This window comes from Leucobacter rhizosphaerae (assembly GCF_022919175.1).
Classification (GTDB): Bacteria; Actinomycetota; Actinomycetes; order Actinomycetales; family Microbacteriaceae; genus Leucobacter; species Leucobacter rhizosphaerae.
Genome location: NZ_CP095043.1, coordinates 2739512 through 2969369, shown reverse-complemented (window position 1 = coordinate 2969369; position 229858 = coordinate 2739512). Strand labels below are relative to the sequence as shown.

Below are 229858 nucleotides of genomic sequence, written 5' to 3'. Positions count from 1 at the left end.
GCGAGGCCACGAGCTCGGAGACGCCACGCGCTGCGGCGATCTCCCGCTGTGCCGCGCGGATCGTCTCGCCGCGGTCGCCGAGGTTCGCTCCGAAGGCCAGGAGCACGGGGACGCGCTGGGCGATCACGCGGCACCCGCCGGAGAGCCGCCGACCACCGGGCCGCGCGTGACCGCGGCCGATCCGCTGCCGTACCGCACCACCGTGACCGAGACGTCCGCGAACACGGCGTCGATCGGCGCGTCGGGTTTGTGCACGGTGATGCGCGCGGCGTGCACCCCGGCGAAGGCCAGCGCCACGGCCGCGACGCGCTCCGCCACCGTCTCGATGAGGTCGACCGGATCAGTCGAGACCGCGGCCCGAATGAGGTCGGCGAGCTCACCGTAGTGGACCGTGCGCCCGAGTTCGTCACCGGCACCGCTCAGGTCGACTGCGAGCTCGGCGTCGATACGGAAGAGCTGCCCCCGCTCGCGCTCGAACTCGAAGACGCCGTGGTGCGCGAACACCTCGAGTCCGGTGAGGGTGATGCGGTCCTCGGGCAGCCGGGTGAGGTCGAGGTGGCCCGGCGGTGCGCTCGCCCCCGCCCCCGCCGCCATGCCGAGGTCATCTCCGAATCCGATCACAGCTGCCCCTCGCGTCGTTCGATCTGCGCGCCGCGCTCCCAGGCGCGGGCGATGGCAAGGGCCTGCACGGTTGCGCCCACGTCGTGCACCCGCACGCCCCAGGCGCCCGCGGCCGCAGCGAACGCACTCACCACCGCGGTGGCGAGGTCGCGTTCTGCCGGGGCCGCCGTGAGGCCCGGGTTCGCCTCGGACCGCAGCGCCTCGGCGATCATTCGTTTGCGTGAGGCTCCGACCAGTACCGGGTAGCCCGTCGCCGTGAGCGCTTCGAGGTGCGCGAGCAGTGCCCACCCCTGCGCACCGGTCTTATCGAAGCCGAGCCCCGGGTCGATGACGAGGTGCGCGGCGTCGACTCCGGCCGCGAGTGCCGCGTCGGCCCGCTCGGTGAGCGCGTCTCGCACCTCGGTCACGACATCGGCGTAGTCGGAGCGGAGGTGCGCGGGGTCGGGGATCCCCCGCCAGTGGCCGAGGATGAATCGTGCGCCGTGATCGCGGCTCGCCGCGGCGGCGACCCCCAGCATCTCGGGATCGTGCGCGCCCCCCGAGACGTCGTTGATGAGCCGGGCCCCCGCGGCGACCGCGGCTGCGGCCGTCTCGGCGTGCAGTGTGTCGATCGAGATGCGGTGCCCGCGCGCCGCGAGTGCGCGCACGACCGGGAGGGTGCGGTCGAGCTCCTCCGCCCGGGGCACCGGAGTGGCGCCGGGGCGCGTCGATTCGCCGCCCACGTCGATGATGTCCGCGCCCTGCGCCACGAGTCCGCTGCCGCGCCGCACCGCGGCGTCGAGCGAGGCGAACTCCCCGCCGTCGCTGAACGAGTCGGGGGTGACGTTGAGCACGCCGAGCACCACGGTCGCGGGGCTCACGGCGTGCCGTCCCGCCCGCTCCCGAGCAGCGCGAACACCGCCGCCTGCTCCGTCGGATCGGTGAACGCGCCGCGGGACGCGACCGTCACGGTCACGGCGTCGGTCTGCCGAACGCCCCGGTCGGCCACGCACCCGTGGCTGGCCTCGAGCACAACGATGACCCCCTCCGGAGCGAGGCCGTCGTGCAGGGTCTGGGCGATCTGCTCCCCCAGCCGCTCCTGCACCTGCGGACGGGCCGCGAGCGTCTCGACCACGCGCGGCAGCGCGCTCAGCCCGACGACGCGGGCACCTGGCCGGTAAGCGACGTGCGCCCGGCCACGGAAGGGCAGCAGATGATGCTCGCAGATGGAGCGCAGGGCGATGTCGCGCAGCAGCACGAGCTCACCCGTGTGCTCGCCGACCGGAACGGCGTCGGTGAGGAACACGGCGGGATCCTGCCCCACGCCAGCGAAGAACTCGGTGTAGGCGTCGGCGACGCGGAACGGCGTGCTCGCGAGCTCGGGGCTATCGGGATCCGCCCCGATCGCCCCGAGCAGCTCGCGCACCGCCGCCGCGATGCGCTCCCGGTCCACGCTGCTGGTCACGCCGACCTACCGCTGGTCGTCAGGGGCGCCGGGAACGCCGGGAGTCGGATCGCTGGGTGCGGAATCACCGGAAGCGGGTGCCGCGTCCGAGCTCCGCGCGGGACCCTCGGGGTGATCACCCGGAGCGGCTTCGGCCTCGGCGGACTGCTCCAGCGTCGCATCGGTGCGCACGTCGGCGGGCACCTCGATGGGTGGCCGGTTCGAGACCGGTCGCTCGTCGTGCGACAGCCACACGGGGCGCGGCGCGAGCTTCTTGACGCCGGCGAAGATCTCCGCGATCTGCAGGTGGTCGAGGGTCTCCTGCTCGAGCAGCTCACGGGCGAGCGTGTCGAGAATGTCGCGGTTCTCCACGAGCACCTCGTAGGCCTCGTTGTGCGCCTGCTCGAGCAACGCCCGCACCTCGGTGTCGACGGCCACGGCGACGCCTTCGGAGTAGTCGCGGTTCTGGCCGAACTCCCCCATGAACGCACCCGGCTGCGCCTGTCCCAGCTTCACCGGGCCGACGGTCGCCGACATGCCGTACTCGGTCACCATCTTGCGCGCGGTGCTCGTCGCCTTCTCGATGTCGTTGCCGGCCCCGGTGGTGGGATCGTGGAAGACGAGCTCCTCCGCGACGCGCCCGCCGAGGGCGTAGGCGAGCTGATCCTGCAGCTCGTTGCGCGTGATCGAGTACTTGTCTTCGAGCGGGATCACCATCGTGTAGCCGAGTGCGCGCCCGCGCGGGAGGATCGTGATCTTGGTCACCGGGTCGGTGTGGTTCATCGCGGCCGCGACCAGGGCGTGCCCGCCCTCGTGGTACGCGGTGATGAGCTTCTCCTGGTCCTTCATCAGACGCGTGCGGCGCTGCGGCCCCGCGATGCCGCGGTCGATGGCCTCGTCGAGCGCGCGGTTGTCGATGAGCTGCGCATTGGAGCGCGCCGTCAGGAGCGCCGCCTCGTTCAGCACGTTCGCGAGATCCGCACCCGAGAACCCGGGGGTCTTGCGCGCCACGATCTCGAGGTCGACGCTCTTCGCGAGCGGCTTGCCCTTCGCGTGCACCTGCAGGATCTTGAGTCGACCGGCCATGTCCGGGGCGTCGACGCCGACCTGGCGATCGAAGCGGCCCGGGCGGAGGAGCGCGGGATCGAGCATGTCGGGGCGGTTCGTCGCCGCGATCATGATCACGTTGGTCTTCGGGTCGAAGCCGTCCATCTCGACCAGCAGCTGGTTGAGGGTCTGCTCGCGCTCGTCGTGCCCGCCGCCCATGCCCTGCCCGCGGCGCTGGCCGACCGCGTCGATCTCGTCGACGAAGATGATGGCCGGGGCGTTCGCCTTGGCCTCCTTGAAGAGATCGCGCACGCGACTCGCGCCGACGCCGACGAACATCTCCACGAAGTCCGAGCCCGAGATGGAGTAGAACGGCACGCCCGCCTCACCGGCGACGGCGCGCGCGAGCAGCGTCTTGCCCGTCCCGGGCGGGCCGTACAGCAGCACCCCCTTCGGGATTCGGGCTCCGACGGCCTGGAAGCGCGTCGCGTCCTGCAGGAAGTCCTTGATCTCGTGCAGCTCCTCGACGGCCTCGTCGGCGCCCGCCACGTCGGCGAAGGTGACCTGCGGGGTCTCCTTCGAGACGAGCTTGGCCTTGGACTTGCCGAACTGCATGACCCCGCGGCCGCCGCCCTGCATGGAGGACAGCATCCACCAGATCAGCAGGCCGATGAGGAGGAGCGGGAGGAGGAATCCGAGAAGCGACCAGAACGGGTTCGGCTGCGGTACCTTGTCAGTGAAGCCGTCCTTCAGCGAGGCTTCGTTGACGGCGTTGACCACGTCCTCGCCGCGCTGGGAGACGTAGTAGAAGTAGACCTCATCGGTGCCGGCTTCTTTGTCGGCCTTGGTCAGGGTGAGGTTCACCCGCTGATCGCCATCGACGATCTCGGCCTGCTTGGCCTTGCCCTCGGCGAGCATCTCGAGACCCTGCTCGGTGGGCACCTCGCGTGTGCTGCCCCCGGAGAGCAGCGACCAGCCCAGGAGCACGATCAGCGGTGCGAGGATCAGATAGAGCAGCGGACCGCGCAGGAGCTTCCTGCTCTTCGACGTGCTCTTCGTTGAATTCTCAGCCAAGTCTGGGCCTTTCGGAATCGGCGCACCGGTGATTCGGGCATCTGCAAGCGTAACCAATACCTCTGACATCGCCCTGTACCGCGAGGGCTTGTCCGCTCACGGCGCACTGCGGGCAGGCCGCGCGCCGCGCTCGGCGATGCACCGATCGCGACGCCGGAGCTGCCGCGATCCCGAACCCGGCTGGCTCTGAGGGATGCGGGTCAGCTGTAGACGTGGGGCGCGAGGATCGCGACGTCGCGCAGGTTGCGATAGTTCTCGGCGTAGTCGAGCCCGTAGCCCACGACGAACTCGACCGGGATATCGAAACCGACGTAGGCCACGTCGACCTCGACCTTGAGCGCTTCGGGCTTGCGCAGCATCGTGCAGATGCGCACGGACTTGGCACCGCGGATCTCGAGGTTCTCCTTGAGCCACGCGAGAGTCAGGCCCGAGTCGATGATGTCCTCCACGATGAGCACGTCGCGGCCGGCGATGTCCGCGTCGAGATCCTTCAGGATCTTCACGACACCGCTCGACTTGGTGCCGGCGCCGTAGGAAGAGACCGCCATCCAGTCCATCTGCGCGTGGAAGTTGAGCTCCCGGGCGAGATCGGCCATCACCATCACCGCACCCTTCAGCACCCCCACCAGGAGCGGCGGCTCGTCGGGATAGTCCGCCTCGATCTCGCGGGCCAGCTCGGCGAGCCGATTGCGCAGCTCCTCCTCGGTGTGCAGCACAGCGGAAAGGTCGTCACCCAGATGTTTCGCGTCCATGTGCCCATTTTAGGGGCCTCCGCGCGCTCCGCTTCACGGCCGCGGATCGGATGCTCGCGGAGATCCCAGTTGGCGCGTCATCACCACGCGTCCGCCGACGCGGGTCACGCGGATCCCGGGCACGAAGATCGGCCCCTGACCGCGCCAGTCCGTCACGAGCGCGGCGATCCCCAGCGTGTGCTCGCGGCTCAGCTCGCTGCCGAACTCCGCCTCCGCCACGCGGCGGATCAGACGATGCCGAAGCGCAGCGGGGTTCGCCTGCAGCGCCGCCACCGAGACTGCGATGCCCGCCTCGGCCGGCTCCACGATCTCTTCGATCTGCTCCGCGACCATGGTCTCGAACGCGTCCGCGTCTTCGCGGAGCTGCGCGGCCGTGCGCGCCAGGGCGGCGGCGACCCCGGGCCCGAGCTCCGCCTCAAGCAGCGGCAGGATCCGGCTCCGCACCCGCACGCGGGTGTACCGCGGGTCGGCGTTGTGCGGATCCTGCCACGGCGTCAGCTCCTGTGCCGCGCACGCGTCCTCGGTCTGCTGCCGCGACACGTCGAGAAAGGGGCGCGAGATGATGCCGCGGGTCGGCGGGATCCCGGCCAGGCTGCGCGCGCCCGAGCCCCGGGCGATCCCGAGCAGCACCTGTTCGGCCTGATCGTCGCGGGTGTGCGCGGTCAGGGTCAGCGCGGCGCCGAGCTCCTCCGCCACCGCGGCGAGCGCGGCGTACCGCGCATCCCGCGCCGCCGCTTCGGGGCCATCGTCCTCCGCCACGACCGACACCCGTCGCACCACCGCGGGAGCGAGTCCGAGCGCCGTTGCCTGCGCAGCCGCCTGCGCAGCGATCCTTTCCGATTCCGGCTGGAGCCCGTGGTCCACGATCACGGCGCCCGCGACCCACCCCGCGCGGGGAGCCTCGAACGCGAGTGCCGCCGCGAGCGCCAGAGAGTCCGCGCCGCCCGAGAGCGCGACGAGGACCCGCGGCTCCACACCGGATCCCGCTGCGCCGTCTGAGACGAGCGGTGATCCGGCGCCAGACAGTGCACGACGCACCGCGACTCGGGTCGCGGCGACGGCGGGGTGCAGAGGGGCTCGGGGTTCCACGGGACTCAGGCTACCGTTCGGGCCTCCGCGTGCGCGTCCGCGGGCCCCCGGCCTGGCGGTCGCCCTCCTCGCGTCCGGTACCCTGGTGCCAGCACTGCAAACCCGAGGCCGGGAACCGTCCCGCGCCCGAAGCGAGAAGGAGCGTGCATGACCGCCGCATTCGACGCCGTCATTGAGATCCCCAAGGGCAGCCGGAACAAGTACGAGGTGGACCACGAGACCGGCCGGGTGTACCTCGACCGCGTGCTCTACACCGGGTTCGTCTACCCCACCGACTACGGCTTCTTCGAGGAGACGCTGGGCGAGGACGGCGATCCGCTCGACGTGCTCGTGCTGCTCGACTACCCGGTGTTCCCGGGCGTCGGCGTGAAGGTGCGGCCCGTCGGTGTGCTCAAGATGAGCGACGAGGCGGGTGGCGATGACAAGGTGATCGCCGTGCAGCACAAGGATCCGCGCTGGGCGCACATCCAGGACGTCGCGGACATCCCTGAGTACACCCGCAAGGAGATCGAGCACTTCTTCGAGCACTACAAGGATCTCGAGCCGAACAAGTGGGTGAAGGTCGACGCCTGGGGTTCGGCCGCCGACGCCGAGCAGCTGATCATCGAGGCGCAGCAGCGCCTCGCAGACCAGCACTGAGGCGGACGCGGATGCGAGGAACGAGCTGCCGCAGGCAGCAGCGCCTCGCAGACCAGCACTGAGGCGGGCAACCACTCGCCGCTCTCACACGAAACGGGGGTTCGGGATCATCGCGATCCCGAACCCCCGTTTTGTGTTTACAGCGCGATGCGCTAGCCCGATACTCCGTAGTACGGAATCGGGTTCTGGAAGACGCCGTTGTACAGCACCTCGTAGTGGAGATGGCAGCCGGTGCTCATGCCGGTGGTGCCGACGTAACCGATGACCTGGCCCTGACCGACCCAGGTGCCCCAGCCGGGACCGAAGGCGCTGAGGTGCGCGTATCGCGACTGGAATCCGCCGGCGTGGTCGACGTGCACCATGTTGCCGCCGAAGCTGTCCTTCCAGCCGACGAAGCTCACCGTTCCGGGCTGCGGCGCGATGATCGGGGTGCCGCATCCCGTGGCGAGGTCGATGCCCGTGTGGTACGGCACCTGGTAGAAATAGGTCGAGACGTAGCCGCTCGTGGGGCGCCACCAGGTTCCGTCGTTGCCGCCGCCGACCGGGGGCGTGACGACTCCGCCGCCGCCACCGCCGCCTCCGCCACCGCCGCCTCCGCCACCGTTATTGATGGCTTCCTGCTCCAGGCGGGCGCGCTCCTCGGCTTCCTTCCGGAGGCGCTCGGCCTCGGCCGCGGCCGCGGCGCGACGCTGCTCCTCCTCGACGCGGAGGCGCTCCTCGTAGCCGGCGACCGTGTCGGTCGTGGTGTCCTTCAGCGCGGCGAGCTGGGTCTCGAGCGTCTTCTCCTGCTCCTGCTGCGCCTCGATCTTGACGCGCTGCGAGTCGGCGGCCTGTGCCGCGACGACGGCCTTCTCCTCCGCCTCGGCGCTCAGGCGATCGCGCTCCTGCTGCGCCGCCTCCGCCTGCTTGCCGAGGGTCGATGCGGTGTTCATCGCCTGCTCGGCATCCTCGGAGATCACGGTGTTGCGCTCGGTCGCCTTCGACATCGAGGCGAGTCGCTCGAGCAGCGCGTCAGCGGTGTCGCCCTCGGTCTGCAGGAAGAGCTCCATGTTGCGGTCGACGCCGCCGGAACGATACATCTGGGCGACGATCACCGCGGCCTGATCCGCAGCCTCATCGGCCCGCACGCGGGCCTCCTCTGCCTGGGTCTCGAGTGTCAGGGCCTTCTCGGCAGCCTGCTGCGCGGCGGTCTCCGCATCCTGCCAGCTCGCGTTCGCATCGGCGGATTCGGTGCGGAGTCGCTCGAGTTCGGTCTGGCTCTGCGCGATGAGCCCCTCGATCTCCTTGACCTTCGCAGCGGCGGTGGACTCGTTCTTCTTCGCGGCCTGCACATCGTCCCAGGTCGGCAGATCCAGCGCCTGCGCCGGCGCGGGCGATGCGGTGAGCTGGCCGCCGAGCAGGAGTCCACCGGCGATGAGACTCACTCCGAGCACGCCAATCACCCGATTCGCAGTGCGCGTCGTCCGCTTTCCCATGCAGCCCCCAGAGTCACATCGACAGAGTATTCCCCCCGTCACGCTAGCACTGACTGGGCGAAATCGCCCGTGGGCGCCTGGGAGGTGCGCGAACTGCGTGCCCTCGACGAGCCGATCGGCTACGCCCCGAGCGTGCCGCGATTCAGCAAAATCGCGTCGGCGATGAGCGCTGCGAGCGCGGGCTCATCGACGGTGTCGGACTCCGCGATGTCGATGGCGCGTCGGGTGCCGGCGGTCAGGCTCGCGTTGAACAGACCGCCGGGATCCGGGATCGACGCCCCCTGCGCGAACGTGATCTTCACCTTGTCGCGGTACGTCTCGACGGTGCAGAGCAGCCCGTCCAGGGAGAAGGTCGGCACCCCGTCGGGGTTCGAGGGCTTGCGCCACTTCACGGCCTCCTCGATCGCGGGATCGACCCCCGCGATCACCGATCGGATCGTCGCAACGCGCTCGTCGCGCCAGTCGGATCCCATGATGTCGCCTACGCTCCGCCGTTCATCTTGCCGATCTCACGATCGATGTCCTGATCCGAGATGACGCGATCCTGACGCCCCGAGCCGAACGTATTGATCGCCGAGAACACGGTGGCGATGGCGAAGCCGATCATGGGCCACGCGGGCCAGTAGTAGGACTGGTACCCGCTGATGAACCAGATGATGTTGAAGACGATGGCGAGCACAGCGAAGCCGATGAGCATCCTCCAGAAGTCCCGCTTCGACGCGATGCGCTTGCGAGCCGTTTCCCGAATGTCCTCGTTCATGCACTCAACCTAACCCAGACCGTCGAGTGAATCGAGAAGTTTTTTGCGGTGGTGGCGGCTGATCCACCCGCCGCCACACCTCACTCGGGCAGCTCCTCCGCGCGCCACAGCGCCCCATCACGACGCAGCGCGAGCACGAGGGTCCGGCGAGAGTCGGCACTCCGCACCCTGCAGCGCCATCCCGCGGTGCGCTCGGTCGGATGCGTGATGAGCGGGTGGTACAGGGACTCGGGCACCTCCCGCAGAGGTTCGGGATCCCCCTCGACCCGCCACCGCGCGAGCCGATAGACCAGCCGAACCGGGCGCTCCGCCTCGGTCCAGACGATGACGGGGTCGTCATCCACTCGTGGCAGCGCCATCGTCGGTCGTTCGAACATATGTTCGAGTGTAGCCTTCCGGCGCCCGCTCCCCAACCCCGCCACGCGGACACTCCAATGCGCGACCATCGACACCGCGATCCCGATCCGGCGCCGCATCCTGATGACCCGGCGGGGTGTGCGCGTCGCAGCACGAGGCCGCACGGAGGCGTAAGCCCGCTCAGCGCCCTTGGACGACGCGGGCGATCGCCTCGACCGCCCCATCCGTCACACGACCGTGGAGCGGAAGCGCGATGCGTTCCGCGGCGAGGGCGTCGAGATGCGCCCGGTCCGCTCCGACGAGCGGCACTTCGGCGTATGCCTGCCCGGCCGCGGTGAGCGCGGGAAACCGGCGTCCGATGACCCCGGCCGACGCGAGCTCTGCGAGGATCCGCGACTGGTCCCGCGCGTCGCAGCGGATCACCTCCGTCACGAGTGCGCGGGCGTGGCCCGGCGCGTGCGGTTCGACTCGATCGGATCGTTGGATCAGGCGCGCGTAGGTCTCACGCAGATGGCGGCGTAGGTCGATCTCTCGCGGAACCCCGACGCGCACCGCGAGACCGAGCGCAGCGCTCACCTCGGGAAGCTTCGCGTTCGTGCCTCGGGCCACGACCACGTCCCCCGCGAGCCCGAAGTTCCGCGCCTCCCGCACCCGCCGAGCGACCTCGGCGTCCGGGGTGGTCACCACACCGCCTTCTCCTGAATGCAGCAGTTTGGTGGCGTGGAGCGAGTACACAGCAGCGGTGCCGCGCTCGGCGACACCCGGCAGGCCGAACGCGTGCGCAGCGTCATAGACCACCGGCAGGCCGTGTTCCACAGCGATGCGATCGAGCGCGGGATCAGCGGCCACACCGAAGAGATGCACCGGCAGGATCGCCGCGGTCCGCGGTCCGATCGCCTGCAGCACCGCGTCGGGATCCAGATTCAGCGTCACCGGATCCACCCCGGCGAACACCGGCTCCAGTCCCGCAGCCTCGATCGCCTGCACGGTCGCTGGGAAGGTCAACGGGCTCGTGATCACCTCGCCGCCGGCAGGCAGTCGGCACGCCAGCAGCGCGACGGTGAGGCCCGTGGTGCCGGAGGCGGTGGCGAGCGCCCACGCGCTCGAGAGATCCGCCGCGAGCGCGCGCTCGAACTCGGCGACGACGGGACCGCCGTTGGTCCACCGTCCCGAGGCCGATATCGACGCGACGAGCGCGTCGAACGTCTCGCGATCCGGAGCCAGCGGCTGCCCCAGGGTGATCATGCGTTCCCCGACGGTCGCGCGAACAGGCTCCGCCAACGAGAGATCGGCATGGCCTGCGGCCCGATGACCGTTTCTCCGGGTGGGACATTCCCGTGGACGACGGCGCCGGGCCCGACCCGAGCACCGTCTCCGATGAGCACCGGGCGATCCAGCGAGCCGTTGCCGATCACCGCTCGGGCCCCGATGAACGCGCCGGCCCCGATTCGGACGTGCCCCAGCACGACCGAACCGATCGCGAGCGTCGCGAAGTCGCCGACCTCGACATCGTGCGCCACGAGGTCCCCGAGTGCGAGCACCCCCAGACCGAGCCGCGTCGACAGCCCCAACCGGGTCGTGCTCCCTACGACGGACCCCTCGCCGACCTCGGCGTTCGGATGCGCGAGATGCGGAACCCCTCGGGCGCCGAGCAGCGGGATGCCGTGCGCTTTGAGACGCTCGCACACCCGCGCACGTCCCGCAGGATCGTGCACTGAGACGAACACCCCGACATCATCGAGCTCACGAAGTTCCTCGAACGAGTAGATCGGGAACTCCGGCTCGATCGTCCGCCTCGGGTCCTGCACATCGTCGACGTAGCCCAAGAACGCGATCTCAGACCCGCCCTGGTACCGGAGATCGAGTGCGATCTGCGAGCCGGTCCCGCTCGCCCCGTAGCAGAGCATGCGCCGTGGGGGGCGACCGGAGGAACTGAAGATCATTTCCCTAGTATCGCTCCGCGCCCGCAGCGGCGGCTACCCTGGAGAGGTGAACGATGACGCGCGGGGTGCGGACGGCGGCGGGCTCTCTGGCGCGGAGGAGTACTTCGACGCGGACTGGTACCGCTCCACGTATCCCGACACCGCGGACATCGACCCCTGGACGCACTTCGTCAGCTTCGGCGACTCGGAACGACGCTCTCCCGGCCCCGCGTTCGACGCGGAGTTCTACGCGCGCACGTATCTCCGCCTCGAAGAGGGCGATGCGATGCGGCACTTCCTCCGCGAAGGTCGCGCGGCAGGCTTTCTGCCCCTCCCCCGGACGCGCACGGCGGACGAGAGCCAGGAGACGATGGAGGCGCTGCTCGCCGGGGTGGAGAACCCCGCGGTCCTCATCGGCAACGACGCGCAGGAGGCCGGGGCCCCGCTCCTCCTCCTGGAGTTCTCCCGGCACCTGCAGAGCCGCGGGTACTCCCCGGTGTTCCTGCTGCTGCGCGGCGGTCCGCTGCGGCCGGCGTACGCGGCCATCGGTCCCGTGATCGTCCTCGCCGAAGGCGATGAGGCCTCCGGCATCGGGCGAGCACTGCCTCCGGGGACACCGGTGCTCGGAAACACCGGTCTCAGCGCTCCGGTGCTCACCGCGCTCGGGCATGACGGTCCGCAGGTGCTGCTCGTGCACGAGATGCCGGAGTTCCTCTCCCAGCACGGACTACTCGAGGCGGTGGCGCGCTGCCCCCGCGTCGTCGTGTCATTCCCCGGCATGGTGCACGCGCTCGCGGCGATGCTCCCCGCGGAGACGGAGGTGGAGTGCATTCCGCCCGGTCTCCTCCACGTCTCCGTCGGCCCGCAGAGCACCGCTCGGGTCCGCGGCCGAATCGGCACCGAGCTCGGCGCCCGACGCCCGCTCTTCATCGGTGCGGGCTACGCGGATCAGCGCAAGGGATTCGACCGGTTCCTCCGCATCGCCGCGTCGATCCACAGCCGTGTCCCGGAGAGCGGATTCATCTGGCTCGGTGAGCTGAGCAGCTGGGCCCGCGACCTGGCCGATCAGGCGATCAGCCAGGGCTTGCCGCTGATGCTCCCGGGATTCCGACGCGACGCCGCGGCCTGGTACGACTGCGCCGACGTCTATCTCCTGACCTCACGGCAGGATCCCGGACCGACGACGGCCGTCGATGCCGCCCGACGCGGCACGCCGTTCGTCGCGGCGCCCGGCGACATCGGTCTGCGCGCGCTGTCCGGTGAGCTCCTGGGCGTCGGTCTTTTCTGCGACTCGGAGGATGAGGTGGGCGATCGGGCCCAGGAGCTGGCGGAGCGCGACACCGATGCCACGCGGCAAGCGCGACGGGCAGTGATCGAAGAGCGCGCGAGCTTCGTCCGCTACGTCGATGCGGTGGTCGAGCCGTGGGCCTCCGCTCCGCCGGCGGTATCGGAGACGTCGAACGCGGGGTCGCCGAGGTAGGTCTTCGCGAACTCGAACCCCTCGTGCTCCACGATGAGCGAGATCAATCGTTCCAGCGCGTGCAGGGAGGTCCCGTCTGTGGGCAGCGGTTCAGCAGGAAAGTCCTCACCGGTCAGTTCGGCATCGAGCAGCGGGGCGAGCGCCGCGGATCGCGCCCAGAACATCGCTCCCACGGCGAAATCGAAGTGCACGGGCAGCGGCATCGGTGCCCGTCGATTCAGCTGCAACCGGTCGATCCACGCGGGCGCGAACTCGCGGTTGCCATCCCAATCGTGGAGCCTGAGCTCCTCAGGGGCGACCATGCCGAGCATTGGATCGGCCGCGAACTCGGCGATGATTCGGTCGGCGAACGGAATGCCGTCACCGACCAGGTTCGTCCACAGCCGCCTGCGCCAGCGATCCCCGAAGTCATTGGGGGCGTGCGGGCTGCGTTTGCCGTGCACGTGGAGGACGACGTTGTGCTCCCGGATCAGATCGGCGACGGTCCCGGTCAGGAGCGCGGAGAAGTTGCGGCCGCGATTCGGCACGACTCGCACGATCGCGGTCCTCCCAGCCGCGTGCGCCCGGGCCCGCCCCTCGACCTCTCGAGCCGCCGCTTCCGAGTGGGTGGTCAGAGCCACGGTGACTGGGTGGGTGTTCGGAGCGAGCAGATCGAGGAACTCCGTCACCAGCTCCGGGTAGTAGAAGTGTCCGTGAATGAGCACACTGAGGTCTGCGTCAACCGTCGGCACGACTCCCGACGGGGTGATCAGTCGACGGCTCCATCGACCCGAAGGCTCCCCCTGAGCGAGGAAGTGGGCCAGAGGATCCCGACCGTCGTCGAGGAATTCCTCCACGGACTCGGCGTAGGACAGCGGGTGGAACCCGGGGCGGGGTCGGACGAGCAGGGGAACGGAGTTCGGTCGCCGAAGGGGTGAGACGAGTCGCACCTGCCGCAGATAGTTCTCTGCGAACAGGCGCCGATTGACCGGTGCTCCCCCATTCGCGTACACCTCGTCGACGCCGCGAGGCACAAGGATTGTCTCCAGATCAGAGGTGTGCTGTGCTCGGGCACGACGCACGCGCGCCTCGAGTTCCTCGAGATCTATCGCGTACCGGAAGCGGTGGGGCACCTCGTGCCGGGCGTCGCGCCGGGGTGGTTCGGGTTCGGGTTCGACCTCCGACACCTGATCCAGGGTGAGCACCGGCACGTCCACCTGCTGCAATGCATGCACCACCCGAGACACGCCTGCCGCGGCGTTCACCGCGAACCGAGGACTCGCGAACGCCACAAGCTCCGCGGCGAGCGCGGTGATGTCGTCACCAACCATCGTCGCCGGGTCGGTGAGCACGACCCGGGTCCCGGGGAGTGACGCGATACGGAGATCCTCCATTCCTGAGCCGAACACGGACACCACTCGGCACTTCCGCGCCAGCTCGCGGATGAGAGCGACGCCGTCGTCGGCCAGATCCGCTGGCGCGTCCGGAGCCATCACCACGAGCACCGAGTACTCGTGGTCTTCGGAGCCGTCGCCCGCCTCGGGGGCGGTCTCGGTCAGGATCCGGGAACGTCGCAGCGGAGAGAGCGCCGAGCGCCCCTCGGCGCGTCCGAAGCGGTGATAGTGCTCGAGGAGTTCGTGATCGCTCAGTGTCGCGAGCCCGGGGTAGCAGCGGCGATAGTGCTCGACGTCGAGCGCGTGCACGCTCTCCAGCCCCTCGGGCAGCGGCGGAATCCGCACGGGGGGAGGATCGGGCACCAGCAGGTGCGGGCGGACCCCCCACCGCCCCCGGGAGACTCGAGCGATGGCTGTGTTCCAGCCAGAGCGCACCGCACGCAAGGGCTGCGTGATCCGCCACGATACCGTCGCGACCGTCGCCGCCAGCAGCGCCTCGAGGCGCCCTGCGCGCCCCACGGCGACGAGCCGAGCGCCTTCGACATCGTGCGCGACCCGATGGATGACTTCGGAGCGGTCGCGCTGGATCGACGCCACGAGTTCGTGTGTGTGCGCCGCGACCCCGGTGCGGTACGACGCCGCATCGGCGTCGGCACTCCGAACGTGCGCGAGATGCGCAGCATCAACGAGTTGCGCGGTGAGGGCGCCGACCTGGTCCGCGTGCGCGCGCCGCTCCGCGGCGAACACCGCCTCCCGCTCGGCCCGGTCGGCGGCGGCCCGCCTCTGCGCAACTCGGATCTCCCGGAGATCGGTTTCCAACGCGGCAACCCGGGTCCTCGCCTCGCGGAGCGCCTGCACGTCGGCCCGTGCCTCATCGAGCTCAGCGAAGAGTCGATCGATGTCCCCGCGAAGCGCGTCATTGTCAACCCGAAGACCGGAGAGCTCGCGCTGCAGTGACGCCGCGTCGTCGCGCCGGGGATCGACCGCTGCGGCGCCAGAGGGATCGCTCACTGCGGCTCCGCGGCTCCCCTGCCCTGCGATCGTCATCACAACATTTTATAGACTCCTAACACTTCCTATGCTTCTTTTCAGAAGTCGCTTCGCAACGAGGTGGCGCACCGACAGGATGGAGAAATCGCATGACCTGGTCCGAAGAAGCACTCATCGCGCAGGCCGTGAGCCGGATCACCGACGAGGGGCCCGTGCTCGCTGCGGGAATCTTCGGACTGGCGAACCTCATCGCGGGCAGCACCGCGGGCACCGTAGCCGGAAGCGTCGCCGGGGACACCGCTGCAGGAGCGGCTGATGCGTTGGGCGTGGGCGGCATGTTCGGCGCCCTCCTCAAGATCGGTGGCGCGCTCGCGGGCATGCGGGCCGGCACCCACGCGACCGCATCCGCGCAGGGAGCCTCCGTCCGGCTCCTCGTGGCGATCACGGCCGAGCGGATCCACGTGCTCAACACCGGCGACGCGGATCAGCAGACCGAGTTCGACGCGTTCGATCGTTCGTCCGTGCACATTGACACGACCACCGTGGGGGTGAGCCGCTTTCTCACCCTCACCGATCCCGAAACCGGCCACACGCTCCGCCTGCACGGCACCCTGATGCCGCTCTCACCCCTGGCGGAGGGTGACACCACCGTCTTCGCGCTCCTCGAGGACGCGGAGAACGGGAAAGACCGCGCACCCTCGAACTGATGGAGTGTTCTGCACGCTTCCATAGTGCCTAATCTGGGAAGCAAAATACACAATCGACGCAGACGGGCCCCCGTCGAATTCCTGGCAGCTAGAACAGCTTGGTGAACAGCTCGGTTCGGGTGGTCGCGAACGACTGCATCGGGCCCGAGTGCCCGCGGCCGGCCACGTCGATGTAGAGCGCCGTGACGTTCGAGATCTCGAGACGGAAGTCCGATTCCGGATCGCCGAGTTCGGCGATCACCCAGAGGCCCTCTCGCTCGCGACTGAGTCGATACTCGCGGCCGTCCCGACGGAAGGTCACGGCACCCGCCTCGCCGATATCGACCGGAAACTCCGGCTGAATGAAGTCGCTGAGATCTCTCTTCTCCACCATACGGCCCACCCTATCCGGTTGGCTAGCGAATGCCGACTCGAACCCGTGCACGAGGAGCCGGCCTCGCTTCGAGGCCGCCGCGGTGCCAACCGGGAACAACAAAAGAACCCCCGCAAGTAGAAGCCTTGCGAGGGTTCGGAGTGGGCGTAATATTCCCACAGTGGCTCCGACGGGCGTCGATCCCGTGACCTCTCGATTTTCAGTCGAACGCTCTACCAACTGAGCTACAGAGCCATGGACATGTCGCCCATGAGACGAAGAAACCCCTCCGCAGAAGGGTTTGTTCGGCTGGCGACCCTGACGGGACTTGAACCCGCGACCTCCGCCGTGACAGGGCGGCGCGCTAACCAACTGCGCTACAGGGCCATACTGTTATTCAATTATCGCTGGCATTCAGTGACCCCAACGGGATTCGAACCCGTGCTGCCGCCGTGAAAGGGCGGTGTCCTAGGCCGCTAAACGATGGGGCCGAAGCAATTTCTTGCTTGCTACCGAGATGAAATCCTATGCTGAGTCACCCCCGCTGCGCAAATCGGCATTCCGAACGGGATCTCCCTGGCGTGTCGCGTGTCCCCCGCGCAGGGATCCCGACCCCCAGAATTCACGATTTCAGCGCAGAATTCTGGTCTCCGATGCACAGAAACCACCGCCTGCGTGGCACAGTGGAGACACGGTCGCGGGTAAGGATGCTCGCGACGACCGAGGAGGCGTCATGGGATCCCATCCACTCGATTCACTGACCGCGGACGAGCTCTCGAGCACGTCCGCAACACTCGCCCGCGAGAAGGGCATCGACGGTGGCTGGCGCTATGCGTCGATCATCCTCCGCGAACCACCCAAGGCCGAGGTCAAGTGCTGGACCGACGGCGACCCGATCGTGCGCCGCGCACTCGCCGTGCTCTGGGAGAAGCAGTCGAACGACGTCTACGAGGCCGTGGTGAATCTCACCGACGACACTCTCGAATCCTGGACCCATGTGCCTGGCGTCACCCCCAACTTCACCGTCGACGAGTACCACGATTGCGACGTCGCGCTCCGGGCCAACCCGCTCGTGCGTGAGGCGCTCGAGCAGCGCGGCGTCGATCCCGGGCTCGTACTGTTCGACCTGTGGACCTACGGCGGAGCCGTGATCCCGGAGGAGTGGCGGGATCGACGCCTCGGCTGGGTCGACATCTGGAAGCGCGCGACCCCCGACGGCAACCCCTATGCCCACCCGGTGAGCGGCATGAAGATCATCGTCGACGTCAACTCCATGGAGGTGCTCAAGATCGATGAGGCCCACGACCGCGGGTTCCCCGAGGTCGATGCCGAGTACACCCCCGAGCTGCGCGGGATCGAACCCCGCACCGACCTGAAGCCCCTCGACATCATCCAGCCGGAGGGCGTCTCCTTCAGCCTCGATGGCTCCCTGCTGACCTGGCAGGACTGGGAGTTCCGACTGGGCTTCAACTACCGCGAGGGCCCCGTGCTCTACCAGGTGAAGTTCAACGACAACGGCGAGAAGCGCGACATCGCGTACCGCATGTCGCTCGCCGAGATGATCGTGCCGTACCGCGACTCGAGCTTCGACCACTACCGCCGCACGGCGTTCGACATCGGCGAGTGGGGCCTCGGCTACATGTGCACGTCGCTCGAGCTCGGCTGCGACTGCCTCGGCGAGATCACCTACGTCGACGGGATCCTCCCGAACACCGCGGGCCAGCCCCAGACCATCAAAAACGCGATCTGCCTCCACGAGGAGGACGACGCGGTGCTCTGGAAGCACGTCGACCCCGACGCCGGCACCGAGGTGCGCCGCATGCGGCGCTTCGTCGTCTCCGTGCACGCGACGGTCGCGAACTACGAGTACCTCGTTTACTGGCGGTTCTATCCCGACGGCAACATCGAGTGCGAGATCCGGGCGACTGGCATCATGGTGACGACGCCGATGGAGGATCACACCCCCGGTTTCCCCACCGGCACGGTTGTCGATCGGCGCACGTACGCCCCGTACCATCAGCACTTCCTGGTGGCCCGACTCGATCTCGACATCGACGGCGACGACAACACGGTCGTCGAGTCCGACTCGATGGCGGCGCCGATCAGCGACACCAACCCATTGGGGCTCGATCTCAACACCCACGGCACGGTGATCCGCTCCGAGGCCGAATCCGGGCGCACGTTCAACTGGGAGCGGCAACGATCTTGGAAGGTGCAGAACCCGAACCGGCTGAACGCGTGGGACGCCCCGACCGCCTACAAGCTCGTGCCGTCGGCGTCGTTCCCTGCGATGTTCGACGAGTCGTCGCCGATCCTGCGGCGGAATCCGGTGATCGGCAACACCCTCTGGGTGACGCAGCACCACGAGACCGAGATGTGGCCGGCGGGCGACTACCCGACGCAATCGCGCAATGACCTCGGCAACGGGATGAGCGCGTGGATCGCCGACGACGAGAACCTCGTGAACACCGACGTGGTGCTCTGGTACGTCTTCGGCATCCACCACATCACCCGCACCGAGGACTGGCCGATCATGCCGGTCGACAAGGTTGCGTTCACGCTGAAGCCGTTCGGCTTCTTCGACCGCAATCCAGCGCTGGACGCCCCTCGGTCACCCGCGAAGGGATCTTCCTGCTGCGCCGGCGGCACCTGCTCCTGCGAGCACTAGCTGGTCGCGAGTCGCCTTCCGCGATCCGACATGCACCAACGAGTGAACGCATCTGCACCGCGTGGGAAACCAGACGGTGCAGATGCGTTCACTCGGCTGTGGCGGCGTGAGAGCGCCGTGCAGAAAACGGACGGGTGCGGACGGGCGAACCCTCAGAGGCCGCCGAGGGCGCGCTGCACGCGGCTCAGCGAGATGTTCTCCTGCAGCATGACACCCGAGCTGGTGCTCTGCTCGAGGTTGTAGCCCATGCGGCCCTGGCTGAGCAGACCGATCAGGTGCGGCTCGGATGCGCTCCACATGATCCACGTGGGCAGGCCCGCCGCGTTCTTGCCGAGGAACGTGATCTCGATGTCGCGGTTTCCGATGCGCTGCACACTCGGCATGAGGCGATCTGTCGAGAGGGCGACGCTGCCGTGTCCCGCTTGCTGCATCTCACTCATAGCTCGATCCTAGCGAACACGCGCGCGAGAGTGTATAGGGCGCGCGGCACTCCCCCGCGACGGCCCGCCGAGAACGGATCAGTCCTTGTACTCGAGCTCGATGTCCGCGACGTCCTGATCCTCGAGGTTGACGACGATGTTGTCGGGGTTGCGGGTGGTGAGCCAGATGAGCTCCTTCGAGCGGCTCACATTGCCTTCGATGTGCGGCACGAACGGCGGCACGTACACGAAGTCGCCCTCCTCGAAGTAGATGACCTCGGTGTAGCGCTCGCCGAACCGGATGTATCCGCTGCCCTGCAGCACGTACCCGCCGGTCTCCGCCTCGCCGTGGTGATGCGGATCGGAGTGCTCACCGACTCCCGTGTGCACGCGCCCGAACCACAGGTCAACGACGTCGGTGTTCTCGACGGAGACGCCCGAGTAGCGCTTCGCTTTCGACGTCTGGCCCGGAGCGAGCGGCAACTCGTCCTTGCGCTGGATGCTGATGCTCTTGAACGGGCGGCCGAGGGGGTCGAGTGCGTCGGTCATGGTGGTGTCCTTTCGATGGCCGCTCCGCGATGGATCGCGCGCCGTCGCTGCGTCGCGGAGGGATGATCCCGAATCTACGCAGCACCCGAGGACCCCGGAAATAATTCCGCGGAGCGGGATCAATACGCGAGCAGCACCTCGATGCGTGCGGCCGCCGCCCGCACCTGCTGCAGCAATCCCTCCTCGCGCGAGTTGAGCGTCACTCCCCGCTCAGGCCCGCCCATCCGCGACAGCGGCGCCGCGACCGTCAGACTGCTGATGACCTCGCCGCTCGGGCGTCGTACTGGCACCGCCAACGCATACATGTCCGCCTCGGACTCCCCGAGATTCCGCGCGAACCCGAGATCCCGCGCCGCATCGAGCTCGCGCTCGAGCTCCGTGACCTCGGTGATCGAGTCGGCGGTGATGGCGGGCAGCGGCGCAGACAGGTACACCTCGGTGAGTCGCTCGGGATCCAGAGCCGCGAGCAGGATCTTGCCCCCGGCCGCCGTGTGCGCCGGGGGCCCCTGGCCCACGCGGCTCGTGACGCTGACGGGCCGCCCGGACTCGACGGACGCCGCGAACAGGCAGCGTCCGCCGCGCAGCACCGTGAGGTGGATCGTCTCCCCCGTCGTCTCCTGCAGTTCGCGCATCACGTCCTCGCTCACGGCCACGCAGTGCTCGAGCGCCGAGACCGTCGACGAGAAGAGCATCGCGGATCCGAGTTCGTACCGTTTGCCGTTGCGCTCCTGGCGCACGAATCGCTGCTGCCGGAGCGTGGTGACGAGACGGTGCGCCGTCGAGGATCCGACCCCCACCTCGCGGGCGATGTCGGAGAGGCGCTGCGGTCCGTGGGCGCGCAGCAGGTGCAGGATCTCGAGCGCCTTCGCCACCGAGTGCAGCGTGCCGTCGCGGGCAGCTCCGTCGCGGAGTGCGCCGCTCATCGGCGCAGCGTCTCGGCCGGGGACTCGCCGAACCGCCGCCGGTACTCCGTCGAGAAGCGGCCCAGGTGCGCGAATCCGGCCTGCGTCGCGATGCTCGTGACCGTCTCGCGGTGAGGATCAGCCGCGGCGAGCAGTGCCCGCGCGCGGCGCAGCTGGGCGTCGCGCAGCATGGCGGTCGGCGTGGTGCCCCGCGTCGCCCGCACGTGGCTCTGCAGCGTGCGCAGCGGCACCCCGAGTTCGGTCGCGATGTCGAGCACACTCGAGCCCTCGGTCGCGGCGGCGTCGATGGCCTCTTCGAACCGCCGGACGAGAGCGTCGCCGCGCGGGATCGAGGTCGCCTCCGCATTCGACCACGCCCCGAGCGAGCGGCTCACCGAGTTGTCAGCCGCGTTCAGCAGCCGCGCGAGCAGGAGATCGGCGCTGAGCTTGCGCGCGAAGGCGCCGTCCGTCGTCGCGCGCTCCAGCACGTCGTGATGCTCCACGAGGGCGCGCAGGAAGTCCGCGCCCGCGGGAGCCCCGAGCTGCAGGTGCAGGCCGAGCTGCAGTCGATCCGCATCCACCTGGTACACCGCCCGCGCCATCTCGCGGAGCCGATCCTTCGCCACGTACACGATCAGGGTCGGCACGCCGGCCCCCAGCGCATGACGAACTCGCGATCGATGGGCGGCACGGTCGCGACCTGCGGCGACGAGTCCACCACCGCGTTGCCGACGTGCATCGTCGCGCGGCCGCTGAGCGGAATCTGCACCAGGTGGAAGTCCTCGAGCCCGCGGTCGACCGCGATCCTCACAGCGCGACCATAATCGAGCAGTTCGATCCCGACGCCGCCGTCGTGCACGGAGCGCAGCTGCATCCGCACCTCGCTGCGCTCGATCGGGGCGAGCGCGTGCTCGCAGAACAGCGCGGAGATGGTCTCGTGGGCCTCATCGACCGTCTCGGCGCGGAGGGTCGGTCGCGAGCTCAGCAACTCGTCGGCACGGGGAAGCTCGGCCCAGGCTCTCGGCGCCATCGCTCCCCCTTCCGCGACCTCCATCGGTGCATTGCGCAAAACGGATAAGGTCGGCGCGAGGTGGATAGTCGCGCGATCCCGAGTCGGTTTTGCTTGAGGGTAAGCATAGCGACCCGCCCGGAGCACCGGCAGTGGGCGCCAGTTCGATGAAGAACAGGAGAAGCTGCATGCCCGCACTCACCGACCGGGTCGCCATCGTGACCGGAGGCGCGACGAAGATCGGCCGCGGGGTGGTCGACGTCCTCCGGGGCGAAGGCGCCGTCGTGGTCGTCGCCGACATCGACGCCGACGGACTCGCCGCACTCGATCCCGGGATCGACGCCCAGCGCTGCGACATCGCCGACGACGCACAGCTCGCGTCGCTCGTCTCGGGCGCGGTCGCACGCCACGGCCGACTCGACATCGTCGTGAATCTCGCGGCGACCTATCTCGACGAGGGCGCCGACACCTCGCGCGCCGACTGGCTGACCGCCCTCGACATCAATCTCGTGAGCGGGGCCCGGCTCGTCGCCGAGGCGCGGCCGCACCTGGCGGCGAGCGGGCACGGTGCGGTCGTCAACTTCACGTCCATCTCCTCCTCGGTCGCCCAGACCGGGCGCTGGGTCTACCCCGTCAGCAAGGCCGCGATCGCCCAGCTCACGAAGCTCCAGGCGCTCGACTACGCGCCGGACGGCATCCGTGTGAACTCGGTCAGCCCCGGCTGGACCTGGTCGAACGTCATCGAGTCGGTCTCCGGCGGCGACCTCGCGCACGCGGACCGTGTCGCCGCCGACTTCCACATGCTCGGCCGCCTGGGACGCCCGGAGGAGGTCGGCCGGGTGGTCGCGTTCCTCGCCTCCGACGCCGCCAGCTTCGTCACCGGCGCGGACTACGCCGTGGACGGCGGATACTCGGCGCTCGGTCCGGAGCAGCGCGATCCCGCGATCCCGCTCCTCGCACCGCCCGAGTAACCCGCCGCGATCCGCATCCCGCTGCGGCCCGCGCCCAACCCCGACCCCGGACCGCACGCCGCCGCAGCGCGGCGATCCCGTACCCCTACGTCCCGCACCACTTCGAAAGGCTCACCCCATGTCCCAGCGTCACATCACCATCGTCGGAGCCGGCCAGTCCGGCATCCAGCTCGGCCTCGGCCTCCTCATGCACGGCTACCACGTGCGGCTGATCTCGGATCGCACCCCCGAGGAGATTCGCGCCGGCCGCGTGGCCTCGAGCCAGTGCATGTTCTCCAAGGCCCTCGAGTACGAGCGCGCCGTGGGGGTCGATCTCTGGCCCGACGCACCGCCGGTCGAGGGGATCGGCTTCACCGTGCCGCACCCGGAGCAGCCGGGCGAGAAGCTCTTCAGCTGGGCGGGCCGCCTCGATCAGCCCGCGTACGCGATCGACCAGCGCATCAAGTTCCCGGCGCTCATCGAGACGTTCCAGCAGAACGGCGGCGAGGTCGTCTTCGAGGAGGCCGACATCGCGGCCCTCGAGCGCTACTCGCTCGAATCGGAGCTCGTGATCGTCGCCGCGGGCAAGGGCGAGATCGCGCGGGCCTTCGAGCGCGACGCGGATCGCAGCACCTACGCCGAGCCGCAGCGTGCGCTCGCCCTCACCTACGTGCACGGCTTCGAACCCAGCCCCGATTTCTCCCGGGTGGCCTTCAATCTGATCCCCGGCGTCGGCGAGTTCTTCGTCTTCCCGGCCGCGACCATCAGCGGCGACTGCCACATCTTCGTCTTCGAGGGTGTGCCCGGCGGTCCGCTCGATCGCTGGCAGGGCCTCACGCCCGAGCAGCATCTCGACGCCTCGCTCGACTTCCTGCGCACGTACCTGCCGTGGGAGGCCGAGCGCGCGACCGATGTGAGCCTCACCGACGACCTGGGGGTGCTGCAGGGCCGCTTCGCCCCGACCGTGCGCCACCCGATCATGGAGCTTCCCTCCGGCCGTACAGTGCTCGGCATGGCCGATGTGGTCGTGCTCAACGACCCGATCACCGGGCAGGGGTCGAACAACGCATCCAAGTGCGCGCAGAGCTACCTCGACACGATCCTCGACCACGAGAACCTCCCCTACGACCGTGCCTTCCAGCAGAACGCCTTCGAGCGGTACTGGGCGCGCATCAAGCCGGTCGCCGACTGGACGAACGCGCTGCTGCAGCCGCCGCCGCCGCACGTGCTGCAGGTGCTCGGCGCGGCGTCCCAGTACCCCGAGATCGCGCACCGCTTCGCGAACGGCTTCAACGACCCGGTCGATTTCGGCGACTACTTCCTCGATCCCGCCGGCAGCGAGCGCTACCTGGCGGAGGTCGCCGGTCGCGCGGCGGCCTGAGCGGCACACCAGAACAGGAGAGCGAACATGTCCATCATCACTCAGACGTCAACGTCCTCGGCCGTGGAGGGATCCGCCATGAGTACCAGTGTCGATGCCGCAGATTTCGACCCGCGGGATCTGCGCTCCGCGTTCAGCCAGTTCGCCACGGGGGTGACCGTCGTCACGACCGTCACCCCGGAGGGCGAGCGTATCGGGGTGACGGCGAACTCCTTCACCTCCCTCTCGATGGACCCGCCCCTCGTGCTGTGGTGCCCCGGCCGGCACCTGCGCAGCCTGCCGGCGTTCGAGACGGCCACGCACTTCGCCATCAACGTGCTCGCGAGCGACCAGCACCAGCTGTCGCGGCAATTCGCGGCGGGGGCGACGGACAAGTTCGAGGGGGTGCCGCTGCGCGAGGGTGTGGCCGGGATCCCGGTGCTCGAGGGCACCCTCGCCACGTTCGAGTGCGAGACGACGGCACGCCACGAGGCCGGCGACCACGTCATCTACATCGGGCAGATCGTGCGGTACGCGCACGCGGCTGCGGCACCGCTCGTCTTCCACGGCGGCAGCTATCATGGCACCACAACGCACAGCTCGGAGGGCTCATGACAACGGTTGTCATCGGGAGTGGTATCAACGGGATGGTCGCGGCGGCTGAGCTCGCCCGCGCCGGGATCGACACGGTACTCATCGAGCGCGCGGAGCGGATCGGCGGCTTCATCGCCGCGGATCCCGAGCGCACGCTCCCCGGGTTCCGGCACGACACCTACTCCTCGTGGCATCCGCTCTTCGTCTCCAGTGCGGCGTTCGCCGAGCTCGGCGATGAGCTCGCGGCGCGCGGCCTGAGCTACTCGAACAGCGACGACGCCGTCACGGCGAGCACGGCCGACGTGCAGGGCGAGCGGCGCACGACGATCGCGTACCGCGACCCGGCGCGCACGGCCGAGGGTTTCGGGCTCGCGAGCGACCGCGACGCGTACCTCGGCATGCTCGACGAGTTCGGGCCGCGCGCACCGTTCATCTTCGGGGCGCTCGGCGCGGAGCTCGGCTCGAACCGCGTCGCCGGCACGCTCGGGTGGAAGGCACTGCGCGCGCTCAAGGCGGCCGGTCTTGAGTCGTTGGCCCGCGATTCGCTGACGAGCGCGCGCAGCTACCTCCGACGGAAGTTCACCGGGTGGGAGGTCGACGCACTCTGGACCCCGTGGGGCCTGCACTCGGGCCTCGGCCCGGATCACGCCACCGGCGGCATGATGATCCCGGTGTTCGCGGCCGCCATGCACCAGTTCGGCCTGCCCGTCGTCACGGGCGGCGCCGGGGAATTCCTCGTCGCGTTCGAGCGGCTGCTGCGTGACTCGGGTGTCGAGATCCGCACGGGCGAGGAGGCCGAGGAGATCCTCGTCTCCGGCGGCAAGGCCACCGGGGTGCGCACGTCGTCGGGCACGATCGCCGCCGACACCGTGCTCGCCAGCGTGTCCCCCGGCGCGCTGTACGGGTCGCTGCTCCGCTCGTCGCCCGAGGTCGCGAGCCAGCGACGGAGCGCCGAGCACTACCGTCCGGGCCGCGCAGCGATGCAGCTCCACTTCGCGCTGGATCGCCCACTGCAGTGGGAGGATCCCGCGCTCGCCTCGGTACCGCTGATCCACCTGAGCGACGGATCCGGGAGCACCGGAATCGCGTGCGCCCAGGCGGAGGCGGGGCTCCTGCCGTCGCGGCCCACCGTGGTGGTCGGACAGCAGAGTCTGCTCGATCCGAGTCGGGCGCCCCAGGGCCAGGCGACGCTCTGGCTCCAGCTGCAGGAGGTGCCGTTCGCGCCCGTCGGCGACGCGTCCGAAACGATCGACACGCGCGGCGGCTGGGAGAGCGGCGACCTGCGGCAGCGCTACGTGGACCGCGTGATCGACCGCCTCGAGGCGTTCGCGCCGGGCACTCGCGAGTCGATCCTCGCGACCGACATCATCGCGCCGACGGACCTGCTCGCAGAGAACCCGAACGCGATCTCCGGGGACCCGTACGCGGGCTCCGCGGAACTCGATCAGAACCTCCGCTGGCGCCCGTTCCCGGGCGCGGCGGGGCACCGGACCGCGGTGGGGGGTGTCTGGCACATCGGCGCCGCGACGCACCCGGGGCCGGGGCTCGGTGCGGGATCCGGGCACCTGGTCGCGCAGCGCATCATCACCGGCAAGACCCGGTAACAGCGAAACGGGTGTGGTGCTGATCCAGCGGCCAGCACCACACCCATCACGGCGTCCAGCTAGCTCGCCGGGATCACCGCCGTCACCTCGATCTCGATGAGCAGCCCCGCGATCGCAAGACCGGAAATGCCGACGATCGTCTGAGATGGATGCTCGCTGCTCCCCTGCACCTCCTCGATCGCGGCCGTGATCACCTCGTACTCCGTGGGGTGCACCGTGTAGATCGTGCGGCGCACGACGTCGCCCCACTCCGCACCCGCCGCGCGGAGGGCGATTCCGACATTCCGCATCGCCGCCCGGGTCTGCTCCGCCAGGTCCCCCGGACCGATCACCTGGAAATCACGCGAGAGGGCGATCTGCCCGGAAACATAGACGGTGGTACCCGGAGGCGCGATCGTGAGGTGGCTGAACCCGGGCGCAGGATGGATCTCCGGCGGGTTGATGACCGTGCGCGACATGGCGGCCCCTATGCGTCGATCAGCGCGTAGATGCGCGACGGGCTGCCACCGCCGCCGACGATCGGCAGCGGCGCGACGATGATCACGGCGCCGGTCGCCGGCAACTCGCCGAGGTTCTGCAGCGAGGTGATGCCGTACTTGTCGTTGCCGAGCAGGTGGTAGTGGGCGGCGAACGGCGGATCGAGCTCCGCCCCGCGCCCCGCGTCGATCCCCACGGTCTCCACGCCGACACCCGAGATCTTCGTCTCCTCCGCCAGCCACTTCGCGGTCTCCGCGGTCATACCGGGCGTGTGCGATCCGGTCTCGTCGGTGTTCAGGAACGCCTCGCGGTCGCTCGCGAAACGATCCCACCCGGTGCGGAAGAGCACCCACCCGTTCTCGGGCAGCGCGCCGTGGTCGGCCTCCCAGGCCCGGATGTCCTCGACCGTCACCAGGTAGTCGGGGTTCTCCGCCACCTGCGCGGTGAAGTCGAGCACCACGGCGGGACCGACGAGGCGGGCGGGCGGGATACTGGCGACATCGAGACCGTCCTTGCCGCTGATCCAGTGCACGGGGGCGTCGAGGTGCGTGCCGATGTGCTCGCCGGTGTGGATGTTGTGGTGCATCCAGAGCGGCCCAGGGTCGTTGAAGCGGCTGACCTCCTCCAGGCTGAAGTCGATGAGGTTCGCGAAGGGGTCGGGCAGCCGCAGCGTCGGCGTCTCGGACGACAGCGGATTGGTCAGGTCGACGATGCGGACCGTGCCCGATGCGAGGGCGGTTGCGATGTCCAGAGTGGTACTCATGTTGGGTTCTCCTCGTTGAGATGGATGCGCCCGGGGTGCCGCGTGGTGCGCACCCCGGTCTGGTGCTGGGTCATGCGATTACGCCACCGGGATCGTACTCCCCTCGATCCATCGGGTGTGAGTGGGATCCGCAGTCTCGTTTCCGACGAGGAGCTCGAGACGGGGCCGGATCGCGTCCGTGCGGGCGGTGGGAGGCTTCCGCCGCCCGGCGCGGTACTGATCGATCCAGCCGACCGCATCCCCACGATAGTCCTGGTCCGCGGCCGCGTGCAGCATCCAGTGCGGGTCGTAGAGGTGGCTCCGGCCGATCGCCACGAGGTCGCAGCGGCCGGCGAGCAGGAGCGAGTTCACGTCATCGTAGGAGGAGATCGCCCCGACCGCGATCACCGCGACGTCGGCTTTCGCCGCGACCCGGTTCCGGATCTTGTCGGCGAACGGCGTTTGGTAGCTCCGGCCGTACTGCGGGCGCTCCTCCTTCGCAACCTGTCCGGAGGAGACGTCGATGCCGTCGGCCCCGTGCGCGATGAACGCCGCGGCGATCTCGACCGCGTCGTCGTCAGTGATGCCGCCCGGGATCCAGTCGGTGGCCGAGAGACGCACGAGGAGCGGCTTGCCCTCGGGCCACGCCGCACGCACCGCATCGAACACCTCGAGCGGGTAGCGCAGACGATTCTCGAGCGAGCCCCCGTACGCGTCGTCGCGCCGGTTCGAGATGGGCGAGATGAAGGAGGAGAGCAGGTAGCCGTGCGCGGCGTGGAGCTCGAGCAGATCGAAGCCGGCCTCGGCCGCCCGACGCGTCGCGTCGACATAGTCGGCGGTGATGCGGTCGAGGTCGGCGCGGGTCGCCTCTCGCGGCGTCAAGCTGCCGGGCCCATACGGGATCGCGGAGGGCCCGATGACCTCCCAGCCCCCCGTCTCGACCGGCTCGTCGATCCCCTCCCACATCACCTTCGTCGATCCCTTGCGACCAGAGTGCCCAAGCTGGGCGCCGATCTTCGCGGTGGTCGTCGTGTGCACGAAGTCCACGATCCGCGCCCACGCCTCCCGCTGCTCATCCGTGTAGAGCCCCGCGTCCGCGGGCGAGATCCGGCCGTCCGCGGAGGGCGCGATCATCTCGGTCATCACGAGCCCGGCCCCGCCGATGGCCCGGCTGCCGAGGTGCACCAGGTGGTAGTCGCCGACGATCCCGTTCTCCGCAGAGTACTGATCCATCGGCGAGACGATGACGCGGTTCTTCAGCTCGAGCGTCCCGATCCGGTACGGCTGGAACATCGCGGGCACGTCCGGTCCGCCGACGCGGTCGGCGAAGTCCTTCTGCACGATCTCGGCGAAGCCCGGATCCCGGAGCCCGAGGTTCTCGAAGGTGATGCGGCGCGAGCGCGTGAGCAGGTTGAAGGCGAACTGCAGCGGCTCCTGTTCCGCGTATTGGCCGATGTTCTCGAACCACTCGAGCGAGGCCTGCGCGGCGCGCTGCAGCGACAGCACGACCGGACGGCGCTCGGCCTCGTAGGCCTCCAGCACCGCCGAGAGATCGTCGGGCTGCTCGTGCAGGTTGGCGGCGAGCGCCAGCGCGTCTTCGAGCGCCAGCTTCGTGCCCGAGCCGATCGAGAAGTGCGCCGTGTGGGCCGCGTCGCCGAGCAGCACGACGTTCTCGTGGCTCCACTTCTCGTTGCGCACCGTGTTGAACGTGATCCACTTCGAGTTGTTCGTGAGCAGCGTCGCGTCGCCGAGCTCCTCGGCGAAGATCTCGGCGAGCTTCGCGACCGAGGCGTCATCGCTGACCCCGGGCGGGAAGCTCGTGCTCTCGCTCGCGTCGAAACCCGCGCCGCGCCACACGTCCTCGTGCATCTCGACGAGGAACGTGCTCTCGGTGGCCGAGTAGGGGTAGGCGTGCACCTGGATGATGCCCCAGGGTGTGTGCTTGACGTGGAAGGTGAAGGCCTCGATCGCGCGGTCCAGCCCGAGCCAGATGAACTTCGACTTCCGCGGGTCGAGCGACGGCTGGAACGACTCGGCGTAGTGCGGACGGATCTTGGAGTTGATGCCGTCACACGCGATCACCAGATCGTAGTCGCGCGCGAGTTCCTCCACGTCGGGAGCCTCGGTGCGGAAGTGGATCGTGACGCCGAGCTCCTGCGCGCGATGCTGCAGGAGCAGGAGGAGCTCCTTGCGGCTCCCCGCGGCGAAGCCCTGGCCGCCGATCGTGATGCGCTCGCCCTTGAAGTGCACGTCGATGTCGGTCCACTTCGCGAAGCGCGCTTCCATCGCGGCGGCGAACTCGGGGTCGGCGTTCTCGATGCCGCCGACGGTCTCATCGCTGAACACCACCCCGAACCCGAAGGTGTCGTCGTGGGCGTTGCGCTCCCACACGGTGATGTCGTGCGTCGGATCGAGCTTCTTGGCGAGCACCGAGAAGTAGAGGCCCGAAGGCCCTCCCCCGATGACGGCGATCTTCTTTCCCATGCGCGATTCCTTTCTGCTGGGAAGGGGTGTGGTCGACGCTCCGTCGTTGGAGGCCGGTGATGCTGAGGTGGTTCGGGATCCGGGCGCGGTGCCACCGCGCCCGATCAGGTCTGGCGGATCATGCCCTCCTGCATGACGGTGGCGACAAGTCGGCCGTCGGCGGTGAAGAATCGGCCGGAGTTCAGCGCGCGCCCGCTCTGCACACCCGCGCTCTCCTGCGCGTAAAGCAGCCACTCGTCGGCTCGCGCCGGCCGATGGAACCACATGCTGTGGTCGAGGCTGGCCGTGACGAGCCCGGGTGAGGACCAGTTCAGCCCGAGGGCGCGGAGCGAGGGCTCGAGGATCGTGTAGTCGCAGAGATAGGCGAGCGCGATCTGCTGCGTGCGTGCGTCGTCGGGGAGCGCCTCGAAGGCGCGCACCCAGACGTGCTGTTCGGCTGCGGACCCCGCATCGCCGGCCGTGGAGCCGCCGTAGAGCGGCGCGGGATCGTGCCGCATGTCGAAGCTGCGACCCCGCGCCCAGTAATCGCCCGCGGCGGTCGAGTCGGCACCCGCGCGCGCCAGCACCTCGGCGGCGCTCGGCAGCGCGTCCGGCGACGCCCCCTCGGGCATGCTCGGCGAGAATTCGCGACCCGCCTCGGGCACCTGGAAGGAGGCGGTGGTCAGAAAGACGACTTTGCCGCTCTGATACCCGCGCACGTGCCGGGTGGAGTAGCCGCGACCGTCGCGGAGCAGCTCCACCTCGTAGCGCACCGGCTGCCCGCACTCGACGGGCCGCAGGAACGAGCTGTGGAGCGAGTGCAGCTCGCGGTCGTCGCCGATGGTCGCGATCGCGGCCGCAGCCGCCTGCGCCACGGAGTCGCCGCCGTACGCCTTCGGCCACGGCACGTACTGCGGGGTGACCGTGAACGCCCGGTCGAAGACCTGCGCCTCCGCCTCTTCGAGGCGGATCGCGGCGAGGAAACGCTGCGCGTCGGCCTGGTTGGTCGTGCGGATCGTGTCGTCCATGTCCTACTCCTGCGAGTCCGGGGCGTCGTGCCCGCTCGGCGCCGAGAGGCGCATCCGATTGCGGAGCGTCCCGATGCCCTCGATCGTGGTGGTCAGCACCTCGCCGTCCCGCAGCCAGCGCTGGGGGCTCATGCCGAGCCCGACGCCGCCGGGGGTGCCCGTGAGTACGAGGTCGCCCGGGGCGAGCGACGCGAACTGCGAGACGTAGGCGAGCAGGTCCGCGGCGTCGAAGACGAGCTCGCGCGTGTTGCTCGTCTGCACCGTCACGCCGTCGATCTCGGCGTGGATCGCGAGACCCTCCGTCGGCGAGACCTCATCGGCCGTCACGACGACCGGGCCCAGCGGGGTCGTGCGGTCCCAGGCCTTGCCCTGGAACCACTGCAGGGTCCGCTGCTGCCAGTCCCGGCACGAGACGTCGTTCGCCACGGTGTACCCCAGGATTGCGTCCTCGGCCTCGGATCGTGTGGCACGGTGCAGCGGGGCGCCCACGACCACCGCGAGCTCGGCCTCCCAGTCCACCTTCTCGGCCCCTCGATCGCGATCTCCGCCTCGGGGCCTGTGAGGGTGTCGGCGAACTTCGCGAACAGCGTGGGGAACTCCGGGATGTCGCGGCCGGTCTCCACAATGTGATCGTGGTAGTTCAGTCCGCAGCAGACGATCTTCGCCGGCCGGAGGATCGGCGCCGCGAGCTCGGCGCCATCGACCGGCGTGCGCTCGCCGCCGTCGCGCGCCGCCGCGATCCGATCCCGCCAGTCAGGCTCGGCGATCAGCGCACCGACGTCGGTGGCCTCCAGCAGGATCCAGGTGTCGCCGTCGCGCACGGCGGCCCGGGTGCCGGAGCCGGTCGTGGCGAGTGTCCCCAAGTGCATCGTTGCTCCCGTAGGTCGGTGGCGGAGCAGGGGTTCGGAGCGGTGACCGAAACTGCCTCGCGCGAAATCACCATTAGTATGTCAGAATATTCACGAACGTCACAAGTACGTGATGAAAGTTCCGGTTCTTGAAGCCTTCGCGATCCCGACCCCTGACGCACCCCACCCCCACTCAGCCCCAAGGAGACCCCGTTGTCCGCACAGATCATCAACCCCCCGCAGCTCTGCAAGCCCATCGGCTTCGCGCACGGCGTCAAGGCGGGGCCGTTCGTCTACCTCGGGGGCCAGACCGCCCTGAACGCCGACTACCAGATTGTCCCCGGCGGCATCGTCGAGCAGTTCGTGCAGGCGTTCGGCAACGTTCTCGCCACTCTCGAGCACGCGGGCGGCAGCCCCAGCGACCTGATCGACGTCACGATCTACCTCACGGACGTCGACGACTACCAGCGCCACGGCCGCGAGATCGGCAAGAAGTGGCGGGAGATGGCCGGGAGTGAGTACCCGGCGATGGCGGGCATCGGCGTCACGAAGCTGTGGCAGCCCGAGGCCCTGATCGAAATCCAAGGCGTCGCCTACCTCGGCGACTGACAGAAGGAGCGCCCACCATGCACACCAACACCGATGCAGTGAAGACCGTCCTCGGGGAGCTCGACGAGCGACTCGGGATCGAGTTCGTGCGGGTCAACGCCGACCACGCGATCGCGACGATGCCCGTTGCGGGGAACCGGCAGATCACCGGTTCGATGCACGGCGGGGCCTACTGCACACTCGCAGAAACACTGGCGTCTCTGGCGGCCTGCGAGCACGCGGGCAACGGCCGCACGGCCGTGGGGCTCGACATCAGCGCGACGCACACCGGCCGCGCCGCCGAGGGCCGCGTCACGGCGACCTGCCGCGCGATCCACCTCGGCCGCACCGTCGCGGTCTACGCCGTTGAGATCGACGACGCCCTGGGCCACCGGGTGTCGACCGCGCGGGTCACGACCGTCCTCCGCGACAGCTAGGCCCGACCCACCGCGCCCTCTCGCCCCCGCGCCCCGCGCCCCGGTCCCGAACGCCTCCTTCCACGCCGAACGCCTCCCAAGTGAGCGCGCAGATCGAAGGCTCTCGGTAAGAAGGGAGGGGTTCGAGCAAGATGACCGCGGGAGCGGGGTGCGAGCAGGTGCCGGGGGGGGGGCGAGCGGGTACGGGGGGGGGTACGGCGGCGGCCGTGCGGCCGTGCGCCGCCGCACCCCCGCACTACACGTTCCACATATCGGCGTACGGGTGGGAGCAGATCTCGAAGACGTTGCCCCACGGATCCTCGCAGTACACGATCTGGAAGCCGCGCGACTCGTCGAGCGTGACCACCTCCGAGCGCTGCGTGCCGCCCGAGGCGCTCACCTCCGCCGCGAACTCGGCGACGTTCGGCGCGGTGACGGCGAAGTGGTTGACCCCGCTGCGCCAGAATTGGAAGACCTCGTCCGGCCGCTCGTACGCGGGCGCATCGAACTGGAAGACCTCGAAGCCGTTGCCGTCGGGCGACGCCATGTGCGCGAACCGGAAGCGACGGAAGCCGCGGCCGTAGATCCCCGTGGCGGCGATGCCGAGGGGTGAATCATCCTCGAGCACCTCGAGCGGCCCCGCCAGCAGGGTGTAGCCGAAGACGTCGCGGTACCAGTCCACGGCGTCTTCGAGCTTGGGCACCGTGATGCCGACGTGGGAGAATGTGGGCCTGCTATTCATCGTCTCTCCTGTTTCTGAGCACACACCGTTGGGCTCTGCACAAAACTGTCACGATTCTGTGATGATCGCAACAGAGACGTTGCATTCCTCCCGCGAGAACCGAGTAGAACAGGTCGACCATGAGCTCGAACACCTCCCGCACCCTCCTCGTGACGCTGCTCGGCGCCTTCGCCCGCCGCACCGGGGACTGGATGCCCATCAAGGGAATCGTCGCACTGCTCGAGGAGCTCGGGATCGACGAGTCGAGCACCCGCACGGGCGTCTCCCGCTTGAAGAAGCGGCACTGGCTCGTACCGGAGAAGCAGGACGGCAAGAGCGGCTACCGCCTCACCGACCTCGCGAAGGCGTCGCTCGCCTCGGGTGATGAGGTGATCTGGCACGCCCGCCAGCCCGCCAAGCTCGAGGACGGCTGGTGCATCGCCACCTTCTCCGTCCCCGAGCAGCAGCGCGCGAAGCGGCACCTCCTCCGCTCCCGGCTCGCGCTGCTCGGCTTCGGCAATGTCGGGCAAGGGGTCTGGATCGCGCCGGCGCGCATGGCGGCCGACGCCCTGGAGCTCATCGACAGCCTCGAGCTCACGAACAACACGAACATCCTCGTCGGGCGGCACGCGGGTGGCCAGGATCTCACCCGCATGGCCCGGGAGAGCTGGGATCTCGACGCCATCGAGAGCGGATACCGCGAGTTCATCGCGCGCCACCAGTCGGGCTTCCAGTCCCTCATCCGGAGCCATCGCGACGGCATCGCCCCCCGCGAGGCGTTTGTGCACTATCTCCGCGCGCTCGACGATTGGCGCGTGCTCCCGATGCGGGATCCGGGACTCCCCCGTGAACTGCTCCGGAGCGATTGGCCCGGGGATCCCGCCACCCGCCTCATCGAAGAGGTCGTGACACAGCTCGAGCAGCCCGCCTTCGCGTACGTCCAGGAAGTGGTCGCGCTCGAGAAACGATGACGATCGGGTGACGCGCAGATCACAAGAGCAAACATTCTATTGACGCGCGTAACCGATTTGGGATAGAACTTGTGATGTCACTGTCGACGTCCGAGCATTCATGCCACCCCAAGACCCCTCTGTTCCGGCACGAACCTCTCTGCGATCGTCACTGACGCGTCAGAGCATGTTCACCCCGGCGGACCCTTCGCAGCAGCGGAGCCGCTCCGTCACCACAGAGAGGCATCAGCCCATGCGGAAGTCCATCCTCGTCCCACTCGTGGCACTCGCCGCGGGATCTCTCGCACTCACCGGCTGCGTGTCATCGGCCGCCCCCTCCGACGCCGGCGGCAGCGGCGACGACAGCGGGACCGTGCTGATCGGGGCCGTCATGGCCGAGACCGGTTTCATGTCCCCCTTCGACATCCCGGCGCTCAACGCCATGAAGATCAAGATCGATGAGCTGAACGAGAATGGCGGCATCGACGGCAAGCAGGTCGAGCTCTCCGTCATCGACACCGGCTCGGACTTCGAGAAGTACGCTCCGGCGGCGCAGAGCCTGATCGACGACGGCGCGAAGGTGCTCATGGTCACCTGCGACTACGACACCGCTGTGCCCGCCTCCCAGGTGGCCGAGCAGAACAACGTGCTGAATATCGCCCCCTGCGTGGGCGACACCATCTACGGCCCGGAGGGCGGCCTGAACATCGGGTTCTCCCTCGGCAACGCCGTGCCCGGTGAGGCCAGCGTGATGGCCGAGTTCGCCGCTGACCAGGGCTGGACCAAGGCCGTCTTCCTGAAGGACGACTCGATCAAGTACACCCAGAACCAATGCGAGACCGCCGCGAAGCGGTTCACCGAGCTCGGCGGCACGGAGATCGCCACCTACTCCTTCGTGCAGGGCGACAGCGTCAAGGAAACCGTTTCGAAGATCACGAGCGGCGAAGCCCCCGACGTCATCTTCAACTGCAGCTACGGCGAGGGCGGGGGCAAGGCGGCGAAGGAGCTCCGCGATGGCGGGCTCGCAACGCCGGTCGTCTCCGGCTTCGGCATGGACGGCACATTCTGGCTGGGCGCGATCCCGGGTCTCACCGACTACTACATCGTCACGTACCCCTCGGTGTGGGGCGATGACAGCGACGAGAAGGTCAACGAGGCGTCCGCGAAGTACGAGGAGGTCTACGGGCAGCGTCCCGAGAACGGCAGCATGACGACGGGCAACGCGGCGATCGAGGCCGTCAAGCTGGCGGTCGAGGAGTCGGGTTCGTGGGACGGCGACACGCTCGCCGAGGCATTCACCGGGTTCTCCGATGTGCCGCTGCTCGTCGGCCCGACCTCGTTCTCATCGGACCTGCACGTGAACGTCGAGCGGCCCCAGCGAGTGCTCGAGGTCAAGGACGGCGCGCTCGCGTGGCTCGAGACGCGGGCACCCGAGCAGGTCCTCCGCTAACCGGAGCATCCGCGCATGCAGCAGACCACCACTCCCCCCGCAGGCCACGACGGCCTGCGGGGGGACACCCTCTCCCGCTCCTACAGCGGGGTCCAGGCACTGACGGACGTGTCGATCGAGATCCCGAAGGGCCGGGTCACCGGCCTCATCGGGGCGAACGGCGCCGGCAAGTCGACACTCGTCAACATCCTCACGGGGTACGACCTGCCCGACAGCGGGCGCGTGTCGGCCGACGGCGACGACATCACCCGGGTGCGCCCGGAGCGCCGGGCCCGCCGCGGCATCGCCCGCACGTTCCAGCACGGGCACCTCTTCCGTCGCAGCACCGTGCTCGAGAACGTCGAGATCACCGCGCTCGCCTGCGGCGGGAGCCGGCGGGCCGCGCGGCGGCTCGCCCTGGAGCTCCTCGACGAGCTGCAGCTCTCCGAGTGGATGCTGCACGACGCCGACGGGCTGCCGCACGGCGTCGAGCGGCGCCTCGGCGTCGCCCGCGCGCTGGCGACCCGGCCGAGCTACGTCCTCATGGACGAGCCCGCGGCGGGTCTCAACGACGGTGAGGCCGAGCATCTGCGCACCACCATGCGCACAGTCGCCGACCAGGGCGTGGGGGTGCTCCTCATCGACCACAACATGCCGCTCATCTTCTCGAGCTGCGACACGATCTTCGTGCTCGGCGCCGGCAAGAACGTGCTCGACGGCACTCCGGACGAGGTCCGGCGCGACGAGCGCCTCGCCAGCAGCTACCTGGGCAGCGCGGCGCAGCAGATCGCAGAGGGAGGGCTCGCATGAGCGACGCACGCACCACGGCCCCGCTCTTGGCGGTCGAGGATCTCACCGTCGCGTACCGCGGTGTCCCCGCGGTCAGCGGCGTGAGCTTCACCGTCGCCGAGGGTGAGCTCGTCGGGATCATCGGCCCGAACGGCGCCGGGAAGTCCTCCATGATGCACGCGCTCGTCGGCGCGGTCCGCGCGAACGCGCAGTCGCTCACCTTCGCCGGTGCGAACCTGCTGGGGGTCTCGACGGAGCGCATCGCCCGCTCCGGGGTCGCACTCGTGCAGGAGGGCCACAACGTGTTCGGCCGGCTCACCGTGCGGGAGAATCTCCGGCTCGGCTCGACCGCCCGCGCATCGTCGGCCGGACTCGCGGAGGACCTGGAGTGGGTGTACACCCTGTTCCCGATCCTGCAGGAGTTCGCCGAGCGCCAGGCCGGCCTCCTCTCTGGCGGGCAGCAGCAGCAGCTCGCGATCGGCCGCGCGCTGCTCGCCGCGCCGCGCCTCCTCGCGCTCGACGAACCGTCGCTCGGGCTCTCCCCCACGGCGGTCGACACCGTGTTCGCGTCGATCGAGAGCATCCGGGCCCGCGGCACGGCCGTGCTGCTCGTCGAGCAGCGCGCGCAGCAGACCGTCGCCGCCGCGGACCGCACCCACGTGCTCAGCGAGGGCCGCATCACCATGACGCTGAGCCCCGCCGACGCCCAGGATTCCGCCCTTCTCATGAAAGCGTACTTAGGCTCGTGACCTTCCTCCAAGCACTCATCGACGCGACCTCCGCCGGTGCCGTCTACGCGCTCGCCGCGCTCGGCATCGGCCTGGTCTTCGGCGTCATGCGCCTCGCGAACTTCGCGAACGGCGAGCTCATCACCGGGGCGGGGTACGCTCTGATCCTGCTCTGGCCCGTCTCGTGGCCGCTCGCCATCGTCGCCTCGATCGTCGTCGCCGTGGCACTCGCACTGTTCATGGACGCGGCGGTCTTCCGCTGGATCCGCTCCCAGCCCCCGGCGACGCTGCTGATCGCGAGCTTCGGAGTGAGCATCCTGTTGCAGCGCGTCTACGATGGCGTCTTCGGCACGAACGTGCTGTCGGCGGCGGTCGCCCCGGCCCTCGCCTCCTCCGTCACGATCGGCGGATTGCGCGTCAACCTGATCTCGGTCGTGTCCATCGTGCTCGGCGCAGTCCTCCTGGTCGGCATGCACGTCTTCCTCACCCGCACCCGCATGGGGCTGCAGGTGCGGGCGGCGTCCGAGGACTTCCGGGCCGCGCGGGTGCTCGGGATCCGGGCCGGCAGTGTCATCGCGCTCACCTTCGCGCTGAGCGGCATCCTCGCCGCCGCGATCGCCTTTGTGCTCACCGCCCAGTCGGGGTCCGTCGGGCCGACGTTCGGCGTGCAGGTCACCCTGTTCGCGCTCATCGGATCCGCGATCGGCGGACTCGGGCGCCTCGGCGGCAGCGTCTTCGGCGGGTTCATCGTCGGCTTCGCCGTCTCCATGTTCACGACCTGGCTCCCCGACTGGATCAACGACTTCCGCATCGCGTTCGTCTACCTCCTCGTCGCCGTCGTCCTCGTCATCGCCCCGAACGGCCTCTTCGCCGGGCGGCACTCCAAGGAGCGCACATGACCACCTCCCCCGCACCCCGGCGTCGGTTCACCGGGATCACGATCCCGGAACCGCTGGCCCGCCTGTGGACCCTCGCCGTTCCGCTCCTCGTCGTGTGGGTCGTCTCCCTGGCGACCAGCTTCGTGTCGCAGACCGCAGCGATCGACCTGGGCTACGCCCTCGCGAACCTCATCATCGTGGTCGCCATGTGGACCTTCATCGGCAACAGCGGCGTGCTGTCCTTCGGCCACATCGCGTTCGTCGCGGTCGGCGCCTGGACGCTGTCGCTGCTGACGATTCCCCCGAACATCAAGTCCGCGATCATGCCCGACCTGTTCCCGTTCCTCGCCCAGGCGAGCGCGAGCCCGTTCGTGGCCCTGCTCATCGCGGCGCTGGTTGCGGGCCTCGTCGCCCTGCTCAGCGGGCTCGCCCTGATGCGCCTGAACGGCCTGGAGGCGGGGATCGCGACGTTCGCGCTGCTGATGCTCGTCGTGCAGATCCTCACCTACTGGAAGCAGATCGGCCCGAAGGCCGGTCAGTCGATGACCGGGCTGCCGCGCAGCTTCGATCTGCAGTCGATCCTGTTCATCGCACTCGCCGTGATCGCCCTCGCCTGGCTGTACGGCCAGAGCCGAAGCGCGCGTATGCTCCGGGCCTCGCGCGACAACGTGCAGGCGGCCCCGGCCTCCGGGATCCGCGTCACCCTGCACCGCCTGATCGCCTTCACCGTTTCGGGTGCGCTCGCCGGGATCGGCGGTGCCGTCTGGGTGCAGCTCAACGGGGTCGCGCAGGCCTCGCAGTTCTCGCTCGACTTCACCTTCACCACGATCGCAATGCTCGTCGTCGGCGGCATGCTGTCGATGTGGGGAGCGGTCGTGGGCGCCCTCGCGATCTCGGCGCTGAGCCACGTGCTCGGGCTGTTCGAGAAGGGGCTGCAGCTCGGCGACGTCGTCGTGTCGCTGCCCTCGGGGAGCCGGCTCATCACCCTCGGCGCGATCATGGTGATCATCCTGATCTTCAGGCCGTCCGGGATCACGGGGGTCGAGAGGCGACCTGGCCGTTCAAGCCCCGCATCACTCCGGTGAGCGGTAGCTGACGACCGCCGAACTGCGTACCCTCGTACGCAGACGCACCCGAGTGTTTCACTCAGGTTTCTAACATTTGCGTGACGCTCGTGGGTTCTTTGATATATTTGAGGGACGACCCTCGGGTCCGAGTCAACGGTGACATGGAAAGGCTGGATCATGGCAGAGCGTTCATTCGTCAATGAGGTGAAACTCCTGCGTTCGGGAGCCGGCACGCCGCTGCACGTCGAGGGGATCCTCGCGGTCACGAAAGCCCTGCTCGAATCGGGTGTCGCCTACGTCGGCGGGTACCAGGGAGCGCCGATCTCCCACCTCATGGATGTGCTCGGCGACGCGCACGACATCCTCGACGAGCTCGACGTCTACTTCGAGAATTCGGCCTCCGAAGCCACGGCCGCGGCCATGCTCGCGGCATCGGTGCACTATCCGCTCCGCGGCGCGGTGACGTTCAAGTCCACCGTCGGGCTGAACGTGGCGTCGGACGCGCTCGCGAACCTCGCGAGCGGCGGGGTCATGGGCGGGGCGCTCGTGATCCTGGGCGAGGACTACGGCGAGGGATCCAGCATCATGCAGGAGCGCTCGCATGCGTTCGCCATGAAGTCGCAGATGTGGCTGCTGGATCCGCGCCCGAACATCTCCGCCATCGTCGACTCCGTGAAGCACGGCTTCGCCCTCTCCGAGGCGAGCAACACCCCCGTCATGCTCGATCTCCGGCTCCGCTCCTGCCACCTCCAGGGATCCTTCATCGCCGAGGACAACGTGCGACCCCCGATGACCGTCACCGACGCCGTCGAGCACCCCCAGCGCGACCTCAGCCGCATCGTGCTGCCGCCTGCCAGCTTCTTGCACGAGCAGGAGAAGATCAACGCGCGCTGGCCCGCGGCGGTCGAGTACATCCGCACCCACGGCATGAACGAGTTCTTCGACGGCGCCGAGGGGGTCGACGACATCGGCATCATCGTGCAGGGCGGGCTCTACAACACCCTGAATCGCTCTCTCGAACTGCTCGGCTGCTCCGACGCCTTCGGTAACACCCAGGTGCCGATGTACGTGATGAACGTCACCTACCCGGTCGTCGACGAGGAGGTCCTCGAGTTCTGCGCGGGCAAGAAGGCCGTGCTGCTGCTCGAAGAGGGACAGCCCGACTACATCGAGCAGAACCTGCACTCGATCCTGCGCAAGGCCGGTGTGACCACCGCGCTGCACGGCAAGGACCTGCTGCCCATGGGCGGCGAGTACACGACTCAGGTGGTGACCAAGGGCCTCACCGAGTTCCTCGAGGCGCACCGCCCGGAGCTCATGGCGTCGCGCCCCGCGCTCCTCCTTCCGCCGGAGAACCCGGCGAGCCCGTTCGCACCGCGCGTGGACGCCGCGCAGGTGCAGGCACGCCCACCGGGGCTCTGCACCGGCTGCCCGGAGCGCCCGATCTTCAGCGCGATGAAACTCGCCGAGAAGGAGGTCGGGCAGGAGCACCACGTCAGCATGGACATCGGCTGCCACCTGTTCGGGATCAACGAGCCGTTCAACCTCGGCGGCACCACGATGGGCTACGGCCTCGGATCCGCCGGCGCCGCCGCGCTGAACGCCCGCGACGCCGACCGCTCGACGGTCGCGGTCATGGGTGACGGCGGCTTCTGGCACAACGGGCTCACCAGTGGCGTCGGCAACGCGGTCTTCAACAAGAACGACCAGGTGCTCGTCGTCGTCGACAACGCCTACGCCGCCGCCACCGGCGGGCAGGACGTGCTCTCCTCGTACGGCGGATCCGCGCCGGCCTCCCGCTCGACCCAGCACCCGATCGAACGCGCGGTGCGCGGCGTCGGGGTGAAGTGGGCCAAGACGATGTCGCACACCTACGACGTGGGCAAGCTCAAGAAGATCTTCGTCGAGGCGTTCACCACGAAGGAGGACGGCCCGAAGGTCATCATCGCCCAGAGCGAGTGCCAGCTCAACGCGCAACGGCGCGAGAAGCCGAAGACCCAGCAGGCCATCAAGGCCGGCAAGCGGGTCGTGCGCCAGCGCTTCGGCGTGGACGCGGAGACCTGCACGGGCGACCACGCCTGTATCCGCATCTCGGGCTGCCCCTCGCTCACGCTCAAGGACAACCCCGATCCGATGCGCACCGATCCGGTCGCGACCGTCATCGACAGCTGCGTCGGCTGCGGCGTCTGCGGTGCGAACGCGCACGCCGCCTCCCTCTGCCCGTCGTTCTATCGCACCGACGTCGTGATCAACCCGAGCTGGATCGACAAGACGCTCGGCGCCGTCCGCTCGGGCTGGATGTCGATGCTCTCCGGCCCGATCGAGCGTCGCGCGAGCAAGTACGAGGTGGCCGCGTGAACACCTGGATGACCGGCCGCCGGCCCATCACCATCGCCATCCTCGCGATGGGCGGCGAGGGCGGCGGTGTGCTCGCCGACTGGATCGTCTCGCTCGGCGAGGACGCGGGATACGTGACGCAGAGCACCTCGGTGGCCGGTGTCGCGCAGCGCACCGGAGCGACCGTCTACTACGTCGAGCTCTTCCCGCGCGCCGATACCGCGGCACCCGGCAGCCCGCGCGCCGAACCGATCCTGAGCCTCTTCCCCACCCCGGGCGAGGTCGACGTCGTGATCGCCTCCGAACTCATGGAGGCGGGTCGCGCGCTCCAGCGCGGCTTCTGCACGCCGGATCGCACCACCCTCATCGCGTCGACGAACCGCGTCTACGCGGTGACGGAGAAGATCGCGCTCGGCGACGGGCGCGTCGACGTCGAGAGCCTCGTGAACTCGGCGCGCGCCGGGTCGAAGCGCCTCGTTGCCACCGACTTCAACGCGCTCGCCCTGCAGGCGGGGAGCGTGATTTCGTCCTCGCTCTTCGGTGCTCTCGCGGGCTCCGGGGTGCTCCCGATCCCGCGCGAGCAGTTCGAGGAATCGCTGAAGCGTTCAGGCAAGGCCGTCGAGCGCTCGCTCAAGGCGTTCGGGCTCGGCTTCGAGGCCGCCCAGCGCGCCGCGGAGGAGGAGGCTGAGATCGCCGCGGCCCCGAAGCGGCCCTCGGGACTCGGCCCCGTGCGGGTCACGATCGGGCGCCGTCCGCCGCGGGATCCCGAGGCCGAGGCCGCCGAGATCGAGGCGAAGCGGCACCACGACCTCGCGATCTCCGATCCGCGTCAGCTCGTCGGCCCGAAGATCGCGGACCGCATGGATCGTGTCGCCGACTTCCCGGAGGCGGCTCGCTCGATGGTGGTGCACGGCTGCGTGCGCACCGCGCTCTACCAGGATCCCCGCTACACCGACCTGTTCCTGGACCGGGCCTCGCGAGTGATCCCGTTCGACGCGGGTCGCCCGGACGGCGACGCCACGCTCTCCATCGAGGTCGCCCGCCACACGGCGCTCTGGATGGCGTACCAGGACACGATCCACGTCGCCCTGCAGAAGCTGCGCAAGCGCCGCATGGAGGGCGTGCGGACCGAGGCCAAGGCCTCCGCCGGACAGCTGACGCAGGTCCGGGAGTTCCTGCACCCCCAGCTCGACGAGATCACGGATACCCTCCCCACGGCGCTCGGGCGTGCGCTATCGCGCTCGAAGCTGTTCGCGAAGCTCGTGAGCGCCGTCACCCGCGACGGCATGGTCGTGAACACCACCTCGGTGTTCGGCTTCAGCTCGCTCTGGTTCATGGCCTCCATGCGCCCGATCCGGCCCCGCTCGCTGCGCTACGGCCGCGAGCAGGCCGCGATCGACGCGTGGCTCGACCTCATCGTCGACGTCGCCGCCACCGACTACGACCTGGCGTGCGAGATCACCACGTGCGCCCGAGTATTGAAGGGCTACGGCCAGACGCACGCGCACGGGTCCGAGAGCTTCGGGATCCTGCTCGGCACCGTGCCGAGCCTGCTCGGCCGGCCCGATGCAGCGGCGACGCTCGCGCGCCTCACGAAGGCCGCGATGGCGGACGAGGACGGGGTCGCGCTCGCGCGGGCCGTCGCCGCACTGCCGGTGGCGGCGTAGCAGGGTCGGCGGTGCGGGCGCCGCTACGCGCGCAGCTCGGACGGCAGCACCCCGAATCGCTCCACGAAGTACTGGGCGAACCGGCCGGTGTGCGGGATCCCCACCTCCGCGGCGACCTCGCTCACGGAGCGCGGGGATCCCGCACCGCCGCCGGCGTCGCGGAGCAGGACCCAGGCCCGATCGAGCCGGGCGTCGCGCAGGTACTCCTGCGCCGTGCGGCCGAGATGCGCCTGGAACGCGAGCTGCAGTTGGCGGCTGCCGATGCCGACGACCTCGCCGAGACTCGCGAGCGACACCGGCTCCGAGAGGGTGCGGCGGAGGTGGCGCACCGCCTCCGCCAGGTACGCCGGCGGGGCCGACCACGGGGTGAGCTCCGAGTCCCGGTACGTCGTCCACATCGACAGCCCGACGACCAGGCTGTCGACGAGGGGCGAGGGGTCGCCATCCGGATCCGCCGCGAAGGTGCTCCACACGCGGCGAAGCGCCGGGCCCGCCGTCACCGGGATCGGCCGCGCCTGCGCCAGGTCCACGGCGAACTCTCGGTCGGCGCCGAAGCTCTCCTGCAGCAGCGCCGTGAGGGCCGATGCGTCGACGGCGCCGACGAGCGCACCCGCCGCGGGGTCCGGCACCATCACGGTGTCGGCACTCGCCGACAGCACGAACGGCGTGGTCATGCGCGTGTGACGCCCATCGACCGTGACGTCCATCGGCCCGAGCGGCACCACGAGCACCACCTGACCCCGCGTCGCGGGGGCGACCACCCGCACCGGGGTCGCGTACGCCACGTAGACGAGGGAGAGCACGTCGAAGCGGGCGCCGTTCACGGTGCCTCGCGGCGACCCCGGCGGCGCCCCCGGCGGCGTCGCGCCCTGCAAGCCCGAGCCCGCCAGCACCGCGTGGTCGTAGCCGGTCACCCCGTCGACGGCGTCCCGGAGCCTCCCCGCGCTCGCGGCGCGCGCGACGGGGAAGCCGGACAGCAGCGGGGCGGCCATGCTACTCGCGCGGCGTGCGCACGCCCATCCGCTCGAGGATCGGCATCACGTCGCGACCGAAGCTCGTCACCTCGGCGGTGTAGTCGACGAACGCCAGGGTCATGCCGTCGAACCCGGCGTCGCTGACCTCGCGGATCTGCTCGGCGACCTCCTCGGGAGTGCCGACGATCGGCAACGAGCCGTGCCCGGAGGCGAAGCGGGAGCGCATGGTCTGCAGCATCTCCGGAGTGAACGACTGGGCGTGCAGGCCCTGCAGCGACATCAGGTAGTCGACCGCGCCCCAGTCGGCGTGCTCGTCGGCGTAGTAGGCGAGGTAGTCCTCCGCCTCCGCCCGGGTGTCGCGGCACACGACATGACCGAGCGTGAGCACTCCCACGCCGCGGTTGTAGGTGCCGCGGGCCGCATCCTTCATCGATGTCACGATACCCGCTCCGGTCGCCGCATCGGGGATGATCGTGAAGGCGAAATCGGAGTAGTGGGCCGCGAAGTCGCGCCCCTGGGGCGAGGATCCCGCGTTGAGGATCGGCACCCGGCCACCGCGCGGCTTCGGCTCGGATTCCGAGTCCTTGAGCTGATAGAACCTGCCGTCGTACTGGAACTTGCCCTCGGAGCTCCAGGCCCGGTCGATGATGTCGAGCCACTCCGCCGCGAAGCCGTAGCGGTCGTCGTGGGCCTCGGGCATCGGGGCACCGAGCGCCTCGTACTCGGGGAGGTTCCAGCCGGCCACGACGTTGAGCCCGGCGCGGCCTCCCCCGCCGAGCTGGTCGAGCGTCGCGAGCTGTTTGGCGACCACCATCGGGTTGTTGAAGGCCGTGTGGATCGTGGAGAACACGTTGATCCTCCGCGTGCTGGCGAGGATGCCGGCGGCCCAGACGATGGGGTCGAGCACCGAGCCGTGGAAGTTCGTGTCGCCCTGGTAGCCGATGAAGCGTGCGATCGGGAGGAGGAAGTCGATCCCGGCGGCTTCGGCGGCGTGCGCGAGGGCGAGGTTGTCCTCCCAGCTGGCGCTCCAGCGGTCCGGGATCTTCGTGACCGCGAGGCCACCGGAGCAGTTCGGGGAGAATAGGCCGAGCTTGAAATCTTCGCCGTTGAGGATGTCGCGGATCATGGTGCTCATTTCTATGGGGAGGAGTGGTTCTGCGGGGAGGGGTGGTTCTGCGGGGAGGGGTGCAGCTCCGGGTGGATGATGGTGGTGGGGCGTCCGATCATGAGGTCGTGGTCGCCGACGATCAGACGCTGGTGCAGGCGGCAGTCGAAGCGGGTGCCGATCCCGGGGAACACGGGATCGCCGTGCTCGTTCCGCTCGAACGCGAGGCCCGCGAACTTGTCGCCCCCGCGCTGCGCGAAGACCGCGACGAGCGGGTGGTCGAGGGGTCGCTCGATGCGCGGCAGCACGTGCAGTGCGTAGGAGTCGACCGCGCGCCAGCCGTCGATCGCGGTCGAGCCGTGGTCGACCGCCCAGCTGATGAGCGGAGGGTCGAGTGACAGCGAGGCGAAGGAGTTGCAGACGAGCCCGATGGGCGCCCCCGATGGAGCGACGCCGGTAACGAGGCAGATGCCCGTCTGCCACTGACGCATCGCGGCTCTGAAGTCCTCGCGCACGGTGCTTGTCCCCTTTTCTCGACGCTGATGATCAGGTTGAGACAAGAGTGCACCGGGGCGGGCGAAACCGCCATCCGAAATACGAAGTGCGTGGGTGGGTGGTGGTGCGGGTGGGTGTGAGGGTGCCGCCGGTGAGCCGGCCTCAGTCACTCACTCCGGAGAACTCACACATGCTGGAGAGGATCCACCGGATCTCTCCTGCATGCGTGAAATCTCCGTCAGGTGTGGCGCCAGGCCAGGCGTGGCGCCACATCAGGAGGCGCCACGGCAAGTGTGGCGCCACCGAGGGGCGCGCCGCGCCCAGCGCGCCCGCTACGCCCCCGCGAAGAACGCGGTGGCCGCGCGCGCGAGTCCGTGCAGGTCGTCGAGGTGCGCCAGCTCGCGAGCGGAATGCATCGAGAGCAGCGGCACCCCCACATCGACGGTGCGGATCCCGATCCGCGTCGCCGTGAGCGGGCCGATGGTCGAGCCGCACGGCACGATGTTGTTCGACACGAACTCCTGCGTCTCCACGCCCGCCGCGTCGCACACCCGCCGCCACAGCGCGGCCCCGTGCGCGTCGCTCGCGTAGCGCTGGTTGGCGTTGACCTTCAGCATCGGGCCGCGACCGGCGAGCGGCCGCACCCGCGGGTCGTGCTTCTCGGGGTAGTTCGGGTGCACCGAGTGCCCGGCGTCGGCCGAGATGCACCACGAGTCCGACAGGCCGCGCGCGGCCTCATCGGCGGTCGCGCCGAGGCCGGACTGCAGGCGCCGCAGCACCTCCTCCAAAAATGGACCGCTCGCCCCGGAGCGCGAGTTCGAGCCGAGCTCCTCGTGATCGAAGGCCGCGAGCATCGCGATCGTGCCGGGGGCGGGCTCCGAGCCGAGCAGCGCCGCGAGCCCCGCGAAGGTCGAGCTCAGGTTGTCGAGGCGCGGCGACGCGAGGAATTCCTGACGCGCACCGATGCGTCCCGGCGGCTGCGTGTCGAAGAGCCGCACGTCGGCCCCGACGATGTCCTCGGCGGAAAGACCGCCAGCGGCGACCCCCTCGGCGCGTTCCGCACCCTCGGCGAGCAGCGTCAGCACCGACACCCCCTCGGCCGCGATGCCGAGCACGGGCTGCACGTGGCGCTGCCGGTCGAGCGTGAGGCCGGAGTTCGCCTCGCGATCCAGGTGGATGGCGAGCTGCGGGATCCGCGCGACGGCGCCGGTGCGCACGAGGTGCTCCCGGCCGTCCGCGGTGACGATCCGCCCCGCGAACCCGAGGTCGCGGTCGAGCCAGGAGTTGATGAGCGGGCCGCCGTAGATCTCGACCCCCGCCTGCGCCCAGCCGTCGGCCGTGAAATCGGGACGGGGCTTCAGCACGAAGCCCGGTGAGTCGGTGTGCGTGCCGAGGATCCGCACGGCACTCGTCGGCCCGACGTCGGCACCGGCGTGCCAGGCGATGATCGCCCCGTCGCGCACCACGAACCCGCGCGACCCCGCCGCAACGGGATCCCACGCGTCGGTCTCCCGGTGGGCCGTGTAGCCCGCGGCCTCGAGCGTTGCGGCGAGCGCAGCGGCCGCGTGGTACGAGCTCGGCGAGGCCGACACGAAGTCGGCGAACTCGCGCGTGTAGGTGTCCCGGTCCCCCAGCAGCCGCTGCACGTCGCTCATGCTCCGGCCGGTGCCTCGAACGCCACCGCGAACTCCGCGAGCAGGCGGGCGCCGAACCCGGTCGACCCGACCGAGCGCCACAGGTCGTCGCTCTCGGCCTGCATCGTCCCGGCGATGTCGAGGTGCCCCCAGGGCAGCCCGTCGACGAACTCGTTCAGGAAGAGACCCGCGAGGATCACGCCGGCGTACTGGCCGCCGATGTTCGAGAGGTCCGCGGTGTTCGACTTCAGCTGATCGCGGTAGCGGTGGTCGAGCGGGAATCGCCAGATGTTCTCGTCGGTCGTGTCCGCGGCGGCCTGCAGCTGTGCGGCGACCGAGTCGTTGTTCGCGAGCATCGCCGCCGTGCGGGTGCCGAGCGCCATCATCGCCGCTCCGGTGAGTGTGGCGATGTCGACGATCGCGTCGGGCCGCTGAGCTTCCTCGGTGGCGAGCACGAGTCCGTCGGCCATCACGAGACGGCCCTCGGCGTCGGTGTTCTTCACCTCGACGGTCTTGCCGCCGCGGATCGTGAGCACGTCGCCGAGCTTCGTCGCGCTGCCGGACGGCATGTTGTCGGTGCACATGAGCCAGCCGGTCACCGCGGTGGTCGAGCCGAGCTCGCGGAGGGCCGTCATCGACGAGAACACCGCCGCGGCGCCCATCATGTCGAACTTCATGGCCGCGTGCATCGCGTTCGAGGGCTTCAGGCTGATCCCGCCCGAGTCGTACATGATGCCCTTGCCGATGAGCGCGAGGTGGCCCTCAGCGTCGGCGGGGCGGTAGGAGACCTTGATCATGCGCGGCTCCTCGATGCTGCCCGCATTGACGCCGAGCAGACCGCCGCAGCCGAGCTCGATGAGCGCCGCGCGATCGAACACCTCGACCTCGAGCCCGAAGTCGGGGGCGACCCGCTCGATGACCTCGGCGAACTTCTCCGCGCTGAGGTGCCGCGGCGGGGTGTTCGCCAGGTCGCGGGCGATGCCGGCGGTGCGGGCGAGGATCACGGCGCGCTGCACGCCCTCGCGCGCGTCCGCGGCGTCCGCGTCGGACACGCCGAGCACGAGCGTCTCGAGGGCGACGGTCTTCGGTTCGCTCTTGAGCGCGTCGTAGCGGTACCGGGCGAGGAGCGCACCCTCGGTCGCGGCGAGCGACGCGTCTGCAGCCGAGAGCTCCGAGCCGATCACTCCGCTGAGATCGATCGCGAGCGCACTCGACTCGTGCGCGGCCCGCGTGAACGCGGCCACGGCGTCGCGCAGTGCGGCCGCCGATTCGAGGCCTCCGCCGATCCCGACCAGCACTCGCAGCGGCGCACCGGGCAGCAGCAGCGTCTGGTTCTTCGCGGCCGTGAAGCCGGCGGCGGCGAGCGCCTCGCGGCTCAGCTCAAGCTCCGGCAGGTCCCCCTCGCCGGAAACGAGGATCGCGCGCACGGGTGCGGCCTCGACCTCGGCGGCGGAGGCGACGCGCACGTCGGTCTCGCGGCCGAGAGAGGGGACGGGATCGAAGGCAGAATCAATCACAACAGTCATGCCTCCAGCCTAGCCACCCTCGCACCGGCGCGAGCCCGGAGACCGATGTGGCCACCCAGTTCCTTCGCGGGGTCACTTGTGCGGGGTTCCCGCACCGCAACACCCCGCACAAGTGACCCCGCAATGTCTGCTGCGTTACTCCACCGCCAGCGCGGCGACCGGCGACACCCGGATCGCGCGACGCGCGGGTGCCGCGGCCGCGCCGATCGCGAGCACCGCACCGAACGCCACGACCCCGACCAGGATCGGCCACGGGATCGTCGGGGCGACGATCCCGGCCTGCGACCCGAGCATCGACTGCGCCGCCGCCCAGCCGTAGAAGATCCCGAGCAGCAGCCCGAACCCCAGTGCCGCACCCGTCATCTGCGCGCTCTCGGCGATGACCATCGACCGCACCTGCGAGCCGGTGAACCCCAGCGCGCGGAGCAGGCCGAGCTCGCGCGTGCGCTGCAGCACGCCGAGCGAGAGGGTGTTGATCATGCCGACGGCGGCGATGACCGCGGAGAAGCCGATCAGCCCGGTGAAGATCGCGGTGGTGATGCTGAGCGTCTCATCGAGCGCCGCGGCCATCGCTGGGTCCGCATCGAACGCGATCAGGGTCATCGTGCGGTAGCTGTCGAGCGCCACCGCGAACATCGTGACGAGGGTCACCCCGATCACGAGGCCGATGGTGGCGCGCGAGCTCCGCTCGGGGAACCGCACGGCGTTCGCCGCGGCCAACCGTGCGGTGGGGCTCCCGCCGAGCATCCGCCCCGTGAGCCGCAGCAGCGGCGGCATGATGAGGTGCGCGCCGAGGGCGATGCCGGTGAACGAGAGCAGACCGCCGACGAACGCCACCAACAGCGCGAGCGGCGTGACGAGGCCGAGCACGATCCCGAGCGCCAACACGGCCGAACCGGAGATGAGCAGCAGCAGAGCCCACACGGTGCGCGCGGTGCGGCCGCGCGCCGCTTCGGGCCGCAGCTCGACCGCGGCGCCGGTCGCCGCGATCGGCGAGACCCCGGCGACACGGCGCGATCCCGCCCACGCGGCGAGCCAGGTCGTGAGCACCACGATCGCGAGCGCCACAAGGGCGAGCGGATCGAACAGCGGGTAGGCGCGGCCGGCCGGCAGCCACCCCTGCGCCGGTCCGAGCGTCACCGCGAGCGCGCAGAGCCCGACGGCGAGCGCGCCCCCGAGCAGCGCGCCGAGCGCGCCCACGACGAGCCCCTCCGCCGCGACCCGCGCACGCACGCGGGCCGACGTCGCGCCCACGAGCCGCAGCAGCGCGATGGTGCGCGTGCGCCCGGCGATGATCGTGGCGAAGGTGTTGGCCGTGACGATCGCCCCGACGTAGAGCGCGATCAGGATGAACACGAGCGACACCATGAGCAGCATGACGCGGAACGTGCCGGATGCTTCGATCAGCTCGGGATCCATCGCGGTCGACAGGATCCCGGTGAACAGGATGAGCGCCGCCGCGAAGAGGGACGCGATCGTCGAAACGACCAGCGTGGCGCCGTGCTCCCGCAGGGTGCCGCTCACGCCTGCACCCGCTCGAGCTGCAGCATCACGGACGAGATCTCCTCGGGACGCATCGCGCCGTGGTCGGCGACGATGCGGCCGTCGGCGAGGAAGAGGATGCGATCCGCGTGGCTCGCCGCGATCGGGTCGTGGGTCACCATCGCGATGCTCTGCCCCGAGGTCTCCACCGCGGACCGGAGCAGCCCGAGCACCTCGCGTCCGGTGCGCGAGTCAAGTGCTCCGGTCGGCTCGTCGGCGAAGATCACATCGGGCCGGGTGGCGAGCGCCCGCGCGATGGCGACACGCTGCTGCTGCCCGCCCGAGAGTTCGTGAGGGCGGTGGCGCACCCGATCCTGCAGGCCGAGCCGGGCGAGCAGCGCGTCGATCCGGCGCTGCTCCTCGGCGGTCGGCGCGGAGCCGTCGAGCTGGAACGGCAGCAGGATATTGCCGCGCACGTCGAGGGTCGGGATCAGGTTGAACGCCTGGAACACGAACCCGATGCGGCGGCGGCGCAGCTTCGTGAGCGCCGCGTCGCCGAGCCCGGTGATCTCGTCGTCGCCGAGCCACACCCGCCCCTCGCTCGGGGTGTCGAGCCCCGCCATCACGTGCATCAGGGTCGACTTGCCCGAGCCCGACGGCCCCATGATCGCGGTGAACTGGCCGCGCCGGATCCCGATCGAGACGTCGTCGAGCGCGGTGACCCGCCGCTCCCCGTCGCCGTAGTACTTGCCGAGTTGCGCCACGCGCGCAACGAGCCCCATATCGCTGGTCTGAATCTCCATGCTTCGACAGTAGGTTTCGGGTCGGGGGTTCGGGATCGCCCCCGGGTACCGAGGGTATGGCCCCGGGGTACCACGGTTCCCGTGTGCCTCTCGAGCCGCCTCCGGGGTCACTTGTGTGGGGTGTGAGAGCCCGCGTACCCCACACAAGTGACCCCGAAACGTCGGTCTGGGACACGCAGAGCTGAGCAGCGCAGAGCAGAGCACCGATCCCAAACTGTATCCGCGGGAATACAGTTTGCGCCCGGCCCGTTGCACCCGGCATGAGAGCATTCGGATTCCTGTCCTTCGGGCACTACGGCCCCGTCCCGGGTTCGCGCGTGCGCACCGCCGGCGACATGCTGCGCCAGACCATCGAGCTTGCGGAGGGCGCCGACGAGATCGGCGTGAACGGCGCCTACGTGCGCGTGCACCACTTCGCCCGCCAGGCGGCGTCGCCGATCCCGCTGCTGACCGCGATGGCGGCCCGCACGAAGCGGATCGAGGTCGGCACCGGCGTCATCGACATGCGGTACGAGAACCCGCTGTACCTCGCCGAGGAGGCGGCCGCGCTCGACCTCATCTCCGACGGCCGACTCGCGCTCGGCGTGAGCCGGGGATCACCCGAGACCGCGCTCCGCGGCTACGAGGCCTTCGGGTACACGGGCTCGAACGACCCGCGTGGCGCCGACATCGCCCGCGATAAGTTCGAGCTGTTCATGCAGGCCATCGACGGCGAGGCGCTCGTCGAGAGCGATCCGCAGATGGCACCCCCGGGCCGCCTCGCGATCGAGCCGCGCTCCGCGACCCTGCGCGACCACATCTGGTGGGGCGCCGGATCCCGCCCCTCTGCCGAGCAGGTGGGCCGGATGGGCCTCAACCTCATGAGCTCGACCCTGCTGACCGAGGCGACGGGCGAGCCGCTCGATGTGCTGCAACGGGACCAGATCGACCGCTTCCGTGCGGCGTACCGCGCCGCCGGACACACCGGATCGCCGCGCGTCTCGGTGAGTCGCAGCGTGTTCCCGATCGTGACGGCCGAGGACGAGGCGTACTTCGGGATCCGGTCGCGCGAGAGCCAGGACCAGATCGGGATCATCGACGGTCACCGCTCCACGTTCGGCAAGACCTACGCGGACACCCCCGACAAGCTCGTCGAGCAGTTGCTCGCGGATGAAGCGGTGATGGCCGCCGACACGCTCATGCTCACGATCCCGAACCAGCTCGGCCCCGAGTACAACCTGCACGTGCTGCAGGCGTTCGCGGAGCACGTGGCGCCGGCGCTCGGCTGGAAGCCGAACACGGAGGGCCCGGTGCAGGGGGACGCGATCGCGTAACGGCGAGGCCGGGCTCGCGGGTCACTCGGCGGCGCCGATCCCGCGCGCCCGAAGCTGCGCGACGAGCACCGCATCGTCCGCCGAACTGAAGACGAAGGTCGTGAGCGTCGGACCGATCGTCCGCACAACGGTGGCGCTTCGTCCGCGGCGCGCGCACCACCAACTGCGCTCACCGCTGCGCTGAAAGTACCCCGCGAGAATCGACACGATGTCGAGGCCCGCGATCCGGAGTCCCGCAGGGACCTCCGTGAGCGGTCGATCCGACACCCGCACGTCCGTGATCTCCGCGAGCGGAATGCGCCGTCGTCGGCAGAAACTCCAGACCTTCCAGATGCCGCGCGGGGAGACGGTGAGGGCCTCGTCGCTGATGCTCGCGGCCACGAGAGCCCGGACGCGCGCGCCGGATCCGGTCCGGCCTCGATCTACGGCGCCCACCTACGAGCCCCCGCAATCCGGGAAGTACAGGTGGCAGGTCTCGATGGGCACCTGATTCACGGCGAACCCGACGGCGATCCCCGCTGCCACGAGCACGAGCGGGACGGGGATCGTCCAGGGGTGGAGGCGTCGCGCCGCCACTACGGTCGCCCCGATGCCGACGAGCACGGCGAACCCGAACAGGCCCCACGCGACGGCTCGGGCGATCGCCGCCTCGCCCGGATCCGGCCCGATCTCGAGTACCAGCGTGCCGCGCACGAGGTGCTCGCCGCCCATCCGCACGGCCGGCACCGCGAGCAGTGCCGCGATGAACGCGGCGAGGCAGAGCACGACGAACCCGGTGATCGCCCCGGCGGATGCGGCAGCCCCGGTGAATCCTGGGGACCCCGCAGGCACAGCACTTCCCGCTCCCCCGCGGTCGCGCGGTTGCACTCCTGCCTGCACCGATCCGCCCTCTCGTCGATCCCGTCACACCCAACCTACTCGTGACGCGGGCCCGCGCCACCCGGCGGCACCCAGCACCCAGCACCCAGCACCCAGCACCAGCCACCCACCATCAGCCACCCCCCACCCGCCGCCCGCGGCTCTCCCCGATGCACCACAAACCTGAGCAACAGCTGTTGCTGAAAGGCACAACCGACTGGCACCGCGCCGGGCAGGAGAGGAGACTGGAGGTGACCCTCGTGCTGAGGTCGCGAGGGCGATCGACGAAACGAAGGGATCGACATGAAAGCCGTGCAGTACCGCGAAATTGGCAAGGGACCCGAGGTCGTTGAGATCGAGACTCCGGAGCCCGGCCCCGGCCAGATCCGGCTGCGGGTGACCGCCGCAGGGCTCTGCCACTCCGACTGGTTCGTGATGGATCTGCCCGCGGAGGCGTACACCTACGGCCTGCCGCTCACGCTCGGCCACGAGGGCGCCGGGATCGTCGACAAGCTCGGCGACGGCGTCGAGGGCATCGAGCTCGGCGGCTCGTACGCGATCTACGGCCCGTGGGGCTGCGGGCTCTGCCACGCGTGCGCCCAGGGCCAGGAGAACTACTGCACCCGCGCCGCGGAGCTCGGAATCCAGCCTCCCGGTCTCGGCGCCCCCGGCGCGATGGCCGAGTACGTGATCGTCGACGACAAGCGTCACCTCGTGCCGCTCGGCGACCTCGACCCGGTCGAGGTCGTCTCGCTCACCGACGCCGGACTCACGCCGTACCACGCGATCGTCGCGGCAAAGGATCACCTGCGCGCGGGATCGACCGCCGTGGTGCTCGGCGTCGGCGGCCTCGGCCACGTGGGCGTGCAGATCATCCGCGCGATCTCGGGCGCGACCGTGATCGCGGTCGACACGAGCGACGAGAAGCTGGCCCTCGCGAAGGAGGTCGGCGCGCACCACACCGTGGTCTCCGGGCCCGACGCCGCCGCGCAGATCCGCGAGCTCACCGGCGGCCAGGGCGCGGAGGCCGTCTTCGACTTCGCCGGCGTGCAGCCCACCATCGACATCGCACGCGAGGTCGTCGCCGTGAACGGCAATATCCACATCGTCGGGATCGGCGGCGGACTGCTGCCGACCGGCTTCTTCTCGACCCCCTTCGGCGCCTCCGTGCGCGCACCGTATTGGGGCAGCCGTTCCGAGCTGATGGAGGTGCTCGACCTCGCCCGCGTCGGCGCGGTCGACGTGCACGTCGAGCGGTACGGGATCGACGACGCCCCCGACGCCTACGCGCGTCTGCACCACGGTGAGGTGCGCGGTCGCGCAGTCGTGATTCCGTAGGTCACGGGATCGTTCGCGGGGGTCCGGAGCCGGGGGACGGCGCCGGGCCCCCGCGCCGCATCACGGGCGCTGCGCCTCATAGGCCTCGCTGAGCGCCGGGTAGTACTGGTCGAAGTTCGGCTGCTCCGTGCCCTCCGTCGCCGCCACGAGCAGGTCGAGGTAGTACTCCCAACCCGGCCCGATGTCGCCGACGTTCTCGGCGGAGTCGAGGTGGTGCACGAAGCGCAGCAGGGAGTCGTCCTCGCCGTCCGCCTCGAGGTGCAGTTCGAGCTCCCACCCGTCGTCGTTGGTGGTGGTGACGAGTTCGAGCCGGTGCGGTGCCTCGCAGGCGATGATCTGCGCGCGCACCGGCGGACCGTCGGCCTCGAACGCCATGCGGATCCTCACGCTCCCACCGGCGCGGCCGTCACCGTCCCAGGCACCGAACCACTCCGCCGTGCGCTCGGAGACGGTCAGGTACTCCCAGGCCTCGTCGATCGGCAGCGCGAGGGATCGCACCAGCACCAGGTCGACGCCCTTCGGGGTCGGGATCACACGCCCGGTCGCTTCGGTGGTCATGACTGCTCCCTCACTTCGGGGCGGACACCGCCCGCCGCTGGATCCAGCGTACTGGCGTCGCAGCGTAGGATCTCCCCATGCCTCAGCTTCTCGAGATCGCCGCGGGCCCGGTGCGACTCGATGACGCTCGGCGCGGCACCACACGATCGGTCGACCTGCAGTCGTATCGCATCGGCGCATTCCCCGTCACCACCGCGGAGTACACGGTCCGGGCGCACGGCCATTTCGACGGCGACAGCAACAGCAACAGCAACAGCAACAGCGCATTGCCGGATGCGGACGAGCTTCCGGTGGCGGGAGTGCGCTGGATCGACGCGATCACCTGGTGCAACGCCGCCTCGATCGCCGCCGGCTTCGAGCCGGCCTACGCACTCGACGAGGGAACGGTCACCTGGAGGCTCCATGCCGCGGGGTTCCGGCTCCCGACGGAGGCCGAGTGGGTGCGAGCGTGCCGGGCCGGCACCGACGGTGCGCGCTACGGCGAGCTCGATCAGATCGCCTGGAGCGCGGCCGACGAGATCACCGGCCCGCAACCGGTCGGCCGCAAGAACCCGAACGCATTCGGGCTGCACGACACCCTCGGCAACGTGTGGGAGTGGTGCTGGGATCGACTCGACCCCGCGCGGTACGGCGACTACCGGGTGCTCAAGGGCGGCGGATGGGCGGACCCCGAGTGGAGCTGCCGAGCGGGTGTGCGGCGCGGCGATGCCCCCGACGCACGCCTCGAAGATACCGGGTTCCGGATCGCCCAGGGAGCGCCCGGCCCGGAGGGGCAGGGGTGGTCCGAGGCCGAGGATCGTCGCCGAGCGGCCACTCCGGGGCCCCGCCCGGTGGGGTGGACACCGCTGGCTTCGGCGTAGCGCCAAACCCCAGGATCGCCGCGTCTGCCCGCAGGCGGGCACCGAGGCCGGGCGCCGCGGGCCTTGCACGCTGCGCCCGAACCTGCGTACACTCGACCCCGTGAAGATCTGACGCAGTTGATGCTCCGCGCCCGAGGCGCCGATCCTGCGTGTTCACATCTGTGCGAGGCACTGCCGTCTTCCGGCTGGCCGCACCTGCACCACGTCGGCACGGCACGCCCCGCGGAGTCCTCCTTCAGTTCTCCGAAAGGCGGCTCCCATGCCCGCACCAGCGACCCATCCCACCACCCACCACGCCGCCCACCACTCCGTCGCCCCCGACCTCACCGCGGCCGCGCGGGTCGCGCGCTCCGGCGAGCAGCGCTCCATGGGCCTCGGTCACCTGATCGTCGACGGGGTCTCCCAGAGTTTCGGCGATCGTCGGGTGCTCAGCGACATCTCGTTCACGGCGGCGCCCGGCGACCGCATCGGGCTCATCGGCGAGAACGGGACCGGCAAGTCGACCCTGCTGCGCATCCTCGCGGGTGACGCGGGTCCGGATCCGCTCGTCCCCGACGCCGGCCGGGTGCGGCACCCGGGCTCCGTCGCGATCCTCGCCCAGGAACTGCCGTATCCCGACGGCACGCCCATCGCGCGGGTGCTCGACGACGCGCAGCGGGGATCCCGCACGGCACTCGAGCGCATCGAGCACCTCGGTGCCGCATTCGCTGAACACCCGGATGACCCCGAGCTGGCCGATGCCTACGCCGCGGCACTCGAGGCGGCCGACCGGGACGAGGCCTGGTCCGCCGAGGCCCGGCGCGGGGACATGCTCATCGGGCTCGGGCTGCGCGGGATCCCGGAGGGCACACTCATCGGCGAGCTGTCGGGCGGCCAGCGGCTGCGTCTCGCGCTCGCGGCCGTACTCCTCGAGCACCCGTTCACCCTGCTGCTCGACGAGCCGTCGAACCACCTCGACGACGCCTCGGCGGCATACCTCGAACGTGTGCTGGCCGGCTGGCCCGGGGTGGTCATCGTCGCGAGCCACGATCGTGCGCTCCTCGACGCGGTGACGACCCGGATCCTGGATCTCGACCCGCTGCCGATCGCGGCGCGCACGCTGGCGGACGCGGCGGCGCCGGTCGCCGAGAATACTGATCTGACGGAGCGCACCGGGCCCACGGAGCGCACCAGACTGACGGAGCGCACCGCGCAGACGGAGAACGCCGCGCAAACCGACGATCCCGGCTCCGGGCTCGGGGTGCGGGTCTGGGGCGTCGGCTACTCCGCCGCCCGTGACGCCCGTCGAGCCGAGCTGCAGCGCTGGCGGGAGCGCTACGCGACGGAGTCCGAGGAGCGCGAGGCGCTGGTGCACGAGATCGAGGTCGGATCGCGCGAGGTGAACAGAAAGCACGAGTCGAAGTCCGAGTCGCGGATCACCCGCAAGTTCTACGCCGACAAGGACGCCCGGGTGACCTCGCGACGCGCCCGCAACGCCCGGGTCCGACTGGAGGTGCTCGAGCGCGATCGCGTGCGGCGCCCACCCGAGCCGCTCCGTTTCCGCGGATTCCCGGGCGAACCGGGAGGCGCGCCTCTGACCGACGCGCACCTGCGCGACGTGCCCGTGCTCACTGCGGAACGTGTTGCTCTGACGGATCGGCTCACCACGACGAGCCTCGAGCTCGACCGTCGCGGCAGGATCATGCTGACGGGCCCGAACGGGGCCGGGAAGTCGACGCTGCTCGCGATCCTCGCCGGTGAGCTCACCCCGTCGAGCGGAGCGGTGACCCGCGACGGGCGGATCGGATACCTCCCGCAGGAGGTGACGTTCGATGCTCCGGCCCGCTCGGCCGCGGAGACCTACCGCAGGCTCGTCGGCCCCGAGGCAGCCGATGCCAGGCCCCTCGCCTCGACGGGTCTGCTCGCCCCGCGGGATCTCGAGCGCGCGGTGGGCGCGCTGAGCGTCGGACAGCGGCGGAGGCTCGCACTCGCGGCGCTGGTCGCCGATCCGCCACCGATCCTGCTGCTCGACGAGCCCACGAATCACTTATCGCTCACACTGGTCGAGGAGCTCGAGACCGCACTGCGAGCGTTCGATGGCGCCGTGATCATCGCGACGCACGACCGCTGGCTCCGGTCGCAGTGGACGGGCGAGATCCTGCCGCTGTGATCGATCGGAGTTCGCCGACACGAACTCCGACGAGCGCCCCGGCGAGGTGCAACTCGGGCTTCTCCCTCTCCGCCGAACCTTGCTAGCGTTGCGGTTTGCCGACGGGTGTCGGCGCACCACCGCACGATCCGCGAGAACCGCCAGACCCGCAGGAGCCGCCATGAGCGACGTCAACATCGCCAACCCCCACGAGTACGATCACCGCCACGCCGACGTCTCCTCGGGCTGGCTCCGGGCGAGTGTGTTCGGGGCGATGGACGGGCTCGTCTCGAACCTCGGACTCATCGCGGGGATCGCCGCGGCGGGCGCGGCGCCGGGGATCGTGGCCATCACCGGCATCTCGGGTCTCATCGCCGGCGCGATCTCGATGGCGCTCGGCGAGTTCACCTCCGTGCGCACGGCGAACGAGCAGCTCGACGCCGAGGTCCGGGTGGAGCGGGAGGCGCACGACCGCAACCCCGAGGGAGAGCGCGCCGAGCTCACGCAGCTCTTCGAGCGCCTCGGCATGGACACGGAGATCGCGCGCACGGCCGCCGGCCAGGTGCACGCCGACAGCGAGCAGGCCGTCAAGGTGCACCTCTCCCACGAGCTCGGGCTCAGCCCGGAGGAGAAGCCGTCTCCGTGGGTCGCCGCGTTCTCCTCGCTGCTGTCGTTCGGGATCGGCGCGGTGATCCCGATCCTGCCGTTCATCTTCGGCTTCGGCACGCTCGCGTGGGGTCTCGCGCTCGGCGGCGTCGGGCTGCTGATCGCCGGCGGGCTCGCCGCACGCGTCACGCGCCGCAACTGGCTCGCCGGAGCCACCCGGCAGTTGCTCTTCGGCGGGGTGGCCGTCGCCGTCACCTACACGATCGGCATGCTGCTCGGGGTCTCCGCGATCGGCTAGCCGGCAGCCCGTAGACTCGATGGGTGCCCAGTCCCGAATTCGTCGATGCCGTGCTCGCGACCGTCGCGCGCATCCCGCCCGGGCGCGTCATGACCTACGGCGACGTCGGGATCGCGATCGGCTCCGAGGCCCCTCGGGCCGTCGGCCGGGTGATGGCACTCTACGGGCACGGCACGCACTGGTGGCGGGTCGTTCCGGCGAGCGGTCAGCCGCCGCAGGGGCACGAGGTGCTCGCGCTGCCGCACTACCTCGAGGAGGGCACGCCGCTCCGCGGAGAGCCCCGACCCGGCGAGTACCGCATCGCGCTGTCGAGTGCGCGGCTGCCCTACACCCACGAGATCTACGCGGAGGTCGCGCTGTGACTGAGACGACACCCGACCCCACCCACGCGGAGACCCCGGCCCTGCGCCTCGGGTTCGCGCGCGGCATCGCCCCGAGCAAGTGGGCCGAGCGCTGGCGAGTGGTGCAGCCCGGGATCCCGCTCGAGCTCGTGCCGCTCAACCTGACCTTCGCGGGGCCGAAGCGTCCCGAGGACTACGACGTGGTCATCGAGCGCGTCGCCCCCGGCCAGCGCCCCGCCGGCACGGTGGAGGTGGCCGGCGCGGCCGCGCCGGACCGGCACGCGATCCGCCTCTACACCGAGGCCATCGCCCTGGTCGTGCCGCGCGACCACGAGCTCGCCGAGCAGGAGCAGGTCGCCCCGTCGGACCTCTCGCTCGTGACGCTGCTCGATCACCCCGATCACTCCCCCGAGTGGCCCACGGCCGAGCCCTGGCAGGATCCCGACTGGATGCCGCGCAACGCGCTGGCGGCGCTCGAGCTCGTCGCTGCGGGATCCGGCGCGATCCTGCTGCCCCAGCTGCTCGCGCGGCACATCGGCGACAAGCGACGGCACGCGGTGCTGCGCGTGGTGGGCGAGCCCCCGCTCGCGGGCAGCACGGTCTGGGCGAGTTGGGCGGTCGAGCGCGATGCCGCCGACGTGCAGCAGCTCATCGGGGTGATGCGGGGCCGCACCGCGCGCAGCTCCCGGCCGGCGGCGGACGGGGATCCCGCACAGACGCCTGATGCGCGGCAGGCCTCGCAGAAGGCCGCGCAGCAGAAGTCGGCTCAGCAGAAGTCGGCGAAGTCGGCGAAGCTCAAGGCGAACTCCCGCGGCGCGCAGCTCGCGGCAGCCCGGGAGAAGATCGAGCGGGCGAAGGCCGAGAAGCGCAAGGCCGCGCGCCGCAAGCGCCGCTAGCCGGGCTCTACAGCGCCGACGCCGCCACGTCGAACGTGCCGCACGAGGTCGGCCCGTTCTCGTACCCGGTCATGAACCAGCGCTGGCGCTGCTCCGACGTGCCGTGCGTGAACCGCTCGGGATCGACGCCGACGCCCGCGGACTCCATGATGTGGTCGTCGCCGACCGTGCCGGCGGCATCCATCGCGTCGGCGATCTCGGCCTGGGTCACCGGCTTCAGGAACGGCACCCCGCTGTCATCGGTCACGGTCTGCGCGCTCTGCACCCATGCGCCCGCGAAGCAGTCGGCCTGCAGTTCGAGACGCACCGATCCCGAAGCCGGGCCGGTCTCGCGGCCGACACTCTGCAGCGATCCGATGAGGTTCGAGACGTGGTGCCCCCACTCGTGGGCGAGCACGTACATCTGGGCGAGGGATCCGCCGCTGGCGCCGTAGTCGCTCCGGAGCGTCTCGAAGAACGCGACGTCGATGTAGATCGACTCGTCGGACGGGCAGTAGAAGGGGCCGGTAGCGGAGGAGGCCGCACCGCAGCCCGACTGGGTCTGGCCGGAGAAGAGCACAACGTCGGCGGGCCCGCGGTAGTTGCCCACCTGCGTCGACCAGTACCGCTCAAGCGAATCGCTCGCGGCGGCCATGCGGCATTCCGTGTCCTCGTTCGCGTCCGCGCCCGTCTCGCACCCCGTCAGTGCGACCTCCTGGCCCGCGTCGCCCGAGCTTCCGCCGCCCACGAGCTGCTCCACCACGGGCTGGAACGGGGCGAGGTTCACGCCGAGGATCTGCGACCCGATCAGCAGGAGAAGCGCGATCCCGATGCCGCCGCCCGCGATCGCTCCGCCGCGCCGGCCACCGCTGCGCTTGGACACCTTGCCGGTGTCCACCCGCACGTTGTCGTTGAAGGTCATGGTGCACTCCTCGGGGTGACGGCGACACACACGATCGCTGCTTCCATAGTAGGGGTGCGTGCTAGCCGAGCGCGGCTCGAGCAGCGACGAACGCCGCGACGCAAGCCCGGATCTGCGCCTCGGTGTGCGCCGCCGAGAGCTGCACCCGGATGCGCGCGGTGCCGTGCGGGACCACCGGATAGCTGAAGGCCGCGACGAAGATCCCCCGCTCCTGCAGCTCCGCCGCCATGCGCGCGGTCAGGCCCGCGTCGCCGAACATCACCGGCACGATCGGGTGCTGCCCGGGCAGCAGCGTGAACCCCTCCGCCGCCATCAGCTCGCGGAACCGCTCCGCGTTGTGCCGCAGGCGATCCCGCGCATCCTCGGCCTGCGCGACGAGGTCGAGCGCGGCCAGCGTGCCCGCGACGAGCGCCGGGGTGAGCGAGTTCGAGAAGAGGTAGGGCCGCGAGCGCTGGCGGAGCAGCGCCACCACCTCACTGCGCCCTGAGACGTACCCGCCCGCCGCGCCGCCGAGCGCCTTGCCGAACGTGCCGGTCAGGATGTCCACGCGATCCGCCACGCCGCAGAGCTCCGGGGTCCCGCGGCCGTGCTCCCCGAGGAACCCGACGGCGTGGGAGTCGTCGACGAACACGAGGGCGCCGTGTCGATCCGCGAGGTCGCAGATCTCGGCCAGCGGCGCGATCGAGCCGTCCATCGAGAACACGCCGTCCGTCACGATCACACGGAATCGCGCATCGGACGCCTCGACAAGCCGCGCCTCGAGATCCGCGAGGTCCCGGTTCGCGTACCGAACCCTCCGCGCCTTCGACAGCCGGATCCCATCAATGATCGAGGCATGGTTGAGCGCGTCGGAGATGATCGCGTCCTCAGCACCGAACAGCGTCTCGAACACCCCGCCGTTCGCGTCGAAGCACGAGGAGTAGAGGATCGAATCCTCGGTGCCCAGGAACGCCGACAGCCGGGTTTCGAGGTCGCGGTGCAGCTGCTGGGTGCCGCAGATGAAGCGCACGCTCGCCATGCCGTACCCCCACTCGTCCAGTGCGCGATGCGCCGCGGCGACGATCGTGGACTCGTCCGCGAACCCCAGGTAGTTGTTCGCGCAGAAGTTGAGCATGCGCGCGCCGTCGACCTCGACCTCGACGCCCTGCGCCCCGACGATCTCGCGCTCGGACTTCAGGAGACCGGACGCCTGAATCTCCGTGAGTTCAGATTCGAGATGTGCCCGGAAGGCCGCGCGGCTCACAGTGCGGTCCAATCCAGGATGATCTTGCCGGTGGCGCCGGATCGCGCGGCGGCGAACCCTGCCTCCCACTCGCGCGCCGGCAAGGTCTGGGCGATCACCGACGAGATGCGCTCCCGCAGCGTCTCGCTCGTCTGGAGCATGCTGGCCATCGCGTTCCACGTCTCGAACATCTCGCGTCCGTAGATGCCCGAGAGCGTGAGCATGTGCGTCACCACCTTGCTCCAGTCGATCGGGTACGGCTCCGCGGACAGCCCGAGCATCGCGATCCTCCCGCCGTGATTCATGTTCTCGATCATCTCCGGCAGCGCGCCGGGCGCCCCGCTCATCTCGAAACCGATGTCGAACCCCTCCCGCAGGCAGAGCGTCTCCTGCGATCGACTGATCCGCTCCCTGGAGACATCGACAGCATCATTCGCGCCCATGTCCGCGGCGAGCGCGAGCCGTGCCGGGCTGACGTCGGTGGCGACGATGTACCGCGCTCCGACGTGGCGAGCGACCGCGATCGACATCAGCCCGATCGGACCGCAGCCGCTCACGAGCACGTCCTCCCCGACCAGCGGGAAGGCGAGCGCCGTGTGCACGGCATTGCCGAGCGGATCGAAGATCGCGCCGAGCTCGGGGGCGATCTCATGCGAGTGCACCCACACGTTGCTCGCGGGGATCGCCAGCAGTTCGGCGAACGCACCGTCCCGCTGCAGTCCCAGCCCGATCGTCCGGATGCACATCTGGCGACGTCCCGCTCGGCAGTTCCGGCAGGTGCCGCACACGATGTGTCCCTCTCCCGAGACCCGATCGCCGACTCGGACGTCGCGCACGCCGTCCCCCACCTCGACCACCTCGCCGAAGAACTCGTGACCGGGAACGAGCGGGGCGCGAACGGCGCCCGCGGCCCAGTCGTCCCACGCGTAGATGTGCAGATCGGTGCCGCAGATGCCGGTGCGGAGCACACGTACCACGACCTCGTCGGCACGGCACTCGGGGTCGGGCACCTCGGACAACGTGAACCCTGGTTCGGATCGTGACTTCAGCAGCGCTTGCATGTGACCATTCCGCCATCTTTCTGGATTGAGAACAACCGGCAAGAACTTCAACATTGGTTAAGCTAAGGCTTAATTAGGGAGCACCATGGAACTTCGGCAGCTCGAGATCTTGCGCGAACTCGGGGCACTCGGCAGTGTGACCGCGGTGGCCGCCGCGCTCCACGTCACTCCGAGCGCGGTGTCCCAGCAGTTGTCGGCGCTGCAGCGGGAGTTCCAGGCGCCCCTCACCCAGCGGCGTGGCCGCAACCTGAGCCTCACGAACGCCGGGCTCGCCCTGTCTCGCGCGGGGGTCGACGTGATCGATGCCATCGCGGCTGCGCGGCACGCCGTGGAGGTGTTCGAGGCCGTGCCGAGCGGCACCGTCCGCCTCTGCGGGTTCCACAGCGCCGCACAGGCGCTCTTCGGGCCGGTGATCACGGAACTCCGCACGCTCGAGGACGCTCCGAAGCTCCACCTCGCCGACGAGGACGTCGCGCAGGAGGGCTTCCCGCAGCTCGCCGCCCGCTACGACCTGGTGCTCGCGCACCGTCTGGCGCACAGCGCCCCGTGGCCGTCGGACGACCTGCAGGTGATCCCGCTCGTGCAAGAGCCGCTCGACGTCGCCCTGCCCATCGGCCATCCCCTCGCCCGTCGCGCCGAGCTGGCTCCCGCCGACGTCGCCGGAGAGCGCTGGGTCACGAGTCGCGAGGGGTTCTCCCCCGACGATCTGGTCGGTGCGATCGCGGCGGTCACCGACCGTTCGATCGAGGTCGTGCACCGCGTCAACGACTATGGCTCAGTGGCGTCGGTGATCGCGTCAGGCGACGCGATCGGCATGGTGCCGCGCTACACCGTCGGATCGGCGCACGCCGGCCTCGTGCTGCGACCCCTGACCGGCATCACGGCGAGCCGCCGCATCGACCTGCTGACCCGACCGGAGAACCTGCACCGGCAGTCGGTGCAGACCGTCATCGCGGCCCTCCGCTTCGTGATGGCGCGACTTGTCGAGGCGACCGAACTCCCCCCGCCCCGCCCCGAGTGAACGCAATGCACCCCTGTGTCGTGTGGGGAGGTTGCATTGCGTTCACTCGCCCGGGGGAGGCGCAGCTCAAGAGGCGGGGCTCAAGAGACCTGGCGAGTCTGCGCGAAACGACCTTCGGCGAAGCGATCCGTCGCGCGGATCAGCGCGTCGACGATCCCCGGCTCGCTCGCCGCGTGACCCGCGTCCGGGATCATCTCGAGGTGCGCCTCGGGCCAGGCCCGGTGCAGGTCCCACGCCGTCCGCGCGGGTGTGCAGGCGTCGTAGCGACCCTGCACGATCACCCCGGGGATTCCGCTGAGCGTCGCGGCAGCGTCCCGAATCAACTGACCCTCCTCGAGCCAGCCGCCGTGGGTGAAGTAGTGGTTTTCGATACGGGCGAACGCCACCGCGGCTGCCTCATCCGCGCGCGCCTCGGCGATGCCGTCCTGATCCGGGATCAGTCGGATCGTCGAGTTCTCCCACACCGTCCAGGCTACTCCGGCCGGCACGTGCACCGCCGGGTCCGGGTCGAAGAGTCGGCGGTGGTAGGCGGCGACGAGATCCCCGCGCTCGGCCTCGGCGATCACGCCCAGGTACTCCTCCCACACATCCGGGAAGAGGTGCGACGCGCCCTCCTGATAGAACCAGTCGATCTCGCTCTGCCGCAGGGTGAAGATCCCGCGCAGCACGAGCTCCGCCGCCCGGCTCGGGTGCGTCTGCGCGTACGCGAGGGCGAGCGTCGATCCCCACGAGCCGCCGAACACCTGCCAGCGCTCGATCCCGAGGTGCGCGCGGAGTCGCTCGATGTCGGCGACGAGGTGCCACGTCGTGTTCGCCGAGAGATCGGCGTCGGGGTCGCTCGCGTGCGGCAGGCTGCGCCCGCACCCCCGCTGATCGAAGAGGACGATGCGGTAGCGCTCGGGGTCGAAGTAGCGGCGATGGTCGACGCTGCAGCCGCCGCCGGGGCCGCCGTGCAGGAAGACGACCGGCTTGCCCGTCGGGGTGCCGCAGACCTCCCAGTACACGCGCTGCCCGTCCCCGACATCGAGCATGCCGGAATCGTGCGGTTCGATCGGGGATACAGCGTTCGCAGCTCAGTCATGCGTCCACTGTATCCCCGCGTCGCACGAGGATCGGGGCCGGGGCCGGGACCAGGGCCGGGGTCAGGATCGGGCGCGCGCCCGCAGCTCCTTCTCGTGGATCGGCCACGTGCCGGCGGCACGCTGGGCCTCGACGTACGCCTGCGCCTCCGCCTGCCGCTCGGCCTCGATCCCGGTGGCGATCTCGGCGCGGAGCAGCTCCGGGGTGAACCCGAACGCAACGACGAGATCGAGGGCGTGCTCGCGGAGCCGGCCGATCAACCGGTCGATGTACGCCGTCACGGCTTCGGCGCGCTGGCCCGAGATCCGGCCCTGCACGAGGTACCAGGCGGCGTTGGTCTCGATGAGACCGAGGCCGAACAGGTCGCGCAGCCAGGTGAGCACCTGCCGCGTCGGCTCGTCGGTGATCCGCTCGATCGCGTCGGTGAAGGACTCCCACTGCAGGAGCTCGCCGTGGGCGCGAGCGGCCGCGATGAGCTTGTGCTGCTGGGCGTTGAAGGCCGCCTCGTTCGCGATGGCCCGTGCCCGCGCATCGCTCTTCGGCACGTCCTTCGTCGCGTCGCGCAGCGCGAGTGCGATTTCCGAGATCATCGTCTCGACCCGATCGGTGAGGAGCGCACGCTGCGACTCCGGGTTTCGCACGCTCTCCACCGAGCGCGCCACCTGACCGAGATCGGCGATGCTCTGGCCGACCTGCCGGAGACCGAAGCGGCTCACGCGGTCGCCGAGCTGGCTCGCCGCCGCCTTCGCGAGGGTGGCGCGATCCGCGTTCTTGAACTGCGCCGCGTAGTCCGTGAGCAGTCGCTTGCCGACGAGCTGGAGCAGGACGTTGTTGTCACCCTCGAAGGTGACGTAGATGTCGAGATCCGCGCGCAGGCCGGTCAGGCGGTTCTTCGCCATGAACCCTGCGCCGCCGCAGGCTTCGCGCGCTTCCTGCAGCGTGTCGAGCGCTGCCCAGGTCGACAGCGGCTTCAGCGCGGCGGCGAGCGTCTCCAAGTCTTCCCGGTTCTCTGGAGTGTCGCCGACACCGGAGAACACTTCGTCGAACAGAGTGAGCAGCCGCTCGTCGGCGAACGCCATCGCGTAGCTCTGCGCGAGCCGTGGGATCAGCCGGCGCTGGTGCTGGCCGTAGTCGAGCAGCACCGTCTCGCGACCCGATGCGCCGGGGAACTGCCGCCGCTCGCTGCCGTAGCGGATCGCGATGGCGAGCGCCGCCTGCATGGCGCGCACGGAGGCTCCGTCGAGCGATACTCGCCCCTGGACGAGCGTGCCGATCATCGTGAAGAAGCGGCGGCCGGGGCTCTCGATGTCCGAGGTGTAGGTCCCGTCGGCGGCGACGTCGCCGTAGCGGTTCAGCAGGTTCGTGCGCGGGATCCGGACGTGGCTGAAGTGCAGCCGGCCGTTGTCGATCCCGTTCAGACCGCCCTTGACCCCGTCGTCCTCGCTCCCGACGCCGGGCATCATGTCGCCGGCCGGGGTGCGGATCGGCACGAAGAAGGCGTGCACGCCGTGGTTCACACCCGCCGTGATGAGCTGCGCGAACACGACGGCCGCCTGCCCGTGTAGGGCCGCGTTGCCGAGGTAGTCCTTCCAGGCGCCGGTGAAGGGCGTGTGGATCTCGAACTCCTCGGTGTCGGGATCGTAGGTCGCGGTGGTCCCGATCGAGGCGACGTCGGAGCCGTGGCCGATCTCGGTCATCGCGAAGGCCCCGGGAAGCGTGAGGTTCATGACGTCCGGTAGCCAGCGCTCGTGGTGCTCGCGCGTGCCGAGGTGCAGGATCGCGGCTCCGAAGAGCCCCCACTGCACACCGCTCTTGATCTGCAGCGACGGATCGGCGAGCACCAGCTCCTGGAACGCGGCGATGTTGCCGCCGTGGTTGTCGGAGCCGCCGAGATCAGTCGGGTAGGCGCGCTGGATCGCACCCGCCTCGACCAGCAGACCGAGCTGCTCGAAGACCCGGTTGCGATGCTCCGCCATGGTCTGGCCCGGGATCGTGTGCAGTCGGGGGTCCTCGGCGGTCGCGCGCGCCTCCAGGCGCTCCTGCTTCCACCGACCGAGGAGCGCGTCGCCGACGGCCTCGACATCAATGCGTGCGTCGCGTGCGGCGGCGGAGGTCTGCGCAACGGTGGTGTCGGTCATCAAGACTCCTTTGTGACGGGACATCTCGGCGCAGCGTCGCTGTCCGAGTGATGCTGCCAGCGTAAGTGGCACCGCGGACACCGGCAATCACTCGACCGACTCCCCACAACGCACCCCGGGACGCTCCCGGGAGCACGTTGTCGAACCCCTCCAATAGCGACCCTGGTTTTCTGGAGGTCGCCCCAAACAGCGGGAGCCTTACCGCTCGAGCCGCTGGCCCGGCACGAAGTCGCCGAAGCTCACCGGCGTGACACCGGCGTGCTCCAGGAGTTCTCGCGTCCGCTGCTGACGCGTGCGCGGGATCACGGTGATCACCTGGCCGCTCTTGCCCGCCCGCCCGGTGCGGCCCGCACGGTGCAGGTAGGTCTTGTAGTCGTCCGGCGGATCCGCCTGCACGACCAGGTCGACATCGTCGACGTGCAGCCCCCGCGCCGCGACATCGGTGGCCACGAGCACGGCCGCCTTGCCTTCGGCGAATCGCGCGAGGTTGCGCTCGCGCTTCGACTGCGTGAGGTCGCCGTGGAGGGCGATCGCCCGGACACCCGCATCGGCGAGCAGCTCTGAGAGCCGCTCCGCGGATGCGCGGGTGCGGCAGAACACCATGATACGCCCGCGACGCGAGACGAGCTGAGTCAGCACGGCGTCTTTGTCCTCGCGCATGACCACCAGGACCCGGTGCGATGATTCACCCCGGCGAGCCTCCTCCGCCTCGTGCGCGGCGGGCGAGCGGAGGAACTCCGCGATGAGCGCGGAGACCCCGCTGTCGAGCGTGGCCGAGAACAGCAGGCGCTGCCCGCGGCGGTCGGTCTCGCGCAGGATCCGCTGCACCGGTTCCAGGAATCCGAGATCGCACATGTGGTCCGCCTCGTCGAGCACGGTCACCACCACCTCGCGCAGATCCAGCTTCCGGCGGGTGATGAGATCCTGCACCCGACCCGGAGTCCCGATGACGATGTCGACGCCGCGCTCCAGCGCGTGCAGCTGCGGGTCGATGGGCACTCCCCCGACGAACTGCCCGGTGTAGAACCCGACGGATCGGGCGATCGGCTGCACCGTGCGGTCGATCTGGAGGGCCAACTCCCGCGTCGGGGCGAGGATCAGCGCCTTCGGTTTGCGCGCCACCCGTCGCGGGGCACGCTCACCGCGACGGGGTTTCGCGGCCTTCGCGGCCGGATCCGACGCGAACGCGCCGTCGGCCTTCAGCTTCAGGAGCCGCTCGACGAGGGCCGCTCCGAACGCGATCGTCTTGCCCGAGCCGGTGCGCGCACGACCCAGCACGTCACGCCCACGGAGCGTGTCGGGAATGGTCGCCGCCTGAATCGGGAACGGCGTCGTCGCTCCGAGTTCGGTGAGCGTGCGCACGATGTTGCCGCCCAGTCCGAGATCCGCGAAGTCGAGCCCGGCGACATCCGCCGCGGTGGTGAGCTGGGTGTCGAGCCGCTCAAGCACCACGTCTGCCGCGGGGGCCGGGCGCGGAGACCGCGGGGCGCGCTGCTGCGTCGAGTCGTTCGACTTCGGGGTACCGGACCGGGATGTCCGAGATGTCCCGTCACCCGACTGGGGCGCCCGGGATTTCGGGGATCCCGCGTCCGAGCGATCCGGCTTCGGGGCATCGCGCGGCCCGAAGCGCTTGGGCTTGCGCCCGCGCGACGGCTCGTAGTTTCCGGGGGCCTTGAACCCGCCTCGGCGCTTCTGTGCCACGGTCTAGTCCTGTGTCCGCTGGTCGCCGTGCTCCGGCGATGATGGGTGTTCGGGATCGGCGCGAGGAGCCAACGGGGTCCGCGGAGCGTCGGCGGCGTCGGCCTGACCCGACTCCTCCTCGATGGCCTCGTCGACCTCCTGCGTCGCCTGCCAGAGCAGCTGCTCCCAGTCCAGCTCCCCCGTCACCGGCGGCGCGGCCGCCTCCTCGGGGAGCACTCCGTGCGCGCCCGGTGCCGCGCTGTCGTCGCCGTCCGGCTCGATGGGTGCGACGGATTCGGCGGGCGCGGCGGGCACGACGGGCTCGGCACGCTCAATGGGCTCGATGGGCTCCGCGCGCTCCACGATCTCATCGATCTCGTCGGGACGGAGCGGATCCTGCTCACCCACAAATCCGAGATCGTTCAGCGCGAGCGACATCTGCGCCGTCGCCGGCCCGGCATCCGCTCCGCGGTCGTCCGCAGGAACGTCAGGGGCAGGAGGGTCGTCCGGTCCGGACGCATCCTCGGCCTTCGCGTGCTCGACCGGCTGGACCGGGGTCACCGGTACCGCGGGCATCGGCGGCGTCCTGGGCTCCGGCGACACGGGCGGCGTCACAGACGCAGTCGGCGCGGGCGGCGTCACAATCGGCTCCGGCGGAATTGGCGGCATCGGCGGCATCGGCGAAGCCTCCTCGACGACCGGCAGCCCGAGCGTCGAGCGGCCGCGCCGCGGCCCGATGCGCTCGACCGGAAGCGTGTCCCCGGGCGACGGCTCCGACGGCTCACGCGGATCCGGAACCATACCTCCACCCGCACCGAGACCAGCACCCGCACCAACGAGCCCAGCCGCGGCGATCCCGCCCGGCCCCGAGTCCGCGCCCCTGCGGCGACGCGGACGGGACCCGCCCTCGCGCCGACGCTCGACGATGTAGTAGAGCGTCGGGAGCACCACCAGCGTGAGCACCGTCGACGACAGCAGGCCGCCGATCACGACCACCGCGAGAGGTTGCGAGATGAACCCGCCCTTGCCCGTGATCCCGAGCGCCATCGGCGTGAGCGCCAGGATCGTCGCGAGCGCGGTCATCACGATCGGTCGGAGACGCTGCAGGGTGCCGTGCAGCACCGCGTCCCGCAGCGCGTCTCCGCGCGCCCGATACTGATTCACGAGGTCGACGAGCACGATCGCGTTCGTCACCACGATGCCGATGAGCATCAGCACCCCGATGAGCGAGGCGACGCCGAGCGGGATCCCGGTCACGATGAGCAGCAGGATCGCACCGGTCGCCGAGAACGGCACCGAGATCAGCAGCAGGAGCGGCTGGAGCAGGCTGCGGAATGTCGCGACCATCACGACGTACACGATGAGGATCGCCGCCAGGAGCGCGAGGCCCAACTGCTGGAAGGCTTCGGACTGCTGCGTCATGACGCCGCCGATACTCGCGCTCGCGCCCTCCGGGAGTTCGACCGACTCGAGCGCTGCATTCACCGCGACGCTCGCCGCGGTGAGATCGTCGCCCTCCGGCAACGCGGAGACGGTGACCATGCGCACGCCGTCCTCGGTGCGGACCGTCACCGGGCCGTCAGCGACCGCGACCACGGCGAGCGTGCTGAGCGCCTGCGGCCCTGCGGCCGTCTGGATCGGGAGCGCGGCGACACCCGCCTCGTCCGTCGGAGCGACCCCGTTCTGGAGGTACACGGCGATGGTGTTCGCCTCCATCGTGATCTGGCCGATCTGGCTCGGCTGCATCTGGCTCGCGACCTGCCCTGCGACCCCGGCTTCCGTCAGCCCGACCTGCGCCGCCGCGGCGCGATCCACCACGATGCTCAGGTACGGTCGGGACTGCGCGAGATCACTCTCGATCTGGCGCAGCCCGCCCTGCTCGGCGAGCTCGGCGGTGAGCGCCTCGCTCGCCTCTGCGAGCAGCTGCTGGTCGGGCGCGGTGACGTTCACCTCGATGGCGCTCGACGAGGTCACGCCACCGCCGGACTGGCCGATCGAGAACTCGCCCGCGTCGTCGAGGGCATCAACGGCATCTCGGATCTGCGTCTGCGTCTGCTCCTGGTTCGCGCCGGGATCGGTGGTGATCGAGTAGCTCACGGCACCGTCGCTTCCGCCACCGAAGAGTGCGGTCATGCCGCCACCGGCGCTGCCGATCGTGACCTGCACGGTCTCGACCGCGGCGACCTCGCCGAGGGCGGTCTCGACGCGCTCGGCCTGCGCGAGCTGGGCATCGAGGCTGGTGCCGGGAGCGAGCGTCTGCGTCAGGCCGACCGAGTTCTGCTCGTCAGCGCCCAGGAAGTTGGTCTTCATGAACGGGCTGGCTGCGATCGTGAGCCCGAACACCACAACGGCGACGACGAGGGTGATCGCGGGGCGCCGCAGCGTCCACTCGATGATGGGGCGGTAGCCGCGCTGCAGGGCCGTCACCGGTTCAGCCTCGGCGCCCGTCGGATCGGTTGCTGCAGAGCCGGCCTCCGCGGAAGCTGCATCCTCGGGGCTCGCCGCGACGGCGGTGCGCCGACGCCCGAAGCGACGTGCGCTCCCGGACTCGGGCCGCAGGAACCAGTACGCGAGCACCGGCACGATCGTCAGCGACACGAGGAGCGAGGCGATCAGGGCGATGGTGACCGTGAAGGCGAAGGGCCGGAAGAGCTCGCCGACCATGCCGTCCACAAACGCCATGGGGAGGAAGACCGCCACGGTGGTGATGGTGGACGCGGTGATCGCCCCCGCGACCTCCCGCACCGCCTCGATGATCGTCGCCGTGCGGTCGGCACCCACCGTCAAGTGGCGCTTGATGTTCTCGATGACCACGATCGAGTCGTCGACGACGCGGCCGATCGAGATGGTCAAGGCGCCCAGCGTCAGCAGGTTGAGCGTGTACTCCGCGAAGTTCAGGCCGACGAACGTGAGCAGCACGGAGGTCGGGATCGAGATGGCCGTGACGAGGGTCGCACGCACCGACATCAGGAACACGAGGATCACGAGCACGGCGAAGATCAGTCCGAGGAGACCCTCGGTGGTCAGGGTCTCGATCGACTTCTCGATGTAGGGGGCCTGATCGAAGATGACGGTCAGCTGCGCGCCGCCGAGCTGGTCCTGCAGTTCGTCGAGCTTCTCCTGCACGGCGTGCGACACGTCCACGGTGTTCGCCGCCGACATCTTGGTGACGCCGATGGTGAGCGCCGGGGCGCCGTCGACCCTCGAGATGCTCTGCTGCGGATTGGGTTCGAGCGTCACCGTCGCGAGTTCGCCGATCGTTGGGGTCGGCGCCGCCTCAACGGCCGGGAGCTCCTCGGCGATGCCGGGTCGGAGCGAGGCCTGCGCCTGCTGCTCGAGGATCGCCTGCTGTTGCGCGGCGAGCTGCTCGGGGCTCACGGCAAGCGGCAGCGCGGCGATCTCCTCCGCCGACGAGATCGCCGACCCCGCCTGCACAGCGAGCGTCCGGTCGCCGTCCGTCACGGTTCCCGCGGCGATCAGCACCCCGCTCTGCTGGAGCGTGTCGGTGATCGTCTGCGGCGAGAGGCCCTGGGCTGCGAGCGCCTCGACATTCGGCACGATCGTGACCCGGTCCCCGCGGGCACCGGCCAGCTGCGCGTCCCGCACTCCCTCGAGATCACTGAGCTCCGGGGTCGCGATCCGCTCGACGAGCTGCGCGGTCGCCTCGGGGGTCTCCCCCTCCGCCGGAGTGACCGCGATCTGAATGACCGGAAAGTCGTCGATGCTGCCCGACGCGACCTGCGTGTCCGCGGACGCCGGGAGCAGCTGCGAGATCCGGCTGATGGCCCGCTCGACCTTCTGCTCCGTGACCGAGAGATCGACCCCGTAGGTGAACTGCGCGACCACCATCGAGGCACCGGTGCTGGAGGTCGCCGTGGTGCTCTCGAGCTGCGGCACACCCCGAAGCGCCGTCTCGATGGGACCCGAGACGTCGTTGTTCACGACGTCCGGGGAGGCCCCCGGGTAGCTCGTCACGACGGCGATCGCGGGGAACTGCACCGAGGGCATGAGCTCCTGCTTGAGCGATCCCACCCCGATCAGCCCGAACACGGCGGCGACGATCGTCACGAGCGCGATGAGCGCGCGGTTCTTCAAGCTCAACGCCGTGAGAATATGCATAGCGCCGATTATCCCACGCGGCGTCGCGGAATCGGCCCGGCGATGCGCCCCCGGAGGCCCGTCGGCCCGACGGCGGGGCTCCAGGGTGGATAATACAAGGATGCCGCAGTCTCGAAGCCGACGCACGCTCGGCGCCGTCACCCCCGCCGACTTCGAACGACTCGCCGGCCTGCGCAAGATGCAGGCCATCGCACTCGGTCTGCTGGCATTCATGGCCGTCGTGTTCGTCGTGTCCTTCGCACTGCAGGATCGGGTCCCGTGGCTCGGCTACGTGCGGGCGGCGAGCGAGGGCGGCATGGTCGGTGCACTCGCTGACTGGTTCGCCGTGACCGCGCTCTTCCGGTACCCCCTCGGCATCCGGATCCCGCACACGAATCTGATCTCCAGCAAGAAGGACGACATCGGCGAGGGACTCGGATCCTTCATCGAGGAGAATTTCCTCGCCGACGACGTCGTGCACAACAAGCTCAGCCAGATCAGCGGGGCCCGGATGGCGGGCGAGTGGATCACGCAGCGCGCCAATGCGGAGAAGGTGAACGGCATGATCGCGTCCGCCGGACTCGGCGCGCTCACCGTGCTCGACGACGACGACGTGCGTGAGCTCATCGAGTCGCTCGTGCGTCGTCACGTCGTGGAACCCGAGTGGGGGCCTCTGCTCGGGCGCGCCACGGGATCCTTCCTGGAGGGCGATCACCACGAGGCGCTCATCGACATCGCGGCGTCCCGGCTCGAGGAGTGGCTCGTCGCGCACCCCGCCGCGTTCGACCGCGTCGTGTCGTCCCGGCTCCCCTCCTGGGTGCCGAGTGTGGTCGACCGCTTCGTGGACGGGCGGATGCACGCCGAGGCGGTCCGCTTCGCGCAGTCGGTGACGCAGGATCGTGAGCACCCATTCCGGATCGCCATCGGACGCTTCCTCACCGACCTCGCGAGGGATCTGCAGGAGCAAGAGGCGCTGCAGGCGCAGCTGGAGTCCTTCAAGCACGAGGTGTTCGACAGCCCCCGGATCCGCGCACTCGCGGCGAGCACCTGGGAGCTTGCCCGCAGCGCCCTCGTGGAGATGCTGGAGGATCCGGAGAGCGACCTCCGCACGCGGCTCACGACCGCGCTGCAGGACTTCGGGCATCGACTCCTCGACGACTCGACCCTGCAGTTCAAGATCGACGTCTGGGTGATGGGTGTGGTCCAGCACCTCGTCACCACGTATCGGCACGACCTCGCCGGGGTCGTCACCGAGACGGTGCAGCGCTGGGACGCGCAGGAGGCGGCGGAGAAGATCGAGTTGCAGATCGGTAAGGATCTCCAGTTCATCCGCATCAACGGCACGATCGTCGGCTCGCTCGCCGGGCTCGCGATCTACGCGTTCGCGACGCTCGTCATCACGCCGCTCACCCAGTAGCCCGTCGGCGGCGGGCCGAAGTCGGCTCCGGCGAACGCCGAGGTCGGCTCAGCCGAATGCGACCGGGAGCAGTATGTCCTGGATCCGGTCGGAGGACGCCGTGTGGTCCGCGCGCGTCGCGATCGCGCACCGGGTCACCGTGCAGTCCAGCCCGTCCATCACGGGATCCGGTACGGTGATGCGAGCGGAGAACGAGCCCTTCTCCGGATCGTCGTACCCCTGCGTCGCGAACGCCCGCCACGCCCAGTCGTCGGTGATCCAGACGCTGGAGAGCGCCTCCGCACCGGCCGCGCCACCACCCTCAGCGCCATCGGGGATGCCCCCGAGACACGGTGACGGCTTCTCCGTCGGCGACTCCGGGATCGCGCAGATCGCGACGTATATGCCGATACCGGCATCAAAGCCCGTGCCGCGCACCTCGAGCTCCTCCCCCGGCACGAGGGCGCTGACATCGGCGGGTGCACCGTCGCTCGTGTCGACGCTGAGCACGCGGGTCCGGCCGTCAGCGCCGTCGGCACGCACCTCGGGCACCAGCTCGTCCGAGATCTCCTGACCCGATCCTCCCGCGCTCTGGTGGGTCAGAATCGGCACGAGGACGGCGATCACGACGCCCAAGACCAGCACGCCGACGGCGAGCAGGGCGATCAGGATCACACGCACGGAGCGGGATCGACCGCGGGGTTCACTCATGCGTTCATCGTAACGCCATCGGGCTCAGCGGCATGGTCCGTCATGCTAGAATCTGCTCCATACGTCTATTTGAATTGGTACCTGTCCCGAGGCGCAGTCCGCGGGGCCCGAATGTGTAAGGGGGTCACGCATGGGGCGCGGCCGTCAAAAGGCAAAGCACACCAAGGTCGCCAGGGAGCTGAAGTATTTCAGTCCCGACACGAACTACTCTGCGCTTGAACGTGAACTGTCGAACGGGTCGAGCACCCAGGTCGAGCAGGATCCCTGGGCGGAATACGCCGAGCAGCACGGCGCAGAGGACGACGACGAAGGCTCGGCCACGCGCTAACCGGAGATCCCGAGCACGACGTGCCGCGGGCTCTGCGACCGGGTAACCGAGGACTCACGCCCCCGACCACCCGGCTCCGCGGACCGCGTCAACGTCCCTGTTGCGCGACGGCTGCGGCACCCGCGGCCGCGGCTTCGGGGTCGAGGTACTGGCCTGCGCCCAGCGGGGACCCGTCTTCGCTGATCTGGTAGACGAGCGGCATGCCGGTCGGGATGTTGAGACCCGCGATGTCGGCGTCGGAGATGCCTTCGAGGTGCTTGACCAGCGCACGGAGCGAGTTCCCGTGCGCGGTGACGAGCACCGTCTTGCCCGCGCGCAGATCCGGCAGGATCTCCGTCTCCCAGTACGGGACCATGCGGGTGATGACGTCCTTCAGGCACTCGGTGCGCGGTCGCTCGCCGTCGATGTCCGCGTAGCGCGGATCGTTCGCCTGCGACCACTCGCTCGTGTCGTCGAGCACCGGCGGAGGGGTGTCGAAAGAGCGCCGCCACTCCATGAACTGCTGCTCGCCGTACTTCTCGAGGGTCTCGGCCTTGTCGAGACCCTGCAGCGCGCCGTAGTGGCGCTCGTTCAGACGCCACGACCGCTTGACCGGGATCCACAGGCGGTCCGCCGTCTCCAGCGCGAGGTTCGCGGTCTGGATCGCGCGGCTGAGCACGGAGGTGTGCAGCACGTCGGGGTGCAGCCCCGCGTCCGCGAGCAGCTCGCCGGCGCGAGCCGCCTCGCCGCGGCCCTTCTCCGTGAGCCGAACGTCCACCCAGCCGGTGAAGAGGTTCTTCTCGTTCCATTCGCTCTGGCCGTGGCGCAGCAGAATAAGTGTCTGGGTCATGGTCGTGAACCTATCCGTTCGGTCGATTGCGGCGTGCGGGGAAACGCGTGGTCGGCAGCACCCCGCGGGTGGCGCCGGCGTCCGCGGGGACGATGATCTCCTGAGTGGCAGCCACGATCTGTCCCTCGACGCTCGACGCGTCGGCTCCGGTGCCACCGGCGCGGAGTTCGAGTGCGGCGTCTTCTGCCACCGCGCGCTTCACGAGCGCCAGCGCGATGCCGCCCCACTCGTGGTGCAGCGCGGAGCGGGTGACCCGACCGACGGGGCGCGACTCGGGATCGGCGGCCTCGCCGGCGCGATAGACGAGCGCGCCGGGGACCGGGAGTTCTCCCCCCGACCCGTCGAGGTGCAGGAGCACGAGGCGGCGCGGCGGGTGCCCGAGGTTGTGCACCTTGGCGATCGTCTCCTGCCCGCGATAGCAGCCCTTCGTGAGGTGCACGGCGGTGCGCATCCAGTCGAACTCGTGCGGGATCGAACGCTCGTCGACGTCGCCGTGCTGCGCGGGCCGCCAGGCCCGCACCTCGAGCGCATCGAGCGCGAGGAGCCCCGCGGCGCGGACGCGGCCGACACGGACGAGATCGACCACCGCGTCCAGCCGCTCGCGTTCGAAGACGAACTGCACCGCCGACCACTCGGCGCCGGGGTGCTCGCCGTGCGAGTACTGCACCCCGCCCGGGAGCACCCGGGACCAGGGATCGCGCCACTCGGTCGCTGGCGCGATCGTGCGCAGCGCGTCTGCGGCCGGGCCTTCGAACGCGAGGACGGCGGCATAGGCATCGGAGGCGTCCTGCACCTCGACGCGGAGCGCGAAGCGCATGCGGGTGAGGAACTCCGTGAGCGGCGCGGCGGATCCTTCGTCGACGAGCAGCCAACTCCGCTCGCCGTCATCGACCAGGCGGATGACCCGCTCAATACGCCCGTTCGGATCCAGGAGCATCGTCTCGACGCACTCGCCCGGCTGCAGGCCGGTGAGCTGCTGACTCGTCATCGAGTGCAGCCACCTGAGACGGTCGGGGCCGGAGACGATCACTACCCCGCGATGGGAGAGATCGACGATCGCCTCCCCCGCGTCGAGGCTGCGCTGCTCGAGCAGCGGCTCGCCGTAGTGCGCCGCGACGCCGATCTCGTCAGCGGCGACGGCTCCGGGGAGCGCCAGGAACGGCGTCATCTCGCGTGTGCCAGAGAGCAGGGGTTAGCGCTGACCCTTGAAGAGACGGTAGATGACCGTGCCCGAAACCCACATGATCGCCAGCGATGCCAGGCCGAGCAGACCCAGGAAGAAGAGTTCGAGAGCGAGAAGCATGGCGCCAGTCTAGCAAATCCACCGGAACTTCCGAATCGCCCCGGCGAGCGTCGTCGCCCGTTCCGGTGCGGCCGCTCAGGCGGCGTCGACGAGCAGACCGATCACATCGATGACCGCGATGATCAACACGGATCCGGCGACACTGAACGCGACGCGCGTGATGAACCCCACGCGCTGCGCGGTACCGAGCTGCAGGGCGAACGTCACGAGCGTGCTGACCCCGATCGCCAGGACGAGCCAGGGGAACCGCTGCTCGGTCGGCACCAGCAGGGTCACCAGCACGCCGATCACGGCGGTGAGCAACCACGCGATCACGAGGCGCGGGACATGCCAAGCGTGCGCATCCCGCATCTCGGGGGCGTCTGAGGGCGCAGGCTCGGTCACGCTCCTATCCTCGCACACACGCCCAGGACACGACCCGGCAATGCACCGGTCGGCTCCGCGACACATCCTCGTCATCCGAATGCTGGTGACGCCGCCCCGAGGCGAGGCGGCCGCGTGACCGAAACACCGCTGGAACAGAACGTAACGAACCTGAAACACGCCTCAGTACTATGGAGTTCACGTCGTCGGTGCGAGAAGGGAGCGAACACATGCAGCTGCTCTGCCTCACGGATCGCGATCCCGCGGACTCCCTGCCCGGGCTCGACCTGCTGCCCCACGAGGTGCGCACCTCCCCCCTCTCCCTCCGCGTACCGGAGACGATGGCGTCGCGCTTCGACGCGATCCTCATCGACGGCAGCCTGGATCCGCGCCGTGCGCGCACCGCGAGCCTCGCGCTCGTCGAGGCGACCGACACCCCCCGCGTCGTGATCCTGCCCGAGGTCGCGCTGCCCGCGCTGACGCTGGACTGGGGAGTGCGCGACCTGCTGCTGCCGACGGCCAGCCCCGCGGAGATCGAGCTCCGCCTCCGCTTGCTCGAGCGCCCCGTCTCCGACACCGATACCACTCCGCCCGCGGTCCAGTCCGCGGGCGTTGTCATTGATGAGTCCAATTTCATCGCGCGGGTCTTCGGCCGCACCCTCGATCTGACCTACAAGGAGTTCGAGCTCCTCCACTTCCTCGCGGGGCACCCGGGCCGGGTCTTCACCCGCGATCAGCTGCTCAGCGAGGTGTGGGGCACGGACTACTTCGGCGGCACCCGCACGGTCGACGTGCATGTGCGGCGATTGCGTGCGAAGCTGGGCGAACACGAGGGTCTGATCAGCACCGTCCGCGGAGTGGGGTACGGGTTCGCTCGGGCCCGCTACGACGAGGACGGCGAGTGACCACCTCCGAGCCAGAAGACCGAACCACCCAGCACCCCGTGCTCATCGCGACGCGCGTCGAGGCAACCGATGCATCGGCCATGCGTGCCGCTCGCGCGCTCATGGCACGGGCGGAGGAGCACGATGGCCTCTCCCCCGTCTCCGATCAGGCGATGCTCGCCGTCGCCCAAGGGCAGCGCACGCTGCTGATCTTCGCGGAGCCGGGAACCGACGGCATCGCCGGCGACGGCATCACCGACGACGGCATCGACGCGGACGGCATCGTCGCCGCCGGGATCGTCGGCGACGGGGAGGTCGACCTCGTCGTGCGTCCGGACGCTCGGGGGCGCGGCATCGGCGGCGCCGCACTCGAGTTGCTGCTCGCAGAGGCACCGGGCGAACTCCTCGCCTGGGCCCACGGCGAGAACCCGGCGGCCGAGGCGCTGCTCGCGCACGCGGGGTTCGCCCCCGTCCGCTTGCTCTTCCGCATGGCGCTCGATCCCGCGCGTCTGCCGGCGGACGGCCTCGATCCGCTCGGTCTGCGGCCCCCCGAAGGCTTCACTCTCCGGGCGTTCCGCGCCGGCAACGCCGCCGACGTGGACGCCTGGGTCGCGGTCAATGCCGCGGCCTTCGCCACGCACCCCGAGCAGGGGCGTATGACGGCGGATGACGTCCGGCTCGTCACCGAGGAGCCGTGGTTCGATCCCGACGATCTCTTCCTGCTCGCCGGGCCGAGCGGAGCGCTCGCGGGCTCCACCTGGGTCAAAACGATCGCGGGCGAGCCGGGCGAGGCCCCGGAGTGCGAGCTCTACGCCGTCGGGGTCCACCCGGAGTACGCGGGCCACGGGCTCGGACGATTCCTCCTCGACGTCACGCTCGCCCGCATGGCCGAGCATCGCCCGAATCGGGTCACCCTGTACGTCGACGGCGACAACGAGCGCGCGGTCGAGCTCTACCGCCGGGCCGGGTTCACCGTTGATTCACGCAGCCGGCAATGGCGGCGGAGCGGGACGCTCGCGCAGGGTGTCAGAATGGACGCATGACCGACGACACCCGCGACGAGATCCTCGATCGCGACAGCCTGCCCGCGGACCGCTACATCGACCGCGAGCTCAGCTGGCTCGCTTTCAACCAGCGCGTCCTGGAGCTCGCCGAGGATCCGACGATCCCGCTGCTCGAGCGCGCCAACTTCCTGGCGATCTTCGCCTCGAACCTCGACGAGTTTTTCATGGTGCGCGTCGCTGGCCTCAAGCGCCGCATCGTCACCGGACTCGCGGTCCCGACCAACGTGGGGCGCGCCCCGATCGAAGTGCTCGCCGACATCAACCGCACCGCGTACGAGCTGCAGCTGCGCCACGCCCGCTGCTTCGTGGAGCAGGTGCAGCCGGCCCTGGCCGAGGCCGGAGTGCGGATCGTCGACTGGGACCAGCTCGACGACGCCGATCGCGAGATCCTGAACGACTACTACGAGCAGCACATCTACCCCGTGCTCATGCCGCTCGCCGTCGACCCGGCGCACCCGTTCCCCTACATCTCGGGCCGCGCCCTCAACCTCTCGATCCGCGTGCGGAACCCCGCGACCGACAAGATCGAATTCGCGCGCCTGAAGGTGCCGCAGATGATCCCGCGCTACGTGCGGGTGGATCGCCGCGAGTCCGTCGACGACGTCCGGTTCATTCCGCTCGAGAACCTCATCGCGAATCAACTCGACGGACTGTTCCCCGGCATGGAGGTGATGGACGACCACGTCTTCCGCGTCACCCGCAACGAGGACGTCGAGATCGAGGAGGATGAGACGGAGAACCTCATCCAGGCCCTCGAGAAGGAGCTGCTGCGCCGTCGGTTCGGCCCGCCGATCCGGCTCGAGATCTCCGACGATATGGACGAGGCGACCCTCGACCTGCTCGTCCGTGAGTTCGACATCGATGAACAGCAGGTGTACACCCTGCCGGCGCCGCTCGACCTCAGCGGGCTCTTCGCGCTCACCCGGATCCAGCGGCCCGACCTGAAGTTCAAGCCGCACATCCCGGTCACCCACCCCCAGTTCCGCACGAACTCACCGAGCGAGAAGCCCGACACGTTCTCGGCCATCGCGCGCCGCGAGGTGCTGGTGCACCACCCCTACGAGTCGTTCGCGACGAGTGTGCAGGCGTTCGTCGAGCAGGCGGCGACCGACCCCGACGTGCTCGCGATCAAGCAGACACTCTACCGCACGTCGGGCGACAGCCCTATCGTGGCGTCGCTCATCAAGGCCGCGGAAGCGGGCAAGCAGGTGCTCGCGCTCGTCGAGGTCAAGGCTCGCTTCGACGAGGAGGCGAACATCACCTGGGCCCGCAAGCTCGAGCAGGCCGGTGTGCACGTGGTATACGGCCTCGTCGGGCTCAAGACCCACTGCAAGCTCGTGCAGGTGATCCGCGACGAGGGCGGCAAGCTGCGCCATTACTGCCACATCGGCACGGGCAACTACAACCCGAAGACGAGCCGCATCTACGAGGACTTCGGCCTGTTCACCTCCTCGCCCGAGGTCGGCCGCGACGTCACGAAGCTCTTCAACGTGCTCTCGGGGTACGCGATCGAGACCGACTACGACCGCCTGCTCGTCGCGCCGCTGCAGCTGCGCGCGGGGCTCCTCGAGCGCATCGAACGCGAAGCCGCGCACGCCCGCGCCGGGCGCCCCAGCGGCATCAAGCTCAAGGCCAACTCGATGGTCGACGAGGCGATCATCGACGCGCTTTACCTCGCCAGCCAAGCAGGTGTGCCCATCGAGATCTGGGTGCGCGGGATCTGCTCGATCCGCGCCGGTGTGCCCGGCCTGTCCGAGAGCATCAGCGTGCGCTCCGTGCTCGGCCGCTACCTCGAGCACTCCCGCATCTACGCCTTCGAGAACGACGGTGCCCAGGAGGTCTTCATCGGGTCCGCCGACCTGATGCACCGCAACCTCGACCGGCGGATCGAGGTCATCGTGCAGCTCGCGGAGCGCGAGCACCTCGCCCGGATCAACCGCTTCTTCGAGTTCGCGTTCAGCGACGCCGTCTCCTCCTGGCGCATGCTGCCGAACGGCTCGTGGCAGCGCCGGGTGATCAGCGAGGAGGGCGAGCCGCTCCCCGATCTGCAGGACCTCGTGATGGCGGATCGCACCGAGGCGCGGTCACGGCGAGCGCGGTGAGCCGCGACATTCTCGCGGCGGGCACGGTCTGCTGGCGCCGCGTGCCGAAGCCCGGCGGGGGCAGCCGCGTCATGGTGCTGCTGATCCACCGCACGAAGCAGAAGGACGTCTCCTTCCCGAAGGGCAAGCTCGATCCCGGCGAGAGCATGCCCGAGGCGGCCGTCCGGGAGACGCGGGAGGAGACGGGGCTCTCCGTCGCCCTCGGCTCGCACCTCGGGACCATCCACTACGACCTCGCGGGCGGCAACACGAAGACCGTGCAGTACTGGGCGGCCGAGGTCTCCGCCGAGGCGGCGCTCGCCTCGACCTTCACCCCGAACGGCGAGGTGCAGGCGCTCGAGTGGGTGCCGGTGGAAGCGGCCCGGCGCCGCCTGAGCTACCGCGCCGACCGGGAGCTCTACGACGTCTTCCTCCGGCTCGCCGAGCACGATCTCTTGGAGACGTTCTCGGTGACGCTGCTGCGCCACGCGAAGGCGGAGCCTCGCGGCGAAGCGTATCCGACGGATCACCTGCGGCCGCTCGCAGCGACCGGGCTCGCCCAGGCCGCGACGCTCGCCCCGATCCTGGCCGCCTTCGGACCGCGCCGGATCCTGTCGTCGACGGCCACGCGCTGCCTCGAGACCGTCGCGCCGCTCGCGAGCTCGCTCGGCAAGCGGGTGCGCCCCAAGGAGGCGCTCAGCCAGGACCACTGGGACGAGGGGGACTTGACGGATCTGCGCGCGCTCGTCGGCAAGGCCGTGTCCCGCGGCCGCAACGCGGTGCTGTGCAGCCACCGACCGGTGCTGCCCGATCTCGTGCGCGAGCTGATCCTCGCCACCGGCAGCCTGCCGGGCGGATACGTCGACAAGGCTGCGGCGCTCCCGCCTGGCGGCTTCTCCGTCTTCCACCTCTCGCGCACACGACCCGGCGCCGGGATCCTCGGCGTCGAGACCTATCCCCTGAAGCACTGACATGTCAGCGGCTCCGGCGCCACAGCTGCCGATCGGCCTGGTGGTCAATCCCGCCTCGGCGCTCGGCAGGGGTCGACGCGTGGCGCAGCGGGTCCGACGCGCGCTCGACGCGCTCGGCGTCCCGTCGGTGGTGATCGCGGCGGCGAGCGCGGCGGAGTGCCAGGAGGCGGTGCGGTCGGCCGTCGCGGCTGGGCTGCGCGCGCTGATCCTGGTCGGCGGCGACGGGCTGGTCGGCACGGTACTGCAGGTGGATGCGGCGCGGGAGCTGCCGATCGGGATCGTTCCGGCCGGGAGCGGCAACGACTTCGCCCGGCAGTTCCGGTTGTCGCGGGATCCGGATCGCGCGGTCGCGCGGATCCTCGCCGCCGAGGTGCGGCCGCGCGAGGTGGATCTCGGGGTCGTCGAGACCCCGGGCGGTGAGCGCTGGTTCGCGGGTGGGCTGTCCGTGGGCTTCGACGCGGCGATCAATCGGCGGGCGAACGCGATCCGCCTCCCCCTCGGGCCGCTGCGCTACCAGATCGCGCTCGTCACCGAACTGCTGCGGCTGCAGCCGCGACACTTCACCGTGTCGTGGCCGGGCGCGCATCGACCGTTCCGCGGGTTGCTCGCGACCACCATGAACATCCGCACGCTCGGGGGCGGCATCCCGATCGCGCCGCGCGCTGAGGTCGACGACGGCCGGTTCGACCTCGTGCTCGTCGACGAGTGCTCGCGGCTGCGGGTCTTCAGCGTGCTGGGGCACCTCGTGCGGGGGCGGCACGAGCGGCTTCCCGAGGTCGCGATCGTCCGCACAGCCGTCGTCCGGATCGAGGCCGGTGACGAGGTCGCCTACGCCGATGGTGAGCGGGTCGGGACCGGGCCGTTCGAGGTGCGGCTCGAGGCCGGCGCGCTGCGGCTCCTCGCGTAGCGCTTGCGCTCGGGCGGCGCCAGTCGCGATCCCTGACCACCGCCGAGATGCCACCGTCTCGCCGAGCTGCTACCGTGTCAGCGCCGACACCATGGCGGGTCGGCGAGACGATGGCAAGTCACGTGGTCACGTGGTCACGTCGTCACGTGGTCACGTGGTCACGGGGGTACAGGCTTACGGCTCCTCGGAAAGGAGCCACTCACGAGCGCCCGCCTCGGCTGCCCCCATCGCATTCACGGTTGCGCGGGTGCGATCGAGCACCCCGGCGTCGAACTCGGGCGACTGGCAGACGCCCTGGGGCTGATCCGGCATCACCGAGCACCACTTGTAGGCGCCGTTCTGCGTGTTCGTCGCGGCGTTCCACGACACGTCGTTGGTCGTCCAGGTGCCGTCCGGCTGCTTCGCGAACTGCACCCGCGTCATGAGGAACTCGTTGTTCACCTGCTGCGCGGGAGGCGCCGACTCGCTGATCGTGTTGCCGGTGCCGTAGAGCACCCACTTCCCGTTCACGTTCTCGAGCGGCTGCACGGCATGCGCGTGGTGCTGGTACACGAAGTCGAAGGCGCCACTGTTGTGGAGCTGCAGCGCGAGATCCCGCTGCCCGGGCGTCGGCTCGGACCAGTACTCCTCGCCGATGTGCTGGACGCCGATCACGAGGTCCGCCCCCATCTCGCGCGCCTTCTGGGCTTTGGCGATCATGCGCTCGGGATCGACTCGCGGCTCCTCATCGCGGTAGTCGACCTGCCAGGGGTACTCGGCGTACAGACCGTTGAGCGAGAACGTCGCCGTCATGATCGCCACCTTCGCGCCGTTCGCTTCGACGATGAGCGGGATGTCCTGCTCGCCCTCGGCACGGTACGAGCCGGTGTGCGCGATCCCCGCCGCATCGAGACCGTCGAGCGTGCGCAGCAGTCCCTCGGTCCCCTGATCCACCGTGTGGTTCGAGGCCGTGGTGCAGACGTCGTAGCCGACCGCCTTCACGGCGGCCGCGAGCTCCGGCGGGGTGCTGAACGCGGGGTAACCGGCGTATGGCCCGCCCACCGGGGCGAGCGGGGTCTCCATCTGGCAGATCGCGAGGTCCGACCGATCGAGGTACGGCTTCTGCCCTTCGAGCAGCGGCACGAAGTCGAAGTTCTGCCCGAGCTCATTGGTCGGGATCGCGGACTGGCTCCACAGCCCCTCGTGGAACAGCAGGTCGCCGGTCATGACCACACTGACGCAGTGGTCGGTGGGGCAGGCGGGGCCGGCACCCGGCTGCGGCTGCGGTTCGGGCTCGGGGGTCTCGGTGACCACCTCGGGCGCGGTCGTCTCGGCGGGAGCCTCCTCGACGGGTTCGGGCGCACACGCCACGAGCCCGCAGAGCACCAGCGCGGTCACGGTTCCAGCCACGTACTTCGTCATGTTCGCCACCCGGCCATGGTACAGGGAGCGCATTCGGCGACGCTCGTTCACTCGTTGTTCACCCGCTGGCAGACCGCGGGTCATGAAGCGTGCCTAGCGTAGGTGATGTGGCGTTCCGCATGCCACGGACCATCATCCGTTTTCAGATTGGATCGAATTTCACGTGAAGCTCTCAGCACTGACCAAGGTCGCAGCTATCGGCGGAATCGCCGCGCTCACGCTCACCTCCTGCGCCGCGAACGAGTCAGCTTCGGGATCCACCGAGGGTGGAGCCGCGGCCTCGAGCCTCTCCGGCAACCTCATCGGCGCCGGCGCTTCGTCGCAGGGCTCCGCTCAGGAAGCCTGGGTCGCCGGCTTCCAGACCGCCAACCCGGACGTCACGGTGAACTACGACCCCACCGGTTCCGGTGCGGGTCGCGAGACCTTCCAGCAGGGCGCGAGCGCCTTCGCCGGATCCGACCGCGCGTTCAAGCTCGAGGAGATCGAGGCCGGCCCGTTCGACGCGTGTGCCGCTGACAGCGGGATCGTCGAGTTCCCCGCCTACATCTCCCCGATCGCCCTGATCTTCAACGTCGAGGGTGTCGACTCGCTCAAGCTCGATGCGCCGACTGTCGCGAAGATCTTCTCCGGCGAGATCACGAGCTGGGACGATGCGGCCATCGCCGCTCAGAACGAGGGCGTCACCCTGCCCGCGCAGAACATCGTCGCCGTGCACCGCTCCGACAAGTCGGGCACCACCGAGAACTTCACCGATTACCTCACCGCCGCCGCTCCCGCCGAGTGGACCCCGGGCGCCATCGAGGAGTGGCCGACCGAGTTCGGCGGCGAGGCCGCCCAGGGCACCTCGGGTGTCGTCGAGGCCGTCGCCAACGGCGTGGGCACCATCGGCTACGCCGACGCCTCGCGCGCCGGCGACCTCTCGACCGTCGAGATCAAGGTGGGCGAGGAGTACGTCGCGTACTCTCCCGAGGCCGCAGCCGCGATCGTCGACGCGTCGCCGCTCGAGGAAGGCCGTGGCGAGCACGACCTCGCCGTCACGATCGACCGCAGCACCACCGAGGCGGGTGTCTACCCGATCGTGCTCGTGAGCTACCTCATCGGCTGCGAGGCCTACGAGGATGCCGCGAACGCCGAGCTCGCGAAGGCCTACTTTAATTACATCGTGAGCGCCGAGGGCCAGGACCTCGCGGCTGAGTCCGCGGGCAGCGCCCCGATCTCGGACTCGCTCCGCAGCAAGATCCAGCCCGCGATCGACGCGATCAGCTAGCCCCTCGTCACCGGTTGTGCGACTCTGGAACCCGCCCCCGGTTCCCGAGCCGCACAACCGGTGACGTGCGCCCTCACCCACCTCACACCCCCGAAGGACACACATCCAGTGACCTCCCCCGCAGCTCAGCCGGTGCTCAGCCTCGGAGATCGTGTCTTCTCCCGCTCAGCGGTGTTTGCCGGAAGCATGATCCTCGTCACCCTCGCGGCCGTCGCGATCTTCCTCATCGCGCAGAGCCTGCCGGCGTTCCTCGCCACGGGCGAGTCCGCGAGCCTCCTGACCACGAACTTCTGGTCCTACGTCGGTCCGCTGGTCTTCGGAACGGTCTGGGCCGCGATCCTGGCGCTCGTGATCTCTCTCCCCATCGCCATCGGGATCGCCCTCTTCATCTCGCACTACGCGCCCCGCAAGCTCGCGCAGGTGCTCGGCTACATCGTCGACCTGCTCGCCGCGGTGCCGAGCGTCGTTTTCGGCCTCTGGGGTATCGGGGTCCTGTCCCCGGCCGCGCAGCCCATCTACGAGTGGCTGAACCAGAATCTCGGCTGGATCCCGTTCTTCAGCGGCACCGTGACCGGCACCGGCCGCACGATCCTCACCGCCGCACTCGTGCTCGCCGTCATGATCCTTCCGATCATGACGGCGATCTGCCGCGAGGTCTTCCTGCAGGCCCCCGCGCTCCACGAGGAGGCCGCCCTCGCACTCGGCGCCACCCGCTGGGAGATGATCCGGATGGCCGTGCTGCCCTTCGGTCGCTCCGGGATCGTCTCCGCCGCGATGCTCGGCCTCGGGCGAGCGCTCGGCGAGACGATGGCGGTGGCGATGGTCCTCTCGGCCACCGGCATCGTGAGCATCCGACTGCTCACCTCCGAGAACCCCTCGACGATCGCCGCGAACATCGCCCTGTCCTTCCCCGAGGCCTACGGGGAGAACGTCAACGTCCTGATCGCGACCGGCCTCATCCTCTTCATCGTCACCTTCCTGGTCAACGCGCTTGCCCGTTGGATCGTGAGCCGTCGCGCCGAATTCAGTGGAGCTAACTAATGGCCATCACCGTTCGCACCGCCGCCGCGGGCTCCACGCTCGCGGGCAACCGCCTCTCCCGCAGCACTCCCTGGATCACCCTGGCCGCCAGCCTCGTCGCCGCGTACGCGCTCTTCGCGCTGCTCGCCGCCGCCTCGGGCACCGAGTACTCCGTCGTCGGGGCCACGATCGTCGGCCTCCTCGTCTACCTCGCGGTGATCACCGTGCTCTCCGCCACCGTCGAGGGCCGTCGCCAGGCGATGGACCGCTTCATCACCGGACTCGTGACCGGCGCCTTCCTGCTCGCAATGGTGCCGCTCGTCTCGGTGGGCATCACCGTCGTCGGCAACGGACTCGCGCGCTTCGACGCGGAGTTCTTCAACTCCTCGATGCGCAACATCACCGGCGAGGGCGGCGGCGCGCTGCACGCGATGATCGGTACGCTGCTCATCACGCTCGCCGCGACGATCATCTCGGTGCCGCTCGGGCTCATGACCTCGATCTACCTCGTGGAGTACGGCCGCGGCCGTCTCGCCCGCATCATCACGTTCCTCGTCGACGTGATGACCGGCATCCCGTCGATCGTCGCGGGTCTCTTCGCCTACGCGCTCTTCGCGCTCTTCCTCGGGCCCGGGGTCCGCATGGGCATCATCGGCGCCGTCGCGCTCTCCGTGCTCATGATCCCCGTAGTCGTGCGGTCGAGCGAGGAGATGCTGCGGCTCGTTCCGAACGAGCTCCGCGAGGCGGCGTACGCCCTCGGCGTGCCGAAGTGGCGCACGATCCTCAAGGTGGTGCTCCCGACCTCGATCGCGGGTATCACGACCGGCATCATGCTCGCCATCGCCCGCGTCATCGGCGAGACCGCACCGCTGCTCATCACGGCCGGCTTCACCGCCTCGATGAACTACGACCTCTTCAACGACCGCATGCAGTCGCTGCCGGTCTACGTGTACACGCAGTTCGCGAACCAGGGCAACCCGGCGTTCGCGTTCCTCGAGCGCGCCTGGGCCGCCGCCCTCCTCCTGATCCTCATCGTGATGGCACTGAACCTGATCGCGCGCCTCATCGCCCGCTGGTTCGCACCTAAAACCGGTCGCTGACCGGACGCCCCCACGACTGCCGAACCCGAACGAAAGCACCCACACCATGTCGAAGCGCATCGAAGTCTCGGACCTCAACGTCTACTACTCCAAGTTCCTCGCTGTCGAAGACGTCTCGATCAATATCGAGCCCCGCAGCGTCACCGCGTTCATCGGACCGTCGGGCTGCGGCAAGTCCACGTTCCTCCGCACACTGAACCGCATGCACGAGGCGATCCCGGGCGCTCGCGTCGAGGGCGAGGTACTGCTCGACGGGGAGAACCTGTACGCGGCGGGCGTCGATCCCGTCCTCGTGCGCCGCCAGGTGGGCATGGTCTTCCAGCGCCCGAACCCGTTCCCCACGATGTCGATCCGCGAGAACGTGCTGGCGGGCGTTCGTCTCAACAACCGCAAGATGGCGCGCTCCGATGCCGACGCCCTCGTCGAGAGCTCGCTCGTGGGCGCGAACCTGTGGAACGAGGTCAAGGATCGCCTCGACAAGCCGGGCTCCGGCCTCTCGGGCGGTCAGCAGCAGCGTCTCTGCATCGCGCGTGCGATCGCGGTCTCCCCCGAGGTCCTGCTGATGGACGAGCCCTGCTCGGCCCTCGACCCGATCTCGACGCTCGCGATCGAGGATCTGATCGACGAGCTCAAGAAGCAGTACACGATCGTGATCGTGACCCACAACATGCAGCAGGCCTCGCGCGTCTCGGATCGCACCGCGTTCTTCAACATCGCGGGCACCGGCAAGCCGGGCAAGCTCATCGAGTACGACGACACCAGCACGATCTTCTCGACGCCCAGCGTGCAGGCGACCGAGGACTACGTCTCCGGCCGCTTCGGGTAGGGGGCCGGGCTCGGCGGGTACGAAAAAACCGAGCCGCAGAAACGCCTCTCGGCGGAAGACCGCTCGAAGCGGCAAAAATTGGAGCCCGGGGTTACTGCGGCCCGGCGCGGCCCAGTTTAGCGCAGAGCCCCGGAGAGTTCATCCTGACCCTCTCCCGGGCGCGGGACTACTCGAGCGTTCCGTCGCGCCAGCGCCGGGCTCCCCCGTGCAGCTCCTGGGCGAGCGTCGAGTAGCGCAGCGAGCGGGTCGTGAGCTGGGCCGCGTGGGCGTCGTCGTGGGCGTCCCGATCATCCGCGAGGTCTGCGGCGCCGAGGGACAGGATCCGGCAGTAGCTCGAGGCACGATCCAGCGCCACCGCGAGGTCGCCCGCGAAGACGCCGCGCAGGATCGTCTCGCACAGCTCCGAGATGGAGGTCGGCGTGACCGGCTCGGCAGCCCCGGCCACCGCCGGATCGATGGTCACGGCGAGGCTCGCTCCCCGGCGGAACAGGTCGGCTGTGCCCTCTGGGTCTGACGCGGCGACGCGCCGGAGCAGGTAGAGCCGCCACAGCAGTCCGGCGAGCGAGTGGGCGCCCTGGTGCGACCAGAGCTCGGCGATGTCGTCGATGCCGCTGCCGGCGGCGAGCCCCACTACCCGCTCGACCACGGTCGCGTCGGCGCCCTGGCGCACCCGGTCGAGCAGCGCCCAGGAGGTCTCCTGCGCGAGCCGATGCGCGGCGCCGGGTTCGTCCGAGCCGATGATCCAGTCGAAGCTGTAGGTCGGCTGCAGGATGGGACGCGGATGGTCTCGGTGCACTGGGCTCCTCACTCGGTGATCGGGTCGACGACCGCATGATCCCACGCACGTTCTGCGCGCGCGGGATCAGTCGACCGCTCCGCGATTCTACGCGCGCACGCGACGCCGAACGTTCACCGGCCTCCCGGCTGCGCTCGGTAGAATGAGAGAACGGTCGGCCGCGCGCTCACTCCGCGCGCGTGCCCCTGAGCCCCGGCGATCTCGAGTCAGTGGTCAGCCCGCACCGACCTCGTGTGAGTGCCGAGCGTACCCAGCCCCAGCGTCAGTTACCAGATGAGCCGTTCCGGCCGGTACGAGGGCAGGGGGCGGGTCGCCTCCAACGGATCGTGCTCGGCCGCGGGATCCTCTGCGGGCGTCGGCGCCGACGGAGCTGCCCAGGGGTTCGATTCGCTATTGGTCATGACACATCCCTTCCCACTGTGGAAAGCTCATCCTAAACGGCCGAGGTTGCAACGAGGAGGGGATTGACACAGCGGAGTCTGATGGTCTTGTGGGGACAGCAGTCGACAGGGGCAACGAGGATCGCCCCGCGCTTCATGCTTGGGGCAACCGCGCGGGGCTTGGCCTCCCTCGATGGCGAGTTCCGCCCACGCCCACCCTAAAACCTGGCCCACGCATCACGTCGGCCGGGCAGCGTTTTCACCCCTGAAGTCACCCACGCCCCGATCCTCGGCCCAACCATGCCGTACCGTCGGGGGTCACATGTTGATGTTGAACTTGTGGGGTCGTTCCTCGATCACGCTCAGCGCATAGTCGCGGAGATCATCGTCGCGGAGGACAACACCGATCGCGCCGAACTCGTCCGCAGCGATGCGGGCGGCTTCATCGACGGGCCTCCCTGCTGCTGCGGCGCGAATCCGCAGATCTGCATCCGTGATGATCTGAACGACTCCGTCGTGAAGCTCATTCAGTTCGTTTCCTGCAGTACTCATTGCTCGTGCTCCCCTGCCCATGACTGCTGACCCTCGACCCTCACGAAACTACCGAGAACCGGGACGTTGACGCAGGCCATGGCGCGAACCCCCGGTGTCGTGGTATCACCCCTTTCTCACGCGCACGCGCGGTGGAATAGCGTGGGGACGTGCGGAAGGACGAAGCCCGGTAGGTGATCTGGTCGTCGAGGGTTTCCGTGCGACACTTGCGCGGTGGGGTACCTCCTGCATGCGGGTGAAGAACACGGGTTCGAAGATCGGTTGCTCGCGCGTGTGAAGGTCGCCACGGGGATGACGTTCCGCACACAGAAGAGCGTCTTCCTGAGTTGGGATCTGAATCTTGTGCATCATTCAGGCCGTATCTCGTGGTGGAGGATCCCGAGCCAGCAGATCGGGTTCCGATGCTCGGACGGGAAGCCAGCCGCCCTCAGCGCGGAGTGATTGCGTGTGCTCGGTGAGCTCTCCGGGTCGCCTCGAGGCCTGCTCGCGATGACGGAACGGGAAGCCGCGGGCTCCGCGGCGGGCGACGGCACGGCCTCCCCGGAGCCTGAACGCCAGCTCTCCCTGTCGAGCCATCACCACGGCATCTGGGGCCGTAGGGTCGCATGTCGAGTGGCCCGGGTCAATCCCCTATCGGCGAGCCGCTCGGCTTGCGACGCTGGAGCGATGGGCTACTTACTGTACGACCAGCAGAGGTATCACTTCGAGGATCGACTCCTCGTGCATCTCAGGCTCGCGATCGCGAGGAAGTTCCGACAGCACGAGAGCTTCTTCCTCGAGTGGGCGGAGAGTCCGGACTCGGGCGGCGGCCGGGTGTCGCTCTGGATGGATCCGACGCACCATCTCGGGTTCCGTTTCATCGAACACCAGACTGCTGAGCTGAATCTCGCATGGGTCGATGCCATGGCGAAGATTCGGGCCCCTCACCGCGGCTTGTTCGCAATCCCGGAACGTCTGGTCGACGGTTTCATGCCTGCCGACGACGGTCGGGGCCGGGAGGTGATGCCGCTGGGGGCACCCCAGCTGCGGGTTGATGAGGGAGACGACGCGTCGACTCACGCCTGAACCGGGGCGAACACCAGACGGCAGAAGTACGGGTACATACCGTGCCACGGCGAGTCGTTCAACCCCTCCGCGCCATCTGGAATCACTTCGTATGCTCGTGTCTGGGCTCTCATTGCTAGTCGTGAGAGCCTTTGCCCCCGAGCTGTACCGGGTCCCCGCCTGTGGCTCGGGGGCACTCACCCTGCCCCAGGCGGGTGAGTTATCCATAGACCGCGCCGATCACTGCCGCGCGTTTCCAGCCTCTGAGCTCGTGTTTTCCGGTGCCCCCAGTAGGGATCGAACCTACGACCTGCGGATTAAAAGTCCGTAGCTCTACCGCTGAGCTATAGGGGCCAACCCCACCAGCTTATCCGACCCGCGCGCCCCGGTGCGACGGCGCCGGGTCGCCGCCCCGTAGCGCCTCAAGCTGAACCCCACCAGGGGTGTCTGCGGCTTTGCGGCGGCGAGTAGCATCGCTCGGACCGGCAATTTCCACCCCGAGCAAAAAGGAGGACCATCATGAGTCACACCGAGGAGCTGACGCTGGACACCGTCGTATCGACGATGCGGGGCGAACGATTTGCCATGCTGTCGACCGCCACCCCCGACGGCAAGATCGTGTCCCACCCCATGACCCCGCAGAAGGTCACCGACACCGGCGAGACCTGGCTGTTCATCGGCCTGCAGGGCGACCAGGCCGACGCGATCCACGCGAATCCCCAGGTCAATCTCGCGTTCGCCGAGACCGGGAGCTGGCTCTCCGTGGCGGGCGTCGCGGAGTTCGTGCAGGATCGCGCAAAGGCGGCGGAGCTGTGGGACGACGAGGTGGGTGCGTACTTCGAGGGCGGGCTGGACGATCCGAACCTGGGTCTGCTGCGCGTGGTACCAGAGTCGGCGCAGTACTGGGGCGTTCCGGGCGGCAGGGTCGCTGCGGCGCTGAAGATCGCGGCGTCGAAGATCACCGGGCGCGAGAGCCCCGGGGTCTCGGGCACCGTCGAGCTGTAGGCTCATCGCACCCACGCCGTCGAGCTCTCGGCTCGGCGCCGGGAGTTCCGTCGAGGCCTAGCCTCGACGGAACTCCGCCGTGATGGGGCACGAGAACGGATCCCGCGCCGCCAATCCCACCCGATTGAGGTAGGCGATGACGATCGCGTAGGACCGCATGATCGACACCTCGGTGTACGGCACTCCGAGTGTGGCGCAGTGCTCGATCACGATCTCACGCGCCTTCGCGAGGTGCGGACGCGGCATGTTCGGGAAGAGGTGGTGCTCCACCTGGTAGTTGAGCCCACCCATGAACCAGGTCGCGTACCACCCTCCCGAGACGTTGCGCGAGGTGCGCACCTGCTTCGAGAAGAAGTCGAGGCGGGCGTCCCGAGCGAGGACCGGCATGCCCTTGTGGTTCGGCGCGAACGCCGCCCCCATGTAGATCCCGAACACGGCGGCCTGCACACCGAGGAACGCGAACGCCATGCCGAGCGGCAGGAACATGAAGATCGGGGTGAGGTAGAGCGCGAAGCGCACCGTGATGATGGAGAGTTCGGTCCACCGCTTCTTCACGGGCCCTGGCGTCACCAGGTACTTGAGGCTCTGGTAGTGCAGGTTGACGCCCTCGAGCGACAGGAGCGGGAAGAACAGGTAGCCCTGCTTGCGGGTGATCACTCGGATGAAGCCGCGCGACTTCGCCGCGTCCTCCTCGAGGAAGGAGATCGTGTCGACCTCGATGTCGGGATCCTTGCCCACCACGTTCGGGTTCGAGTGATGCCGCGTGTGCTTCGAGTCCCACCAGGAATAGCTCAGGCCGATGGATCCCGCGAGCCAGCGCGCAAGCTTGTCGTTGGCGGGGGCCAGCGGGAGGATCTGACGATGGGCGGCCTCGTGCGTCAGGAACGCGATCTGGGTGAAGATGATCCCCAACGCCCCGGCGATGAGGAGTTGGAACCAGCTGTCTCCCAGCAGGACGAACCCGGTGATCGCACCGCCGAGCGCGACTGCGATGAGGGTGGCCACAAACATGTAGAACCACGGCGTCCGCCGGAGCAGTCCGCTCTCCCGCACCGTCTGCGAGACATCGGTGTACGCGCGGTTCAGCTTGGGAAAGGTGTCGCTGGTCGCGATGGTCTGGCGGATCGGGCCGAGCCCGGTGAGCGGACTCACGGTTGAAGAAGCGATGCAGGTCCCCTATCTGTCTCCGAAGCACCCGAGGGGTCCGTCCGGCTCTACAGCCATGGGCGGAAGTGCCGATCGCTATCCCCAGCGTAGGCGGCGCACCATGCCGTCCCCTGAATACGTCCGACATTCAGGGTTTACGCCCAGATCACCTCGGCGATCTGCGCGACGCCCCGCAGCAGCCTCGGCACGGTCTCGGCCCCGTAGCCGACCAGAATGCCGTCGGATCCGGGATCACCGTCGGTGCCGGGATCGCCGTCGTTCCCCGCGATCCGGTAGGCGTGCAGCCGGTCGACGAGCACCCCGCGCTCGGCGAGCTCGCGCACAACATCTTCCCCACGACGACCTGCGGGCAGCGGTACCCGCACGTGCAACCCTCCGGCGTCGCCCGACACCTCGAGCCCGCGAACGCGGCACTCGGCGAGCAGCAACTCACGCCGGTGCCGGTACTCCCGCCGCGTGCGCCCGATCTCCCGCCGGAACCCGCCGCCGTCGAGGAACTCCGCGAGGGCGGTCTGCATCATCTGCGGGACCGTGGGACCGAGGTCCCGTCGCACCTCGGCCACCGCCTCGCGCAGCGCACTCGCGTCGGGGTCGTTGCCCAGCACGATGGCTCCGCAGCGGATGGAGGGCGAGAGGATCTTGTTGAGCGTGGTGACGTGCACGATCCGCCCGCCTCGGTCGAGCGACGCCATCGCGGGAAGCACCGCACCCGCGTGGCGGAACTCGCTGTCGTAGTCGTCCTCGATGATGATCGCACCGGACTCGCGAGCCCAGGCCACCAGCGCGTGGCGCTCCGCCGCCGGGATCCTGCCGCCGAGCGGGAACTGGTGGCTCGGCGTCAGCATGAGTGCGGCGAGCGCGCGATGATCCGCCAGCGACCGCACCGCCTCCGCGGTGGCCCCGTCGGAGCCCACGGGGAGCGGAACCAGTTCCGATCCCGCGCGCGCGAGCGCGAGCGCTCCCTCGCGGTAGCCCGGATCCTCTACCGCAACCGCAACGGCGCCGCCGTGCAGTGCGCGCAGGGCGAGCGCGATGATGAGCAGCGCCTCCGACGTACCCGTCGTGACGGTCACATCGTCAGGGTCGCAGTCGATCCCCCGGCTCCGACGTGCGTGCGCGGCGATCGCCAGCCGCAGCGCGGGATCCCCCGATGCCTCCGGGGCGTCCGAGCGCCACGGTGCCCGGGCCGCCCGGGAGAGGGCACGCACCCACTCCCGCGGCGGCTGAGCGGCGACGAACGGACGCCCGGGCAGCAGATCGATCGGGGGTGCACCGCCACCCGCACCGAGAACGGTCGGCAGGCCGTCCACCTGCGGGAGCGCCGGGGCAGCGAGCGCCGGTGCCCGCTCGAGCGATGCACCTGCACCCGCGCGCTCGAGCCCCCAGTCCGGGAGTTCTCCGACCACGCGGGTCCCGGCGCCCTGCCGGCTCTCGAGATACCCCTCACCGACGAGCCGCTCGTAGGCGGCGACGACGACGGAGCGCGACAGCGCGAGCGTGGCGGCGAGGGCCCGCGACGCCGGGAGCGCGTCACCTGGGCGCATCGCTCCCGTCAGGATCGACTCCCGCAGCGACGTCGTCAGCTGGTCGACGAGCGGGCGTGACAGCTGCCGGTCGACCGCCAGTTGCGGAAAGTCGTCCATCCGACACCCCTTCTCGAATTGGTCTGGTCCATGTGGCGAGATTCGGACTTTCCCACCTGCCTCTGAGCAGCTTACTGTGGCCGTATCGATCCGTGCGGTGACGGGACCCCGAGCGCACGCCACCGCGTTTCACCCGAGAGGCCGACCATGCCAGCACCCCTGCCCACCCTCGTCTCGCAGCGCATGCCCGAGAAGATGAGCCGCGATGAGGCCGCCTTCGCGGACCTCTGCGCAAGCACGAGCCTGGCGCACGTCGCCTACACCTCCCCCGACGGCCCGCGCATCTTCCCCACGGCCTTCGCCGTGCTCGACGGACGCCTCGTCATCCACGGCTCGACGGGGTCGCGCTGGATGCGCCACCTCGTCGACCAGCCGGCGTCGGTCGCCATCACCAAGCTCACGGGCCTCGTCGTCGCCCGCAGCACGTTCGAGTCGTCGGTGCTCTACCGGAGCGCGATGGTCTTCGGCACCTTCTCGGTGGTCGGCGCGGATCGGACCGAACGCCTGCTCGCACGCCTCTCCGACCGCCTGATCCCGGGCCGCTCGTCGGAGGTTCGCCCCTCGCTCCGGAAGGAGATGGCGGCGACCATGCTGCTCGAGATGCCGCTCGACCAGTGGTCGCTGCGCGTCTCGGACGGCTGGCCGGAGGACGAGGAGCCCGACCGCTGCGGCGACGCGTGGGCGGGGGTCGTGCGGCTCGGAGCGCCTGCGGTCTCCGCGGAGGCGGCGCCGGACCTGCGCGCCGGGATCCCGATCCCGACCTCGGTCGCCCGTCTGCTCGAGGATCCGAGCGGCATCGTCTAGCGCGGCGCGCTGCCCCTAGTGCATGAGCAGGAGCAGACCCGCGACCACGATGAAGAGCGCCCCGAACACCGAGTTCAGGATCCGCTGGCCGCGCACGGTAGCGACGTACCGCCGGAACGGCTTCGCGGCCGCCGCGAAGAAGAACCACATGACCGCCACGTCGACACTCACGACCGTGAGCGTGAGGACGAGGTACTGCGGCAGGAGAGGTTCATTGACGCGAATGAACTGCGGGATGAACGCCAAGAAGAAGACGATCGCCTTCGGGTTCAGCAGGTTCACCCAGAATCCGCGGCGCAGGATCGACCACGCACTCTCCCCGCTTCGAGCCGCTGCAAGGGAATCGTCGGTCTCGAGCGCGGGCTTCGCGAGGATCAGGCGCACGCCGAGGTAGACGAGATACGCGGCGCCGATGGTGCGGATCGCGTTGAAGAGGAGCGGCGATCCCGCGACGAGCACCCCGACCCCCGCCGCCACGATCACGATGTGGACGAGGAGCGCGAGCTGCTGGCCGAGCACACCCCAGATGGAGCGCCGCCACCCGACCGTGAGCGCGTTCGACATCGTGTTGATGGCGCCGGCGCCCGGCGTGAGGCTGATGACCGCGGATGCCGTCAGCAGGGACAGCCACAATGCGAGGGACACCAGCACAGTGTAGTGCGTGCGGGATCGGCCCCGTGGGACGGAATTCGTGAACCTGGTGGATCTGAGGGGAATCGAACCCCTGACCTTCTCATTGCGAACGAGACGCGCTACCAACTGCGCCACAGACCCTTACGGCGTTCCACACTATCAGGCAAGCACCGCCCGCACGAAATCAGGTCACAGGATCGGCCCGTCGCGCCCTCGGCAGAACGTGTGGGGTCAGCCCGAGCGCGCTATCCGACGTTTCGGCGGCGCCGGAGCACCGCGTCGAGATCCGGCATGCCGTCGGTGGTGTCGCCCACGCGACCCATCTGGCTGAGGCGCTGGCGCGCCGCGATCCGCTCGGCGTCGACGCGCGACTGCGGTGCCTTCCGCGGCGCCGCAGGTGTCGTGGCCGCAACGGGATCCGGGGTCTGCGCAGCCGCAGCAGCCGCGGGCCGTTCCGGCGACGCCGCCGCGCGGGCGGAGGCACCGGCACTTGCACCGGCTCCGGCACCTGCGCTCCGGTCCGCTCCCGACTCGCGGAGCAGCATCGAGTCCGGCTGATTGACCCGCGACGATGCGCCCGGCGCTTCGGCCCGAGCGCGGGCCAGGGCGCGTGCCCGGGCGATCCGGTCGGCCGCAGCGCGCTGAGCCGCCTGATGCGCCGCCGCGGACTCGTCCGTCTCGCCCAGGGGCTGGTCGGCTTCGGGCGCGTGCACCTGCGCGGTCGGCGCATCGGCGATGCGCTCGGCGGGAATGCTGTGCATGCGGGCGCGCCCGGGGGCGAGCAGCACGAGGCCGCCGAGCGCCGCGGCGAAGAGCGCCGCCGACCACACGAGCATCGCGGTCCCGCTTCCGGCGATCGCGAGCCCGGTGCCGACGAGCGCGCCGAGCAGCCCGACGACGGTCCCGAGGAACGCGATCCCGCGCACCCGGCGCACGAGGGGACGACGGAGTCTCGCGGATCGATGCACTGCTGCCTGCTTTCGACGAATCTGCTGGGCCCGGATCTCGGCGCGCACCTGCTCGGCGCGCGCCTCTGCCAACTCGGCGTCGCGCTCGGCCTCCTGGCGACGCTGGGCGGTGCGGAGCAGCTTCTCGTGCGCGAGCGCCTGCTTGGCGGTGGCCTCGAGCCGCACCTCCTGCGGCACCTCGCTCGTCTCCGCGAGCACTCGGAGCGTGCGCTGCAGCCGGAGCGCGTTGCGCTCGGCGGCCCGGAACTCCCGCCGGCGCACCCAGGCGGGGACCAGCACGGCGATCCAGAGCAGCGCGGCGACGACGAAGATCACGCCGCCCCCGAGTCCGCCAGTCATGTCGTTCACTGTACGGTCATCCGCTGCGCTCCGCCTCCCGCCGCGCCGAGGTGCGCGAGCACCGGAAGCAACCCGAGCTGCGGGAGCAACCCGAGCTACGCGGTGATCCTCCGCAGCACACCGTCGGGTGCGTCCTCACGCGTCACCGCGAAGCAGTCGTGGTCACGCCAGGCGCCGTCGATGTGGATGTACCCCTGCCGGCGCCCCTCGTACCGCATCTGCAGCTTTTCGACCACCCGCAGCGAGGCCGCGTTCTCGGGTCTGATGCAGATCTCGACGCGGTGCAGACCGACACCCCAGAACAGGTGGTCGATGGCGAGCGCGACTGCCACGGGGGTGATCCCCCGCCCGGCGACGTGCTCCGAGACCCAGTAGCCGATCTGCGCAGACTGCAGCGCGCCCCCGCTCACCTCGGAGACGCTGAGCTGCCCCACAACCTCGCCGCGGTAGGTGATCACCATCGGAATCCCGCTTCCGGCGCGCAGCTGTCGGCGCAGGATCCGGACCGTCGGCCGCATCGAGACGCTCCCGGGGGTGATCCCCCGCCCGGAGGGATGGGTGGCCTCCCACTGCTGGAGCCACGGCCGGTTCGATGCGAGAAGCCCGCGCAGGGGTTCCGCATCCACCGCGTGGATCACGCGGAGCGCGACGGGCCCCGAGACCAAGAGGCCCGGGTCGTCGATGGAGCGGCCGAGGGGTGCCACGGGTCAGGCGCCGGTGCCCCGCGCGCGCAGCTGATCCGCGAAGTCGAGCACCCACTCGGTGATCTCCTCGCCGAGCTCCTCGTGGTCGACCCCGAGCAGCACGTTCGCCTTGATCCAGTCGGCGCGGTCGCCCGTGTCGTACCGGCGACCGCGGAAGATCACACCGTACACGGGGCCCTCCCCCTTGCCCTCGGCGAGGTGGTTGAGCGCATCGGTGAGCTGGATCTCGCCGCCGCGACCCGGTGGGAGCGCGTCGATGACGTCGAAGATCTCGGGGCGCAGCACGTAGCGGCCGATCACGGCGAGGTTCGAGGGGGCCTCGGCGGCGCTGGGCTTCTCCACCAGCCCCGTGACCCGCACGACATCGGGGTCGTCCGTGCTCTCGACGGCGGCGCAGCCGTACAAGTGGATCGAGGACTGCGGCACCTCCATCAGCGCGATCACGGTGGCACCGCGCGCATCGTGCTCGGCGACCATCCGGTCGAGCAGCGGATCGCGGGTGTCGATCAGGTCGTCGCCCAGCAGCACGGCGAAGGACTCGTAGCCGACGTGCCTGCGGGCGCGCCCGACGGCGTGGCCCAGTCCGAGCGGCTGCCCCTGACGCAGGAAGTGGACCTCGGCGAGCTCGCTCGACTCGTGCACCTTCTCGAGCTTGCCCTCGTCGCCTTTGCGCTCGAGCGTGTACTCCAGCTCCGGCACACTGTCGAAGTGGTTCAGGAGATTGTCCTTGTTGCGCCCGGTGATGATGAGCACGTCGTCGAGCCCCGCCGACGCGGCCTCCTCGACGACGTACTGGATCGCGGGCTTGTCGACGATCGGCAGCATCTCCTTCGGCATCGCCTTCGTCGCCGGGAGGAATCGGGTGCCGAGCCCCGCCGCCGGAATCACGGCTTTCGTCACTGGCCGGCCGGACACGCGCTGAGTTTCCGTCATGCCCGTTAGCCTAGTATCCGCGGATGGGCGCTCCAAGCCTTCCCGCAGCAGCGCGTAGTGTGGGCATCATGACGGAGTCGCCGGCGGACGAGAAGCGCCGCATTCGGGCCGCGGTACGACGGAGCCGGAACGCGCGCGCCGCACAGGACGCGGCGCACCGCGAGATCGATCGCGATCGCCTCACCGCCCAGCTCGTCGCACTGGTCGAGGATCTCGACGCCCGCGTGGTGTCCTGCTACCTGCCGACGCCGGGGGAACCCGACACAACCGGGTTCATCGCGTGGGCCCGGGATCACAACGTCGACGTGCTGCTTCCCGTTGCGCTGAGCGAGTACCGACTCGCCTGGGCCCGCCTCGGCGACGCGGGCACCGCCCCCGGCCTGCACGGGCTGGCGGAACCGATCGGCCCGAGGCTCCCCGCGGAGGCGCTCGCGGGCGCGGACCTCCTGCTCATCCCGGCGAGCGCCGTCGATGTCTCCGGCACACGGATGGGGTGGGGACTCGGGTACTTCGACCGCGCGCTCGCGACGCTGGCCCCCCGCCCGCCGGTCTTCGCCGTGGTGCACGAGAACGAGATCCTGCCCCGCGTCCCATCCGACGCCCACGACGTTCCCGTGACCGGCGCGGTGACCTCGGCGGGGATCCGGCGTTTCCCCACCGGCCCAGGCTAAACTCGATACTCGTGCCTACCTACGCTTACCGCTGCGCCGACTGCGGCCACGCCTTCGACATCTACCAGTCGTTCTCGGACGACGCGCTCACCGCGTGCCCCGAGTGCGGCGGCACGCTGCGCAAGGTCTTCGGTTCGCTCGGCGTGACGTTCAACGGGTCCGGCTTCTACCGCACCGACTCGCGGGCGGCGTCCGGCGGGAGCGGATCCTCGGGGTCCGGATCGAGCGGCTCGGGATCGAGCGGCTCCGGATCCAGCGGCTCGGGATCGAGCAGCTCCGGATCCAGCGGGTCGGGATCCGGCTCGAGCTCGTCGAGCTCCTAGCCCGCCGCGCTCGTCGCGCGCGGTCCAGCTCGGAGTGCGGCGCGTGGCCGCACACGGCTCCGCACGGTGCTGACGCGCACTGGTGCAGAGATCTGCGTTCGTGCTGACAGGATCGACCGAATCGCTCAGCAGGAATGCAGATCTCTGCTGCTGGGTGACGTCAGAGTCGCATCACCGACGCCGGACACGGACCCGCTGCCGTCAACACACCGCGACCACCCGCTGATCGAGTCACCCCTGCTACCCCCAGTGGGGGGGCCGGTCGCGGCGCAGCTGCTCGTCCGTCTCGCTCTGGCCCGCACGACGCCCGCCTCGGCCGTCGCCCCACGACTCGGGGCGATCCTCCGAGGCAGCGGACCCGAGCGTGTGCTCCGACGGTGCGGGGTCGACCCCCTCCGGAGCGGGTCGTGTCGCCCGCCGCGGGGTGCGCGCCGGGCGCTCCGTCATCGCGCGATCGTCTCCGCGTCAGCCGACTCGTCGGCGAACTCGACCCCGAGAATGCGTGCGATCCGGCGCGCGACCTCATCGGGATCCGCGAACAGGTCGAAGCTCTGCACCCGGTGGTAGTGCCATCCGAGTCGACGGAGCACGGCGGGGCGCAGGCGGAGGGAGTCGCGGAGACTGTCGCCGCCGTCGCCGAGGTCGAGGTCGATGGCGATCGCCCGCTCACCGAAGGACGCCGCGATCGGGATCGCTCCACGGTAATCGACGGCCACGGTGAGTCCGAGAGACTCGAGCCGATCCGCGAGCTCTCCGAGCATCGGATCGCGCTCGGCCGGCAGCGACGGGGGCGCGGGCGCCGGGTGCTCGAACGCGAGCAGCTCCGCGAGCTCGACGACGCCGTGCTTGATGCGAGCGGTGTCGAGGTCTTCGGGCTTGAAGCAGCTCACGATCGTCATCGCACGACGAGCGCGGGTCATGGCAACCGCGAGCAGTCGCTCGCCGCCCGGCTGGCCCAGCGAGCCGAAGTTCGACAGCACACGACCGTGCGGAGTGCGCCCGTAGCCGATCGAGAAGATGACGCGGTCGCGGCTCTGCGCCGTCGCCTGCTCGAGCGTCAGCACCGCGAACGGCTCCGCCCGCTCGCCGAGCAGGAACTCGCGGTACTGCGGGAACTTCGAGAACGCCTGCAGCACTGCCTGGTACACGCGGACCGCGTGGCGCTCGCTCGCCGTGATCACCATCAGCGACTCACTGCTGCGGTCGCTCGCGTGCTCGAGCACGAGCTGCACGACCCGATCGACCTCGGCGTCCGTGCTCTCGACGGCCCCCGTCTGCTGGTCCGGCAGCCCCTGGCCGCCGCGCACGAACTCGTAAGTGAGGCTCGAGTGGCCGAGGAAGCTTCCGGCCCAGGGCAGGGACTGGATCGCACCGTCGTAGAAGCGCGAGTTCACGAGGTTCGTGAGATCCTCACCGCCGGCGCGATAGCTGCGCGTGAGGGTGAGCGTGGGCAGCACCTCGCCGAGCTGCGCGAAGGCGGATCGGGCGTGCAGCGCGTCCGCGTCGACGGGCTCCTCGTCGCTGGGTGCGCCGACCGACATCTCGAACGCCGACGGCGTCTGCGTCATCGTGTCCCCGAACGCGACGACCTGACGGGCACGACGGATCGCGCCCAGGTTCTCGACCAGTGTCGTGGCGCCGGCGTCGACGAGCAGCACCGTGTCGAAGCGGATCGTGTCGGGCAGCTGGGCGACCTCGTACGGCGACATGGTCCACACCGGGGCGAGCACTCCCAGCAGATTCGGCGCGTGGTGCGCAAGAGCGCCGGCGGAGACGTAGCCGCTCCGGAGCGCCTCCCGCAGAGCGAGGGCCTCGTGCTTGTTGTCGAGCACCGACACCCGCCAGGCGTCGGCGAGCGCCGAGGCGAGCAGCGTGCCGTTCGCACCCGCGTGCGCATCGTCGACGAGTCGGAAGTCGGCCTCGAGCCGCTCGATCACACTCGTGTTGGCGCTGAGGAGCGCCTGGTTCGTCTGCAGCATGCGCTCGAGCGCAGACTGCCACCAGGCGAGCTCGAGCTCCGCGGCCACGTCGCCGGCGGGCACGTGTCGCGCCGAGAGATCGTCGAGCAGCGGTTCGAGGTGCGACGCGCGGAGGCGCTCGACGATGGTCGTGCGCTCCTGGATGTTCTGCAGCACCTCCGACTCGCGGGCGAGGTCCGAGACCCGGGCCGCGAGGGATCCGAGCGACAGGTTCTTCATGCGGTCCGCGTCGCCGACGACGCCGAGCACCCGATCCAGTTCGTCGAGATCCTGGTAGGCCGACTGATAGGCGACCACCACGTCGGCGATCCCGAGCGGCACCTCGGGCCGGGTGCCGGCCACGGTGGTGTAGCGCTGCCAGAGCACCCGCTGCTGCTGGATCTGCACGAGGCGCGCGTACATGTCGGTGATGTGCACCCCGGGGCGCACGTACTCGCGGGCGAGCTTGCGCAGGCGACGCTTGTTCGCCGACGACATGTCCTCCCCACCGCGAGGCGCGTGGGCGGCGATGACCTCGGTGAGCGAGCGGTCGTAGACCTCGGGGGTGAACCGGTCGAGCGTGTCCCGGATCCCCATGAGCAGACGCAGGAAGATCCCGAGCTCGGCGATCGTCTCGTAGGGGCGCATGGAGGTCTGCCCGATGACCTCGTTGGCCATCGAGATGAGCCGCGGCAGCTGCGACTCCGCGAGCTGCACGGCGAGGCCGTACGCCGAGCGGGCCTCCTCGGTGCTCGTGAAGTTCACGCCGTACCACGGGGAGTCCTCGGGGCCGTACTGGAACTGCCCCAGCCGGGCGACCTCGGTGAGCGCCTCGGCGACGGAGGTGCGGTCGAGCGTCAACTGCCCGAGGGCCTGGTCGTCGAGGCGGACCGTGGTGGTCGGCGGGTTGTCGCTGAGCGCGAGGAGCGTCAGGGTGCGGAGCGCGTCGAGCGGGGAGATACCGAAGCGCGCGTCCGACTCGGAGAGCGCGGACTGGTAGTCGAGCAGCACACCGCGCAGGCGGACGAGCGCCTCGTCGACGTCGCGGAGGTGCTCGGGGCGCGCGTTCTCGTTGCGGCTGATCGACTCGACGAGATTGCGCCGCAGGCGGCGCGGGTTGACGGCGAGCCCCGTCAGACCGGCGCGCGCGAGGCGGTGCGAGATGCCGTCGAGCGTGGCCCGCCGGGGCGACACCACCAGCACGCGCTTGCCCGACCGCGCCAGGCTGCCGAGTGCGTTCACGACCGTCTGCGTGCCGCCCGTGCCGGGCAGGGTGTGGACGACGATCGAGTGACCGGCATCGATCTGCGCCAGCACGTCGTCCTGCTCGGCGTCGGCGTCGTAGAGGTAGCGGTCCGTCTCGGGGGCGCGATCGTCGGGTCGGGTCGGGCTGACCGGGCGGTAGTTCGCCTCGAGCTGGCGCCGCGCGGGCTCACTGCCGCAGACGGCCGCGAGGATCGGGGAGTCCAGATCCTTCGCGTCGGCGACCATCTGCTGGGAGACGTTGTGGAACGAGGAGACGACGAGGCGCGGCTGCACGACGAAGCCGGGGACGCCGACGACCATCTGCCGCAGTCGATCGATGACCGGCTGGGGTTTGAAGACGCCCTCGGACTGCGAGAGCTCGATGAGCGTGCGCGCGTCGAGGCTGATCCCGAACTGCTGTCGCAGCACGCGGATGAGCTCGGAGTTCACGACCGGGAACTGCTTGAGCTTCAGCTCGAAGTCGCGGCCGTAGCGCCGGATGGCGAGCGGGCGCAGCAGCACCGGAGCGCAGAACTCCTCACCCTCGAAGCTCCACTTCGCGATGCCGACACCGAGGTTCACGGTCTCGAGCCCACGCACCGTGCGCATCTCGATCGCCTTGTCGGTGACGCGCCCCGCGGCCGCGCGCGCGTGACGGAGCGCGAGATCGTCGCGGATCAGCGCGGAGAGGAGGATCTTGTTGCCCGTGATGAACTGCGGGAGCCCACCCGGGTGGGTCGTGGAGAGCTCGATGCGGTTCGCCGGGCGATCGTCGAAGTAGAGCAGCGGGTTGCGACCGCCGATGCCGGCGAGCTCGCGCCGCCAGTCCGCGTGCTCGTCGGCGTAGCTGTCGACGAGGGAGACGGGTCCGGTCAGCTGGGCCGCGATCGCGTCATCGCTGCGCGGCTCCTCGAGTGCGGGCGCTTTCGCGAGCGCACCCTCGCTCCGCGGGTGCTCGACGGAGCCGTCCGCGAACGGCTGGGCGCGACTCGACTCCGCACCGGGATCGCCGGTGCGGGTTGCCGGCTTGTTCGCATCGCTTTGGCCACGACCCTTGGCATCCGGTCGCTTACGCCGATCCACACTCCACACACCGCCACCCTAAGCGGTGCGCCCGAGAAACCCCGGAATCAGCGCGGTGTTTCGCGGCCCGCCGTGACGACGGGATCCGCGACGACCATCTCGCCCCCGCGGAGGCGGGAGAGCGAGCGCATCACGTGGTAGACCACGACCGCGGAGATCGTGCCGAGCGCGATGCCGTTGAAGACCACGGAGCCGAACTGCAGGGTGAAGTCGGCGATACCCACGATGAGCGGGATGGCCGCGGAGAACTGATTGATCGGCTTCGAGAAGTCGACCTTGTTGTCCATCCAGATCTTCACGCCGATCAGGCCGATGAGGCCGTACAGCGCCACGGTCACGCCCGCGAGCACACCCGCGGGAACCGAGAAGATGAGGGCTCCGATCTTGGGCGAGAAGCTGAGCAGGATCGCAAAGATGCCCGCCACCCAGTACGCGGCGGTCGAGTACACGCGCGTCGCGGCCATCACGCCGATGTTCTCGCCGTAGGTCGTGGTGCCGGATCCGCCGCCGAAGCCGGCGAGCATCGTGGAGACGCCGTCGGCGAGGAGGGCACGGCCGGTGACTGGGTCGAGATCGCGGTTGACCATGAGACCGACGCTCTTGACGTGACCGACGTTCTCGGCGATCAGCACGAGCACCACCGGCAGGAACGCGGGCAGCAACCCCCAGAGCGTGGGGTCGGCGAACGGGTTGCCCACGGCATGGAACGCCGGGAGGCCGAAGAGCGGCGCCTGCTCGAACTCCTCGAAGCTGACCTCGCCGAGCGGGATCGCGGCGACGTAGCCGACGACCATGCCGAGCACGATCGACAGGCGGCCGATGAGCCCGCGGAAGAGCACGGTGATGAGGACCACGGCGGCGATCGTGATGAGCGCCACGATGCCCGAGCGCTCCGTCGCGTCCCAGTTGTTCTTCACCGCCGGGGCGAGGTTGAAGCCGATGAGGGCCACGATGGCACCCATGACGACCGGGGGCATGAGCGCGTTGATCCAGCCCGTGCCGAAGCGGTGAACCACGATACCGACGATGGCCATGAGCACGCCGATGGCCAGGATCCCGAACGAGGCACGACCGAGGTCGCCCTCGGGGCCGGCCGCACTGGCCGCCATGATCGGGGCGATGAACGCGAACGAGGAGCCGAGGTAGCTCGGCAGGCGGTTGCCCGTGATGAGGAGGAACAGTAGCGTTCCGAGCCCCGAGAAGAACAGGGTCGCCGTGGGGCTGAATCCCGTGAGCAGCGGCACGAGGAAGGTGGCGCCGAACATGGCGACCACGTGCTGCGCGCCGAACCCGATGGTGCGGGGCCAGCTCAGGCGCTCCTCGGGAAGCACGATGGCATCGGGTGAGACGGTCGTGCCGTCCGCGTGCAGCTTCCAGGGCAGGGCCATCGAGACTCCTCTGTCGTTCGGGATCGGTGCGGCGGCGCGAGCGTGCGCATCGCGCGCGGCCGATCACTTATCTTAGTGCCCTCCGGGCGGCGCTGCGGCACTCCCCTCGCGCGACCCCGCGGCACTCCGCTCGCGACCCTCAGGGACTCCCCTCGCGTGAGCGATTTCTGGTGGGAATGGGAGTTTCTGCACCAGGAATCGCTCACACTCAAGTGGGTGGGACCGGATCAGGCCTCCGCGATGTAGACCTTGCGAATGTGGTCCTCGACGATCCACCGGGTTCGGGATCCCGCGACGAGTCGCATCACATCGCCCGGGCCGACCTCGACGCGTCGATCCTCGTCCACGAACTCGACGACCGCGCCCCCGAGAGCACCACAAAGAGCTCATCGACCTCGGTGTCCGTGACGGTCCCGGATCGCAGCTCCCAGATCCCGACCTCGGCCCCGCCGATCGACCCGAGCTCGGCGACTCCCTGCCGCGGCGATCCCACGACGGTCTCCTCGGCGGGCACGGCCTCGAGCTCCACCGGCAGTCGTGTGCCCTCGACCCGTTCGTTGCGCCCCTCAGGAAGCAGCTCGCTCACGAGTCGAACCCGAAGCCGACGGCGTCCATGGTCTTGAGGAAGAGGTTGCGCTTGCCACCGTTGTGGTCCGCGCGGTCGAAGGACCAGCGGAACAGGTTGACGCCGATGCTCGCGGCCGGCTCGGGCGGGAAGGGCAACGGCATGTCCTTGACCATCTTGAGCTCGGTGCGCTCGGTGACGCGGCCCTCGAAGCGGTCCACCATCACGTCCGCCGCGAAGTGGGTCGCGCCGACGCCGAGGCCGGTGAACCCCGCGACGTACTGGACCCGTCCGCCGTGCGCCTGGCCGAAGAACGCGCAGAAGCGGGTGCTCGAGTCGATGACGCCGGCCCAGCGGTGCGTGAACTTGACGCCCGCGAGCTGCGGGAACGTTGTGAAGAAGTGGCTGGCCAGCTTGCGGTGGCTCTCCATGCGGTCCTCGTACTCGCGCTTGATGCGGCCACCCGTGTGGTAGACCGCGTCGTAGCCGCCCCAGAGGATGCGGTTGTCCTTGGTGAGCCGGGAGTAGTGGAACTGATTCGCGAGATCGGAGAGGCCCTCGCGCCCCTCCCACCCGATCGATGCGAGCTGCTCGTCCGTCAGCGGCTCGGTCATCAGCACGTAGTCGTAGACCGGGATCGTGTGGAACCGGTAGCGCTTGAGCAGCGATGGGAACACGTTCGTGCACAGCGCGACGCGCTCCGCGGTGACGGTGCCGCGATCCGTGGTGAGCTGGATCGGCACGTCCGCCGAGCCGTCGAGGCGGGTCACGGGCGAGTGCTCGTGGATCTCGACGCCGATCTCGGCTGCGTGCCGCGCCAGTTCGGCGGCCAACTTGGCCGGATGCACGTTCGCGTTCTCCGAGGGCGAGAAGTCGGCTCCGAGGAACGTGGGCGAGTTGATGCGCGACTGCGCCCCCGCCGCGTCGAGGGTCACGACGTGCGGATCCTCGCTCTCCCCGAGCCACTCGACCTGGTAGGCCTCATTCGCGACCGAGAGTGCCCCGTTGCGCTCGAAGTCGGCATCGAGCTCGTGCTCGGTGATGAACTTCTCGATCGCATCGAGGTTCTCGTACCCGAGCCGGCGCAGCGTGCCGGTCTCCTCGGGCCAGCGCGCCTCCGCGTTGGGCTCGCCGTGGCTGATGCTCGCCTCGCAGAAACCGCCGTTGCGGCCCGACGCCGCCCAGCCGATCCGCTGCGCCTCGATGAGCACCACGCGACGCTCGGGGTGCTCCGTCTTCAGCTTGATCGCGGTCCAGAGTCCGGCGTAGCCGCCGCCCACGACCGCGTCGTCGACGCGCTTGTCGCCGTCGAGCTCGGGGTACCGTGCGACCGAATCGGCGATGTCGTCAATCCAGAAGCAGCTCAGCTTGGTGTCGCGGAGCGAGTCGTCGATGATCTTCGCGGCGGGCCGGTGGGTTTCGAAAATGGTGGGTTCCATGGCGTCCTCGTCTGTGGGGTCGCTTCGATCTTCGCACATTCGAGGCGCCATGTAAACGGAAATGTCAACGCCGATGACATTCGGGCAGCGACGCGGTCGAGTCGTTACCGACTCGCGGCTCAGGGGTCGGGATCCTGGATCCGGGATCCTCGCCCCGCGCACCGGATTCCGTCCGAAGCGGACCCTACTCGCTCGGTGGCTTCATGATGACGCCCACCGCGAGCCCCAGCGCCAGCCCGGCGGGCAGCCACAGCCAGAACTGCGAGATCGCGCTGATCACCACCCCGACGATGGCGCCCATCACCAGGCCGACGATGATCTGCTTCCGTCGCGCGGCCGCGGAGGGCCGCTCACCACCCCGGTCCCCAGACGGCTTGCGGCCGTCGCTGCGCTGTGCACTCATGGCACCAGCCTACGCGCAGCCTCCTGGTCGGCCGCGTCGAGCGCGCGCAGCGCTTCGAGCTCCTCAGGCGACCCTCCAGAGCGTTCAGCCGCGACGACGAGCTGTCCAGTCGCGCGCGCGATCTTCGCGGGGCTCGGCGACGGCACCGCCCCGGCCGCACGCAGCACCGGTTCGACTCGAGCGAGCACCGCTCCGGTGCCCTCGCCGAGCACCTCGGCCTCCCACTCGCGCCACGCGCGGTGGAGCCCGGTCCGGTGATCCAGCGCGCGCACGCGGTCGTCTGCGAGCTCGACCAGTTCGCGGCCGGAGTCGTCCCGCAGCACCACCACCGTGCGCTCGGTGCGCAGCTCGGCCAGGGGCGCGAGTGCGGTCACCGCGTCGCCGATCCGGGATCGGACCTCGGCGATCACCTCCTCGGGCATGGACTCGGCGGCAGGCCACAGCAGCTCGCGCGCGCCGTCGGCGCCCTTCTGCTTGAGGTGCCAGCCGGCGTCCTTGCCGCCGACGCGACGGCGCAGGGCGAGCCGGTTCCGGGCGAGGTCCGCTCCCGGGGTGTCGAAATAGGTGGCGTGCAGATGGTGGACCACCGGTGCCGACGCCGCGAACCCGGCGCGCACGAACGCGTCAGCCCCGGGAAGCGGGGTCGTGGGGTCGACCTCGTACTTCCGCTCGATCTCGAACGATTCCACCGCCGTATCTGCCATCACACGGCCAGTGTACGCGCCGGGCGGGCCCCGGCCCGAGCGCCTCCGGAGCCTCGCGGGCGGCGCTGGGTACACTGACCGGGTGACGACGGGACAGGGATCGGGATCCGGCACCGGGGGCGAGCCGCACGCCCTCGGCGCCGAGGACGGGCCGCGCGCGGCCTGCCGCGCCGCGGTCGCCCGACTGCGCGGAGCTGACGTACCGACCGAGGCCCTCGCCGAGTACGTCGCGCCCCGCAAGGCGTTTCTGCGCACCCGCCCCGCGACCATGCGCCCGATCGGTGAGGTGTGGAGACTCGGCTCGCTGCTCCTCGACACCGAGGGGAACCTCTACGCGGCGGGGCACGCGACCCGCTCGGCGGAACGGGGGCGCCCGGGGTACCAGTCGGTCTCCCGGGAGGAGCGGCGCGAGATCGCGGCCGCGGCGCTTCGCGGGGGCTACCCGATCGGCACGGCCGTGAACTACGACGCGGTGCCCATCCCGATCCCGACCCCGCTTGTCGCTGAGGCCGGTCCGTACGACGCCGACGGTCCCGTCGGGATCAGCGAGGGGGCCCTGCGGGTCCGCTGGCGGCCGGGGGCCAGCCTCGACGGCGCACCCACACTGGAGTCGTTTCTCGCGGACCGCGTCGGGCTGCTCGTGGATCCGCCGCTCGGCGCGAGCTGAGCAGCACGAGCTGAGCGGCGCGGCGGACCGACATCGCCGCGCGCTACGCGGCTGGCGGCGCCGCTTCGGCGGGCGCCTCGGTCTTCCGGTCCTGTGCGGGGAACACGACCTTCTGCACGATGATGATCACACTCGCCGCAACCGGGATCGCGACCAGCGCGCCGAGGATCCCGCCCAGCGCGCCACCACCGACCGCCGCGATGACGACGATCGCGCCGGGCACCGCGACCGCGCGGCTCATGATCCGCGGGCTGATCACGTAGGCCTCGATCTGCATGTAGACGAGGTAGTAGATCGCCGCGATGAGCGCGGTGGTCGGCGATTCGATGAGGCACGTGAGCGAGATGATGATCGAGCCGGTGAGGGTACCGACGAGCGGAATCAGCGAGCCGATGAACGCGATCAGCGCGAGCAGCGCAGGGAGCGGTGCTCCGATGATACTGAGGAAGATGAGGCTGAGGATGCCATTGATGAGTGCGAGGCTGACCTGACCGATCACGTACCGGCCGACGGCGCCCGAGACATCCTCGAGCAGTTCGCTGAAGCGCGGACGCTGGTAAGCGGGGACGAAGCGGGTCGCGAGGCGCTTCATACCGCGGAGCGACGCCATGAAGTACAGGGTGAGGATCAGCACGATGGTGATACCCGTGATGCCGCCCGCGATGCCCGCGCCGACGGCGACCAGCCCGCCGCCGATCTGACCGATGTTGCCGGGATCCTGCAGGAAGGTGAGGACTCCCTTGGCGGCTTCCTCGAAGTTCGAGCCGAACTGATCGGTGAGCTGCGTGTAGAAGTCGCTCGCCATGATGTCCTCGACCATCTTGGGGGCGCTCTCGATGAGCTTGCGCACTTGCTCGATCAGGATCGGCACGATGGCCAGCACGACGCCGGCGAAGGCAAGGATGACGACCACCACCACGATGGTGACGGCAGCGGCCCGCGGGAGTTTCTTCTCGATGAAGGAGACGATCGGGTCGAGCCCCAGCGAGAGGAAGAGTGCGACGCCGACATAGACCAGCACCGTCGCGAGCTGGTGCACCATGGAACCGATGAGGAGCGCGACGAGCACGCCGAGCGCCCCGAGGAGCCCGAACGTGAACGGGTTGAGCCGGCCCGCGGTCGCCAAGAGGGGCGGGATCGTGCCCGACCCGGATCCCGCGTCGGATGGTGCCGATGTGCGTGTACTACTGTTCCGTCGCATGCGGCGACCCCACTCTCATTGCCAACGCCTCAGTCGACCACCTTCTGCGGCGCAGGTCAACCTGGTTGCGGGGGGCGGGACATTCAACCGAGGCCGAGACGGCCTCGGAGCACAAAACGAAAAGCCGAGAAATCGGCATTTCCCTGAGCACAACCGAGGCCGAGACGGCCTCGGGGCACAAAACGAAATGCCGAGAAATCGGCATTTCCCTGAGCACAACCGAGGCCGAGACGGCCTCGGGGCACAAAACGAAATGCCGAGAAATCGGCATTTCCCTGAGCACAACCGAGGCCGAGACGGCCTCGGGGCACAAAACGAAATGCCGAGAAATCGGCATTTCCCTGAGTTCTGTGCCCTGGAGAGGAATCGAACCTCCGACACCTTCTTTAGGAGAGAAGTGCTCTATCCACTGAGCTACCAAGGCAGATATCGGCATCAACTCGGACGATGACACCAGTGACCGAGTCTATCAGGGCACGTTCGCCGAACCCACGTCCGCGGAACCCGCGCCCACCGGCCTCACCTCGAAGCCGCCACACCCGCAGGAGATCTCACCCATGACGGATGAAAAGCCCCGAATGCCTCCTCGTGCATTGAGATCTCCGACATGAGTGACCCCCGCCAGTCGTGACCGCTCGCAGTCGGCACACCCCACACAGCACAACACCCGGCTCGCGAACGAGCCGGGTGTTGTAAAACTGAGCCGCTTAGCCGAAGCGAACGACCGTCAGACCGCTCTCGCCACCGGGAGCGATCGGGCCGATGCGGGTGGTGCCACCCCAGCCGCCGTGGACCGCCTGGCCGTTGCCGATGTAGACGCCGACGTGCTGGCCGGGGAAGACCAGGATGTCGCCGGGAGCATAGGCGCCGTCGGTGACGATGTATCCGCCGAGGGCGGTGTACTCGCCGACCTGGGTGCCGAGGTCACCGGCGGGGATCCCGACCGCGCGGAGCGACTTCTCGACGAGGGCGGTGCAATCCTGGTTCACGCCGAGCTGCGCGAGCGCTGCGTTGGCGATGCCCGCGCCGCCGGAGCCGGCGGGGATGTCGACGCCCGAGTGGGCGGCCGACGTCGTGGCTGCCTGGGCCTGCTGCGCCTCGGCAGCGGCCTTCGCGTCCTCTGCAGCCTTCGCCTCGGCAGCAGCCTCAGCGGCGACCGCGGAGTCTTCGCTGCCCTCGACGGCGGCGACGACCGAGCCCTCAGCGGAGTACTCGGCGGTCTGGATGCTCTGCGAGGTCTTGAAGCCGTCGGGAACATCCGAGGAGTCGGGGGTGGTGGCGTAGGCGGGGAGCGCGAACGTGCCCACCATGCCGAGGCTGAGCGCTGCTGCGCCGGCCATCTGGGCAAAGCGCTTCGCCTTCACCGAGGCGGGCTTCGAGGAGCGAGCCGAAACCACAACTTCGGTGCTAAGGATCTGAGTCACGAGAATAATCTGCCTTACGTTTTCGTTCTCTGGAATATCAAGAAGAACGGCCCGTGTGAGCCGCGACCGTTCAAGGGTAACCGAAGATCACGAGAATGTCACGCTCAGGTCACGATCACCCTGAAACAGGCGGAAATTCAACAACTTTCAACGTTGGTTGAAGGTTTGGATCTCTCGACGTCGAATTAGATGACACCCTGCTCGAGCATCGCCTGCGCCACCGTCACGAAGGCCGCCGAATTGGCGCCCAGCACGTAGTCGCCCGGGCGTCCGTAGCGCTCGGACGCCTCATAGGTCGACTCGTGCACGTCGCGCATGATGTCGTGCAGGCGGGACTCGCTCTTCTCACGATCCCAGCGCGACCGCGCCGCGTTCTGGCTCATCTCGAGGGCCGAGGTCGCGACACCGCCGGCGTTCGCCGCCTTGCCGGGCGCGAAGAGCACGCCCGCCTGTTGGAAGGCCTCCACCGCGTCCGGGGTCGTGGGCATGTTCGCGCCCTCCGCCACCGCGACCACGCCGCCCGCGATCAGCTTGCGCGCGTCGGCCTCGTGCAGTTCGTTCTGCGTGGCGCACGGCAGTGCGACGTCTCCCTGCACGTCCCAGACCGAGCCGCCCGCGACGAAGTGCGATCCCGAGCGTCGCGCCGCGTACTCCGAGATCCGCGCGCGCTCCACCTCTTTGATCTGCTTCAGCAGCTCGAGGTCGATCCCTGCCTCGTCGACGATGTAGCCGCTGGAGTCGGACGCCGACACCGCGCGTCCGCCGAGCTGGTGCACCTTCTCGATCGCGTAGGTCGCCACGTTGCCGGATCCGGAGACCACAACGCGTCGCCCCTCGAGGCCGTGCCCCGCGCGTCGCAGCATCTCGTCGACGAAGAACACCGCACCGTACCCGGTCGCCTCGGTGCGCACCTCCGCGCCGCCCCAGCTCACACCCTTGCCGGTCAGCACTCCCGCTTCGTAGCGCTGCGTGATCCGCCGGTACTGACCGAACAGGTAGCCGATCTCACGCGCGCCGACGCCGATGTCTCCGGCGGGCACGTCCTGGTGCTCGCCGATGTGATGCACGAGCTCCATCATGAAGCTCTGGCAGAACCGCATCACCTCTGCGTCGCTCTTGCCGCTCGGATCGAAGTCGGATCCGCCCTTGCCCGCGCCGATGCGCTGCGAGGTGAGCGCATTCTTGAAGATCTGCTCGAAGCCCAGGAACTTGATGACCGACAGGTTCACGCTCGGGTGGAAGCGGAGCCCGCCCTTGAACGGCCCGAGCGCCGAGTTGAACTGCACGCGGAAGCCGCGGTTCACACGAACGCGATTCTCATCGTCCGTCCACGGCACCCGGAAGATGACCTGGCGCTCGGGCTCCACGAGGCGGTCGAGGATCCCCGCTTCGATGAAGTCCGGGTGCTCCGAGAGCACCGGGGTGAGCGTGTCGAGGACCTCGTGCACCGACTGCAGGAACTCCGACTCCCCGGCGCTCCGGTGTTCGACGATCGCTGCGACGGCGCGCAGATGAGCTTCAGGCGTGGGCAGTGTCAACGGTGAACTCCTCGGGTGTACCTGGGTGAGTGAATGCTCGGTCCGGTATCGACTCCGCCGAGCCTCGTCGTTACGGCGAGACGAAGATGTGCGCAGCGATCTCGATCGGCAGATCGATCGCCTCCGGCTGCCCCTCGGCCTCGATCCGGACGTAGTCGCCGCGCCGAGTGAAGGCCGCCGTGTTACCGGGCTTCACCCCGGCTGCGGCGAGCTGCCCCAGCAGTTCGGGATCCACCTGCGCCGGCTCGGCGAGGCGCCGGATCCGCGCGGTGACCGTACGATCCGCCTCGATCAGCAGCTCACCGACCCCGACCACACCCGACTGGAAGGAGCCCGCCATGCGCGACCCCAGCTCTTCGAGGCCCGGGATCGGATTGCCGTACGGTGACTCGGTCGGGTGGTGGAGGATGTCGAGGAGCTTGCGCTCGACGCGCTCGCTCATGACGTGCTCCCAGCGGCAGGCCTCCTCGTGCACGTACTCCCACTCGAGCCCGATGACGTCGGCGAGCAACCGCTCGGCGAGCCGGTGCTTGCGCATCACGTTGACCGCTTTGGTGCGCCCCTCGGGCGTGAGCTCGAGACGACGGTCGTCGGTGACGATCACGAGGCCGTCCCGCTCCATCCGTCCGACGGTCTGGGATACGGTCGGACCCGAGTGACTCAGCCGCTCGGAGATCCGGGCGCGCAGCGGCACGATCCCTTCCTCTTCGAGCTCCAGAATCGTTCGAAGATACATCTCCGTCGTATCGATCAGATCCGTCATCGCCGCCTCCCGGTCGTGTGCTGTCCCCAGCCTAGAGCATGCGCTTTGCGCTTCAGCGCAGGATGTCGCGGAGCGGAACGTCTGGCTCCGCGGTCACCCGTTGCGCACGCGATCGATAGAATAAACGCCATGGCCGACATCACCATTCCCGCTGCCCTCTTGCCCGCCGACGGACGATTCGGCTGCGGCCCGTCGAAGGTGAGGAACGAGCAGCTCGACTTCCTCGCGACCCTGCAGCCCGGTGTGCTCGGCACCTCGCACCGTCAGGCTCCGGTGAAGCGTTTGGTGGGCAGCGTGCGCGCCGGCCTCGCCGAACTGTTCCGGGCCCCAGAGGGCTACGAGATCCTGCTCGCCAACGGCGGTGCCACGACGTTCTGGGACTCCGCAGTGCACTCGCTCATCGAGTGCCGGAGCCAGCACCTCACCTTCGGCGAGTTCGGCGCGAAGTTCGCCAAGGCCTCGGCCGCCGCGCCGTTCCTGGAGGCCCCCGACGTTCGCGCCGCTGATCCGGGCTCGCGCTCGGCGAGCGAGGCCGTCGCCGGCGTCGATGTCTACGCCTATCCGCACAACGAGACCTCCACCGGAGTCATGACCGATGTGCGGCGCGTCGCCGGCGATGCCGGCGCGCTCACGGTCGTCGACGCCACGAGCGGTGCGGGCGGGATCGACTTCGACGCCTCCGAGGTCGATGTCTACTACTTCTCCCCGCAGAAGAACTTCGCCTCGGACGGCGGGCTCTGGTTCGCGCTGGTCTCCCCCGCGGCCATCGAGCGCATCGAGCGCGTCACGGCGTCCGACCGGTACATTCCCGAGACCCTCAACCTGGCGGGCGCGATCGAGAACTCGCGGAAGGATCAGACCCTCAATACCCCCGCACTCGCGACGCTGGCGCTGATGGACGAGCAGGTGCGCTGGATCAACGGGAACGGCGGCCTGTCGTGGGCGGCCGCGCGCACCGCGGAGTCCTCGGGGGTGCTCTACGACTGGGCGGAGCGCACCTCGGTCGCGACTCCGTTCGTCACGAATCCGGATCACCGCTCACAGGTCGTCGTCACCATCGACTTCGACGACTCGATCGACGCTTCCGCCATCTCGGCGGCGCTGCGCGAGAACGGCGTCGTCGACACCGAGCCCTACCGCAAGCTCGGCCGCAATCAGCTCCGCGTCGCGACCTTCACGGCCATCGATCCCGATGACGTCCGCGCACTCACGCAGTCCATCGACTACGTGCTCGAGCGCCTGAGCGCGTAACGCCCGGGCGACTCCGGCTACTCGTCGGAGTCGTCCTCGTTCTCGTCGACGTCGTCTTCGTCCGAGTCGTCGTCATCGTCGGTGTCATCATCGTCCGAGTCGTCCCCGATTTCGGGATCATCGTCGGTGTCATCGAGGTCTGCGTCCTCGAACTCGTCGGCGTCATCGTCCGAGTCATCATCGGCCACGTCACCACCGGCCGCATCGACGTCGACGCCGTCGATCTCGTCGTCGAAGTCGCTGTAGTCGTTGTCGAGCAGGTCGTGCTCGGCGTCGTCGTCCTCATCGTCGTCGTGCAGCTCGAGCGCCGCTGCCTCCGCGGCGGCGGCCTCGTCGGCGGCGTGCTTCGTCTGGGCTTCGCGATACTGCGCGAGTCGCTCCGACCACGGCACCCACTCCGGCGCGATGACCGCTCCGGCCCCGGGCAGCAGTTCGACCTCGAGCACGTTCACGGGCGATTCCTCGTCCACACGCGCCAGCGTCGCCGCCCAGCGCCACCCGGGGTACCCGGGCAGACGGCACTCGAAGAACAGCGTCAGCACGTGTTCCTCGTGCACCTCGTGCCCGTCGGGCACACCGATCGACTGCGCATCGGTGATGTCGAGGAGCGCGGTGCGAGCCTGTTCGCGCGCGTCGAGCAGCACGGGATCCGCCGCGGGTGGAACCGCGTCGACCTCTGCGACGCCACTCTCGGCGGCCGCGGACGGATCCTCCTCGGCGCCGTCCTGCGGCGACAGGTCAGACATCGAAATCGTCCGCGACTCGGCGCAGCATTGTCGCCACGTTCCGCGACTGCGCACGTTCTGGGTACTGCCCGTGCTTCAACCGCTCGCCGAGCCCGTCGAGAAGCTTCACGAGATCCTCGATGATGATCGACATCTCGTCCGCCGACTTCCGGGTCCGCTTCGCGAGTCGCGGGGTATCGAGCACCCGCACCGACAGCGCCTGCGGCCCCTTGCGACCATCGGCGACGCTGTACTCCAGCCGCGTGCCGGTCTGCACATCGGCGTCGGCGGGCACGACGGAGGCGTGCAGGTACACCTGCTGCCCATCGTCGCCCTGGATGAACCCAAAGCCCTTATCTTCGTCGTAGAACCTGACCTTGCCGTTCGGCATGCCTCGTCCCTCTCCATCTCGGCGAACTCTCGTGCTCCAGCACTCACTTCACCTTCGTGAGCCCGTGCATTCGCGTATCCAGACGAGTCTACCGTTTGTTCCTCTCTCCCCACGCGGCCCAGCACCCGATAAAATGAAAAGGATGTCCTCCGAACCCAACTCCCCGACGCTGCTTGAGCGGATCCTCGCCTTCGCGTCGCTGTCGATCATCGCGATCGCACTGCTGTCGTTCTTCGTGACGCTGATCGTCGGCATGAACGACCGCGAGGCAATGGCGGACGGGCTGTGGCCCATCGTCTACGGGATCTCGCTGATCGGGCTGCCGATCGGCTTCGTCCTGCTCATCATTCTGCTGATCCTCAGCCAGCGGCGCAGACGTCGCGAGTTCCGCGCGAGCACCCAGAGGTAGGCGGGATCACGCACATGAGCGGAACGCTGGCCCTCGCCTCCGCGATCGCGGGGATGGACCGCGAAACGCTGTCCGCACTGGTCCTGCAGCGTCGCCCGCAGGCCGCAGCCGGCGTGTCGGATCCGATCGGACTCGCCTCCGAGCTGCTCCGCGCGGACGCCGTGCAGCGCATCCTGGCCCCGCTCGACACCACCCGGCTCGCCGCGCTGCTCCGCCTCGCGGATGCCGACCCCGAGTCGGTCGACCCCGCCCTCGTCGATGAGCTGACGCGCCTCGGGCTCGTCGGCACCGACGACGGTCGGCCCGCCGCGCTCCCCGAGGTGACCGAGGCGATCCGGAGCGGCCTCGCGACTGCAGGAGTGGAGATCGACCCGTCGAACCTCGGCCCCGTTCCGGAGCTCGAGGGTGACCCCGTCCACGATACGAGCGTCTGGTACGCCTCCGCCGTGACCGCGGTCGGCCAGGCCGCCGAGATCCTCCGACTGGTGCTCGAGCGCCCGGGCCGGCTGAACCGCAACGGCTCGATCGCGGTCGCCACGATCCGGCTCATCGCCGAATCGTCGAGCGTCGAGTTCGCCGACGCCTCGTTCGCGCTGCGCGCGCTCGAGCGGGCCGGGCTCATCACGGCCTCCAAGGCCAGCCAACTGCTGCTCGCCGCGCCCGGCGCCTCCGACTGGCTCGCCGCATCGTACGGCGATCGGTGGGTCGCCCTGGCCGAAGCGGCCCTCGCGAAGATGCCCGCACCCGTGCGCGGTGCGCTGGACGCGACGCCGGCGCACCTCACCGAGGCGGTCGAGCTGCTGCCCCACCGGTTCCCGCTGCTCCCAGCGGCCGAGCTCGCCGCGGCCGCCGAGTTCGCACGCTCGGCAGAGCACCTCGGCCTCACCGTCGAGGGGGCCCTCAGCGATCCCGCGCGGGCTCTGCTCGACGGGGACGCTGCAGCGGCCCGCGCGGTGCTCGCGCGGGACCTGCCCGCCATCGCATCCGGCATCTACGTGCAACCCGATCTCAGTCTGGTGGTCCCGGGCCCGCTCGCCCCCGAGGACGAAGCGGAGATCGCCGCGCTCTCCCGCCCCGAGCACGTCGGCGTCGCCACCACGCGCCGGGTCACGGAGGCCTCGCTCGCCGACGCGATCGAGCGCGGCGCGACCGTGGAGTCGGCACGGGCGGCATTCACGAGGCTCTCGCTCACCGGCATGCCGCAACCGCTCGACTATCTCCTCACCTCGCTCGCCGACCGGGTCGGCACGATCGTGGTGGCCGATCACCTCGGAGATGAGGGCCGCACGAGGGTCACGGTGTCGCGCCCGGAGCTCGGGCAGACGATCCTCGTCGACCGCAGCCTGCAGCACGTGCAGTTCACCCTCAGCACCTCGAACCGCGGTGTGCTGTACTCGCGGCTCCGCCCCGAGCACGTCATCGCGGCGCTCACCGACGCCCGGTATCCGGCGTCGCTCGCGAGTGCGCGCCTCGAGACGCGACCTATACCGCGCCTCGACGGGCCATCGGGGCCCGTCGACTCCGGTGCCCTCGCGCCGGAGCTCGCGACCCTCGTGGACCGGGTCTTCCTCGCCGCGCGCTCGGAACCGGGCACGGGCGATTTCACACGCCTCCTGGAGCTCGCGATCCGGGAGCGCGGCACCGTGCGCGTCACTGCGGAGGCGCGCGGGCAGGTCCACGTCTTCACGCTGCTCCCCGTTTCGCTCAGCGGAGGGCGCCTGCGCGCGACCGATGCCGCGGCCGGGATGGAGCGCACGCTCCCCGTGAGCACGATCACCGCGGTCGAGACGATCTGATCCCGACCCGGTAAACTGATTCGCTATGACTCTCGGCCCCCTGATCGTGCAGAGCGACCACACCGTCCTCCTCGAGGTCGCGCACCCCGACGCGGAGGACGCCCGCCACGCGCTTGCGGTCTTCGCGGAGCTCGAGCGAGCTCCGGAGCACATCCACACCTACCGGGTCACCCGCCTGGGCCTCTGGAACGCGCGCGCCGCCGGGCACACGGCCGACGAGATCCTCACCACGCTGAACCAGTACGCGAAGTTCCCCGTGCCGACAGGCGTCGCTCGAGAGATCGAGGACACGATGCGCCGGTACGGCCGGCTCACCATCGAGCGGCTCGAGCCGGGCAACCGCGACAGCCAGCTCGTGCTGCGCTCCGACGACGCCGCGACCCTGCGCGAAGTGACCAGCGCGAAGAAGGTCGCCCCGCTCCTCGGCAATCGGATCGATGAGCATCGCTACCCGGTCGAGGCCTGGGCCCGCGGCGAGCTCAAGCAGCAGCTCGTGGCCCGCGGGTGGCCCGCGGAGGACCTGGCGGGGTACACCCCCGGTGAGCCGTACGACATCGAGCTGGTGCAGGACGGTTGGGCGCTGCGCGACTACCAGGCCCGCGCCGTCGAGGCGTTCGAGCGCGGCGGATCGGGCGTCGTGGTGCTGCCCTGCGGTGCCGGCAAGACGATCGTGGGGGCCGCGGCGATGGCCGAGGTCGGCGCGAAGACGCTGATCCTCGTGACGAACGCCGTGTCGGCCCGCCAGTGGCGGGACGAGCTGCTGCGGCGCACCACCCTGACCCCCGACGACATCGGCGAGTACTCCGGGCAGGTCAAGGAGGTGAAGGCGGTCACGATCGCCACCTACCAGATCCTGACGAGCCGCCGGAAGGGCGAGTACGCGCACCTCTCGCTCCTCGACGCCCAGGACTGGGGGGTCATCGTCTACGACGAGGTGCACCTGCTGCCAGCCCCGGTCTTCAAGCTGACCGCGGAGCTCCAGGCCCGCCGCCGCCTCGGCCTCACCGCCACCCTCGTGCGCGAGGACGGTCGCGAGGGCGACGTCTTCAGCCTCATCGGGCCGAAGCGCTACGACGCGGCGTGGAAGGACATCGAGGCGCAGGGGTTCATCGCGCCGGCCGAGTGCTTTGAGGTGCGCATCGATCTGAGTGAGAGCGAGCGGCTCGACTACGCCGTGGCCGAGGATCAGGATCGCTACCGCATCGCGTCGAGCACGGAGCAGAAGCAACCCCTCGCGAGACGGATCATCGACCGGCACCCGGGCGAGAGCGTGCTCGTGATCGGCCAGTACATCGACCAGCTCGAGTCGATGGCGGAGGCCCTCGGGTCGCCCCTGATCACGGGGCAGACGCCCGTCGACGAGCGGGAGGAGCTGTTCAACGCATTCCGGACGGGCGAGGAGCGGATCCTCGTCGTGTCGAAGGTCGCGAACTTCTCCGTCGACCTCCCCGACGCCTCCGTCGCGATCCAGATCTCGGGATCCTTCGGCTCGCGGCAGGAGGAGGCGCAGCGACTCGGGCGGCTGCTGCGGCCGAAGTCCAATGGCGCTACTGCGTCCTTCTATACGCTCATCGCCCGCGACACCGTGGACCAGGACTTCGCGCAGAACCGGCAGCGTTTCCTCGCCGAGCAGGGCTACGCGTACACGATCCTCGACGCCGACGCCTTCGATGCCGCGTCGCCGCAATCGCACGCGCTTCCAGCGAGTTCATAGCAAACGGTCAGAGACTGAATCCATGACTACTCAGCACAAGGGCCCCCGGATCCTTATCGTGGACGACGAGCCCAGCATCCGCGAACTGCTCAGCACCAGCCTCCGCTTCGCCGGCTTCGGCGTCCGCGCGGTCGGCAACGGCGCGCAGACCATCTCCGCCGTGCTCGAAGAGGAACCCGACCTCATCGTGCTCGATGTGATGCTGCCCGACATGAACGGGTTCAGCGTCACGAAGCGCCTGCGCTCGGCCGGCTACACCGCCCCCATCATCTTCCTCACGGCGAAGGACGACACCGAGGACAAGGTCGAGGGCCTCACGGTCGGCGGCGACGACTACGTCACGAAGCCGTTCAGCCTGGACGAGATCATCGCCCGGATCAAGGCGGTGCTCCGCCGCACGATCCAGGAGGACGAGGACTCGGTGCTCAGCATCGGCCCGATCACCATGGATCAGGACACCCACGAGGTCAACGTCGAGGGCACCTCGGTCGAGCTCTCCCCCACCGAGTTCAAGCTGCTGCGCTACCTCATGCAGAACGCCAACCGCGTGCTGTCGAAGGCGCAGATCCTGGATCACGTCTGGGAGTACGACTTCAACGGGGACGCCGGCATCGTCGAGTCCTACATCTCCTACCTCCGCCGCAAGCTCGATCCGCTGACCGAGGAGTCGCTCATCCAGACCAAGCGCGGCTTCGGGTACATGCTGAAGACCGAAACGAAGTAGGGTGGCGCGGCAGAGCTACGGGGAGCGCTGGGCCGAGGTCTCGCTGCGGGCCAAGATCACCGGGGTGACCGTGTTCATCCTCTTCTTGGGCCTCATCGTCGCCGGAGTCGGCACGCTCTCCGTGCTCCGCCCCATGCTGATCAACAATCAGACGACGGCGCTCGCCCAGCTCTACAGCGATCCGACGCTCGCCCTCGCACCCGGAGCGTCGACGAACGCGCTCAACCGCGACGACATCATCTACGCCGACCAGAAGTACTACGTCGCCCTCCTCGATTCCGAGGGCAATCTGCAGGTCGACAACACGCGCGGGCACAGCAGCGCCTCGCTGCCCGTGGTGCCCAACCTCACCGGCGATCAGCTCGCCCAGGCGCAGAACCAGATCACCACGCTGCGCAACGCGGAGGGGGTCGAGTGGCGCGCGATCGTGATCCCGATCACGATCACCGACAAGCCCCCGGGCACCCTGCTCATCGCCGCCTCGACCGCCAACATCAACGAGGTCGTCGCCCAGTACGTCATCATCTTCACCGGGTTCGGGATCGCCGTCATCCTGCTCGGCGCCGCGCTCACCCGGCTGCTCGTGACCGCCACGTTCCTCCCGCTCGCCGAGGTCGAGAAGACGGCGCTCGAGATCGCCCGCGGCGACTACTCGAAGCGCATCATGGTCGCGAACCCGCACACCGAGGTCGGGCACCTGGGCGAGTCGCTGAACGTCATGCTCGACCGGCTCGACGGGTCACTGGAGGATCGCGAGCGCACGATCGAGCGCATGCGCCGGTTCATCGGCGATGCCAGCCACGAACTGCGCACGCCCCTCGTGTCCGTCCGCGGCTACGCCGAGCTCTACCGCATGGGAGCGCTGCAGGACGACGAGCAGGTTCGGCAGGCGATGGAGCGCATCGAAAAAGAGGCGATCCGCATGACCTCGCTCGTCGAGGACCTCCTCGCGCTCGCCCGTCTGGACGAGCGCCGACCGCTGCAGCTCACCACGCTGGAACTCAACCGACTGGCGCAGGACGCCGTGCTCGACGCCCGCGCGCAGGCCTCCGACCGTGTCGTCACCGCGATCGAGGATCCCGCGTCGCCCACCGTGCTCGGCGACGAGCACAAGGTGCGGCAGCTCATGACGAACCTCATCGGCAACGCGATGCGGCACACCCCCGACGGCAGCCCGATCGAGATCGCGGTCTCCACCGTGCCGAGCGAGGAAGGCCGGCCGGCGATGTCGCGCTTCGAGATCATCGATCACGGCGAGGGGATCCCGGAGCAGCTGCGCGAGAAGATCTTCGGCCGGTTCTGGCGCGCCGACACCTCCCGCAACCGGGAGACCGGCGGCTCGGGGCTCGGGCTCGCGATCGTGAAATCGATCGTGGACGCCCACGGCGGATCCGTCAGTGTGCACGAGACCCCCGGGGGCGGTGCGACCTTCCGCGTCGACCTGCCCGGCAGCACGGGCCCCGCGAACGACTGAGCCGTCCTACTACCAACGGGCACAGATACAGAGATCTGCAATCCCGCTGACCGGATGCCTCGAATCCCTCAGCCGGAACGCGGATCTCTGCACGAGCGCAGGCCTCCGCCCGAACTCAGACCTCTGCACGAGCGCACGCGCACCCCCGGGACACACACAAAACGGGGGCCGCACCCGCAGGCACGACCCCCGTTTTCAGGGAGTGCTTAGAAGTCCATCCCGGCACCCGGGTCACCGGCAGCCGGAGCGGCGGGCTCGGGCTTGTCGGCGACGACGACCTCGGTGGTGAGGAAGAGACCGGCGATCGAGGCCGCGTTCTGCAGCGCCGAACGGGTCACCTTCGCGGGATCGAGGATCCCCTGGGCGACCAGGTCGCCGTACTCACCGGTCGCGGCGTTGAGGCCGTGTCCGATCGGCAGGCTCGCGACCTGAGCGACGACCACGCCGGGCTCGAGGCCCGCGTTGAGTGCGATCTGACGCAGCGGCGCCTCGATGGCGGTCTGCACGATCTTCGCGCCCACGGCGACGTCCCCGGAGAGCTCGAGGCCGGCGAAGGCCTCCTGGCCCGCCTGGATCAGCGCGACGCCACCACCGGGCAGCACGCCCTCTTCCACGGCAGCCTTGGCGTTGCGCACGGCGTCCTCGATACGGTGCTTGCGCTCCTTGAGCTCGACCTCGGTCGCGGCACCCGCCTTGATGACGGCGACGCCACCGGCGAGCTTCGCGAGGCGCTCCTGCAGCTTCTCGCGATCGTAGTCGCTGTCGGTGTTCTCGATCTCGCGACGGATCTGGGTGACGCGGCCGGCGATGGCCTCCTCGTCGCCCGCACCCTGCACGATGGTGGTCTCATCCTTGGTGATGATGACCTTGCGCGCGGTGCCGAGCATGTCGAGCGTCGCGTTCTCGAGCTTCAGGCCGACCTCTTCCGAGATGACCTGGCCGCCGGTGAGGATCGCGATGTCCTGGAGCATGGCCTTGCGGCGATCGCCGAAGCCCGGAGCCTTGACGGCTGCCGACTTGAAAATGCCGCGGATCTTGTTGAGCACGAGGGTCGCGAGTGCTTCGCCCTCGACGTCCTCGGCGATGATGAGGAGCTGCTTGCCCGACTGGATCACCGGGTCGACGACCGAGAGCAGGTCCTTGATGTTCGAGACCTTGCTGTTGACGATGAGGATGTAGGGCTCCTCGAAGACGACCTCCTGGCGGTCGGCGTCGGTGACGAAGTACGCCGACAGGTAGCCCTTGTCGAAGCGCATGCCCTCGGTCAGCTCGAGCTCGGTGCCGAAGGTGTTCGACTCCTCGACGGTGACGACGCCCTCCTTGCCGACCTTGTCGATGGCCTCGGCGATGAGCGCGCCGATCTGCTCGTCTGCCGCCGAGATCGAGGCGGTCGCCGCGATCTGGTCGGTGGTCTCGATCTCCTTGGCGTTTGCGAGAAGCTTGGCGGTGACGGCTGCCACGGCGGCCTCGATGCCCTTCTTGATCGCGATGGGATCGCTGCCCGCGGCCACGTTGCGGAGGCCCTCGCGCACGAGCGCCTGTGCCAGCACGGTCGCGGTGGTGGTGCCGTCGCCTGCGACGTCATCGGTCTTCTTGGCGACCTCCTTGACCAGCTCTGCGCCGATCTTCTCGAAGGGGTCGTCGAGCTCGATCTCCTTGGCGATGGAGACGCCGTCGTTGGTGATCGTGGGGGCGCCCCACTTCTTCTCGAGGACGACGTTGCGACCGCGCGGGCCGAGCGTCACCTTCACGGCGTCGGCGAGGGTGTTCAGGCCCCGCTCGAGCCCACGACGTGCTTCTTCATCAAACGCAATGATCTTTGCCATGTAATTCGCCTCTCTCGGACGTTCTCGTGATGGGACTTCCGCGCCGGTGGCAGTCGCAACGACGCGGATTCTTAGCACTCAGTCGAATCGACTGCTAACACAATCTTGGCACTCACACCCGGTGAGTGCAAGCGGCGTTCGGCACTCCCGCCCAACCCACAGCCTCGATCCGCAGCGGTGAGCGACGCGTGTTCGCGAGGGGCGGACGCCGCGCCCGAACGAGACGGTGCCTACTGAACCGGCAGGCCCGTGGCGGGGTCGATCGGCAGCCCCGAGGCGGGATCGATGAGGAAGCCGGTCGCGGGGTCAATGAGCTGACCGGTCGCCGGGTCGATGGTGTACCCGGTCTCGGGATCCGTGGCGGGCTCCTCCGTGGCGGTCGTTCCCGACGTCAGCGCCTCGGCTTCGGCGATCCCGGGCCCCGCGTAGTCGGCGCCGAGCAGCACGACGAGTCGCGCTTGGTAGCTCGCGTAGTCCTGCGTCACGTAGGTCGAGATGCCGCCGAGCTTGGCGGCCAGGCCCGCCGCCGCGGCCTCATCGGCCGGATCCATGTAGAACACGGCGGAGATCTGCACGTCGGACGTGGCGGCACTGCCTGAGAAGAGGATCTGCCCCCACTGCTCCTGCGTGATGATCGTGTCGAGCGCCGCGGCGAGATTGTTCGTCGGGCTGCCGTTCAGCACCGCGACGGTCGCCGTCGGGTCGAGCTCGGCAGGCACCTTCGTGGCGGGCGCGGACGTCGCCTCGGGGCTGCCCACGATGGGGAGCTTGCCTGCGCTCCCGATACTCTGCACCGCGAGGATCCCGATCGTCGTGAGCAGGGCGAAGCCCAGCAGCGCACCGACCAGGTACTGCCAGACGTGCCGAGGGCGGGCCGTGATCCGATGGGCACCGACTCTGCCGCTGCGAGTCACCCGATCGAAGCGATCCTCGGGCAGGTGCAAACCGCTCCGCACGGGCGTCCGAGCGCCTTCGGTCTTCTGCGCCACACTCAACTCCTCGGAACCCACATGATCATTCGCCGAGCGCACGGCACATCGGCACTCTCAGCACTAGCGTACCGCGGTGCTCCTGCGAGCGCGGTGAGGAGCCGGCTCAGAGCGAGTCCGGGGCGTAGACGGCGCGGGCGAGCCCGTCGATCACATCGGGGATCCGGGTGCCCCCGGCGAACAGCACGGTGTCGTCCACGTCGATGATCCGACGGTGCTGGCCGGCCGCCGTGAGCGCGATGCTCGGCTGCGCCTGCAGCAGGCCATCGACCCCGCCCGCGCTCTCGAGCCCCTTCGTCATCACGAGGATGATGTCGGGATCCATCGCGATCAAGGCTTCCTCGGTCATCGGCTTTTCACCGACCCAGCCGATCTCCTCGGCCACGTCGACCGCGCCGATCGAACGGATCAGGCTGTCCGTGCCGCTGCCCTCCCCGAAGAGGTAGAAGATGCCGGCCGTGCCGCGCACGTAGAGGAACGCCACCCGCGGCAGCTTCGATTCGTCGGCCGGCAGGAGCTGCTGCACCTCGGCCTCCTTGGCGACGATCGCCGCGTCGAGCCCGGCGATCAGCTCGGGGGCGGCGTCGCCCACGCCGAGCGCGTCGGCGACCTGCTGCGCCGTCACGAAGCTCGACTCGGCGTCGACGGCGCGATCCACCGTCACGACCGGGATCCCGGCGTCGCGCAGCTGCAGCACCACGTCGGTCGGCCCGATGCTGCCATCGGTGATGATGAGGCTCGGGTTGAGGGCGAGCACGGCCTCGGCGTCGATCGAGTGGCCGTCGCGCGTGATGATCGGCAGATCCTCCGCCCCCGCGAAGTTCGTCGAGACGTCGCGACCCACGAGGTGGTCGCTCAAGCCGAAGGCGTACACGAGCTCGCCCAGCGTGCCGCTCAGCGAGAGCGCCAGCACCCGGGAGGTGTCCTCCACCGTGATCTCGGTGTCGCCGGCCTGATCCTTCGAAATCACCGTGGTCGGCAGCGTCGCCTCGGGCGCCTCCGCGAGCGGCGGGATGCTCGGACCGCCGATGAGCGCGGTGGTGGGGCCTTCGTACGCCGTCGGATCCTCCAGCGGCGTGACGTCGCTCAGCGGCGGCAGCTCGACCGACTCGGCCGCGGCGGTGCCGGAGGTCGCCGCGGATCCCGTCTGGCAGCCGACGAGTCCGAAGCCGAGGATCCCGACGAGTGCCACCACGGCGGCGGTGCGTATGCGAGCCCTGCCCATATCCAGTCACGCCCTTTCATCAGACGATCACCCAACTTAGCCTAACCGCATGAAGGTAAGATGAATCCGGACTTCCGGTCGCGCAGATCCGCCGCCCGCACCCGTCCGCGACGCGGCACAGAAAGCAGTACTGAGAGCGCATGAATCCTTCCCACCCGGCCACGGCGTCACGCCACACGGCCACGAAGACCATCCTGTTCGTGGTGCTCGCGGTGGCGCTCCTCGTGTCGGTTCTCGTCTCGGCCGGTACCGGGCAGCTCGGGATCCCGCCCCAGGAGGTACTGGGGTCGCTGCTGCATCGGGTGGGCATCGACTGGCTCCCGCTGCCGACGCACCCGACGGGTGATCAGACGCTGTGGGCGATCCGGTTCCCGCGCGTGGCCATGGCCGCGCTCGTGGGCGCGGGGCTCGCCGTCGCGGGCCTCATCATGCAGGCGATCTTCGGTAACCCCCTCGCGGAGCCCGGAGTCATCGGCATCTCCTCCGGCGCGGCCGTGGGTGCCGGACTCGCGATCGTCTTCGGGCTGACCGTCTTCGGCGAGTGGACGACCGCGGTCTTCGCCTTCGTCGCCGGCCTCGCCGCGACCCTCATCGTCTACGCGATGAGCCGGGCCGAGGGCAAGACGGAGGTGGTCACCCTCGTGCTCACCGGCATCGCGGTCAACGCGATCGCCGGCGCCGCCATCGCGCTGCTGACCTTCCTGGGCGACACCCAGTCCCGCGAGCAGATCGTCTTCTGGCAGCTGGGCAGCCTGGCGGGCAGCCGCTGGTCGCAGGTGCTGATCGTCGCTCCCGTCATCGCGATCGGGCTGATCGTCGCCTACGCCGTCGCCCGGAAGCTCGACCTCCTCTCGCTCGGCGAGCGCAACGCGCGTCACCTCGGCGTGAACGTCGAGGCGCTCCGGATCGGCATGATCTTCATCGTGGCGCTGCTCACCGGCGCTGCCGTGGCCTTCGCGGGAATCATCGCGTTCGTCGGGCTCGTGATCCCGCACCTCATGCGTATGATCCTCGGCCCGGCCCACCTCCCCCTCGTCACCGCATCGGCGCTCGGCGGAGCGCTGCTCCTCACCCTCGCGGATCTCGGGGCGCGCACGATCGTGCCGATGGCCGATATGCCCATCGGCATGCTCACGGCGCTCGTCGGCGGCCCCTTCTTCTTCTGGCTGCTGCGTCGAACGCGCAAGCGGGCCGGGGGGTGGGGCTGATGGCCGCGGCCCGGCACATCGCGCTGCCGCAGCGGACGCCGATCGGCGAGACCGTCTGCGCAGCCGACTCGGTCACCCTGTCTCGCGGCGGTCGCGTGCTGCTCGATGCGGTGTCGCTCGAGGTACGGGCGGGCGAGGTGCTGGCGCTCCTCGGCCCGAATGGCGCGGGCAAGTCGACGCTGCTCAGTCTGCTGTCGGGTGACGTCTCCCCCGACTCCGGGGAGGTCCGCTTCGGCGATCGTCGGATCTCGGACTGGTCACTCGGCGACCTCTCGCGCCGCCGCAGCGTGCTGCTGCAGGACAACCAGCTGCTGTTCCCGTTCACCGTGCACCAGGTGGTGGAGATGGGCCGCGCGCCGTGGCGTCGCACCCCGCTCGAAGACGAGGACAATGCCGCGATCTCCGAGGCGATCGCGGCCGCCGACATCTCGCACCTCGGGAGTCGGCGCGTGCCATCGCTGTCGGGCGGCGAGCGGGCCCGCGCCGCGTTCGCCCGGGTCATGGCCGGCCGCACCGGCGTGCTGATGCTCGATGAGCCGACCGCGGCCCTCGACCTTGGGCATCAGGAGTCGGTGCTGAGCCTGGCTCGGGATCGCGCACGAGCCGGCGACGCCGTGCTGGTCGTGCTGCACGACCTGAACCTGGCGGCAGCGTACGCCGACCGGATCGCGCTCCTCCGCGAGGGAGCCATCGCGGCCTGCGATGCCCCGAGCAGGTGCTCACCGCGGAGATCGTGAGCGACGTCTATCGCACCCCGGTGGAGATCATCCCGCACCCGGTGACGGGGCGCGGATTCGTCGTGCCCCTGCGCGGCTGACGCTTCCTGGAGTGCGACCCTCGGGGCACTCGGCCCTCGGAAGCCCGTGCTCAAGCAGAGATCGGCGTTCCCGCTGAGGGATTCGGACGATCCGGTCAGCGGGAACGCAGATCCCTGCTTCAGTGCGCCTCGCCTGGCGAAGGACACCGGGGGCCTGGTCCCGCGATGCCCCGGGGCCCGGACCCCGGGAGCGCGGCCTGCGACTACGCCTGGGGCGGCGTCGGCGGGGTGTCCTGTGTCACCGGAGCAGCGGGATCCGCGGCCCCCGACCGTGCGGGGCGCTTGCGGCCCGCCACGAGCATGCCCGCGGTCACGCCGATCACGAGGATCGCGACGCCGCCGATGATGATCGGGAGCCACGGCACCTGCTGCGCCGCCGGTGCCTCCGTCGTCTCTGCGACCTCGGGAGCGGGCGTCTCCTCCTCGGACGCGACCGGTGCCGCTGAGACATCGCAGTTCTCGAACATCAGCGCGATCGAGATCGGATCGAGCTCATCACCGGCCTCGTAGAAGCCGGCGAAAGCCTTCGCGCCACTATTGGTGAGCGAGGTCGCCATGTCCTCGACGTCGAGCGCCGTCCCGGTCACGGGCAGGGTCGCCGGCGCCTCGACGTCGCCGACCCACTCCTGCGCGGTGTCGATCGTGACGGCGCCGGTCGCGTCGGTGCTCCGCGCGTCGAGCAGCAGGGTCGCCGTGCCGTCGCCCTCGAACTCGAGCGTCGGGTTCGCGAAAGTGAGGTCGAGCACCCCGTCGTGGCCGGTGAAGTGCGTCGTGCCGACGAACGACACGGTGCCGGTGCCGGTCTCGGGATCGATGCTCCCGGTGCCGCCGCTCCACGTGAACGCCGGAGTCTCGTACGTGGCGCCCTCGGTCGCCTCCCACGATCCGTTGGCGATGCTGCCGCTGATGTAGGAGCGGAAGCTCTCCTTCACCCCCCAGCTGAGCGTGCCGCCGGTCACCGTGCACGCAGCCGGTGCGTCCTCGGCGACCTCCGGGGTCGCGGGCAGCGACGCGGGCGCGATCGCCTGGGCCGCCGCGGGAACGAGCACGAGCGCCGAGGCGAGCATCGCTCCGCCGAGCAGCGCGGTCGATCGGCGGATGGGGGTGACGTTCACGGCGGGTGCCTCCTGTGGCGTGGTGATGTGGGGTGCGGATCGGCGGGGTCGGCGGTCGCGCCGGGCTACGGAGCGAGGTTGCGCTGCCGGATCACCAGCAGTGTCATACACGCGGCGATCGCGACGAGTCCGCCCGCGCCGGCCCACCACTCCCAGGTTGCCATACCTCCGCTGACCGCAACGGGTGCGGCGATCCCCGCAGACTGCGCTTCCTGCACCGTCTCGAGCTTCGCGCGCTTCTCCGCGGCCGCCTTCTTCGTGGTCTCCTCATCGAGGATGTCGATGTTCGCCCCCACGTCGATGCTGCCCTGGAAGGTGATGGTGTGGATCCCGGTGAGATCCTTCGGCAGCGTCCCCGACCAGCTGACCAGCCCGCGGGCGTTGGCCTTCGCCTCCTCGTCCAGCACGATGGGACCGGATCCGTCGGCGCCGTAGAGCACCACGAGCACGCCCTCGTCGCTGGCCTCGAACCCCGGCGCCTCGAGCTCGATCCGACCACCCGGCGTGATCTTCTCGGCGTCGGTCAGCACGGTGATGCCGGAGAACGCGGGTGCCGTGGCCTTCGCGATGCGCTTGGGCTTGTCGTCCCCACCCACCGCGGTTGCACCGAAGGACACCTGGCTCACGCTGCCCACGGTGAAGCTCAGCGGGTCGACCGCGAGCGATCCACCGCTCGACCCGTCGCCGCCGCTGATCGCACCCGCGACCGGCACACCCGACCAGGTGACCTCGCCATTCGGGCCGACCGACTTACTGGCCGATCCGAGGTCGAGCGGGAAGGAGCGCCCCGAGACCGAGATCGAGCCCTGCGTGGCGCTCGACACCGTGATCAGAGGATTCGAGAAGGTCTCGTTCATGAGGCCCTTGTGCGCGGTGAACGTCACCACCCCGGAGTACTGCACGGAGCCAGTCTGGGTCGTTGCGTCCCAGGCACCACCGGCGGCCTGCGGGAACAGGTAACCGCCCGTACCGCCGCCGACGCCGCTCGTGATGATCTTGCCGCCCGACTTGCCGCCGGCCCGGCTCGGGTTGGTGGTGTAGTCGGCGAACCCCGAGGAGATGCCCCAGGTGAGCGAGCCGGGGGCAGCGGACCCCGTGGGCGCCGGAGCCGGTGCCACCGGGTCCGTCGGCTTCTCCGGCACGGTTCCCTGGAGTGCGTCCCACTGCGCGTCGGTGATCTTCAGATCGGCGCGCCCGTAGATCGTCGAGGCGTCCGGGTTGCTGTGCGACTGCCAGATCAGCACCTCGTAGGACTTCTTCCGGTCGAGCGCCGTCTTGGGCACCACGAAGTTGAAGTTGCCGGCGCCGTGCTCGACCTTCGGCTGGTACAGGAAGGCGGCGTAGCCGCCGTCCTGGGTGAGCTCCGACTCGGTGCCGCGCTCGATGATCGCGACGTAGATCAGCGTGCTCGGCAGCTTCGTCGCGCGCACGTCGACGCTCAAGCCGGAGGGCACGACCGCGATCTTCGGCACGGTGACGGTCGCGGTCGAGCGCGGCCCGAAGACCTGCTCCCACTGCTTCTCCGTCACCGGCACCGGGGTCGCGGCCAGTTGCTGGGCCACGGCCTGAGTGGCCTCGGTGCCGCGGAACAGGCGCACGTCGTAGGTCTTGGTGCGGTCGAGCCGCGAGGGCACGACATTCGAGGACACGGCAATCGTGCGTTCGGCCGTGACGGTGCGGGTCCAGGATGCCGCGATGTCGGCGCTCGAGGTGACCGCGCGACCGCGCTCGACGAACGCCACTGTCACGGTGCTGCCGACCGTGTCGGCGGGCAGATTCGACGCCTCGATCTTCACGGACAGGCCGGTCGTCTTCGACGCCTCCGTGATCTTCGCCGAGAGCGCCACGACGTCCTCGGGGAACAGCGCATCCCAGTCGATCACCGCGTCCGCCCGGACATACAGGGTCGCCTCAGTGGGATTGGAACGCGACGGCCAGGAGATGACCTCGTAGGACTTGGTGCGGTCTAGGGAACCAGAGGATTGTTCGAGCGTCGACGCGGGGAACGTCCCGTCACGTGCGATTTCGACGGACACGTTCGGGAAACTGCCGCCCTGCCCGACATCTGCGAGGTCGGTGCCCTTCGGAATGAGGGCGAGGTACACGTGCGGCGTCGTCTGCCCGGGAAGCGCCTTGACGTCCTCGAAACCCGATCCGGTCACGTCGACCTCGATGCCCGTTCCCGGGATTTCGCTCACGTCGACCTGCAGCGCCGGTCCTTCGGGCTCCGGGCTCAGCACGCTCCAATCGATGACCGCGTCGGTGCGGGCGTAAAGGTTCGCCTCCGTCGGGTTCGAGCGCGACGGCCAGGAGATGACCTCGTAGGACGTGGTGCGATCGAGGTTCTGGAGAGAGTCGGTCAGCGGCGTGCTCCCGCTGCTGATCGTGCCGTTGAGCTGCACATCGACCGAGATGTTGGGGAAGGCGCCGCCCTGACCGACCGTCGCGAGATCGATGCCCTTCGGCACGAGCGCGAGATAGACATGCGGCACGGTCTGCCCGGGCAGCGCCTTGACGTGCTCGAACCCGGTTCCCGAGACGTTCACTTCGATGCGATCCTCGGCGAACTCGCGCACGTCGGCGGAGAGCACCGAGGATCCCGCGGCCAGCGCAGCGGGGGTGTCCACGAGGGGCGCGGGCGCGGTGGACGGGGCAGGTGCTTCGGATGCCACGGAAGTGTCGTCGACTTCCGGAGCGACGGCTTCTGCCGGCGCGGGGAAGAGTGCCTGCCAGTCGATCGTGGCGTCGACGCGCGCGAGCACCACGTCCTGCGAGGGGGCGACGGACGAGGGCCACGCAACGAATTCATAGCGCTTCGCGGCGTCGAACTCCGACGCCGGGCGCTGGATCTCGGATCCGGCGCTCAGCAGGGATCCGTCGGGGGCCACACCGACCGACACCGTGGCAGGGGACGACGCGAGCGCGGCGAGGTCAGCTCCCTGCTCGACCAGCGCGACCGTGACAGTGGCGGTGCCGTCGGCTGCGGCGGGATCCACCGTTGGGAATCCGGCACCGGTGACCGTGGCACTGACCTGTTCGTTCGGGGTCAGGGTCAGTGTCGCTTCGAGCACCGGAGTGCTCTGAGCGGTACCGGAGTCCGGCACCTCGGCGTGTGCGGTGCCTGCGCCGAAGAGCAGCGATCCCGCGACGACCGCGGCCGTGACCATTGCTGATGCGATTCGGGCGATCGAATTCTGCCGAAACATGCCTACCATGACTCCCTGTCTAGCTTCGTGAAAGGGCCGTCCTGGTGCAGAGCGACTCTGCAACCAAGACGGCCCGTGGCTCCCGAACTCTTACGAGTGGGCGCCTGCACGGCGGCGGGCGAGCATGAGGCCCGCACCCGCCAGCAGCACGAGCATGGCCGCTGCGGTCAGGCCGGCAACGCCGTCCGAACCGGTCTGCGCCAGGCCCTTCGCGCCGGTGCCGGCGGTGGTGGTGCCACCGTTCGACCCATTGCCCGCGTTCGTGCCTTCATTGCCGGTGCCCGGGGTCTCGCCGCCACCCGTGTTGGCAGCCAGCACCGAGAATGCCGCACTGTGCTCAACGCCGTCCGCGGTCGTGAAGACCACGGTGTGGTCGCCCACGAATGCGGCCGGGACCGTCCAGCTGAAGCTGGCGACGCCGTTGGCATCCACGGTCTTCGTGCCGAGCACGATCGGATCGCTGTGCACGACCGCGGTCACCTCGGTGCCCTCGGCGAACACACCGGCGGCGAACACGACCGTGTCACCGGCGGTGATCTTCGCGGTCGCTGCACCGTTGATCGTCACCACTGCGTCGGCGTGATCGACGGTCGAGATCGACGCGGTGTCGGCCGAACCCTCGTAGTTGACCTCGTCCGCAGGGGTGAACACGGCGCGGAACGCGTAGGCGTCCGCCTCGAGCTCCGCTGTCTCGACTGGGACCGTCCCGCTTACGTAGTCCACGGCATCGCCGATCTGGGTGTCGCCATCGAAGAAGGCGACCGAACCGGGGACGGCCGGGCTGACCGACGCGGAGAGCGTCGTCGCCTTGCCCAGCTCCACCGTGGCGGGGGCGGTGAGCGTCGTGGTGGTCGTGGCCTTCTCCACGGTCACCAGGAGCTCGTAGGACTTGGAGCCGGAGACGTTGTTCTCGTCTGCCGGGGTGAAAACGGCAGTGAAGCCGTAGGTCCCCGCGTCCAGGCCGTCGACCGTGGTCGTCGCCTTGCCCGCGGCGACGGTGACCGTCTCGACGGACTCCGCACCGTTGAAGAACTCGACCTCACCGGCAGCGGCCGGAGCCACCGTCGCGGTCAGCACGACCTCGTCACCGTACTTCGGTGCGATAGTCGAGGACACGAGACCGGTCTTGCTCGACGCCTTCGCGACCGAGACGTCGACCGAGTCAGACTCGGACGTGCCGTGGTTCGCCGCATCCGAGGGCGTGAACTCCGCGGTGAACGTGTACTCGCCGGCGTCGAGGGCATCCAGTTCGAGCGTGGCGATGCCCGCGTTGACGACAGCAGTGCCGACGGATCCGGCAGCGTCGAAGAACTCGACGGTACCGGCGACTGCCGGAGCCACCGTGGCGGTCAGCGTGACGGTGTCGCCGAAGGTCGCGTCCTCGGTGGAGGCAACGAGGGTCGTGCTCGTGGCGAGCTGCGCGATCGTCAGCGCCTCGACCTCGGACTCGGATGCCTCATACACGTTGGCGTTCGCCGGGGTGAACCGCGCGGTGATGTTGTGCGCACCTGCGGTCAGGTCGCTGGTCTTCACCGACGCGCTGCCAAGCACGGCCGAGACCGGAGCACCGATCTGCGTGTCGCCATCGAAGAACGTCACCGTGCCTGCGGCGCCGAGCGGCGTCACGGTCGCGGTCAGCGTGACCTCGTCGCCGAACGAAGCGTCGCTCGGAGCCGCGGTGACGTCGATGGTGGTCTCGTGGGCAGGAGCGAAGTCGAGCGTCGCCTTCGCGTCCTGGCCACGATCGTTGCGCGCCGTGTGGTTCGCGATCGTGTACAACGAGGTCGCGTCAGCGTTCGCGCGAGGCGAGACCGTCATCGTGGCGGTGAACGATCCGTCCGCAGCGAACTCCAGCGCACCGGGGCGCGAGGGCTTCCCGTGAGCGGAGATCTGCAGCGCGCCCGCCGTGCATCCGGCGTTGATGAAGTCGAAGGACACGTTCTCCAGCGGCACATCAGCGCAGGTGGTGACGTAGATCGGCTGGTTGGGGTTGTACCCGCTTCCGGTCACGGTCACGGACGCGCCCGCGGGGTTCAGGTCCGCATTCGGGGTCACCGTGAGCACGGGCTCGTACACCGGTGCCGGGAACAGCGCAGCCCAGTCGATCGTGACGGCCGAACGCGCATACACGTTCGACTCCGTCGGGAACGAACGCGACGGCCACGAGATCAGCTCGTACGACTTCGACTTGTCCAGACCCGCAGCCGGCACCGACAGCACACCGCTGATCGCACCATCGACCACAGACGTCGACAGCGACGGATCATCCTGAGCCACGGTCGACAGATCCGCACCCACCTCGGACAGCTTCACGTACACGTGCGGCTCGCTCTGACCCGGCAGCGCCTGCACATCATCAAAGCCCGAACCGGTCACCGCGATATCAACACGATCATTCGCGAACTCCGTCACGACACCCGACAGCGTCGGAACCGCAGGAGCAGCCGGGAACAGCGCAGCCCAGTCGATCGTGACGGCCGAACGCGCATACACGTTCGACTCCGTCGGGAACGAACGCGACGGCCACGAGATCAGCTCGTACGACTTCGACTTGTCCAGACCGGCAGCCGGCACCGACAGCACACCGCTGATCGCACCATCGACCACAGACGTCGACAGCGACGGATCATCCTGAGCCACGGTCGACAGATCCGCACCCACCTCGGACAGCTTCACGTACACGTGCGGCTCGCTCTGACCCGGCAGCGCCTGCACATCATCAAAGCCCGAACCGGTCACCGCGATATCAACACGATCATTCGCGAACTCCGTCACGACACCCGACAGCGTCGGAACCGCAGGAGCAGCCGGGAACAGTGCAGCCCAGTCGATCGTGACGGCCGAACGCGCATACACGTTCGACTCCGTCGGGAACGAACGCGACGGCCACGAGATCAGCTCGTACGACTTCGACTTGTCCAGACCGGCAGCCGGCACCGACAGCACACCGCTGATCGCACCATCGACCACAGACGTCGACAGCGACGGATCATCCTGAGCCACGGTCGACAGATCCGCACCCACCTCGGACAGCTTCACGTACACGTGCGGCTCGCTCTGACCCGGCAGCGCCTGCACATCATCAAAGCCCGAACCGGTCACCGCGATATCAACACGATCATTCGCGAACTCCGTCACGACACCCGACAGCGTCGGAACCGCAGGAGCAGCCGGGAACAGTGCAGCCCAGTCGATCACGGCATCCGCGCGAGTGTAGAGATTCGCGTCGGAGGGGTTCGAGCGCGACGGCCACGAGATGACCTCGTAGTCCCCGCCGTCGACCAGGTCGGCAGCCGCGGCCTCGAGCGGCGCGGCGTAGGTCAGCGATCCATCAGGGGCGACATCGGCAGAGATGTTGGGGAAGCTTCCACCCTGGCCGACCGTGGACAGGTCAGTGCCCTTGGGGATCAGCGCGAGGTACACGTGAGGAACGGTCTGACCGGGGAGCAACTGCACATCGCTGAAGCCGGATCCCGTGACGTTCACCACGATTTTCTCATTCGCGACCTCGGTCACATCGACCGCGATCTGATGGTGCGGGGCGGCATTCGCGGCGATCGGCGCGACCATCGCACCGCTCACGGCAAGCACCATCGCTGTGAGCAGACCCAAGAGGCCTCTCCCGCGCTTCGGACGCTCCTCTGTCACCGAGGAGTTCTCTGACGTATGTGTCATGCTGACTCTGTTTCCTTGAGTAGATGGTGTGTCGGCGGGCGCCGGCACGTCATTCATAGGATCGAACTGAGGTAAGGCAACCCTCAGCCACCATCTATTAGTCTGATGAATATCATCCGATGATGCAAATCGAGTTTTGCAACACGCCGCACTCTTACATCAGATGTATCGCTCGCACTCGGTAGGACAGCCGGCGTGGGGCGGATTCGCGACTCCCAGCCGTACACTGATCTCCGTACCGGAAGACCCCGCACTGCACGCCCCGGGAGGCCGTCGTGAATGCACCGAATGACTCGCAGGACTACCCCGTCACCCTGAGCGAGAGCGAGTGGCGCGAGCGCCTGAGCCCGGAGGAGTACGCCATCCTCCGCACCGCCGCCACCGAACGCGCCGGCACCGGTGAGCTCCTCGACGAGACCCGTGACGGCCTGTACCGCTGCCGCGCCTGCGGGAACGAGCTGTTCGTCGCCGGCACCAAGTTCGATTCCGGTTGCGGCTGGCCAAGCTTCTACGAGAGTGTCCGCCCTGAGGCCGTCGAACTGCTCGAGGATGCGAGCCTCGGCATGGTGCGCACGGAGGTGCGCTGCGCGAACTGCGGCTCGCACCTCGGGCACGTCTTCCCCGACGGCTTCGGCACCCCCACGGGAGATCGCTACTGCATGAACTCCCTCGCCCTCTCGTTCGAGGCCGGCGCGACCCCAGACGAGGCATGACCGACCCCGCCGCGACCGCGTTCGACGCGCTCGTCGCACGCCGCTCGCACTCGCGGGTGACCGACGAGGCACCGATGCAGGAGGAGCTGGAGCGCCTGCTCGGGGCGATGACCTCCATCGCGGATCACTCGCGGCTCCGCCCCTGGCGCGTCATCGCGCTGCGCGGCGACGCTCGGCACCGGCTCGCCCGCGGTCTCGCGAAGGCCACCGGATCCGACCTCAAGAAGACCATCGGGAAAGCGACGCGCGCACCACTCGTGCTCGCGATCGTGGTCAGCCCGCGCTCGAGCAGCAAGGTGCCCCTCTGGGAGCAGGAGTCGGTCGCGAACGGGGTCGCCCACGCCCTCGAACTCCTCCTCCATGAGGCGGGCTGGGGCTGCTTCTGGCGCACCGGCCGCGAAACCCGCCACAAGGCGCTGCGAAAAGCGCACGAACTGAAGAAGTCCGAGTATCTCCTCGGCTGGATCCACGTGGGCGGGATCCCGGACCGCGACCGCACGTCGAAGCCGCGCAAACCGCTCGACCTGGAGCGGCACCTCACGTCGCTCTAGAGAGCGGGGTCGGGATCACCGCCGATTACTGCGGAGATCTCACACATGTCGGAGCGAAACACCCTGGTGCATCCGCTGTGGGTGAGATCTCCGCCGCAATTGGCGCGCCTGCCGACCATTGGCGCGGATCAGCCCAAGACTCTGGCGATCCAGCCCCAGCCACCCCAGCCCCTCAGCCGCGGCTCCGCGACGGCAGCGCGGCGATCACCACCGCGAGGAGCGCGATGGCGGATCCCGCGATCAGCCCGGTCGTGAGCCCGTCCGCGAGCGGCAGCCCGGCCTCGAACGCCACGGCCGCGATGAGCTGGCCGGCGACGTTCGACATACTGAGCAGCAGCACCCCCGCCGCGCGCACCAGCATCGCTGCGATCGCGATGAAGATCGTGCCGACGATGCCGCCGATGTAATACACCGGCGAGGTCGGCCACGCCTGCGGCCAGCCACTGATTCCCACCGAGACCGCCGCGGCGATCACGAGCAGTGTGGTGCCGACGACGAAGTTCACGAAGGTCGAGGTGATCGCGCTCCGCGCAGCCGCTCGCACGATGCCGTTGACCATCGACTGCCCGGCGACGCACGCTCCGACGACCACCGGGAACACCACGAGCCAGACCATGTGGAGGCTCTCGAGGTCCGAGCCGACGGCGACGAGCACCGCGACAACGGCGAGCCCGGTGCCGATCAGGCGACCGGGGGTCGGGCTGATCCTGCCGCCCGGGCCGAGGCCCACCCGGTCGAGCACCAGCCCGCCCAGCACCTGTCCCGCCACGATCCCGACCGTGAAGAGCGCGAGCCCCGTGAGCGGCGCGACGAGCCCCTGCCCGAGCACGAAGAGCGCTCCGGCGGCGCCTCCGAAGAGGGTCCAGAACGGCAGGCGGCGTTCGCGCAGCTCCGTGCGGAGCTGGCCGAGGCCGGAGCGCGCCCGGCGCGACACGAGCATCAGCACGCACATGATGACGAGGCCGATCCCGAACGACACCGCTGCGGTGACGTAGCCGTTGCCGAGCTCTTGGCTGAGGCCACCGTTCACGCGGGACTGCAGGGCGACGAGCATCCCGGCGAGACCGGATCCGAGCAGGGCCGCCCAGACGGGGAATCTGGAAGTGGTCTGCGGCACTCCCCCACCCTACTCCTCGTTCCCGCGGTGCGAGACCGCTGCCGGAGCACAGCGGCCTGGAGCGAGGCGCGGGACCGCCGGCACGGCGAAGGCCCCGCCGGAGCGGGGCCTTCGTCTGCGGAGCCGCCTGTCGGACTCGAACCGACCACCTGCGCTTTACAAGGGCGCTGCTCTACCAGATGAGCTAAGGCGGCAGGAGGGCGGCCGTGGCCGCCCCGAGCAGTTTACTCGGTCTCGGAGTCCTCCTCCGAATCACCGTTCTTCTGCTCCAGCTCGCCCTTGACCTTCAGCAGGTAGGACTCCAGGGCACCGTCGCGTGCCTGGTTCCACTGCTGACCGTTGACGATCACGGTGGGGGTGCTGACCAGGCGCTGCGGGGTGCCCGCCTCCTGCAGGGTCGCCCCATCGGGGCCGAGGATCTGCGCACCCTTGGCGAGGCCGAGCAGGCCGGTCTCGCTCGCGGCCTTGTAGTTCGTGGCGATGAAGTTGCCGAAGCGCACGTCCTTGACGCACTGGCGCAGCTCGGTGGTCAGCTCGGCGCCGGCGGCTTCGGCCTCCTCCAGCAGCTGGTCATCGGTGAGCCCGGTCGTGTTCTCAGCGGGCTGCACCTCCGCGCTCAACAGGCGGTTGTGCAGCTTGAACGCCACGTCGGGCTGCTCCTCGACGACGCAGCTGAACAGGTTGCCGGCGCGGGTCGAGTACTTGCTGCCGAGCGAGGCCGCATCGAGGAAGTTCAGGGGGTAGACCCCGAGCGTGATGTCGCCGCTGCCGACGTAGTTCTCGAGCATGCTGCCGTTCTGCTGCTCGAAGGCGCCGCAGGCGGGGCACATGTAGTCGACGTAGATGGTGACGTCCAGCGGCAGTTCGTCGCGGTTCACCTCGGGCGCCGTGCGCTCGTCACCGGGCTGCAGAGCGGGGCTCTCGACGACGGCGAGGTCCTTGCCGAAGATCGCAGCACCGGAGGCCATGTTCGCCGGACCGGGGCCGGCGGGCTTCATCGACTGCGCGAGCACGACGCCCACGATCGCGAGCACCGCGATGACACCGAGCACCACACCGCCCTGGAGGAACAGCCGGTTCCGCTTCTCGCGCTTCTTCTCCTGCTCGCGTGCCAGACGGGCCTGCTCTCGGCCCTGCGCGCGCCGCTCGTTTTTGGTCAGACGACCACTGTTCTCATTTGCCATGGATGAATCTTCCGGTTGGTCCGCTGGCGCGGATCTCGACTGGGTGTCTCAGGGAGCGAAGAACTACTTCTTCTTGCCGGAGCGGCGCTCGGCACGGTTGGTGGGAGCGGCATCGGCGGCGACCTGCTGACCGAACGCGCCGCGCTGGGCGGGCTGCTGAGTCCGACCCTTCGGGGCCTTCGGAGCCTGCGGAGTCGCCGCTCCGCTCACCGCGGGGGCACCGTCCTCGTCGGGGGCGCTGTAGCTGAGCTTCGCCTGATCGGTGCTCTGCTCGGCCTCGAGGCCGCCGCCCTCGAGGTGCACATGATCCTGGGGCCCCTCGGCCGGGCGGACCTTTACCTCGAGGTTGTAGAGCAGCCCCATGGACTCCTCCTTGATCTGCCCCATCATGCCCTCGAACATGTTGAAGCCCTCGCGCTGGTACTCGACGAGCGGGTCGCGCTGAGCCATCGCACGCAAGCCGATGCCCTCCTTGAGGTACTCCATCTCGTAGAGGTGGTCGCGCCAGCGGCGATCGATGGTGGTGAGCACGACGCGACGCTCGAGCTCGCGCATCGCCTCCTCGCCGAGTGCGGCCTCACGGTTCTGGTAGGCGACCTCGGCATCGGAGAGGATCTCGCGGCGCAGGAACGCTTTGTCGACCTTCGAGGACCCCGCCTCCGCGAGCAGCTCGTCGACCGTGATCCCGACCGGGTACACCTGGCGCAGGTCACCCCACAGGGCGTCGAAGTCCCAGTTGTCATCGCTGCCGTGCGAGTCGAGGATCGCGTCGATGGTCTGCTGCCGGAAGGCGTCGATGCGCGGCTCGATCTCTTCGCCGTCGAGGATCTGCTGACGGTCGCTGTAGATCGCCTTGCGCTGGCGATCCAGCACATCGTCGTACTTCAGGACGTTCTTGCGGATCTCGGCGTTGCGGGCCTCGACCTGGCTCTGCGCACTCTGGATCGCGCGGGTGACGACCTTCGACTCGATCGCGAGGTCGTCGGGGAAACCGTCGCGGTTCATGAGGGCCGCCGCGGCACCCGAGTTGAACAGGCGCATCAGGTCGTCGGCGAGCGACAGGTAGAAGCGGCTCTCGCCCGGGTCGCCCTGACGGCCGGACCGACCGCGCAGCTGGTTGTCGATGCGGCGCGACTCGTGGCGCTCGGTGCCGAGCACGTAGAGCCCGCCGACCGCGACGACCTTCTCGGCCTCCGTGGCGACGGTCTCCTTGACCGCGGCGAACACGTCGTCCCACGCGGCCTCGTACTCGTCGGGGGTGTCGGTCGTGGAGAGCCCACGCGACGCCATCTCCTGCACGGCAAGGAACTCGACGTTGCCGCCGAGCATGATGTCGGTACCGCGGCCGGCCATGTTGGTCGCGACCGTGACGGCGCCGAGGCGACCCGCCTGCGCGATGATCGCAGCCTCACGCGCGTGGTTCTTCGCGTTCAGCACCTCGTGGCGGACGCCCGCCTTGGCGAGCAGACGCGAGAGGTACTCGCTCTTCTCGACGCTGGTCGTACCCACGAGGACCGGCTGACCCTTGGCGTGGCGTTCCGCGATGTCCGCAGTCGCCTGCACGAACTTCGCCTCCTCGTTCTTGTAGACGAGGTCGGGCTGATCCTTGCGCTGCATGGGCTTGTTGGTCGGGATCGGGACCACACCGAGCTTGTAGGTCGACATGAACTCGCCGGCCTCGGTCTCCGCGGTACCCGTCATGCCCGAGAGCTTCTCGTAGAGACGGAAGTAGTTCTGCAGGGTGACGGTGGCGAGCATCTGGTTCTCTGCCTTGACCTGCACCCCTTCCTTGGCCTCGATCGCCTGGTGCATGCCCTCGTTGTAGCGGCGCCCGGCCAGGATGCGGCCGGTGTGCTCGTCGACGATGAGCACCTCGCCGTTCAGCACGACGTAGTCCTTGTCGCGGGTGAAGAGCGCGCGGGCCTTGATCGAGTTGTTCAGGAACGAGATCAGTGGAGTGTTCACCGACTCGTAGAGGTTCGTGATGCCGAGGTGATCCTCGACCTTCTCGATGCCGGGCTCGAGCACACCGATCGTGCGCTTCTTCTCATCGACCTCGAAGTCGACGCCCGGCTCGAGCTTCTTCGCGACGCGCGCGAACTCGGAGAACCAGCGGTTGGCCTCGCCCGAGGCTGGGCCCGAGATGATGAGCGGCGTCCGCGCCTCGTCGATGAGGATCGAGTCGACCTCGTCGATGATGGCGAAGAAGTGGCCGCGCTGCACGCGTTCTTCGGCCGATCCGGCCATGTTGTCGCGCAGGTAGTCGAAGCCGAACTCGTTGTTCGTGCCGTAGGTGATGTCGGCGTTGTACTGCTCCCGACGCAGTGCGGGATCCTGACCCGCGACGATGCAGCCGGTGGTGAGCCCGAGGGCCCGGAACACCCGACCCATGATGTCGCTCTGGTACGTCGCGAGGTAGTCGTTGACGGTGACGATGTGCACACCCTTGCCCGCCAGGGCGTTGAGATACGCGGGGAGGGTTGCGACGAGCGTCTTGCCCTCACCGGTCTTCATCTCGGAGATGTTGCCGAGGTGCAGGTTCGCGCCACCCATCACCTGCACGTCGAACGGCCGCAGGCCGATCGTGCGCTTCGCCGCCTCGCGCACCGCGGCGAACGCCTCGGGCAGGAGGTCGTCGAGGGTTTCGCCCTTCTCGAGCCGCTCGCGGAACTCCTCGGTCTCACCGCGGAGCTCCTCATCGCTCAGGTCCGCGAAGGAGGCCTCGAGGTCTGCGACCAGCTTGGCCTGACGCTCGAGCTTCTTCAGAGTGCGACCCTCGCCGACGCGAAGGAGCTTTTCGAGAACTGTCGCCACGTTGATTCTCCTGTACGGGTTTGCTCGGCCGAGAGCCGCAGGCGCGGCACAACCGTCGTTGCCGAATTGTGACAACGCTTCAGCTTATCAAGCCGAGCGCGCGCGTCACCTGGGGAGATGCCAGGATAGAGTCGCGGACGAGCGCGCAGGACCCCTGCGCTGCCGAACGGCGGATGGGCCGGCGATCGACGAACGAGGAGTCTCCATGGAGCGCGGCAGTGGGGCGCTCGTGATCCTCCCCACGTACCTCGAGCGCGAGACGCTGCCCGCGGTGGTCGCCGGCATCCGGGAGCACCTGCCCGACGCGGACATCCTCATCATCGACGACGCCAGCCCCGACGGCACCGGCCGGATCGCCGACGAGCTCGCGGCCGCCGACCCGCGGATCCGGGTCGAGCACCGCGCGGGCAAGCTCGGGCTCGGCACGGCGTACCTCGTCGGGTTCCGCCGCGCGATCGCCGAGGGCTACCGCTTCGCCGTCGAGATGGACGCCGACGGATCGCATCTCCCGAGCGAGCTCTCTGGGCTGCTCGCTGCGGCGCGGAACGGAGCCGGCCTCGCGCTCGGCGCACGCTGGGTGCCCGGCGGACGCATCGAGAACTGGCCGAGGACCCGCCAGACCATCTCGCGGCTCGGCACCGCCGTCGCGAGGATCGCGCTGCGGTCCCAGCTCCACGATCTGACGAGCGGCTTCCGCGCGCTGCGGACGGAGTGGTTGACGCGGGTGGATCTCGACACGCTCACGACCCAGGGATACGGGTTCCAGGTCGAGCTCGCGTGGCGGCTGGAGCGCATCGGCTGCCCGATCGACGAGGTGCCGATGACCTTCGTGGAGCGCGCGGGCGGGCGGTCGAAGATGTCCGTGGGCATCGCCGCGGAGGCCCTGGTGAACGTGCTGCGCTGGGGCTGGGAGCTGCGATTCGGTCGCCGCACGTCGCCGGAACGCGACAGTGGGCCGAACCCGTAAATCGTTCCGGGTTCGACCCACTGCTGTGCGTCGTGCGTGACGCGTCGCGCCCGTCGCCGGGCCGTGCGACCTACTCGTTGGCGAGCGAGATCACGCCGTAGTTCCACCCCTTGCGGCGGTACACGACCGCCGGGCGGCCCGAGTCCGACTCGAGGAAGAGGAAGAAGTCGTGTCCGACGAGTTCCATTTGGTCGACCGCCTCCTCGACCGAAAGGCTCTCGGCGGGAAACTCCTTCGAGCGGATGACGACCGGGGTGTACTCCTGGTCCCCGGTCTCCTGCCCCGCGATGGGGACGCTCCCGGTCGCGACCGATTCGACGACGTCGAGCGGTGCCGGAGTCACATCGAGCATGTCGAAGTCGTTCGCGGAGGCATCGGCGAGTGAGATGCGGCCGCGGCCGCGGTGCTCGTGCTTACGGTCTTTCATGCGCCGGATCCGCTCGAGCACCCGGCCGTAGGCCATGTCGAAGGCGGTGTACTTGTCGCCACCCGTGGATTCTGCGCGGATCACCGGGCCCGGACCGATGAGCGTGATCTCCACTCGGTCGCCGTTCTGGGGGCTGCGGTCGCTCAGTCGCGACACACTGACCTCGAAGAACTGGGCCTTGGGCAAGAGCCCGTCAACTTTGTCGGATTTGGACTCGACATAGTCCTTGAAGCGATCGGTGATGCCGACGTTCTTGCCGCGGATGTGCACGTCCATGGTGACCTCCCAGTTGACTCAGGCGGTGGGCCAGTGTGGCGCACCCTTACGCCTTTCCGGAAGCCTACTCCACTCGCTCTCGCCGTTTCCACCCTCAGCCGCGGGCCGCGTGTCACGCCGTTCCGCCACGCACAGCGCCACGATTGCGATGACGGTGGCACCCGCGCGCTCCAGGGTTTCGCGCGCCGCGAACAGTGTTGCGCCCGTCGTCAGAATGTCGTCGACGAGCACGATGTCGCGGCCCCGGATCGCGCTGACCGCGCCCCGGCGCACCGCGATCCGTTGGGCGTTCACTCGCCGCTGGGCGGGTCCCAGCCCCACCTGTCCCACGCGTCCGCGGGTCGTCCGGAGCACCCGGCGCTGCGGGATCCGCCAGCCGCGAGTGGCACTTCGGATCAGCACCTCCACGGGTCGGAAGCCGCGAGCGCGCGTGCCCGCGGGTCGCGACGGTGCCGCCACGAGCAGCGGGGGTCGGCCGGGGCGGGCGAGCGCCATCGCCTCGACCAGCGGAGCCCGGAGGGCAGGACCCAGCTGGCGTCGGAACCCGAACCGGTACTCGTGCTTGAACGCGACGAGCAGGGCGCGCAGCACCCCGGCGTACTCGCCGCGCACGAACACCGGCACCCCCATCGTGCGTCTGCGCACGGGCGCTGCGGCGCGCACCTCCGCCACGCACCGAGCGCAGCAGTCGCGATCGGCCGCACCGCAGCCGACGCACGCGGTCGGCCAGAGGATGGCCAATACGTCGAGCAGGAGCTCTCGGAGCGTCGGGAAGTTTGGCATCGCCCCAGTCTGCTGCCCATTGACCAGCAACAGACCTCCCGGCCATGTTCGGTGGACTTCCCGTGCGATCCGGAGCCCCTGCCGATCCTGTGAGCGAAGATTCGGCGCCCGGACCCGCCGACCCGACTTCCCGTGTCGAGCCGCGTCGAGCCGCGTCGAGCCGCGCCTACCCCCGCTTCGCGAGCAGCTCGATCCCGTTGTCGATCCGCTGCCAGCCGCTCCCCTGCGACGCGAACAGGGCGTCTCCGTCGCCGAGCACCCGCAGCTGCGATCGGAGTCCGCCCCCGCTGATCGCCGCGCCGTCGGGCACCGAACCCTGCTCCTGCGCGAAGAGACCCGGTCCGCCGGTCGTCACTTTGCTCGCGTTCCCCAGGTCAGTGAGCGCGGCGAACTTCGTCTGATCGATCCAGTCGAAGTCGACGGGCGATCCGGTGGTCCAGAGCTGCGCGACTGCCTCGTCGGTCGTGCGCAGCGGCACGCCCGCGTCGTCCCGCACGACACCCGCGACGAGCACGACACTGCCGTCAGGGCTCTCGACGAGCGCGGCGATCTGGCTCCCGTCGGTCGAGAGCCGCACGGCGACCGGATCCCGGCCCGCGAGCCAGGGCGCCGCAATGGCAAGCCCGGTGCCGTCCGGCGTCGTGGCCCGGAGCTGGTCGGCGGTCGCCCGCTGCACGGTCCAGATGGTGCCGTAGACGTCGAAGCTCGGGTCCACGAGGCCCGGCCGATCGTCGACGATCGCACTCTCCTCGGCCGTGACGCGCGTCACCCCGCCGCCGTGGCGCACCGCCGCCGCGGTCCCGTCGAACGACAGGGTCACCGCCTCGGGATCGAGGTCGAGCACGGGACCGCTCAGTCCCTCGATCTCGCGGAACTCTCCGCCGATGAGCAGGCCGAGCGCGCCGTCGCTGACGACCGCGGCGTTGACGATGTCCGCGGAGGGGCGCAGCTCGCTGCGGGTGGTGGTGGCTCCCTCGAAGAGCGACGCGCCGTCGGCGAGCAACTCGATCCCGGTGACCCCCTGCACGGATTTCAGGCTCGTGCTCAGCTGCTGCTCGACAAGTTTCAGCGTCTCGGGGCCCGCCTCCAAGAGCTCGCTCGACAGGTCCACCCTGGCGTGCCCGTCGACGATCGGTACGGTGCCCGAAACGAGCGTCACTCCCGCCGGGAACCCGCTCTGGACCGACTCCTGCATGCGTCGCCCGGGGCCCTCGATCAGACCGCCCACGATCTCCGTCGCCAGGGCGGTGCGGTTGAGATACCAGCGGGTCTCCGGCACCAGCAGCCCGTCCGGTCCGACGAAGTTGAGTTCGTGCGACGACCAGATCGCGAGGAAGTCGCTGCGGTCGAGGATGATCCCGCTCGGGGCCGACGAGATCCGCCACTCGTCACCGACGAGCTCGAATTCGAAGCGCATGTCGGTCGTCGGCCCGGGCTCGGCGGGCAGCATGAGGCCCTGAGCGTCGACGTTCGCGGCCGCCGCGAGCGAGAGCACCCCCGCGAAGTCGCCGTCGTCGCGGTAGGGGCGGCTGCCGTCGTCGATGAGTACCCCGTAGTACGGATCCCACTGGTCCGCGTACTCCGTCGACAGGAACTCACGTGCGACGGAGTAGTCGTCGCTGCTCGAGGTCGCCGCCTGCACGAAGCCTCGGACGAGGTCCTCCTGGCTGGATCCCGCCACGGGCCCCGACGGGTTGAACTGCACGAGCTGGTCGACCTGCTTGAGGTCGGTGAGCCCGACCTGCACCGGCCCGGAGCCCGGGATCGCGTTGCAGCCGGCAAGCGCCAGCACCGCGACGGCCACGACGGCGGTGCGCACGAATCCGATCCGACGGGTCATCGTCGCTTCTCCCTTCGCGTGCGGCGGAACGGGCGACGGAGCCACCCACCGGTCGCCTGCGGATCGCCGTCTTCGGCGGCCACGTCCTCCGGCACCAGCGGCAGCGGGGACATGAAGGTGGTGATGCCCTCGGACCGCGGCAGGGTGAGACGGAAGTTCGATCCCTCCCCGGGTCGGGACCAGGCCTCGACGGTGCCGCCGTGCACCGCGGCGTCCTCCTGGGCGATCGCGAGGCCGAGGCCGGTGCCCCCCAACGTGCGCTTGCGCGACGGATCCGCCCGCCAGAAGCGGTCGAACACGTGCTCCACGTCGCTCGCCGTCATGCCGATCCCCCAGTCCCGCACCGAGATCGCCACGGCGGAGGCGCTCGAGTCGATCGACACGACGATGCTGCGCCCCTCGCCGTGCTCGATGGCGTTGCCGACGAGGTTAGAGACGATCCGCCGGATGCGTCGGGCGTCGACGTCGACCGGCGAGTAGCCGCCGAGCGGGCGCACCTCGATCACCCCGGCCGAGAGGGGCTGCAGCTGATCCACGACCTCGTGCGCGAGGCTCACGAGGTTCGTCGGCTCCGTCTCGAGGGTCACGCGCCCGGCGTCGTAGCGGGAGATCTCGAGGAGGTCGCCGAGCAGCGCCTCGAAGCGGTCGACCTGGGTACCGAGCACCTCCACAGCCCGTTGCTGCCCGGGGGCCAGCCCGCCCTGCTGACCCTGCAGCACCTCGCTCGCGAGCCGGATCGTGGTGAGCGGGGTGCGGAGCTCGTGGGACACGTCGGAGACGAACCGCTGCTGCATCTCGGAGAGGTCGTCGAGCTCCTGGATCCGGGCTTGCAGGGTGTCGGCCATGTCATTGAAGTTCTCGGACATGACGTCGAAGTGCTCGTCGTTCTGCACCGGCATGCGGGCGTCCTCCTCACCGGCGGCGAGTTTGCGGCTCGTGTCCGCGGCCGCGCGGATCGGTCGGAACACCACGCGGGACATGATCCACACGAGGATCCCGATGAACGCCATCATGGCGGCGGCGGTGATGAGCAGCGTGCGCTGCACGAAGCTCAGGGTGTCCTGGGTGTCGCTCAGCTTGTAGCCGATGAAGAGGTCGTACGTCCCGGCGCCCGCGGGGAAGTTCAGGCTGGACGCGACGACGATCCCGGGGGCGGTGGTGCCGTCCTCGGCGACGAAGGTCACGGGTTGCCAGTGCTGCGGCTCGGTGGAGGTCGCCACTTCCCGCGCGAGCTCGGGCGACACCGCCTCGACCAGCATCCGGTTCGTGAAGGAGGGCGGGGGCGCCTCGGGGAACGTGGCCTGCCCCGACTGCCGCCGGAGGTAGACCATCTGGCTCGACGAGGTGTCCTGCACGGTACGGCGGACCGATGCCGCGAGCGTCGACAGGCTGCCGCGATCCGACGCATCGGAGGCATCGAGATCGTGCTGCGCCGCGAGGGTCGCACGCGCGGAGTCCTGGAGCGCCTGGTCCCGGCGCGAAGACGTGAGGTCCTCGCTGATGCTCGACAGGATGAAGACGCCGGCGATGAGCACGACGAACCCCGTGACGAGACCCGTGATCGTCATCGTGCGGACCATCAGCGAGCGCCGCCAGCGGGCGCGGAACGGGCCGAGCACGGGCTGCGTCGCGCGCACCCAGCGGAGACGCCAGCGCCGCCACATGAGGGCGAGGCGCGAGCGGCTCGACGTGCCCGGCACGGCGCTACTCAGTGGGGGTGCCGGCGCGATACCCGACGCCGCGCACCGTGGTCACGATGGTCGGACGGTCGGGATCCTGCTCGATCTTCGCGCGCAGGCGCTGCACGTGCACGTTGACCAACCGGGTGTCCGCCTTGTACTGGTAGCCCCAGACCTTCTCGAGCAGCACCTCGCGGGTGAAGACCTGCTGCGGCTTGCGGGCAAGGATCACGAGGAGATCGAACTCGAGGGGGGTGAGCGGGATCGGCGTCGTGCCGCGACGCACCTCGTGCGCGGCGACGTCGATCGTGAGGTCGCCGATCCGGAGCGCCTCGGCGGCCTCCTGCTGCGGCTCCCGCAGCCGCGCGCGGATCCGCGCGATGAGTTCCGCCGGGTTGAACGGCTTCACGACGTAGTCGTCCGCTCCGACCTCGAGCCCCCGCACCACATCGCGCGTGTCCGTGCGAGCGGTGAGCATGATGATCGGCACGCCCGACTCGGCGCGGATCCGCTCGCACACCTCGATGCCGTCGAGCCCGGGGAGCATGACGTCGAGCAGCACGAGATCGGGGCGCACCTCGCGGAACTTCTCGACCGCCTCGGCCCCGTCGGCGGAGTGGTCCGTGAGGAATCCCTCCGCCTGCAGCACCATGCCCAGCATCTCGGCAAGGGCTCGATCGTCGTCTACCACCAAGATCCGCGCGCTCATGAGTCCCATTATGGTCGCAATGACCCGACTTGACTCATTTCACGGGTTCGGGATCGGCTGCGTGTGGCTCCGGGGCACGGTTCCACGTCAATTGCGGCGGAGATCTCACGTACGGAGGACGGTTTCCGGCATTTCGCTCCTGCGTAGGCGAAATCTCCGCCGGAATGTGCGCGACGCACGCTCGATCAACCCGGACATCCCGGCGCGAGGCGCGACATGACGAGAAATAAGGGTCGCCCGCTCCCGCGCCTCTTTGCCATACTTGAACAAAACCTGTGGAAATTCCCAGGATGTCAAGAAAGAGAGTCGAAATGACTGGTACCGCTCGGAATGCGGTGGCGGAAGCGCTCGCGACCTTCCTGTTCGTCTTCGCGATCGTCGCAGCCGTGAACAACGCCGGAGACTTCGCCCCCCTCGCCATCGGCTTCACGCTGATGGTGCTGATCTACGCAACGGGTCACCTCTCGGGCGCGCACCTCAACCCGGCCGTTTCGCTCGGCGCTCTCATCCGTGGTGCTCTCGACGGCGTCGGCTTCATCGCCTACGTCATCGCGCAGCTCGTCGGCGGCGCGCTCGGCGCGCTCCTCGCCGGGGCGATCTTCGCCGCTCCCGAGGCAGCGAAGGAGATCGAGGTCGGCTCCTCCTTCCTCGTCGAGGCGCTCTTCACCTTCATTCTCGTGTACGTCGTGCTCAACGTCGCCACGTCGAAGGACACCGAGGGCAACTCCTTCTACGGCCTGGCCATCGGCTCCGTCGTGGTCGTCGGCGCCTTCGCCGTCGGCCCGATCTCGGGTGGCGGTTTCAACCCCGCCGTCGCACTCGGCCTCGCGATCCACGGCGATTTCGCCTGGTCGAACCTGTGGCTCTACTTCGTCGCCCCGCTCGTGGGCGGTGCGCTGGCGGCACTCGTGTTCCGCGTGCTCAACAGCCACGATCTGGAGAAGGCCGCCGCGTAGCTCCGGCCCTTCGAACGACGGCGGTGGCCGGGGAGCGCATGCTTCCCGGCCACCGCCGTTTCCGTCCGTCTCAGAAGTGCTCGAAGCGCCCCGGCAGCAGATCCCACGGCTCGCGCCCAAGGTACTCGCACACGGCGCGGTAGACGCAGTGCTCGACGAAGTAGCGGCGGTGCTCGTCGTCGTTCACGTGCAGGCCACGCGCCCGCTGGATGGGCATGCGGTACAGCATGATCGTGCGCGAGGCCCGGTCGATCGAGTAGAGCAGGGGCAGCCGGCTCTCACCGATGCCGCTCGGTGCGGTCTGGAATCCGATCTGCACCCCGTCGAGCTCCTCGGGGAAGAGCGACTGCAGCAGCTCCACCACGCCGCGCGCGTCGGACTCGAAACGGGCGAACCGGCTCGTGGGATCGGGAAGTCCTGGGCCGGTCATCGAGGACCGGATCGGGCGACGGCCGTGCCGCCGGACTCCCCCGGCCGCGCGTGCGCCGGGAACGCGTTCTCGAGCTGCCATGATCCCAGTGTAGGCGCGTCAGTGAGCGGCGCCGGTCAACACCTCAGCGAGCAGCGCCGGTCAGCGCGTCAGCGCGGAGCAACGGTCAGCGCGTATAGACGGTGAGCGCACCGTCGCGCGCATCCTGCGCCTGCACCGGGTACGCCGCGATGTCGCCGTCCTTCACGTACCGCACGCCGGCGGCCACCGGGGCGGAACTCGTCAGCACCGCATCCGCGGGCGCATTGGTGGTGGCGACCGCGGATCCCGCAGGCACCCGCCACTCGCGCGGCGATCCCGTCGCCCCCGCAATCGTGACGTCTGCCGGTTCGTCCCCCGGGTTCACGACGATGAGGCGTCCGCCGGTGACCACCGGAACCGCGACCGGTTCGTCCGCCGCCAGCACGGGTGCGGGCACGAACCAGGTGTAGTCGCGCTGTTCGCCCTCATGCGCGGAGCCGAGCACCCCACCGACCACCGGCACGTCCGCGTCGATGATCACGGCGTTCGCGTCGTCGGGCCAGTGCTCCACCCCGAGTTCACCGATACCGCTCGAGGAGAGCTGGATCTCGCCGAGGTCGGTCTCCGCGCCGTCGTCTCCGACCGCGCGGACGGTCGCGGTGCCGACTTCGCCCCCGGGGGCGAGCACCCGCACGAGCACGCTGAAGAGGTCGGCCTCCCCGACATCGCCGGCCCCGTGCTCGTGGTCGCTCACGTTCGTCACCCCGGGCACGACGAGGGTGGTCGAGGGTTCGCCCTGCCGGGTGACCGTGTCGACCGCGTAGGGCTCGATCCCGCTCAGCTGCCCCACGCCCAGGCTCGCGGATACGGGGGCTCCGGTGCTGACGACTCGCACGGCGAGTCGCTCGCGGTCGGGCGCGTACCCATTCAGAGAGACGGTCTGCTCGGTGCCCGGCGAGACCAGCACGCCGGCGGTCTGCACCGCGTCGACGGCGCCGTTCTCGTCGAAGACGGAGATCTGCACGGTGGCCGGCACGACGCCCGGGTTGCCGAGGCTGAGGGTGGTGGAGGTGCCGAGCGAGGACGCGCCGCCGAGCAACCACTGCTCGTTGAGCGGCTCGGTGCATGCGCTGGCGGTCACACCCCGGAGCGTCTCGGTCGTCACCGCCTGGATCTGCGCGGCCGCGAGGGGCTCGTCGGCGGGAGCCGTCAGCACGGTGGGAAGCCCCGCCCCGCCCTCGGCCCGGGCGAGCTCGGCCGTCGCAGCGGCCACGCCGGCGACGGTCACCGCCGGGGCGGTGGTGGGGATCGCGGCCTCGGGCCGATTCGGGTCGGCACCGAGCTCGGCGAAGGATCCCGCGCAGACCAGGGTGCGATCCGTATTCTGCGTCGTGTCGACCGTGAGCGCCAACGGCTCGCGCTCGACGGTAGGAAGGGGCAGGCTGCCGAGCAGCACGACCGCCGTCGCCGACACGCCGACCACCAGGAGTCCGACGACGGCGCGCAGGCCACCGCGGAGGATTCGGGACTGCTCGTTCATCGTGCGCCTCCCTCCGGGGTGCCGGGTGTCTCGTTCGGGGCAGACGGGGGCGCGGGATCGGCCGATCCGGGATCAGCTGACGCGGGATCAGTGGCGACCGGTGCCGGATCGGTGGCGGCAGGTGCCGGATCCACCGCACTGGAATCGGCCGCGGCCGGACCCACCGTCGCCGGGACGACAGATGCCGATGCCGCACGGCGCGCTTTCCGCGACGGACGTTTGCGCCGTTCGGGCCGCCAGGTGACCTCACCGGTCGGCAGCGCCAGGAGCAGCATCCCCAGCAGCACCGCGAGCTGCACCACCCAGATCGTCTGGCCGCTCAGGGAAGTGCCGCCGAGGCTGGCCGCGGAATCGCCGGTGGCCTCGGACGCAGTGTCGACACCCACGACCCGCCACAAGAGCCCCTGCTCGGTGGTGCCGGCGCTCGCCAGCGAGCCGTGCTGATCGAACACCCGCTGCAGTTCCGCTCGTTCGCCGTCATCGCCGCCCGTGCGCAGCAGGACGTGCGCGACGTGCTGCTGCGCAAGCGCCTCGGCCATATCGGCGCCCCCGGCACTCGCGAGCCCCGCGACCAGTGCGGCGACCTCGCGATCGCTCGCGGTCTCGGTCGGCGACGTCGCCGCGGTGCGGATCTGATCGAGCCGCAGACCCGTTCCGGTGACGAGCTCGGCCCGCACGCTGTGCGCATCGACCGCGGTCAGCACGAGGGTGCGCGCGGTGGGGTCGGTCTCACCGGCGGCCTGCACGAGCGCGGGCATCTGCGCGGTGCCGCTGCGGAAGGGAGTGTCGTTCACGACGAGCTTGCCCGCGACCGGCAGCACGGCGACGATCGCGGCGATCAGCGCCACTGACACCACGGGCGCGGCCGCGCGACGCAGCGTGCCGGCGCCCACCGCCGCGAGGCTGAGCAGGGCGAGCCAGTAGACGGCGAGACCCGAGCCGGTCCACAGCGCCACACTCTCATGGCCGACCGTGCTGAGTTCGAGCTGCGACGACGCGAGAGCCGTCAGCATGCCGAGACCACCGAGGAGGGCGCTCAGCAGGGTGACCGCGATGCGGCCCGTGAAGAGTCCGAGCAGGGCCAGCAGCGCCAGCGGGAGCATGAGCACCCCGACGAGCAGGGTGGCCGGCGGTCCGCCGAGCCCGACGGTGTCGAGGATCGCGGCCCAGCCCTCGAGGCCGAACGTCGGGAACCCGAGCAGCATGTGCCACGGCGTCGCGGGCACGAACGGTGAGGTGATCCCGGGATCGAGGAGCAGGTCGAGCGGGCGCCCGTTCATCAGGCTGGTGACGATCTTCGGGGCGAAGAGCACGAGCGGCACGATCGCCGTGGTGAGCACCCGGCCGATGCCGCGCACGCTCGTGAAGAGGCCGACGATCAAGAGGATCAGCGCGGCGGGAATGAGGACCGGTGCTGCGGCGAGAGCCACCGCAGCGAGCAGCGACGCGGTGCCCGCCCAGCTCCAGGACTCGCGGCATCGCGTCGCGGCGAGCAGCAGCCACGGCAGCACCATGGTCAGGACGAGGGTCGGCAGGTGCCCGCCGTGGATCGAACCGAGGAGCACCGGGCTCACCGCGAAGCCGAGTCCCGTGAGCGCACGACCGGCGTTCGAGTCCGTGAGCTGCGCCGCCCAGATCCAGCCGCCGAGGGCGGTCACCGGGATCGCCACGATCATCAGCACGACGACGATCTGCGACGGGTTCCAGAACGTGAGCGAGCCGAGGAGCGCGAGCACCCAGGTGAACGGATCGGCGGGCACCCCGTCGATCACCCGCGTGTTCTCCCACAGCTCGCCGAGCGAGCTGAGCGGTGCGAGGTCACCCCCGGTCAGGCTCGTGTACGCAAAGGTCCACCAGGTCAGCGCGACCGCGATCACGGTGGCGGCGACGAGCACCGCGAGCCCGCCGGTCGAGATGAAGTGCAGTTCTTTGCGCTGCCGTCCGGTCGAGGCGAGGATCGCCTCGCGGTCGATCATGCGCGCGGTGCGCACGCTCTTCGGGTCCGTCCGCAGCTGTCTGAGCGCGGGCCAGCCCACCGTCGACTGCTGCCGGATCCGGCGCCGCGACGCCAGGATCGCGTGCGGGGTGAAGAAGGTCCTCGCCGCGGCCGCGACCTCCCCGACGATGTACCCGGGCTGCTCGCGGATCAGCGACCACAGCACGCGGAACACCGCGTAGAGCGGGAGCCCGAGCCACTCGAAGAACGCGACGGGCGCCGGCGCGTACGAGATGCGCCGGTGGAGGTGGGCGGTGCGGGCCTGGCGATGCGCCTGGCGCATGACCGAGCGCTTGCGGTCGATCCGGGGACCGGCGACGCCGCTCTGCGCGAAGCGGACCCGCGAATCGGGGGCGACCTCCACGCGGTGGCCGGCGAGGCGGGCGCGAACGCTGAAGTCGAGGCCGTCGTCGTAGACCGCGAGCGCGGGATCGAAGCCGCCGAGCTGCTCCCAGATGTCCCGTCGGACCAGCATGCCCACGGGGCCGACGCCGAGCACGTCCTGCATGTGGTCGTACTGCTGCTGATCGAGTTCCTGCCGTCGCAGCGTCCACCGCGAGCCGTAGCGGGTGAGGCTCTGGCCGAGCTCGATGATCCGATCGGGGTGATCCCAGTCGACGATCTTGGGGCCGGCGACAACCACGGACGGTGCGCGCTGCACCCGGTTCAGGATGAACTCGAGCGCCTCGGGCTCGGGGCACGAATCCTCGCTGAGCAGCCAGATCCATTCGTCGGAGGGATCCCCGCTCACGGGGCTCGCCTGCACGCCCTGCTGCACGGCCTGCCCGAAGGACACCCGCGAGCTGAGCCCGACGACGACCTCCGCGCCGCTGTCCCGCAACTGCGCGGCGACCGCATCCGAGCCGCCGTTGTTGACCGCGATGATCGCCGCGGGCGCGCGAGTCTGAGCCGCGATCCCCGCGATGGTCTGGTCGAGCCACTCGCCGCCGCGGTGGGCGACGAGGATGGCAGTCACTCTGGTGCGCATATCGGCCTCAGTCTAGGCAGAGAATGCCGCTCAATCCTGGAGGCCATGCCGCAAACACGCAGGGAGTCGTTTACATCGCCTCTCGGCGGAGCCTCCGGCGTTCGCGCTCGGACAGTCCGCCCCAGATCCCGAATCGCTCATCGTTCTCGAGCGCGTACTCGAGGCACTCGGAGCGCACCTCGCAGCCCTCGCAGATGCGCTTCGCGTCACGGGTCGATCCGCCCTTCTCCGGGAAGAACGCCTCGGGGTCGGTCTGCGCGCACAGGGCGTCGGTCTGCCACGAGAGCGCTTCATCCTCGGTCTTGCGCACCCCGGGGACACCGAGGAACACGGGATCGACGAACCAGTTGCCGGGAACCGGAGTGTGCGCCGAGTTGTTCAACATGCACTCCTCACCGATCCCGAACTGCCGCACGAGCTGCGCGGCGATAGTGACAATTACACCGTTGTGATTCGTTCAAGTCAAGCCGGGGAGTCTAAACCCTCAAGAGCGCCTTGAGGGTCTTTGACGCGCGGGTGTGTCGCATACGTGTCGTGCGCGCGTCACCGGTCGGGGTGATCGTCGTCCGCGAGCGGCTCCCCGACGGTCGCGAGGAAGACCTCGCCGGCGCCTGTCAAGTGGATCGGCTCCCCCGCCGACACGTAGAGCGACTGCCCGCGGCGGGCGCTCGCGACCTCCTCGAGCCCCGCTGTGCGCTCGATGCGCACGCGGCCCGCAGTGACTACCAGCACGAGCGGGTGCGTTGCCGGCACCTCGACCGTCGGAGCACTCCCGGGGAGCGCACCGTGGGCGTCCGGGTCCAGTTCGTCGTGCAGTCGCGCCCGGAGCAGCTGGAAATCGGCGACCGGTGGCCGCCAGGCCCGGAGGCCCGGTACCGGGGCGATCGCGGGGAACCGGGGCGCGTCGAGCTCCGCCGTATCCACGATTCGGCAGAGCTCGGCGATGTCGACGTGTTTCTCGGTGAGCCCCGCACGCAGCACATTGTCGGAGGCGGCCATCACCTCGACCCCGACGCCTCCGAGGTAGGCGTGCAGCTGCCCGGCTGCGAGATAGATCGCCTCGCCGGGCGCGAGCCGCACGACATGCAGGAGGAGCGAGACGAGGATGCCGGGATCGCCGGCGTGCGTGGCGGCCAGCGCGCGGAGCACGGCGACGCGCTCGGGATCGACTTCGAGCGCGATCCCGGTGTCATCTGAGACATCGCCCTGCTCGACCGCGGAGGCGAGTGCGGCGAGCGCAGCCGCGACGAGCGGATCGCCGCTGAAGGACCAGTCGAGAAAGGCGCGCCGGAGCGCAGGAGCATCGTGCCCCGCGAGGCGATCCGCCACCCCCACGAGCACCTCCGACGCCCGCCCGCGACACTGCGCGGCGAGGGCGAGGAGGTCGTGCCGGGCATCGGTGAGGCTCCGGAAGCCGCTGAGCGCCGTCACCTCGCTGACGGCGACGAGGAGTTCCGGCTTGTGATTCGGGTCCCCGTAGTTGCGCTCCCGCGCGTCCCGAGCCACCCCGGCCCGATCCTCCGCCGCGAAGCCGGCGATCGCCTGCGCGCGATTCGGGTGCACCTGCAGCGACAGGGGCGCGCCGATGGCGAGGACCTTCAGCAGGAACGGCAGCTGCCCGCCGTCGAACCCGTAGCGCTCGGGGTCGCTGTCGATGAGCTCGATGAGGGACTGCCGCGCGGGTGATGCCTTGGCGATCGTCGCGGGATTGCCGGGGTGCGCCCCGAGCCACAGCTCGGCCTGCGGTTCTCCGGTCGCCGGAGTGCCGAGCAGTTCGGCGAGTGCGTCCCGAGAGCCCCAGGCGTAGGCACGCGGGGTGTTCTCGATGAAGATCAGCACGTCGCTCCTCCGGCGCTCCGATATCGACGCCACACGGCGCACATGCGCCATGCTCTACCATACCGACTATGGCCGAGAGCAAGACGAGACTGGGCGTGAGCGCGTACGCGATCTGCGTATTCATCTTCACCCTCGGGAGCAACGGCGTACGCAATCTCGTCGGCTGGCCGGCCTTCCTCGCCCTCGCCGTGGTGCTGACGGGGCTCGGGATCGTGCTCTTCGTCCGCCTCAAGCCCGAGCGCTTCCGCTGGTACCGGCTCCCCGCCCCGATCTACTGGTTCCTGATCCTCGCGGCGCTCTCGATCCTCTGGTCGCAGTACCGGCTCGAGAGTGTGCTCGGAGTCGCCGCGCAGCTCGCGACAACGGTGCTCGCGGTGGTGGTCGCGTTTGTGCTGAGCTGGCACGAGGTGCTGCGCACGCTCGGCACGGCGCTGCGCTACCTCATCGGGCTGTCGTTCCTCTTCGAGCTGTGGGTCGCGCTGTTCGTGCGCGCTCCGCTGCTGCCGTGGTGGATGGAGGAGCCCGAGGGCGAGACCCCGAAGCTCCTCTACTGGAGCCGCGATCTGCTCTTCTCCGGCGGTCCGATCCAGGGGCTCGTGGCGAGCTCCGTGCTGCTCGGATTCCTGGGACTGCTCGGGGTCATCATCTTCGCGATCCAACTGCGCGCCGGACTCGTGCGCCCCTTCAGCGGCTGGTGCTGGCTGGCGCTCTCGCTGCTCACCATCCTGCTGACCCGTGGCGCGACGGTCTGGGTGGCGCTCGCGGCGGTCGTCGTCGGGCTCGTGGTCGCGCTGTGGGCCCGCCGTCTCGGCCCCGAACGGCGCGTGCCCCTGTACGTGACGAGCGGCGCGCTGCTCGCGGCCGTGATCGCCCTCACCCTGTTCGCCCGCGACACCGTGTTCGGTCTTCTGGGCAAGAGCGGCGACATGACGGGGCGCCTCGAGACCTGGCAGAAGGTCATCGAGCTGGCAGAGCAGCGGCCCTGGTTCGGCTGGGGCTGGATCAGCTACTGGGCGCCGTGGGCCGAGCCCTTCGCCAGCCTCGACCGCAAGGCGGGCCTGCAGGTGATGAGCGCGCACAACGCCTGGCTCGACGTCTGGCTCCAGCTCGGCATCGTCGGGCTCCTCGCCTTCGCCCCGATCGTCGTGCTCACGATGTGGCGGACCTGGTTCCGCGCGGTCGATCAGCCGCGGCGCGGCCACGGCCCCGCGCTGCCCTATGCGACGAGCTCGCTCTGGCCGTTCCTCGTGATCATCGCCCTGCTGGTGCAGTCCCTCACCGAGAGCCGGCTCCTCATCGAGGGCAACTGGGTGCTGCTCATCCTGCTCGCCGTGAAGTCGCGGTTCGACTTCCAGCTGCCGTCGCTCGACGCGGAGCCCACGCGCCTGCCGTGGCGGCGCGTGCCGATCCCGCAGGAGCGACTGGTACCGTACAAGCGTGATCCTCGAGACTGAACGACTCCTCAAGCTCCGGGCCGACGCCCGGCTCGAGCGCGAGACGATCCTCGAGCACCGGGTGCGCGACGGCGAGGATCCGGCGGTCGCCTACGCGGAGACCCCCGAGGTCGACGACTTCGTGGTGCTCGCACTCCGCGACGAGATGCTGGAGGATCGCGGGCAGCTCGCGGAGTTCGGCCTCGCCCGACTCGCGGCGATCGCGGGTGGCCCCGACGCGGAGGAGCATCGACGGACGACGGACCGGATCGAGTTCGAGCTGATGCGCGATATCGCGGCGGCGGTGCCCGAGCTAACGGTTGCGGTGTGGCGGATCGCCGGGAAGTTCACCGCGCGGTAGGTCTTCAACGGTCGGGGATGCTGAGAATGAGCGCCCGGTTTCGGGATCCTCCGACTTCAGGATGTGCTCCGCATTCGCTGAGATCTGCATTCCTGCTGAGTCATTCGGCCCACCCAGTCAGCAGGAATGCAGATCTCAGCATCAGTGCGCGTCGGCCCAGTGAGAAGTGTGGCGGATCACCGGGAAGTTTACCGCGCGGTGGGTCCTAGGCGGTCGGGCCGTACCCGTCAGGGTTGCCGGACTGCCAGGCCCAGGCGTCGGTGCAGGCGTCCGCGAAACTGCGGCGCGTGCGCCATCCGAAGCGGGCGAGCGCCTCGGACGGGTCCGCGATCACCTCGGCGAGGTCGCCGGTGCGCCGGTCCTCGATCCGATACGGGATCTCGCGGCCGGAGACCCGCGAGAACTCGCGAATCGCCTCCATCACGCTGGTCCCAACGCCCGACCCGAGATTGATCCGCTGCACGCCCGGTGCGAGATGCGCGAGGGCCGCGGCGTGACCCTCGGCGAGGTCCATGACGTGGATGTAGTCGCGCACCCCGGTGCCGTCGGGCGTCGGGTAGTCGTCGCCGAACACGCTCAGCCGTTCACGGATCCCGAACGCGACCTGCGACAGGTACGGAAGCAGATTGTTCGGAGTGCCGCGGGGGTCCTCCCCCATCGTGCCGGAGGGGTGGGCGCCCACCGGGTTGAAGTAGCGCAGGTGCACGACCGACAGTTCGGGCCAGGCGGCCTGCGCGTCGTCGATGATCCGCTCGTTCATGAACTTCGACCACCCGTAGGGGTTCGTGATCCCGACCCCCGTGCGGTGATCCTCTGCCACCAGGTCGGCCTCGGGCTCGCCGTAGATGGTCGCCGACGAACTGAACACCAGCCGGGACCACCCGCGCTCGCGCATCACGTCGAGAAGGACGAGCGTCGAATCCAGGTTCACGCGATAGTAGTGCACCGGATGCAGCACCGATTCGCTGACCGACTTGAGCCCGGCGAAGTGGACGACGGCGTCGAAGCTGTGCGCCGCGAGGGCGAGCCGAGTGGCGACCGGATCGGTGAGGTCGCACCGCAGGAAGGTCGGCTGCACCCCCGTCAGCGCGGCCACACGTCGGAGGGACTCCTCGCTGGCGTTCGAGAGGTCGTCGAGCACGACCACCTCGTGCCCCTGCTCGATGAGCACCAGGGCGGTGTGGCTCCCGATGTACCCGGCTCCCCCGGTCAACAGCACGCGCATACGTTCCATCGTATGGCGTCGCAGTGCAACCGGGCGGTGACGCCCCGCGCACCGCGGTCAGACCGGTTGGATCAGATTCCGCACCGCGTCCTTGAGGCCCGTGCCGTAGCGCTCGTACCGCCCGCGCACGACCTGCTGCAGGATCGGCACGGCACGGAGGACCCGCGACTCGGGATACCGCTGCCGTGCCTCCTCGAACAGGAACTTCTCGCCGGCGGCCGCGCGATACGCACCGGAGACCGCGGGAATGCTCCCGATGCGCGTGGCGAGTGACTGCGCACGCAGGTACAACCGCCGGTTCCGGTCGGTGCGCGGCTGCGCGAACATGCGGAGTTTCCGACGGAGTGTCATGCGCTGCATGCCCACCTGGTTGTCGTCATGCTGACGGTAGTCGGTGAGCTCGGCCTCGCAGAGCGCCACACCGTCGAGCGCCGCCGCAACGATCGCGAGCCACTCGTCGTGGAGCCAGGCATCGGGGAAGGGCGCGGCGAGATCGACGAGGCTGCGCCGCAGCATCACGGTCGCCCCGGTCGCCACGTTGCGGCGGAGCAGTTGATCGAATGCACGGCCCGATTCGACCCGGGATCGCTCGGCCGGGCTGAGGCCGAGCGCGGTGAAGAGGTCGTGGCCGAGATCCGCCCCGGTCGCATCGATCTGCCGCGCGTTGCTGAACACCAGCAGGATGGCCGGATCGGCGAACGCCGCACTCAACTGCTCAATGCGATCGGTGTGCCACACGTCGTCCTGGTCGCTGAGGGCGACGAGATCGCCGGTGCTGCGTTCGAGCGCCTGCTGGAAGTTCGCGGTCACCCGGAGCGGCGGGTCGTTGCGCAGCACCACCAGCTCGGGGGCGACCCCGCGCGCGGCGCGGTGATCCGAAAGCGCCTGCTCGACAATCTCGATCGTGCGGTCGCTCGACGCGTCGTCAGACAGCACGATCTCGTCGACCGGCCTGGACTGCTGCAGGATCGAGGTGATCTGGTCCCCGATGAAGCGCTCCCCGTTGTGGGTCGCGAGCGCTACGGAGACCCGCGGCCGCGGGTTGTCCGGGACACCGCCCTCCGGAGGAGTGCCCGTCGCCTCGGTCGCACTCACGGGGTGCGCACCGTCTCACTCAGCGGGAACAGGCGCCGCCCGCGCTCGGTGAAGAGAATCGCGTAGAGGCCGAGCAGCAGCAGGGCGAATGCCGCGCTCCCGATGATCCACACGGTCATGGGCTGTGCGGGGATCGACCACCACCACTCCACGCGGGCGTTGAGGTTGAAGCTCTTCTCATCGGTTCCGGTGATGTATCGCCGCATCGTCAGGTGCAACGCGCGAGCATTCGCGATCGCCACACCACCGAATACGATCGCCGCCTGCAGCTTGCCGAGCCCGAGGTCGTCGCGCGTCAGGCCCCACACTGCGACCCCCACGAACATCAGCATGAGCGGCAACAGATACCGCGGCTGCACCTCGGAGCCGACGCTCGCTCGCCAGCCGTGCAGGATGTAGAGCGGCAGTGCGATGAGCACACACGCCAGCATGGCGAGCGAGAGCCCCTTTCGCCAGCCGACGACCCGGAGCCCCCAGAACACCACCGCCCCCGACACCGCGATCATGACGGCCCACACGGTCGGCAGCATCGGGGTGTCGAGCCAACCGAGCCCCCAGGTCCCCAAGTGGCCGGCCCAGAGCTCGGGCAGGCCGAGGAAGTTCGAGAGCAGCAGGCCGAGGCGGGAGCCCTCCGAAGGGGCTGATTCGACGCCCGAGGCCGCGGCGCCCGTCGCCTGGCCCGACGACAGGAAGAAGGCCGCGCCGATCACGATCACCCCGAGCGGCACCAGCGCCTGCAGCAGCCACGCGCGCGTCTTCGAGAATGTGAGCACCGCAGCGACCACCGCGCCAACCGCCACGAACACGCCGGCATCACCGCGCGATCCAGCGCCCATCACCGCGAGGAGCAGCGCCAGACCACCGAGGACGATCTTCGCCGCGCGCCGATCCGCGGTGAAGTAGCCCGTGAGCGCGATCCAGACCGTGAGACCCGACATCACGGCCCAGCTACTGGGATTGACGCTGGGCACGATGAACATGCCGAGCGGCACGAGCGTCGCCACCGCACTCCAAAGGAGGGGGCCGCGCTGACCGGGCCGCAGGAACGCGAGGATCGAGACGATCACCCCGACGAACAGGGCTGCGTTGAACAGCCGCATCAATACGGTGGAGAGCGCGATGTCCTCTCCGGCGAACACCGACATCGCGGTGTAGAAGACGGGCGGATAGGCACCGGCGAAGTTGCCGCGCGTCGTGTCGATGGTCGCGTCGCGAACGGGCACGCACGCCGCGCTCTCCTCCTCCTGGTACGCGAAGCAGTGGGTCGACAAGTTCAGCCACTCGGGGATCACGCGCGAGTCCGGCTGGGCCCCCGCCTCGCAGATGCCCTCGCGCTCACCGCCTGCGCACCAGATGCTCGCGAGATGGTAGTCGTCGTCGGGTGCCGAACCCACGGGCGAGGCCAGCGCCCAGCCGCCGAGTCCGACGAAGGCGAAGAGTCCGAGAACCAGGGTGATGACTACCCGCTTCCATCGGGTCGAATCCATACGTGCCATTCCCTCTCGATCGCCCTGTGCTGCCCTGAATCCTACCCCGAGGGGGCGCGGGATGAGGGCGGCTCCGGGGCCGGTCGGCGCCGAGGGGCCGCGGACGGGAGCGGGATAGACTCGGATCCATGGCTTCTCCCGTCCGTCTCCCCCGTCGGCCGAGCGCCACCATCGTCTCCCGCATCTACCGCCCCGAACCCGCGGCGGCCTCGCTCTTCCTCGGCACGGTCGCCGACGCGCTGATGGCCCGCGGGTACCGGGTCGACGTACTGACCGTTCGCGCGCCGCGCGAGCAGGGCGACGGATCCCGCGGCGAGCGCATCAGCGCGTTCCCCGTGCTGCGCGACCGCAACGGCTACGTCCGCGGCTATCTGCAGTACTTGTCCTTCGATGTTCCGCTGGCGCTGCGTCTGCTCTTCGCTCGGCGACCCGACGTGGTGCTCGTGGAGCCCCCACCCACGACCGGAGCGGTCGTCCGCGCGGTGTGCGCGCTGCGCCGCATCCCCTACGTGTACGACGCGGCCGACATCTGGTCCGATGCCGCAGGCCACGCGACCGACTCCGGGCTTGTCGTGCGCGTGCTGCGGCGCATCGAGACGTTCGCGTTGCGCGGCGCCACGGCACTCGTGACCATCTCGCAGGGCGTCGTGGACCGGCTCGCAGCGCTGCACGTCACGACCCCGGTCACGGTCACCGGATTCGGCGCCGACACCTCCACGTTCTCCTACGAGCAGCGGAGTATCGAACCCCTCTTCATCTACGCAGGGACCTACACCGCTCTGCACGGGGCCGACCTGATCATCGAGGCGTTCGCGCGGTTGCGGGAGAGCCACCCCGAACATCGCCTGCGCTTCATCGGCAACGGCACCGGACAGGACGAGATGCGCGCCCGCGCGGCGGCGCTCGGCATCGCCGGTCGGGTCGAGTTCCGGGACCCCGTCACCGCCGCAGATCTACGCCCGCAGCTCGCAGCCGCAACCGCCTCACTCGCGACGCTCCACCCGGACGGCGGGTACGAGTACGCCTTCACCTCGAAGATCTTCTCGTCGCTCGCGACGGGCTGCCCCGTGATCTTCGCCGGGGTGGGGCCGACCCGCACGTTCATCGACGACGCGGAGGCCCCGGTTGGAACCGCCGTCGGGTACGAGGTCGACGCCCTGGCCACGGCCATGCGCGGAGCCGCCGATGACCCGCTGCCCGCACCCGAACGCCAGGCGCTCGCCGAGTGGACCGCGGCGCACCACTCCATGCGGGCGACCGCGGAGCGGGTCTGCGACGTGCTCGACGCCGCCCACGAACGGGGGTCCGAGCAGTGAGCACCCTCTTCCAGCGTGCGGCCGACTGGGCGATGCGGCACAAATCGAAGATGCCGCGGTGGGTCGGTCGGGTGATGACCTCTGCGGCGAGGAATCCGGACGGGTTCGTGGGGCAGCTGTCCGGCAGGCTCCTGGGCGGCGCGGTGGCCGCGCCGAACACGGTCGTGCCCGACGGCGACGTCCGCGTCTACATCGCCCCCACCAACTACTCGGGGCAGGGGTTCCTCTGGGCTCGCGCCCTTGAGTGCGATACGCCATCGATCGCGGCGCGCAACACGGCCATCGTGCTGCCCGGCGGTTTCGCCTTCCCCGCCGACACCAGCGTGCCGATCGCGGCGGTCAACACCTCGGCCGCATGGGGCCGGGCCGAATGGGACGCCGCGCGGCAGTTCACCCACGTGCTGATCGAGGCCGAGCGGCCCATGTTCGGCAAAGAGTTCGGCCGTGATCTCGAGGCGGAGATCACCGCGCTCGAGGCGTCGGGCATCTCCGTCGCCTACCTCTGCCACGGCACGGATGTGCGGGAGCCGAGTGCGCACGCGCAACGGACCCCGTGGTCCCCCTACCCCGAGGATCCGCGCACGGAAGAACTCGAGCGCGATGCCACCGCGAACCTCGCGCTGCTCGACCGCCTCCGCCGGCCGACCTTCGTCTCGACCCCGGATCTCCTCGCGGACGTCCCGTGGGCGCAGTGGTGCCCGGTCGTCATCGACCCGGACCGCTTCCTCGCCGCAGACGCGCCCTTCGCGGGCGACCGCGTGCGCGTGATCCACGCCTCGAGCAACCGGGTGCAGAAGGGAAGCCACTGGATCGCACCGGCCCTCGACGACCTCATCACCGAGGGCGCGATCGAGATCGACCTCATCGAGTCGACGCCCTCCGCCGACATGCCGGGGGTCTTCGCCGCTGCGGACATCGTGCTCGACCAGTTTCGCCTCGGCTCGTACGGTGTGGCCGCGTGTGAGGCCATGGCCTCCGGGCGGGTCGTCGTGGGGCACGTGCTGCCCGAGGTGCGCGAGCGGGTTGCGGCGGATGCGGGGATGGAACTGCCGATCGTCGAGGCGACGGCGGACACGCTCGGCGACGTCGTCCGCGAGCTCATCGAGGATCCGGCTCGGGCTCGCGCCATCGCCGCGCAGGGCCCGGTGTTCGTCGCAAAGATGCACACCGGTGCGGCGAGCGCCCGAACGCTCATGGAGCACTGGATCGCCCCGTAGCGCGGTTCAGCCCTGCGGGACCGCCGCACGCTCATCGCGTCGATCCTTCCAGCGGCGCATCCGCCGCTCGAGCGGATGCTCGATGAACCGGTAGAGCAGCCAGGCCAGCACGATGTCGATGGCGAGGATCACGGCGAACCAACCGAGGTTCGACCATGACGGACCCTGGAAGCCGAAGATCCGCAGGGCGAGGTAGATGACCGTCGCGTGCACCAGGTAGAAGGCGAACGACCACGCCCCCAGCCGCACCTGCCAGCGGGACGCGAAGAGCGACGTGCGCCCCCGCAGGGCGAACGAGGCCAGACCGACGATACTGATGCCGACGGCCACGGTGAACAGCTCGTTGCCGAACGCGGCGATCGGCCACCACTCGGCGTGCAGCAGCGCGTACACGATCCCGAGCACGACCGCCCCCATGGCGGCGATCCCGAGCAGCGGGTGCACACGCGGGCGCCAGCCGCTCCGCATCGCCCAGGCGAGCGCCATGCCGAGGATGAACTCGGGCACGCGGGTGATCGGCATCGGCACGTCCGCCAGCCACGATTCCGGCCAGTACAGCACGCCGGCGCGGTAGACGAAGGCCCAGGCGATCGCCGCAGCCGCGAGCACCAGCGCACCGTACCGTGAGAGCGGGAGGAGGATCTTCGAGATCCACGGGTGCAGCGCGTAGAACAGCGCCTCGACCGTGAGCGTCCAGGCCGCGGGGTTGCCGGAGAAGAGGATCACCGGATTCGCCCACCATCCCTGGATCAGCACCACGGAGAGCAGCAGGATGCCGAGGTCGAAGGGCTTCAAGAAGCTGCCCTCGGGGATCGTACTGAAGGTGTAGAACACCGGGATGGCCAGCAGCAGGGCGATCATGTGCGCGGGCCAGATCCGGGCGAACCGCCGCCAGTAGAAGGTGGAGAGCCGCACCGCCGGGCGCATCGACCAGGTCAGCACGAACCCCGAGAGCACGAAGAAGAACGTGACGCCGAGGTAGCCCTGGTCGAAGACGAGTTTGATGGAGCCGGGAAGGGGCGCGAACTCCCGCATGTGGTACAGGAACACCATGAGCGCCGCCCACCAGCGCAGCCCCGTCAGTGCGTCGAGCCGCTGCACGGGCGCGGCGAGCACCGCCTGGCTGTTCGAGTTCATCGGCGTCCTCACGCGGTCAAGGGTCGTGACCACCCTACTGGACCCGCCGCGTGCGCATCCTGCAGCGGGGTTCCGTAGTATGGTCCGGGTGCCACAGTATGCAGTCGACGTCATCATCCCGGTGCACTCCGCGTCGCGGCCGATCGCCCGGGCCGTCGGCTCGGTGATCGACCACACGGACGCCCCGGCGCGGGTGACGGTCATCGCCCACAACATCGACCCCGCCATCATCCGCACGGGCCTCGGCGCCTACGCGGAGCACCCACACCTCCGGTTGCTCGCGCTCGCCGACGGGATCCCGTCCCCGGCCGGACCCATGAATCTCGGATTCGCCGAGGCCTCCGCGCCGTTCACGGCTCTCCTCGGCTCCGACGACGAGTTCGCCCCGGGCGCGATCGACTCCTGGCTGCGGGTGCAGCGCGACACGGGGGCGGATGCGGTGTTCGCGCGGATCCGGCTGGCCGGTGGAGCCACCGATCCCTACCCGCCGGTGCGACGCGGTACGCGGCGACGCGAGCTCGATGGCGAGGCCGACCGTCTGGCTTACCGCAGCGCCCCCCTCGGCCTCGTGTCCCGGGAGCGCTTCCCCGATCTCCGGATGACCGAGGGGGTGGGGTCGGGCGAGGATCTCGTCTACTCCTTGACCACCTGGTTCACCGGCCGCCACCTCGCGTACGACCTGGACGGCCCGGGGTACGTCTGCCACGGGGATGCCGAAGACCGGGTCACCGCCGCGAAACGTCCCCTGGCGGAGGACTTCGGGTTCCTCGACGCCCTCGAGCGCACGCCGTGGTTCGTCGCTGCGGGCACCGCCGTCCGCGAGGCGATCCTCGTGAAGATCATCCGCATGCACGTGTTCGACGCCCTGCGCAGCCACCTCGCGAGCGACAGCCCCGACGGCGCCGTGGCCGACGACTTCCGGGCGCTCCTCGGCAGGATCGCGGGCCTCGCTCCGCGGGTCGAGCGACTGCTCTCGGTCGCCGACGGCCGCGTGCTCTCGGCGCTCCGCGATGACGAGTTCGACGCCGCGCGCCTCACCGCGCTGCTCGCGGCGCGCCAGCGCTACACGCACCCGTCGGCGATCCTGACGCGCAACCCGCTCGCCGTCTTCCATCGACAGGCGCCGTTCCGGACGCTGCTCGCGGGAGCGCTCCTGCAGCGGCGACACGGGCTGCCGAGCAGCGCCGGCTGACCCTCTGTCACCCCAGCGCCCGGTCCCGCGAGCTCGGTCCGGTGGGCACGCGGCTCCAGCTCTCAGCGCTCGGGCGTCTCCCCCGACCACTGCACATCGCCGCCGAGCCCCGCGAGACGCACCTGCTCGCCGAACGCGGGCACCGTGCGGGCCACCTCGGAGAACGTGCCCTGCGCGACGATCGTGCCGCCGTCGAGGTAGCAGACGCGGTCGTACTCCTTGATCGTCGACAACCGGTGCGCCACTGAGATCAGCGTCACCTCGCCGCGCAACTGCTGGATGGACTTCGTGACCTCGTCTTCGGTCTTCGTGTCGAGCGAACTCGTCGCCTCGTCGAGCACGAGCACGAGCGGGTCGCTGTACAGCGCCCGCGCGATCCCGAGGCGCTGTTGCTGGCCGCCGGACAGCGACACACCGCGCTCACCGATCCGCTCGTCGATCCCGTCGCCGCGGTCGGAGATGAGGGAGCCGAGCTGCGCGCGCTCGAGCGCCTCGACGACCCGGTCACGATCGACATCGTCGTTCCAGGTGAGCGCGACGTTCTGCGCGATCGTCCCATCGAAGAGCGCGACCCGCTGGGGGACGTAACCGACCCTTCCCCGCCACTGCTGCAGCACGGAGCGCAGGGGCACCCCATCGATCGTAATGCTCCCGTCCGAGGGCTGGCTGAGGCCGAGCAGGAGGTCGATGAGCGTCGATTTGCCGGCGCCCGAGGGGCCGACGATGCCCATGGAGCTGCCGAGCGGGATCGCCAGCGACATGTGCTGGATGACGTCCTGCTGCGCCTCGGGGTACCGGAAGCTCACGTCGGAGAGGGTGAGCTTGTCGGGCGTCGCCGCAAGCACGGCGGTGTCGGCCGGCATCTGCGACGACTGCATGTTCTGCTCGGTGGACGTGAGGTCGCCGATCACGTCCTTTGTCATGGCGAGGCCCTGACCCGCCTGCACGAGGCTCGCCTGCATGCCCGTGAGCGCCGGGATGAGCCGGAACCCCGTCGCCGCGAACAGGGCGACGGCCGCGAGCGCCGCGGCCATCCCGCCCTGGAAGAGGTAGGCCGCCGCACCGATGAGGATGACGCCTCCGATGAGCGCCGCTTCGAAGGCGAAGCCGGGCACGATGCTCAGGAAGGAGATGTTCGCGCGGGCGCGCACCGCGTGCGTGCGGTTCTCGCTCACGAGATCGGCGACCTGGCCGAGGCGGTTGCGGAGGCTGAGCTCCTTCAGCGCGTCGATCATCTCCGTCATCAGGTTGGCAACCCGGTAGGTGTAGTCGAGGTTCACGTCCCCGGCGCGGAGCGCTCGCTTCGTGACGACCGAGTGGATGAGGTAGGCGACCAGACCGAGATAGGCGAAGGCGATGATCGACGTCATCGGGTCGGCGAACAGCAGCACCGCCAGCACCGCGATGAATGTGAAGAAGAGGCCGGGAACTCGGGCGATCGGCAGGATGAAGTTCGCCATGCTGAACGCGATGCCGTGGTCGGCGATGCGGGTGATCTCGGCGACCGTGCGCTTCGACCGTTCTTCCCAGCTCGAGTTGATGTAGGCGGAGAAGAGCCGGTCGCCGATCTCCTGCTCGTAGGTGGCGAACTTCCGCGTCGCCAGCCAGTGCAGCAGGATCGCCAGGGTCGACTTCAGGATGATCAGCGCGACGGCGATGATCGTGATGACCGGCGCGGCATCGGGTCCCACTTCGCCGATGATCGGCAACTTCATCGAGTTGCCCGCCATGGCCGGGCCGATCACGATGGCCAGGAGCCCCATCGCCACGGCATCGAGCGCAGTGATGGCCGTCGTCGCGAGGACATACCCGATGAAGTATCGACGGGCGCCGCTCGGCAGAATGGGCAGCAGCTGCCGGAGGGTGGTCCAGAGTTCCTTCATGGTGCGACGTCGATCGCCGGCGCGCTAGGCGCCCGCGCCGCTGATCGCGGTGAGCGCGTCGACGATCCGGGCGATGTCGCCGTCTCGGAGCGAGGGGTGCACCGGCAGCGAGAGCACCTCGCGAGCGGCCTGCTCGGTCACCGGCAGTTCGAGGCCCGGGGCGAAGTGCTGCAGCGACGGCAGTCGGTGGTTCGGGATCGGGTAGTAGACACCGGATCCGATCTGGTACTCATCGAGCAGCGCCTGGCGCACCCGGTCGCGCTCGGCGGGATCGAGGCGGATCGTGTACTGGTGGTAGACGTGCACGGCGCCGTCAGCGACCTTCGGGGTCTGGATCCCGTCGATCCCGGCCAGCCCGGCATCGAGCGCCGCTGCGTTGCGCTGGCGCTGCGCCGTCCACGCGTCGACCTTGGTGAGCTGGACGCGGCCGATGGCGGCGTGGATGTCGGTCATCCGAGCGTTGAATCCGACGACCTCGTTCTCGTACTGCGTCTCCATGCCCTGGTTGCGCAGCAACCGCATGTTGCGCGCGATCGTCGCGGTGCCGCAGCTCACCATGCCGCCCTCGCCCGACGTCATGTTCTTCGTCGGGTACAGGCTGAACATCGCGAAGTCGCCGATGGTGCCGACGGGGCGACCCTGCCAGCTCGCGCCGTGCGCCTGGGCCGCGTCCTCGTAGATCGCGAGGCCGTGCTCGCGCGCGATCGCCTCGATCTCGTCGACCAGGAACGGGTGGCCGTAGAGGTGCACGGGCATGATGCCCTTGGTGCGGGGGGTGATCGCGGCACGCACGGCGGCAGGATCGAGGGAGAAGTGATCGAGCTCGATGTCCACGAACACGGGGGTGGCGCCGGTCAGCGCCACGGAGTTGCCGGTCGCCGCGAAGGTGAAGGAGGGGACGATGACCTCGTCTCCCGCACCGACACCCGCCGCGAGCAGGCCCAGGTGCTGCCCGCTCGTACCCGAGTTCACCGCGACGGTCTCGCGCCCGGCGACGAAATGGTCCGCGAATTCCCGCTCGAACTGCGCGACCTCGGGCCCCTGCGCGATCATGCCGGAACGCAGAACGCGATCGACGGCTTCGCGCTCCTCGTCGCCGATGATGGGCTTGGCCGCGGGAATAAACGTGTCCATGGACTCGGGACCACCTTTCTCGCCTGGCGGTGCCAGGACCGCTCACAGCTTACCGCGAGCGTTGCCGAGCAACGACCGAACACCGAAGTCCGGTCGAGGGGTCTGCCATAATAGTCGGATGACTTCTGCACCTGCCGCGCGCACATCCAGAGGCGCCGGCAACCGCGACGTGTGGGTGATCATTCCCCTCTACAACGAGGCCACCGTGATCGCCGAGGTGGTCGCCGGACTCGCCCCCGACTTCCCGAACGTCGTCTGTATCGACGACGGATCCCGCGACGGCTCCGGAGCGGCCGCGGCCGCGGCGGGAGCGCGCATCGTGACTCATCCGATCAACCTCGGCCAGGGTGCGGCGCTGCAGACCGGCTTCGAGTACGCGCAGGAGCGCGGCGCGGAGTTCGTGGTGACCTTCGACGCCGATGGTCAGCACCGCGTGATCGACGCCGTCGAGATGGTCGACCGCGCTCGCGCCGAGGACCTCTCCATCGTCTTCGGCTCACGGTTCCTCGACGACCGGACGAAGGCGGGACTGCTGAAGCGGATCGTGCTGAAGACCGCGGTCGCCGTGACGAACTGGACGACCCACACCCGTCTCACCGACGCGCACAACGGCCTGCGGGTGATCCGGCGCGACGCGCTCAGCCAGATCAAGCTCAAGCAGGACCGGATGGCCCACGGCACCGAGATCGTGATGCAGCTCGGCCGCACCCGTCTGCCCTACGCGGAGCAGCCCGTCGAGGTGCTCTACACCGACTACTCGAAGAGCAAGGGCCAGTCGCTCCTGAACTCGATCAACATCCTGATCGAACTGATCATCCGATAGGAGCACCATGACGGCGTTTCAGTTACTCCTCATCGTCGCGGTCGCGGTCGTGGCCGTGCTCACCCTCCGGCTGCTCTCCGGGGATCGATCCCTGGCGATCAAGCGGCTCATCTCGATCCTGGCAGCGGTCGCGGCCCTGCTCGCGATCATCTTCCCGCAGGCGCTGACCTGGGTCGCGAACCTCCTCGGCATCGGTCGCGGAACGGATCTGCTGCTCTACCTGGCGATCATCGCCGCGCTGCTCTTCGCCGTCGGCATGATGCGCGCCCAGGCCCGGCGCGACGCCAAGGCCACCGAACTCGCCCGCGCGGTCGCCCTCATGGAGGCGCGGCTGCTCGAATCCCAGGATCGGCGCCCGTAGCGCTCGCCGATCGCACACACGCAGCTCAACACAGACAGAGGAGCACCATGGCCATCAGGATGGGCATTGTCGGACTCGGCATGATGGGACGCCATCACGCCCGGGTGGCGCGGGAGACCGAGGGGCTCGATCTCGTCGGCGTCGCGGATGCGATGGGGGACGTGCACGGCGCCGCGCCAGGGGTGCCCTGCTTCGCCTCGGTCGACGAGCTCATCGCGCACGGCATCGACGCCGCGGTCGTGGCCGTGCCCACGCACCTGCACGAAGAGGTCGGTCTCCGGCTCGCCGAAGCCGGGGTGAACGCCCTCATCGAGAAGCCCGTCGCGCACTCGCTCGCGGCCGGACAGCGCCTCGTCGACGCGTTCGAGTCGCGCGGACTCGTCGGGGCCGTCGGGCACATCGAACGCTTCAACCCCGCGCTCATCAGCCTGCGCAAACGGCTCGAGCACGGAGAGCTCGGCGAGGTGTACCAGGTGCACACCCGCCGCCAGGGCCCGTTCCCGACCCGCATCGCCGACGTCGGGGTCATCAAGGACCTCGGCAGCCACGACATCGATCTCACGGCCTGGCTCGCGGGGTCGACCTACGCGGAGGTCGCCGCGCACACGGCCTTCCAGAGCGGTCGGCAGCACGAGGACATGGTGACCATCGCGGCCCGGCTCGCGAACGGTACGATCATCAACCACCTCGTGAACTGGCTCACCCCGTTCAAGGAGCGCCTGACGCTCGTGACGGGCGAGCGCGGGGCCTTCATCGCCGACACCCTCACCGCCGACCTCACGTTCTTCGAGAACGGCACCTTCCAGTCCAGCTGGGACGCGGTGACGAGCTTCCGGGGCGTCAGCGAGGGTACCGTGACTCGCCTGGCACTCGAGAAGCGCGAGCCGCTGCGGAGCGAGCACGAAGCCTTCCGCGACCGGATCCTCGGGACGCCCAGCGAAGCGGTGACGCTCCGCGAGGGGCTCGAGGTGCTCCGCGTGTGCGAGGCCGCGATCGAGTCGGCGCAGACCCGGCAGACCGTGATCCTCGGCGCCTCCGATGACTGACGCGCAGATCAGCCCGCTCGCCGTGATCGGCCCCGGGGTCGAGCTCGGCACCGGGGTCTCGGTCGGACCCGGCGCGGTGATCCTGGGGCCCTGCGTGATCGAGGACGACGTGTACATCGGCGCCAGTGCGCTGATCGGTTCTCCGCCCGAGATGACGGATCAGCCGCAGAATGCGGCCTGGGCCGGGGAGCTCGCCCACGCGGGCGTGCGGATCTGCCGGGGCGCCGTGGTTCGCGAGGGCGCCGTGATCCATCAGGGCAGCCACCGCCCCACCACGATCGGTGCCGGGGCGTGGATCCTGAACCGCGCCTACGTCGCGCACGACGTGCACATCGGGGCGGGCACCACCGTCAGCGCGGGGGTCAGCATCGGCGGGCACTGCGAGATCGGCGCCCGCGTCAACCTGGGGCTGAACGCCTCGGTGCATCAGCGCGTGTTCATCGGCGCGGGCTGCATGGTGGGCATGGGGACCCCCCTCACCCGCGACCTGCCACCGTACGCGAAGGCCTTCGGCTCGCCGGTGCGCGTGCACGGCGTGAACACCATCGGCATGCAGCGCTTCGGGATCGACGACACGCAGATCACCGCCCTGCAGGCCGCGTACGCGGCGGGAGACCTGGTGCTCGAGCGGACCTCACACGCGTGGAGCGAGCCGCTCGCGGCCGATATCGGCGCGTGGCGGGCCCGCGAGTCCCGCCGACCGGCGATCCTCGTGGACTGAGCCGCTACCGACCGAGTCGCTGCTTGACCTTGCGGATCACGGCGCCGGGCCCCTGCCGCACGAGGAGCAGCGACGCACGACGCACGTCTTCGACGACCCCGTTCTGGCCGGCCGGTCGGCGTCGCTTCGCGGGGCGACCGGCCGCACCCGAGTCGACCCGAACCTCGCCGCGCTTCACGCGATCCTGCGCGTAACGCGCCTCGGAGACGAACGAGACGAGCGGCTCGAACACTCGCGACCACTCGTAGTCCGCGCGCACCTCGGTGATGCGCTCGGTCGCCGCCTCCAGCTCTCCCGGCCCGAAGAGCATCTCCTCGATCGCCGCGGCGAGCGCCTCCACGTCCTCCGCCGGCACGACCTTGCCGAGGCCACGATCCTCGACCAGCTCAGCGAAGTGGTCTCCCTCGGTGACCACCATCGGGAGTTCCGCCCAGAGGTAGTCCAGGATCCGGGTGCGGAAGCTGAAGGTGGTCTCGATGTGCGAGTGGTGCGTACTGACCCCGAGATCGGCCTCCACCAAGTAGTTGCCCCGATCGGCGTAGTCCACCCAGGAGCCGTTGAAGAAGACGTTCGTGTCCGCGACTCCGAGTTCTGCGGCGAGTGCCCGCGAGTCGGAGACGATCTTCATCTCGGGCACGCCGGGGTGCGGATGCTTCGTACCGAGGAAGTAGAGCTTCACCTCCGGGCGGGTCTCCGCAACCTTCGCGACCGCGCGGATGAGCGTCAGCGGGTCGAACCAGTTGTACAGGCCGCCGCTCCAGAGCAGCAGCTTGTCGTCGGCGCCGATACCCGGGTGCACTCCCTTCAGCACCTGCTTCTCGTGAGCCGGCGGCTGGTGCGCCAGCCCGAACGGCACCACGCTGATCAACCCGGTGAGATCGGGGTCGTCCGCGTAGTTCGCCGGGTTCACACGACCGAGAGCGGCGAGCTGGCCGAGGTAGAAGTGCCGCTGACGCTCGGAGGCGCAGAGGAAGTAGTCGCCGCGCGCAAGCTGTTCGTTGAGCACCGTCGTCGCGTCGGCGGTGGCCCGGGTCCAGGCCTCCTCCCCCTGCGGACGCCCCTGTTCGAGCTGCTCGAGATGCATCGGATCGTAGATGTCGACGACGAGGATCTTCTGGGTCTTGCGGATCGACGGGAAGAGCGCCATCGCGAGGCCCTGGAAGATGATCACGTCCGCCCACTGCTCGTGCGCGGACATCGCCCGGTTGTCGCCCGGGCGCACGGTGTCGAGCACGAAGTCGGCGGCGAGATCCTCGTGGCCCGCGAGGCTGACGAGGCGCACGTCGTTCGCGGGTGCAAGCGACTCCGCCATGTGCCAGGCCCGGATCGCCGGTCCGGCCATCTTCGCCCCGATGGGATCACCGGTGATGATGAGCACGTTGGTGCGGTGGGGCGCGTCGAGCACGTCGAAGGCCTCCGTGATCCGCTGATAGCCCTTCATGAAGTGCTCCCCCGTGAACGACGGAGCATTCGTGTCCAGGAAGCGGCGATGGATGACGTGCTCGGGAGTGACTCGGCCCGACTGGATCTCCGCGCGCGCCTTCACGAGCTGCGGCAGTTCCTGCACGAACTGGTCGATCGCGTACAGCGTCGCGACCGTGTCCTTCGGCAGCGCCTCCGTCAGCTCGGAGTCGGCGGCCGCCTTCCGGATGTCGTAGGCGCTCGAGTCGAGTCCGCCGCGGGCGATGCCCCGGCGCACGGCGAGGAGCAGCGTCGCAGTGAGCGTCTCGCTGATCGCCTCGTCGCCGAGGTTCTTGTAGAGGGTGTAGAGCGCGTTGCGCTCCAGCAGGTAGGTTTCCTTGTAGGCGCCGAGCTTGTCCATGCTCGCGTGGTGCTTGTGGTACGCGAGCGACGCGGGCTCGTAGACGTAGCGGTAGCCCTTGAGGTTCAGCCGCCATCCGAGATCGACGTCCTCGAAGAACATGAAGTACCGCTCGTCGAAGCCGCCCAGTTCGTCGTAGACGTCCCGCCGCACGAACATCGCGGACCCCGTACCGAAGAGCACGTCGTGGGCGACGTCCTCCGTGTCGGGGATCGGCAGTCCTGAATAGGGCTTGTAGCCCATCCCGAACCACGTGAGGCCGGCGCCGATGAAGTCCACGTTGTTGCCGTCCCAGTCCAGCACCCGGCTCGCGACGGCCCCCACCCGGCTCGAGGTCTCGAACCGGGCGACCGCGCTGCGCACCCAGCCGCGGTCCGGCTTCGCGTCGTTGTTCAGCAGCGCGACGATCGACCCGGTGCTCCGCTGCACGCCGAGGTTGCAACCGCCCGCGAATCCGAGGTTCTTCTTCGACTCGATGAGACGCACGTGCGGCGCCGCAGCTCGGATCCGCTGCGCGCTGTCATCGCCGGAGGCGTTCTCGACGACGACGATCTCCAGCGCCTCGGCCGGCCAGTCGAGTTGACCGAGGTGACGGATGGCCTCGATCGTGTCGTCCGCGCCTCGAAAGTTCACGAGAACGACGGAAACAAGCGGGGTGTTCGGGTCCATACGGGGGTGCTCTCCTCGGAGTCATCGTGATCGACGGTGCGTCGTGTGCCGGCGCGGAGCCTCCAGGAGGCTCAACGTATCGGTTCCATGGTAGTTGCTCCACGCTCCGCAGCGGCCGGGCTCCCGGGCCCGCTCGCAGGGCGCTGCGGGGCTTTGGACACCCGACTGACGGAGAACCTGGGATAATGGCCGATGCGGGCCCCGACCCGCACTGCAGAATCAAGGAGAACTCGTGACCGCATCGGCCCTGTCCACACGTCCGCTCGGACGCACCCTCGTCACCGGCGGCGCGGGCTTCATCGGCACGGCGATCGCGCCGCTCCTCGACTCCGCGACCGAGATCGTCGCGTTCGACAACCTCCACCCGCAGATCCACTCGAGCGGCGACCGGCCCGAGGCGCTCGACCCGCGCGTCACGCTCGTCGTCGGCGATGTGAGTGTCGCCGAGGACTGGGACCGGGTCCTCGCAGATTTCCACCCGGACACGATCATCCACCTGGCCGCCGAAACGGGCACGGGCCAGTCCCTGAGCGAGTCGACCCGTCACGCGACCGTGAACGTCGTCGGGACGACGCAGATGCTCGACGCCCTCCGCCGCAACGAGACGATGCCCGGCCGGATCGTGCTCACGAGCAGCCGCGCCGTCTACGGTGAGGGCGCGTGGAAGAACTCAGACGGCGATATCGCGTACCCCGGTCAGCGATCCGTCGCCCAGCTCGAGTCGGCGCAGTGGGACTTCCCCGACGCCGAGCCGGTGGCCATGGACGCGAGCAGCGTCACGCCGAGCCCCGTCAGCGTGTACGCCGCGACGAAGCTCGCGCAGGAGCACCTCATCCAGACCTGGGCCGATTCGTTCGGCGTCGAGGCGGTCGTGCTGCGCCTCCAGAATGTCTACGGCCCCGGGCAGTCCCTCATCAACCCCTACACGGGCATCATGTCGCTGTTCTGCCGGATGGCGATGGGCGGCAAGTCCATCCCGCTGTACGAGGACGGCGCCGTCCGCCGCGACTTCATCCTGATCGACGACGTCGCCTCTGCCGTCGTGGCGGCAGCGACCGTCTCGCCCGCGCCGCGCCGCGCGCTCGACATCGGTCTGGGCTCGGTCCACACCATCTCCGATGCCGCGGAACTCATCAGCGCCGAATACGGCGCTCCCGCGCCGCACGTCACCGGTGCCTACCGGCTCGGCGACGTACGTCACGCGTGGGCCGATATCGATCGAGCCCAGCGGGAGCTCGATTGGACACCGCAATACAGTCTCCGCGACGGGATCCATCGCCTCGTCAATTGGATCAACGATCAGCCCGATGTCCAGCCTGCGTGAGGCATCCCTCGCCGGAGTGTCCTCACCGGCGAGGTCCAAGTTCTTCGGCACACAACTCGACCCCAAGAACAACAGCCTGAACCTGATCCGGTTGGTGCTCGCATCGACCGTGCTGTTCGCGCACACCTACTTCATCATCGGGCTTCCCCCCGAGGTGCAGCCGGCGTGGGGCGGGCAGCACCTGGGCGCCTGGGCCGTCGCGGGGTTCTTTGCCGCGAGCGGCTACCTCATCACGGCGAGTCGGCAGCGGACCCGGTTCGCGAACTTCCTCCTGCTGCGCATCGGCCGCATTTTCCCGGCGTTCCTCGCCGTACTGCTGGTGACCGTGGTGCTCTTCGGACCGGTCGCGCACCTCGTGAATCACGGCACGCTCGTCGGGTATCTGCGCACTCCCCCGAGCCCGCTCAGCTACGTATTCCAGAACCTCTTCCTGGAGGTTCGGGCCTACGCGATCGGCGACACGCTGGGGAGCGTGCCTTACCCCAACGTCTGGAACGGTTCGCTCTGGACGCTCTTCTACGAGTTCCTCTGCTACATGTTCGTCGGGGTGCTGCTGATCTGGAGGCGCGCCCGCACCTCGGTCTGGCCCATCGCGATCGCGTTTGTGCTCTCGGTCGTGGTGTACGCGAAGATCGAGTTCGCGCTGAGCTTCCTCGACGGCAACGAGTCCTTCCGGCTGCTGGCCATGCTCCTGCCGTACTTCCTCGGCGGTGCGCTCATGCGGTTCGTGCTGCCGTACTTCGGGCTGCACTGGATCCCCGGGGTCCTGTCGCTCGCGGTGGTGGTCATCGGGATCGGCAACGGTCCGATCTGGACGGCGCAGCTGACGGCACCGCTGCTCGCGTACGGGCTGCTGTGGCTGTCCACGGTCGTGCCGCAGCCGTCGTGGATCGCGCGCAACGACGTGTCTTATGGCGTGTATGTCTACGCGTTCCCAGTGCAGCAGCTGCTCGCCGTGTTCGGCCTCGCGTTCCTCGGGCCCTGGGCGTTCTCCTTCGCCGCGCTCGCGGTCACAGCCGTGTTCGCCGTCGCGAGCTGGTACCTCGTCGAGCGCCCGGCGCTGCGCCGCACCCGCGTCGCGACCGGACGAGATGCGGATCGGGTCTCCGAGCCGGAAACGGGTCTCACGCCTGCGGAGGTCCGCCAAGGCTGAGACGGTCGTGGGGCGGGCGCTCATCGCCCGCCCCACGACTCACCGGCGAATCGCGCGGCGCGCCTGGTTCGTCACCCATCGCAGCGGGGCGGTGATCCGCCACGACGTGCTGCTCATGATCTGGTGGATCACGGGGTTGTCGATCACGATCTGGGTCTCGACCTGACGCATCGAGTCCACGATCGAGTTCGGCGCCCCCTCGGGCATGATCGAGGGTCGGGAGTTCAGCTTGTCGCGCACCCGGGCTTCCGAAGCCTGCCACGCGGCACGGTCGTGCTCGGTGTAGCTGGAGGTCACGCCCGTCCACAGCCGGTAGACCACGGTGAGTTCGTCGACCGAGGTGACGCCCACGAGGAATGCGCCGCGGAGGATCATGTCCCAGTCCTCGCACACGTCGAGCACTTCGTCGAAGCGCTCGCCCCAGGTCTCGAAGAGCTCGCGCGGGAAAGCGACCGACATGAAGGGCGAGTGGTTCCTCTCGAGATGACGCTCGAATTCGAAGGTCCGCAGGTACTCCGCCTTCGGCCACGTGGTGCTGCGGAACCCGCTCGCCCCGCCCGGCCACGTCTCGTGCTCCATGCGCTGGGTCGATCCGACAGCGCGGAGCAGACGGCCCCGCTGCTGCTCGGATGCCGTGTGGAAGGACTCCACCCAGTGGCCGAACACCAGGTCGTCATCGTCGAAGAAGGCGAAGTAGCGGCCCCGGCCTTCGGTCAGCGCGGTGTTGAGCGGCCGGGAGCGTCCGCCGCCGGTGACCTCGACGAGGCGGATCCGCTCACGGAAGCTCGGTGCCTGCTGATCGATGATGCGCCGCACGACCGCGAGATCCGACTCTCCCGTGTTGTGCGCCATGACCAGCAACTCGAAGTCTTGATCGCTCTGCCCGTAGAGGGTCAGGATCGCGTCCTTGAACGCCTCAGGCTTCTTTCCCTGGGTGCGCATCACGACGGTGAGGAACGGGCGGTCCTCCTCGGATCGCCGAGCCTCGGCGAGCACTGCGATCGCCTCGGCGATCGGCTTCTTGAGATCCTCGTGCACGTCGCCTTGAATGAGGTTCTCGAGCCATACCTCGGCCGCAGAGCCGCGTGTTTTCGCTGTTTCAGTCATCGTCTCTCCGTCCCTCCTAGTAGCGGTGCGTCGTGTAGTTTCCAAGCACAAAGTCCGCGACGAGGTGCTCGCGATCGACGCGATCGGGAAGCGGACCCGTCGTTCGCCGACGCTCGAAGGCCGCGAGTGCCTTCCGCAGGTTCGCGTCCTCAGAGCTCGCGAAGGCGCGGAGGTTCTGCTCGAGGATGTCGTCCCGCGAGTACTTGTACGCGAGCAGCAGTGCGGCTTCCGCGGAGTAGTAGCGCTCGGCATTCGACGACGGCCAGTCGCCCGTCGGCGTGAGCCGCTTGTCGTGGAAGAGCCGCGCCGCGGACTGCAGCACGACGCGCTTGCCCGCGAGCCTCACCCGCCACGAGAAGTCGACGTCGTCGCAATACAGGAAGAAGGTTTCGGCGTCGAAGCCGTTGAGCGCGACGAAGAGCTCGCGCGGAATCATCGCGCACGCCGTCGACCCCCACTGCGTATCACCGGTGACGGGGTCGTACTCCTTCGGGTGCTCGACCGGGAGCTGGCGCGCCTCGATGAACCCGACGTCCGGCGCCGTCGTTTCGATGAGCACCTGCAACAGATCGGGGGCCATGAGCGCATCGGGGTTCAGGATCACGATCTCGTCCAGATCCGCACGCTCGGCCAACCGGTTGTGACCGGCCGCGGATCCGAGATTGATGCCGAAGACGTCGTACTCGAACTGTCCGCCCTGCGCCTCGACCAGCGTCCGAATCGTCTCCAGATCGGAGTCGCCGAGCATCGCATCGGGGCTGCCATCGCCGAGCCGGAACGCCCAGTCGCCGAGCGCACCCTCCTCACGAGCGACGCGGGCGGCGTTGCTCACCGCCTCCGCAGCGCGAATCAGGTCCTCCGGCGCATTGAGGTAGACCACCGACTGAATGTCCACAGACCGTGTCATTCCGCTCCCAACCACATCTCATCTCGTCATCCGCGTATCGGATCGCTCGTGCCACACGCGGCCGAGCCGTGCGCCGACACGGGGCTCCGCGGTGCCGCAGCACCTCGGACCGTGCCAATTCTAGCCGCAGACGATGAGCGCGCTCACGGCCCCCGCCGAGACGACGGGCACCGCGTCCCGCAACCAGGGGCGACCTGACAGGTCGCTGGAGAAATAGCACCTACACTAAGAAGTCGATGTCTCGCGGTCTGGCGCGAAGCGCGGAAGGTGAGAGTAGGAACCTAGCATGCAGTTTTTCAAGGAGCTGTGGGCCTCACGCGAGCTCCTCGCGAATCTCGTGTTGCGGGAGACACGAGGGCAGTACAAGCGGACGGTCCTCGGTCGACTGTGGTCGCTGCTGAACCCGCTCGCGTCGATGCTGATCTACACCTTCATCTTTTCGATGGTGTTCCGGATCCAGCCCGAGGCCGGCGATCCCAGCGGTCTCAACATCTTCCCGATCTGGCTGATGTGCGGCCTGCTCCCCTGGGGGTTCTTCGCCGGCAGCTTGAACGCAACCTCGAACTCGTTGCTCGCGAACACCGGCTTGATCACGAAGGTGTACTTCCCGAGGTCCGTGCTGCCGCTGGCCGCCGTCGGAACGCTCGGCATGAACTGGATGCTCGAGATGCTCGTACTCGTCATCGCGCTGCTGCTCGTCGGCAGCCAGGTCCTCATCTGGATCCCGGGCACCCTGCTCCTCATGCTCCTCCTCGCGATGTTCGCGAGTGGCCTCGGGTGGATCCTCGCGATCGTCACGATCCACTTCCGCGACACTCAGTACCTGCTCGGGATCCTGCTGCAGCTGTGGATGTACCTGACGCCAATCATCTACCCGGCCTCACTCATCCGCGACATGTCGGACCGCTTCGGCGGACTCTTGAACACCAACATCACGGTTTTCGACCTCTATACGTTGAACCCGATGTACCACTTCGTGACCGCGTTCCGCCAGTTGCTCTACGACAACCGTTGGCCGGACACCATCCATCTCGTGACCTGTGTGGGGTGGACAGCGGCGGCGGTACTCGTCGGCGTGTTCGTCTTCAACCGTTCCGAGAAGAAGATTGCGGAGATGCTATGAACGACGTCGCAGTGCGCGTAGAGGGCCTCGGGAAGAAGTTCCGGCTGTATCACGAGCGCAATCAGAGCCTGAAGTCCGCGATCATGCGACGCAAGATCGCAGAGTACGAGGACTTCTGGGCGTTGCGCGACGTCTCCTTCGAGGTGCCAACCGGGTCGACCTTCGCGCTGATCGGCAGCAACGGATCCGGGAAGTCGACGCTCCTGAAGTGCCTCGCGCGGATCCTCTGGCCCGATGAGGGCGAGATCACCAGCCACGGCCGCGTGGCCTCGCTGCTCGAGGTGGGCTCGGGGTTCCACCCCGAGCTCTCCGGGCGCGAGAATATCTACCTCAACGGATCGATTCTCGGCATGAGCCGCAAAGAGGTCGACCGGAAGTTCGACGACATCGTCGACTTCTCCGAGATCGGCAAGTTCATCGACCAGCCCGTGAAGAGCTACTCCTCCGGCATGTACGTGCGGCTCGGCTTCTCCGTCGCGATCCACGTGCAGCCGGACGTGCTCGTCGTCGACGAGATCCTCGCGGTGGGAGATGCCGCATTCCAAGAGAAGTCGCGCGCGAAGTTCGACGAGCTCCACGACCAGGGCAAGACCGTGATTCTCGTGAGCCACTCCATGGGCACGGTGCTCGAGATGTGCGACCAGGCCGCCTGGATCGAAAAGGGCAGCCTGCAGAGCGTCGGTCCGGTGAAGGACGTCGCCGCGGACTACACCTACAGCGTGTTCCCACTCGCGCCGGAGCTCGCCGATGCCTACGACGACGCGCGGAAGAAGGAGCTCGGCTGGCCGGCCTCCCCGATCCACCCGATCGCCGCGCACGGCGGCGGCGTGGTGCAGGGGTTCCAACGGGGAGCCCTGTGCTGGTCGTCGCACGCGGGCTCGTTCTCCGTCAAGGAACCGATCCGCTCGTTCTTCAATGCGGTGGGCGGCATCGAGGAACTGGGCTGGCCGCTCGAGGACGCCCAGGTGTCAACGGACGGTGCGGTCGCACAGCGATTCCAGCGAGGGACGATCGATATTCCGCCGAACGGCATACCCCGACTCGCCCCCGTAAACTGACGGGCCTGCGAGGCGTCACGTAGTCTGTACCACGGGGGTTGTGGTGTCTCATGTCATTGAGCACCGGGACCGGTGGGCATGCGGCTCCGGCGGCATCGACAGATCAGGGAGTGTGGCGTGGCACGCAACGGGGCAGGAATCGGACGGCGGCTACTCGCGGTCCTCGCTGCGAGCGCGATCGCACTCACGGGGTTGCAGGTGGTCGCGGCACCGGCCCAGGCGGTCAATGCGACGGACTTCAATCCGAGCAACATCATCAGCGACGCCGAGTTCTACAACGGATCGTCGATGACCACCGCGGAGGTCCAGTCCTTCTTGAACCAGCGGCTCCCGCGATGCACTATCGGCGACCCCGGTCGACTGCCGTGGTCGCCCTACGGCTCCACCTTCATCGCGAGCGTCTGCCTGAAGGATTCCGCTTTCACCACGACCACCCGACCGGCGAATGCGTACTGCCACGCGTACGTCGGCGCGACGAATGAGTCGGCTGCCGCGATCATCAACAAGGTCAGCCGCGCCTGCAACATCAACCCCAAGGTGCTCATGGTGATGCTCGAGAAGGAGCAGAGCCTCATCACCGATTCCTGGCCGACGGTGCGGCAGTATGACCGCGCAATGGGATACGCGTGCCCCGACTCGGGGCCCAACAACTCGGCGAACTGCGACCCATCGCAGACCGGCTTCCCACAGCAGGTGTACCGCGCGGCCTGGCAGCTGCAGGTGTACAAGGCCTTCCCGAACAGCTACAACTACAAGCCGTTCCAGGTGAACACGATCCAGTGGAACCCGGACATCGGGTGCGGAACGTCGCAGGTGTACATCGAGAATTGGGCGACAGCTGCGCTCTACATCTACACGCCCTACCGCCCGAATCAGGCCGCGTTGAACGCCGGCTGGGGCACAGGCGATAGCTGCTCGAGCTACGGCAACCGGAACTTCTTCCTCCTCTACAACACGTGGTTCACCACGTCGACGATCCCGGGACAAGCGCAAATCGATGCCAAGTACGCGCAGAACGGGTGGTTGGGGGCGGCGACCTCGTCCTACACCGTGCACACCGCAAATGGCGGCGGGACCGTGCGGGCGTACACGAACGGCGCAGTGACCTGGCGCACCGGGGCCTCGGCGGCCTACGTGCTCACAGGCGACTTCCGGACCTTCTTCGGGACACAGGGCGGGCTCGCCGGAACGCTGGGCTGGCCCACCTCCGACGCGGCCGCGAAGGGCCCGGGTCGCACCCAGGCGTTCCAGGGCGGTGCGGTCTCCCACACGGCCCAGCACGGCTTCCTCACCGTGAGCGGTGAGATCCGCAGCACCTTCGCCTCCGCGGGACTCGGTTACGACGGGCCACTCGGCTGGCCCACCGCGAACCGTAGCTGTAGCTCGTCGTCGAACTGCGTGCAGCCGTTCGAGCAGGGCACGATCAAGCTCACCGGCAGCTCGGCGGTCGTCTCGATTCCGGCCATCGACACGGTGGCCTCGGCGGAGCGTTCCTCGCTTGGCGCGGTCAGCCGCGGTGCGCAGGGACAGCGGGTGCACGGCGGCGGTTTCGTCCAGGCGCACGCGAACGGCGCCATCGCCTGGAGCAAAACGACCGGCGCGTTCTCGATCTCAGGGGCCGTGCGCGAGGCGCTCGGGGCCAACGGCGGAATCGCCGGATACCTGGGCTGGCCCGTGAGTGCCGTGTCGTGCGCCACCTCGGGTGTCTGCACCCAGAACTTCCAGGGTGGCTCGATCTCAGTCGACGCGAGCGGCCACGCGACCGTCATGTCGACAGCGGTCGCCACCGCGTACGCCTCGCTCCTGAACGCGGGCGTCGATCTCGGCCGCAGTCTGGGCAACACCCGGACCGTGACCGGCGGTGCTGGTGGCACCGTGCACAACTTCGAGCAGGGTGCGATCGCGGTCTCCGATCGCACGGGCGCGTTTGCGGTCATGGCACCGATCCGCACCCCGTACAACGCGGCCGGGGGGCTGACCGGTGCTCTCGGTTGGCCGACCGGGAACGCCCGGCTCGAAGCCGCCAATGGCGGCGGAACCGTCCAGGGATTCGAGAACGGTGCGGTGACGAGCACCTCGACCGGCAGCTTCGTGCTGACTGGGGCGATGCGTACGAAGTTCGGTGCGCTCGGCGGGCTCGTCGGGTCGCTCGGGTGGCCGACCTCGAATGCTGTGTCGCACACGGTGCAGGGCGGCGGCACCGTGCAGGCATTCCAGAACGGCGCGCTCACGCATCGCAGCGGCGCCGCGAACCCCGTGCTGTTGAACGGTGAGATTCGACGCGTGTTCGGCGAGTCGGGGGGCCTGGCGGGCACTCCCGGCTGGCCGTCAGCAGACGCCAAGTCTGAACCGGCCAATGGGGGCGGCTCTGTGCAAGGATTCCAGGGAGCGGCGATCGCCTCGTCACCCCACGGCACGTTCCTCGTGTCGGGTCCGATGCGCGCCTTCTTCAATGCGCAGGGCGGACTCACCGGCACGGTCGGCTGGCCGACCTCGGCGATGACCTGCACCGGCGACGAGTGCCGCCAGGACTTCCAAGGAGCGACGCTCACCTGGAACTCGGTCACGAAGCAGGGATCGGTGATCCCCCTGGGCTCGGGCCTGGTTGATTCGACGGAAGCGACACCCGAGACGACGGAAGCGACACCCGAGTCCTCGGAGCCGTCAACGCCTCCGGCCGCGGAGAGCGGAGACGACCCGACGGGCGGGAGCGACGACGCTGTTGCCGAGTCGGAAGGAGAGTGATGCGCGCAGCGACGCGATGACGTCGGAGAGCTGCCCCACCTCGACCTTCAGCTCGTCGCGCTCTCGAGCGAGCTCGCGGCACTCTCCGCGGAGCGTTTCGATCTCATCGAGCAGCCCTGCATGGCGTGTGTCCAGCGCGGCGTACTCCTCTTTGAGCACCTCGAACGCGTGCATCTCCTCGCGGAGTCGCTGGAGCTCGCCGAAGTAGGAGAACTGGTAGTTCGCCTGCTCGGCCGAGTGCTGGCGGTACTCGAGCGCGGTGCCCGTCACCTTCTGCGCCACGAGTCCGGTCTCGAGCATGGCTTGGAAGAGCGTCATGTCCTCGGGTCCGCTCTTGCGATCGATGTACCCGCCGACCTGGTCGAACGTCGAGCGCCGGTACATGGTGGAGCCGTGGATGAAGTTGTTGCCCTCGCGGAGCATCGCGGCGGATGCCTCGTCGTATTCCGGGAAGTCGCTCAGGTACACCCCGTTCGGCAGCTTCTCTCCTTGGAACGCGGGGAGCATGCGCTCGTAGTCGTTCTTCGCCCGCCCGCCGAAGAGCGCGAAGTCCGTGTACGCGAGGCCCACGGTGTCATCGGCGGCGAGCGCGGTGAACTGCGCTTCGATGTAGTTCGCGGGGACGCGATTGTCGGCACCGATGATCACGACGAGGTCGCCCTCCGCCATGGCGACGACCTCGTTGAAGTGAGTCTGAATGCCTCGGTTCGACTCGTTGAGGTTCACTCGGATCACGTCCGGGTGCTTCGCGGCATATGCACGCATGATCTCGGGTGACTCGTCCGTCGACGCGTCGTCGGAGAGGATGATCTCGTCCGGGAGGTAGGTCTGCGCGAGCAGCGATCGGATCGCCTCATCGAGGTAGTGTCCGTAGTTGTGACAGGCGATGACCGCGGAGACCCGGAGCCGGTTCTCCCAGAGCTCAGAGATAGGCGCTCCCTCGCCGGCTGAGGCGTCGACGATCGGCACCCCGCGCCACTTCGCGAGTTCCAGGATCGCGGGATCCTGATCCGACGCTAGTGACAGCGGGCCCGACTCGCCCCGGCTCGCGAGGACGGAGAGCTGCACGAGCTCCCGCTCCACGGCCGCAGCACCCGCGGCGATCGCCTGGTCCGAGATCCGCACGGTGGTCATGAGCGCTCCTTCCACTGCCCGTACACCCGATATCCGAGTTCGGGAGCATCGAGCAGCAATCCGCGTTTGAGTTCGATCAGTGGGATCGGGAGTTCGTCGCCGAGGGGCTGAACCGAGATCACCGCGGTGCCCGCGACCGCCGCGAGCGCGTGCCCCAGCGCGCGACGCCGCAGGTCGCCCTCGACCAGTGCACCCGCGCAGACGACCAGGTCGTGGTGCCCCGCGGCCGACGGATCCTCCCGCAGCAGGTCGTCTGCAGTGCGCACCGTCGTCGTCCCGGGAAGCGCCTGGAGCGCCTCCTCGCTCAGTTCCCCGATGACAAGCACACTCGACAGATCGCCGACGCGCTCACTCTCGCTCAGGATGGCCACTGCTACGGCGTCCATGTCGCCCCCTCCTCCGTCACGTGCGCGGGTCGCCCGCGCGGAATGTGCTCGATCAGTTCGCGATGAGATTGGACAGGTACCGGCCGTACCCGCTCTTCTGCAACGGTGCGGCGAGCTGTTCCAGCTCGTCGTCGCTGATCCAGCCGTTGCGCCAGGCCACTTCCTCCACGCAGCCCACTTTGAACCCCTGGCGATCCTCGATGACACGGACGTACTCGGACGCCTGCATCATCGACTCGAAGGTGCCGGTGTCGAGCCAGGCGGTGCCACGATCAAGGGTCTGCACGGAGAGCGTGCCCGCGTTCAGATAGGCCTCGTTCACCGTGGAGATCTCCAGCTCGCCGCGGGCGCTGGGGGTGATGGTCTTCGCGATCCGCACGACGTCGTTGTCGTAGAAGTACAGACCGGGCACCGCGTAGTTGCTCTTCGGCTGGGCGGGCTTCTCCTCGATCGAGACCGCACGCATGTCCGCGTCGAACTCGACGACACCGTACGCTGCGGGATCGGCGACGTGATACGCGAACACGACGGCTCCCTCGACCTCGGTGTGCTTGCGCAGGTTCGAGCCCAGCCCGACCCCGTGGAAGATGTTGTCGCCGAGCACCAGCGCCACGCTGTCGTCGCCGATGAATTCCTCGCCGATGATGAAGGCCTGCGCAAGGCCGTCCGGAGACGGCTGCACCGCGTACTCGAGACGCATGCCGAGGTGGGAGCCGTCGCCGAAGAGCGCGCGGAACTGGTCGTTGTACTCGGGGGTGGTGATGATCAGCACCTCGTTGATGCCGGCCATCATCAGCGTCGAGAGGGGGTAGTAGACCATCGGCTTGTCGTAGATCGGCATGAGCTGTTTGGAGATGCCCTTGGTGATCGGCCACAGACGAGTTCCGGATCCCCCGGCGAGAATGATGCCCTTCATGGGTCACTTCCTTTCAACAGCTCAGCGGACAGTCTAGCTTGGGGCCGCTGAGGGCATCGGCGCCATCGCACGCGAGTAGACTTGCTGTCATGACCGTCGCCGAGCACTCGCGGGATTCGGGGACCCCGTCGACCGCCGTCATCACGGTGAGCTACGGATCGGGAGAGGTCCTCGCCCCGTTCCTGGCCAGTCTCCGGGAGTTCCACGGCACGGTCCTGCCCGTGGTGGTCGTGGACAACAATCCGGACCACGAGAACGTCCGCGAGATCGCGGAGTCCTTCGGCGCGCGGTATGTCCCTCTTCCCGACAACCCCGGCTACGGCGCAGGCATGAACGCCGGCGTCCAGGCGCTCGACCGCACACCAGACGCCCTGCTGTTTTGCAACCCCGACGTGCTGTTCATCGAGGAGACGGTGGGGACGCTCGCGCGCGCGCTCTGGGCGGAGCCGACGATCGGCTCCATCGGCCCCCGACTGCTGGACCCCGACGGCACGACGTATCCATCCGCTCGCAACCTCCCCTCGCTCGGCACCGGCGTGGGGCACGCGTTGCTCGGGCGCATCTGGAAGCGCAACCCCTGGACGCGGGCGTACCAGAACGCCGCTGCCTACGACGCGCCGCGCGCCGCGGGATCGCTCTCCGGTGCCGCAGTCATGGTGCGGGGAGATCTCTTCCGACGTCTCGGCGGATGGGACGAGGCATACTTCATGCATTTCGAGGACATCGACCTCGGCTTCCGCGTCGGTCTCGCCGGATTCGAGAACCGCTACGAGCCTGGGGTGGCCGTCGTGCACTCCGGGGCGCACTCGACCCGCAAGCACGCGGTGGTCGTGGAACGCGCGATGACCGACAGCGCCGTCCGCTTCATGTCCAAGCGGTACTCGGGTCGCTGGAACGCTCCGGTCAGGTGGGCGATCACCGGGGCGCTGCGCGTGCGCGGTGCCCTCCGGGTGCGGTCCGCACGACGAGCGGGGGCGTGACATCACTCCCCCGCTCGCGGCTCCCACGGCTCGCTTCACCTCGAATCTGCAGGCCATCCGCATCATCGCAGCGTTTCTGATCCTGCTGCGGCACTCGTTCGTGGTGCTGGGGGACGACAGCCCGCTCGCCGGCGTGCGCATCCCCTCGATCGGGATCTGGGTCTTCTTCACGATCTCCGGATATCTACTGCCCGGATCCTGGGTGCGCCATCCGCACCTCGGGCACTTCCTGCGAGCGAGACTGCGGCGACTCATGCCGAGCCTCGCCGTGGTGGTCGCCGCCTCGGCGCTCATCCTGGGTCCGATTCTCTCGTGGTTGCCCGCGAGCGACTACTTCTCCCACCCGACGACCTGGGCGTACTTCAGCAACCTCGTCTTCCAGCCGAGCTACTTCCTGCCCGGGGTCTTCGAGGACAACCCCTATCCGAACGCCGTCAACGGATCGATCTGGTCGCTCCCGCCGCAGGCACTCACCTACGCGCTCATCCCCATCGTCTTCCTCATGAAGGCTCGCGGCTGGCGGATCGCCGGCTGGGCGGCGCTGCTGGCGTTCGCCGTGTGGGACAACCTCAACGGCACGTTCGAGCAGACCGTCGTGTGGGGCAGCAACGTTTCCCAGGCCCTCATCGTCATCGGCTTTTTCGCGGCCGGTGCGCTGATCCGCGAGCTGCGGGTCCCGCTCCGCCTCTCGGTCACCGCAGTCCTCGTCGTACTGCTCATCATCGGAATGGCGCTGCTGCCCGGCGCGAACTACCTGCTGATGTGCCTCGTCATCCCGTACGGCATCATCACGATCTCCCTGCAGTCGTGGCCGGGACTCCGCGCGGTGAACCGTTTCCCGGACATCTCCTACGGCGTGTTCCTCGTCGGATTCCCCGTGCAGCAGACCGTCATCGCGACGCTTCCCGACATCAATCCCTACCTCAGCATCGGGTTGACCGTCGTGGTGTCGACCGTGCTGGCCCTGTTCCTGGAGCTCTGCGTCGACCGACCGATCGTGCGCGCCGCGGCGCGGCGATCGCGGCGGAAGGCGTCCGACCGGGATGCTGCCAGCGGGAGTAATTAGGATAGAACGGGACGCCAGCCGTTGGTGTCTCTCGATTCACGCAGGAGGACCAACGTGGCCCGCAAGATTCTCGTCACCGGGGCAGCCGGATTCATCGGCTCGAATTTCGTGCACTACCTGGTGGCGAACACCGACGACATCGTGACGGTCATCGACAAGTTCACCTACGCGGGCAACGAGGCCTCGCTCGCGGGGCTGCCCGCCGAGCGCGTGACCGTCGTTCGAGGCGATATCTGCGACGCGGCACTCGTCGACACGCTCGTCGCGGACGCCGACATCGTGGTGCATTACGCCGCAGAGTCGCACAACGACAACTCGCTGCACGATCCGAAGCCGTTCCTCGACACGAACATCATCGGCACGTACACGCTGCTCGAGGCCGTGCGACGCCACGGGAAGCGCTACCACCACATTTCGACCGACGAGGTGTACGGCGACCTGGAGCTCGACGATCCCGAGCGGTTCACCGAGTCCACGCCGTACAACCCGTCATCGCCCTATTCGTCGACCAAGGCAGGGTCCGATCTGCTCGTGCGCGCGTGGGTGCGCTCCTTCGACGTGCAGGCCACCATCTCGAACTGCTCGAACAACTACGGGCCGCGCCAGCACGTGGAGAAGTTCATCCCGCGTCAGATCACGAACATCCTCGTGGGCGAGCGGCCGAAGCTGTACGGCGAGGGGCTCAACGTGCGCGACTGGATCCATGCGGACGACCACTCGTCGGCCGTGCTCCGCATCATCGAGGCAGGCCGCATCGGCGAGACCTACCTCATCGGTGCGGACGGTGAGCAGAACAACCGCGACGTGCTGGAGATGATCCTCGTCGGCATGGGACAACCCGCCGACGCCTACGATCACGTCGTCGACCGTCCCGGACACGACCTCCGCTACGCCATCGACTCGACCAAGCTGCGCACGGAGCTCGGCTGGCAGCCGTCCTTCCCCGACTTTGCGCAGGGACTCGCTGCGACCATCGACTGGTACCGCGACAACGAAGCCTGGTGGCAACCCCAGAAGGCCGCCACCGAAGCGAAGTACAAGGAGCAGGGGCAGTAATGGCGGCGAAGACCCTCGCGTTGCGCGAGACGACGATCCCGGGCCTCGTGCTCCTCGACCTGCCCGTGCACGGCGACAATCGCGGCTGGTTCAAGGAGAACTGGCAGCGCGAGAAGATGACCGCGCTCGGGCTGCCGGACTTCGGCCCGGTGCAGAACAACATCTCGTTCAACGATCAGCGGGGCGCGACGCGGGGCATCCACGCCGAGCCGTGGGACAAGTTCGTCTCGGTGGCCACGGGCAAGATCTTCGGAGCGTGGGTCGACCTGCGCGAGGGAGACAGCTTCGGCACCGTCTTCACGGCCGAGCTCGACCCTTCCACCGCGATCTTCGTGCCCCGGGGGTCGGCAACTCCTACCAGACGCTCGAGGACAACACGGCGTACGTGTACCTCGTCAATGCGCACTGGAGCGCCGAGGCACAGGGTGAGTACACCTTCCTGAACCTGGCGGATTCCACGGCGGCGATCGACTGGCCGATCCCGCTCGCGGAGGCCGAGCGCTCGGACAAAGACCTCGCGCACCCGGAACTCGGCGATGTCGTTCCGATGCAGCCCAAGCGCACGCTCGTGCTGGGCGCGAACGGCCAGCTCGGGACCGCGCTCCGCGACGCGCTGCCCTCCGCGGACTTCGCGGGCCGCGACCGGGTCGACCTCGGCGCGGCGGATCCGTTCTCGGACCTGCGCTGGGCCGACTACGACACGGTCATCAACGCGGCAGCTTATACGAAAGTCGATGAGGCGGAGACCGCCGACGGGCGCCCCGACGCCTGGGCGGCGAATGTCACCGGCCCCGCGGCGCTGGCTCGCGCCGCCACGGAGCACGGGCTGACCGTGGTGCACGTGTCGAGCGACTACGTCTTCGATGGCTCGCACGAACGCTACTCCGAGTCGGACGCCGTCGCGCCCTTGGGTGTCTACGGCCAGACGAAGGCGGCGGGAGACGCCGCGATCACCACGGTGCCGCGCCACTACATCGTGCGGACCAGCTGGGTGATCGGCGAGGGCAACAACTTCGTCCGCACGATGGCGTCGCTCGCCGAGCGCGGCATCGATCCCAGTGTGGTCGACGATCAGATCGGCCGGCTGAGCTTCACCGAGGACATCGCGGCTGGGATCGTCCACCTCCTGAACACCCGGCCCGCCTACGGCACCTACAACCTCACGAACGAGGGGCCCGCCACCTCGTGGGCCGATATCGCGAAGCGCGTGTACGAGGCGACCGGTCACGATGCCGCGCGGGTGACCGGCATCTCGACGGCCGAGTACTTCGCCGGCAAGCAGGTGGCCCCGCGGCCACTGCACAGCACGCTCGATCTCGACAAGATCGAGTCGACGGGGTTCACGCCGCGCGACTGGGACGACGCGCTCGCGGCCTATCTCTCCCGGCAGTAGGGTCGAGAACGCCCTGCTCGCGGTACTCGACGCCGCGAGCAGGGTCACCGGAGCTCGCGTGCGCTAGCGCTCCTCCGCGCGCACCGCGGTGGTCCGATCCCCGGGCGAGCTCCATAACCGTTCGTAGAGCTCCGCAGACCGCGACTGGATGAGCTCCTCGTAGTCCGCATCAGACAAGTCGAGCATCGTGCGTCCGTCCGTGGAGGTCAGCCGAGCCGACACTCCGATACCGGCACGGCCGTCCTCGCGCCCGAGACCGAGCACGTCGAGCAGCGTCGCGTAGACGCTGAGCTGGTCGATGTGCTCGCGGGCGATGGAGACGCCGCCGGGAACCCAAAGGCGGTTGAACAGCGGACGTTCCGGCAGATCGTACAGCTCCTCCCGGAAGGAAGCGCCCTCCCCCACCATCTTCGGGTGGTCACCCGTGATGAAGACGACCGTGTCGTCGAGGTACCCCTGCTCATCCAGGTAGTCGACGAATCCCGCGACGCTGCTCATCGAGCAGTGGACGACCGAGACCATCTCGTCTTCCGAGGAGAGGGGGCAGTTGTCGTAGCGGTGCACGGGCTCGTGCGCATCGAGCGTGAGGACCGAGAGGTGGAACGGTTGATCCGCCTCGTGCAGGCGGGTCACCTGCTCCTTCGCGTGGTCCATCAAGCGCGAATCCGAGAGCCCCCACGGCCCGAGGTCGGCTTCGGCCTCGTGCTCCCAGGTCGTGAGGTCCATGACCTCGTCGTAACCGTGGCTGGTGAGGAAGTTCTCCTTCGATGCGAAGCTCGCATCGGCGCCCCCCATGAAGACGCTGTGGTATCCCGCATCGGTGAGCACGTCGCCCAGACATGTCGCGCCGGGCATGTATCGGTCCGAACCATCGCCGATGTCGTTCGAGTTGATGTCGCTCTCGCTGATGCCCGCGCCGCGCAGCGGGATCCCGCACTCGGTGCCGACGATGCCCGCCATGGTCCAGCCCCCGCCCTTGTACACGTCGAACGGCTCGAATCGGGACCAGCCCTTCGTGGCGTTCTGCAGAGGCTCCAGCATGTTCAGCTCGAAGAGGTCGTCGTCGCCGAGCGACTCCTCGCCGGATTCGATGTAGATGGTGATGAGATTCAGCGGCTTCGCATCTCCGGTCGCGGCAGAGATGGGCAGCGCACCCACCTCCGGATCGACGACGTAGTCCTCCATCGTCCACGGGCTGAACGTCGACCGGAGGTACTGCGGAGCTCCCACGGCCTGCGCGAACACGGCGACCCCCACGAGGCAGGCGGTGATCGCGGCGAGCGGACGCACCCACCCGAACCGTCGCCGCCCGGGGAGGTGACGCTGAGACGGCACCCGATCGGTCCCGCGTTCCCGGGCACGGGCACGACTGCGCCGCACCAGCAGCAACAGCACGGCGAGTACGGCGACGGCCGCGAGCGGGATCACCAGCGCGGAGGCCACGAAGGTTGAGATGTACCCCTCCTCCGCCCCGGTGACCTCCCCGCCGCCGGCGCCCGGCAGATGCATGAGCATCTGGTCGACGGAGATCGGGCCGAAGGTCTGCGAAATCCACACCGCGGCGCCCAGCAGCACGGCGCCGATCGCCGTCAGCAACCACCCGAGTGTCGCCCAGATGATGCGACGCACGCGCGCGGCGGCGCGCGGGGCCTCGATCCGGGGCGTCGACGGCTGCCCAGCATTCGACGACGCGTGAGACGCGCTGTCAGTCGTTCCGGGGCCTGTGTCGCTCATGCATACCGCTTCCATCATTCCCGGTGTCGAAGTTCGACACCCGGCACGAAAAAACGAGCTTAGCTTTCCGACCTTGATGCACCCTGGACACGCGTCGGCCATCCGACCGTCACCGGGCGTTCACTGGCAGGGCGACGAGGCACGCTCCGGCCGCTCGCACCGGCGAACGAGCGACGAACGACCCGCGAACAGCGTCGCGCTACTCGGCCTCCTGCGGCGGCGACGCCGCCGCGACCGCGTCGGCCACCATCTGGTGCACGAGCGCGTAATCGACGTACTCCGGGTCGATCGCCGGCGGGGCGATCTCCACACTGACCGGGGTGTGGTCCTTCGCGCGCGCCGCGAGGTCGACGAACCGGCCCAGCATGGACTCCGGGATATCGGTCTTGACCAGTTCCGATCCCGCACCCGCCAATTCCTGGAACCGGAGCAGCACGTTCGCCGGATTCATCTGCGCGAGGATCGCCGCTTGCAGCTGGCGTTGATGCTGCATGCGATCGAAGTCGCCGTTCGCGAGGCCGTGCCGCACCCGGGCGAACATGAGTGCGTACTCGCCGTTCAGCGTCTGCACTCCCGGCTCGATGTACGAGTCGCCCTCGACCCACTCGCCGGTGTACGGGTCCTCGTACCCACCGAGCGGGATCGGCTGCTGCACGTCGACCGTGACACCGCCGAGTGCGTCGATCAGGCTCGAGAAGCCCGCCATGTCGATGAGCACGTAGAACTGCACGTCGAGACCGGTCGCACCCGACACCGCATCCTTCATCGCCTCGATGCCGGGAGTGGAGCCCTGCGACGTCGCCTCCGCGAACATCCCCTCGTACGAGGGCGATCCCGAGTCCGAGAGTTCCGTGATCATGGCGTTGAGATACCCGGTCGTGAAGCAGTACCCGTCGCCCTCGTAGTTGTTGGTGGGGCTGCAGAACCCGTCGGGGTACACGGGGTAGAGCGGCGAGGCCTCATCGAACGGCATCTGCGTGAGCTCTCGCGGGAGCCCCACGATGACGGACTGCCCGGTCTCTGCGTCGACACTCACGAGCGAGATGCTGTCGGGGCGCATGCCCTCCCGGTCCTCGCCCGGATCGACGCCCAGCAGCATGATGTTGTACCGGCCATCGACGGGCTCGACCGCGGGCGCCCCGCCTCCGAAGATGTCACTGAAGGCGCCGCGCGCGGAGCCGACGGTGACCGAGGCGTAGGCCGCCCCGGCGACCGGGAGCACGGTGAGGATCACCGACACGATCGCCACCGGCACGCGCCAGCCCGGAGTGACCTTGACGAGGCGGGCGAGCCGGAGGGTGTCGAAGCCGAGGATCAGCCACATGACGGCGTAGCCGAGGATCAGCCACTGCACGACGAGCAGCACGAGGCTGTTGGTGAAGACGGAGAGCGTCGCGGTGCGGAAGAACAGCAGCCCGATCACGCTGATCACCGCGATCAGGAGCATGAGGATCGTGGCGCCGAGCCCGAAGCGCCCGAGCTTCCGGTTGCCGGCGAGCACCTGCGCGCTGCCGGGAAACAGGAATCCGACGAGCACGAGCCACCGCGCCCGCTTGTTCATCAGCGGCGCGGAGTCCGTATCCGGATGACGCAGGGGGCGTTCCAAGTCCATCACGCTCACCCGCGCACCTTCCCTTCCGATGCCAGCCGCGCTGACGCACGTTCAACAGTAGGAGACCGAGACCTCACCTCACGCGAAACCCGCCGACAACACCGGAACGCGTCTGGACTTCGCGGCGCATTCCGCGCGCGGAGCCGCCTAGAAGACGGTCCGCCCCTGCGAGCAGGTCTGCGTGTCGGCGCGCTGTCCCGTGATCGTCGACGGCAATTGCACCGGAGCGTTCGGATCGACGGTCGGGTCCGTCGTCGCTGGCGCATTCGGGTCCGCAACCGCGTTCGGATCCACCTCCGCGTTCGGATCGACGGGTGCATTGGGGTCGACCACCGCGTTCGGGTCGGTGGCGGGATCGACCGGGACCTCCGCAGTGGTGTCCGCGACACCCTCGCCGACTGCCGTCACATCGAAGGCCTGTCCGCTCTTCAGCACGTCGAAGAGCGTCTGCGCCGCCACACGGTCGGGGGTCAGGCGCCCCGCCTCGTAGGGGTGCGTCGCTGACGGGTACTGCACGAAGTTGATGCTCTCGAGATCGATGTCCTTCACCGTGCCGGCCACCTGCTGCATGAACGACATGGTCGCCATGTTGCTCGACAGGGTCATGTTCTCGATGCCGGCTTTCGCGAGCCCGTAGACCTTCGCGGGATCGGAGAGCGTGTCGGCGCTCTTGAGCTCCCGCACGAGCGCGGACATGAAGACCTGCTGGTTGCTGATGCGGCTCGTGTCGCCGCCGTCGCCGACCCCGTGCCGGGTGCGGAGGAACTGCAGCGCCTCGCCGCCGACCAGGTTGTTGACGCCGGCCGGAAGATCGAGACCGGTGTACTCGTCGTAGATCGGCTGCGCGAGGCAGACGTCGATGCCCCCGAGCGCATTCGACACGCCGATGACGCCGTCGAACGTGATCATGCCGGCGTAGGGGATGTCCATGCCGGTGAGCTCGGAGATCGTCGCGACCACGCAGGGCAGACCCCCCACGCCCAGCGTGCTGTTGAGCTGCTGCTCGCTCATCGCGCTGTAGTAGTTGGGCTCGCCGTTCGGACCCGGGCAGCTCGGCACCGGCACCATGAGGTCGCGCGGGAAACTGACGACGGTCGCCCGCTGGTGATCTGCGCTCACGTGGAGCAGCAGGTTCACGTCGTTGAGCTCGCCCTCCTCGCCGTCATCGAGGGTCTGCCCGACTCGGCTGTCGGTGCCGACGAGCAGCACCGTCAGTTCTCCCTCGATGGAACTCGACCCGAGCCCGACCGCCTGCGCGACATCACCCGCTCCGCCGAGCTCCACCGTCTTCACGTCGTTGAACAGCCCGAGGAGCGAGTACGATACGGTGGCTATTCCGCTCAGCACCACGACGATGGCCGTCGTGAGCAGCAGACGACCGATGTTCGCCCACGAGTTCGACCGACGCAGTCTGCCATGCCGGGGGTTGGACGCACTCGTCCCTGCTCCGCCGTTCGTTGCCATGCATGTTCCCTACGTGATCGTGACGAGTGTCCTCAAGATCGGGACATCTCACCGAATGTAACCGATGCCTCTGAATATAGACTTAGAGGCCGGTGTCAAGAGGCCGACCTCTCGCGGCGTGGGGTGGTCGGCGGGGCCCTCCGTTCTACTACGCTTGCGTAACGGCTGTCTCGCAACTCCGCGTTCTTCAGGGTCGCGTCCGGAGAAATCCATACAATTGACCCGAGGGCACGCCAGTGCCATGACGCATGACTGAGGGAGGATCGTGGCGACGCTCACCCTGATTGCGGAACCGTTTCCCGACTGGGAGGCCCCGGTTCACGCCGTCGCTGCCCGCGATCTCGCTCGAGCCATCGCCGACACGGCGCCTCGGAGCTGCAGCGCGCGCTTCCTGCTCGCGAAGGGTTCCGCCGATCCCGAGCTGACCTCGCCGCTGATCCGCACCGAGTACCTCCCGTTCCGCGCGAACATGCTCCCGCTCATGTGGCAGAACGGCACGACGGCCCGCCCGCTCGACGGCGAGTTCGTGCACGCCCTGACCCCGCTCGTGCCCCTGCGCTCGCGCGGCGAGGACGACGGATCGCAGACCTCGGTCACCATCACCCACAGCATCGCCTGGGACGCCCCGGCGATCCTCGGCTCCTCGCAGGCCCGGCTGTACCGCGCGTACGTGCGCCGAGCCGTGCGTCTCGCGGACGTGATCCTCACGCCGACCCACGCCACGGCCCGCGTGCTGCAGGAGCACTACGGCGTCGACCTCCCCGTGCAGGTGATCCAGCTGGCCCCGCCCGTCGAATACCTGCGACCCGACGACGCCGTGGAGCGTCGCAGCGCACTCGGCCTCCCCGACCACTACGCGCTCACGACCGCGTCCCCGGGCGCGCACGGCCGCCTCGACTGGGTCTTCGACGCGCTGCGGGCGGATCCCGCGCTGCCGGGCGTCGTGGTGCTCGCGGGCGTCGACCCCGCGGAGGACGCGGGCGACGCGGGGATCGTGATCCCGGCGGAGCTGCAGCACCGGGTGCTCGTCGTCACGCCCCGAGACCTCCACGACGTCGGCGCGATCCTGAGCGGCGCATCGCTGCTCCTGCAGCCGCAGGACTTCGTGGGTGCGGGGTACACGCTGCTCGGCGCGCTGAGCGGTGCCGTGCCGGTGCTGCACTCCGGCCACCCGGCGGTCGACGAGATCGTGCTCGACGCCGGGCTCGGGACCACCAACGCGGGTGAGTTCGCCGCGGAGTTCAGCCGACTCTACCGGGATCCCAACTCGCTCACCCGGCTCGCCGTGCTGGCGCGGGATCGCAGCCGCGGCTTCAGCTGGCACGGTGCCGCGTGGCAGCTGTGGGAGACTCACGCGAACCTCTAGGAGGCTCGCCGTCGCGATGTCGCGGTGATCGCGCGCCGGTTCACGGCGTCGCCCGGTCACCGGCGCCACCCGATCACCGGCGTCGACGGTCTACGGCGTCGCCCGGTCGACACCCGCGATCCCGCCGTGCGAGCGCGCGTACCCCCAGGCCAGTGCCGCGGCGACGACCGTGACGCCGACGATGAGCGCGACCGTGCCGTTCCAGCCCGCCGCGGCGAACGCTGTGCCGCCGGCCCAGCCGAGCAGACTCGATCCCCCGTAGTATCCGAGGTTGTAGAGCGGCGGAGCCTGGCTGGCCCCCGGGCGCCCGGCAGCGCGTCGTCCGATGAGGCCGCTCGCGATCGAGTGGGCCCCGAAGAACCCCGCGGTGAAGAGCACCAGCCCGACGATGATCGCCCAGAGCGCGCTCGACATCGTGAGGCCGACGCCGCCGAGCATGATCGCCAGGCAGACGAGCAGCACCCCGGTCGGCGGCTGCCGCCGGGCAATGCGCCAGACCCAGTTGGAGGAGACCGCACCCGCGAGGTACGCGAGGAAGAGCCACGACACCTGCATGAGCGACAGATCGTAGGGCGGCTGCTCCAGCCGGAAGGCGAGCGTGTTGTACACCGCGACGAAGCCGCCCATCAACAGGAACGCCTGCAGCACCAACACCAGCACCCCGGGATTCCGAAGATTCGCGAGCAGCGCGCCGAGGATCCGAGCGCCCGGGGGCTGGGGTACGGCGGTGCGCGGGATCAGGATCAGGAACGCCACCGCGGCCAGTGCCGCCAGCACCGCGACGGCCGCGAGCCCGAGCCGCCACCCGAAGTGATCGGCGACCGCACCGGCCACCAGGCGGCCGGTGAGTCCACCGAGCGTGGTCCCGGCCACGTAGCTGCCGACGGCCGCACCGAGCGTGCGCGGGTGCACGGTCTCCGCGAGGGCGGTGACGGCGATGGCCGGCAGTCCGCCGAGCGCGAGGCCCTCGATCGCTCGGAGGGCGATCATCGTCTCGAAGGTCGGCGCGAACGGCACGGTGAGACCGAGCACCATCGCGGCCGCGGCCGCCCAGCGCATGGTCGCGACCCGGCCGAGGCGATCGGAGACGCGCGCCCACGGCAGCGTGCCGAGGGCGACCCCGATCGTCGTCGCGCCGATCACCCACGAGGACGAACCGGGATCGATGGCGAACTCGCGTCCGATCTGCGGCAGCAGCCCCTGCGGCGAGTACATCTGCGCCATGGTCGCGAGACCCGCGCAGAAGAGAGCGATGAGCGCGCGTCGATAGCGGGGCGAGCCCCGGTCCGCGCGCGGATCCGACACGCTACTCGGCGGCGACGCGCGCCTTGAGCGCCGTGTTCTTGTGCTCGACGACCGCGGTCAGCTCGTCGGCGTAGGCGTCGAGCTCCGCGGCGATCCCGGCGTCACTGGCGCCGAGGATGCGCACTGCGAGCAGGCCGGCGTTCTTCGCGCCGCCGATGGAGACGGTGGCGACCGGGATCCCGCCCGGCATCTGCACGATCGAGAGCAGGGAATCGAGCCCGTCGAGCTTCGCGAGGGGCACGGGGACCCCGATCACGGGGAGGGTCGTCATGGAGGCGACCATGCCCGGCAGGTGCGCGGCGCCACCGGCACCGGCGATGATCACCTTGAGGCCCCGACCCGCGGCCTCGCGCGCGTAGGAGACCATCTTGTCGGGGGTGCGGTGCGCGCTCACCACCTCGACCTCGTGGGCGATGCCGAACTCGCGCAGCACCTGCACGGCGTCGGCCATGACGGAGAAGTCGGAGTCGGAACCCATGATCACGCCGACGAGGGGCGCTGCGCTGTCTGCCATGCCCCTATCGTAGCCGCGACCCGCTAGTCGAACGCGCGCGCGGCGGCGAGCGCCTCGGCGCGCACGGTGTCGAGATCCTCACCCGTCACCGTGACGTGCCCGACCTTGCGACCCGGCCGCGGCTGCTTGTCGTAGCTGTGGAACTTGGCCCGCGGGTGCGCGGCGAGCGCCGCGGCATACCGCACGGGCATCGGGCCCTCTGCCGGCCCCCCGAGCACGTTCACCATCACAGCGGCGGAGGCGGTCATCGCCGTGTCGCCGAGGGGCAGGTCTGCGACCGCGCGCAGGTGCTGCTCGAACTGGCTGGTCACGGATCCCTCGATCGAGAAATGCCCCGAATTGTGGGGGCGCATCGCGAGCTCGTTCACCAGCACCCGGCCGTCGCGGGTCTCGAACATCTCGACGGCGAGCACCCCAGTCACCCCGACGCCCTCGGCGACGGTCTCGCCGATCTCCGCGGCGCGGGCGAGGGTCGCGGGATCGGCCACCGGCGCGGGCGCGAGCACCTCTGCGCAGACGCCGTCGCGCTGGATCGTCTCGACGACCGGCCAGGTGCGCGCGTCGCCGCTCGGGCGTCGCGCGACGAGCTGAGAGAGCTCGCGGGTGAAGTCGACGAGCTCCTCGGCCAGGAGCTGGCCCCCGCGGCCGTCCTCGGCGAGGGTGGCGAACCAGTCGCGCGCCTCGCCCGCGTCTGAGATGACGCGCACGCCCTTGCCGTCGTAGCCGCCGCGCGCGGTCTTCACAACGGCGCGCCCGCCGTGCGCGTCGAGGAAGGCCTGCAGCTCACCCTCGTCGGAGACGGCGGCCCAACTCGGGACCGGCACGCCGAGCTCTTCGAGCTTCTGGCGCATGAGGATCTTGTCCTGCGCGAACTGCAGAGCCTCGGGGCGCGGGTGCACTGCGACGCCGCGACGCTCGAGTTCGAGCAGGATCTCGTTCGGCACGTGCTCGTGGTCGAAGGTGACCACGTCAACGGTGTCGGCGAAGGCGTAGACGGTGTCGGGATCCCGGTAGTCCCCGACCGCGTCGGCGGCGCGGGCGGCGCTCGAGCCCTCGGTCTCCGCGAGCACGCTGATGCGCAGGCCCAGGTGGATCGCGGGCGGCACCATCATGCGCGCGAGCTGCCCGCCGCCGATGACGCCGATTCTGACACTGCCGCTCTCTGCACCCATGCTCCTATTCTGCCCTACCCGCGTTGCCCCGATCTTCCGTCTCTTCGGGGCCCCTCTGGCGGGGTCATTTTGGTGGGGTGCCGGGCGGCGTCCACCCCACCAAAGTGACCCCGCAACGGCGCACGAGGCTTCTTCGGCGCTCGGCCTTGGCCCGGGCTCGGCGTTGGCCCGCACTGCTACGACGCGTCGCGAATTGCCGACGCAAGACGCCTCAGAAATTCAGCAGGCTGGTGCATGTCTTTCGCCATGACTCGCAGCACTCGCCACCCGGCCTCGTACATGCGTTCACGTCTCTCAGCGTCATGACGCACCCGCTCGGGATCCACGAAGTGCTGGGCACCCTCGTACTCGATTGCGATCTTGAGACGGGGGTACCCGAGATCGGCATGCAAGACGCGACCGATCACTGGCACTGCGCAGTTCACCGTGGGTTCTGGAAACCCTGCACGAACAATCATCAGCCGGAGTTTGCTCTCCTGCGGCGAATCCACCGGACTTCGGAGAAGCGGGAGCACCCGTCTCCTCACGACTGATCCCGCGCTACGCGTGTGACGCGCCACCGCCGCCGAGAGTTGGTCCGGAAGCACCAGGGGATCATCGCGCGCGCCACCACCTCCACGGATCCGCTTCCCCGAGATCAAGAAATCACCCGCAGCGACGAGATCCCAGGGAGACAGCACCGCTGCAAGCTGGCACCAGACGTCAGCCGGCGACGGGACCCGGAGTCCACTCACGAGCGCCCACTCGAGAACCCCGGCCTTCACCCGATGCCCCAGCACATCGACGCGTCTGGGCGCCCGGCGTGGGGAGAAAGACGCGACATCGATCCGCTGGCCTGGCGGGAGCGGGCAAGGAATGCCCCAGATGAGCGCCGCGGATCTCCGCGAGAGGAAGTCCTCGTCGCGGAGTGCCTGCCCCAGGGCCAGGCACCGATCGACATACGTCGCGGGATCCAGCTCGGACTCAGGGTGGAGCACGATTCCGCGTCCGATCCTTCTGATGTCGCTCGCCTCGAGTCGATTGCGTGAGATTCCTGCGCGCCGAAGCTCACCCACGCGGTGTGCGCCCGGTTCGAAGTCGATTGGCGCTCGCTCGGTCATCCTCTGAGTGTGAGTCTGCGAGGCAACGTCCGAGCACGTCGAAATCGATCTGTGGATATCTGTGAACCCGGCTCGCGTGTGGGCGTTGGCTCGGCAAGGACGTTGCGGGGTCAGTTGTGCGCAGTGCTGGGCGGCTGACACCCCGCCAAAGTGACCCTGCAGCGGAGGGAGACGGGAATTGGCGTCAGGGGCTGGAGCGGGGGCGGGGCTGGAGGGGGAAGGCGCGAACGGGAGGGGGAAAGGCGGGGCGGGAGGGGGAAAGGCGCGAACGGGATGGGGCGTGGGACAGGGCGTGGGACCCGGACCGGGCGGGATCCCACGCCGGGCGCGATCCAGCCCCGATAGTTGACACAGGTCAACAACCGACCTATAGTTGATCTTCGTCAACTAACCAGCAGCACGAAGGATCCCGCCCCTCAGATGACTCAGACTCCCGCCCGCACGAAGACCCCCGCCGAAGGTGTGCTCACCGGCCGCGCGAAGAACCTCGCGCTCACCGGCATCTTCATGAGCATGGCCGTCTCCATGCTCTCGATGACCGTGGTCGGCACCTCCATGCCGATCATCATCGCCGACATCAACGGCAACCAGGCGGCCTTCACCTGGGTCGTGACCGGCACCATGCTCGCCTCGGCCATCTCGACGCCGATCTGGGGCAAGCTCGCCGACCTCACTAGCAAGAAGGTGCTGCTGCAGCTCTCGCTGATTCTCTTCACGGTCGGCTCCGCGCTCGCGGGCACGGCGCAGGATCCGGGCTGGCTCATCGCCTTCCGCGTGCTGCAGGGCCTGGGCGCGGGCGGCCTCGGCGCGCTCGGTCAGATCGTGCTCGCCGAGATCATCAGCCCGCGCGAGCGCGGCAAGTACATGGGCATCATGGGCGCCATCATGGCCGTCTCCACGGTCGGCGGCCCGCTGCTCGGCGGTGCGATCACCGACGCCTTCGGCTGGCGCTGGAACTTCTACGTCGCCGCCCCGGTGGCGATCGTCGCGATCATCGTGCTGCAGCGCACGCTCCACCTCCACACCGAGAGGCGCAAGATCAAGATCGATTACGCGGGTGCGACGCTCATCTCCGTCGGCTTCTCGAGCCTCCTGATCTGGGTCACGCTCGGCGGGTCGAGCTTCGACTGGTGGTCCTGGCAGACCGCCCTCATGGTCGGCGGCTCCCTCGCGGCACTCGTCGCGGCCGTCTTCGTCGAGCTCCGCGCCGAGGAGCCGCTCATCCCGATGACGCTCTTCAAGAACCGCACCTTCACGATGTCGGTCCTCGCGAGCATCGCGGTCGGCCTCGCCATGTTCGGCACCTCGGTGTTCCTCGGCCAGTACATGCAGCTCGCGCGCGGCAAGACCCCGACCGAGTCGGGCCTGCTCACCATTCCGATGATGGCGGGTGTGCTGCTCGCGTCGACGCTCGTGGGGCAGCTGATCACACGCACCGGCAAGTGGAAGCGCTACATGGTCGCGGGATCCATCATCATGTTCATCGGCCTCATCATGATGGGCCAGCTCCGCTACGATACCTCGTTCTGGTTCGTCGGGATCTCGATGTTCATCCTCGGCTCGGGCGTCGGCATGTGCATGCAGAACCTCGTGCTGGTCGTGCAGAACACCGTCGCCCCGACGCAGCTCGGCGTCGCGAGCTCGGCCGTCACGTTCTTCCGCACCATCGGCGGCACCGCGGGCATGTCCGCCATGGGCGCGCTGCTCGCCACCCAGGTGGTCACGTACATCAAGGAGGAGCTCGCGAAGCTCAGCCCGGATCAGCTCGCGGGTGCCGAGCACCTCGCGGGCGGCACGATCCCGAAGCTCGCCGAGCTGTCGGAACCGCTCCGGCTCGTCATCGAGAGCGCATACGGGCACGGGATCGGCAACGTCTTCCTCGCCGCTTCCCCCGTCGCCATCATCGCGATCGTCGCGATCGCCCTGCTGCCCAACATTCCCCTGAGCACGCAGAGCAACGCCGAGAAGCTCGCGGAGCAGCGCGCCGCCGGCGACACCGCGGATGAAGCGCCCGCCTCCAGCGAGTCCGTGGGCATCGAGCTCGACGGTGCACTGACGCCGGAACCGCCGCGCACGGGGCAGATCCCGCGCGTCTCAGGGCGTTAGGCTCGAGGGATGCCGGATCGACAGCCGCCCGCGGCCAGCGACGATACGATCGCCGACGACACGATCGCCGAGATCATCGCCGAGTTCTCTCAGGTGTTCGCGTTCGCGCGGACGCGCTGGGCCCGCTACGCCGAGGACGTGCACCCGGATCTGCGGGGCGTGGGCATGATGGTGCTGCAGACGATCCTGCGCAAGGGACCGATCACCGCGACCGAGCTCAGCCAGATGCTCGATATGGACAAGGCCGTGGTGAGTCGCCAGGTGTCGAAGCTGCGCGAGCTCGGGTTCATCGACGCGCAGCCCGCGGCGGACGACCGCCGGGTGTTCCTGCTCACCCCGAGCTCGACCGCCCGCGTCGCGCTCGACGAGCTGCACGCGCAGACCGCGGACGCCTACCAGCAGCGCTTCGAGGGCTGGCGGGGCGACGAGCTCGAGCAGCTCCGCGCGGCGCTGCACCGGTTCAACGGCGCAGCGCCCGCGGGCGCTGACGGTCCAGCACGTCGCTGCGCCCGGCCGCACGAGACGTCGGAGTAGGCGGGACGTCGACACGTCGACTCGCTTCGCTCACCGCGACGAGTCGACATCGGCCGCCGCCGCTCCTCACACGAGCTCGGGTTCGCGCTCCATGCTCAGGGCCGCCGACACGAGGATCGGCAGGTGGTCGGAGGTGCCGCGCTGCAGGGTCCGCACGCTCTCGATATCGAGCCCGGCCGACGTTGCGAAGTCGAAGTGCCCGCGGAACATCTTGTACCGGGTGTAGGTGCGCTTGTCGCTGAGGCTCAGCTCGTAGCCGTGATCGCGCATCTCCACGTCGAGCCGCCCCTTGAACACCGGGTAGTTGTAGTCGCCGACCATGAGCGCGGGCAGCCCCGGGCCGAGCTGGCGGAGCTCACCGAGCGCGGCGTGGATCTGGTGCCGCCGGAGCGAGTTGAGGGCGGTGAGCGGCGCCGCGTGGAACGAGGCGGCGACGAAGTCGCGACCCGTCTCGGTGTCGTGCAGACGCGCCCCGAGCAGACGCTCGTGGGCCGGCTGGAGCAGTCGGTCGTGCAGTGACTTCTTGAGCTGGAAGGTGTGCGCGGATCGCGCGTGGAAGCGCTCCTCCCGCACGTACATCGCGAGGCCCAGCCGGTTGCGCTCGGTCGCGTGCACGAGGCTCAGGTGCCCGAGGTGCGAGGGGAGGGCGATGGCCTCGGCCTCTTGCAGGCAGAGGATGTCGACCCCGTGATCCTCGGCAAGCGCACCGATCTCACTCACGGCACGGTTCTTGCGCAGGTTGTAGCTGATGACCTTCACGTCTCCCCTTTCGACGGCGGAACGGTGTCCGCCTCGACGTCGACAGCCTACGCCCCTCCGTCTGAGGAGGCACCGCGTGCGCCAGAACTCTCGGCACTCCCATAAGAAGTCGCGGTGCGCTCCTCGCGCGGTCAGGTGATGGGCTGCAGTTTCACCTCGAGCGTGCCGATGACGAGTCGATCCGTCGCGGGCACCGGGAGGCCGGCATCGATCTGCGACGCCTGTCCAAGGTCGTCGATGATCGCGACGCCGTTCGTCGACTGCAGGTCCTCGATGGTCCAGGTCTCGCCCTCGCGTCGCAGGCGCGCGTGCGTCTTCGACATCGTGCGGGTCGGATCCACGATCTGCAGCGCGGTCGAGCCCTCCGGTGCGTCGGGCTTGCGGCCCAGCACCACGTCGTCGCCGAGCAGCTCGAGCACGTCGCCGTCGGGGAGCTCGAGGCCCCACCGGGTGCGGCGGACGACCACCACGGTCCGGTCGAACTCCTCGTCGTGCGCGGGGGGCGCCGTCTCCGGAGCCGCGTCGTTCGACGCCTGGGCCGCTGCCGCACCGGCGAGCGCGGCTCCAGCGACCGCGGCGCCCGCACCGGCAGCACCGGCGACGAGGCCCGCGGCCTCCGCTGCGTCGTGCTCGGACGTGCGGGGGGCGGTGCGGCTCTGACGGGCGCTGCCGGTGTCGAAGATCGACGGTGCGTCGTCGTCGGAGAGCTCCGCCGCCGGGTTCGGGATCGGTGCTGCAGGCGCGGCGGTCGCAGCGGGTGCAGCGGGCGCGGGTGCAGCGGGTGCCGGATCAGCGGTGGGCGCCGCTGACTGTGCCGCAACGGGCGGCACGGGCGGTGCCGCAGCGGCCGCGGGGGCCGGCGCGTGCACCGGTTCCGGCGCGTTCGCCGGAGCAGGCGCGGCCGCCGGGGCGGGTGCCTGCTGCGGGTCGGGCAGCACGACGGGGGACCGGGAGTCGAAGTCGGCGTTCTCCGCGATGTCTGCGCTCGGCCACGAGAACGGCCGCTGCGCTTCCGCCGCCCCGAGCGGGCTGGCGCCCGTACGCTGCGCTTCCTCGGCCGCGAGGCGCTCGAACGCACCCTCCGTGGTATTGCTGAACCCGAAGCTCTGCCCGGGCGCCGGCGGCGCCGCGGCGGGCGGCGCGGGCGGGACCTGCTGACGCGCGGGCTCGGCCCAGAGCTGCTGCTGCGGGGTGAGCGGCTGCGCGGGCTGCTGCGGCTGCGCGACGGGCTGCACCGGCTGCGGAGGCTGGACGAACTGCGGCTGCTGCGGCTGGACGGGCTGCTGATACTGCGCGGGCTGCGGCGCGAAGCCCGGCGCGGACTGATGCGGAGGCTGCTGCGGCACGACGTGCTGCGGCTGCGCGGGCTGCTGCGGCTGGATCGCCTGCGGCGGAACCGGCGGGAGACCCTGCCAGCCACCACCGTGCTGGTCAGCGGGAGGGCCGAAGCCCGGGATCCCGGAGGCAACGGGCTGCGCGGGCCGTGCACCGGGGCTCGCATACGCCGCGTCCCCGATGTGATTCGCGAGCAGCATCGCCCACAGCGGCGGCAGCACGATCCCGAGCACCGTGAACCCGGCACCCTTGCCGTGCTCCGAGTTGATCCGGTTGATTGCGATGATCATCACGACGAGCACCACGATCCCGAGGAACGGGATCAGCCCGAGGAGCACCAGCCACCCGGGAAGCCCGCCGCGCTGGATGAGCTGCCACTGGTTCCACAGCGGCACCCAGCCGGCCCACGACGGCAGGCCGATCTTCGGGAAGAGCCGCGAGAGCGACCACAGGTACCAGACGTAGTAGCCGATGAAGACGATCGACCAGATCCCGGCGACGGCGAGGATCGAGGATCCACTCAGGTTGTCCATTTTTCATTCCTGCTCTGCAGTAGTGCCCCGACGGCCCCTGTTTCCGTTACATACTCTGCCATGAATCTCCCAGGCTATGTAGAGTTTGGCAGCGTTATCTGCCATCGAATGCCACACTGGCGATCGCCCAGAGTCCCGCGATCGACACGATGACCACACCCGCGTATCCGATGAGCGTGAGCACGCTCCGCCGTCGGGATCGCCGCGCAAGGGAGGGCAGTGCGCCGCGCTCGGGCGTCTCATCGAGCACGAACGGTGCCGCCGGCGGCGCATCGATGCGATCCAGCGGTGCACCGGCTCCCGGTGCGGCCGGTGCGGATCGGGCCGCATAGACGGCACGCACCGCGATCCCGGGGGTGCTCAGGGGTGCCGGATCGACCTCGGGGTCCTCGACGGGGGCGCCGATCGGTCGACGCGAGCCTGTGCCGGTCCCGGTGCCCGAGTCCGCGCGATCCGGATCGGGCGCCGATCGCCGCGCGACCACCACGGTCTCGTCGACCTCGGCCTGGTGCACATCCGGCGCCGCCCGTCGCGGCACCACGACGGTGCGATCGACGACGACCACGGTCTCGTCGCCCGCGACCACGGTCTCATCGCCGGCCATCGCGGACGCGCCGCCCGCGACCACCGTCTCGTCACCCGCGATCGCGGATGCCTCCTCCGCCGCGGGATCGGACGCGTTCGTGCGCTCCCCGGTCATCGCCGCACCGGCCGGGTCACCTCGAGCGTCTCGGCGGTGTCGACGTCCTCGTGCGCGTCGAGCGCGCCCGCCTCGCCGGCCGCCTCCGCGGATCCCGCGGTCACGGTGTCGACGACGATGGCCGAGATGTTGTCGCGCCCGCCTCCCTCGCGTGCGAGCCGGATCAGTTCGTCCGCCACCGGGGCGGGCCGACCACCGATCGTGAGCACGGCGCGGATCTCGTCGTCCGGCACCTCGGTCGTGAGCCCGTCCGAGCAGACGAGCAGGCGCGTGCCGGTGTGCACGGGCAGGAGCCACGCGTCGTGTCGGGAATCGTCGGAGCCGAGCGCGCGGGTGATGACGTTGCGCGGCGTGCTCGCGGCCTCCGCCCGTCCTTCGGCGAGAAGCTCCGCCTGCAGCGAGTGGTCCGCGGTGAGCTGGGTCAGCTGCGCGCCCCGGTGCAGGTAGACCCGCGAATCCCCCACGTTCAGGACGTACCAGTGCGGCGCCCCCTCGTGCTCGATGAGCACCACCCCGGTGAGGGTGCAACCGGCGCCCCGCTCGGTCTGCATCGACACCGCATCCACCGCGTTGCGGGAGCGCTCGATCGTCGCCTCGACGACACGGAAGTCCGGAACCCGCGGGTCGGCAGCCAGCTCTGCGAACGGCCCGATCGCGGCTGCGCTCGCCAGATCACCGGCCTCGTGCCCGCCCATGCCGTCGGCGACGATGTAGACCCCGTTCTCGGCGAGCACCGCGTCCTCGTTGACGCGGCGGTGCACGCCGACGTCGGTGCGGGCGGCGGCCTCGATCACCGGCCGCTCACCCGTCGTGATCGCCCGGTGCAAGGCGTTCTCCTGGCTGTCATTCACTGTGCTGTGCTCCCCCATGCTTCCGTGCCCGTTCTGTCGCTCGCGTCGCGCGTTCGGCCCCTCCCGAGGCGCACGCCGTACGAGCGCAGCGCGTACGCGGCGCGGATCCGCTGCCACCGTGTCTGCGCCGCGGCGCGTTCCCGCGACTCCTGATCCACCGCGGCCCAGATGCCGTCGGCCTGGGCACCGTCGATCCCGCGCGGCGAGAACACGGCTCGATCCACGGCCGCGGCGATCCCGAGCGACGCCGGCCCGGCGATGGACGCGGCGACACCGCTCCGACTCGCTCCAGGAGGCACGTGGACGCCGGCGTCCCGCGCTCGATCGACGTACTCCTCCCAGGCGCCGAGTGCGCGCAGCTCGGGATCCGGCTCGGCCTGCCGACTCCGTGCACGCCGCCGCTTCGCGAGCGGCAGGAACAGCACGGGCAGCAGCACGAGTCCGAGCCCGGCGACCGAGAGCCCGGCGATCCGAAGCGTCGGCCACAGCCAGGAGGCACCCGCGGTGTCATCGGGATTCTCTCCGTTCTCCGCCTGCTCGCCGAGCCCGATGGGAGGATCGACCTCACGGGCGTCGCGCTCCTCGGGAGTGGTCGGGAACTCCGGCAGCTGCTCGCCCTGCTCGAGCCGCTGCGGGGGCTGCTCGGTCTGCGGCGAGACGTCCATCGGGAACCAGTTCCCGGACTCGTCCTGCACCTCGATCCACGCGGCGAGGTGCTCGCCCGTGCAGGTCTCCTCGCACGCGGGGACGCCGGGGACCCCGTCGCCGAATCGCACACCGACGACCACCCGGGAGTCGTACCCGAGCGCCCGCGCGATGAGGGCCCCCGCGGCCGCGAACTGCTCGTCGTCGCCGATCCCGGCGACGAGCGTCGCGTCGCTCGCACCCTCCCCGGCGGACTCCTGCTGCGTGTTCAGCTCCGCGAAGAGGTCCTCGACGCGCGCGAGCGAGTGCCCGCCCGAGCTCGGCTCGAAGCGGGTGCCGTATTCCTCCGAGAGGCGCTGCAGCCAGATCGGCTGACCGGTCGTATCGGAGAGGGCGTGGCTGAGGTAGCCGCGGGCGCGCAGCCGCTCGATGAGCGTGCCGAGGCCGGTTCCGTCGGTCGACACGTCCTGCCGCTCGATCCAGCGGGCCAACTCGGGCACCGTCTCGAGGTCGAGGAGCGGCGCGTCGGATCCGGGCGCACCGGGCTTTCCGTCGGCCACGCGCGTCTCCATGGGTGCGGTGTAGGCGTCGCCCGCCGTCAGTCCCGGCGACGCGGCCGAGCCGTCGGGCACGGCGATCGCGGCACCGGTGGCGCGGTTCACGTAGAACCCGTCGGCGAGCGCCGCGGCGCGCGGGCCGTCAAAGGTCGGCGGTGCGCCCAGCGTCGACGCGGGCGCCCAGATGTCTTGGTAGCCGTCGGCGATCTCGACGGTGACCCGGCTCGGCGCGGCGAGGTCGTCGCCGCTCGGAAATCGGGTGAAGCGCCCGGCGGCGTCGGGGCTGACGTGGAAGTCGACACCCGCGTAGGCGTCGAGCACGGCCAGTCGCAGAGCCGGCGGCAGACCGTCGTCGGCCGACACCGTGAAGAGCTCCTGGTCGATCCGGTCGTCCTGCTTGGACAGCCGGTAGGCGGCGAGCGGGCTCGGCCGATCCCGCACCACGATCTCCGGGTCGACGGCGTCGCGCGGCACGGCGCGCGCTCCGGCGTCGAGCGCCGGGGCGACGAGAGCCCCGAGGCCGAGCGCGACCACCACGGCCGCGGCGGCGATGAGGCCTCGGACGGCTCGGCCGCGGGACACCGGTGCGTCGCTCTCGGACCGACCGAGTCTCAGCGCGGCCCGGCGATCCGCCCCCGAGGTCCAGGCGACCCAGATCGCGCCGAGCACCCCCGCGGCGAGCCACAGGGCGAGCTCGCGCGGCGCGGTGATCGTGAGCGGCCCGAGATGCAGGGGCGCGCTCAGTGCGGAGGCGCCGAAGACCGTGCCGTAGGCGACGGGTGCAAGGAGCGGGAGCGCGGCGAGGCTCGACCACCGACCGCGGCGCACCGCGAGCGTCAGTGACAGGATCACGGTGGCGAGCATCACCACGTACGCCGGCACCAGCACCGTCTGGTACGTGCCGACGGGGAGACTGAGCGTCAGCACCTGCTTCCACCCGAGTGCGATCGCCGCGAGCCCGTCGCCGAGGCCGCGGAGCAGGTCGCTCGAGAGCGCCTGGGGCACCGCCACGGGCACGATCGTGAGGACGAGCGTGCCGAGGATCAGCGCCGCGGTCACGACGAAGGAGAACCGCCACCGCTCGCGCGCCCAGACGAGACCGGCGCCGAGCACCCACGCCGACGCCGCGACGACGCCGAGCCACGGCGTCGCGTAGATGGGCCACGCGGCCGCCACGCCGAGGGCGAGGGCGAGGGCGAGGGCGACGAGGCCGCCGACGAACCGGCGGGCCCGGCCGCCCGGCTGCTCGGGGATCGTGATCGGACCGGTCATGAGGCGCTCCGGAGCAGCAGCTGCGGCAGGTCCCCGAGCGCGCCGACGGTGAAGGTCGTGAGCGGATCCGCGCGCTGCAGACCCGGCTCGCCGTGCAGCTCGCAGCGCACCGCGACCACGTGCACGTTCGGATCGAACGCGACGCACGCCCGACGGATGCGGGCGAGCTCGGGCTGCGATCCGGTGACGATCGCGACGATCGAGAGGGGGCGGCGCGAGTTCGCGAGACCCGTGGCCAGCACCTCGAACGGTAAGCCGTCGGGTGCGGGCTCCAGCTCGGCCCAGGCGTTCAGAAGCTGCTGCGGATCCCGCGAGGGCAGCTCCTCGACCCCGTCGACGCTCGGCCGCACGCGGCCCGGGGCCCACGCGGAGGCAACGAATCGCTCGCGCCCCTCACGCACGGCCTGCACGGAGATCGATGCCGCGACGCTCACACCGAGCTCGAACTCCTCGTCGCTCGCGTACTCCTCGCGGCGAGCATCGAAGAGCACCGCGACGCGCGCGGTCTGCGACTCCTCGTACTGCCGCACCATGAGCGTGCCGGTCTTGGCGGTCGATTTCCAGTGCACGTGCCGCATCGCGTCGCCGGGCGCGTACTCACGCACGGCGTAGAACGACAGGTCGGAATCCGTGAGTCGACGGCTCGCGGCCCCCTCGAGGTCGCGCACGAGGCCGGCCGAGTTCGGCGGCAGCGGAGTGGTGACGGGGTGCACATAGACGAGGTGCTTCTCGGGCCAGGTGACCTCGCGCCGGAGCAGGGCGAGGGGATCGCGGCGGGCCACGGTGAGCGGGCCGACCTGGATCAGCCCGCGCTGGGGCGCCGGCACGCGCGCCGGCAGGTCGGCCGTGCCGTGCGGGCCGATGAAGGGGATGGTGAGCTCGCGCAGGGCGGGGCCGACGGGGAGTTCGGCGACCGCGGGCAGCGCCGGGCGCGCCCCGTCGTTCTGGATCCGGATCACGGCCGCGACCTCACCGCCGACGACGACGCTCCGGCGGTCGAGATCGATCGCGATCCGGTAGGCACGGGTGCCGATGAGGAACGGAATCGCGACGAGCAGGAGCGCGGCGCCGACGATCGCGACGAACCAGGCCTCGACCCACGACAGACCGACGCCCAGCACCACGCCGAGCACCGTGATCCCGAGCACGAACCAGCCGAGCGGGGTGACGGCCTGCGTGACCGCGAGCCAGGTGCGGAGCGCGCGCCGCCGGATCTGCCGCCACCGTCGGCGCGCGACGATCTTGCGCCGCTGGGTCTCCCCCAGCGTGCGCGTCGATGTGCGCGTCTCACCGAGCCGCGTGGCAGTCCGGGTGCCGGTGATCCGGCTCCGGCTGCGCGTGAACTCCGTGTTCACGCGGTGCCGTTCTCCTGCGGGATCGGCGTATCGAGCAGGATCTTCCCGATGATGGCCTCGGCCGTGACGCCGTCGAACTCGGCCTCGGGTTCGAGCACGAGGCGGTGGGCGAGCACCGGGATCGCGAGGTCGCGCACGTCGTCGGGGGCCACGTACGGGCGACCGGAGACGAGCGCCCAGGCGGACGCCATGCGGACGAGGCCGAGGGCCCCGCGCACGCTCGCGCCGAGGCGGACCTCGCTCGCTCGACGGGTCGCCTCGACGAGCTGGATCACGTACGCCGCGATCAGCGGACTCACGTGAACGGCATGGGTGAACTGCTGGAGCTGCAGCAGCGTGCCGACGTTCATCACCGGCTGCACCTCGCTCGCGGTCTGCCGCTGCAGGATCCGCATCATCGCCGCGTCGTCGGGGTAGCCGATCGACGTCTTCACCATGAAGCGATCGAGCTGCGCCTCGGGCAGCCGGTACGTGCCCGCCTGCTCGACGGGGTTCTGGGTGGCGATCACGAGGAAGGGCTCCGCCACGCGGTGGCTCTGCCCGTCGACCGTGACCTGGCGCTCCTCCATCACCTCGAGCAGCGCGGACTGGGTCTTCGGGCTCGCACGGTTGATCTCGTCGGCCAGCACGACGTTCGCGAAGATCGGTCCCGCGTGGAACTCGAAGATGCCCTGCTTCTGGTCGTACACGGTGATGCCCGTGACGTCGCCCGGCAGCAGGTCGGGGGTGAACTGCACGCGCGAGGAGGTGCCGTGCATCGCCTGGGCGAGCGAGCGGGCGAGTGCGGTCTTGCCCGTTCCGGGAACGTCCTCTAGGAGCACGTGACCGCCCGCCATCGCCGTCGCCAGCACGAGCTCGATGACGCGGCGCTTGCCCTGGATCGCCTGCTCCATGGCGTCGGCGGAGGTGCGCACCGCGTCGCTCGCCCAGCGTGCGCGCTCGTCGGTCAGCGGGCCGACGGTGTCGGCGACGAGCTTCGGCTCGGGTGTCATGTGGCTTCCTTACGGTCGTCGGGGAGAAACAGGGGGTCTGGTCGCGCGGGTCAGGGCCCGGGCGGGGGCGTCGGGGTGCAGAGGCCCGCCGTGAACGTGCCGTTGCCGCGGAGTCCGGCCCAGTTGACGATGATGTCGCCGCTCGTCTGCGCCTCGAACGTGAACGCACCGCCGGGTGCACCGACCACCGAGACGTGGGTCTGGATCGTGGCGTGATCGGGGACCGTCGTGCCGTCCCACGGCACACACGAGGCGAGGGTCATGGCGAGCGGCTCGAGCGACGCGGGGGTCACCGGTCCCTCGTCCGAGCAGTTGATCGACAGGATCGGGCACTGCTTCACCGTACCGATCGGGTTTCCGGGGCTCACTCCACTGAAGGTGACCGTGCCGGTCGGAGACGGCGTGTAGGTCGGCGTCTGGGCGTTGTACGCGAGCGACCATCCGGTTCCGCTCGGGGTCGCGGACACCTCGTATGTGCCCGTCAGCGTCGGCAGCTTGTTGCCGGTGTAGACGGGCGGGGCGGCCACCGAGCCGGTCGTGCCGTATGAGTTCTTCGCGGTGACCGTTCCCACGTATTCCTGGTGCGGGGTGAGTCCGCCACCGGAGTTGTTGGGGCCTGAGTAGCCGCCGATCGCGTAGGTGAAGACAAGGGCATCGCCGCCGTTCTGGCCCCAGCCGTTGGTCGTGAACGCCCAGTCCGTCTTGAACGGGCCACTCAGGGTGACCTCCGCCGACCCCGCGCGCGGCGCCCCGATGGGGGTCGCCTGCGCTTGCCGCGCCGTGCCCATGCCCCCGTCGCCCCCGGTGTACCCGGGAGGGATCCGGTCGATGCTGTCGGCGGCGACCACGCTGAACGTGTGCACCGCGCCGGCGGCGAGCGCGAAGATCCCGTCGCCCGGGATCGCCGTCTCGACCCCGTCGATCCTCAGGACGCGGCTGGCGGAGCTGGACTCCCCGATCGTCACGCGCACGCGCCCCGTGCCGGCATCGGTGTTCTCCGGCCACTTCACGGTCTCCGCGCTGATCGACGGCGACTCGGGCGGCACGTACGCCCAGGTCTCGGCCCCGTTCGCGCTCGGCTCGGACGCACCCGCCGCGTTCACGGCGCGCGCCGTGTAGGTCCGCTTCTCGCCGGGGGTGAGCCCCGTGACGGTGCAGCTCGCGAGGTTGCCGCCCGGTGCGCAGCTCGCGACCGTGGCGCCCCCGACCAGGATCTCGACGCCGCTCACCGCCGGGTAGGCCGTCTGGCCGCTCAGCTCGACTGCGAGGGTCACGCTGTTGGCGTCGGCGGCCGTCGGGGTGATCCCCGCTGGCGCGCGCGGCACGCCCTGCGCGTCGAGCTCGATCGTGCCCGTGCCGACGCGGCCCTGCGCGTCGGTCACCGAGAAGCTCGCGGTGCACTTGCCGCCCGCGCCGCGCGGATCCGGCCACGACACGGCGACCGCATCGCCCGCTACCTGGAAGCTGCCCGTGGCACAACCCGCGCCGTCGACCGACGCGAGGGTCAACCCGCCGCCGGTGCGACCCGCGAACGGGTCGTACTCGCCGGGCGCCCCGATGACGTTCGCCTGGCAGGCCGAGCCGACGGTGCAGTTGAGCTGCACGGTGGCGCCGCGCGGGGTGTCCTTCGCGGCCTCGCCCACCCGAAGGGTGAGCGGGGACTGGCTCTCCCCGGCGCCCGACACCGACACGACGAGCGGTTCCTGGGTTCCGGGCACGGCGTCCGCGTTGGCGGTCACGGTGACCTGCGCCCCCGACGGGCTCACCTCGAAGCTCTGACCGCCACCGCTCACCTGGAACCGCAGCGCGCCCGCGGATCCCTCGCGGCCGCCCTGCCACCGCACCATGTCCGTGAGCGCGATCGTCTCGGACGCACCCGGCGCGACGGTGCGGGTGAGGGGCTCGAGCTCGACCACGGGCTCGGTCGGCACGACCTCGATCGGCACCGCGAGTTGGGTCCAGGCCTTCTGCTCCGTGAGCTTGACCGAGATGATGCAGCTGTCGGTCCACGGCGCTTCCTTGCCCGCGCGATAGCGGAGCTGCGAGGCCCCCGTCGCGGCGCACTCGGCCTGGGCGCGCTGCACCGGGAACGCGGTCTGCCGCAGATCCACTGTGTCCCCGGCGGCGAGATCGAGGAGATCCGCCACGGCGACGTCGACGGACTTGCCCTCGTCGACCGTGATCGCCCGGAGGCCCGGCTCGAGGGTGAGGCGGAGTTCATCGAGCGGCGGGATCACCAGGAACCCGAAGGTCTGCACGGCTTCACCGGTGGCGTCCTTGCCCGCGAGGCGGAACGGCACGAGATCGCCCTCGGCACGGTACTCGCCGATGATCCGGGAGCCGTCGACGCGGAAGCGATCCGCGGCCGATCCCCAGACCGAGAGCGTCAGCGCGCTGACGTCGCCGGCGGCCCAGAAGACCTGGTCCGTCACGACGTCGATCCCGCCGCGGGCGAGCTCGACCCGATCCCGCGCGGAGAGCACCGTGTCCTTCACGGTCGGCGCTTGCTGGCCGACCCGAGCCGACGTCTGCACGACGATGAGCCCGTCGGCGGTGCTGGAGCTCTGCGACGAGCGAGCCGTGTAGCGGTAGGAGACCGTGCCGGGCTCGTCGCTGCCCCGCACGCTCACGCGCCCCTGCGCAAGTCCGGAGAGATCGAGTCGGTCGGCGAGCTGGCGGTACTCCGGGCCGTCGCTGCCGCCCGGCACGTTGGGAACGACCTCGAGCAGTTCGAGCGTGCCGCGCATCGGGTCGATGTCGTTGTCGAGCGGGCGCACGACCGCCGGATCGTCGGCGCCGGTCGTGAGGCGCACGTAGTCCGAGTAGGTGACGGGTGCGCCGCTGCCCGCCGCGGCCGCCGTGACGATCACCCGCAGCGATCCGGTGCCCTCGCCCCCGAACTCGTCGCGCACGGTGTAGTCGATGAGCTGCACGCCCGCCGTCGCGCGCTTCGACGCCTCGATCTGCACCGTGCTGCTGCGCGGCGCGAGCGTCGCGGTGAGCTGCGGATCCGCGGAGGTCCCGACCCCCACGAGCCGCACGCGGTCGCCATCGGGATCCACGCCGGTGAGCGGGATCGCGGCGGTCGCGAGCTCACCTGGCGCCAGACGCACGGTGACGGTCGGGGGCTGCGGATCGCGGTTGCCCTCCCGGGGCAGCACGGTGACGCGCACGTGCCCGACATCGCTGCTCTCCGGGGAGCTCGCGCCGTACGTGGTGTAGCTCAGGGTGTACACGCCCGCCTCGCGCGGGGCGAGGTAACGGAGGGTGTTGCCCGATGCGAAGGCCAGTTCGCCGGCGGCACCCGAGGCTTCGATCTCGGGGTGCAGCACGAGGCGCTGCCCGGGCGGCGCCACGTCGTTCTGCAGCACCGGGATGTCGACGACCGAGCCCGCGCGCACCGTTGCGGTGTCGGCGACGGCGATGGCGCCCTCGGCCCCGGAGTCGGGCACCTGGAACACGGTGAGCCGGCCCGTGGCGGCCTGCTCCCCCTCCGCGATGCCGACGTCGATCGATCCGATCCGACCCGGCGCCCCGTCGGCGGTGGCCCCCGAGACGCGCACGCGGGCGTGCTCGATCACGTCGGCGCGCAGCTCTCCGTCGCGCACGTTCGCCGAGTCGACGACGAGGGCCCGCGCCCCGGAGCCGGGCACGGCGTCGAGCACCTCGACCGTGGTGTCGGTGAGCGGGCGGACGAACGCGCGCAGCGGCGGCAGGCCGAGCCGCGCTCGCGCATCGACCGCGGTGACCCGCATGGTGCCGGTGATCTCGGCGTCGGTGCCGGTGTCGCGCACCGTGAGCGCGATGATCGAGCTGCCGGCCTCGCGCGCCCGCACCTCGACGGTGCCCGCACCCGCGTTCATGGTCACCTCGGCCGTGCCGCTCTGCGGGGCCGCGTCGACCAGTGCGTAAGATCCGGAACCGCCCGTCACCCGGGTGAGCGGACGCAGCGTGGCGGCCTGGCCCACCTGCACGGTGCTCGCGATCTGCGGGATCTCGGCCTGCGCGTTCGAGCGCACGCTGACCTGCAGCTCGCGCTCGGTCGCCGCGCCCTGCGCGTCCGCGACCGTCAGCCGGATCGAGAGATCGCTGTCGGGGGCGTTCGGGTCGGTGTGGCGGAGCGCGAGGCGGCCGTCGGCGGTGACGAGGGCGCGCACCGGATCCTCGGCGTTCACGGGCGTGGCGTCGGCGAGCATGAGCGGGTCACCCTCGGGGTCGACCCAGCCTTCCAGGATCGGCATGACGAGGGTGCCGCCGGGCGCGAGCTCCGGGTTCGGCCAGGAGCGCTGGCATCCCTCGACGGGGCACCACGCGGGCGCCGTGTTCGTGTCGGGGTCGGCGACGGTCACCGTCACCGTCGCGGGCTCGGAGAGCGCGAAGCCGTCGGTGATCCGGTAGACGAAGGTCGCGCTGCCCGAGGCGTCGACGGTCGGCCGGATCACGAGCCCCTGCCCGTCGGCGAGCATGTCGACCTCGCCGAACTCTGCAGGGAACCCCTCGCCGAGTCCCTCCGACACGATCGTGAGCACGTCGCGCCGGTTCGGGTCGTAGTCGTTCAGCAGCACCGGCAGCAGCGCCGGCTCGCCCGCACGCACTCCGAAGTCGTCGGGCACCGCCACCGGCGGCTCCTGCTCGGTGACGTCGAGGACCACGACCGAGCCGTCCTCCTCCTGGGGCGGATCGGCCTGCGACCACTGCTGCACCGGGATCAGCGTGCCGTCGGGCACCGTCCACAGCATGCCGGTCTTCACCTCGGAGAGCAGCGCGTGGCTGCCGCTCGTGCGGATCACGGGGTCCGGGTCGCCGGGCATCGACACGGTGTCGTCGAGTGCGAGCTCCCGCACCTCCTCGCCGTCCCAGAGCGCCGCCGTCTCCTGTCCGATCCACGCGGCCACACGATCGCCGGCGACGGCGACCGGCTGGGCCGGCACCCCCTCGGCGTCGGCGACGCGCTCCGCCTCCCCGTCGAGCACCCGCCAGAGGCCCCCGCGATCGGCGATGAGGATCTCGGCCCCCGCTGCCTCGGTGCTCGAGGCCTGGAGCTTCGCGCTGTCGTCGGTGTCGATCGAGACCGGTTCATCGATCCCGTCGATCCAGAGCCTCCCCTCCCCCGGTTCGAAGAGCACCCACGCGCCGTCGACGATGGCGAGCTGGACCCCCTCGGCGGGAACGGCGGCGGGCACCTCGCTGGCCGCACCGGTGAACTCGGCACGGTCGATGTCGTACCAGAAGATGCGGCTCTCGTCGCTCGAGAAGAGCGCGACCCGGCCGTCCTCGTCGACCGCGACGGCGTCGGCACGGGTCCCCGTGCCCGCGGCATCGTCGTCCTCGGTTCCCGAATCACCCGACTCCGCGTCGCCTTGCTCCGCTTCGCCCGACGCTGCGTCATCCGACTCCGCGTCCGCGCCGGGGTCGAGCCGCACGGGCGCGCTCAGTTGCGCCGGGCCCGACGCCGCCGTCGATCCGGGATCCGCGAACGTGCTGAGGAACACCTCGCCCTCGTCGGTGCGGAAGAGCACGGCGTCACCCGCGGCGACGGTGTCGCGCGTGCCGCTCGGTGTGCGCATCGCCGCCTCGGGGGTGCCGCCCTCGGCGGGGTCGGCGGTCTCGCTCGACACCGGCTGCGCGGCCGCGTCAGCCGCGTCAGCTCCCGCGCCCTCGGCATCCGCCGCATCGGCCGCGGCGTCGTCCGCCGAACCTGCCGCGTCGAGCAGATCGACGGGCAGCGTGGGATCGATTGTCCAGGCGCGGCCGCCGCCGTGGCTCAGCACGACGCCCCGCGATCCCGACTGCAGCAGCCCGCTCGGCTCATCGACGGCGCGCACCGTGTCGATCTCGGCGGTCAGGGTGTTGACCCGCGCGTACTGTCCGGAGCTCCGCATGGCCCAGACGGACGGCTCGTCGCGCGGTGCCTCACGGGCGTCGTAGCCCGCTGCGACGACAGCGATGGTCGCGAGCACGGCGAGCGAGACGCCGCCCGCGAGCCAGCTCACGAGTCGGGATCGGCCGCTCCCGGTGCGCCCGGCCACTACAGGCCGCCGATCAGCACGATGGCCAGCCCGACGACGGCGACGGCCGCCACGGCGATGCCGGCGCCGATCAGCCCGGCCCGCATCGCGGTCGGCGCGCGATCCGGCACGACGTCTTCATCGGCCCGCTGCTGCTGCAGCTGCTGCCGCCGCTGGGCGCGGCTCTCCTGCTGCACCGTGGTGACGGCGGGGCCGCGGGGGCCGGAGGCGGTCGCCGCAGGCGGGGTCCACGCGGCGCCGACGATGTCAAGCGGGGTGACGTCCCAGCCGTACCCGCGCTGCACCTGCTGCAGCGCCTCGCCGAACTCCCGCATGGAAGCGAAGCGCTGGCCGGGCTCACGAGCGATCGCGCGGGCGATCACCGCGTCGAAGGCCTCGTACCCCTGCGCCCCCGGAACCGGGATGTAGCGGGCGCGCTTGATGCGCTCCATCATCTTCGACTCGGTGTTCTGGCTTCGGTCGGCGCTCGCGAACGGCGCGCGCCCCGCGGCGAAAGTGTAGAGGGTGGCGCCGAGCGACCACATCTCGCTCGCGAGGGTGCCGCTCGTGTCTCCGGAGACGACCTCGGGTGCGGCCCAGGGAATCGACATCGCCTGGCTCGTGCCCTCGCCCCGCATCTGGCCGCGGAGCGACACGATCCCGAAGTCTGCGAGTTTGGGGCGCCCCGTGGTCGCGATCAGCACGTTCGACGGTTTGATGTCGCGGTGCAGCACCCCGGCCTGGTGCGCAGTTTCCAGGGCACCCGCGAGCCGAACGCCGGCGTCGAGCACCTCGTGCAGGGGGCTCGTCTGGCCCTTGGAGCGTTCGCGGAGCGACTGCGGGCAGTACTCCATCGCGATGTACGGGTGCCCGTCGTCGGAGATGCTGGCGGTGAAGATCGAGACGATCGACGGGTGGCTCGACAGCCGGGCCATCGCGTCCGCCTCGGCCTCGAACATGGATCGGCTCGCGGGGGTCGCGAGATCCTCCGTGAGCACCTTCACCGCGACCACTCGGCGCGGCATGTCCTGCTCGTACTGGTAGACCTGGGCGAAGCCGCCGGATCCCAGTGGGCGCACGTAGTTGAAGCCCGAGATACGCGGCGGGCTGACCGCCGCGCTAGGCACGGCCGTGCACCGGGATCGGGTCTCGGCGCAGCGACATGTGTCTATCCTAAAACACCGATGGCCCCTGATTCACCAGTGTGAACAGGGACCATCGGTGTGTGTGCGAGCCGCCGGAACGACCCTCACCGGCTTAGAGGCCGGTGACGTCCAGGGGGATGCCCGGGCCGAAGGTCGTCGAGACGGCGCCCTTCTGCACGTACTTGCCCTTGGCCGACGACGGCTTCAGACGGGAGATCTCGTCCAGGACCGAGTTGAGGTTGTCCGCGAGCTGATCGGCCGAGAACGACGCCTTGCCGACGATGAAGTGCACGTTGGAGTGCTTGTCGACGCGGAACTCGATCTTGCCGCCCTTGATGTCGGTCACGGCCTTGGCCGGGTCCGGGGTGACGGTGCCGGTCTTGGGGTTGGGCATGAGGCCACGCGGGCCGAGCACCTTACCCAGACGACCGACCTTGCCCATGAGCTCGGGGGTCGAGACGGCCGAATCGAAATCGGTGTAGCCGGCGGCCACCTTCTCGATCAGCTCGTCGCCACCGACCTCGTCGGCGCCGGCGGCGATGGCTGCCTCAGCAGCAGCGCCGACCGCGAACACGATGACGCGTGCGGTCTTGCCGGTGCCGTGGGGCAGGCTGACGGTGCCGCGCACCATCTGGTCGGCCTTGCGGGGATCCACACCGAGCTTGACGGCGACCTCGACGGTCGAGTCGGTCTTGGTGGAACCGGTCTCCTTCGCCAGGGCCACGGCCTCGGCGGGAGTGTAGAACTTGTCTGCCTGAATCTTCTCGGCAGCGGCGCGGTACGCCTTCGACTTCTGTGCCATGTCCGATGCCCCTTACTCGACCGTGATGCCCATGGAGCGAGCGGTGCCCGCGATGATCTTCGACGCAGCGTCGATGTCGTTCGCGTTGAGATCGGCCTGCTTCTGCTCGGCGATCTGGCGAACCTGCTCGGCGGTCACCTTCGCCACCTTGACGGTGTGCGGGGTGCCGGAGCCCTTCTGCACGCCGGCTGCCTTCTTCAGGAGCTCGGCTGCCGGAGGAGTCTTGAGCACGAACGTGAACGAGCGATCCTCGTACACCGTGATCTCGACGGGCACGACGTTGCCGCGCTGGGATTCCGTCGCAGCGTTGTACGCCTTGCAGAACTCCATGATGTTGACGCCGTGCTGACCCAGGGCGGGGCCCACGGGGGGTGCCGGGTTGGCGGCGCCGGCCGCGATCTGAAGCTTGATCAGACCGGTAACCTTCTTGGCTTTAGCCATGATTGTTTCCTTTCCTTCGAACGAACGCCGTGCGCGCCCGCTCTCCCGCCTCTCCGGCCGATCCGGAGCGCGGTATGCTCACGCCGCAGCCGCCGATGGCGAATGCAGACGCAAACCACACAATCATACCCGAAGGATCGGGATCCCGCACCCCGCTCGGCCCCTGGCCCAGGTCCTCGATCCGCGGCCCTCCAGTGGGTGTGCTCGATTGCCGTTCCCAGCACGGGCCCGCGGTCCTGGGGTCGCCGCGGTCCGTGCCGGGGCTACACCGTGAAGGTGACAGCGTCCCAGCCGGTCGCACCACTGGGCGCGGGCGGCGCGACGTCGCTCGTCTGCGTCTCCCCCGACGCATCTGTCGCGCGGACCCGCGCGGTGTGCGTGCCCGGCTCGGCGTCCCAGAGCAGACTCCACTGCACCCAGGTGTCGTCGGAGATCGCGGTCGCCAGGGTCGCCGCACGCCAGGGCCCCTCGTCGATCTGCACCTCCACACCGGTGATGCCCGTGTGCGGGGCCCACGCGACGCCCGCGATGGGCACGGTTCCCGCCGCGGCGTCGACGGTAGCCCCGCGTCTCGGCGTATCGATCCGCGACTGCGTCTTCACCGGGCCGAGCGCCGACCAGCCGCGAGGCGTCCAGTACCCCTCCGCGTCGGCGAACCGGGTCACCTCCATCGACGTGATCCACTTCGTCGCGGACACATACCCGAAGAGCCCCGGCACGATCATGCGGGCCGGGAACCCGTGCTCGGTCGGCAGCGGCTCGCCGTTCATGCCGACGGCGAGCAGGGCGGCCCGGCCCGGGTCGGTGAGGATCTCGAGCGGGGTGCCCGCGGTGAACCCGTCGGGCCCGGAGGAGAGCACCATGTCGGCCGACGGATCGACCCCGGCGCGCGCGAGCAGATCCCGGATCGGCACCCCGAGCCACGTCGCCGTGCCGATGAGGTCGCCCCCGACGGTGTTCGAGACGCAGGCGATCGTGGTGATGTGCTCCTCGAGCGGCAGCGCGAGCAGCTCCTCGTACGTCACCGTGATCGGCGTGTCGACGAGCCCCGTGATGCGCAGCTCCCAGGTCGCGGGGTCGATCTTTGGCACCTGCAACGCGATGTCGATGCGGTAGAAATCGTCGTTGGCGGTGATCAGCGGCGAGATGCCCGGCACGTCGAGCTCGGCGCCCGCCGGGATCGGCGGGGCGGCGACCGCGGGGCGCGGCAGCTTCACGGCGGACCGGATCGCGGACACCGCTGCCGCACTGCCGTTCATGACGCGGGCGCCGAGCCCCACGGCGACCGCCGCGAGCGAGGTGATGCCAACCAAGCGGAGGAACCCGCGCCGCGCGATCGCCTCCGACCGCACGGCCTCGGCGGCGCGCACCGAGAGTGCACCCCCGCCTCCCGCACCTGGAGACACGACGCCGCTGTCGGCCATCTCAGCAGACCGCGGCTTCACCCCGGGTTCGGTCGGCAGGTCGGGAACGACCGGGTGGGCGGGATGCGGCATCGAAGCCGAATCTGCCGTTCGGGCGTGATCCCCCGACTCCGCGTTGTCGAGCCCGTCGATCTCGGCGAGCTCGGCGAGCTCGGAGAGCTCTGTGCGGCTCTCCGACCACGCGAGCAGCAGGCGTCGACCTCGGCCGAGCACCCCCGCGCCGGCCACGGCACCCAGCAGGGTGGGCAGCGCCCAGAGCGGCGTCGCCTCGGGGCGGGTCAGGATCGCGAGGAGCGCCACCGCCGCGACGATCCCGAGCAGCAGCAAGCCGCACCACCGACGCCACAGTTCCGCGAGCCCGGCCAGCACCGCGAGCGCGAGCAGCACGATCCCGAGCAGCACGAAGAGCGCGATCTTGTCGGACGTGCCGAAGAGGCCGATCATCAGCTCCTTCAGCCAGAAGGGAGCGAGGTCGATCGCGAGAGACCCGACGGCGAAGAGCGGCGACGACTCGGGTGCGACGAGCAGCGCGCCGAGCTCGGCGGTACCCAGGACCACGAGCGCGGCGGCGATCCCGAGCACTGATGCTCGCAACCGTGTGTCCCTCGTGATCGTCTGCATGAGGTCACCGTACGCGCCGAACATGCACAAAGCCCCGCCGAAGCGGGGCTTTGTGCGATATCGAAGGCTAGACCATCTTGGTGACCTGGTCGAAGCTGAGCTCGACCGGGGTCTCGCGCTCGAACAGCGACACCAGCACGGTGAGCTTGCCGGCGGCCGGATTGATCTCGCTGATCGTGCCGGGCAGCCCCTCGAAGGAGCCGGACTTGATGGTGATCGTCTCGCCGACCTCGAAGTCGATCTCGACGTTGCCCTGAGCGGCGGCGGTCGCAGCGGCCTTGCCCTTGGCGGTCGCGGCGGGCTCGAGCTCGACGGTGCTCTTCAGCATCTCGAACGCCTCATTGATCCGCAGCGGCACCGGGTTGTGCGCATTGCCCACGAAGCCCGTGACGCCGGGCGTGTGGCGCACGACGGACCAGGTGCTCTCGGTGAGGTTCATGCGGACCAGCACGTAGCCGGGGATCCGCACGCGCGTCACCATCTTGCGCTGGCCGTTCTTGACCTCCATGACTTCTTCCATGGGGACCTGGATCTCGAAGATGTCGTCGACCGCGCCCATCGTCTCGCGACGGTTCCACAGGTTCGACTTCACCTTGCGCTCGTATCCGGCGTACGTGTGGATCACGAACCACTTGCCCGGACGGCGGCGCAGATCCTTCTTGAAGGCCTTGTAGGGATCCTCGGCCTCTTCGGCCTCCTCCTCGATCTCCTCGTCGACGATCGCGTTGGCGGCCGCCTCGGCCTCTTCCGCGTTGTCGATGTCGAGGGCGTCTTCCACAGCGGCGTCGGCGACGGGGTCGACCGACTGCACCAGCGCGTCCAGCGCTGCGTCGAGGTCGGCCTCGGGGGTGTTGTTCTCGCTCGTCATCTGCTGTTCTTGCCTTCTCTAGCGGGTGGTCGGGACGGGGCTGCGCCGGCTGCTAGGCGAGCGGCGTTCCGAAGATGAATAGGGCGAACCAGCCGAAGGCCTGATCCAGCACCCACACGAGCGCCATCATGATCACAACGAAGACGATCACGACGATCGTGAAGTTGATGAGCTCTTTCCGGGTCGGGGTGACGACCTTCTTCAGCTCGGCGATGACCTGCTGGATGAACAGGATGATCTTGCCGAACCAGCTCCGCTTCGCGGCGCTGTCAGCCTTGGCGCGCTCGACGATCCCGCCGCCGCTCTCGTCAACTTCGCTGCTGCTCACTCGCCTGTCCTTTCACATTGTCCCGTCCGGCGCACGCGGCGCCGGACGGGAGTGGCAGGGCGGACAGGACTCGAACCTGCAACCTGCGGTTTTGGAGACCGCTGCTCTACCAATTGAGCCACCGCCCTATGGAGTCCGACTCCCAGATCTTCCGGTCCCTTCGGGCATAGGAAATTCTGGCAGAAGTCAACTACCGCTGATCACTGTACGCGATCCCGCAGCGCTTGTCGAACCGGCCGCACTTTCCGAGCGAACTCCGATGCGCCCCGCGAGCGGGGTGCCCTAGGCTTGCAGGGTGACCCACATCTCCCGTCTGTCGAAGAAGATCGCAGCCATCGCCGAGTCGGCAACCCTGAAGGTTGACGCGAAGGCGAAGGCCCTCCAGGCCGAAGGCCGCCCTGTCATCAGTTACGCCGCCGGAGAGCCGGATTTCTCCACCCCGGCGCACATCGTCGACGCCGCGCGCGCCGCCCTCGACGACCCGAAGAACTTCCGCTATACCGCGGCTGCCGGGCTCCCCGAGCTGAAGCGCGCGATCGCCGACAAGACCGCCCGTGATTCGGGCTGGGCCGTCGATCCGTCCCAGGTGATCGTCACGAACGGCGGCAAGCAGGCGGTCTACCAGTCGTTCCAGGCGCTGCTCGATCCGGGTGACGAGGTGCTGCTGCCCGCGCCGTACTGGACCACCTATCCCGAGGCGATCCAGCTCGCCGACGGCGTGCCCGTCGAGGTCTTCGCCGGGGCGGATCAGGGCTACAAGGTCACCGTCGAGCAACTCGAGGCCGCGCGCACGGACCGCACCAAGGTGCTGCTCTTCGTCTCCCCCTCGAACCCGACCGGCGCCGTGTACACCCCCGAGGAGACCCGCGCGATCGGCGAGTGGGCCGTGTCGAAGGGCCTGTGGGTCATCGCGGACGAGATCTACCAGAATCTGACCTACGACGGCGTCCGTGCGACGTCCATCGTGGAGGCCGCCCCCGAGATCGCGGATCGCACCGTGCTCGTCAACGGCGTCGCGAAGACCTACGCAATGACGGGCTGGCGCCTCGGCTGGATGGTCGGGCCCGCCGACATCATCAAGGGCGCGGCGAACCTGCAGTCGCACCTCACCTCGAACGTGAACAACATCGCGCAGCGCGCCGCCATCGCCGCGCTCACGGGTTCGCAGCAGCCGATCGAGGACATGCGCCTCGCCTTCGACCGCCGCCGCACGGTGATC

General features: G+C 69.5%; 198 protein-coding genes, 8 tRNA genes and 3 pseudogenes (2 of these 209 cut by a window edge). 78 read left to right on the top strand and 131 right to left on the bottom strand.

Going from position 1 to position 229858, the window contains the following annotated elements:
• The 7 genes from folK to tilS form a co-directional block, all read right to left on the bottom strand.
• Positions 1 to 127, bottom strand: partial view of a 2-amino-4-hydroxy-6-hydroxymethyldihydropteridine diphosphokinase gene (gene folK, locus MUN76_RS13700; RefSeq protein WP_244685419.1) — the 5' portion only. 395 nt of this gene lie to the left of the window's left edge; the window shows 127 of its 522 coding nt (coding positions 1-127); the start codon lies at positions 125 to 127; its stop codon lies off the left edge, out of view.
• Positions 124 to 621, bottom strand: coding sequence for a dihydroneopterin aldolase (gene folB, locus MUN76_RS13695; RefSeq protein ID WP_244685418.1), 498 nt, complete (start codon positions 619 to 621; stop codon positions 124 to 126). The genes folK and folB overlap by 4 nt, the downstream gene beginning before the upstream one ends.
• Positions 618 to 1481, bottom strand: a complete 864-nt coding sequence (gene folP / locus MUN76_RS13690; RefSeq protein ID WP_244685417.1) for a dihydropteroate synthase — start codon at positions 1479 to 1481, stop codon at positions 618 to 620. Before folP ends, folB begins: the two co-directional genes overlap by 4 nt.
• Positions 1478 to 2065, bottom strand: coding sequence for a GTP cyclohydrolase I (folE, locus tag MUN76_RS13685; protein WP_244685416.1), 588 nt, complete (start codon positions 2063 to 2065; stop codon positions 1478 to 1480). The genes folP and folE overlap by 4 nt, the downstream gene beginning before the upstream one ends.
• A gap of 6 nt (positions 2066 to 2071) precedes the next feature.
• Positions 2072 to 4165 carry an ATP-dependent zinc metalloprotease FtsH gene (gene ftsH / locus MUN76_RS13680; protein ID WP_244685415.1) on the bottom strand — a complete coding sequence of 698 codons (2094 nt, stop codon included), beginning with the start codon at positions 4163 to 4165 and terminating at the stop codon, positions 2072 to 2074.
• A 200-nt stretch (positions 4166 to 4365) separates the two neighbouring features.
• Complete coding sequence (gene hpt / locus MUN76_RS13675) at positions 4366 to 4917, bottom strand: hypoxanthine phosphoribosyltransferase (protein WP_244685414.1); 552 nt, start codon at positions 4915 to 4917, stop codon at positions 4366 to 4368.
• A gap of 33 nt (positions 4918 to 4950) precedes the next feature.
• Positions 4951 to 6015 carry a tRNA lysidine(34) synthetase TilS gene (tilS, locus tag MUN76_RS13670; RefSeq protein WP_429953377.1) on the bottom strand — a complete coding sequence of 355 codons (1065 nt, stop codon included), beginning with the start codon at positions 6013 to 6015 and terminating at the stop codon, positions 4951 to 4953.
• A gap of 138 nt (positions 6016 to 6153) precedes the next feature.
• Here tilS and ppa point away from each other — a divergent pair, with 138 nt between their 5' ends.
• Positions 6154 to 6645 (top strand): inorganic diphosphatase, encoded by a 492-nt coding sequence (ppa, locus tag MUN76_RS13665; RefSeq protein ID WP_244685412.1) that lies wholly within the window; start codon positions 6154 to 6156, stop codon positions 6643 to 6645.
• A gap of 152 nt (positions 6646 to 6797) precedes the next feature.
• On the opposite strand, the gene MUN76_RS13660 is transcribed toward ppa, so the two are convergent.
• The 6 genes from MUN76_RS13660 to MUN76_RS13635 form a co-directional block, all read right to left on the bottom strand.
• The gene (locus tag MUN76_RS13660; protein WP_244685411.1) at positions 6798 to 8078 is read right to left on the bottom strand and encodes a M23 family metallopeptidase; all 1281 of its coding nucleotides are present in this window, start codon (positions 8076 to 8078) and stop codon (positions 6798 to 6800) included.
• Between the two features lie 161 nt (positions 8079 to 8239).
• Entirely contained in the window at positions 8240 to 8593 is a 354-nt protein-coding gene (locus MUN76_RS13655; protein ID WP_244685410.1) for a DUF1801 domain-containing protein, read from the bottom strand.
• Positions 8594 to 8601: 8 nt separating this feature from the next.
• Complete coding sequence (locus tag MUN76_RS13650) at positions 8602 to 8880, bottom strand: 2TM domain-containing protein (protein WP_244685409.1); 279 nt, start codon at positions 8878 to 8880, stop codon at positions 8602 to 8604.
• A gap of 80 nt (positions 8881 to 8960) precedes the next feature.
• Positions 8961 to 9257 (bottom strand): hypothetical protein, encoded by a 297-nt coding sequence (locus tag MUN76_RS13645; RefSeq protein ID WP_244685408.1) that lies wholly within the window; start codon positions 9255 to 9257, stop codon positions 8961 to 8963.
• Positions 9258 to 9417: 160 nt separating this feature from the next.
• Positions 9418 to 10482 (bottom strand): DegT/DnrJ/EryC1/StrS family aminotransferase, encoded by a 1065-nt coding sequence (locus MUN76_RS13640; protein ID WP_244685407.1) that lies wholly within the window; start codon positions 10480 to 10482, stop codon positions 9418 to 9420.
• Complete coding sequence (locus MUN76_RS13635) at positions 10479 to 11180, bottom strand: LbetaH domain-containing protein (RefSeq protein ID WP_244685406.1); 702 nt, start codon at positions 11178 to 11180, stop codon at positions 10479 to 10481. The genes MUN76_RS13640 and MUN76_RS13635 overlap by 4 nt, the downstream gene beginning before the upstream one ends.
• A 46-nt stretch (positions 11181 to 11226) precedes the next feature.
• Between MUN76_RS13635 and MUN76_RS13630 the strand changes: the two genes are divergently transcribed.
• On the top strand, positions 11227 to 12639 hold the full coding sequence (locus tag MUN76_RS13630; protein ID WP_244685405.1) for a glycosyltransferase: 1413 nt from the start codon (positions 11227 to 11229) through the stop codon (positions 12637 to 12639).
• On the opposite strand, the gene MUN76_RS13625 is transcribed toward MUN76_RS13630, so the two are convergent.
• The gene (locus MUN76_RS13625) at positions 12558 to 15059 is read right to left on the bottom strand and encodes a rhamnan synthesis F family protein (RefSeq protein ID WP_244685404.1); all 2502 of its coding nucleotides are present in this window, start codon (positions 15057 to 15059) and stop codon (positions 12558 to 12560) included. The genes MUN76_RS13630 and MUN76_RS13625 overlap by 82 nt on opposite strands.
• Positions 15060 to 15151: 92 nt before the next feature.
• On the opposite strand from MUN76_RS13625, the gene MUN76_RS13620 reads away from it, so the two are divergent.
• On the top strand, positions 15152 to 15709 hold the full coding sequence (locus MUN76_RS13620; RefSeq protein WP_244685402.1) for a hypothetical protein: 558 nt from the start codon (positions 15152 to 15154) through the stop codon (positions 15707 to 15709).
• Between the two features lie 88 nt (positions 15710 to 15797).
• Here the strand turns inward: MUN76_RS13620 and MUN76_RS13615 are convergent, their stop codons facing one another.
• The 4 genes from MUN76_RS13615 to MUN76_RS13600 form a co-directional block, all read right to left on the bottom strand.
• Positions 15798 to 16082: a hypothetical protein gene (locus tag MUN76_RS13615; RefSeq protein ID WP_244685401.1), complete on the bottom strand. Its 285-nt coding sequence runs from the start codon at positions 16080 to 16082 to the stop codon at positions 15798 to 15800.
• Between the two features lie 161 nt (positions 16083 to 16243).
• A tRNA-Phe gene (locus tag MUN76_RS13610) sits at positions 16244 to 16316 on the bottom strand.
• 55 nt (positions 16317 to 16371) lie between these two features.
• Positions 16372 to 16448 (bottom strand) — tRNA-Asp (locus MUN76_RS13605).
• Between the two features lie 31 nt (positions 16449 to 16479).
• Positions 16480 to 16552 (bottom strand) — tRNA-Glu (locus tag MUN76_RS13600).
• A 242-nt stretch (positions 16553 to 16794) separates the two neighbouring features.
• Between MUN76_RS13600 and MUN76_RS13595 the strand changes: the two genes are divergently transcribed.
• Positions 16795 to 18729: a primary-amine oxidase gene (locus tag MUN76_RS13595; protein WP_244685399.1), complete on the top strand. Its 1935-nt coding sequence runs from the start codon at positions 16795 to 16797 to the stop codon at positions 18727 to 18729.
• Between the two features lie 152 nt (positions 18730 to 18881).
• Here MUN76_RS13595 and MUN76_RS13590 read toward each other — a convergent pair whose 3' ends face one another.
• The 5 genes from MUN76_RS13590 to MUN76_RS13570 form a co-directional block, all read right to left on the bottom strand.
• Entirely contained in the window at positions 18882 to 19169 is a 288-nt protein-coding gene (locus MUN76_RS13590; RefSeq protein WP_244685397.1) for a hypothetical protein, read from the bottom strand.
• 78 nt (positions 19170 to 19247) lie between these two features.
• Complete coding sequence (locus MUN76_RS13585; protein WP_244685395.1) at positions 19248 to 19697, bottom strand: cupin domain-containing protein; 450 nt, start codon at positions 19695 to 19697, stop codon at positions 19248 to 19250.
• A gap of 119 nt (positions 19698 to 19816) precedes the next feature.
• On the bottom strand, positions 19817 to 20620 hold the full coding sequence (locus MUN76_RS13580) for an IclR family transcriptional regulator (protein WP_244685393.1): 804 nt from the start codon (positions 20618 to 20620) through the stop codon (positions 19817 to 19819).
• Positions 20617 to 21246, bottom strand: coding sequence for a helix-turn-helix domain-containing protein (locus tag MUN76_RS13575; RefSeq protein ID WP_244685391.1), 630 nt, complete (start codon positions 21244 to 21246; stop codon positions 20617 to 20619). Before MUN76_RS13575 ends, MUN76_RS13580 begins: the two co-directional genes overlap by 4 nt.
• Positions 21234 to 21629, bottom strand: coding sequence for a cupin domain-containing protein (locus MUN76_RS13570; protein ID WP_244685389.1), 396 nt, complete (start codon positions 21627 to 21629; stop codon positions 21234 to 21236). Before MUN76_RS13570 ends, MUN76_RS13575 begins: the two co-directional genes overlap by 13 nt.
• Before the next feature lie 167 nt (positions 21630 to 21796).
• On the opposite strand from MUN76_RS13570, the gene MUN76_RS13565 reads away from it, so the two are divergent.
• The 4 genes from MUN76_RS13565 to MUN76_RS13550 all read left to right on the top strand — a co-directional run bounded on the left by MUN76_RS13565 (position 21797) and on the right by MUN76_RS13550 (position 26116).
• Positions 21797 to 22579, top strand: coding sequence for an SDR family oxidoreductase (locus MUN76_RS13565; protein WP_244685387.1), 783 nt, complete (start codon positions 21797 to 21799; stop codon positions 22577 to 22579).
• Positions 22580 to 22697: 118 nt separating this feature from the next.
• A complete protein-coding gene (locus MUN76_RS13560; protein ID WP_244685385.1) occupies positions 22698 to 23939 on the top strand; it encodes a styrene monooxygenase/indole monooxygenase family protein in 1242 nt (413 codons plus the stop codon).
• 78 nt (positions 23940 to 24017) lie between these two features.
• Positions 24018 to 24533: a flavin reductase family protein gene (locus tag MUN76_RS13555; protein ID WP_244685384.1), complete on the top strand. Its 516-nt coding sequence runs from the start codon at positions 24018 to 24020 to the stop codon at positions 24531 to 24533.
• On the top strand, positions 24530 to 26116 hold the full coding sequence (locus MUN76_RS13550; protein ID WP_244685382.1) for a phytoene desaturase family protein: 1587 nt from the start codon (positions 24530 to 24532) through the stop codon (positions 26114 to 26116). Before MUN76_RS13555 ends, MUN76_RS13550 begins: the two co-directional genes overlap by 4 nt.
• A gap of 59 nt (positions 26117 to 26175) precedes the next feature.
• Here the strand turns inward: MUN76_RS13550 and MUN76_RS13545 are convergent, their stop codons facing one another.
• From MUN76_RS13545 to MUN76_RS13525, 5 genes and pseudogenes are all read right to left on the bottom strand, one after another.
• A complete protein-coding gene (locus MUN76_RS13545) occupies positions 26176 to 26574 on the bottom strand; it encodes a RidA family protein (RefSeq protein ID WP_244685380.1) in 399 nt (132 codons plus the stop codon).
• A gap of 8 nt (positions 26575 to 26582) precedes the next feature.
• Positions 26583 to 27356: a cyclase family protein gene (locus MUN76_RS13540; RefSeq protein ID WP_244685378.1), complete on the bottom strand. Its 774-nt coding sequence runs from the start codon at positions 27354 to 27356 to the stop codon at positions 26583 to 26585.
• Between the two features lie 78 nt (positions 27357 to 27434).
• Positions 27435 to 29819 (bottom strand): bifunctional salicylyl-CoA 5-hydroxylase/oxidoreductase, encoded by a 2385-nt coding sequence (locus MUN76_RS13535; RefSeq protein WP_244685377.1) that lies wholly within the window; start codon positions 29817 to 29819, stop codon positions 27435 to 27437.
• Positions 29820 to 29923: 104 nt separating this feature from the next.
• Complete coding sequence (locus MUN76_RS13530; protein ID WP_244685375.1) at positions 29924 to 30826, bottom strand: acyl-CoA thioesterase; 903 nt, start codon at positions 30824 to 30826, stop codon at positions 29924 to 29926.
• Positions 30827 to 30829: 3 nt separating this feature from the next.
• Positions 30830 to 31695: pseudogene (locus tag MUN76_RS13525) on the bottom strand (fumarylacetoacetate hydrolase family protein).
• Between the two features lie 192 nt (positions 31696 to 31887).
• Here MUN76_RS13525 and MUN76_RS13520 point away from each other — a divergent pair.
• A complete protein-coding gene (locus tag MUN76_RS13520; RefSeq protein ID WP_244685373.1) occupies positions 31888 to 32283 on the top strand; it encodes a RidA family protein in 396 nt (131 codons plus the stop codon).
• Positions 32284 to 32300: 17 nt separating this feature from the next.
• Positions 32301 to 32699, top strand: coding sequence for a PaaI family thioesterase (locus MUN76_RS13515; protein WP_244685371.1), 399 nt, complete (start codon positions 32301 to 32303; stop codon positions 32697 to 32699).
• Between the two features lie 235 nt (positions 32700 to 32934).
• On the opposite strand, the gene MUN76_RS13510 is transcribed toward MUN76_RS13515, so the two are convergent.
• Positions 32935 to 33420 (bottom strand): VOC family protein, encoded by a 486-nt coding sequence (locus tag MUN76_RS13510; protein ID WP_244685369.1) that lies wholly within the window; start codon positions 33418 to 33420, stop codon positions 32935 to 32937.
• A gap of 119 nt (positions 33421 to 33539) precedes the next feature.
• On the opposite strand from MUN76_RS13510, the gene MUN76_RS13505 reads away from it, so the two are divergent.
• The 8 genes from MUN76_RS13505 (at position 33540) to MUN76_RS13470 (ending at position 43244) form a co-directional block, all read left to right on the top strand.
• Positions 33540 to 34370 (top strand): PaaX family transcriptional regulator, encoded by an 831-nt coding sequence (locus MUN76_RS13505; protein ID WP_244685367.1) that lies wholly within the window; start codon positions 33540 to 33542, stop codon positions 34368 to 34370.
• A gap of 232 nt (positions 34371 to 34602) precedes the next feature.
• Complete coding sequence (locus MUN76_RS13500) at positions 34603 to 35799, top strand: ABC transporter substrate-binding protein (RefSeq protein ID WP_244685365.1); 1197 nt, start codon at positions 34603 to 34605, stop codon at positions 35797 to 35799.
• Positions 35800 to 35814: 15 nt separating this feature from the next.
• Complete coding sequence (locus tag MUN76_RS13495; protein ID WP_244685363.1) at positions 35815 to 36588, top strand: ABC transporter ATP-binding protein; 774 nt, start codon at positions 35815 to 35817, stop codon at positions 36586 to 36588.
• Positions 36585 to 37316, top strand: a complete 732-nt coding sequence (locus MUN76_RS13490) for an ABC transporter ATP-binding protein (RefSeq protein WP_244685361.1) — start codon at positions 36585 to 36587, stop codon at positions 37314 to 37316. The genes MUN76_RS13495 and MUN76_RS13490 overlap by 4 nt, the downstream gene beginning before the upstream one ends.
• Positions 37313 to 38194 carry a branched-chain amino acid ABC transporter permease gene (locus tag MUN76_RS13485; protein WP_244685359.1) on the top strand — a complete coding sequence of 294 codons (882 nt, stop codon included), beginning with the start codon at positions 37313 to 37315 and terminating at the stop codon, positions 38192 to 38194. The genes MUN76_RS13490 and MUN76_RS13485 overlap by 4 nt, the downstream gene beginning before the upstream one ends.
• Entirely contained in the window at positions 38191 to 39258 is a 1068-nt protein-coding gene (locus MUN76_RS13480; protein WP_244685357.1) for a branched-chain amino acid ABC transporter permease, read from the top strand. Before MUN76_RS13485 ends, MUN76_RS13480 begins: the two co-directional genes overlap by 4 nt.
• A 159-nt stretch (positions 39259 to 39417) precedes the next feature.
• Complete coding sequence (locus MUN76_RS13475; protein ID WP_244685355.1) at positions 39418 to 41598, top strand: thiamine pyrophosphate-dependent enzyme; 2181 nt, start codon at positions 39418 to 39420, stop codon at positions 41596 to 41598.
• Positions 41595 to 43244 carry an indolepyruvate oxidoreductase subunit beta family protein gene (locus MUN76_RS13470; protein WP_244685353.1) on the top strand — a complete coding sequence of 550 codons (1650 nt, stop codon included), beginning with the start codon at positions 41595 to 41597 and terminating at the stop codon, positions 43242 to 43244. Before MUN76_RS13475 ends, MUN76_RS13470 begins: the two co-directional genes overlap by 4 nt.
• Before the next feature lie 23 nt (positions 43245 to 43267).
• Here the strand turns inward: MUN76_RS13470 and MUN76_RS13465 are convergent, their stop codons facing one another.
• From MUN76_RS13465 to MUN76_RS13435, 7 genes are all read right to left on the bottom strand, one after another.
• Entirely contained in the window at positions 43268 to 44236 is a 969-nt protein-coding gene (locus MUN76_RS13465) for an AraC family transcriptional regulator (protein ID WP_244685352.1), read from the bottom strand.
• A gap of 1 nt (position 44237) precedes the next feature.
• Positions 44238 to 45344, bottom strand: a complete 1107-nt coding sequence (locus MUN76_RS13460; RefSeq protein ID WP_244685350.1) for an LLM class flavin-dependent oxidoreductase — start codon at positions 45342 to 45344, stop codon at positions 44238 to 44240.
• 11 nt (positions 45345 to 45355) lie between these two features.
• The gene (locus MUN76_RS13455) at positions 45356 to 45814 is read right to left on the bottom strand and encodes a flavin reductase family protein (protein WP_244685348.1); all 459 of its coding nucleotides are present in this window, start codon (positions 45812 to 45814) and stop codon (positions 45356 to 45358) included.
• A 336-nt stretch (positions 45815 to 46150) separates the two neighbouring features.
• A complete protein-coding gene (locus MUN76_RS13450) occupies positions 46151 to 47473 on the bottom strand; it encodes a M18 family aminopeptidase (RefSeq protein WP_244685346.1) in 1323 nt (440 codons plus the stop codon).
• A complete protein-coding gene (locus MUN76_RS13445; RefSeq protein WP_244685344.1) occupies positions 47470 to 48978 on the bottom strand; it encodes a leucyl aminopeptidase family protein in 1509 nt (502 codons plus the stop codon). The genes MUN76_RS13450 and MUN76_RS13445 overlap by 4 nt, the downstream gene beginning before the upstream one ends.
• Positions 48979 to 49113: 135 nt before the next feature.
• Positions 49114 to 50502 carry an ABC transporter permease gene (locus MUN76_RS13440; RefSeq protein ID WP_244685343.1) on the bottom strand — a complete coding sequence of 463 codons (1389 nt, stop codon included), beginning with the start codon at positions 50500 to 50502 and terminating at the stop codon, positions 49114 to 49116.
• A complete protein-coding gene (locus MUN76_RS13435; protein WP_244685342.1) occupies positions 50499 to 51263 on the bottom strand; it encodes an ABC transporter ATP-binding protein in 765 nt (254 codons plus the stop codon). Before MUN76_RS13435 ends, MUN76_RS13440 begins: the two co-directional genes overlap by 4 nt.
• A 260-nt stretch (positions 51264 to 51523) precedes the next feature.
• On the opposite strand from MUN76_RS13435, the gene MUN76_RS13430 reads away from it, so the two are divergent.
• Complete coding sequence (locus MUN76_RS13430) at positions 51524 to 52576, top strand: LLM class flavin-dependent oxidoreductase (RefSeq protein ID WP_244685341.1); 1053 nt, start codon at positions 51524 to 51526, stop codon at positions 52574 to 52576.
• Between the two features lie 21 nt (positions 52577 to 52597).
• On the opposite strand, the gene MUN76_RS13425 is transcribed toward MUN76_RS13430, so the two are convergent.
• Both MUN76_RS13425 and MUN76_RS13420 read right to left on the bottom strand, forming a co-directional pair.
• Positions 52598 to 53011 (bottom strand): hypothetical protein, encoded by a 414-nt coding sequence (locus tag MUN76_RS13425; RefSeq protein WP_244685340.1) that lies wholly within the window; start codon positions 53009 to 53011, stop codon positions 52598 to 52600.
• Positions 53012 to 53407, bottom strand: a complete 396-nt coding sequence (locus MUN76_RS13420; protein WP_244685339.1) for a hypothetical protein — start codon at positions 53405 to 53407, stop codon at positions 53012 to 53014.
• A gap of 330 nt (positions 53408 to 53737) precedes the next feature.
• On the opposite strand from MUN76_RS13420, the gene MUN76_RS13415 reads away from it, so the two are divergent.
• Positions 53738 to 54772 (top strand): NAD(P)-dependent alcohol dehydrogenase, encoded by a 1035-nt coding sequence (locus MUN76_RS13415; RefSeq protein ID WP_244685338.1) that lies wholly within the window; start codon positions 53738 to 53740, stop codon positions 54770 to 54772.
• Between the two features lie 60 nt (positions 54773 to 54832).
• Here MUN76_RS13415 and MUN76_RS13410 read toward each other — a convergent pair whose 3' ends face one another.
• Positions 54833 to 55330 carry an SRPBCC family protein gene (locus tag MUN76_RS13410; protein WP_244685337.1) on the bottom strand — a complete coding sequence of 166 codons (498 nt, stop codon included), beginning with the start codon at positions 55328 to 55330 and terminating at the stop codon, positions 54833 to 54835.
• A 77-nt stretch (positions 55331 to 55407) separates the two neighbouring features.
• Here MUN76_RS13410 and MUN76_RS13405 point away from each other — a divergent pair, with 77 nt between their 5' ends.
• From MUN76_RS13405 to MUN76_RS13385, 5 genes are all read left to right on the top strand, one after another.
• A complete protein-coding gene (locus tag MUN76_RS13405; protein ID WP_244685336.1) occupies positions 55408 to 56190 on the top strand; it encodes a formylglycine-generating enzyme family protein in 783 nt (260 codons plus the stop codon).
• Positions 56191 to 56449: 259 nt separating this feature from the next.
• Positions 56450 to 58339 (top strand): ABC-F family ATP-binding cassette domain-containing protein, encoded by a 1890-nt coding sequence (locus MUN76_RS13400; RefSeq protein ID WP_244685334.1) that lies wholly within the window; start codon positions 56450 to 56452, stop codon positions 58337 to 58339.
• Between the two features lie 160 nt (positions 58340 to 58499).
• Positions 58500 to 59222 (top strand): VIT1/CCC1 transporter family protein, encoded by a 723-nt coding sequence (locus MUN76_RS13395; protein WP_244685332.1) that lies wholly within the window; start codon positions 58500 to 58502, stop codon positions 59220 to 59222.
• 23 nt (positions 59223 to 59245) lie between these two features.
• Entirely contained in the window at positions 59246 to 59584 is a 339-nt protein-coding gene (locus MUN76_RS13390) for an MGMT family protein (protein ID WP_244685330.1), read from the top strand.
• Positions 59581 to 60459 (top strand): LysR substrate-binding domain-containing protein, encoded by an 879-nt coding sequence (locus tag MUN76_RS13385; RefSeq protein WP_244685328.1) that lies wholly within the window; start codon positions 59581 to 59583, stop codon positions 60457 to 60459. The genes MUN76_RS13390 and MUN76_RS13385 overlap by 4 nt, the downstream gene beginning before the upstream one ends.
• Before the next feature lie 7 nt (positions 60460 to 60466).
• Here the strand turns inward: MUN76_RS13385 and ypfJ are convergent, their stop codons facing one another.
• The 3 genes from ypfJ to tdh form a co-directional block, all read right to left on the bottom strand.
• The gene (gene ypfJ, locus MUN76_RS13380) at positions 60467 to 61360 is read right to left on the bottom strand and encodes a KPN_02809 family neutral zinc metallopeptidase (RefSeq protein ID WP_244685327.1); all 894 of its coding nucleotides are present in this window, start codon (positions 61358 to 61360) and stop codon (positions 60467 to 60469) included.
• A gap of 61 nt (positions 61361 to 61421) precedes the next feature.
• A complete protein-coding gene (locus MUN76_RS13375; protein WP_244685325.1) occupies positions 61422 to 62603 on the bottom strand; it encodes a glycine C-acetyltransferase in 1182 nt (393 codons plus the stop codon).
• Positions 62600 to 63643, bottom strand: coding sequence for an L-threonine 3-dehydrogenase (gene tdh, locus MUN76_RS13370; RefSeq protein ID WP_244685323.1), 1044 nt, complete (start codon positions 63641 to 63643; stop codon positions 62600 to 62602). Before tdh ends, MUN76_RS13375 begins: the two co-directional genes overlap by 4 nt.
• An 85-nt stretch (positions 63644 to 63728) precedes the next feature.
• On the opposite strand from tdh, the gene MUN76_RS13365 reads away from it, so the two are divergent.
• Entirely contained in the window at positions 63729 to 64664 is a 936-nt protein-coding gene (locus tag MUN76_RS13365; RefSeq protein ID WP_244685321.1) for a LysR family transcriptional regulator, read from the top strand.
• An 80-nt stretch (positions 64665 to 64744) separates the two neighbouring features.
• Here the strand turns inward: MUN76_RS13365 and pip are convergent, their stop codons facing one another.
• The 4 genes from pip to MUN76_RS13345 all read right to left on the bottom strand — a co-directional run bounded on the left by pip (position 64745) and on the right by MUN76_RS13345 (position 73681).
• On the bottom strand, positions 64745 to 65695 hold the full coding sequence (gene pip, locus MUN76_RS13360) for a prolyl aminopeptidase (protein ID WP_244685319.1): 951 nt from the start codon (positions 65693 to 65695) through the stop codon (positions 64745 to 64747).
• Between the two features lie 111 nt (positions 65696 to 65806).
• On the bottom strand, positions 65807 to 67882 hold the full coding sequence (locus tag MUN76_RS13355; protein ID WP_244685317.1) for an acyl-CoA dehydrogenase family protein: 2076 nt from the start codon (positions 67880 to 67882) through the stop codon (positions 65807 to 65809).
• Between the two features lie 198 nt (positions 67883 to 68080).
• The gene (locus MUN76_RS13350; RefSeq protein WP_244685315.1) at positions 68081 to 69583 is read right to left on the bottom strand and encodes a DEAD/DEAH box helicase; all 1503 of its coding nucleotides are present in this window, start codon (positions 69581 to 69583) and stop codon (positions 68081 to 68083) included.
• Between the two features lie 3 nt (positions 69584 to 69586).
• On the bottom strand, positions 69587 to 73681 hold the full coding sequence (locus MUN76_RS13345) for an efflux RND transporter permease subunit (protein ID WP_244685313.1): 4095 nt from the start codon (positions 73679 to 73681) through the stop codon (positions 69587 to 69589).
• A 100-nt stretch (positions 73682 to 73781) separates the two neighbouring features.
• Between MUN76_RS13345 and MUN76_RS13340 the strand changes: the two genes are divergently transcribed.
• Positions 73782 to 75077, top strand: a complete 1296-nt coding sequence (locus tag MUN76_RS13340) for a DUF445 domain-containing protein (RefSeq protein WP_244685312.1) — start codon at positions 73782 to 73784, stop codon at positions 75075 to 75077.
• A 48-nt stretch (positions 75078 to 75125) separates the two neighbouring features.
• On the opposite strand, the gene MUN76_RS13335 is transcribed toward MUN76_RS13340, so the two are convergent.
• Entirely contained in the window at positions 75126 to 75767 is a 642-nt protein-coding gene (locus MUN76_RS13335; protein ID WP_244685311.1) for a hypothetical protein, read from the bottom strand.
• A gap of 130 nt (positions 75768 to 75897) precedes the next feature.
• Between MUN76_RS13335 and MUN76_RS13330 the strand changes: the two genes are divergently transcribed.
• Positions 75898 to 76095, top strand: coding sequence for a DUF3073 domain-containing protein (locus tag MUN76_RS13330; RefSeq protein WP_244685310.1), 198 nt, complete (start codon positions 75898 to 75900; stop codon positions 76093 to 76095).
• An 88-nt stretch (positions 76096 to 76183) separates the two neighbouring features.
• Here the strand turns inward: MUN76_RS13330 and MUN76_RS13325 are convergent, their stop codons facing one another.
• The 3 genes from MUN76_RS13325 to MUN76_RS13315 all read right to left on the bottom strand — a co-directional run bounded on the left by MUN76_RS13325 (position 76184) and on the right by MUN76_RS13315 (position 78611).
• Entirely contained in the window at positions 76184 to 76924 is a 741-nt protein-coding gene (locus tag MUN76_RS13325) for a phosphoglyceromutase (protein ID WP_244685309.1), read from the bottom strand.
• A 10-nt stretch (positions 76925 to 76934) separates the two neighbouring features.
• Positions 76935 to 78092 (bottom strand): CAF17-like 4Fe-4S cluster assembly/insertion protein YgfZ, encoded by a 1158-nt coding sequence (ygfZ, locus tag MUN76_RS13320; protein ID WP_244685308.1) that lies wholly within the window; start codon positions 78090 to 78092, stop codon positions 76935 to 76937.
• A gap of 210 nt (positions 78093 to 78302) precedes the next feature.
• The gene (locus tag MUN76_RS13315; protein WP_244685307.1) at positions 78303 to 78611 is read right to left on the bottom strand and encodes a hypothetical protein; all 309 of its coding nucleotides are present in this window, start codon (positions 78609 to 78611) and stop codon (positions 78303 to 78305) included.
• A gap of 209 nt (positions 78612 to 78820) precedes the next feature.
• Between MUN76_RS13315 and MUN76_RS13310 the strand changes: the two genes are divergently transcribed.
• The 5 genes from MUN76_RS13310 to MUN76_RS13290 are packed head-to-tail and all read left to right on the top strand — an operon-like array spanning position 78821 to position 84497.
• On the top strand, positions 78821 to 79495 hold the full coding sequence (locus tag MUN76_RS13310) for a response regulator transcription factor (RefSeq protein WP_244685306.1): 675 nt from the start codon (positions 78821 to 78823) through the stop codon (positions 79493 to 79495).
• The gene (gene mshD / locus MUN76_RS13305) at positions 79492 to 80517 is read left to right on the top strand and encodes a mycothiol synthase (protein WP_244685305.1); all 1026 of its coding nucleotides are present in this window, start codon (positions 79492 to 79494) and stop codon (positions 80515 to 80517) included. The genes MUN76_RS13310 and mshD overlap by 4 nt, the downstream gene beginning before the upstream one ends.
• Positions 80514 to 82640 (top strand): RNA degradosome polyphosphate kinase, encoded by a 2127-nt coding sequence (locus tag MUN76_RS13300; protein ID WP_244685304.1) that lies wholly within the window; start codon positions 80514 to 80516, stop codon positions 82638 to 82640. The genes mshD and MUN76_RS13300 overlap by 4 nt, the downstream gene beginning before the upstream one ends.
• Positions 82637 to 83590, top strand: a complete 954-nt coding sequence (locus MUN76_RS13295; RefSeq protein WP_244685302.1) for an NUDIX hydrolase — start codon at positions 82637 to 82639, stop codon at positions 83588 to 83590. The genes MUN76_RS13300 and MUN76_RS13295 overlap by 4 nt, the downstream gene beginning before the upstream one ends.
• A 1-nt stretch (position 83591) precedes the next feature.
• The gene (locus MUN76_RS13290) at positions 83592 to 84497 is read left to right on the top strand and encodes a diacylglycerol/lipid kinase family protein (RefSeq protein ID WP_244685301.1); all 906 of its coding nucleotides are present in this window, start codon (positions 83592 to 83594) and stop codon (positions 84495 to 84497) included.
• A 174-nt stretch (positions 84498 to 84671) separates the two neighbouring features.
• Here MUN76_RS13290 and MUN76_RS13285 read toward each other — a convergent pair whose 3' ends face one another.
• Entirely contained in the window at positions 84672 to 85898 is a 1227-nt protein-coding gene (locus MUN76_RS13285) for a CapA family protein (RefSeq protein WP_244688792.1), read from the bottom strand.
• A 163-nt stretch (positions 85899 to 86061) separates the two neighbouring features.
• Here MUN76_RS13285 and MUN76_RS13280 point away from each other — a divergent pair, with 163 nt between their 5' ends.
• The 4 genes from MUN76_RS13280 (at position 86062) to pstB (ending at position 90111) form a co-directional block, all read left to right on the top strand.
• Positions 86062 to 87165: a phosphate ABC transporter substrate-binding protein PstS gene (locus MUN76_RS13280; protein WP_244685299.1), complete on the top strand. Its 1104-nt coding sequence runs from the start codon at positions 86062 to 86064 to the stop codon at positions 87163 to 87165.
• Between the two features lie 108 nt (positions 87166 to 87273).
• Complete coding sequence (gene pstC, locus MUN76_RS13275; protein WP_244685298.1) at positions 87274 to 88206, top strand: phosphate ABC transporter permease subunit PstC; 933 nt, start codon at positions 87274 to 87276, stop codon at positions 88204 to 88206.
• Entirely contained in the window at positions 88206 to 89285 is a 1080-nt protein-coding gene (gene pstA / locus MUN76_RS13270; RefSeq protein ID WP_244685297.1) for a phosphate ABC transporter permease PstA, read from the top strand. The genes pstC and pstA overlap by 1 nt, the downstream gene beginning before the upstream one ends.
• A 46-nt stretch (positions 89286 to 89331) precedes the next feature.
• Positions 89332 to 90111, top strand: a complete 780-nt coding sequence (pstB, locus tag MUN76_RS13265; protein WP_244685296.1) for a phosphate ABC transporter ATP-binding protein PstB — start codon at positions 89332 to 89334, stop codon at positions 90109 to 90111.
• A 166-nt stretch (positions 90112 to 90277) separates the two neighbouring features.
• On the opposite strand, the gene MUN76_RS13260 is transcribed toward pstB, so the two are convergent.
• The 3 genes from MUN76_RS13260 to MUN76_RS13255 form a co-directional block, all read right to left on the bottom strand.
• Positions 90278 to 90907 carry a hypothetical protein gene (locus MUN76_RS13260; protein WP_244685295.1) on the bottom strand — a complete coding sequence of 210 codons (630 nt, stop codon included), beginning with the start codon at positions 90905 to 90907 and terminating at the stop codon, positions 90278 to 90280.
• Between the two features lie 266 nt (positions 90908 to 91173).
• Complete coding sequence (locus MUN76_RS15530) at positions 91174 to 91308, bottom strand: hypothetical protein (protein ID WP_256451792.1); 135 nt, start codon at positions 91306 to 91308, stop codon at positions 91174 to 91176.
• 297 nt (positions 91309 to 91605) lie between these two features.
• Positions 91606 to 91839 carry a CBS domain-containing protein gene (locus MUN76_RS13255; protein ID WP_244685294.1) on the bottom strand — a complete coding sequence of 78 codons (234 nt, stop codon included), beginning with the start codon at positions 91837 to 91839 and terminating at the stop codon, positions 91606 to 91608.
• A gap of 213 nt (positions 91840 to 92052) precedes the next feature.
• Between MUN76_RS13255 and MUN76_RS15655 the strand changes: the two genes are divergently transcribed.
• Complete coding sequence (locus tag MUN76_RS15655) at positions 92053 to 92280, top strand: DUF7882 family protein (RefSeq protein WP_488167802.1); 228 nt, start codon at positions 92053 to 92055, stop codon at positions 92278 to 92280.
• Between the two features lie 225 nt (positions 92281 to 92505).
• Positions 92506 to 92904: a DUF7882 family protein gene (locus MUN76_RS13250; RefSeq protein ID WP_244685293.1), complete on the top strand. Its 399-nt coding sequence runs from the start codon at positions 92506 to 92508 to the stop codon at positions 92902 to 92904.
• A 261-nt stretch (positions 92905 to 93165) separates the two neighbouring features.
• Here MUN76_RS13250 and MUN76_RS13245 read toward each other — a convergent pair.
• Positions 93166 to 93237, bottom strand: a tRNA-Lys gene (locus MUN76_RS13245).
• Between the two features lie 165 nt (positions 93238 to 93402).
• Here MUN76_RS13245 and MUN76_RS13240 point away from each other — a divergent pair.
• Entirely contained in the window at positions 93403 to 93888 is a 486-nt protein-coding gene (locus MUN76_RS13240; RefSeq protein WP_244685292.1) for a pyridoxamine 5'-phosphate oxidase family protein, read from the top strand.
• 57 nt (positions 93889 to 93945) lie between these two features.
• Here the strand turns inward: MUN76_RS13240 and MUN76_RS13235 are convergent, their stop codons facing one another.
• Together MUN76_RS13235 and pdxR are read right to left on the bottom strand one after the other, a co-directional pair.
• Positions 93946 to 95055: a fatty acid desaturase family protein gene (locus MUN76_RS13235; RefSeq protein WP_244688790.1), complete on the bottom strand. Its 1110-nt coding sequence runs from the start codon at positions 95053 to 95055 to the stop codon at positions 93946 to 93948.
• Positions 95056 to 95189: 134 nt separating this feature from the next.
• Complete coding sequence (gene pdxR / locus MUN76_RS13230) at positions 95190 to 96698, bottom strand: MocR-like pyridoxine biosynthesis transcription factor PdxR (protein ID WP_244685291.1); 1509 nt, start codon at positions 96696 to 96698, stop codon at positions 95190 to 95192.
• Positions 96699 to 96845: 147 nt separating this feature from the next.
• On the opposite strand from pdxR, the gene MUN76_RS13225 reads away from it, so the two are divergent.
• Positions 96846 to 97502 carry a pyridoxamine 5'-phosphate oxidase family protein gene (locus MUN76_RS13225; protein WP_244685289.1) on the top strand — a complete coding sequence of 219 codons (657 nt, stop codon included), beginning with the start codon at positions 96846 to 96848 and terminating at the stop codon, positions 97500 to 97502.
• Positions 97503 to 97517: 15 nt separating this feature from the next.
• On the opposite strand, the gene MUN76_RS13220 is transcribed toward MUN76_RS13225, so the two are convergent.
• The 5 genes from MUN76_RS13220 to MUN76_RS13200 all read right to left on the bottom strand — a co-directional run bounded on the left by MUN76_RS13220 (position 97518) and on the right by MUN76_RS13200 (position 101079).
• A complete protein-coding gene (locus MUN76_RS13220) occupies positions 97518 to 98147 on the bottom strand; it encodes a LysE family transporter (RefSeq protein ID WP_244685287.1) in 630 nt (209 codons plus the stop codon).
• 53 nt (positions 98148 to 98200) lie between these two features.
• Positions 98201 to 98276, bottom strand: a tRNA-Ala gene (locus MUN76_RS13215).
• 104 nt (positions 98277 to 98380) lie between these two features.
• A complete protein-coding gene (locus MUN76_RS13210; RefSeq protein ID WP_244685285.1) occupies positions 98381 to 99442 on the bottom strand; it encodes a hypothetical protein in 1062 nt (353 codons plus the stop codon).
• A gap of 95 nt (positions 99443 to 99537) precedes the next feature.
• Positions 99538 to 100146, bottom strand: coding sequence for a GNAT family N-acetyltransferase (locus tag MUN76_RS13205; RefSeq protein ID WP_244685283.1), 609 nt, complete (start codon positions 100144 to 100146; stop codon positions 99538 to 99540).
• Positions 100147 to 100149: 3 nt separating this feature from the next.
• A complete protein-coding gene (locus MUN76_RS13200) occupies positions 100150 to 101079 on the bottom strand; it encodes a UTP--glucose-1-phosphate uridylyltransferase (RefSeq protein ID WP_244685282.1) in 930 nt (309 codons plus the stop codon).
• A 68-nt stretch (positions 101080 to 101147) separates the two neighbouring features.
• Here MUN76_RS13200 and MUN76_RS13195 point away from each other — a divergent pair, with 68 nt between their 5' ends.
• Positions 101148 to 101750, top strand: a complete 603-nt coding sequence (locus MUN76_RS13195; RefSeq protein ID WP_244685280.1) for a 5-formyltetrahydrofolate cyclo-ligase — start codon at positions 101148 to 101150, stop codon at positions 101748 to 101750.
• An 11-nt stretch (positions 101751 to 101761) separates the two neighbouring features.
• Positions 101762 to 102073, top strand: coding sequence for an FmdB family zinc ribbon protein (locus MUN76_RS13190; RefSeq protein WP_244685278.1), 312 nt, complete (start codon positions 101762 to 101764; stop codon positions 102071 to 102073).
• A 240-nt stretch (positions 102074 to 102313) separates the two neighbouring features.
• Here MUN76_RS13190 and MUN76_RS13185 read toward each other — a convergent pair whose 3' ends face one another.
• The 8 genes from MUN76_RS13185 to MUN76_RS13150 all read right to left on the bottom strand — a co-directional run bounded on the left by MUN76_RS13185 (position 102314) and on the right by MUN76_RS13150 (position 110858).
• Complete coding sequence (locus MUN76_RS13185; RefSeq protein WP_244685276.1) at positions 102314 to 102520, bottom strand: hypothetical protein; 207 nt, start codon at positions 102518 to 102520, stop codon at positions 102314 to 102316.
• The gene (locus MUN76_RS13180) at positions 102517 to 106359 is read right to left on the bottom strand and encodes an AAA family ATPase (protein WP_244685274.1); all 3843 of its coding nucleotides are present in this window, start codon (positions 106357 to 106359) and stop codon (positions 102517 to 102519) included. The genes MUN76_RS13185 and MUN76_RS13180 overlap by 4 nt, the downstream gene beginning before the upstream one ends.
• A 47-nt stretch (positions 106360 to 106406) precedes the next feature.
• A complete protein-coding gene (locus MUN76_RS13175; protein WP_244685273.1) occupies positions 106407 to 107747 on the bottom strand; it encodes a uracil-xanthine permease family protein in 1341 nt (446 codons plus the stop codon).
• A gap of 227 nt (positions 107748 to 107974) precedes the next feature.
• Entirely contained in the window at positions 107975 to 108052 is a 78-nt protein-coding gene (locus MUN76_RS13170; RefSeq protein WP_244688789.1) for a hypothetical protein, read from the bottom strand.
• The gene (locus tag MUN76_RS13165; RefSeq protein ID WP_244685271.1) at positions 108052 to 108333 is read right to left on the bottom strand and encodes a hypothetical protein; all 282 of its coding nucleotides are present in this window, start codon (positions 108331 to 108333) and stop codon (positions 108052 to 108054) included. Before MUN76_RS13165 ends, MUN76_RS13170 begins: the two co-directional genes overlap by 1 nt.
• Positions 108330 to 109751, bottom strand: coding sequence for an NAD(P)/FAD-dependent oxidoreductase (locus MUN76_RS13160; RefSeq protein WP_244685269.1), 1422 nt, complete (start codon positions 109749 to 109751; stop codon positions 108330 to 108332). Before MUN76_RS13160 ends, MUN76_RS13165 begins: the two co-directional genes overlap by 4 nt.
• Positions 109752 to 109935: 184 nt before the next feature.
• A complete protein-coding gene (locus tag MUN76_RS13155) occupies positions 109936 to 110154 on the bottom strand; it encodes an HPP family protein (protein WP_244685267.1) in 219 nt (72 codons plus the stop codon).
• Entirely contained in the window at positions 110151 to 110858 is a 708-nt protein-coding gene (locus MUN76_RS13150; protein ID WP_244685265.1) for a CYTH domain-containing protein, read from the bottom strand. Before MUN76_RS13150 ends, MUN76_RS13155 begins: the two co-directional genes overlap by 4 nt.
• Before the next feature lie 82 nt (positions 110859 to 110940).
• On the opposite strand from MUN76_RS13150, the gene MUN76_RS13145 reads away from it, so the two are divergent.
• Positions 110941 to 111525, top strand: a complete 585-nt coding sequence (locus tag MUN76_RS13145) for a hypothetical protein (RefSeq protein ID WP_244685264.1) — start codon at positions 110941 to 110943, stop codon at positions 111523 to 111525.
• A gap of 43 nt (positions 111526 to 111568) precedes the next feature.
• On the opposite strand, the gene MUN76_RS13140 is transcribed toward MUN76_RS13145, so the two are convergent.
• The 5 genes from MUN76_RS13140 to MUN76_RS13120 all read right to left on the bottom strand — a co-directional run bounded on the left by MUN76_RS13140 (position 111569) and on the right by MUN76_RS13120 (position 116451).
• On the bottom strand, positions 111569 to 112726 hold the full coding sequence (locus MUN76_RS13140; RefSeq protein WP_244685262.1) for an AI-2E family transporter: 1158 nt from the start codon (positions 112724 to 112726) through the stop codon (positions 111569 to 111571).
• 351 nt (positions 112727 to 113077) lie between these two features.
• A tRNA-Arg gene (locus tag MUN76_RS13135) sits at positions 113078 to 113150 on the bottom strand.
• Between the two features lie 283 nt (positions 113151 to 113433).
• Positions 113434 to 114150 (bottom strand): NlpC/P60 family protein, encoded by a 717-nt coding sequence (locus MUN76_RS13130; protein WP_244685260.1) that lies wholly within the window; start codon positions 114148 to 114150, stop codon positions 113434 to 113436.
• A gap of 185 nt (positions 114151 to 114335) precedes the next feature.
• On the bottom strand, positions 114336 to 115688 hold the full coding sequence (gdhA, locus tag MUN76_RS13125; RefSeq protein ID WP_244685259.1) for an NADP-specific glutamate dehydrogenase: 1353 nt from the start codon (positions 115686 to 115688) through the stop codon (positions 114336 to 114338).
• A gap of 70 nt (positions 115689 to 115758) precedes the next feature.
• A complete protein-coding gene (locus tag MUN76_RS13120) occupies positions 115759 to 116451 on the bottom strand; it encodes an iron-dependent transcriptional repressor DtxR (RefSeq protein ID WP_244685257.1) in 693 nt (230 codons plus the stop codon).
• 129 nt (positions 116452 to 116580) lie between these two features.
• Here MUN76_RS13120 and serC point away from each other — a divergent pair, with 129 nt between their 5' ends.
• Positions 116581 to 117702, top strand: coding sequence for a phosphoserine transaminase (serC, locus tag MUN76_RS13115; RefSeq protein WP_244685255.1), 1122 nt, complete (start codon positions 116581 to 116583; stop codon positions 117700 to 117702).
• A gap of 17 nt (positions 117703 to 117719) precedes the next feature.
• Here serC and MUN76_RS13110 read toward each other — a convergent pair whose 3' ends face one another.
• Both MUN76_RS13110 and MUN76_RS13105 read right to left on the bottom strand, forming a co-directional pair.
• The gene (locus MUN76_RS13110; protein ID WP_244685253.1) at positions 117720 to 118448 is read right to left on the bottom strand and encodes a DUF3027 domain-containing protein; all 729 of its coding nucleotides are present in this window, start codon (positions 118446 to 118448) and stop codon (positions 117720 to 117722) included.
• Positions 118441 to 118818 (bottom strand): cold-shock protein, encoded by a 378-nt coding sequence (locus MUN76_RS13105; protein WP_244685251.1) that lies wholly within the window; start codon positions 118816 to 118818, stop codon positions 118441 to 118443. The genes MUN76_RS13110 and MUN76_RS13105 overlap by 8 nt, the downstream gene beginning before the upstream one ends.
• A 142-nt stretch (positions 118819 to 118960) precedes the next feature.
• Here MUN76_RS13105 and MUN76_RS13100 point away from each other — a divergent pair, with 142 nt between their 5' ends.
• Genes MUN76_RS13100 through MUN76_RS13080 form a run of 5 tightly spaced genes read left to right on the top strand, consistent with a single transcriptional unit; the run spans position 118961 to position 124935 of the window.
• Entirely contained in the window at positions 118961 to 119227 is a 267-nt protein-coding gene (locus tag MUN76_RS13100) for a hypothetical protein (RefSeq protein WP_244685250.1), read from the top strand.
• A 14-nt stretch (positions 119228 to 119241) separates the two neighbouring features.
• Positions 119242 to 121023 (top strand): helicase-associated domain-containing protein, encoded by a 1782-nt coding sequence (locus MUN76_RS13095; protein WP_244685249.1) that lies wholly within the window; start codon positions 119242 to 119244, stop codon positions 121021 to 121023.
• Between the two features lie 25 nt (positions 121024 to 121048).
• Positions 121049 to 122737: a DNA repair helicase XPB gene (locus MUN76_RS13090; protein WP_244685248.1), complete on the top strand. Its 1689-nt coding sequence runs from the start codon at positions 121049 to 121051 to the stop codon at positions 122735 to 122737.
• Between the two features lie 22 nt (positions 122738 to 122759).
• Positions 122760 to 123461 (top strand): response regulator transcription factor, encoded by a 702-nt coding sequence (locus tag MUN76_RS13085; RefSeq protein ID WP_244685247.1) that lies wholly within the window; start codon positions 122760 to 122762, stop codon positions 123459 to 123461.
• Position 123462: 1 nt separating this feature from the next.
• Positions 123463 to 124935: a sensor histidine kinase gene (locus MUN76_RS13080; protein WP_244685246.1), complete on the top strand. Its 1473-nt coding sequence runs from the start codon at positions 123463 to 123465 to the stop codon at positions 124933 to 124935.
• 206 nt (positions 124936 to 125141) lie between these two features.
• Here MUN76_RS13080 and groL read toward each other — a convergent pair whose 3' ends face one another.
• The 3 genes from groL to MUN76_RS13065 all read right to left on the bottom strand — a co-directional run bounded on the left by groL (position 125142) and on the right by MUN76_RS13065 (position 128945).
• Complete coding sequence (gene groL / locus MUN76_RS13075) at positions 125142 to 126761, bottom strand: chaperonin GroEL (RefSeq protein ID WP_244685245.1); 1620 nt, start codon at positions 126759 to 126761, stop codon at positions 125142 to 125144.
• Positions 126762 to 126991: 230 nt separating this feature from the next.
• Positions 126992 to 127750, bottom strand: a complete 759-nt coding sequence (locus MUN76_RS13070) for a LytR C-terminal domain-containing protein (RefSeq protein WP_244685244.1) — start codon at positions 127748 to 127750, stop codon at positions 126992 to 126994.
• Positions 127751 to 127856: 106 nt separating this feature from the next.
• Positions 127857 to 128945: a heme/hemin ABC transporter substrate-binding protein gene (locus MUN76_RS13065; RefSeq protein ID WP_244685243.1), complete on the bottom strand. Its 1089-nt coding sequence runs from the start codon at positions 128943 to 128945 to the stop codon at positions 127857 to 127859.
• 170 nt (positions 128946 to 129115) lie between these two features.
• Between MUN76_RS13065 and MUN76_RS13060 the strand changes: the two genes are divergently transcribed.
• On the top strand, positions 129116 to 130183 hold the full coding sequence (locus MUN76_RS13060; protein WP_244685242.1) for a FecCD family ABC transporter permease: 1068 nt from the start codon (positions 129116 to 129118) through the stop codon (positions 130181 to 130183).
• The gene (locus MUN76_RS13055) at positions 130183 to 130920 is read left to right on the top strand and encodes a heme ABC transporter ATP-binding protein (protein WP_346730397.1); all 738 of its coding nucleotides are present in this window, start codon (positions 130183 to 130185) and stop codon (positions 130918 to 130920) included. Before MUN76_RS13060 ends, MUN76_RS13055 begins: the two co-directional genes overlap by 1 nt.
• A 283-nt stretch (positions 130921 to 131203) precedes the next feature.
• Here the strand turns inward: MUN76_RS13055 and MUN76_RS13050 are convergent, their stop codons facing one another.
• The 3 genes from MUN76_RS13050 to MUN76_RS13040 form a co-directional block, all read right to left on the bottom strand.
• The gene (locus MUN76_RS13050) at positions 131204 to 132115 is read right to left on the bottom strand and encodes an HtaA domain-containing protein (protein ID WP_244685240.1); all 912 of its coding nucleotides are present in this window, start codon (positions 132113 to 132115) and stop codon (positions 131204 to 131206) included.
• A gap of 65 nt (positions 132116 to 132180) precedes the next feature.
• Positions 132181 to 135321, bottom strand: coding sequence for an HtaA domain-containing protein (locus tag MUN76_RS13045; protein WP_244685238.1), 3141 nt, complete (start codon positions 135319 to 135321; stop codon positions 132181 to 132183).
• Positions 135322 to 135411: 90 nt separating this feature from the next.
• Positions 135412 to 138933 carry an Ig-like domain-containing protein gene (locus MUN76_RS13040; protein WP_244685237.1) on the bottom strand — a complete coding sequence of 1174 codons (3522 nt, stop codon included), beginning with the start codon at positions 138931 to 138933 and terminating at the stop codon, positions 135412 to 135414.
• A gap of 338 nt (positions 138934 to 139271) precedes the next feature.
• On the opposite strand from MUN76_RS13040, the gene msrB reads away from it, so the two are divergent.
• Both msrB and MUN76_RS13030 read left to right on the top strand, forming a co-directional pair.
• Positions 139272 to 139709 carry a peptide-methionine (R)-S-oxide reductase MsrB gene (gene msrB / locus MUN76_RS13035; protein WP_244685236.1) on the top strand — a complete coding sequence of 146 codons (438 nt, stop codon included), beginning with the start codon at positions 139272 to 139274 and terminating at the stop codon, positions 139707 to 139709.
• Complete coding sequence (locus tag MUN76_RS13030; RefSeq protein ID WP_244685235.1) at positions 139706 to 140260, top strand: nitroreductase family protein; 555 nt, start codon at positions 139706 to 139708, stop codon at positions 140258 to 140260. The genes msrB and MUN76_RS13030 overlap by 4 nt, the downstream gene beginning before the upstream one ends.
• Before the next feature lie 172 nt (positions 140261 to 140432).
• Here MUN76_RS13030 and MUN76_RS13025 read toward each other — a convergent pair whose 3' ends face one another.
• From MUN76_RS13025 to secA, 4 genes are all read right to left on the bottom strand, one after another.
• Entirely contained in the window at positions 140433 to 141377 is a 945-nt protein-coding gene (locus MUN76_RS13025; protein ID WP_244685234.1) for a DMT family transporter, read from the bottom strand.
• A gap of 121 nt (positions 141378 to 141498) precedes the next feature.
• Positions 141499 to 141571 (bottom strand) — tRNA-Thr (locus MUN76_RS13020).
• Positions 141572 to 141601: 30 nt separating this feature from the next.
• Complete coding sequence (locus tag MUN76_RS13015) at positions 141602 to 142561, bottom strand: DsbA family protein (RefSeq protein ID WP_244685233.1); 960 nt, start codon at positions 142559 to 142561, stop codon at positions 141602 to 141604.
• Between the two features lie 63 nt (positions 142562 to 142624).
• Positions 142625 to 145375: a preprotein translocase subunit SecA gene (gene secA / locus MUN76_RS13010; protein ID WP_244685232.1), complete on the bottom strand. Its 2751-nt coding sequence runs from the start codon at positions 145373 to 145375 to the stop codon at positions 142625 to 142627.
• A 205-nt stretch (positions 145376 to 145580) separates the two neighbouring features.
• On the opposite strand from secA, the gene MUN76_RS13005 reads away from it, so the two are divergent.
• On the top strand, positions 145581 to 146342 hold the full coding sequence (locus MUN76_RS13005) for a polyprenol monophosphomannose synthase (protein WP_244685231.1): 762 nt from the start codon (positions 145581 to 145583) through the stop codon (positions 146340 to 146342).
• Positions 146343 to 146412: 70 nt separating this feature from the next.
• Here the strand turns inward: MUN76_RS13005 and hpf are convergent, their stop codons facing one another.
• The 5 genes from hpf to mtrA form a co-directional block, all read right to left on the bottom strand.
• The gene (gene hpf, locus MUN76_RS13000) at positions 146413 to 147045 is read right to left on the bottom strand and encodes a ribosome hibernation-promoting factor, HPF/YfiA family (RefSeq protein ID WP_244685230.1); all 633 of its coding nucleotides are present in this window, start codon (positions 147043 to 147045) and stop codon (positions 146413 to 146415) included.
• 18 nt (positions 147046 to 147063) lie between these two features.
• Positions 147064 to 147828 carry a ComF family protein gene (locus MUN76_RS12995; RefSeq protein WP_244685228.1) on the bottom strand — a complete coding sequence of 255 codons (765 nt, stop codon included), beginning with the start codon at positions 147826 to 147828 and terminating at the stop codon, positions 147064 to 147066.
• Between the two features lie 166 nt (positions 147829 to 147994).
• Positions 147995 to 149668 (bottom strand): LpqB family beta-propeller domain-containing protein, encoded by a 1674-nt coding sequence (locus MUN76_RS12990; protein ID WP_244685226.1) that lies wholly within the window; start codon positions 149666 to 149668, stop codon positions 147995 to 147997.
• Positions 149665 to 151368 carry an MtrAB system histidine kinase MtrB gene (gene mtrB / locus MUN76_RS12985; protein WP_244685225.1) on the bottom strand — a complete coding sequence of 568 codons (1704 nt, stop codon included), beginning with the start codon at positions 151366 to 151368 and terminating at the stop codon, positions 149665 to 149667. Before mtrB ends, MUN76_RS12990 begins: the two co-directional genes overlap by 4 nt.
• Before the next feature lie 4 nt (positions 151369 to 151372).
• Positions 151373 to 152056, bottom strand: a complete 684-nt coding sequence (mtrA, locus tag MUN76_RS12980; protein WP_244685224.1) for an MtrAB system response regulator MtrA — start codon at positions 152054 to 152056, stop codon at positions 151373 to 151375.
• A 311-nt stretch (positions 152057 to 152367) separates the two neighbouring features.
• Between mtrA and MUN76_RS12975 the strand changes: the two genes are divergently transcribed.
• The gene (locus tag MUN76_RS12975) at positions 152368 to 153012 is read left to right on the top strand and encodes an MIP/aquaporin family protein (protein ID WP_244685223.1); all 645 of its coding nucleotides are present in this window, start codon (positions 152368 to 152370) and stop codon (positions 153010 to 153012) included.
• 70 nt (positions 153013 to 153082) lie between these two features.
• Here MUN76_RS12975 and MUN76_RS12970 read toward each other — a convergent pair whose 3' ends face one another.
• From MUN76_RS12970 to manA, 5 genes are all read right to left on the bottom strand, one after another.
• Complete coding sequence (locus tag MUN76_RS12970) at positions 153083 to 153523, bottom strand: metallopeptidase family protein (RefSeq protein WP_244685222.1); 441 nt, start codon at positions 153521 to 153523, stop codon at positions 153083 to 153085.
• Between the two features lie 85 nt (positions 153524 to 153608).
• Complete coding sequence (locus tag MUN76_RS12965; RefSeq protein ID WP_244685221.1) at positions 153609 to 155003, bottom strand: DUF5719 family protein; 1395 nt, start codon at positions 155001 to 155003, stop codon at positions 153609 to 153611.
• Positions 155000 to 157987, bottom strand: a complete 2988-nt coding sequence (locus MUN76_RS12960) for a glycosyltransferase family 2 protein (protein WP_244685220.1) — start codon at positions 157985 to 157987, stop codon at positions 155000 to 155002. The genes MUN76_RS12965 and MUN76_RS12960 overlap by 4 nt, the downstream gene beginning before the upstream one ends.
• A 70-nt stretch (positions 157988 to 158057) precedes the next feature.
• Positions 158058 to 158372 (bottom strand): WhiB family transcriptional regulator, encoded by a 315-nt coding sequence (locus MUN76_RS12955; protein ID WP_244685219.1) that lies wholly within the window; start codon positions 158370 to 158372, stop codon positions 158058 to 158060.
• 158 nt (positions 158373 to 158530) lie between these two features.
• Positions 158531 to 159826 carry a mannose-6-phosphate isomerase, class I gene (gene manA, locus MUN76_RS12950; protein ID WP_244685218.1) on the bottom strand — a complete coding sequence of 432 codons (1296 nt, stop codon included), beginning with the start codon at positions 159824 to 159826 and terminating at the stop codon, positions 158531 to 158533.
• A gap of 68 nt (positions 159827 to 159894) precedes the next feature.
• On the opposite strand from manA, the gene MUN76_RS12945 reads away from it, so the two are divergent.
• Both MUN76_RS12945 and MUN76_RS12940 read left to right on the top strand, forming a co-directional pair.
• Positions 159895 to 161280 carry an O-antigen ligase family protein gene (locus MUN76_RS12945; protein WP_244685216.1) on the top strand — a complete coding sequence of 462 codons (1386 nt, stop codon included), beginning with the start codon at positions 159895 to 159897 and terminating at the stop codon, positions 161278 to 161280.
• Positions 161264 to 161620, top strand: a complete 357-nt coding sequence (locus MUN76_RS12940) for a hypothetical protein (RefSeq protein ID WP_244685215.1) — start codon at positions 161264 to 161266, stop codon at positions 161618 to 161620. The genes MUN76_RS12945 and MUN76_RS12940 overlap by 17 nt, the downstream gene beginning before the upstream one ends.
• A gap of 205 nt (positions 161621 to 161825) precedes the next feature.
• Here the strand turns inward: MUN76_RS12940 and galE are convergent, their stop codons facing one another.
• The 3 genes from galE to MUN76_RS12925 are packed head-to-tail and all read right to left on the bottom strand — an operon-like array spanning position 161826 to position 165427.
• Positions 161826 to 162845: a UDP-glucose 4-epimerase GalE gene (gene galE, locus MUN76_RS12935; RefSeq protein WP_244685213.1), complete on the bottom strand. Its 1020-nt coding sequence runs from the start codon at positions 162843 to 162845 to the stop codon at positions 161826 to 161828.
• 57 nt (positions 162846 to 162902) lie between these two features.
• Complete coding sequence (locus MUN76_RS12930; protein WP_244685211.1) at positions 162903 to 163940, bottom strand: glycosyltransferase family 2 protein; 1038 nt, start codon at positions 163938 to 163940, stop codon at positions 162903 to 162905.
• On the bottom strand, positions 163937 to 165427 hold the full coding sequence (locus MUN76_RS12925) for a DUF2142 domain-containing protein (protein WP_244685210.1): 1491 nt from the start codon (positions 165425 to 165427) through the stop codon (positions 163937 to 163939). The genes MUN76_RS12930 and MUN76_RS12925 overlap by 4 nt, the downstream gene beginning before the upstream one ends.
• A gap of 128 nt (positions 165428 to 165555) precedes the next feature.
• Between MUN76_RS12925 and MUN76_RS12920 the strand changes: the two genes are divergently transcribed.
• On the top strand, positions 165556 to 166743 hold the full coding sequence (locus tag MUN76_RS12920; RefSeq protein ID WP_244685208.1) for a glycosyltransferase: 1188 nt from the start codon (positions 165556 to 165558) through the stop codon (positions 166741 to 166743).
• Positions 166740 to 167960, top strand: a complete 1221-nt coding sequence (locus MUN76_RS12915) for a glycosyltransferase family protein (protein WP_244685206.1) — start codon at positions 166740 to 166742, stop codon at positions 167958 to 167960. The genes MUN76_RS12920 and MUN76_RS12915 overlap by 4 nt, the downstream gene beginning before the upstream one ends.
• A 6-nt stretch (positions 167961 to 167966) precedes the next feature.
• Here the strand turns inward: MUN76_RS12915 and MUN76_RS12910 are convergent, their stop codons facing one another.
• Positions 167967 to 169097, bottom strand: a complete 1131-nt coding sequence (locus MUN76_RS12910) for an acyltransferase family protein (protein ID WP_244685204.1) — start codon at positions 169095 to 169097, stop codon at positions 167967 to 167969.
• An 88-nt stretch (positions 169098 to 169185) separates the two neighbouring features.
• Here MUN76_RS12910 and MUN76_RS12905 point away from each other — a divergent pair, with 88 nt between their 5' ends.
• Complete coding sequence (locus MUN76_RS12905; RefSeq protein WP_244685202.1) at positions 169186 to 170289, top strand: glycosyltransferase family A protein; 1104 nt, start codon at positions 169186 to 169188, stop codon at positions 170287 to 170289.
• A 62-nt stretch (positions 170290 to 170351) separates the two neighbouring features.
• Here MUN76_RS12905 and MUN76_RS12900 read toward each other — a convergent pair whose 3' ends face one another.
• Entirely contained in the window at positions 170352 to 172172 is a 1821-nt protein-coding gene (locus MUN76_RS12900; protein ID WP_244685200.1) for an ABC transporter ATP-binding protein, read from the bottom strand.
• 24 nt (positions 172173 to 172196) lie between these two features.
• Positions 172197 to 173306: a DegT/DnrJ/EryC1/StrS family aminotransferase gene (locus MUN76_RS12895; protein WP_244685199.1), complete on the bottom strand. Its 1110-nt coding sequence runs from the start codon at positions 173304 to 173306 to the stop codon at positions 172197 to 172199.
• Between the two features lie 118 nt (positions 173307 to 173424).
• On the opposite strand from MUN76_RS12895, the gene MUN76_RS12890 reads away from it, so the two are divergent.
• Genes MUN76_RS12890 through MUN76_RS12875 form a run of 4 tightly spaced genes read left to right on the top strand, consistent with a single transcriptional unit; the run spans position 173425 to position 176257 of the window.
• On the top strand, positions 173425 to 174129 hold the full coding sequence (locus tag MUN76_RS12890; RefSeq protein WP_244685197.1) for a glycosyltransferase family 2 protein: 705 nt from the start codon (positions 173425 to 173427) through the stop codon (positions 174127 to 174129).
• 7 nt (positions 174130 to 174136) lie between these two features.
• Positions 174137 to 174490: a DUF2304 domain-containing protein gene (locus MUN76_RS12885; protein WP_244685196.1), complete on the top strand. Its 354-nt coding sequence runs from the start codon at positions 174137 to 174139 to the stop codon at positions 174488 to 174490.
• A gap of 47 nt (positions 174491 to 174537) precedes the next feature.
• Complete coding sequence (locus tag MUN76_RS12880) at positions 174538 to 175536, top strand: Gfo/Idh/MocA family protein (RefSeq protein ID WP_244685195.1); 999 nt, start codon at positions 174538 to 174540, stop codon at positions 175534 to 175536.
• Positions 175529 to 176257 (top strand): DapH/DapD/GlmU-related protein, encoded by a 729-nt coding sequence (locus MUN76_RS12875; RefSeq protein WP_244685194.1) that lies wholly within the window; start codon positions 175529 to 175531, stop codon positions 176255 to 176257. Before MUN76_RS12880 ends, MUN76_RS12875 begins: the two co-directional genes overlap by 8 nt.
• 4 nt (positions 176258 to 176261) lie before the next feature.
• On the opposite strand, the gene MUN76_RS12870 is transcribed toward MUN76_RS12875, so the two are convergent.
• A complete protein-coding gene (locus MUN76_RS12870) occupies positions 176262 to 178748 on the bottom strand; it encodes a glycosyltransferase (protein WP_244685193.1) in 2487 nt (828 codons plus the stop codon).
• 232 nt (positions 178749 to 178980) lie between these two features.
• On the opposite strand from MUN76_RS12870, the gene MUN76_RS12865 reads away from it, so the two are divergent.
• Entirely contained in the window at positions 178981 to 180072 is a 1092-nt protein-coding gene (locus tag MUN76_RS12865; RefSeq protein ID WP_244685192.1) for an NAD-dependent epimerase/dehydratase family protein, read from the top strand.
• Positions 180056 to 181225, top strand: coding sequence for an acyltransferase family protein (locus MUN76_RS12860; RefSeq protein WP_244685191.1), 1170 nt, complete (start codon positions 180056 to 180058; stop codon positions 181223 to 181225). The genes MUN76_RS12865 and MUN76_RS12860 overlap by 17 nt, the downstream gene beginning before the upstream one ends.
• Positions 181226 to 181264: 39 nt before the next feature.
• On the opposite strand, the gene MUN76_RS12855 is transcribed toward MUN76_RS12860, so the two are convergent.
• Both MUN76_RS12855 and MUN76_RS12850 read right to left on the bottom strand, forming a co-directional pair.
• Positions 181265 to 182332, bottom strand: a complete 1068-nt coding sequence (locus tag MUN76_RS12855; protein WP_244685190.1) for a glycosyltransferase family A protein — start codon at positions 182330 to 182332, stop codon at positions 181265 to 181267.
• A gap of 16 nt (positions 182333 to 182348) precedes the next feature.
• On the bottom strand, positions 182349 to 183227 hold the full coding sequence (locus MUN76_RS12850; protein ID WP_244685189.1) for a glycosyltransferase family protein: 879 nt from the start codon (positions 183225 to 183227) through the stop codon (positions 182349 to 182351).
• A gap of 298 nt (positions 183228 to 183525) precedes the next feature.
• On the opposite strand from MUN76_RS12850, the gene MUN76_RS12845 reads away from it, so the two are divergent.
• The 3 genes from MUN76_RS12845 to MUN76_RS12835 all read left to right on the top strand — a co-directional run bounded on the left by MUN76_RS12845 (position 183526) and on the right by MUN76_RS12835 (position 188165).
• A complete protein-coding gene (locus MUN76_RS12845; protein ID WP_244685188.1) occupies positions 183526 to 184362 on the top strand; it encodes an ABC transporter permease in 837 nt (278 codons plus the stop codon).
• Positions 184359 to 185420 (top strand): ATP-binding cassette domain-containing protein, encoded by a 1062-nt coding sequence (locus tag MUN76_RS12840; protein WP_244685187.1) that lies wholly within the window; start codon positions 184359 to 184361, stop codon positions 185418 to 185420. Before MUN76_RS12845 ends, MUN76_RS12840 begins: the two co-directional genes overlap by 4 nt.
• A 117-nt stretch (positions 185421 to 185537) precedes the next feature.
• A complete protein-coding gene (locus tag MUN76_RS12835) occupies positions 185538 to 188165 on the top strand; it encodes an LGFP repeat-containing protein (RefSeq protein WP_244685185.1) in 2628 nt (875 codons plus the stop codon).
• On the opposite strand, the gene MUN76_RS12830 is transcribed toward MUN76_RS12835, so the two are convergent.
• Genes MUN76_RS12830 through rfbA form a run of 3 tightly spaced genes read right to left on the bottom strand, consistent with a single transcriptional unit; the run spans position 188085 to position 190601 of the window.
• A complete protein-coding gene (locus MUN76_RS12830) occupies positions 188085 to 189299 on the bottom strand; it encodes a glycosyltransferase (RefSeq protein WP_244685184.1) in 1215 nt (404 codons plus the stop codon). The two genes, MUN76_RS12835 and MUN76_RS12830, sit on opposite strands and share 81 nt — an antisense overlap.
• On the bottom strand, positions 189296 to 189685 hold the full coding sequence (locus MUN76_RS12825; RefSeq protein WP_244685182.1) for a hypothetical protein: 390 nt from the start codon (positions 189683 to 189685) through the stop codon (positions 189296 to 189298). Before MUN76_RS12825 ends, MUN76_RS12830 begins: the two co-directional genes overlap by 4 nt.
• A 52-nt stretch (positions 189686 to 189737) precedes the next feature.
• Positions 189738 to 190601 carry a glucose-1-phosphate thymidylyltransferase RfbA gene (rfbA, locus tag MUN76_RS12820; protein ID WP_244685180.1) on the bottom strand — a complete coding sequence of 288 codons (864 nt, stop codon included), beginning with the start codon at positions 190599 to 190601 and terminating at the stop codon, positions 189738 to 189740.
• Between the two features lie 89 nt (positions 190602 to 190690).
• Between rfbA and MUN76_RS12815 the strand changes: the two genes are divergently transcribed.
• The 4 genes and pseudogenes from MUN76_RS12815 (at position 190691) to MUN76_RS12800 (ending at position 195096) form a co-directional block, all read left to right on the top strand.
• A complete protein-coding gene (locus tag MUN76_RS12815; RefSeq protein WP_244685178.1) occupies positions 190691 to 191581 on the top strand; it encodes a glycosyltransferase in 891 nt (296 codons plus the stop codon).
• On the top strand, positions 191541 to 192647 hold the full coding sequence (locus MUN76_RS12810) for an acyltransferase family protein (protein ID WP_244685176.1): 1107 nt from the start codon (positions 191541 to 191543) through the stop codon (positions 192645 to 192647). Before MUN76_RS12815 ends, MUN76_RS12810 begins: the two co-directional genes overlap by 41 nt.
• 54 nt (positions 192648 to 192701) lie before the next feature.
• On the top strand, positions 192702 to 193703 hold the full coding sequence (gene rfbB, locus MUN76_RS12805; RefSeq protein ID WP_244685174.1) for a dTDP-glucose 4,6-dehydratase: 1002 nt from the start codon (positions 192702 to 192704) through the stop codon (positions 193701 to 193703).
• Positions 193703 to 195096 (top strand): annotated as a pseudogene (locus MUN76_RS12800) (sugar nucleotide-binding protein). The gene rfbB and the pseudogene MUN76_RS12800 overlap by 1 nt, the downstream one beginning before the upstream one ends.
• Before the next feature lie 63 nt (positions 195097 to 195159).
• On the opposite strand, the gene MUN76_RS12795 reads toward MUN76_RS12800, so the two are convergent.
• The 3 genes from MUN76_RS12795 to MUN76_RS12785 all read right to left on the bottom strand — a co-directional run bounded on the left by MUN76_RS12795 (position 195160) and on the right by MUN76_RS12785 (position 199906).
• On the bottom strand, positions 195160 to 196830 hold the full coding sequence (locus tag MUN76_RS12795; protein ID WP_244685173.1) for an LTA synthase family protein: 1671 nt from the start codon (positions 196828 to 196830) through the stop codon (positions 195160 to 195162).
• Between the two features lie 199 nt (positions 196831 to 197029).
• Positions 197030 to 198442: an LCP family protein gene (locus MUN76_RS12790; RefSeq protein ID WP_244688787.1), complete on the bottom strand. Its 1413-nt coding sequence runs from the start codon at positions 198440 to 198442 to the stop codon at positions 197030 to 197032.
• A 147-nt stretch (positions 198443 to 198589) separates the two neighbouring features.
• Positions 198590 to 199906: an LCP family protein gene (locus MUN76_RS12785; protein ID WP_244685171.1), complete on the bottom strand. Its 1317-nt coding sequence runs from the start codon at positions 199904 to 199906 to the stop codon at positions 198590 to 198592.
• A 265-nt stretch (positions 199907 to 200171) separates the two neighbouring features.
• On the opposite strand from MUN76_RS12785, the gene MUN76_RS12780 reads away from it, so the two are divergent.
• Positions 200172 to 201272, top strand: a complete 1101-nt coding sequence (locus MUN76_RS12780) for a glycosyltransferase (RefSeq protein ID WP_244685169.1) — start codon at positions 200172 to 200174, stop codon at positions 201270 to 201272.
• 90 nt (positions 201273 to 201362) lie between these two features.
• Here the strand turns inward: MUN76_RS12780 and MUN76_RS12775 are convergent, their stop codons facing one another.
• The 4 genes from MUN76_RS12775 to MUN76_RS12760 form a co-directional block, all read right to left on the bottom strand.
• Positions 201363 to 202577, bottom strand: a complete 1215-nt coding sequence (locus MUN76_RS12775; RefSeq protein WP_244685167.1) for an MFS transporter — start codon at positions 202575 to 202577, stop codon at positions 201363 to 201365.
• Between the two features lies 1 nt (position 202578).
• Positions 202579 to 203091 (bottom strand): 5-(carboxyamino)imidazole ribonucleotide mutase, encoded by a 513-nt coding sequence (gene purE / locus MUN76_RS12770; RefSeq protein ID WP_244685165.1) that lies wholly within the window; start codon positions 203089 to 203091, stop codon positions 202579 to 202581.
• Between the two features lie 23 nt (positions 203092 to 203114).
• Positions 203115 to 204263, bottom strand: a complete 1149-nt coding sequence (locus MUN76_RS12765) for a 5-(carboxyamino)imidazole ribonucleotide synthase (protein WP_244685163.1) — start codon at positions 204261 to 204263, stop codon at positions 203115 to 203117.
• A 176-nt stretch (positions 204264 to 204439) separates the two neighbouring features.
• A complete protein-coding gene (locus tag MUN76_RS12760; RefSeq protein ID WP_244685161.1) occupies positions 204440 to 205363 on the bottom strand; it encodes an endonuclease domain-containing protein in 924 nt (307 codons plus the stop codon).
• A 420-nt stretch (positions 205364 to 205783) separates the two neighbouring features.
• Between MUN76_RS12760 and MUN76_RS12755 the strand changes: the two genes are divergently transcribed.
• A complete protein-coding gene (locus MUN76_RS12755; RefSeq protein WP_244685159.1) occupies positions 205784 to 207469 on the top strand; it encodes a DHA2 family efflux MFS transporter permease subunit in 1686 nt (561 codons plus the stop codon).
• A 9-nt stretch (positions 207470 to 207478) separates the two neighbouring features.
• Positions 207479 to 208003 carry a MarR family winged helix-turn-helix transcriptional regulator gene (locus tag MUN76_RS12750; protein WP_244685157.1) on the top strand — a complete coding sequence of 175 codons (525 nt, stop codon included), beginning with the start codon at positions 207479 to 207481 and terminating at the stop codon, positions 208001 to 208003.
• Positions 208004 to 208069: 66 nt separating this feature from the next.
• Here MUN76_RS12750 and MUN76_RS12745 read toward each other — a convergent pair whose 3' ends face one another.
• From MUN76_RS12745 to MUN76_RS12675, 15 genes are all read right to left on the bottom strand, one after another.
• Positions 208070 to 208762 carry an endonuclease/exonuclease/phosphatase family protein gene (locus tag MUN76_RS12745; protein ID WP_244685155.1) on the bottom strand — a complete coding sequence of 231 codons (693 nt, stop codon included), beginning with the start codon at positions 208760 to 208762 and terminating at the stop codon, positions 208070 to 208072.
• A 131-nt stretch (positions 208763 to 208893) separates the two neighbouring features.
• On the bottom strand, positions 208894 to 210630 hold the full coding sequence (locus tag MUN76_RS12740; RefSeq protein WP_244685154.1) for a DUF5684 domain-containing protein: 1737 nt from the start codon (positions 210628 to 210630) through the stop codon (positions 208894 to 208896).
• 94 nt (positions 210631 to 210724) lie between these two features.
• Positions 210725 to 211330, bottom strand: a complete 606-nt coding sequence (locus MUN76_RS12735) for a hypothetical protein (RefSeq protein ID WP_244685153.1) — start codon at positions 211328 to 211330, stop codon at positions 210725 to 210727.
• A complete protein-coding gene (locus MUN76_RS12730; protein WP_244685152.1) occupies positions 211327 to 212181 on the bottom strand; it encodes a PP2C family protein-serine/threonine phosphatase in 855 nt (284 codons plus the stop codon). Before MUN76_RS12730 ends, MUN76_RS12735 begins: the two co-directional genes overlap by 4 nt.
• Positions 212178 to 214655 carry a transglutaminase domain-containing protein gene (locus MUN76_RS12725; RefSeq protein ID WP_244685151.1) on the bottom strand — a complete coding sequence of 826 codons (2478 nt, stop codon included), beginning with the start codon at positions 214653 to 214655 and terminating at the stop codon, positions 212178 to 212180. Before MUN76_RS12725 ends, MUN76_RS12730 begins: the two co-directional genes overlap by 4 nt.
• Positions 214652 to 216010, bottom strand: a complete 1359-nt coding sequence (locus MUN76_RS12720) for a DUF58 domain-containing protein (RefSeq protein ID WP_244685150.1) — start codon at positions 216008 to 216010, stop codon at positions 214652 to 214654. Before MUN76_RS12720 ends, MUN76_RS12725 begins: the two co-directional genes overlap by 4 nt.
• Positions 216007 to 217002: an AAA family ATPase gene (locus MUN76_RS12715; protein WP_244685149.1), complete on the bottom strand. Its 996-nt coding sequence runs from the start codon at positions 217000 to 217002 to the stop codon at positions 216007 to 216009. Before MUN76_RS12715 ends, MUN76_RS12720 begins: the two co-directional genes overlap by 4 nt.
• A 50-nt stretch (positions 217003 to 217052) precedes the next feature.
• The gene (locus tag MUN76_RS12710) at positions 217053 to 223031 is read right to left on the bottom strand and encodes an Ig-like domain-containing protein (protein ID WP_244685148.1); all 5979 of its coding nucleotides are present in this window, start codon (positions 223029 to 223031) and stop codon (positions 217053 to 217055) included.
• Positions 223031 to 224137 carry a serine/threonine-protein kinase gene (locus MUN76_RS12705; RefSeq protein WP_244685146.1) on the bottom strand — a complete coding sequence of 369 codons (1107 nt, stop codon included), beginning with the start codon at positions 224135 to 224137 and terminating at the stop codon, positions 223031 to 223033. Before MUN76_RS12705 ends, MUN76_RS12710 begins: the two co-directional genes overlap by 1 nt.
• Positions 224138 to 224267: 130 nt before the next feature.
• Positions 224268 to 224957 carry a 50S ribosomal protein L1 gene (rplA, locus tag MUN76_RS12700; RefSeq protein WP_244685144.1) on the bottom strand — a complete coding sequence of 230 codons (690 nt, stop codon included), beginning with the start codon at positions 224955 to 224957 and terminating at the stop codon, positions 224268 to 224270.
• A gap of 12 nt (positions 224958 to 224969) precedes the next feature.
• The gene (gene rplK / locus MUN76_RS12695; RefSeq protein ID WP_087012629.1) at positions 224970 to 225398 is read right to left on the bottom strand and encodes a 50S ribosomal protein L11; all 429 of its coding nucleotides are present in this window, start codon (positions 225396 to 225398) and stop codon (positions 224970 to 224972) included.
• A gap of 263 nt (positions 225399 to 225661) precedes the next feature.
• On the bottom strand, positions 225662 to 227443 hold the full coding sequence (locus MUN76_RS12690) for a molybdopterin-dependent oxidoreductase (protein WP_244685142.1): 1782 nt from the start codon (positions 227441 to 227443) through the stop codon (positions 225662 to 225664).
• 67 nt (positions 227444 to 227510) lie between these two features.
• A complete protein-coding gene (nusG, locus tag MUN76_RS12685; protein ID WP_244685140.1) occupies positions 227511 to 228311 on the bottom strand; it encodes a transcription termination/antitermination protein NusG in 801 nt (266 codons plus the stop codon).
• 52 nt (positions 228312 to 228363) lie between these two features.
• Complete coding sequence (secE, locus tag MUN76_RS12680) at positions 228364 to 228639, bottom strand: preprotein translocase subunit SecE (RefSeq protein WP_244685139.1); 276 nt, start codon at positions 228637 to 228639, stop codon at positions 228364 to 228366.
• A 52-nt stretch (positions 228640 to 228691) separates the two neighbouring features.
• Positions 228692 to 228767, bottom strand: a tRNA-Trp gene (locus MUN76_RS12675).
• A 167-nt stretch (positions 228768 to 228934) separates the two neighbouring features.
• On the opposite strand from MUN76_RS12675, the pseudogene MUN76_RS12670 reads away from it, so the two are divergent.
• A pseudogene (locus MUN76_RS12670) lies at positions 228935 to 229858 on the top strand (pyridoxal phosphate-dependent aminotransferase); it runs 278 nt beyond the window's last position.

What these genes read in the sequence shown, in the direction of transcription:
- hpt (WP_244685414.1), bottom strand. Translation starts at nt 4,917, where the DNA reads ATGGACGCGAAACATCTGGGTGACGACCTTTCCGCTGTGCTGCACACC.
- ppa (WP_244685412.1), top strand. Translation starts at nt 6,154, where the DNA reads ATGACCGCCGCATTCGACGCCGTCATTGAGATCCCCAAGGGCAGCCGG.
- MUN76_RS13655 (WP_244685410.1), bottom strand. Translation starts at nt 8,593, where the DNA reads ATGGGATCCGACTGGCGCGACGAGCGCGTTGCGACGATCCGATCGGTG.
- MUN76_RS13650 (WP_244685409.1), bottom strand. Translation starts at nt 8,880, where the DNA reads ATGAACGAGGACATTCGGGAAACGGCTCGCAAGCGCATCGCGTCGAAG.
- MUN76_RS13645 (WP_244685408.1), bottom strand. Translation starts at nt 9,257, where the DNA reads ATGTTCGAACGACCGACGATGGCGCTGCCACGAGTGGATGACGACCCC.
- MUN76_RS13640 (WP_244685407.1), bottom strand. Translation starts at nt 10,482, where the DNA reads ATGATCACCCTGGGGCAGCCGCTGGCTCCGGATCGCGAGACGTTCGAC.
- MUN76_RS13635 (WP_244685406.1), bottom strand. Translation starts at nt 11,180, where the DNA reads ATGATCTTCAGTTCCTCCGGTCGCCCCCCACGGCGCATGCTCTGCTAC.
- MUN76_RS13625 (WP_244685404.1), bottom strand. Translation starts at nt 15,059, where the DNA reads ATGACGATCGCAGGGCAGGGGAGCCGCGGAGCCGCAGTGAGCGATCCC.
- MUN76_RS13620 (WP_244685402.1), top strand. Translation starts at nt 15,152, where the DNA reads ATGACCTGGTCCGAAGAAGCACTCATCGCGCAGGCCGTGAGCCGGATC.
- MUN76_RS13615 (WP_244685401.1), bottom strand. Translation starts at nt 16,082, where the DNA reads ATGGTGGAGAAGAGAGATCTCAGCGACTTCATTCAGCCGGAGTTTCCG.
- MUN76_RS13595 (WP_244685399.1), top strand. Translation starts at nt 16,795, where the DNA reads ATGGGATCCCATCCACTCGATTCACTGACCGCGGACGAGCTCTCGAGC.
- MUN76_RS13590 (WP_244685397.1), bottom strand. Translation starts at nt 19,169, where the DNA reads ATGAGTGAGATGCAGCAAGCGGGACACGGCAGCGTCGCCCTCTCGACA.
- MUN76_RS13585 (WP_244685395.1), bottom strand. Translation starts at nt 19,697, where the DNA reads ATGACCGACGCACTCGACCCCCTCGGCCGCCCGTTCAAGAGCATCAGC.
- MUN76_RS13580 (WP_244685393.1), bottom strand. Translation starts at nt 20,620, where the DNA reads ATGAGCGGCGCACTCCGCGACGGAGCTGCCCGCGACGGCACGCTGCAC.
- MUN76_RS13570 (WP_244685389.1), bottom strand. Translation starts at nt 21,629, where the DNA reads ATGGCGCCGAGAGCCTGGGCCGAGCTTCCCCGTGCCGACGAGTTGCTG.
- MUN76_RS13565 (WP_244685387.1), top strand. Translation starts at nt 21,797, where the DNA reads ATGCCCGCACTCACCGACCGGGTCGCCATCGTGACCGGAGGCGCGACG.
- MUN76_RS13560 (WP_244685385.1), top strand. Translation starts at nt 22,698, where the DNA reads ATGTCCCAGCGTCACATCACCATCGTCGGAGCCGGCCAGTCCGGCATC.
- MUN76_RS13555 (WP_244685384.1), top strand. Translation starts at nt 24,018, where the DNA reads ATGAGTACCAGTGTCGATGCCGCAGATTTCGACCCGCGGGATCTGCGC.
- MUN76_RS13550 (WP_244685382.1), top strand. Translation starts at nt 24,530, where the DNA reads ATGACAACGGTTGTCATCGGGAGTGGTATCAACGGGATGGTCGCGGCG.
- MUN76_RS13545 (WP_244685380.1), bottom strand. Translation starts at nt 26,574, where the DNA reads ATGTCGCGCACGGTCATCAACCCGCCGGAGATCCATCCTGCGCCCGGG.
- MUN76_RS13540 (WP_244685378.1), bottom strand. Translation starts at nt 27,356, where the DNA reads ATGAGTACCACTCTGGACATCGCAACCGCCCTCGCATCGGGCACGGTC.
- MUN76_RS13535 (WP_244685377.1), bottom strand. Translation starts at nt 29,819, where the DNA reads ATGGGAAAGAAGATCGCCGTCATCGGGGGAGGGCCTTCGGGCCTCTAC.
- MUN76_RS13530 (WP_244685375.1), bottom strand. Translation starts at nt 30,826, where the DNA reads ATGGACGACACGATCCGCACGACCAACCAGGCCGACGCGCAGCGTTTC.
- MUN76_RS13515 (WP_244685371.1), top strand. Translation starts at nt 32,301, where the DNA reads ATGCACACCAACACCGATGCAGTGAAGACCGTCCTCGGGGAGCTCGAC.
- MUN76_RS13510 (WP_244685369.1), bottom strand. Translation starts at nt 33,420, where the DNA reads ATGAATAGCAGGCCCACATTCTCCCACGTCGGCATCACGGTGCCCAAG.
- MUN76_RS13505 (WP_244685367.1), top strand. Translation starts at nt 33,540, where the DNA reads ATGAGCTCGAACACCTCCCGCACCCTCCTCGTGACGCTGCTCGGCGCC.
- MUN76_RS13500 (WP_244685365.1), top strand. Translation starts at nt 34,603, where the DNA reads ATGCGGAAGTCCATCCTCGTCCCACTCGTGGCACTCGCCGCGGGATCT.
- MUN76_RS13495 (WP_244685363.1), top strand. Translation starts at nt 35,815, where the DNA reads ATGCAGCAGACCACCACTCCCCCCGCAGGCCACGACGGCCTGCGGGGG.
- MUN76_RS13490 (WP_244685361.1), top strand. Translation starts at nt 36,585, where the DNA reads ATGAGCGACGCACGCACCACGGCCCCGCTCTTGGCGGTCGAGGATCTC.
- MUN76_RS13480 (WP_244685357.1), top strand. Translation starts at nt 38,191, where the DNA reads ATGACCACCTCCCCCGCACCCCGGCGTCGGTTCACCGGGATCACGATC.
- MUN76_RS13475 (WP_244685355.1), top strand. Translation starts at nt 39,418, where the DNA reads ATGGCAGAGCGTTCATTCGTCAATGAGGTGAAACTCCTGCGTTCGGGA.
- MUN76_RS13465 (WP_244685352.1), bottom strand. Translation starts at nt 44,236, where the DNA reads ATGGCCGCCCCGCTGCTGTCCGGCTTCCCCGTCGCGCGCGCCGCGAGC.
- MUN76_RS13460 (WP_244685350.1), bottom strand. Translation starts at nt 45,344, where the DNA reads ATGATCCGCGACATCCTCAACGGCGAAGATTTCAAGCTCGGCCTATTC.
- MUN76_RS13455 (WP_244685348.1), bottom strand. Translation starts at nt 45,814, where the DNA reads ATGCGTCAGTGGCAGACGGGCATCTGCCTCGTTACCGGCGTCGCTCCA.
- MUN76_RS13450 (WP_244685346.1), bottom strand. Translation starts at nt 47,473, where the DNA reads ATGAGCGACGTGCAGCGGCTGCTGGGGGACCGGGACACCTACACGCGC.
- MUN76_RS13445 (WP_244685344.1), bottom strand. Translation starts at nt 48,978, where the DNA reads ATGACTGTTGTGATTGATTCTGCCTTCGATCCCGTCCCCTCTCTCGGC.
- MUN76_RS13435 (WP_244685342.1), bottom strand. Translation starts at nt 51,263, where the DNA reads ATGGAGATTCAGACCAGCGATATGGGGCTCGTTGCGCGCGTGGCGCAA.
- MUN76_RS13430 (WP_244685341.1), top strand. Translation starts at nt 51,524, where the DNA reads ATGAGAGCATTCGGATTCCTGTCCTTCGGGCACTACGGCCCCGTCCCG.
- MUN76_RS13415 (WP_244685338.1), top strand. Translation starts at nt 53,738, where the DNA reads ATGAAAGCCGTGCAGTACCGCGAAATTGGCAAGGGACCCGAGGTCGTT.
- MUN76_RS13410 (WP_244685337.1), bottom strand. Translation starts at nt 55,330, where the DNA reads ATGACCACCGAAGCGACCGGGCGTGTGATCCCGACCCCGAAGGGCGTC.
- MUN76_RS13405 (WP_244685336.1), top strand. Translation starts at nt 55,408, where the DNA reads ATGCCTCAGCTTCTCGAGATCGCCGCGGGCCCGGTGCGACTCGATGAC.
- MUN76_RS13400 (WP_244685334.1), top strand. Translation starts at nt 56,450, where the DNA reads ATGCCCGCACCAGCGACCCATCCCACCACCCACCACGCCGCCCACCAC.
- MUN76_RS13395 (WP_244685332.1), top strand. Translation starts at nt 58,500, where the DNA reads ATGAGCGACGTCAACATCGCCAACCCCCACGAGTACGATCACCGCCAC.
- ypfJ (WP_244685327.1), bottom strand. Translation starts at nt 61,360, where the DNA reads ATGACCTTCAACGACAACGTGCGGGTGGACACCGGCAAGGTGTCCAAG.
- tdh (WP_244685323.1), bottom strand. Translation starts at nt 63,643, where the DNA reads ATGCAAGCGCTGCTGAAGTCACGATCCGAACCAGGGTTCACGTTGTCC.
- MUN76_RS13365 (WP_244685321.1), top strand. Translation starts at nt 63,729, where the DNA reads ATGGAACTTCGGCAGCTCGAGATCTTGCGCGAACTCGGGGCACTCGGC.
- pip (WP_244685319.1), bottom strand. Translation starts at nt 65,695, where the DNA reads ATGCTCGATGTCGGGGACGGGCAGCGCGTGTACTGGGAGGTCTGCGGC.
- MUN76_RS13355 (WP_244685317.1), bottom strand. Translation starts at nt 67,882, where the DNA reads ATGACCGACACCACCGTTGCGCAGACCTCCGCCGCCGCACGCGACGCA.
- MUN76_RS13345 (WP_244685313.1), bottom strand. Translation starts at nt 73,681, where the DNA reads ATGCATATTCTCACGGCGTTGAGCTTGAAGAACCGCGCGCTCATCGCG.
- MUN76_RS13340 (WP_244685312.1), top strand. Translation starts at nt 73,782, where the DNA reads ATGCCGCAGTCTCGAAGCCGACGCACGCTCGGCGCCGTCACCCCCGCC.
- MUN76_RS13335 (WP_244685311.1), bottom strand. Translation starts at nt 75,767, where the DNA reads ATGAGTGAACCCCGCGGTCGATCCCGCTCCGTGCGTGTGATCCTGATC.
- MUN76_RS13330 (WP_244685310.1), top strand. Translation starts at nt 75,898, where the DNA reads ATGGGGCGCGGCCGTCAAAAGGCAAAGCACACCAAGGTCGCCAGGGAG.
- MUN76_RS13325 (WP_244685309.1), bottom strand. Translation starts at nt 76,924, where the DNA reads ATGACCCAGACACTTATTCTGCTGCGCCACGGCCAGAGCGAATGGAAC.
- ygfZ (WP_244685308.1), bottom strand. Translation starts at nt 78,092, where the DNA reads ATGACGCCGTTCCTGGCGCTCCCCGGAGCCGTCGCCGCTGACGAGATC.
- MUN76_RS13310 (WP_244685306.1), top strand. Translation starts at nt 78,821, where the DNA reads ATGCAGCTGCTCTGCCTCACGGATCGCGATCCCGCGGACTCCCTGCCC.
- MUN76_RS13300 (WP_244685304.1), top strand. Translation starts at nt 80,514, where the DNA reads ATGACCGACGACACCCGCGACGAGATCCTCGATCGCGACAGCCTGCCC.
- MUN76_RS13290 (WP_244685301.1), top strand. Translation starts at nt 83,592, where the DNA reads ATGTCAGCGGCTCCGGCGCCACAGCTGCCGATCGGCCTGGTGGTCAAT.
- MUN76_RS13285 (WP_244688792.1), bottom strand. Translation starts at nt 85,898, where the DNA reads ATGACGAAGTACGTGGCTGGAACCGTGACCGCGCTGGTGCTCTGCGGG.
- pstA (WP_244685297.1), top strand. Translation starts at nt 88,206, where the DNA reads ATGGCCATCACCGTTCGCACCGCCGCCGCGGGCTCCACGCTCGCGGGC.
- pstB (WP_244685296.1), top strand. Translation starts at nt 89,332, where the DNA reads ATGTCGAAGCGCATCGAAGTCTCGGACCTCAACGTCTACTACTCCAAG.
- MUN76_RS15530 (WP_256451792.1), bottom strand. Translation starts at nt 91,308, where the DNA reads ATGACCAATAGCGAATCGAACCCCTGGGCAGCTCCGTCGGCGCCGACG.
- MUN76_RS13255 (WP_244685294.1), bottom strand. Translation starts at nt 91,839, where the DNA reads ATGAGTACTGCAGGAAACGAACTGAATGAGCTTCACGACGGAGTCGTT.
- MUN76_RS13250 (WP_244685293.1), top strand. Translation starts at nt 92,506, where the DNA reads ATGGGCTACTTACTGTACGACCAGCAGAGGTATCACTTCGAGGATCGA.
- MUN76_RS13240 (WP_244685292.1), top strand. Translation starts at nt 93,403, where the DNA reads ATGAGTCACACCGAGGAGCTGACGCTGGACACCGTCGTATCGACGATG.
- pdxR (WP_244685291.1), bottom strand. Translation starts at nt 96,698, where the DNA reads ATGGACGACTTTCCGCAACTGGCGGTCGACCGGCAGCTGTCACGCCCG.
- MUN76_RS13225 (WP_244685289.1), top strand. Translation starts at nt 96,846, where the DNA reads ATGCCAGCACCCCTGCCCACCCTCGTCTCGCAGCGCATGCCCGAGAAG.
- MUN76_RS13210 (WP_244685285.1), bottom strand. Translation starts at nt 99,442, where the DNA reads ATGACTGGCGGACTCGGGGGCGGCGTGATCTTCGTCGTCGCCGCGCTG.
- MUN76_RS13200 (WP_244685282.1), bottom strand. Translation starts at nt 101,079, where the DNA reads ATGACGGAAACTCAGCGCGTGTCCGGCCGGCCAGTGACGAAAGCCGTG.
- MUN76_RS13195 (WP_244685280.1), top strand. Translation starts at nt 101,148, where the DNA reads ATGACGGAGTCGCCGGCGGACGAGAAGCGCCGCATTCGGGCCGCGGTA.
- MUN76_RS13185 (WP_244685276.1), bottom strand. Translation starts at nt 102,520, where the DNA reads ATGACGGAGCGCCCGGCGCGCACCCCGCGGCGGGCGACACGACCCGCT.
- MUN76_RS13175 (WP_244685273.1), bottom strand. Translation starts at nt 107,747, where the DNA reads ATGGCCCTGCCCTGGAAGCTGCACGCGGACGGCACGACCGTCTCACCC.
- MUN76_RS13170 (WP_244688789.1), bottom strand. Translation starts at nt 108,052, where the DNA reads ATGCGACTCGTCGCGGGATCCCGAACCCGGTGGATCGTCGAGGACCAC.
- MUN76_RS13160 (WP_244685269.1), bottom strand. Translation starts at nt 109,751, where the DNA reads ATGGAACCCACCATTTTCGAAACCCACCGGCCCGCCGCGAAGATCATC.
- MUN76_RS13155 (WP_244685267.1), bottom strand. Translation starts at nt 110,154, where the DNA reads ATGAGTGCACAGCGCAGCGACGGCCGCAAGCCGTCTGGGGACCGGGGT.
- MUN76_RS13150 (WP_244685265.1), bottom strand. Translation starts at nt 110,858, where the DNA reads ATGGCAGATACGGCGGTGGAATCGTTCGAGATCGAGCGGAAGTACGAG.
- MUN76_RS13140 (WP_244685262.1), bottom strand. Translation starts at nt 112,726, where the DNA reads ATGCGACGGAACAGTAGTACACGCACATCGGCACCATCCGACGCGGGA.
- MUN76_RS13120 (WP_244685257.1), bottom strand. Translation starts at nt 116,451, where the DNA reads ATGACGGATCTGATCGATACGACGGAGATGTATCTTCGAACGATTCTG.
- serC (WP_244685255.1), top strand. Translation starts at nt 116,581, where the DNA reads ATGGCCGACATCACCATTCCCGCTGCCCTCTTGCCCGCCGACGGACGA.
- MUN76_RS13110 (WP_244685253.1), bottom strand. Translation starts at nt 118,448, where the DNA reads ATGTCTGACCTGTCGCCGCAGGACGGCGCCGAGGAGGATCCGTCCGCG.
- MUN76_RS13105 (WP_244685251.1), bottom strand. Translation starts at nt 118,818, where the DNA reads ATGCCGAACGGCAAGGTCAGGTTCTACGACGAAGATAAGGGCTTTGGG.
- MUN76_RS13100 (WP_244685250.1), top strand. Translation starts at nt 118,961, where the DNA reads ATGTCCTCCGAACCCAACTCCCCGACGCTGCTTGAGCGGATCCTCGCC.
- MUN76_RS13095 (WP_244685249.1), top strand. Translation starts at nt 119,242, where the DNA reads ATGAGCGGAACGCTGGCCCTCGCCTCCGCGATCGCGGGGATGGACCGC.
- MUN76_RS13090 (WP_244685248.1), top strand. Translation starts at nt 121,049, where the DNA reads ATGACTCTCGGCCCCCTGATCGTGCAGAGCGACCACACCGTCCTCCTC.
- MUN76_RS13085 (WP_244685247.1), top strand. Translation starts at nt 122,760, where the DNA reads ATGACTACTCAGCACAAGGGCCCCCGGATCCTTATCGTGGACGACGAG.
- groL (WP_244685245.1), bottom strand. Translation starts at nt 126,761, where the DNA reads ATGGCAAAGATCATTGCGTTTGATGAAGAAGCACGTCGTGGGCTCGAG.
- MUN76_RS13060 (WP_244685242.1), top strand. Translation starts at nt 129,116, where the DNA reads ATGAATCCTTCCCACCCGGCCACGGCGTCACGCCACACGGCCACGAAG.
- MUN76_RS13055 (WP_346730397.1), top strand. Translation starts at nt 130,183, where the DNA reads ATGGCCGCGGCCCGGCACATCGCGCTGCCGCAGCGGACGCCGATCGGC.
- MUN76_RS13045 (WP_244685238.1), bottom strand. Translation starts at nt 135,321, where the DNA reads ATGTTTCGGCAGAATTCGATCGCCCGAATCGCATCAGCAATGGTCACG.
- MUN76_RS13030 (WP_244685235.1), top strand. Translation starts at nt 139,706, where the DNA reads ATGACCGACCCCGCCGCGACCGCGTTCGACGCGCTCGTCGCACGCCGC.
- MUN76_RS13015 (WP_244685233.1), bottom strand. Translation starts at nt 142,561, where the DNA reads ATGGCAAATGAGAACAGTGGTCGTCTGACCAAAAACGAGCGGCGCGCG.
- MUN76_RS13005 (WP_244685231.1), top strand. Translation starts at nt 145,581, where the DNA reads ATGGAGCGCGGCAGTGGGGCGCTCGTGATCCTCCCCACGTACCTCGAG.
- hpf (WP_244685230.1), bottom strand. Translation starts at nt 147,045, where the DNA reads ATGGACGTGCACATCCGCGGCAAGAACGTCGGCATCACCGATCGCTTC.
- MUN76_RS12995 (WP_244685228.1), bottom strand. Translation starts at nt 147,828, where the DNA reads ATGCCAAACTTCCCGACGCTCCGAGAGCTCCTGCTCGACGTATTGGCC.
- MUN76_RS12990 (WP_244685226.1), bottom strand. Translation starts at nt 149,668, where the DNA reads ATGACCCGTCGGATCGGATTCGTGCGCACCGCCGTCGTGGCCGTCGCG.
- mtrA (WP_244685224.1), bottom strand. Translation starts at nt 152,056, where the DNA reads ATGAGCGCGCGGATCTTGGTGGTAGACGACGATCGAGCCCTTGCCGAG.
- MUN76_RS12975 (WP_244685223.1), top strand. Translation starts at nt 152,368, where the DNA reads ATGACTGGTACCGCTCGGAATGCGGTGGCGGAAGCGCTCGCGACCTTC.
- MUN76_RS12970 (WP_244685222.1), bottom strand. Translation starts at nt 153,523, where the DNA reads ATGGCAGCTCGAGAACGCGTTCCCGGCGCACGCGCGGCCGGGGGAGTC.
- MUN76_RS12965 (WP_244685221.1), bottom strand. Translation starts at nt 155,003, where the DNA reads ATGAACGAGCAGTCCCGAATCCTCCGCGGTGGCCTGCGCGCCGTCGTC.
- MUN76_RS12960 (WP_244685220.1), bottom strand. Translation starts at nt 157,987, where the DNA reads ATGCGCACCAGAGTGACTGCCATCCTCGTCGCCCACCGCGGCGGCGAG.
- MUN76_RS12955 (WP_244685219.1), bottom strand. Translation starts at nt 158,372, where the DNA reads ATGTTGAACAACTCGGCGCACACTCCGGTTCCCGGCAACTGGTTCGTC.
- MUN76_RS12945 (WP_244685216.1), top strand. Translation starts at nt 159,895, where the DNA reads ATGGCCGAGAGCAAGACGAGACTGGGCGTGAGCGCGTACGCGATCTGC.
- galE (WP_244685213.1), bottom strand. Translation starts at nt 162,845, where the DNA reads ATGCGCGTGCTGTTGACCGGGGGAGCCGGGTACATCGGGAGCCACACC.
- MUN76_RS12925 (WP_244685210.1), bottom strand. Translation starts at nt 165,427, where the DNA reads ATGGATTCGACCCGATGGAAGCGGGTAGTCATCACCCTGGTTCTCGGA.
- MUN76_RS12920 (WP_244685208.1), top strand. Translation starts at nt 165,556, where the DNA reads ATGGCTTCTCCCGTCCGTCTCCCCCGTCGGCCGAGCGCCACCATCGTC.
- MUN76_RS12910 (WP_244685204.1), bottom strand. Translation starts at nt 169,097, where the DNA reads ATGAACTCGAACAGCCAGGCGGTGCTCGCCGCGCCCGTGCAGCGGCTC.
- MUN76_RS12900 (WP_244685200.1), bottom strand. Translation starts at nt 172,172, where the DNA reads ATGAAGGAACTCTGGACCACCCTCCGGCAGCTGCTGCCCATTCTGCCG.
- MUN76_RS12895 (WP_244685199.1), bottom strand. Translation starts at nt 173,306, where the DNA reads ATGGACACGTTTATTCCCGCGGCCAAGCCCATCATCGGCGACGAGGAG.
- MUN76_RS12890 (WP_244685197.1), top strand. Translation starts at nt 173,425, where the DNA reads ATGACTTCTGCACCTGCCGCGCGCACATCCAGAGGCGCCGGCAACCGC.
- MUN76_RS12885 (WP_244685196.1), top strand. Translation starts at nt 174,137, where the DNA reads ATGACGGCGTTTCAGTTACTCCTCATCGTCGCGGTCGCGGTCGTGGCC.
- MUN76_RS12880 (WP_244685195.1), top strand. Translation starts at nt 174,538, where the DNA reads ATGGCCATCAGGATGGGCATTGTCGGACTCGGCATGATGGGACGCCAT.
- MUN76_RS12875 (WP_244685194.1), top strand. Translation starts at nt 175,529, where the DNA reads ATGACTGACGCGCAGATCAGCCCGCTCGCCGTGATCGGCCCCGGGGTC.
- MUN76_RS12870 (WP_244685193.1), bottom strand. Translation starts at nt 178,748, where the DNA reads ATGGACCCGAACACCCCGCTTGTTTCCGTCGTTCTCGTGAACTTTCGA.
- MUN76_RS12860 (WP_244685191.1), top strand. Translation starts at nt 180,056, where the DNA reads ATGTCCAGCCTGCGTGAGGCATCCCTCGCCGGAGTGTCCTCACCGGCG.
- MUN76_RS12855 (WP_244685190.1), bottom strand. Translation starts at nt 182,332, where the DNA reads ATGACTGAAACAGCGAAAACACGCGGCTCTGCGGCCGAGGTATGGCTC.
- MUN76_RS12845 (WP_244685188.1), top strand. Translation starts at nt 183,526, where the DNA reads ATGCAGTTTTTCAAGGAGCTGTGGGCCTCACGCGAGCTCCTCGCGAAT.
- MUN76_RS12840 (WP_244685187.1), top strand. Translation starts at nt 184,359, where the DNA reads ATGAACGACGTCGCAGTGCGCGTAGAGGGCCTCGGGAAGAAGTTCCGG.
- MUN76_RS12830 (WP_244685184.1), bottom strand. Translation starts at nt 189,299, where the DNA reads ATGACCACCGTGCGGATCTCGGACCAGGCGATCGCCGCGGGTGCTGCG.
- MUN76_RS12825 (WP_244685182.1), bottom strand. Translation starts at nt 189,685, where the DNA reads ATGGACGCCGTAGCAGTGGCCATCCTGAGCGAGAGTGAGCGCGTCGGC.
- rfbA (WP_244685180.1), bottom strand. Translation starts at nt 190,601, where the DNA reads ATGAAGGGCATCATTCTCGCCGGGGGATCCGGAACTCGTCTGTGGCCG.
- MUN76_RS12815 (WP_244685178.1), top strand. Translation starts at nt 190,691, where the DNA reads ATGACCGTCGCCGAGCACTCGCGGGATTCGGGGACCCCGTCGACCGCC.
- MUN76_RS12795 (WP_244685173.1), bottom strand. Translation starts at nt 196,830, where the DNA reads ATGAGCGACACAGGCCCCGGAACGACTGACAGCGCGTCTCACGCGTCG.
- MUN76_RS12790 (WP_244688787.1), bottom strand. Translation starts at nt 198,442, where the DNA reads ATGGACTTGGAACGCCCCCTGCGTCATCCGGATACGGACTCCGCGCCG.
- MUN76_RS12785 (WP_244685171.1), bottom strand. Translation starts at nt 199,906, where the DNA reads ATGGCAACGAACGGCGGAGCAGGGACGAGTGCGTCCAACCCCCGGCAT.
- purE (WP_244685165.1), bottom strand. Translation starts at nt 203,091, where the DNA reads ATGGCAGACAGCGCAGCGCCCCTCGTCGGCGTGATCATGGGTTCCGAC.
- MUN76_RS12765 (WP_244685163.1), bottom strand. Translation starts at nt 204,263, where the DNA reads ATGGGTGCAGAGAGCGGCAGTGTCAGAATCGGCGTCATCGGCGGCGGG.
- MUN76_RS12760 (WP_244685161.1), bottom strand. Translation starts at nt 205,363, where the DNA reads ATGACCGAGCGAGCGCCAATCGACTTCGAACCGGGCGCACACCGCGTG.
- MUN76_RS12755 (WP_244685159.1), top strand. Translation starts at nt 205,784, where the DNA reads ATGACTCAGACTCCCGCCCGCACGAAGACCCCCGCCGAAGGTGTGCTC.
- MUN76_RS12750 (WP_244685157.1), top strand. Translation starts at nt 207,479, where the DNA reads ATGCCGGATCGACAGCCGCCCGCGGCCAGCGACGATACGATCGCCGAC.
- MUN76_RS12740 (WP_244685154.1), bottom strand. Translation starts at nt 210,630, where the DNA reads ATGGACAACCTGAGTGGATCCTCGATCCTCGCCGTCGCCGGGATCTGG.
- MUN76_RS12735 (WP_244685153.1), bottom strand. Translation starts at nt 211,330, where the DNA reads ATGACCGGGGAGCGCACGAACGCGTCCGATCCCGCGGCGGAGGAGGCA.
- MUN76_RS12725 (WP_244685151.1), bottom strand. Translation starts at nt 214,655, where the DNA reads ATGACCGGTCCGATCACGATCCCCGAGCAGCCGGGCGGCCGGGCCCGC.
- MUN76_RS12715 (WP_244685149.1), bottom strand. Translation starts at nt 217,002, where the DNA reads ATGACACCCGAGCCGAAGCTCGTCGCCGACACCGTCGGCCCGCTGACC.
- rplA (WP_244685144.1), bottom strand. Translation starts at nt 224,957, where the DNA reads ATGGCACAGAAGTCGAAGGCGTACCGCGCCGCTGCCGAGAAGATTCAG.
- rplK (WP_087012629.1), bottom strand. Translation starts at nt 225,398, where the DNA reads ATGGCTAAAGCCAAGAAGGTTACCGGTCTGATCAAGCTTCAGATCGCG.
- MUN76_RS12690 (WP_244685142.1), bottom strand. Translation starts at nt 227,443, where the DNA reads ATGCAGACGATCACGAGGGACACACGGTTGCGAGCATCAGTGCTCGGG.
- nusG (WP_244685140.1), bottom strand. Translation starts at nt 228,311, where the DNA reads ATGACGAGCGAGAACAACACCCCCGAGGCCGACCTCGACGCAGCGCTG.